Source organism: Citrobacter sp. C13 (genome assembly GCF_014596815.2).
Lineage (GTDB): Bacteria > Pseudomonadota > Gammaproteobacteria > Enterobacterales > Enterobacteriaceae > Citrobacter > Citrobacter portucalensis.
In genome coordinates, this window is sequence record NZ_CP115024.1 from 4490090 (window position 1) to 4720775 (window position 230686).

Genomic DNA, 230686 nt, shown 5'->3' on the forward strand with positions numbered 1-230686 from the left:
CCCGGCAACCTACACCGGGGTGTTTACGCCAGTGCGCGAACTGTTTGCTGGTGTACCGGAGTCACGAGCACGCGGTTACACGCCGGGGCGTTTCAGCTTTAACGTCCGTGGCGGACGCTGTGAAGCCTGTCAGGGCGACGGCGTGATCAAAGTCGAAATGCACTTCCTGCCGGATATCTACGTGCCGTGCGATCAGTGCAAAGGCAAGCGCTATAACCGCGAAACGTTAGAAATTAAGTACAAAGGCAAGACTATCCACGAAGTGCTGGATATGACGATTGAAGAAGCACGTGAGTTCTTCGATGCCGTTCCGGCGCTGGCGCGTAAGCTGCAAACGCTGATGGACGTTGGCCTGACGTACATTCGACTGGGTCAGTCCGCTACCACGCTCTCGGGCGGTGAAGCACAGCGCGTGAAGCTGGCGCGCGAACTGTCCAAACGCGGTACCGGGCAAACGCTGTATATTCTCGATGAGCCGACCACCGGTCTGCATTTTGCGGATATTCAGCAACTGCTGGACGTGCTGCATCAGCTCCGGGATCAGGGCAACACCATCGTGGTGATTGAGCACAATCTGGACGTGATTAAGACCGCAGACTGGATTGTCGATCTCGGTCCGGAAGGCGGCAGCGGCGGCGGCGAAATCCTTGTCTCCGGCACACCAGAAACGGTCGCTGAGTGTGAAGCCTCACACACAGCCCGCTTCCTCAAACCGCTGTTGTAATTACGCAACACTTGTCTGGCCTACAGAATATGCATGAAGCTTGTAGGCCGGATAAGGCGCTTGCGCCGCATCCGGCAACGGTTGTGCCTGATGGCACTGCGCTTATCAGCGCCTACGAAACTACAGACCAGGCATAAATCTTGTACGCCGGATAAGGTGCTTGCGCCGCATCCGGCAACCGTTGTGCCTGATGGCACTGCGCTTATCAGCGCCTACGAAACTACAGACCAGGCATAAATCTTGTAGGCCGGATAAGGTGCTTGCGCCGCATCCGGCAACCGTTGTGCCTGATGGCACTGCGCTTATCAGGCCTACGAAACTACAGACCAGGCATGAAGCTTGTAGGCCGGATAAAGCGCTTACACCGCATCCGGCTACGGTTGTGCCTGATGGCACTGCGCTTATCAGCGCCTACGAAACTACAGACCAGGCATAAATCTTGTAGGCCGGATAAGGCGCTTGCGCCGCATCCGGCTACGGTTGTGCCTGATGGCACTGCGCTTATCAGCGCCTACGAAACTACAGACCAGGCATAAAGCCTGTAGGCCGGATAAGGCGCTTGCGCCGCATCCGGCGAACCGGATCAGGGCTGCGTCAGTATCCGGCGTTTCTCTTCCGGCAACGTGTTCACTGCCTGCTGATAAGAGGCGTCGACCAGATAATAAATCTGTGAATCCGGCAGCGAGCCGTCCAGATACACCGTACTCCAGTGCGCTTTATTGAGATGCCTGCTTGGCCGAACATCGCTATGCTGCTGGCGCAACAGTTCTGCCAGTTCAGGGCTGGTTTTCAGAGACACCGCCGGGCGTTCTTCCACCTCTTTTACCATGGCAAAAAGCACATCTTCGACTTTGATTTGCGTGGCCTTCCAGTCACTGTGAACGCTCTGCTCCGCGCCCGTTTTTGCCATGCAGTATTGCAGCAACTCCGAATTCGTCATCTTTATTCCCCTTACCAGCATATTGCCTCATGAGAACATCTTTTATTCAGTGTGCAGCAAGTCCGCAAAAGGTAAAAGCCAGCAATGTAAATTTGTTTAAAAAAACAGCAATCCGCAGCCAGCGTCCTCAATATTCCGAGTTGACGATCACCTCTTCACCAAACGCACCGGCCTGTGGCAGCGGCTTATAAGTGGAGTTAGAGGCACGCAAAATGCGAATACCGCGAATACCCACGTCGCGAGCGGCGGTGATGTCATTATCGGAGTCACCGTAGAACATGCGGATATTTTTATCCTGCAACCACTGCGTTTTGGTGTTCTGACCCGGCTTGTCGCCGGCAAAAATGACCGGATTCATATTGCCAGCCGGGATGTGAAAGTTATCAGACAACGTTTTCGACACCGTTTCAGTCTTCGTCTGGCTACGCCCGGTCACGAAAAAGATGCTGTCACCGCGACGCACGTGCATATCAATTAGCTGGCGCGCGACTTCTTTTGGAATACTGAACTCGTCCCAGCCATTGTTCATTTTTTCCCAGAAGGCCGGATTCTTCAGGTAATCCTCACTGTCCGGAGAATACGTTTTTTTACCGCGCCAGAAGCCTGGGCTGGAAAAGAGGACAGTGTCATCGATATCAAACCCGACGGCCATCGGCGGACGTCCGGTCAGGCTGTTTTCAATTTGTGCCACGGAGACCCAGTGAATGGGAGCCTGCTCAGCGAGCTTTGCAACGTTAGTGCCTGGATTGAGCTGAGAGGGAGAAGAAACGAGTGCCTGGGCTGGCTGATTTAGCGTGAACAATAAACAAACGGCACTCAGTGCCAACGTAAACTTGCGCATATTTTTCCCTAAGTAGTCAGTTAGTTATCATTTTTTTATTAACAACTGGTCAAAAAACTATCTGACCTTACCCCTTAGGGGGAGGGAAAGGAAGGATTTTCTCTGGTTTTGTCCTGGAAAAGGAGCACGATCACATTGGAAAACAGGCCTGATGGCGCGACGCTTATCAGGCCTGCAAAGTCGGTTACATGACGGCAGCAAATGCCTTCGCCACGCGCTGGACGTTACCGTGATTCAGCCCGGCCACGCACATGCGACCGCTGGCGATCAGGTATACACCGAACTCATCGCGCAGGCGATCGACCTGGGCTACGCTAAGCCCGGTATAGCTGAACATACCGCGCTGTTGCAGCAGGTAGTCAAAATTACGGCCTGGGATCTCCGCATTTAATACGTTAACCAGCTCCTGACGCATCGCCAGAATGCGAGTACGCATCTCTTCAACTTCCGCCAGCCAGCTGGCTTTCAGCACGTCATCACCCAGCACCGCGGCAACTACCTGCGCACCAAAGTTTGGCGGGCTGGAGTAGTTACGACGCACCGTCGCTTTTAGCTGCCCCAGAACACGGCTGGCGGCATCAGCGTCTTCACATACCACAGACAGTCCGCCGACACGCTCACCGTATAAGGAAAAAATCTTCGAGAATGAGTTGCTGACCAGAGCGGGCAATCCGGCGCTGGCGATGGCGCGAATCGCATAGGCGTCTTCTTCCATTCCACCGCCGAAGCCCTGGTAAGCAATGTCCAGGAACGGAATCAGATCGCGTGCTTTCAGGATCTCAATAACGCTATCCCACTGCGCAGGCGTTAAATCCGCCCCTGTCGGGTTATGGCAGCACGGATGTAGCAGCACGATGCTGCGCGCCGGTAGGGTATTCAGCGTTGCCAGCAGGTCGTTGAAACGCACGCCGTTGGTCGTGTCGTCATACCATGGGTAAGTGCTTACTTCGAATCCGGCACCTTCAAAAATCGCGATATGGTTTTCCCAGGTCGGATCGCTGACCCACACACCAGAATCAGGGAAATAACGTTTCAGGAAATCTGCGCCAACCTTTAACGCACCGGAGCCGCCCAGCGTCTGAATGGTTGCGACGCGCTGCTGCTGGAGAACCGGATGTTCTGCGCCAAACAGAAGCGGCGCAATGGTATGGCGATACGTGTTCAGACCTTCCATCGGCAGATACAGCGAAGCACCATGCGGTTTGGCATTAAGTCGAGCTTCCGCTTCCGCCACCGCTCTAAGCTGAGGAATAATACCGTCTTCGTTGTAATACAGGCCGATGCTGAGATTCACTTTGTCGCTACGTGAATCTTCTTTGAAGCGCTCCATGAGCGATAAAATCGGGTCGCCAGCGTAGGCGTCAACTTTTTGAAACACGTGTGGTTCTCCGGGTTTACAGGCAGGGGTTAAGAACACAATAAACCGGAAGTGGGAGAAGATCGAGAGGATGTTGAGAGGAATATTGCCGGAAGGCGGCGTAACCACCTGTCCGGCACATCATGCTGTTAATCGATATACTTCATCGCCACCCTTGAGGTCAGGCGCGTAATAAGTTCGTAAGCACTTACTTTCGTCATTTCAGCAATACGTTCAACGGGCAGGCCCTCGCCCCACAGAATCACCGAATCGCCGGCTTTATCCTGCGCTTCGGGCCCTAAATCGACGCAGATCATATCCATTGCAACGCGACCGACGATCGGCACTTCACGGCCGTTGACCAGTACCGGCGTCCCCGAAGGCGCTGCGCGCGGATAACCATCGCCATAGCCCATCGCTACCACGCCAAGACGCGTGTCGCGCTCGCTCAGCCAGGTTCCACCATAACCAACCGGCTCGCCCGCTTTGTGCTCACGCACCGCAATCAGACTTGAGGTCAGCGACATTACCGGTTGGCAGCCAAAATCAGCGCCGATGGAGTGATTTTCCAGTGGTGATACGCCATACAGAATCAGCCCCGGACGCGCCCAGTCGAAATGAGACTGCGGCCACAGCAAAATACCACCCGACGCGGCAATCGAACGCTGCCCCGGTTTGCCTTCACAAAAACTGTTGAAGATATCGAGTTGTTTTTCGGTCGCGCCACACTCAGGTTCGTCCGCGCGAGCAAAGTGGCTGACGATATTGACCGGCTGGCGCACGTTTTCACATTGCGTTAAGCGCTGATAAAACGCCTCAGCCTGCTCAGGGCGTACGCCCAGGCGATGCATACCGGTGTCGAGCTTCATCCAGACGGTAACGGGTTCAGCCAGTTTTGCTGCTTCCAGGGCTTCGAGCTGCTCCTGGTTATGGACGGCTGTATGCAGACGCTGCGCGGAAATAGTCGGCAGATCGGAGGCATCAAAAAACCCCTCCAGCAGCAGGATGGGCTGCGTGATCCCTCCCGCTCGCAAGCGCAGGGCTTCTTCAAGACGAGCGACACCAAAAGCGTCCGCATCGGGGAGCGTTCGCGCGGTCTCTAACAGACCATGGCCGTAGGCGTTCGCTTTCACGACCGCAACCAGTTTGCTGGCTGGAGCCAGTTCACGCAGACGTTGCAGGTTGTGTCGCAGAGCGCGGCGGTTAATGACTACAGTTGCCGCTTGCATTTGTATTCCTTTATAAAAGAATCTTCTAAATCATTCGTGTTGCTGGATGGCGACAAGCCTGAGAATCCCCGGAAGCTTAGTAAACTAAGTGATCGGGGTGAACGGGCGTAGTCAACACATCTGCAGCATGAAGGATGACGGAGATTTATTCGTCGTCGTATTGTGGGCCCGCATAGTTATCGAAGCGCGACCACTGACCGTTAAACGTCAGGCGCACCGTACCGATCGGGCCGTTACGTTGCTTACCAATAATGATTTCTGCGATCCCTTTCAGGTCGCTGTTTTCGTGATAAACCTCATCACGATAGATAAACATGATTAAGTCGGCATCCTGCTCGATGGAGCCGGACTCACGCAGATCCGAGTTGACCGGACGCTTGTCGGCACGTTGTTCCAGAGAGCGGTTAAGCTGCGACAGCGCCACCACCGGCACATGCAGTTCTTTCGCTAACGCTTTCAGCGAGCGGGAGATTTCTGCAATTTCCAGCGTACGGTTGTCGGAGAGCGACGGCACGCGCATCAGCTGCAGGTAGTCGATCATGATAAGTCCGATACCGCCATGTTCACGGGCGATACGACGGGCACGCGAGCGCACTTCCGTAGGCGTCAGGCCGGAGGAGTCATCAATATAGATGTTTCGTTTCTCCAGCAAAATACCCATTGTTCCGGAAATTCGCGCCCAGTCCTCATCATCCAGTTGACCGGTACGGATTTTGGTTTGGTCTACGCGTGAGAGCGAGGCCAGGGAACGCATCATGATCTGTTCTGAGGGCATTTCAAGACTAAAGATAAGAACCGGCTTATCCTGCAACATCGCCGCATTTTCGACGAGGTTCATTGCAAATGTCGTTTTACCCATCGACGGACGCGCGGCGACAATAATTAAGTCTGACGGCTGCAAACCAGCCGTCTTTTTATTGAGGTCGTCATAACCGGTGTTCACTCCGGTGACGCCGTCGTGCGGTTGCTGGAACAGCTGCTCGATACGCGCGACGGTGGCGTCGAGCACGTCAGTAATATTTTTCGGGCCTTCGTCTTTATTAGCGCGGCTTTCCGCGATTTTAAAGACACGGGATTCTGCAAGGTCCAACAGATCTTCACTGGAGCGTCCTTGCGGATCAAAACCGGCTTCAGCGATTTCGTTCGCAACTGAAATCATGTCACGAACAACGGCGCGTTCGCGGACGATATCCGCATAAGCGCTAATGTTCGCCGCACTTGGCGTATTTTTAGATAACTCAGCCAGGTAAGCAAAACCGCCGACGCTGTCCAGTTGTCCCTGAACTTCCAGCGACTCTGCCAGCGTGATCAGATCGATGGGTTTTCCCATCTCCTGCAGGCGATGCATTTCCGTGAAGATATGCCGGTGCGGTCGGGTATAAAAATCTTCCGCCACCACACGCTCGGCGACATCGTCCCAACGTTCGTTATCCAGCATTAAACCGCCCAACACCGACTGTTCCGCTTCAATCGAGTGCGGCGGTACCTTCAGCCCGGCGACCTGGGGATCGCGCTCACGAGCATCAGTCTGTTGTTTGTTGAAGGGTTTATTTCCTGCCATAGTGAATGGAGTTACCGAGATAATGATTGGGTCGAAAGATTACCACATTTCTTTTGGAGGAAGCATGGCAACACGTATTGAATTTCACAAGCATGGTGGCCCTGATGTACTCAAGGCGGTGGAGTTTACGCCCGTAGACCCGGCGGAAAACGAAATCCAGGTCGAGAACAAAGCGATTGGGATCAACTATATCGACACCTACATCCGCAGTGGTCTTTATCCACCGCCTTCCCTGCCCAGCGGTCTGGGTACCGAAGCCGCAGGCGTGGTCAGCAAAGTCGGCAGCAAAGTGACACACATTAAAGCTGGCGATCGCGTGGTGTACGCCCAGTCTGCCCTTGGCGCCTACAGCTCAGTGCATAACGTTCCGGCCGATAAAGCCGCCATCCTGCCTAACGCTATCTCGTTTGAACAAGCTGCCGCCTCGTTTCTTAAAGGGCTAACCGTTTTTTATCTGTTACGTAAAACGTATGAAATTCAGCCTGATGAGCCGTTTTTGTTCCATGCGGCTGCGGGCGGCGTCGGCATGATTGCCTGCCAGTGGGCAAAAGCATTGGGTGCGAAGCTGATTGGTACCGTCGGCAGTGCGCAAAAGGCGCAAATTGCGTTGCAGGCTGGCGCATGGCAGGTCATTAACTATCGTGAAGAGAGCATTGTTGAGCGAGTGAAAGAGATAACTGGCGGTAAAAAAGTGCGGGTGGTGTATGACTCGGTAGGGAAAGATACCTGGGAAGCCTCGCTGGATTGTTTACAGCGCCGGGGACTAATGGTCAGCTTTGGTAATGCTTCCGGGCCGGTGACTGGCGTGAACTTAGGCATTCTGAACCAGAAAGGTTCGCTGTACGTGACCCGTCCTTCACTCCAGGGGTATGTCACCAATCACCGCGAATTAACCGAAGCCAGCAATGAGCTATTCTCGCTCATTGCCAGTGGAGTGATCAAAGTGGATGTCGCGCCTGGTCAGACGTTCGCACTGCACGATGCACAGCGTGCTCATGAAGTACTGGAAAGCCGGGCCACGCAGGGATCGAGTTTGCTGATTCCGTAACGCCATCATTTTCCCCTAAATAATTCAAGCTCCAGGAAGGCGGCAATGGAATGAATCCCCAGGAGCTTACTGGAGTAAGTGACTGGGGTGAATGAAAGCAGCCAACACACCTGGAGTTTGAATTATGACGGGGAAAGAAAGAATTAGGGCTTCCCGCAGGAAGCCCTTTCTTTTTTTAGTTCGGCTGTATGTAGGGTACAGCTCGATGAATTCGTTAACCTGGCAATAGTGACAGATTTGATAATCAATTCCTATTTGGTTCTAAAGGCAATGTTGCAGGTTGTGACGTACCGCTCAATACCTTAGTAAAACCGGCGGTTATTGCGCTGATACTGTGGGACTTTTGGCGCTTTTATCGCCTTGATAACCCACACCACGGCAACAGCCAGTAGCAGCCAGGGCAACAGTTTAATCATCAAGGCAAATAGTCCGCCCAGAAACATCACTGCGGTGGCTACGACCAATGCGGCCAGAACGCCCAGCAAAGAAACGCCGGTGACCATCAGCATGATAAAAAATCCAATCACAAAAAGTAGTTCCAGCATGGCTCTCTCCCGAAATGAAATTCTCTCCATTGCTTTACAAGAAACATGCCAAAAATAATGCGTTGATTTATAAAGAAAACGCCCCGCGACAAAGCGCAGGGCGTGGTGAAATTAACTAACTTTTGGTGAAAACTTAACGCTTGTCTGCCACCAGCTTCAGCGCGTGCTCCAGAACGTTAATATCTGCCCCGGCTTTATGTGCATTCTCGCTCAGATAGCGACGCCACTGACGGGCACCAGGGATCCCCTGAAACAGCCCCAACATATGGCGTGTCACATGTCCCAAATAGGTTCCCTTACTCAGTTCACGCTCAATATACGGGTACATGGCGCGCACCACGGCGACCGGATCGGTATCTTCGGTAGCGGCAGAGAAAATCTCACGGTCAACGGACGCCAGAATGCCTGGGTTTTGATAAGCTTCACGCCCCACCATCACGCCATCCATATGTTGCAGATGAATTTTCGCTTCTTCCAACGATTTAATGCCGCCGTTGATCGACATCGTCAGATGCGGGAAATCACGCTTTAGCTGATAAACACGGTCATAATCCAGCGGCGGAATTTCGCGGTTTTCTTTCGGGCTTAACCCGGACAGCCAGGCCTTGCGGGCGTGAATGATAAACATCTCACATTCGCCTTTGCCAGATACCGTGTTGATGAAATCGCAGAGAAATTCGTAGCTGTCCTGGTCATCAATGCCGATACGAGTTTTCACTGTTACCGGAATCGACACCACGTCGCGCATCGCTTTGACGCAATCGGCGACCAGTTGCGCATTCCCCATCAGGCAGGCGCCAAACATGCCATTCTGTACGCGGTCGGAAGGACAACCCACGTTGAGATTAATTTCGTCATAGCCCCGCTGTTCAGCGAGCTTTGCGCACTGCGCCAGCGCCGCAGGATCGCTCCCGCCCAGTTGTAATGCGACCGGATGCTCTTCTTCGCTATACGCCAGATAATCGCCTTTACCATGAATGATTGCCCCAGTGGTTACCATCTCCGTATAGAGCAGCGTCTGGCTGGACAGTAAGCGCAAAAAGTAGCGGCAGTGTCTGTCCGTCCAGTCGAGCATCGGCGCGATAGAAAAACGATGAGCGGGAAAAGCGGTAGACTGAGATTCAGGCAGCATGGCGAATATTCAAGCATCCGGTTAAAAAAGGGGCGCTACTATAGCATAGACCGTTACGATAGTGAGCCACATCCTCGCGGCTCACTCCCCCTGACCCTAAATAAACGCTATTTACGCCCCGGTTTTCCGTCGTGAGATCCAAAAAACTGCGGCGGATGGTCGACCCAGCGATCCTCACGTGTAGCGGCATAGACCGGGTTAAGCGGATAATAAATGCGATTGTATTTTTTGTTCGCCTCACCCACGACTAACAGGCGCACCTCTTCACTGGTGTTATTAATAAAGGTATGGCACACGCCTGTACCTGCCGGGAAACCGACGCTGTCGCCCGGTTCCAGCTTCCATAAATACCCGTTAATCCAGGCCTCAGGATAACCTTCCAGCACGTAGATAAATTCTTCCTCATCGCTTTCAGCGTGCGGGTACGACGTGCGCCGACCCGGCGGCAGGCGTTCATGATGAATGCCGAGTCGTCCTAACCCCAACTTGCGGGCAAGTGGCGCGCCAATAGCAAATAGCTCATCGCTGTCAGGATAAGTGGAGTCATCAGCCCCCTCAACCTCACGCCAGTGGCGAATACAATCGGGTCTTTTCATGGTTATTTTCCAGTATTGCGATGCGTCAGGTATAGCACACCACGGTGGATCTCGGTGTTTTAAGCAGAACATGTTAAAGTAAGGGATTAACCTTCCACGCAAATCGAGGCGCCAAATGGACAAAACCACTACGCAAGAGTTATTGGCTCAAGCTGAAAAACTCTGCGCGCAACGCAACGTGCGGCTTACGCCACAACGCCTCGAAGTACTGCGCCTGATGAGCCTGCAGGAAGGTGCGATCAGCGCATATGACCTGCTCGACCTGTTGCGGGAAACTGAGCCACAGGCTAAACCACCTACCGTATATCGTGCGCTCGATTTTCTGCTGGAACAAGGTTTCGTGCACAAGGTAGAATCCACCAACAGCTATGTGCTTTGTCATCTGTTCGATCAGCCAACCCACAGTTCTGCAATGTTCATTTGCGACCGCTGCGGCGTGGTAAAAGAAGAGTGTGCGGAAGGCGTGGAAGACATTATGCATACGCTAGCGGCAAAAATGGGCTTTGCACTGCGGCATAACGTTATTGAAGCCCACGGGCTGTGTCCGGCCTGTGTGGAAGTTGAATCTTGCCGCCATCCTGGCGAGTGCCAGCATGACCATACGATTCAGGTGAAGAAGAAGGTTGGGCGTTAGGTAAGCGGGAGAGCGTACATCCTTGTACTCTCAGGAGGGAAGGGTTAATTACCAGCGGTAATCATTACGTTTTTCCCAATCGTTAACTTCTTTCTCCGCCTGATCTTTCGCGTAACCGTAACGCTCCTGGACTTTACCGACCAGTTGGTCACGTTTACCTTCAATGACCGTCATATCATCATCGGTCAGTTTGCCCCATTGCTCTTTCACTTTACCTTTAAACTGCTTCCAGTTGCCGCCGACTTCGTCTTTATTCATCATCAAGTCCTCATCGTTAGGTTGTGAATAGCGAGAGTGCCATGTCCAGACACATGCTGTTTTTGCTGGACGTGAGAATAAGTGTAGTCAGTGATTCTGGGTTTTATTTACTATTCGGAATTTTTAACCATTCCGCTCAGGCAAACCAGGTTCCATTACGCCAGTGACGTCGCCAGATAAAGGCCAGTGAAAGCCCGCGCAACGCCAGGAAAACCGTTAACGCCAACCACAAGCCATGGTTTCCCAGCCACGGCAAAGTCAGCAGCGTTAATGCAAATCCTGTGGCAGCAACGGCCATACTGTTGCGCATTTCTGCCGCGCGCGTCGCGCCAATAAACATTCCGTCGAGCAGATAACACCAGACACCCACCAGCGGTAACACCACCTGCCAGAAAAGATAGCGATCGGCCAGCAGTTGGATTTGCGGCAGCGAGGTCAGCAGCGCAACAATCTGCTCGCCAAACAGGGCATAAACCAGCGAAAACAGAACAGCCACGATACCGGACTGCCGACAGGCCGCCCGCCAGACGTCCAGCAACTGGCTACCATCTCGCGCCCCATAGGCCTGGCCCGAATGCGCTTCCACGGCATAGGCAAATCCATCCAGCGCGTAGGCGGTAAAGGTTAGCAGGGTCATCAGAACGGCATTAACCGCAATGATATCGCCTCCCAGACGCGCACCCAGCACCGTGATAGCGCCAAAACAGAGCTGCAGCAGTAGCGAGCGCAACATGATGTCACGGTTAAGTGCCAACAAACGGCGGAAGTTGCCACGCCACGCCTGCTTCAGCATTGCCAGCGAAATTCCGCGCATATGCAGGACTTTGCGCACCATCATCAGGCCGATCAGCAAGGTGGCATATTCAGCAATCACCGTTGCCAGTGCCGCACCCTGCACGTTCATATGCAGGCCCATCACCAGCCATATATCAAGCACAATGTTGAGAATATTGCCGACAATCAACAAGATAACCGGCGCACGCGCATACTGAACGCCAAGCAGCCAGCCGAGCAGCACCAGATTCGCCAGCGAGGCGGGTGCGCTTAACCAGCGAATTTCAAGGAAACGTCGGGCCTGCTCCAGTACCGCTTCACTTCCGCCAACAATGTGCAGAGCCAGATCGATAATTGGCGTACGAAACAGTGCGATAAGCAACCCCGCTCCCAGCGCCAGCATGAGCGGCTGCACCAGTGCGCGCGCCAGCGCTTGTGGATTTTTCGCACCAAATGCCTGTGCGGTCAGACCAGTGGTACTCATGCGCAAAAAAAGCAGCAGCATAAAAAGAAAACTGGTTGCCGTAGCACCAACCGCAACACCGCCAAGATAGACCGGACTATCCAGATGACCAATCACCGCAGTATCCACCAGTCCCAGCAGGGGAACGGTGATATTGGAGAAGATCATCGGTAAGGCGAGGTGCCAGAGTGCTTTATCAGAAGAGGTAAAGAAAGGCATACAGGAGGGCCTGAGAAGAAGTTAGACGTACTGGACAATGTGATGCAGGCCCGGCAAGCGCAGCGCTACCGGGCACGTTGCCGGATGGCGACGTCATCGTCTTATCCGGCCTACAGGGATTCAACAGAAAATTACAGCCATTCACCGTTACGAATGACGCCTACTGCCAGCCCTTCAATAGTGAAGTTTTGTTCGCGCAGGTCGACAACGATAGGTTTGAATTCGCTGTTTTCTGGCAAGAGTTCAACCTTGTTGCCCTGCTTTTTCAGACGCTTAACCGTAACTTCGTCATCAATACGGGCAACAACAACCTGGCCGTTACGCACGTCCTGGGTCTTATGCACAGCGAGTAAATCACCGTCCATAATCCCGATATCTTTCATCGACATACCGCTAACGCGCAGCAGAAAATCGGCGTTCGGTTTGAACAGTGAAGGATCGACCTGATAGTGGCCTTCAATGTGCTGCTGCGCCAAAAGTGGCTCACCGGCTGCCACGCGCCCCACAAGCGGTAACCCTTCTTCTTCTTCCTGCAACAGTCGAATACCGCGCGATGCGCCGGATACAATTTCCAGCACACCTTTACGCGCCAGCGCTTTCAGGTGTTCTTCAGCTGCGTTTGGGGAACGGAACCCCAAACGCTGCGCGATCTCCGCACGCGTCGGTGGCATACCTGTCTGGCTGATGTGATCTCTAATGAGATCAAACACCTCTTGTTGCCTGGCCGTTAACGCTTTCATTCCGCCCCCTGGGTGTATATACAGTTATGCTGTGAGTATATACAGCTAAAGGCGATTTTGGAACCGCAAACTGCACAAAAAACAGGAGATTTATGCAGTTGTGGAAGCCTTATCGCAAATGCGACCACAACAGAATGCCCCAGGTGATCAGCGCGACAAAAATAGACAGCAATACCGCTGCCGACCCCATATCTTTCGCCCGACCGGAAAGTTCGTGGTACTCAGAACCAATACGATCAACTACCGCTTCAATCGCACTGTTGAGGATTTCAACGATCATCACCAGCATCACAGAACCGATCAACAACACGCGGGTAATTGCATCAACATCCAGCCAGCAGGCGATGGCGACGCCCAGCAGGACGGCAACACTTTCCTGACGGAATGCCGCCTCATTAATCCATGCAGCGCGAAAACCTTTCCAGGAATAACCTGCTGCTTTGATAATTCGGGTGAATCCAGTGGTATTATTGGCCATCAAAAAGAACCTTTTTACATTATTAGCGTCAATGTCATTGTAACGTTACCCCGTTTGTTCAGGGTGTGGCAAAGCAGCGCGAAGTATGACCGGATACCACAGAAATTCACTAAACTTTCTGATATCCTTGCAGCGCATTTGCATTATTAACCAGAGGCTTTACATCGTTTATGTCCGGCTGGCCACGAATTTACTACAAATTACTGAATTTACCATTAAGCGTCCTGGTAAAAAGCAAGTCTATTCCAGCAGAACCTGCTCCGGAATTGGGACTCGATACTTCGCGTCCCATTATGTACGTCCTACCGTACAATTCGAAAGCAGACTTGCTGACGCTGCGTGCCCAATGTCTGGTGCACGACCTCCCCGATCCCCTGGAACCACTAGAGATAGACGGAACGCTGTTACCGCGCTACGTGTTTATTCACGGCGGTCCGCGTGTATTCACCTATTACACGCCGAAAGAAGAGTCTATCAAGCTGTTCCACAACTATCTCGACTTGCATCGCAGCAATCCAGATCTGGATGTGCAGATGGTGCCGGTTTCGGTGATGTTTGGCCGTGCGCCGGGGCGTGAAAAAGGCGAGGTCAATCCGCCGTTACGTATGCTAAACGGCGTACAGAAATTCTTTGCGGTGTCCTGGCTGGGTCGCGACAGTTTTGTCCGTTTCTCCCCGTCGGTCTCTCTGCGCCGTATGGCGGATGAACACGGTACGGATAAGATCATCGCCCAGAAGCTGGCACGCGTGGCGCGTATGCACTTTGCTCGCCAGCGCCTGGCCGCTGTCGGCCCGCGCCTCCCTGCCCGCCAGGATCTGTTTAATAAACTGTTAGCTTCAAAAGCGATCGCTCGTGCGGTAGAAGATGAAGCGCGCAGTAAAAAAATCTCCCACGAAAAAGCGCAGCAAAATGCCATTGCGCTGATGGAAGAGATTGCCGCCAACTTCTCCTACGAAATGATTCGTCTGACGGACCGTATTTTGGGCTTTACCTGGAACCGTCTGTATCAGGGGATTAACGTTCATAATGCTGAACGTGTACGCCAGTTGGCGCACGATGGGCATGAAATCGTGTACGTTCCGTGCCACCGCAGCCATATGGACTATATGCTGCTGTCGTACGTTCTGTACCATCAGGGTTTGGTGCCGCCGCACATCGCAGCCGGTATCAACCTGAACTTCTGGCCAGCGGGTCCGATTTTCCGCCGTCTGGGCGCGTTCTTTATTCGTCGTACCTTCAAGGGCAACAAGCTCTATTCCACCGTATTCCGCGAATACCTGGGCGAGCTGTTCAGCCGCGGCTACTCGGTTGAGTACTTTGTCGAAGGGGGCCGTTCACGTACCGGTCGTCTGCTCGACCCGAAAACCGGCACGCTGTCGATGACTATTCAGGCGATGCTGCGCGGCGGTACGCGCCCTATTACCCTCGTACCTATTTACATCGGCTATGAGCACGTAATGGAAGTGGGCACCTACGCGAAAGAGTTGCGTGGCGCGACGAAAGAGAAAGAAAGTCTGCCGCAAATGCTGCGTGGCTTAAGCAAGCTGCGTAACCTGGGTCAGGGCTACGTCAACTTTGGTGAACCAATGCCATTGATGACTTACCTCAACCAGCATGTGCCGGAGTGGCGTGAATCTATTGACCCTATCGAGTCTATCCGCCCGGCCTGGTTGACGCCGACGGTGAATAACATTGCCGCCGATTTGATGGTGCGCATTAACAACGCAGGCGCGGCCAACGCCATGAACCTGTGCTGTACTGCTTTACTGGCCTCCCGCCAGCGCTCTCTGACCCGTGAACAGCTGACCGAGCAGCTTGACTGCTACCTGAGCCTGCTGCGCAACGTGCCGTACGCGGCGGATGCTACTGTTCCTGCGCAGAGTGCCAGTGAACTGATCGACCACGCCTTGCAGATGAACAAGTTTGAGGTCGAGAAAGACACCATCGGTGACATCATTATTCTGCCGCGCGAGCAGGCGGTATTGATGACCTACTACCGCAATAATATTGCGCATATGCTGGTTCTGCCTTCGTTGATGGCAGCCATTGTGACTCAGCATCGTCGTATTTCACGCGCCGCATTGCAGCAGCATATTGATGCGCTGTACCCGATGCTGAAAGCGGAGCTGTTCTTACGCTGGGAGCGTGATGAGCTTGCCGGGGTAATTGATGAACTGGCCAGCGAAATGCAGCGCCAGGGACTCATCACCCTGACCGATGACGAACTGCATATCAATCCAGCCCGCTCCCGCACGCTACAGTTGCTGGCGGCAGGTGCTCGCGAGACGTTGCAGCGCTACGCCATTACCTTCTGGCTGCTGAGCGCGAACCCGTCCATCAACCGTGGCACGCTGGAAAAAGAGAGCCGCACCGTGGCGCAACGCCTCTCAGTGCTGCACGGCATTAACGCGCCGGAATTCTTCGATAAAGCCGTGTTCAGCTCTCTGGTGCTGACGCTGCGTGACGAGGGATTCATCAGCGATACCGGAGATGCCGAACCGGAAGAGACGATGAAGATCTATCAGATGCTGGCCGAACTGGTCACGTCAGATGTGCGTCTGACTATCGAGAGCGCCACTCAGGGCGAGTAAGCATAAAAAACCGGTCATTTTGAACTGCACCTTACTTCGTTGGGTGTCCAACTTTTTGGGTGCAGTTCAAAATGACCGGTTTTTTATTTTGCAGGCTAAGCCAAAATCAAAAATGCCAGTAGCTCATTGCCAGGCCTAAGAACAGCACCAGACCGACGTAGTTATTGTTCATAAACGCTTTAAAGCAGGCATCACGTTCACGGTTGACGATCAGTTTCTGCTGATAGACAAACAGCGCGCCCGCCACCAGCAGAGACCAGTAATAGCCCAGTCCTAACCCGTTTAACCAGCCCACCAGCGCCATCAGCACCAGCACGCCTACCTGCAAAATACCAATAATCAGCTTGTCGTTCTGACCGAACAGGATCGCGGTCGATTTAATGCCGATCTTCAGGTCATCATCCCGGTCAACCATGGCGTACTGCGTATCATAAGCCACCGCCCAGAGAATATTCGCAAGGAACATCAGCCAGCAGCTCAGCGGTACGGACTCACTCACGGCGGCGAACGCCATCGGGATCGACCAGCCAAACGCCGCCCCCAGCACCACCTGCGGCAGATGCGTATAGCGCTTCATAAACGGGTAAACCCACGCTAAGGCTAATGCCGCAACGGACAACAAAATAGTCATCGTGTTGAGGGTCAAAACCAGCAGGAAGGCCAGCAGCACCAGTACCACAAACAGCGTTCGGGCTTCTTTCTCGGTGACAGCCCCGCTCGGCAGCGGTCTATTCGCGGTGCGTTTGACGTGCCCGTCAAATTTCCTGTCGGCATAATCATTCACCACGCATCCGGCGGCGCGCATTAACCAAACGCCAGCGACAAAAACCGCCAGGATCCACAGTTGCGGCATGCCTGGGGTCGCCACCCACAGTGCCCACAGCGTAGGCCAGAGCAGCAGTAAGGCGCCGATTGGCTTATCCGTACGCATCAAGCGGTGAAACGCCAGCAGCTTATTCTGCGTCAGACTCCACTCCATCTTTATCTTCCTCTCAGTACAACGGCGACGCAGGCAGAAAAAGCTCGGTAAGCATCAGTGGCTTACCGCTCAGCCGCAGGCGGGAACGACGCCCCCACAGCGCTGCATCGCGGCCAATCTCAATAAAATCTCGGGTCAATGTCGATGACGTAAACAGGTAGCGTCCGAGCGGGGTTTTCCCAAGGTTCTGTAAGGCCAGTTCAGGGCCGCACAAGGTTGATTCAGGCACCACAGTCCGTCCGGCAAGCCAGGGTTCACCATCCGCGCATAACAGGATTTCACGTAACCAATAACGAGACTCTTTAGGCAGCAGCGTCAGTTCTTCAGCCACCTCATTTTGCCCAACGAATTCTTCGCGAATCAACGTTACGGTGACCTTTTTCCCCTGCTGCTCAAAACGTTTGGTCATGGAATCTTCCAGTAACAACCAGTCGAGCAGTTGGGCGTCCAGCGCTGGGATCGCATCAAAATAACGCAGCGCACGCAGTTGCGTTAACGCAGGGTGTGGCATGCCTTACTCTCCGATTTATAACCTGAAGGCATTGTATCGCAGAAAAGGCATTACGGGGTGAGCAAACACGATTAAGTGATCGGTAGGGCAACATAAGTGTAACAATTAGCACCGAAGGGTAAAAAAAGGTGCGCCAGGAGACGCACCAGTTGTTGCAAAATCAACAATGTGGGGAGATGTTTACCCCTTGCCTTTTACACTGCTGATAAAGGTGGATCGGGCAGATTTGGATCCCAGACGTTCCGCTTCATCAAGCAGCTTCAGCGCTTTATCAACATCGCCTTTTGCAACTGCATCCTTAATCGCCTGATTAAAATAGCTTTCCGTGTCGTTCAGCATTGGCTCGCTTTTCTTCACGGGTTGTGGTGCCGGAGCAGCAACGGCTGCCGCCGGAGCCGCGTAGGCCACTGCAGGCGCTGCGGTATTACCAACCGTAACAGGGCCAGGACCGGAAGAACCAAACAGCGGCCCGACCAGCACGCTGGAGGAGGAGCTGGTTTTAACTTTCAGATGCAGCAGACCGTCGGTGGTGTGGCGGGCAATCGGGTCCGGAATATCCGGAACAGCGTTACCTACCCCCTTGGCATAGGCTTTTGCCGGGTCAAGCAGGGTTGTGGTCTGCTGGAGATCTTTATCAGTAGTAAAGACCAGAACATACAGTTTTTGCTGTCCCAGCGCTGGCGTCAGGCGCATCACCCCTTCCAGACGATCGGCACTCATCACACCCGGTGCCTGGTAGGTAAAGTAACTGCTAGGGAAGAACGCAGATGGCGTCATGTTCTGATCAAGAATTAAGACGTTTGGCGCGAATACGCTGGTTTGTTTGTTAACTTCACTGCTCAGTGTCAGGGTCAGTTCACCAATGTTGGCCGGTACGCTGTAGGCGGCAACCGGGCCGCTAATACCGGCAATGTCCAGACGCTGTCCCGCTGTCGCCAACGAGGTTGATTGGGTTTTCGATTGATCAACTGGCGTCCAGGTTAACTGTTGCAACGCTGCAGTGGAAATAGCAGGCGCCGCGGTGGTGTTCTGCGGAACAATATTTACATCGGCCAGGCTGATGCCAGGCGCGCTGGCAAATAACCCTGCAGATAAACAAAGGGCAACGAGACTTTTCTTCATTTTCATTGTTATCACCTCAGATAGCATGGGTTCAGCGGTGGCCAGGCAATAGCGCGCTAAACCGTAATCAAGAGGGGCTTGCGCCCCTCTTTCGGTCTTTACGTCAGGTTAGAGCTGAATTACCACCAGATTTCCATCTGAGCACCGAAGGACCACTCATCGCTGTCGCCACGGCTGGTTGTGCTGATACCAGAGTTCGTTGCAGCTGCGTATTTAGATACGTTGTTACCATTTTTAACGTAGCCCCACTCTTCATCCCATTTGGCATAGGTTGCAAAGACGCGGATTGCCGGACGAGACCAGATGCTGTCGCCTGCCTGCCACTGTTGTGCCAGGGTGATTTTGTATTGGCTGTTGCGATCGCCAGTCTGTTGAGATTTGACGTTGTCGTAGCCGACTTCCATCAGGGTGCTCATGATTGGTGTCCATTTGTACATCGGACGAATACCCACGGTGTACCATTCAGTACCCAGGTCATTATCCATGTCGATATTCTGATACATACCGACGTACATCAGGTCCCACTTGTCGCCCAGAGAGATAGCACCGTGGTCAAGTACGCGCACCAGGCTACCGTTGTTATTGATGTTGTTGTTTACATGATGGATAACGGGATCATTTGGTGTTGCCTGGGTATCGAAGGTTGAACCGTAAGTACCCTGCGAGCCACCTTTACCCTGCGTGGTCATCGCATCAGTTGCATACTGAACCACGAACTTGTTATAGCCCTTCAGCATGCTCTGAGTATGTTCTGCAGTGAACATCCAGCCATCTTTAGAAGCGCTATCCGCGTAGCTATAACCGTCAGTTTTATTCGCACGACCGTAGTCAACACCCAGTTCCAGCATGCCGTCCGGGTTAATGGCCATCTGCGCTAAACGCATGTCGAATACGTCGTTCGCGGTATCTTTGGATGTGTCGTAGATATTCTGGCTACTGAAGGTGTAAGAACCACCCGCTTCCTGAGAACGGGTTGCGGCCAGAGACAGTTTACCGAAGCCCAGATCGATGTTTTCAATACCAGCACCAGGACCTGAAATATCCCAGTAGTAGAAGTCGATCATGTGGACGTCATGACGCTGATAGAAACGTTTACCGGCCCAGATGGTGGAACCCGGCAGCCATTCAATCAGGTTTTTACCCTGCACGTTGGCTTCGCGGAAAGCAGGATCGGTCGCTTCCCAGTCATTCTGCTGTGCAACGGAGTAGGCAACGTTGGTGTCGAAGTAGAAGCTCTTATCGCCCTCTTTCCACACTTCCTGACCTAATTTGATTTCCGCATAGGTTTCACATTCGTTACCAAGACGGTATTTACTTTGGGCACCAGTTGCCTGGAAACACTGTTGTTCACCGCCGCTACCTGTCCAGCCAATGCCGGAACGAGCATAACCATGGAAATCCACAGCCATTGCCTGAACAGACATAATGCCTGCTGCTACAGCAACCGCCAGAGGGAGTTTGCGCAGAGTAATCATCGTTCTATCTCCTGAGATCATTGCTTTTCTTTAAACGCTGCCACCTTCTAAAACTGCGAATGGTTTTGCGTTTCGTTTTTTTATGGGGACCTTAAACGCCCGGCTCTTTGTGCAACCGACGACATGCAGTGCCATCCTCACGGAACAGATGGCAACGCTCTGGCGGCAGGCCGATAGCGAATGTGGCACCCTCTTCTACCAACACCACGTCGTTCTGGCGGTAAACCAGGTTCTGACGGATGGCGGGGATCTGGATATGAATTTGTGTTTCGTGACCAAGCTGCTCGACCACCTGCACTTCACCTTCGAGGGTGACATCGGCGATATCGCTGGGCAGCAGATGTTCCGGGCGGATACCTAAAGACATGTTGGCGCCAACCTGTACCGCATGGCTGTCTACCGGGAGCCATATTTGCTGGCGGTTGGGCAGTTCAACCTGCACCTGATCGATAGCCGTTGCCGTGACTTTCACCGGCAGGAAGTTCATCTTCGGTGAACCAATGAAGCCCGCCACAAAGCGGTCAGCCGGGTAGTGATACAGTTCCAGAGGCTTACCAACCTGCGCTACGCGACCGGCATCCAGCACCACAATTTTGTCGGCCAGCGTCATCGCTTCGACCTGATCGTGGGTAACGTAAATCATCGTGCGGCCAAGACGTTTATGCAGGCGGGAGATTTCAATACGCATCTGCACGCGCAGAGCGGCATCGAGGTTCGACAGTGGTTCGTCCAGCAGGAATACGCGCGGTTCGGCGACCAGCGTACGGCCAATCGCCACACGCTGACGTTGTCCGCCGGAAAGCGCTTTTGGTTTACGCTCCAGCAGGTGTGCCAGTTGCAGAACTTCCGCAACCTGGTTCACGCGCTGGTTCATCACCTCTTTTTTCGCCCCGGCCAGTTTGAGGCCGAACGACATGTTCTCCGCGACAGACAAATGGGGATACAACGCGTAGGACTGAAAGACCATGCCTACACCACGTTCGGCGGGCGGAATGTCGTTCATCCGGGTCTCCCCGATAAACAGGTCACCACTGGTGATGGTTTCAAGTCCGGCGATCATACGCAGCAAGGTCGACTTACCGCAGCCTGACGGTCCGACAAACACCACGAATTCCCCTTCGTGAATGTCGAGATTGATATCTTTCGATACCACCACGTCACCCCAGGCTTTCGTTACATTTCGTAGCTGTACGCTCGCCATGCCCTTCTCCCTTCGTTACAACCTGTCATCGACAGCAACATTCATGATGGGCTGACTATGCGCGATCCCTTGACTGCGTGAATCCTCCACCCCCCGGCTTTTTTATGGGGGAGGAGGCGGGAGGATGAGAGAGCAGCGTCTGAGACCCGGGCCACCAGCCTCAGAGGAATTTCGTGATGCAGCCTGCAAAAATCGGTGGGTTTTTATGTGCGCCAGTACGCAATACTCACATTTATGTAACACAGATCACATAAAGAGCGGGTGGGGCGTAGGGGTAAGGAGGATGGAAAGAGGTTGTCGTATAAAGAAACTAGTAACCGTTAAGCCACCTCTGCAAAATCACCAAACAGGATGGGAACTATGAAAATCAAAACTGGCGCACGCATCCTCGCATTGTCTGCATTAACGACGATGATGTTTTCCGCCTCGGCTCTCGCCAAGATTGAAGAAGGTAAGCTGGTTATCTGGATTAACGGCGACAAAGGCTATAACGGCCTCGCTGAAGTGGGCAAAAAATTCGAGAAAGACACCGGGATCAAAGTCACTATTGAGCACCCTGACAAACTGGAAGAGAAATTCCCGCAGGTTGCCGCGACCGGCGACGGCCCGGACATCATCTTCTGGGCACATGACCGTTTTGGCGGCTACGCTCAGTCTGGCCTGCTGGCTGAAATCACGCCTGACAAAGCGTTCCAGGACAAGCTCTATCCGTTCACCTGGGATGCCGTACGCTATAACGGCAAACTGATTGCCTACCCGATCGCGGTTGAAGCGCTGTCGCTGATTTACAACAAAGACCTCGTTCCAAATCCACCGAAAACCTGGGAAGAAATTCCTGCACTGGATAAAGAGCTGAAGGCGAAAGGTAAATCCGCGCTGATGTTTAACCTGCAAGAACCGTACTTCACCTGGCCGCTGATTGCCGCCGACGGTGGTTACGCGTTCAAGTTTGAGAACGGTAAGTACGATGTGAAAGACGTGGGCGTGGATAACGCTGGCGCGAAAGCGGGTCTGACCTTCCTGGTTGATCTGATCAAGAACAAACACATGAACGCGGATACTGATTACTCCATCGCCGAAGCGGCCTTTAACAAAGGCGATACCGCGATGACCATCAACGGTCCGTGGGCGTGGTCCAACATCGATAAGAGTAAAATCAACTACGGCGTCACGCTGCTGCCAACCTTCAAAGGAAAAGCGTCTAAACCGTTTGTTGGCGTTCTGAGCGCCGGTATCAACGCCGCCAGCCCGAACAAAGAACTGGCGAAAGAGTTCCTCGAAAACTACCTGCTGACCGATCAGGGTCTGGATGAAGTGAACAAGGACAAACCGCTGGGCGCCGTTGCGCTGAAATCCTTCCAGGATCAGTTAGCGAAAGACCCACGTATCGCCGCCACTATGGATAACGCCCAGAAAGGCGAAATCATGCCGAACATCCCACAGATGTCCGCATTCTGGTATGCCGTTCGTACCGCAGTGATCAACGCAGCCAGCGGCCGTCAGACCGTCGATGCCGCACTGAAAGACGCGCAGGGTCGTATCACCAAGTAGTGCTGTAGCACACGTGCCGGATGGCGGCATAAATGCCTTATCCGGCCTACAACTCACCGTAGGCCTGATAAGCGCAGCGCCATCAGGCACTTTTGCCGACAGATGTTCAATGTTGTAGAGGAAGATCCCCATGGATGTCATTAAAAAGAAACACTGGTGGCAAAGCGACACGCTGAAATGGTCAGTGATGGGTCTGCTTGGGCTGCTGGTCGGTTACCTTGTTGTTTTGATGTACGCTCAGGGGGAGTACCTGTTTGCCATCATGACGCTGATTTTAAGCTCTGCTGGCCTGTATATTTTCGCTAACCGTAAAGCCTATGCCTGGCGCTATGTTTACCCGGGCGTTGCCGGTATGGGGCTGTTTGTCCTGTTTCCGTTGATTTGTACGATCGCCATTGCCTTTACCAACTACAGCAGTACCAACCAGCTGACCTTTGAACGCGCTCAGGAAGTCCTGATGGATCGTTCGTATCAGGCTGGGAAAACCTACAACTTTGGCCTGTATCCGGCGGGTGATGAGTGGCAACTGGCCCTCACCGACGGTGAAACCGGCAAGAATTACCTTTCTGACGCTTTTAAATTTGGCGGCGAGCAGAAACTGCAACTGAAAGAAGCCGAGGCGCTGCCGGCAGGCGAGCGTGCAACGCTGCGTATCATCACGCAGAATCGCCAGGCGCTTACCCAATTGACCGCCATCCTGCCGGATGAAAGCAAAGTTACCATGAGTTCGTTGCGCCAGTTTTCCGGCACGCAGCCACTTTATACGCTCGCTGAAGACGGCACACTCACCAACAGCCAGAGCGGCGTAAAATACCGCGCCAACAACGATATTGGTTATTATCAGGCGATTAACGCTGACGGTAGCTGGGGTAGCGAAAAACTCAGCCCGGGCTACACCGTTGCCATCGGCTGGGATAACTTCACCCGCGTGTTTACCGACGAAGGCATCCAGAAACCGTTCTTCGCCATCTTCGTCTGGACGGTGGTCTTCTCGGTACTGACCGTTATTTTGACCGTTGCCGTGGGCATGGTGCTGGCCTGTCTCGTACAGTGGGAGTCTCTCAAAGGCAAAGCGATTTACCGCGTCCTGCTGATTCTTCCGTATGCCGTACCGTCGTTTATCTCGATTCTGATTTTCAAGGGCTTATTCAACCAGAGCTTTGGTGAAATCAACATGATGCTGAGCGCGCTGTTTGGCATCAAACCGGCCTGGTTCAGCGATCCAACCACCGCGCGTTCGATGATTATTATCGTCAACACCTGGCTCGGTTATCCATACATGATGATCCTGTGCATGGGTCTGCTGAAAGCGATTCCTGACGACCTGTATGAAGCCTCAGCGATGGATGGCGCAGGTCCGTTCCAGAACTTCTTTAAGATAACGCTACCGCTGTTGATTAAGCCGCTGACGCCGCTGATGATCGCCAGCTTCGCCTTTAACTTTAACAACTTCGTGCTGATTCAGCTGTTGACCAACGGTGGTCCGGACCGTCTTGGTACCACCACACCAGCCGGTTATACCGACCTGCTCGTGAGCTACACCTACCGTATCGCCTTTGAAGGCGGCGGTGGTCAGGACTTCGGTCTGGCGGCGGCGATTGCTACGCTGATCTTCCTGCTGGTTGGTGCGCTGGCGATTGTGAACCTGAAAGCCACACGTATGAAGTTTGATTAATTGGAATAACCAGGCGTCATTGGCGCGGGCAGTTTGAGCTCGGCCAGCGCGGAAGAACCGGAGCGTACACGTAGTACGTGAGGATGATTCGCAGCGCTCACCCTTCGGGCCGCCCTAAGGGGCGTTCAAAACTCTGTGAGTTTTGTCTGAGCACTGCCCGAGTTCAAAATGGCAAGCAAAATAGCCTGGAGCGGTATCAAGGGGAGTAAAAATATTATGGCTATGGTTCAACCCAAATCTCAGAAGTTACGTTTATTCGCAACGCACTTAGGGCTGCTGATTTTTATCGCGGCGATCATGTTCCCGCTGCTGATGGTTATCGCTATCTCGCTGCGCGAAGGTAACTTTGCCACCGGCAGCCTGATCCCGGAAAACATCTCCTGGGAACACTGGAAACTGGCGCTGGGCTTTAGCGTTGAACACGCGGATGGCCGTGTGACGCCACCGCCGTTCCCGGTACTGTTATGGCTGTGGAACTCGGTGAAAGTGGCCAGCATTACCGCGATCGGTATCGTGACGCTTTCCACTACCTGTGCTTACGCCTTTGCTCGTATGCGTTTCCCGGGCAAAGCAACCCTGCTGAAAGGGATGCTGATTTTCCAGATGTTCCCGGCGGTGCTGTCTCTGGTCGCGTTGTATGCTTTGTTTGATCGCCTGGGCCAGTACATTCCGTTTATCGGCCTGAACACGCACGGCGGCGTGATCTTCGCCTACCTCGGCGGTATTGCGCTGCATGTATGGACGATAAAGGGCTATTTCGAAACTATCGACGGTTCACTGGAAGAAGCGGCCGCGCTGGATGGCGCTACGCCGTGGCAGGCATTCCGCCTGGTGCTGCTGCCGCTTTCCGTTCCGATTCTGGCGGTCGTGTTTATTCTGTCTTTCATTGCCGCTATTACCGAAGTACCGGTCGCGTCACTGCTGCTGCGTGATGTGAACAGCTATACCCTTGCGGTAGGTATGCAGCAGTACCTCAACCCACAGAACTATTTGTGGGGCGACTTTGCCGCCGCGGCTGTACTTTCAGCCATTCCGATCACTCTGGTGTTCTTGCTGGCGCAGCGCTGGCTAGTCAACGGTCTGACCGCGGGTGGTGTGAAAGGTTAAGTTTTACCGAAGTACCTGCCCGGCAACGGGCAATGCCACTGCAACCCTCAACTTATGTTATCCCAACCTGTGACTGTTATTCGGCGCTCTACGGAGCGCCCTTTTTTTATGTTATTTTGCATCACTGTTACGATTATTTCCTTTCGTGCTCTCCATCACTGCAATTCTATTTTCTGTCTGAATATAGATAAATCAAACAGAATTAAGATCACAGAAAAGACAAAACGTAATTGCAATGTAAAAAATGATAATTGTCTTCCCTGCCTGTTAAATTCAACATCACGGCACTGATCAAAAGAGCTGTATCCTCTAAGGCAGGTCTGAATGAACACCCAATATAATTCCAGTTATATTTTTTCGATTACATTAGTGGCAACGTTAGGAGGGCTATTATTCGGCTACGACACTGCGGTCATATCCGGAACGGTAGAATCCCTGAATACCGTGTTTGTCGCCCCACAACATTTAAGTGAATCCGCCGCCAACTCGCTGTTGGGCTTTTGCGTCGCCAGTGCGTTGATAGGCTGCATCATCGGCGGTGCCCTGGGCGGCTATTGTAGTAACCGGTTTGGCCGCCGGGACTCGCTGAAAATCGCGGCTCTGCTGTTCTTTATTTCCGGTATTGGTTCCGCTTGGCCAGAATTAGGTTTTACGACTATTAACCCAGATAACGCCGTACCCGTTTATTTAGCAGGATACGTTCCCGAATTTGTTATTTATCGTATCATTGGGGGTATTGGCGTAGGTTTAGCTTCAATGCTCTCACCAATGTATATTGCAGAACTGGCACCCGCACACATTCGTGGGAAACTGGTGTCATTTAACCAGTTCGCCATTATTTTCGGTCAACTGTTGGTGTATTGCGTTAACTATTTTATCGCCCGTTCTGGCGATGCTAACTGGCTGAATACCGATGGCTGGCGCTATATGTTTGCGTCCGAAAGTATTCCCGCCCTGCTGTTTTTACTGCTGTTGTACACCGTACCGGAAAGTCCACGCTGGCTGATGGCGCGTGGCAGACACGAACAAGCGGAAGGTATTCTGCGCAAAATTATGGGCAGCACCCTCGCCACCCAGGCCATGCAGGAGATCAATCAGTCACTGGAACATGGTCGTAAAACCGGTGGTCGCCTGCTGATGTTTGGCGCAGGCGTTATCGTCATCGGCGTAATGCTGTCTATCTTCCAGCAATTCGTCGGTATTAACGTCGTGCTCTACTACGCCCCGGAGGTGTTTAAAACGCTGGGAGCCAGCACCGATGTGGCGCTGTTACAGACCATCATTGTTGGCGTGATCAACCTGAGCTTCACCGTGCTGGCGATCATGACGGTGGATAAATTTGGTCGCAAACCGCTGCAGATTATTGGCGCTCTGGGCATGGCCATCGGTATGTTCAGCCTCGGTACCGCGTTTTATACCCAGGCTTCCGGGCTGGTTGCACTGCTGTCGATGCTGTTTTACGTCGCCGCATTCGCCATGTCCTGGGGACCGGTTTGCTGGGTGTTGCTGGCAGAAATCTTCCCCAATGCGATTCGTGGCAAAGCGCTCGCCATTGCCGTTGCCGCTCAATGGCTGGCGAACTACTTCGTCTCCTGGACCTTCCCGATGATGGACAAAAATTCGTGGCTGGTTTCCCATTTCCACAACGGTTTCTCCTACTGGATTTACGGTTGTATGGGTATTCTGGCGGCGCTGTTTATGTGGAAGTTTGTACCGGAAACCAAAGGCAAAACGCTGGAAGAACTTGAAGAACTGTGGGAACCCGCCGCAGAGAAAACCCAGCCTGCCTCTGCGCAGTAATCCTGACCTGCAACACGCCGCGGTCCGATTGCGGCGTGTTGTCTTTTACTCTCGCTTCAGCCGTTTGGAATTACACAGCCACAGGGTGATCACCAGCAGCAGGATCGCCGCGGAATAGATCAGTACATCCATCGGTGCTTTATGATCGACGATGATCAACCGCACAATCGCGGTGATCCCAATATAGACAAAATAGCGCAACGGAAAGTGAAACCCTGACTGAAAGTACTTCACAATCAGCGCGATAAATTCAAAGTAGAGGAAGTAAACCACCAGCCCTTCCACCAGCTCATACTTGCTTGTTTGTTCCGGCGCGAACAGCACATCCGCCAGATGCAGCGTTTCTTTCCCGAGGAATACAACCAGGATCAGGCCCAGAGTCAGCAGCCCCAGATTCAACACGGTCTGTAAGATGGTGGAGATAAACTCCACGCGCGGACGAGATAGCGACGTCATAACAGCACCTCTTACTCAGTGGCGAGGTTCCTGTATAACGCAAAAATGTGACAGAGATCTACATTTTTTGTTTATTTTTTGTTCTCCAGAAGGTCCTTGCCGGATGGCGGCTTTGCCTTATCCGGCCTACGGCCCGGTAAGCTCTGCGCACCAGGCGATCGCGTATTACCGGAAGTTCTCACTTCTGTCGCTGGTCATGTCGTACAGACCAAACTTACGTCCAAGCTGCTGGCCGCCATCACGCGTTAACGGCGTCCAGCCAATCGCCGCACGGCTGCGGGTCGGGCCAGACGAGAACAGATCCAGCGGCACGGATACGTACACCCCTTTGGTAAAATCACCCTCTCCGTACTCATCCGGCGAGGCGTCGGTGATGGTCGCATAGCCGCCGACCACAACGCCGCTGTCAAAGCGCTTCGCCATTTCCAGCGTTCCGCCCTTATCTCCCGCCAGATACTGGCCCACGCTGGCTTTTACCAGTACATCCTGAGCGAATGACGGATTCCAGTACGCCGTCAAATGCCCGGTCTTCACGCTGTAGTCGGTGAATTTCATCATATCCTGCGCGCTACGCCAGTCACGCTGTTTCACGTAGTTGGCATCAACACCCAACGCCCAGTTGCTGTCCAGCGGACGATACAGCACTTCCGCCCCCGCTCCGCCGTACATGGTTTCCAGATAGCCACCGTAAACCTGTCCGTAGAACCCGTTTCCGAGTGACTGGAAGTAGTTGGCCTGCAGGTTATTCACGTAGACATCGTTTTGCACATACTCGCGCACATGGGTACGCACTCGTGGCAAATGCGAATCCTGCGGCGGGTTGGTGTAGTTAAATTTGTCATAGTTATTGGCGAGGTTGGCGAACAAACTCCCGGTGGTCAGCAGGTGATCGGTAACCCACCAATCCGCCGTTCCCATCACGCCCAACTGATACATATAGAAGTTTTCCGGGCCGCCCACTGACTGGTTAAGCACCGGATCGATGTGGAAATCGAAGCGTGACTTATCGATATACCAGCCCTGCTCGGTCGTTTTCGGCACCACAGGCTCAACGCGTTTTTGCGCCAGCTGGGTTTCATGGCCCAACGGTTCGCCTTCCAGATGACGCTTGAGGCTGGAAACCTCCGTTTCGGTCGTCACCTGCGGTAAGTTAAGACGATTTTCCGTAATACGGATCGTGCGGATCCCGTCGGGAAGATCGTTCATCACGATCCGGTTGGCACGTTCGATCCCTTCGCGCGAATCACGATATTTCACCTGTTCACCGGTCACATACAGCGTATCGCCCTGCACCTGAATTTTAGGATCGGCCAGTCCGGCGTTATATTTCAGCAGCGTTAGTTGATTCGCCACCACCGAGTGTTGCAGGATGGCATCCTGCGGCTGTGGCTGATATCTCGGGCGGGCGTTGTCGTTATAGTTTGGCCGCAGATCGTTGAAGTTAGTCCGCAGCGTGACCCCAAACATAAAGGTGTTCCCGCGCTCATAGCTGAGGTTAACGTCGGCCCAATCGGTGACACGATAAATAGCGCCGACGTTAAACTTGCTCTTCTGATCCAGCTTGCCCGCAAAATCCTGCTGGTAATTGTTTCCCTCATACTCCAGTTTCAGACGCAACGGCTGCCAGGGTGTCTGATACTCGACGCCGCCAAACAGCGATGCCGGGCCGTGGAACATCTGGCTGCCGTCAATAGAACCGGCCTGCTTATAACTGTTATCGCGATAGCAGAATTTATCGCTGTATGAGCAAAACGGATTGCTGACGTTGCCGCTGGTCCCGAGATATCCCCAGCCCAGACCAAGCGAGAAATCAAACGGCCCCCAGGCTTTATTCGCCACAATATACTCCGCATCGAACAGGCCGGTTCCGCCAATATCCCGCGCGCCAACCGCCACCTGCGGCATCCAGTAGCTCTCTTCCCACAGCCGCAGTTTGAGATCAAAAGCTTTATCCTTGTAAGTCTGATCGCCAGAAAATGACTCCACGCTACTGTATTTTTTGGTACGCACATCGGTATAGCGCAGCGTGGTTTCCAGCCACGGGAAGAGCTGCACCGACGCAGAGTAGTAGCGGTACTGATCGTTATCGCGGTAATTGAGGCTCATTTCGCCCTCGCGCGCCATGCGTGCGGTTGGGGTTTGCAGCAGCCCCACGCCGCCAAAATCGGACTGCGAAGGTCCAATGGGCGCGGGCCAGGTTTCACCATGGCAGGCAACGCTTACGCCCAGCGCCAATACGCTGAGCAGGTAAGTTTTTCTCATTATTCGGGTATCCGCTGGGTCAGGGTGCGAAGAATGTCGGCATTAATTTCATCCGGGGTGCTGCTCCAGACAGCATCAGAGAGTCCGACATAAATGATGCTGCCGGGCATCGGCTCAACGTGACGTTTGTTCCAGTAAGCGACCGGTACTTTTTGCGTGCGCCCGTCGGGATAAATAACCCAGGCGAAGCTACGATCCGCACCGCTGAGCCGACTTTGCCCATCGAGATAACTGGCAACATCACGCCCGGGCATAAACGGTTGTTTACCCGGATGGCTTAGCAGGCCAAACAGCGTGATATGCGTTGGCTGCGCTCCGACCCACAGCGTGTAATTGCCCTGCAACGGCGGGTTTCCTCGCTCGCTGACGCGCACAACATCCGGGTCAAGATTAATCATCTGCCTGCCGGTCACCTTCAACGCCTGAATTTGCTGGCGTAATGCGTTGATAGCGGCAGCATCGTCACCGCTTTCTTCAGCGCCCAGTGTCGCCAGGCGAGCCAGTAACGCCTGCTGCTGACGTCCCGCCTCCGTCGTTGCCCGCTCTTCGCTGATAACCGCACCTGGCCACCAGCTATTGCTCAACAGCGGCTGTCCGACCAGGTCGAGCAGATGTTCGGCCCCGGTCAGCGTTTTTGGCTCTTCGCTGGCGGGGGTAAAGACTTTAACGCTGCCCGCAGCAAAAACAGACGCTGCGCTCAGGCTCAACAGCAGCGCCATAACGGCTCGTTTGATCATGATTTTGGCGCCTTAATCAGCGTGGTTTTCACCGGGAAGTAATGCGCGCCAAGATACTGTTCCGACTGGCGAATCTGCCCTTCACTGTCGATCCAGTAGCGGTTATGCCAGCGCGTTTGATCGGTAGTTATCTCTTCAGCGAGGATCCGTACCGGCGTGTCATCGCTGCCGACCTTGATGGTGTCTGCGCCATCCCATTTGAAAACCGAGCGCGCGGTGGCATAGCGTACCTGCTGATGTTCAGTCCAGCCCATTGTGCGGGTCCACGTTGCGCCATCAACTATCTGATTGGGTTTGAGGAGCGGGTCTGCCGCCAGATTATTCACCTCGATTAGGTTGTCCCCACCGAGATGCGTTTTCACAATGCGCCCATGCTGCGTGACGAGAATAGCCCGATCCTGAGTCACCCATTTCTGCTGTCCGTTTTCCGCAAACGCGAGTACCACAAACAACTGGGGACCGCCGTTTAGCTGCATATACTGGCTGGCGTAGGGCATATTTTGGATTTCATCGTCCGTCATCTGTACGCCGGGAGTACCAAACACGCTATCCCACAGCGAATGCCCCAACCCTTCGGTGGTGGCTGAGCACGCCTGCAGTAACAGGCAAACCATTATGAGCGCTGGTCGCTTCACGACGTTTCTCCGCATTATTGCCGGGTGGCGCAACGCTTACCCGGCCTACAAATCCCACAGACTTTTGGCAATTCAAAATAACCACACCGAAGTGTGGTTAGAATTAAACGTACCTTTATTACTGGGTACTGGTGGTTGTAGTGGTTGTAGTTCCGGTATTAGAACCATCGCCACCACCGGTCGCCGCCAGGGCGACCCCCACTGCAGAACTTACGGTGCTCACGCTGGTTGCGGAGGAACTTCCTGCCGAAACCGACGCGGCAGCCGACCCTGCCGCCTCACCCACCTGAACGGGGGCAGCATAGACAGAAGTCGCCGCAAGCGCAGATATAGCCCACAGGCCATACAGAACTTTTTTCATTAAAAATTCCCTTCATTGTATGAATGGAGATTTACCCAAAAGAATTTCGGGCGAGATCGAGTATACACAAACCAAAGTGTGCAAATTACGCCATGCGGGAATTTAGGATAATTAGATAACGAAAGGAAAAATAATTAAAAAATACAATAAAGACAACTAAATCAACAAATTAAAATATAAAAATTAAAATGCAACATCCGGTAAATCCGAAAAAATAAGAAATTGAATAACATTAATAAAATTATTTTAGGATTAAGCTCAATTAAGGTATGAAGTTAAAACGTAGATATCCTGGAGCATTCTTACAAAAAAGCCGATATTAATATCGGCTTTTTATTTCATTAATGCCGGATGCGGCTAAACGCCTTATCCGGCCTACAAGTGTGTGCTATCAGGCACGCCAGGACTTATAACGGTTAATCAAACCGTTGGTAGAACTGTCGTGGCTGCTCACTTCTGAACCATCTTTCAGCTCTGGCAGAATGCGGTTCGCCAGCTGTTTGCCCAGCTCAACTCCCCACTGGTCAAAGGTGAAGATATTCAGGATAGCGCCCTGAGTGAAGATTTTATGTTCGTACAGTGCAATCAGCGCACCCAGGCTGAACGGCGTGATTTCGCGCAGCAGGATGGAGTTCGTTGGGCGGTTACCTTCGAACACTTTGAACGGCACAACGTGGTCCAACGTTGCCGGATCTTTACCCTGGTCGCGGTATTCCTGCTCAACCACTTCACGAGATTTACCGAATGCCAGCGCTTCGGTTTGCGCGAAGAAGTTAGACAGCAGTTTCGGATGGTGATCCGACAGCGGGTTGTGGGTGATGGCCGGCGCGATGAAATCGCATGGAACCATTTTGGTGCCCTGGTGGATCAGCTGGTAGAACGCATGCTGGCCGTTAGTACCCGGCTCACCCCAGATGATTGGGCCAGTCTGGTAATCCACCGCATTGCCGTTACGGTCAACGTATTTACCGTTGGATTCCATGTTGCCCTGCTGGAAGTAAGCCGCGAAACGGTGCATATACTGGTCATACGGCAGAATCGCTTCGGTTTCGGCACCGAAGAAGTTGTTGTACCAGATACCGATCAGCGCCAGCAGCACCGGCAGGTTTTTCTCAGCCGGAGTGGTGGAGAAGTGTTTGTCCATCGCATGCGCGCCGGAGAGCAGCTCAACAAAGTTGTCGAAGCCTACGGACAGGATGATGGACAGACCGATTGCAGACCACAGGGAGTAACGACCGCCTACCCAGTCCCAGAACTCGAACATATTGGCAGTATCAATACCGAACTCGCCAACCGCTTTACCGTTAGTGGAAAGCGCAGCGAAGTGTTTGGCAACGTGCTTGTTGTCGCCTGCGGTCGCCAGGAACCAGTCGCGCGCGCTGTGGGCGTTGGTCATGGTTTCCTGGGTGGTGAAGGTTTTGGAAGCGACCAGGAACAGCGTGGTTTCTGGGTTCACTTTCTTCAGCACTTCGGCAATGTGCGTACCATCGACGTTAGACACAAAGTGCATGTTCAGGTGATTTTTGTACGGACGCAGCGCTTCGGTCACCATGAACGGGCCGAGGTCAGAACCGCCGATACCGATGTTTACTACATCAGTGATGGCTTTACCGGTATAGCCTTTCCAGCTTCCGGAGATGATCGCTTCAGAGAAGGATTTCATCTTCTCCAGCACAGCATTCACTTCCGGCATGACATCTTTGCCGTCAACGATGATAGGCGTATTGCTACGGTTGCGCAGCGCCACGTGCAGCACGGCACGGTCTTCAGTGCGGTTGATTTTCTCACCGGAGAACATGGACTTGATGGCGCCCGCCAAATCGGTTTCTTTCGCCAGATCCTGCAGTTTAGCCAGCGTCTCTTCAGTGATGCGGTTTTTGGAGAAATCCACCAGCATCAAATCGTCAAACGTCGCGGAAAACTTAGTGAAACGATCGCTATCTTTCGCGAAAAGATCCGCGATAGTAACGTCTTTCATTTCTTCAAAGTGTTTTTGTAGTGCCTGCCAGGCTGAGGTCTGCGTTGGATTGATGTTTTTCATTAGCAATACTCTTCTGATTTTGAGAATTGTGACTGAGATCGATTGTAACGCCAGTCACAGAAAAGTGTGATTGTTTTAATGCCATTGCCAGGGCATCCGCCAAACGTGGCTAAAAAGTATAGCGGTTATCAGCGTTGTTATTAGTACCGTTACTCAACGCAGTTGCAGCATGAAAAATCCGCATAATCCCAGCGTTGACAGTGCAAGCTACACATTTTATTTATAAATACGGTATTTGCATTTGCGCCTGCACCGGTTTCTGTTCTGCCTTATGTGCCATGGTCGCTCTATTCATTCCCTGACACGAGGTAGTTATGACTGATGTAGTTGTCTCCAAGTTTGGCGGTACCAGCGTGGCGGATTTTGATGCCATGAATCGCAGCGCTGATGTAGTGCTTTCTGATGCTAACGTCCGTGTAGTGGTACTTTCCGCTTCTGCGGGGATCACCAACCTGCTGGTCGCACTGGCTGAAGGGCTGGAGCCAACCGCGCGCTTCGAAAAACTCGATGCCATTCGTCAAATTCAGTTCAATATTCTGGAGCGCCTGCGTTATCCAAACGTGATCCGTGAAGAGATCGAACGTCTGCTGGAAAACATCACCACGCTGGCAGAAGCGGCGTCACTGGCGACCTCAACCGCGCTGACCGACGAACTGGTCAGCCACGGTGAACTGATGTCTACCCTGCTGTTCGTCGAGATCCTGCGTGAGCGCAACGTGCAGGCGCAGTGGTTTGACGTACGTAAAGTGATGCGCACCAACGATCGTTTTGGCCGCGCAGAGCCTGACGTCGCGGCGCTAGCCGAACTGGCAACGCTCCAGTTGGCCCCACGTCTGAGCGAAGGTCTGGTGATTACTCAGGGCTTTATCGGCAGTGAAGGCAAAGGCCGCACCACCACGTTGGGGCGCGGCGGGAGCGATTATACGGCTGCCCTGCTGGCCGAAGCGCTGCACGCCACGCGCGTCGATATCTGGACCGATGTTCCAGGCATTTACACGACCGATCCGCGCGTTGTTCCGGCGGCGCAGCGTATTGATGAAATCGCCTTTGAAGAGGCCGCAGAAATGGCGACCTTTGGCGCGAAAGTGCTGCACCCGGCAACGTTGTTGCCAGCCGTGCGTAGCGATATCCCGGTGTTTGTTGGCTCCAGTAAGGATCCAAAAGCAGGCGGTACGCTGGTATGCAATAAAACCGCGAATCCACCGCTGTTCCGGGCGCTGGCACTGCGCCGTAAGCAAACGCTGCTAACGCTGCATAGCCTGAATATGCTGCACTCTCGCGGCTTTTTAGCGGAAGTGTTCGGCATCTTGGCACGCCACAATATCTCGGTAGATTTGATTACCACATCCGAAGTCAGCGTGGCGCTGACACTGGATACTACAGGCTCCACCTCCACCGGCGATACACTGTTAACACAGTCTCTGCTGATGGAACTGTCTGCACTGTGTCGGGTTGAAGTGGAAGAAGGCCTGGCGCTGGTGGCACTGATTGGCAACGACCTGTCCAAAGCCTGTGGCGTGGGTAAAGAGGTGTTCGGCGTACTGGAACCGTTCAACATCCGCATGATTTGCTACGGCGCATCCAGCCATAACCTGTGCTTCCTGGTGCCCGGTACTGAAGCCGAACAAGTGGTACAGAAGCTGCACCATAATTTGTTTGAATAAAATTTCATCACGCAATAAACAATAACGATAGCCGGGCTCGAACCCGGCTTTTTTATAACAACACATTTCAATCGCAAGGAATATAACATGCTCGCTACTCTCACGCGGCTGTTCCCGTTATGGGCACTGCTGCTCTCTGTTGTTGCGTATTACACGCCCACCACCTTTACGCCTGTCGGGCCATTCGTGCCGTCGTTACTGATGCTGATCATGTTCGGTATGGGCGTTCACCTGAAGGTAGACGACTTTAAACGCGTACTCTCACGTCCTGCACCAGTCACGGCGGGTATTTTCCTGCACTATCTGGTGATGCCGCTCGCCGCATGGATTTTAGCGCTGGCATTTAATATGCCGCCGGAATTGTCCGCAGGGATGGTGCTGGTCGGTAGCGTCGCCAGCGGAACAGCATCAAACGTAATGATCTATCTGGCAAAAGGCGATGTGGCGCTCTCTGTGACTATTTCATCGGTTTCAACGTTGGTCGGCGTTGTCGCCACACCGCTGCTGACACGGCTGTATGTCGACGCGCATATCCAGGTGGATGTGATGGGTATGCTGCTGAGTATCCTGCAGATCGTGGTCATTCCAATTGCGTTGGGGTTGGTCATTCACCACCTGTTCCCACGCGTCGTAAAAGTCGTGGAACCGTATCTGCCCGCATTTTCAATGGTGTGCATTCTGGCAATCATCAGCGCCGTCGTGGCGGGTTCTGCCTCGCACATTGCATCCGTCGGCTTTGTGGTGATTATCGCCGTAATCCTACATAACACCATTGGCCTGCTCAGCGGCTACTGGGGCGGAAAATTGTTTGGTTTCGACGAGTCAACCTGCCGTACGTTGGCAATTGAAGTGGGCATGCAGAATTCAGGACTTGCCGCTGCGCTGGGCAAGATCTACTTTGGCCCGCTTGCCGCCCTGCCTGGCGCGTTATTCTCCGTCTGGCACAACCTTTCCGGTTCGCTGTTGGCAGGCTACTGGTCCGGTAAGTCGATTGAAGAGAAACCACACGCAGTAAAACAACACTAATCTTCATAAATGGAGGAGGCATCCTCCATTTCTCCCTACCCGCATTTGAACCCCATCACAAAACAACAAACATCAACATAAAACAAAATAATTATTTAATTGTTATTTTTCAATAAAATACACAAACAAACCTGTTTTTAATTCAAATTTAATCATTGTTCTAATGTTGATTTAGTTTGTTTTAATTGGAAATATGATTTCACTACAACACAGATAAACCCTTACCCTATCTTCGAGGCCGCTATGAAAAAAATTGCGATTATTGGAAGCAGTGGAGGCAACCTCTACAACCTGGGTGGTGCTGAACCAGAAAAGCTACTCCAGGAAATTTACCAGCAGTGCGAAGCCGCAGGAGTGGAAGTTGCCGCTGTGCAGTTCATTGCGGCAGAAGCCTCAATGGACGTTGCCAAAGCTCACACGCCAGCGTCGGTATTTGCACTAACCACAGAAAACCAACAAAAACCACAAAGGATATTTCAGGGCAAACTTTCAGATGTGAACGACTCGGTAGTTGAGAGCGATTGCAGGATTGCTGAAATGATCCGTAACGGTGAGATCGACGGGATCATCGTGATGAGCGCCGATCCGGTGAAGGCCAACCAGGCGGTCTTTGCCGCAGCTGTTGAAATGAAAACACCGATTGTTGGCACCGGCGGAACCTCAATGGCGCTAGTGGCGGCAAAAGGGGCAAATGTCGTCGCAACCTCGGGCACGACGGGTACCACCAGCCGAACCCGCGCAGTCTCCTTCATCGCATCACTGTGTAAGTACTGGGGCGTTAAATACAAACCACAGTTGGGCAGTGCCTCTCCTTCACAGGGCGGTTCTGGAAAAAGTCTGCTTAAGCGCTTCAATATTCGCAGCATAATGATCCCTGCGCTGCCGGGCTTTATTGCCATGGCAATCGTGCTCGCACTCAGTCACATTCCGGGCCTGGAAAAACTCAACGATATCTTTGAAATTCTACTGAAGGGCCTACCGGTTTTAGTTGCGGTTCTCGCAGCAAAACAGATTTCGGAACTGGATGAAGTCTCAATTGTTGCCGGGGTGGTCGCCGGAGTACTTTCCGTCGAAGGCGGTCTGATTGGAGGGATCATCGGTGGTTTGATGGCCGGGATTTTCGTTCGTTGGCTGTTCGAATTATGCCTGAATTGGCGCTTTCCGATGACCACCGTCAACATTGTAGCGGGTGGGATCTCAGGCCTGGCCGCTGGGTTAATCATGCACTATCTGCTGAGTCCGCTGGCGCTGTCAGCAGGTAATTACATCAAACTGGCTATCGAAAGCACGCTGGCCTTCAGCCCTATTCTTGCCGGCCTGCTGGCTGGGTTGGTTATCTGGCCAGCTATTCTGGGGGGAGTCTATCACGCAGTCATTCTGCCGCTGGTGCTCCTGGAAATGGAAAAATCCGGAGTCAGCTTCCTCGGCGCTGTCGATATGGTAGGCCTGGTGATGGTTGCTGCAGGAATCAACCTGGCTAACGTCATCGCACCACGAGAAAAAAGCGAAGCAGCCGTCGCAACGCCCGGCCTGCTTATCAACCTCGGCTTTGGGACCTTCGTTGAATCGGCCTATCCGTTCATGTTTGCCAACAAAATTGTCTTTGGTTCAGCGATCGTTTGGGCCGGTCTGGGCGGCATGATGCTGGGTTTCTTTAACGTCAAAGGCGTGGCTTATGTCCCCGCATTTGCCTCTCCGTTCTTATCCAGCAATGCGCTGCAAATGGCGATTGTGATGGTTACCGTCATGGGCCTGACCTGTATTTCCACCATTATTGCCAACCGTTTTAAGGCTGTCGCACAGAAAGAATCTACCGCGTCAGCCCATTAATTAATGCACCAACACCAGAGGTACACCATGTTTAAAGGCGATATGAATAAAAAACGCGCTAAAGCGTTACAGAAAGTGAAAGATGCCATCACGCTGCACGGCGGGCAGACCATCCTCAGTACAGGGATAACCGGCGACGATGCGCGTCTGGCAAAAGCAGTATGTGAGGCGGGCGTTAAGCTGCTCGAACCGAACCATCCCGCACTGGCGCTGGCGCGTGGGCATAAGGGGGTGAGCAACATGCACGCGGCAGAACAAATCCGCCACGAAATCACCAACAGCCAGATGGCCGAAGCAGTACATGGCGTACGTAATGTGGTTCCTGACGATATCTTCATTACCGTCGGTATCGCAGGTGGCTTTACCGAAACGTTACCGGTCCCGCTCACGGAAACAGAGATACTGGAGATTGCTCGTGCTGGTGCCGATGGCTTACACACTCATAAATCCGACTGGGACGATCTACAGGACATCGTTAATCTCGCCCATCAGTATGGCCTGACCGTTGATGCTTATATTGGTCACCCGGATGACCTGCATACCTTCGGTATTCCTGCGCGCACTCCAGAAGAGGTCGCCAGCGTAGCAAAACGGATGCAGGAGATTGGCGTCGACATGATTGGTTTAATGACCGGTATGAGCTACGAAGGCGTAGCCGCAGGTGATATTCCGCAAGCCATTAAAGATCGCCTGTGGGCGCTGGTCGGCGCGGTAAGCGTGCCGACGCTGGCGGAAGGCGGAATTAACCTCGCCAATGCCAAAGCGTTTAAGGATACCGGGGTCAATATTCTGGTCGTCGGTACGGCAATCGACAATATGGTCTGCAACGCCGCCAAAGAGGCTGTCACACCGTTTATTGCGCATTGATATTAAGGGAAAAAAAGCATGTTACTGGTCACCGATCTGGATGGAACACTACTGACTTCGCAAAAGACAATCAGTCCACGCACTCGTCAAGCACTCGTAGAATTCCACCAGCGCGGTGGCCTGTTGGCCGCCTGTTCCGCCAGACCGGTCTCCTCTATGATGCGCCTGCTACAGCAGCAGCAGGTTAATGCGCTGTTTGGCTGGTGCGCAGGCTTTAACGGAGGTCAGATCCTCGAGATGGCGCAGCAGCGCAATATTCATACTGCAGCGCTCTCCTGTATGAATCTTCGGGATATTGACCGACATATTGCACTTTCCCTCTGCCCTCATCACTTTTTTAGCGCCGATGCTATTTATCATCGTTGCGACCTACAGGTAGCGCCATGGACAACTTATGAAGCCCGTTTATTTGAATTACCACTTATTCCTGCAGCACCCGGTAATATTTTAAACCGACAAGATATTTATAAAATCACACTCGTTACTGAGCAGTTAAAAATAAATGCGCTGTGTACAGACGTGAATAATAAATTGCCTTATGGTTATACAGCGACTATCACTGGGGAGAATTACATTGATATCCAACGTAGCGAAATAAATAAAGGTTATGCTATTAGCATGTTAATGCACCAGCTAAATATAACAGCCGATAAAGTTGCGGCGATTGGCGACCAGCAAAACGATATCAGTATGTTTTCCGCCGCCGGCATTGGTATTGCAATGGGGAATGCGCCTGAGGTAGTAAAACGACAAGCCAGCTATGTGACGGCCTCTAATGATGATGAGGGTATTGTCTGTGTGCTGGAGTGGTTGCGTTGCTCTGCACATCCAGTTACCATGCGCCAAAGCACGACGTTGGCGGAAAATAATGAACCCGATTAAAAGAAGAAAACATATCCTCGATGAATTAAATAAATTCGGTGAAGTGACGGTTATCAAATTATCGGAAACGCTAAAAGTCACATCAGAGACCATTCGCCGCGATCTCTCCATCCTGGAGTCTGAAGGGCAAATTACCAAGATTCACGGCGGAGCCGTCAAAAAGCAGGTTGTTCAGGAAGATGAATTTGGCGCGCGGATTGATATACACCGCGAAGAAAAAATGGCAATTGGTAAACTTGCCGCCGGGATGGTCAGCGAGCACGACACTCTATTCATTGACTCCTGTACAACAAATCTTATTCTGGCCGAACAATTACCTCCTCTGGCCTACTCCGTTATTACTAACTCAGCCTTAATTGCCGATAAAATAAAAGAACATAATCTTAAAGCGCGCGTTTATGTATTAGGTGGTGAATATGACTACCATTTCCGTGCCAATCTCGGCGTCTCCGTTTGTCAGCAAATAAACACTATTCACGCAGATATCTGCTTCATCGGCGCGGGTGGTATTTCACCTCAACATGGTGTCCTGGTGAAAAGCTTCGATGAAGCCTATGTTGCCAAATCAATGATTGCTATGAGTAAAAAGTCGGTAATTCTTGCCGACCATACAAAATTTGGCCAGGACGGAGTGATGTGTATCGCCACATTAAAAGAGATCGATAACATCATCACAGACAAACGATTCAGAACAACGGGCTATACACAGCAGGACTTCGCCGGAAAATTACGTATTGCTGAATAATACAATACATGACGCTATCAGCAGGTTCTGGATTACCGTACACTGAGGATATCGGCTAACAGAGGGCACCCTTATGGCACTCCCCCGCATTACCCAAAAAGAGATGACCGAGCGCGAACAGCGTGAACTGAAAACGCTGCTCGACCGCGCGCGCATTGCGCATGGTCGTCTGCTGACCAACGCAGAGACCAACAGCATCAAGAAAGAGTACATCGATAAACTGATGGCCTTGCGCGAAGCAGAAGCTAAAAAAGCCCGCCAGTTGAAGAAAAAGCAGGCCTATAAACCGGATGCGGAAGCATCGTTTTCCTGGTCAGCAAATACGCCGACGCGCGGCAGACGTTAGCGTCCCTTCTTCTTACGCCCCGGAGAGGTAAAACGCTTACCGTTTGCCGCCGGGCGCGATTTTTCTTTCTCCGCTGATTTTTCGATTTTCACCACCGGACGCTTAATGCCTGCGGTTTTTGGCTTCGCTTTCGCCTTCGGTTTGGCTTCTGAGGACGAGTTCTCAATCAGCTTGAACAGATCGATCAGTTCGTCATCTGTCAGGTCGCGCCATTCACCAAGCGGCAGACCAGACAAACCAACGTTCATGATTCGCGTACGCTCAAGCTTGGTAACTTCATAGCCAAAGTGTTCGCACATACGACGGATCTGACGGTTAAGTCCCTGAATCAGCGTAATGCGAAACACAAACGGCGCTTCTTTCTTCACCTTACATTTTTTGGTGACGGTACCGAGAATGGGCACACCGGCCCCCATCCCACGGATAAAGTCATCAGTGACCGGCTTATCGACCGTCACCAGATACTCTTTTTCGTGATCGTTACCGGCACGCAGGATTTTATTCACCAGGTCGCCGTGGTTGGTCAGAAAGATAAGTCCCTGGGAATCTTTGTCCAGACGGCCAATTGGAAACACGCGCTTGCTGTGATTCACGAAATCAACAATGTTGTCGCGTTCGCTGTCTTCCGTGGTGCTGACAATCCCTACCGGCTTGTTCAGCGCGATAAAAACCAGATCTTCCGCTTCACGCGGCTCAATCAACCGACCATTTACTTTTACGACGTCGCCAGGCATCACCTGATCGCCGATGGTGGCGCGTTTACCATTCAGGAAGACATTCCCTTGTTCGATAAAGCGATCCGCCTCGCGACGCGAGCAGATTCCGCTTTCACTGATGTATTTATTTAATCGGATAGATGAGTCGGGCAGCATAATTTCTCCTGTATACACTTCATCCTGAAAGCTGTCTCTGCGTTGGCTACCCTCACTCACCCAGGTCACATAGCAATCTACGCTCCCGGGGGTTCGCTCCCTTGCCGCCTTGATACAACTTGAATGACTTTGTGTATTAAAAGCGAAATATACCCTACCTTGCGGACGATAAAAAATAATCGTGTTCGACTGCCCACGCGCTATTTGTGATCCGTCACACCTTTTGACACAAAAGTGTCAGCGATCCGTCCCTGCAATTTTGTTAGGTGAAAACAAGCAGAATCAATACATTAGAGAGGCAAGCACATCTGTGCCGACAACGCGCCATCACCACATCAAATGTGCAACACAATCGGCCATTTCAGGGCACTGAAATAAGTGAAAATAGCTTTGAGATGGAGAACAGATGGGGTTATATCAGATCAAGAAGGCAATTTCGTGATTTGCACAAATGTGCAGGAGTCCAAAAATGGCGACGGAAAACAGCGATGATATCCGCCTGATCGTAAAAATAGCGCAGCTGTATTACGAACAGGATATGACACAAGCGCAAATAGCTCGCGAGCTGGGTATTTATCGCACCACGATCAGCCGGTTACTAAAACGTGGACGCGAGCAGGGTATCGTCACCATCGCCATTAATTACGACTACAACGAAAATCTGTGGCTGGAACAGCAGCTAAAACAGAAATTTGGCCTGAAAGAGGCGGTCGTAGTCTCCTGCGATAGCGAGCAGGAAGATGAACAACTTAATATGATGGGCGCACATGGCGCACAGTTGCTGGAACGCTTACTGGAACCTGGGGACATTATCGGATTCTCATGGGGCCGCGCGGTACGGGGACTGGTGGAAGGATTATCTCCTGCCAGCCAGTCGCGCCAGCTGATCTGTGTGCCGATTATCGGCGGACCATCCGGCAAGCTTGAAAGCCGCTACCACGTCAATACGCTGACCTACGGCGCTGCGGCAAAGCTCAAAGGGGAATCACACCTGGCAGATTTCCCGGCACTGCTGGAAAACCCGCTGATCCGTAACGGGATCATGCAGTCACGACATTTTAAATCGATTTCTGCGTACTGGGATAATCTGGACATCGCGCTGGTCGGGATTGGATCTCCGGCGATACGTGATGGCGCTAACTGGCACGCTTTTTACGGCAGTGAAGAGAGTGATGACCTGCATGCCCGCCAGGTCGCCGGAGACATTTGCTCGCGCTTTTACGATATCAACGGTGTAACCGTAGAGACCAATATGAGTGAAAAGACGCTCTCCATCGAAACCAATAAATTAAAACAGGCGCGTTACTCCATTGGCATTGCAATGGGTGAAGAAAAATACAGTGGGATATTAGGCGCATTACGTGGGAATTATATTAACTGTTTAGTCACCAACAGCCATACCGCTGAGTTATTGTTGAAGTAAATAAATTCTAATTGGTCCTGACATAATTAAATTTATGTGGGATCCCCTTATCTGAAATCGGGAGTTAATTATGCAAACGTGGTTAAACTTGCAGGGCAAAGTCATTATTGTTACCGGTGGTGCATCCGGAATTGGTCTGGCAATTGTCGAGGAGTTATTAGCGCAAGGCGCTAATGTGCAAATGGCAGATATTCATAGCGGAGAAGGTAAATACGATAACCATGACGGGTATCATTTCTGGCCAACGGATATTTCCAGTGCCAAAGAGGTTAATCATTCTGTCGCTGAAATTATCCAACGCTACGGACGTATTGATGGGCTGGTAAATAATGCTGGCGTTAACTTCCCGCGTCTGCTGGTCGATGAAAAAGCACCCGCCGGGCAATATGAACTCAACGAAGCCGCTTTTGAAAAAATGGTGAATATCAACCAGAAAGGTGTGTTCTTAATGTCGCAGGCAGCGGCACGCCAAATGGTAAAACAGCGTAACGGCGTGATTGTGAATGTCTCTTCCGAAAGCGGACTGGAAGGCTCAGAAGGTCAAAGCTGTTACGCCGCTACCAAAGCCGCATTGAATAGCTTTACCCGTTCCTGGTCGAAAGAGTTGGGCAAACACGGCATTCGTGTGGTGGGCATTGCCCCTGGCATTCTGGAAAAAACCGGACTGCGGACCCCCGAGTATGAAGAGGCGCTGGCGTGGACTCGCAACATCACCGTCGAACAGCTGCGTGAGGGCTACACCAGGAACGCGATCCCGATTGGTCGCTCAGGGAGATTAAGCGAAGTTGCTGATTTTGTTTGTTATCTTTTGTCTGAGCGCGCCAGTTACATCACCGGAGTAACCACTAACATTGCGGGCGGGAAAACGCGCGGCTAAGGAGGTTTTATGGTTAATGCAATCTTCTGTGCTCACGGCAAACTGGCCTGCGCCATGCTGGAATCAGTACAGATGGTTTACGGTGATGCCAACGTTGAAGCCGTGGCATTTGTCCCCGGAGAGAACGCCAGCGACATTGTGGAAAAGCTAAAAAAGTTAGTAAGCATTCACACTGGCGATGAATGGCTGATTGCCGTCGATTTACAGTGTGGCAGTCCCTGGAATGCTGCCGCGACGCTGGCGATGCACAATCCGGCGATACGGGTCATCAGCGGGTTATCACTGCCGTTGGCGCTGGAACTGGTAGACAACCAAAGCAGTATGAATGTGGATGAACTGTGCGAACACCTGACGACCATTGCTCAACAAACCTGTGTCGTCTGGCAACATCTGGAAACGACCGAAGAGGATTTCTGATGAACATTACCCTTGCTCGTATTGATGACCGCCTGATCCACGGTCAGGTCACCACCGTCTGGTCGAAGGTGGCGAATGCCCAACGGATTATTATCTGTAATGACGACGTTTATAACGATGAAGTACGTCGCACATTATTACGTCAGGCCGCCCCACCGGGAATAAAAGTGAACGTCGTTAATATCGAAAAGGCGGTCGCGGTTTACCATAATCCGCAATACCAGAACGAAACCGTTTTTTATCTATTTACCCGCCCACAGGATGCATTAGCAATGGTCAAGCAAGGCGTGAAAATCGCCACGTTAAATATTGGCGGTATGGCCTGGCGACCGGGTAAAAAACAATTAACTAAAGCCGTTTCTTTAGACAGTGACGACATTAATGCGTTTCGAGAATTAGCTAAACTGGGTGTCACGCTGGATTTACGCGTCGTCGCATCCGATCCATCTATTAATATTCTCGAAAAAATAGAAGAACAATCGTTCGCTGAATAAATAAAAATGCCTGTGTTCTTATGCTTTAACAGGCAGGGATGATCACATTCACAAGGTGACATATTATGGAAATAAGTACCCTACAAATTATCGCCATATTCCTATTTTCCTGTATTGCCGGAATGGGCAGCGTGCTGGATGAGTTCCAGACCCACCGTCCGCTAATTGCTTGTACCGTTATCGGCCTGATCCTCGGTGATTTAAAAACCGGGATTATGCTCGGCGGCACACTGGAGCTAATCGCGCTTGGCTGGATGAACGTCGGCGCAGCGCAGTCTCCCGATTCGGCGCTCGCCAGTATTATCTCCGCCATTCTGGTTATCGTCGGTCAGCAAAGCATTGCTACCGGTATCGCTATCGCCCTGCCGGTCGCAGCAGCAGGCCAGGTACTGACGGTATTCGCCCGTACCATCACCGTGGTGTTCCAGCACGCGGCGGATAAAGCAGCCGAAGACGCCCGCTTTCGCACCATCGACATGCTGCACGTTTCCGCTCTCGGCGTACAGGCGCTGCGCGTTGCCATTCCTGCATTAATCGTCTCGCTGTTTGTCAGCGCCGATATGGTCAGCAATATGCTCAACGCCATTCCGGAATTCGTCACCCGCGGATTGCAGATTGCCGGTGGCTTTATCGTGGTGGTCGGCTACGCCATGGTGCTGCGCATGATGGGCGTGAAGTACCTGATGCCCTTCTTCTTCCTCGGGTTTATCGCTGGGGGGTATCTCGATTTGAGCCTGCTGGCTTTCGGTGGGGTTGGCGTGATTATCGCGCTGGTCTACATCCAGTTGAACCCACAGTGGCGTAAAGCCGAACCGCAGGCGCAACCCGCCTCTTCTCAAGCTCTCGATCAGCTTGATGACTAATGGAGCCAGCCATGGAACAGAAAAAACTGACCAAATCCGACCTGTTTAGCATGTTTGTTCGCTCCAACCTGCAACAGGCGTCATTTAACTTTGAACGCATTCATGGGCTGGGCTTTTGCTACGACATGATCCCTGCCATCAAGCGCCTGTATCCGCTGAAAGAGGACCAGGTTGCAGCACTCAAACGCCACCTGGTGTTTTTCAACACCACGCCTGCCGTGTGCGGCCCGGTGATTGGCGTGACCGCCGCGATGGAAGAAGCTCGCGCCAATGGTGCGGAAATTGACGACGGCGCCATCAACGGCATCAAAGTTGGGCTGATGGGCCCGCTGGCCGGTGTTGGCGACCCGTTGGTCTGGGGAACATTGCGCCCGATTACCGCGGCGCTCGGCGCATCGCTGGCGCTGTCCGGAAACATTCTCGGCCCACTATTGTTCTTCTTTATTTTCAATGCAGTACGTCTTGCCATGAAGTGGTACGGCTTACAGCTTGGCTTTCGTAAAGGGGTCAATATCGTCAGCGACATGGGCGGCAACCTGCTGCAGAAACTGACCGAAGGCGCATCGATTCTCGGCCTGTTTGTCATGGGGGTGTTGGTCACTAAATGGACCAGCATCAACGTGCCGCTGGTGGTATCGCAAACGCCTGGCGCAGACGGCACCACCGTCACCATGACCGTGCAGAACATTCTCGACCAACTCTGCCCCGGCCTGCTGGCGCTGGGTCTGACGCTGCTGATGGTGCGTCTGCTCAACAAGAAAATTAATCCGGTATGGCTGATCTTCGCCCTGTTTGCGCTGGGGATTATCGGTAACGCGCTGGGTTTCCTGTCCTGATTTTTTCGCTCCGGCAATGCCGGGGCAACTTCAACAAATAGTCCTCGAAAGAGGAAGAGGTGGTAACAATGCAAACAACAACAGCTTTACGCCTTTATGGTAAACGCGATCTGCGCCTGGAAACCTTCGATCTTCCTGAAATGCAGGACGATGAAATTCTGGCCTCAGTCGTAACCGACAGCCTGTGCCTTTCTTCCTGGAAAGAGGCTAACCAGGGCGAGAACCACAAAAAGGTGCCGGACGATGTGGCCACCAACCCGATCATCATCGGTCACGAGTTTTGCGGCGATATTATTGCCGTGGGGAAAAAATGGCAGCATAAGTTTCAGCCCGGCCAGCGCTATGTCATTCAGGCTAACCTGCAACTGCCGGATCGCCCGGACTGCCCCGGCTACTCCTTCCCGTGGGTAGGCGGTGAAGCCACGCACGTTATCATTCCTGATGAAGTCATGGAGCAGGACTGCCTGTTGGCCTACGAAGGTGAAACCTATTTTGAAGGCTCGCTGGTTGAGCCGCTGTCCTGCGTGATTGGCGCATTCAACGCCAACTATCACCTACAGGAAGGTACTTATAACCACAAGATGGGCATTCGTCCGCAGGGGCGTACACTGATACTCGGCGGCACCGGGCCGATGGGACTACTGGCGATCGACTACGCGCTGCATGGTCCGGTTAACCCAGCGCTGCTGGTGGTGACCGACACCAATAACGACAAGCTGAGCTACGCCCGCAAGCACTATCCATCAGAACCACAAACGTTGATCCATTATCTCCACGCGCAGGATGCGAGTTATGACAGCTTGATGGCGCTGAGCGGCGGGCACGGGTTTGATGACATCTTTGTGTTTGTGCCCAATGAACAACTGGTCACGCTGGCCTCTTCTTTGCTGGCTGCGGATGGTTGCATGAACTTCTTTGCCGGTCCGCAGGATAAGCAGTTTAGCGCGCCGATTAACTTCTACGACGTGCACTATGCCTTCACCCATTATGTTGGGACATCTGGCGGCAATACCGACGACATGCGCGCGGCGGTAAAACTGATCGAAGAGAAGAAAGTTCAGGCGGCAAAAGTGGTGACGCACATTCTGGGATTGAATGCGGCAGGTGAAACAACGCTGGAACTGCCGCAAGTCGGTGGGGGTAAAAAACTGGTTTACACCGGAAAAGCATTGCCGTTAACTGCGCTCACCCAGATTGACGATCCGGCCTTGCGCGATATCCTGGAGCGTCATCAGGGGATCTGGTCGCAGGAAGCCGAACAGTACATATTGTCTCACGCCGAGGAGATTTAACATGATTAACCGCGACACCCAGTTGTGCATGTCGCTTGCCGGTCGCCCCGGCAACTTTGGCACACGCTTTCATAACTATCTGTATGAAAAGTTAGGGTTAAATTTTATCTACAAAGCCTTTACTACGCAGGATATTGAGGCCGCAGTGAAAGGCGTTCGCGCACTCGGGATTCGCGGCTGTGCGGTCTCTATGCCGTTTAAAGAGAGTTGCATGCCGTTTCTGGATGCCATCGATCCTTCCGCAAAAGTCATTGATTCCGTCAACACCATTGTCAATGACAACGGTACGCTGACAGGATTTAACACCGACTACATTGCGGTAAAAAGCCTGATTACCAGCCACCAGCTTGATAACCACGCACGCGTCATGATCCGCGGCAGCGGTGGAATGGGTAAAGCTGTCATTGCTGCATTTCGCGATGCCGGTTTTCGCGATGTGATCGTCGCCGCCCGTAACCGGGAGAGCGGTCCGGCGCTGGCAAAACAGTACGGTTTCCAGTGGCAACCGCAGCCGGAAGGGATTACCTGCGATATTCTGGTCAACGTGACGCCCGTCGGCATGGCTGGCGGTAAAGAGAGCGATGAACTGGCCTACAGCGAAGCGATAGTCGCTGCCGCCAGCGTGGTGTTTGACGTCGTCGCCCTGCCGCCGGAAACACCGGTAATCAAACTGGCACAGCAATTAGGTAAAAAGACCATCAGCGGTGCAGAGGTGATTGCCTTACAGGCCGTGGAGCAGTTCGCCATGTACACCGGCGTACGCCCGGATGACGCGCTAATCGCCGAAGCGGCAGAATTTGCTCGGGCGGGGTAACGAAGCAGGAAGAGAGCGCCAGGGATGGGCGCTCTAATAGCCATTAATCAGAATGACCTTTGAAAATCACTGAACGAACCGTTTTCTTCCACCCATTGATTTAATTGCCCTCGAAACAGGCGATGCAGCGTACATAGCAAAAGCACTGGGCGTGGTGGCTCGCGCTAAGGGAATAGCGAACATTGCGGCAAAAACGGGATTATCCCGTGAGCAGCTTTATCGCTCTTTTAGTGAGAAAGGTAACCCGACGCTGAAAACCACCCTTGCAGTGATGAAGGTACTCGGCATTGAATTGACACTTAAAAAATAGCCTCAGCTTCTGTCCCCCCTTCCAACATCGTGAGCCATATCAGTGAGGCGTTATACTGACGGTGGTAACATGACTGCGGTTGGTAATTTTCTGATTACATGGAGAAATGATGGAACTGCTTTTATTGAGTAACTCGACGCTGCCGGGCAAAGGCTGGATGGAACATGCGCTGCCGCTGATTGCTGAACAACTGAATGGTCGCCGTATGGCGGTGTTTATTCCGTTCGCTGGCGTGACGCAAACCTGGGATGAGTACACGGCGAAAACGGCAGCCATCTTTGCGCCAATGGGCGTCAACGTTACGGGTATTCATACCGTTGCCGACCCGATTGCCGCTATTGAAAACGCAGAGCTGGTGATTGTCGGCGGGGGTAATACCTTCCAGTTACTGAAAGAAAGCCGCGAGCGCGGTCTGTTGGCCCCGATTGTAGATGTCGTCAAACGCGGTGCGCTGTACATCGGCTGGAGCGCGGGTTCCAACCTTGCCTGCCAGACCATCCGCACCACCAACGACATGCCGATTGTTGATCCAAAAGGCTTTGATGCGCTCGGTCTGTTCCCGCTGCAAATTAACCCACACTTCACCAACGCGCTGCCGGAAGGCCACAAAGGCGAAACGCGTGAACAGCGTATCCGCGAGCTGCTGGTTGTGGCACCGGAGCTGACGGTGATTGGCTTGCCGGAAGGTAACTGGATCAAAGTGAGTAACGGTCAGGCGGTGCTTGGCGGCCCGAACACCACGTATATCTTTAAAGCAGGTGAAGAGGCGGTTGCCGTTGAAGCAGGCCATTGCTTTTAGTTGATTTATTGTCTGATGCCGGATGGCGGCTTCGCTTTATCCGGGCTACAACTGTAGGCCTGATAAGCGCAGCGCCATCAGGCAGTTCAGCGCACATTGCCGGATGGCGGCATAAATGCCTTATCCGGCCTACCGCTTCACCTCACTCAAAAATCATCCCGCCCATCGTCTTCATCCGGCTGTTCCAGCACGCTGTAAGCCACGGAGCAAAACAGCGAGTTCAGACGCTGCATATCGCCCAACAGCGCCAGGTGCAACGAGCTGGTCTCGATGCTCTGCACGTTCTGTTGATGCAGACGGTCAACGTGCGCATGCGAATAACGACGATTGAGAATACGGAAGCGGTGCTTGCTGCGGCGCAGACGACGGGCACTGGTCACATCTCCTGAGAAGAACACCGACATCGCCAGCTGCAGATTGCTGAGCAACTGATCGTAGAGCGCATCCAGTTCTTTCAGCCCTTCGACAGAGAATGCCCGGCGGGCGGCCAGCGACTTATCGGCTATCTCGCTGCCCATACGTTCGACAATATCGGAAGCCTGCTCAAGGTTGAGCGACATTTCGATAATCTCCGCCCAACGGCGCGATTCCTCTTCCGCCAGCTCATCCTTTGGCATCCGCGCCAGATAGAGCTTAATTGCCGTGTACAGCACGTTAATGTCGTCCGCCATCCTGCGCAGCTCTTTTTCTTCACGCGGCTCGCCATGCATCACCTTCTTCAGCCCGTCCATCATCTGCTCCATCGCGTCGCCGATACGCAGGGCTTCGCGGGCGGCATTGGCCAGAGCGAGCGTCGGCGTATCCAGCGCGCTGACGTCCAGATGTTTGGGTTTAAGATGTGCATCCAGCTCCGGCTCATCGCGGATGATGCGCTTACAAAAACGCGCCATCGGTTCGGCGAACGGCACCATCGCCACGCAGCGCACCAGGTTGTAGAAGACGTGGAAGTAGATAACCAGTTCAGATTTCGGCAGCGGCAGTTCATCCATCAGATTGGCCAGCGGATGAACAAACGGCAGGATAATCAGGCTCCCCACCAGCTTAAACAGCAGGCTACCGAGCGCCACACGACGTGCTGCGGCGTTAGCGGCGCTGTTATTCAACATCGCCAGCAGGCCGGACCCGAGGTTGGCACCAATCACCAGACACAACGCCACCGGGAACGAGATAATACCTGCCGCGGTCAGCGTGGCCGTCAGCAGCACCGCCGCCAGGCTGGAGTAACTGATAATCGCAAACATGGCGCCAATCAGCGCATCGAGCATAATATCGCCGGTGAGCGAGGCAAAAATAACCTGTACACCATTAGCCTGGGTGATCGGCGTTACCGCCTGCACAATCAGCTCCAGCGCCAGCAAAATCAACCCCAGTCCAATACCAACCCGCCCCAGTTGCCCCACGCGGGACTGCTTACGACCGAGAAAGAAGATCACGCCGATAAAAATCAGCAGTGGCGACAGCCAGGAGAGATCGAAGGTCAGGATACGCGCCATCAGCGCGGTCCCCACGTCGGCGCCGAGCACTATGACCAGCGCAGGGGTGAGCGCCACGAGATCTTGTGCAACAAACGAGGTCACCAGCATGGTGGTGGCGTTGCTACTTTGCACCAGCGCCGTTACGCCGATACCTGCACAAAAGGCGAGCGGCTTCTTTTCAACGCTACGGCTGAGCACGGTACGCAAGCGGGCGCCAAAGACGCGCATCACGCCGGTACGCACAATATGCGTACCCCAAACCAGCATCGCGACGGCAGAAAGCAGGTGTAACAGAGTTAACACGGAATCAGGTTCTCCTTATTTTTATGGTTTTTTGAGGCTCATTTGCCTGATGGCGCTGCGCTTATCAGGCCTACAAATCATCCCTATGTAGGCCGAATAAGGCGTTTACGCCGCCATCCGGCAACGGCCCCCTTTCAGTATAAGGGTTTAAACGTAATAAAGAGACAGGGCACTCATTGAGCGCCCTGTTTGTTGTAAAGAAAGATGACAGTTTTGTGAATCAGTCGGCGTCATAGCCGAGGTTCGGCGCTAACCAGCGCTCCACTTCTGCCACGCTCATGCCTTTACGGAAGGCATAATCTTCAACCTGATCGCGCTGGATTTGCGCCACGGCGTAGTACTTGCTGTCCGGATGACTGAAATACCAGCCGGAAACCGACGCGCCTGGCCACATGGCGAAAGATTCGGTGAGTTTCATCCCGGTGTGCGCTTCCACATCCAGCAGCTCCCAGATGGTGGCTTTTTCGGTGTGTTCCGGACACGCCGGATAACCCGGTGCCGGGCGAATCCCCTGGTAGTTTTCGCGGATTAGCTCCTCGTTACTGAGATTCTCATTCGCCGCATAGCCCCAGTAGACTTTACGCACGCGCTCATGCAGATATTCTGCGAACGCTTCCGCCAGACGGTCAGCGATCGCTTTCACCATAATCTTGTTGTAGTCGTCATGCTGGGCTTCGAAGGCATCCGCCAGCGCATCTTCCTCCAGACCACCGGTCACCGCGAAAGCACCGATGTAATCCGCTTTGCCGCTCAGTTTCGGCGCAACAAAGTCAGACAGGCAGTAGTTGGCGAAACCGACTTTTTCCGTCTGCTGGCGTAGGTGATGACTCACGTTGATAACGTGCGTACGCGTCTCGTCACGGTAAATCTCGATGTCGTCACCCACGCGGTTGGCCGGGAATAACCCCACCACGCCGCGCGGATTCAGGGTCTTCTCAGCGCTGAGTTTATCCAGCATGTCGTTAGCGTCTTTGAACAGGCGCTTCGCCTCTTCTCCTACCACCTCATCTTCAAGAATGCGCGGATATTTCCCGGCCAGCGACCAGGTCATAAAGAACGGCGTCCAGTCGATGTAATTGCGCAGAGTTTCGATGCTGGCTTCCACTTCCTGCACGCCCAGACGGTGCGCCACCGGCGGGGTGTAGTTTTCCCAGTCGAAGGCCAGATCGTTGTCGCGGGCAGCCTGTAACGTTACTGGCGGGGTACGCGGTTTCTTACGCGCATGCTGGATACGCACGGTTTCGTACTCTTTACGCGTACGGGCGACAAAGTCATCGCGCTGGGTGTCAGAGAGCAGCGCAGCCACCACGCCAACGGTACGCGAGGCGTTCTGCACGTACACCGTCGGGCCGCTGTAGTTCTGCTCAATTTTCACCGCCGTGTGCGCTTTTGAGGTGGTCGCACCGCCAATCAGCAGCGGAATAGTGAATCCCTGACGCTCCATCTCTTTCGCCACGTTGACCATTTCATCCAGCGACGGGGTAATCAGCCCGGAAAGGCCTATCAAGTCGGCATTCACTTCACGCGCCGTTCTGAGGATTTTCTCCGCTGGCACCATCACGCCAAGATCGACGATTTCGTAGTTGTTACATTGCAGCACCACGCCAACAATGTTTTTGCCGATATCGTGCACATCGCCCTTCACGGTCGCGATGACCATTTTACCGTTGCTGGAGCCTTTCTCTTTGCTGGCCTCAATGTACGGTTCGAGGTACGCCACCGCCTGCTTCATCACGCGGGCGGATTTCACCACCTGCGGCAGGAACATTTTGCCTTCGCCGAACAGATCGCCAACGACGTTCATGCCGTCCATCAGCGGTCCTTCAATAACTTCGATCGGACGCGCTGCCTGCTGGCGCGCTTCCTCGGTATCCAGCTCAATAAACTCGGTAATGCCTTTCACCAGCGAGTATTCGAGGCGCTTTTTCACGTCCCAGGTGCGCCATTCCGCCATCTGGGCATTCGCCGTATCGTCAGTTTTGCTGCCGCGATATTTCTCTGCCAGCTCCAGCAGTCGTTCGGTGCCATCGTCACGACGGTTGAGGATCACATCTTCAACCGCATCGCGCAGCTCGGCGGGCAGGTCGTCATAAATTGCCAGCTGTCCGGCGTTGACGATCCCCATGTCCATGCCGTTGCGAATGGCGTAGTAGAGGAATACCGCGTGAATGGCTTCACGTACCGGGTCGTTGCCACGGAACGAGAATGAAACGTTAGAAACGCCGCCGGAGATCAGCGCGTGCGGCAGTTCGCGTTTGATGTCTTCACACGCGCCGATAAAGTCCTGCGCGTAGTTGTTGTGCTCATCAATACCGGTCGCGACGGCAAAGATGTTCGGGTCGAAGATGATGTCTTCCGGAGGGAAGCCCACCTCTTCGGTAAGAATTTTGTACGCCCGACGGCAGATTTCGATTTTACGTGCGCGGGTGTCGGCCTGCCCTTGCTCGTCAAAGGCCATCACCACCACCGCGGCACCGTAGCGACGCAGCAGCTTCGCATGATGGATAAAGGTCTCAACCCCCTCTTTCATCGAGATGGAGTTAACGATGCCTTTACCCTGAATGCACTTCAGGCCTTTCTCGATGACGTCCCATTTCGAGGAGTCGATCATAATCGGCACGCGGGCGATATCCGGCTCACCGGCGATCAGGTTGAGGAAACGCACCATTGCCGCTTCGGCATCGAGCATCCCCTCATCCATGTTGATATCGATGATCTGCGCGCCGCTTTCCACCTGCTGACGGGCGACGTCCAGCGCTTCGCTGTATTTCTCTTCTTTGATCAGGCGCTTAAATTTCGCCGAACCGGTAACGTTGGTACGCTCGCCGACGTTCACAAACAGGCTGTCGTCGCCGATGTTCAGCGGCTCAAGGCCAGAAAGGCGACAGGCAACCGGGATTTCCGGCAAGCGGCGCGGCGGTAAGCCATCCACCGCGCGGCTCATGGCGGCGATATGTTCCGGCGTGGTGCCGCAGCAGCCGCCGACGATATTCAGGAAACCGGCCTCAGCCCACTCGCGAATCTGCGTCGCCATGGTATCGGCGTCGAGATCGTATTCACCAAAGGCGTTCGGCAGACCGGCGTTCGGGTGCGCAGTCACATAGCATTCGGCAATGCGTGACAGTTCCTGCACGTACTGGCGCAGCTCGTCCGGACCTAAGGCACAGTTCAGACCGAAGGTCAGCGCCTCGGCGTGACGCAGGGAGTTGTAGAATGCTTCGGTAGTCTGGCCGGAAAGCGTACGGCCGGAAGCGTCGGTGATGGTGCCGGAGAGCATAATCGGCAGCTCAACGCCCAGCGCTTCGAATTCAGTTTTAACCGCGAAAATAGCGGCTTTGGCGTTCAGAGTATCGAAGACGGTTTCAATCAGGATCAGGTCACTGCCGCCTTCCACCAGCGCTTTGGTGGATTCACGGTAGGCGGCCACCAACTGATCAAAGGTAATGTTGCGGTAAGCCGGGTCGTTAACATCAGGCGAGATAGACGCCGTACGGTTCGTTGGGCCGAGCACGCCCGCGACGTAGCGCGGTTTTTCCGGCGTGCGCGCCGTCCATTCGTCAGCCGCCGCACGCGCCAGTTTGGCTGCCGCAAAGTTGATTTCCGCCGACAGGGATTCCATCTGGTAATCCGCCATGGCGATAGTCGTCGAGTTAAAGGTGTTGGTTTCGATGATATCCGCGCCCGCCTCAAAGTAGGCGTTATGGATGGCGGCAATCACCTCCGGTTTGCTGAGCACCAACAGGTCGTTGTTACCTTTCAGATCGCACGGCCAGTCGGCAAAGCGTTCGCCGCGGAAATCCTCTTCGCTCAGACGATATCCCTGGATCATGGTGCCCATACCGCCGTCCAGCACCAGAATACGTTCATTTAACTGCTGACGTAATTGTTCTACTTTGCTGCTCACACTCGCTCCCGACAACGCTCAACCAGACCGAAAAAAACTCAACAGGCCATACTGGCACAAACCTGAGAGGCGGAAAAGAGAACAACGGCCAACATGAGACATGTTCAGCTTCACTCATCCGATCAGTACAGGAATTCTTGCATTACAATTGAATAAAACGAAAATGATTTCCACGATACAGAAAAGGAGTCTGCCATGGTAGCCACTGTCCCCGCGAAACGCGGTAGAAAACCCGCCGCCGCTACTGCACCTGCAACCGGGCAGGTTCAGTCTCTGACCCGCGGCCTGAAGCTGCTGGAGTGGATTGCGGAATCCAACGGCAGCGTGGCGCTGACCGAGCTGGCGCAGCAGGCTGGCCTGCCAAACTCCACGACTCACCGTTTGCTGACCACCATGCAGCAGCAGGGTTTTGTCCGTCAGGTGGGTGAATTAGGCCACTGGGCCGTAGGTGCGCATGCGTTCATCGTCGGCAGCAGCTTTTTGCAAAGCCGTAATCTGCTGGCGATTGTGCATCCGATCCTGCGCAAGCTGATGGAAGATTCCGGTGAGACGGTAAACCTGGCCGTGCTGGATCAAAGCGATCATCAGGCCATTATTATCGACCAGGTGCAGTGCACCCAACTGATGCGCATGTCCGCGCCTATCGGCGGCAAGCTGCCGATGCACGCCTCCGGTGCGGGTAAGGCGTTTTTATCCCAACTGAGCGAAGAACAAGTGACTGGCCTGCTGCACCGCAAAGGCCTGCATGCTTATACACACGCCACGCTGGTGTCGCCAGTGCATCTGAAAGAGGATTTGGCCCAGACGCGCAAGCGCGGCTATTCCTTTGATGATGAGGAACATGCGCTGGGTCTGCGCTGCGTGGCGTCGTGCATTTATGACGAGCACCGCGAGCCGTTTGCTGCGATTTCCATCTCCGGACCCATTTCGCGTATTACCGACGATCGCGTGACCGAGTTTGGCGCCATGGCGATCAAAGCGGCGAAAGAAGTGACGCTGGCGTACGGTGGATTTCGCTAAGATGGGGTTGCCGGGTAGCGGCTACGCCTAACCCGGCCTACTGTCCAGGGTTAGTGCAGATTTGTAGGCCTGATAAGCGTAGCGCATCAGGCACGGCGCACATTGCCGGATGGCGGCGCAAGCGCCTTATCCGGCCTACGGTCGGTTTCATAACGTACGCTGAACCGTTGCCGACGCCGGTAGGCGTAAACATCTTCCACATGCCCGTTTTTAATCCGCGTTTGCAGACCACGCCAGTAGTCGGCGCTGAACAGGTCAGCGTGCATCTCTTCAAATAGCGGCCCGATACGCGGGTCGGCACATAGCCAGTGACGAAACTCTTCCGGGAAGACATCTCCCGGCGATACGCTGTACCACGGCTCAGCGCTCATCTCATCTTCCGGGTAGCGTGGCGGCGGGATATGGCGGAAATTCACCTCCGTCATGTAGCAGATTTCATCGTAGTCGTAGAACACCACGCGCCCGTGACGGGTCACGCCGAAGTTCTTAAACAGCATATCGCCGGGGAAAATATTGGCGGCGGCCAACTGACGAATGGCGTTGCCGTACTCTTCAATGGCATCGCGCAGTTGCTGACCTTCGACCTGCTCCAGCCAGATATTCAGCGGCACCATCCGTCGTTCAATATACAGATGGCGAATGACGATCTGATCGCCGAGATCGGTAATTTTTTCCGGGGCTTCCTGCAATAACAGCGCCATCAGCGCCGGATCGATCTGCCGTTTCTCCAGCACAAAATTCTCGAATTCCTGGGTGTCAGCCATCCGCCCAACACGATCGTGTTCTTTGACCAGTTGATAGCAGGCGCGGACGTGGGCGGCAGACATCTCTTTTTGCGGGGCAAATTTGTCTTTGATGATTTTAAACACCCGGTCAAAACCCGGCAGCGTAAACACCAACATCACCATGCCGCGGATCCCAGGCGCTTCAATAAACTGCTCATCGCAATGGGCAAGATAGAGCAGATATTCGCGGTAACTTTCGGTCTTCGCGTGTTTCTGACAGCCAATCGCCATGTACAGTTCGGCGGTGGTTTTACCGGGCAGGATCTCGCGCAGCCACTCCACCAGCGCCGCGGGCAAAGGGGCGTAAACCATAAAATAGGAGCGGGCGAAGCCAAACACAATACTCGCCTCCGCCGTCGTGGTCAGACAGGTATCGACAAACAATTCGCCTTCATCAGTCCGGTGGATTGGCAGTAAAAACGGTAGCGTCCCCGAAGGAGTAATCAACTTACCGACCAGCCAGGCAGCCTTGTTGCGATAAAACAGTTCGTTCGCCACCTGTAAATGGCAACCCGACAACACATCCGCTCCCAGGGTTTCGGTCAGGTGTTCGATGATGTAGTGGATATCACGATGTTTGTTCTGCCACGGCAGACGCAGGGGCAGATCGCTAAGGACGCGTGTCAGCAGCCACTCCCAGCCGGTATCCGGAAAAAAGTCTTTCGCTAGCGGACGTGGGATCGTGCGAAAACGGCGCTCTGGCTGAGAACTGAAAATAAACAGCCGCTCGGGAGTCAGCGAGCGGTGGTCAAATAACCGACAGTAAACGGAGTTAAAGAAACTCTCCGCAATCTCGAAGCGCGGGTAATCCGGCAGTAGCCGGGTGTAATGCTCTTTCACGCGAAGTAAAAAATCCGCGTCGGTACTTTTGCCGTCAGTAATGCAGCGCAACTGCTCCACCACCAGACCCACGTGATGATCGTAAAGGTGAATACGGCTTTTCATCGCCTGTTGAACCGCATGCCAGTCAGCATGTTCAAAACGCTGCTGCGCGCCGGAGGTGACTTCCAGAAAACGCCCGTACTGGGCGTCGAAACCTTGCAAGATAGTCTGAGCAATCAGTAATTCCAGGCCACGCGTCATCAATGTCTCCCATCCGGCACAACGTCATGCCGGATGGCGCGTTCGCTTATCCGGCCTACATCCCTTCGTAGGCCCGGTAAGCGCAGCGCCACCGGGCATTAATCAAAACTGCGATTCTTCGGTCGAGCCGGTCAGCGCGGTCACCGAGGAAGCTCCGCCCTGAATGATGGTGGTGACTTTATCGAAGTAACCTGTGCCCACTTCCTGCTGATGGGAGACGAAGGTGTAACCGTCTTTAGCTGCCGCAAATTCTGGCTGCTGAACCTTCTCAACATAGTGGCGCATGCCTTCACCCTGCGCATAGGAGTGCGCGAGGTCGAACATGTTGAACCACATGCTGTGGATACCCGCCAGGGTAATGAACTGGTATTTGTAACCCATATCCGACAGCTGCTGCTGGAAGCTGGCAATGGTTTTGTCGTCCAGGTTTTTCTGCCAGTTAAACGACGGCGAGCAGTTGTAGGCCAGCAGTTTGCCAGGGTATTTAGCATGGATCGCATCGGCAAAACGCTTCGCCAGTTCGAGGTCCGGCGTGGAGGTTTCACACCACACCAGATCCGCATACGGTGCGTAGGCCAGGCCACGACTGATCGCCTGCTCAATACCCGCATGCGTACGGTAGAACCCTTCGCTGGTACGTTCGCCAGTGATGAACTCGCTGTCGTATGGGTCGCAATCAGACGTAATCAGATCGGCTGCATCAGCATCGGTACGTGCAATCACCAGCGTCGGCACACCCATGACGTCGGCTGCCAGACGGGCGGCCACCAGTTTCTGGATAGCTTCCTGAGTCGGAACCAGCACTTTGCCGCCCATGTGACCACATTTTTTCACCGATGCGAGCTGATCTTCGAAGTGAACGGCCGCTGCACCAGCCTCAATCATCGATTTCATCAGTTCAAACGCGTTCAGTACGCCACCAAACCCTGCTTCCGCATCGGCAACGATCGGCAGGAAGTAATCTACATAACGCGGATCGTTCGGCTCAATACCGGTTGACCATTGGATCTGATCGGCGCGACGGAATGTGTTGTTGATCCGATCCACCACCGCCGGGACAGAGTTCGCCGGATACAGCGATTGGTCCGGGTACATGCTGGATGCCAGGTTGGCATCTGCCGCCACCTGCCAGCCTGAAAGGTAGACCGCTTCAATACCGGCTTTCGCCTGCTGCAGCGCCTGACCGCCAGTCAGTGCGCCGAGGCTGTTGATATAACCTTTCTTCGATTCGCCGTGCAGCAGACGCCACATTTTCGCCGCGCCAAGCTGCGCCAGCGTACATTCCGGGTTGACCGAGCCACGTAATTTCACCACTTCCTCCGCGCTATATGGACGGGTGATGCCTTCCCAGCGCGGTTGAGTCCATTCTTTCTGTAATTCTTCGATTTGTTGAGTACGGGTTTTCATGTGCAGATGCTCCATATTGTTATGTGGTGGATTACGCCAGCAGGCGGTAGCCTGGCAGGGTCAAGAAATCGATCAGTTCATCAGAGGTAGTGATTTGCTCCATCAGGCGCGCGGCATCGTCAAAACGCCCGCTGCTGTAGCGGTGTTCGCCCAGCTCGTCCTGAATCACCAGCATCTCTTCGGCCAGCATCTGACGGAACAGCGGTTTGGTAACCGGCTTGCCGTTGCTGAGCGTCTTCTGGTGGTGGATCCACTGCCAAATGGAGGTACGGGAGATTTCGGCGGTGGCCGCATCTTCCATCAGACCGTAAATCGGTACGCAGCCGTTACCGGAGATCCACGCTTCGATGTACTGCACCGCAACACGGATGTTAGCGCGCATGCCTTCTTCAGTACGCTCACCTTCACAAGGTGCCAGCAGTTGCTCTGCGGTAATCGGGGCATCTTCTTCACGGGTCACGAACAGCTGATTTTTGTTTTCGCCGAGTACGTCGTTGAACACCGCCATAGCGGTATCTGCCAGCCCCGGATGGGCAATCCATGTGCCGTCATGACCGTTATTTGCTTCCAGCGCTTTGTCCGCTTTTACCTTGGTCAGAACCTGGTTGTTACGTTCCGCATCTTTGCTGGGAATGAACGCCGCCATGCCGCCCATCGCGAACGCGCCACGTTTATGACAGGTTTTAATCAGCAGACGCGAATAGGCGCTGAGGAATGGCTTATCCATCGTCACCACCTGACGGTCCGGCAGCACGCGATCCGGATGGTTCTTCAGCGTTTTGATATAGCTAAAAATGTAGTCCCAACGACCGCAGTTCAGACCCACAATGTGGTCACGCAGGGCGTGCAGAATTTCGTCCATCTGGAAGACGGCAGGCAGCGTTTCAATCAGCAGGGTCGCTTTAATGGTGCCGCGCGGCAGGTTAAAGCGGTCCTCTGCATAGCTGAACACTTCGCTCCACCATGCCGCTTCTTGCCAGGCCTGCGTTTTTGGCAGATAGAAATAAGGGCCGCTGCCTTTCGCCAGCAACGTTTTGTAGTTGTGGAAGAAATAGAGGGCAAAGTCGAACAGGCTGCCCGGGATAGATTCGCCACGCCAGGTGACGTGTTTTTCCGGCAGATGCAGACCACGAACGCGACATACCAACAGAGCCGGATTAGGCTTGAGCTGATAAATTTTACCCGCTTCGTTGGTGTAGCTAATGGTGCCATTGACCGCATCGCGCAGGTTGATCTGCCCGTCGATAACTTTGCTCCACTCAGGAGCCAGTGAATCTTCGAAGTCAGCCATAAAGACTTTGACGTTCGCGTTCAGCGCGTTGATGACCATCTTGCGCTCAACGGGTCCGGTGATCTCTACGCGGCGATCCAGTAAATCATCAGGAATTCCGCGAATTTTCCAGTTACCTTCACGAATGGAAGCTGTTTCCGAAATAAAATCAGGCAACTTACCGTCATCAATATCCTGCTGCTGCTGGATACGTGCAGCCAGAAGTTTATTCCGTTTTGGCGTAAATCTTGTCACCAGTTCAGTCAGAAACTCCACAGCTTCAGCGGTCAGAATTTGCTGTTCCTGTTCGCCACGCGGCCTGGTAAAGACCAGTTCATCGGTTGTCGTTGCCTGTTGATTCATTGCGTAGTTCCTCGTCATTGATCCAAACACATCCCCAATGCGAACGAAGGATCGTTGTGCACTTTTCGTTCAGCACAACTAAGACTACTCATTTAAATTTCAAAATCAAAAACAATTTCCATTTTTAATTTAATTATCAATTAACCTATTGATAACAATATAAATAAAATTTAATTACACGATGAGGTGCGTTTCGGAAATAAAAAAGGCACCCGAAGGTGCCTGATTCAATATGCTGAAACGCTTAAGGATCGTCTGCTACAGAAGATTAATCCAGCGTTGGATTCATGTGACGCAGATCATATGGCGTGATCTGGTAGACGTAATAGTTGAGCCAGTTGGTAAACAACAAATTACCGTGGCTACGCCAGGTTGCCCGCGGTTTGTTTTGCGGGTCATCTTTCGGGAAATAGTTATAGGGTACTTCCGGCGATAAGCCCGCTTCGACGTCACGAAAATATTCGCTGCCGAGTGTATGGTCGTCATACTCAGGATGACCCGTCACGAAGGCGATACGTTTGTCTTTGCTGGCAAACAGGTAGGCATCTCCCTCTTCGGTTTCAGCAAAGATCTCGAGATCGGTGTAGTCGCGAATAAGCGCTGCAGGGAAATCAGCATAGCGGGAATGCGGGGCCAGGAACGCATCATCGAATCCACGCGTCAGAAGCGCATGAGGGTGCAGAATATGGTGCTCATAGACGCCTGAGAGTTTGTCCGTGCGGGTTTGCTTGGGAATTCCGTACAGAATATTCAACGCGGCCTGCACCGCCCAACAGACAAATAGCGTCGAGGTAACGTGATCTTTGGCCCATTCAAGCACTTGCTTAATCTGCGGCCAGTAAGCCACATCATTAAATTCAACCAGGCCCAACGGCGCGCCGGTCACGATCAATCCGTCAAAGTTCTGATCGCAGATATCCTCGAAATTACAGTAGAAGTTATTCAGATGCTCCGTTGGGGTGTTGCGTGACTCGCGGGCATCGATGCGCAATAGCTGAACATCAACCTGCAGCGGTGAGTTAGACAGTAAGCGCAGGAACTGGTTTTCCGTTTCAATCTTCTTGGGCATCAGGTTGAGGATGAGCACCTTCAGTGGACGAATTTCCTGACCGGAAGCGCGGGATGTCGTCATCACGAAGACGTTTTCCTCACGCAAAAAATTGACGGCGGGTAGCTCGTCCTGCACGCGAATTGGCATAACCTGATAACCTCACAACATACGTTTAAACGTTTAGACATCCAGATAGCTGAAGATACCCAGGAATCACGCGAATGTCGAGCCTGCATCCTCAAGTTGAGAAAGTTTCACGGCTCCTTGCTGTAGAATAGTGCAGTAAAGAAAAAAGGAGAATGCTATGAACCTTACCATTCGTCGTTCGCGTCAGGACGAAGGAGATAAGTTAGTTTCTATTTGGTGTCGCTCAGTAGATGCCACGCACCATTTCCTCTCTGCGGATTATCGGATTGAGCTGGAGGAGCTGGTACGTTCATTTTTACCAGAAGCCCCTCTGTGGGTTGCAGTGACAGAACAGGATGAGCCCGTCGCCTTTATGCTCCTGACCGACCAGCATATAGATGCTTTGTTTGTCGATCCGGATGTGCGTGGTAGTGGCGTTGGTAAACTGCTGATTGAACATGCTTTATCAATGAGTTCAACGCTAACAACCAATGTTAACGAGCAGAATGAGCAGGCGGTTGGATTCTATAAGAAGATGGGATTTAGCGTGACGGGACGTACAGAGGTGGACGATCTCGGACGACCGTACCCGTTACTCAACCTCGTACGAGGGTAGCAGGACTAGCTTTTGTAGGCCGGATAAGGCGATACGCCGCATCCGGCAGTGTGCAGACGTGTTGCCTGATGCGCTGCGCTTTGAATCGCCACAGATAATCTAGACACTTCCGAGCCGTTGATAATACTGGTTTTCATATTCTGTCGGTGACATCTGATCGCTAGAACCATGCCGACGCTTACTGTTATAAAACATTTCGATGTAATCAAAAATATCACTGCGGGCTTCTTCCCGCGTTCCGTAGATCTTTTTCTTTATCCGTTCGCGTTTCAACAACTGGAAAAAGCTTTCTGCAACCGCATTATCATGGCAGTTACCGCGACGGCTCATGCTGCCCTCCAGGCCGTGTGATTTCAGGAAAGACTGCCACTCATGGCTTGTGTACTGACTGCCCTGATCCGAATGAACCAGCACCTGTTTTTGGGGATTACGCCGCCATACAGCCATCAGCAGTGCGTTCAGGACAATGTCCTTTGTCATCCGGGATTGCATGGACCAGCCGATAATTTTGCGTGAGAACAGATCAACAACCACAGCAAGATACAGCCAGCCTTCGTGGGTCCTGATGTAGGTTATGTCTGTTACCCAACGCTCATCAGGAGCATCCGGATTGAACTGTCGCTGGAGCCTGTTGGGCGACACGATACTGGCCTCGCCTTTACGTGCCCGCGGGCTCCGGTATCCGACCTGAGCCTTTATCCCGACACGTTTCATCAGTCGCCAGACTCTGTTCACTCCGCACTGTTGCCCGCTGTCCCGCAGATCCAGATGGATTTTGCGATAACCATAGACGCATCCCGATTCCAGCCAGAACTGTTTAATCTGTCCTGTCAGTCTCAGGTCTGCCTGATGGCGTTGAGAATGCGGCTGCTGAAGCCAGGCGTAAAAACCACTGGGATGAACATCCAGCACCCGACAGAGCAGGCGAACAGGCCAGCAACAGGTGTTGTCACGGATAAAGGCGTACCTCAGTCGGACAGCTTTGCGAAGTACGCCGCGGCTTTTTTTAATATGTCCCGTTCGTCGGTAACCCGCTTCAGCTCTTTCTGGAGACGACGGATCTCGGCCTGAGCATCTGACTGTTCTTTATTAGTGGAAGAATCCGGACCGTACTTCTTTATCCAGGCGTAAAGGCTGTGGGTGGTGATATCGAGACGTGTTGCCACGCTGGCAACAGAATAACCGCGATCAACAACCTGTTTGACTGCTTCAGTTTTAAACTCTTCGGGATAACGCTTACCGCTCATGGGCACCTCTCTTTAAGCCATCTTAAATGACTCTGAGGTGTCTGTTAAACCCGTGGCGATTCACTTATCAGGCCTACAAAATACGTTCAGCCCAGCCCCTGCAGGCCGGATAAGGCGGCACGCCGCATCCGGCGGTTTTCATCCCGCACAGACGCAAAGAAGCCCATCCGGCAGGATGGGCTTCTTCACTTTAATTGATGCCTGGCAGTTCCCTACTCTCGCATGGGGAGACCCCACACTACCATCGGCGCTACGGCGTTTCACTTCTGAGTTCGGCATGGGGTCAGGTGGGACCACCGCGCTACAGCCGCCAGGCAAATTCTGTTTATCAACACGCTTTTAGCATGTCGATGTCATCTGTAATCAGGCTGAAATCGATGTCTTTCTTTCGCCAAAACATCTTCGGCGTTGTAAGGTTAAGCCTCACGGTTCATTAGTATCGGTTAGCTCAATGTATCGCTACACTTACACACCCGACCTATCAACGTCGTCGTCTTCAACGTTCCTTCAGGACTCTCAAGGAGTCAGGGAGAACTCATCTCGGGGCAAGTTTCGTGCTTAGATGCTTTCAGCACTTATCTCTTCCGCATTTAGCTACCGGGCAATGCCATTGGCATGACAACCCGAACACCAGTGATGCGTCCACTCCGGTCCTCTCGTACTAGGAGCAGCCCCCCTCAATTCTCCAGCGCCCACGGCAGATAGGGACCGAACTGTCTCACGACGTTCTAAACCCAGCTCGCGTACCACTTTAAATGGCGAACAGCCATACCCTTGGGACCTACTTCAGCCCCAGGATGTGATGAGCCGACATCGAGGTGCCAAACACCGCCGTCGATATGAACTCTTGGGCGGTATCAGCCTGTTATCCCCGGAGTACCTTTTATCCGTTGAGCGATGGCCCTTCCATTCAGAACCACCGGATCACTAAGACCTGCTTTCGCACCTGCTCGAGCCGTCACTCTCGCAGTCAAGCTAGCTTATGCCTTTGCACTAACCTCCTGATGTCCGACCAGGATTAGCTAACCTTCGTGCTCCTCCGTTACTCTTTAGGAGGAGACCGCCCCAGTCAAACTACCCACCAGACACTGTCCGCAACCCGGATCACGGGTCTACGTTAGAACACCAGCCATTAAAGGGTGGTATTTCAAGGATGGCTCCATGCAGACTGGCGTCCACACTTCAAAGCCTCCCACCTATCCTACACATCAAGGACCAGTGTTCAGTGTCAAGCTATAGTAAAGGTTCACGGGGTCTTTCCGTCTTGCCGCGGGTACACTGCATCTTCACAGCGAGTTCAATTTCACTGAGTCTCGGGTGGAGACAGCCTGGCCATCATTACGCCATTCGTGCAGGTCGGAACTTACCCGACAAGGAATTTCGCTACCTTAGGACCGTTATAGTTACGGCCGCCGTTTACCGGGGCTTCGATCAAGAGCTTCTCCTTACGGATAACCCCATCAATTAACCTTCCGGCACCGGGCAGGCGTCACACCGTATACGTCCACTTTCGTGTTTGCACAGTGCTGTGTTTTTAATAAACAGTTGCAGCCAGCTGGTATCTTCGACTGATTTCAGCTCCATGGGTAAACCACTTCACCTACATATCAGCGTGCCTTCTCCCGAAGTTACGGCACCATTTTGCCTAGTTCCTTCACCCGAGTTCTCTCAAGCGCCTTGGTATTCTCTACCTGACCACCTGTGTCGGTTTGGGGTACGATTTCGTGTTACCTGATGCTTAGAGGCTTTTCCTGGAAGCAGGGCATTTGTTACTTCAGCACCGTAGTGCCTCGTCATCACACCTCAGCGTTAAAAGAAGTCCGGATTTACCTAAACTTCCCGCCTACATGCTTAAACCGGGACAACCGTCGCCCGGCTAACATAGCCTTCTCCGTCCCCCCTTCGCAGTAACACCAAGTACAGGAATATTAACCTGTTTCCCATCGACTACGCCTTTCGGCCTCGCCTTAGGGGTCGACTCACCCTGCCCCGATTAACGTTGGACAGGAACCCTTGGTCTTCCGGCGTGCGGGTTTTTCACCCGCATTATCGTTACTTATGTCAGCATTCGCACTTCTGATACCTCCAGCATACCTCACAGTACACCTTCAACGGCTTACAGAACGCTCCCCTACCCAACAACACATAGTGTCGCTGCCGCAGCTTCGGTGCATGGTTTAGCCCCGTTACATCTTCCGCGCAGGCCGACTCGACCAGTGAGCTATTACGCTTTCTTTAAATGATGGCTGCTTCTAAGCCAACATCCTGGCTGTCTGTGCCTTCCCACATCGTTTCCCACTTAACCATGACTTTGGGACCTTAGCTGGCGGTCTGGGTTGTTTCCCTCTTCACGACGGACGTTAGCACCCGCCGTGTGTCTCCCGTGATAACATTCTTCGGTATTCGCAGTTTGCATCGGGTTGGTAAGTCGGGATGACCCCCTAGCCGAAACAGTGCTCTACCCCCGAAGATGAATTCACGAGGCGCTACCTAAATAGCTTTCGGGGAGAACCAGCTATCTCCCGGTTTGATTGGCCTTTCACCCCCAGCCACAAGTCATCCGCTAATTTTTCAACATTAGTCGGTTCGGTCCTCCAGTTAGTGTTACCCAACCTTCAACCTGCCCATGGCTAGATCACCGGGTTTCGGGTCTATACCCTGCAACTTAACGCCCAGTTAAGACTCGGTTTCCCTTCGGCTCCCCTATTCGGTTAACCTTGCTACAGAATATAAGTCGCTGACCCATTATACAAAAGGTACGCAGTCACACCCCAAAGGGTGCTCCCACTGCTTGTACGTACACGGTTTCAGGTTCTTTTTCACTCCCCTCGCCGGGGTTCTTTTCGCCTTTCCCTCACGGTACTGGTTCACTATCGGTCAGTCAGGAGTATTTAGCCTTGGAGGATGGTCCCCCCATATTCAGACAGGATACCACGTGTCCCGCCCTACTCTTCGAGTTCACAACACATGCACTTTTGTGTACGGGACTTTCACCCTGTATCGTGCGACTTTCCAGACGCTTCCACTAACACACATGCTGATTCAGACTCTGGGCTGCTCCCCGTTCGCTCGCCGCTACTGGGGGAATCTCGGTTGATTTCTTTTCCTCGGGGTACTTAGATGTTTCAGTTCCCCCGGTTCGCTTCATTACGCTATGTATTCACGTAATGATAGTGTGACGAATCACACTGGGTTTCCCCATTCGGAAATCGCCGGTTATAACGGTTCATATCACCTTACCGACGCTTATCGCAGATTAGCACGTCCTTCATCGCCTCTGACTGCCAGGGCATCCACCGTGTACGCTTAGTCGCTTAACCTCACAACCCGAAGATGTTTCTTTCGATTCATCATCGGTTTGCAAAAATTTGAGAGACTCGAACACACCGCTTTTCATTTCTTATTACGGAGAAATGAAACAGTGTGTCGTTTCAATTTTCAGCTTGATCCAGATTTTTAAAGAGCAAATATCTCAAACGTGACTCGGAAGTCAGTTTTGAGATACTTCGGTCGGCGACTTTCACTCACACATACCAGCAAGTGGCGTCCCCTAGGGGATTCGAACCCCTGTTACCGCCGTGAAAGGGCGGTGTCCTGGGCCTCTAGACGAAGGGGACACTGAAGTCTCAATCGCAAGACGCCTTGCTATTTACTTTTCATCAGACAATCTGTGTGAGCACTGCAAAGGTCGGTTCTTTAAGGTAAGGAGGTGATCCAACCGCAGGTTCCCCTACGGTTACCTTGTTACGACTTCACCCCAGTCATGAATCACAAAGTGGTAAGCGCCCTCCCGAAGGTTAAGCTACCTACTTCTTTTGCAACCCACTCCCATGGTGTGACGGGCGGTGTGTACAAGGCCCGGGAACGTATTCACCGTGGCATTCTGATCCACGATTACTAGCGATTCCGACTTCATGGAGTCGAGTTGCAGACTCCAATCCGGACTACGACATACTTTATGAGGTCCGCTTGCTCTCGCGAGGTCGCTTCTCTTTGTATATGCCATTGTAGCACGTGTGTAGCCCTACTCGTAAGGGCCATGATGACTTGACGTCATCCCCACCTTCCTCCAGTTTATCACTGGCAGTCTCCTTTGAGTTCCCGGCCGAACCGCTGGCAACAAAGGATAAGGGTTGCGCTCGTTGCGGGACTTAACCCAACATTTCACAACACGAGCTGACGACAGCCATGCAGCACCTGTCTCAGAGTTCCCGAAGGCACCAAAGCATCTCTGCTAAGTTCTCTGGATGTCAAGAGTAGGTAAGGTTCTTCGCGTTGCATCGAATTAAACCACATGCTCCACCGCTTGTGCGGGCCCCCGTCAATTCATTTGAGTTTTAACCTTGCGGCCGTACTCCCCAGGCGGTCGACTTAACGCGTTAGCTCCGGAAGCCACGCCTCAAGGGCACAACCTCCAAGTCGACATCGTTTACGGCGTGGACTACCAGGGTATCTAATCCTGTTTGCTCCCCACGCTTTCGCACCTGAGCGTCAGTCTTTGTCCAGGGGGCCGCCTTCGCCACCGGTATTCCTCCAGATCTCTACGCATTTCACCGCTACACCTGGAATTCTACCCCCCTCTACAAGACTCTAGCCTGCCAGTTTCGGATGCAGTTCCCAGGTTGAGCCCGGGGATTTCACATCCGACTTGACAGACCGCCTGCGTGCGCTTTACGCCCAGTAATTCCGATTAACGCTTGCACCCTCCGTATTACCGCGGCTGCTGGCACGGAGTTAGCCGGTGCTTCTTCTGCGAGTAACGTCAATTGCTGCGGTTATTAACCACAACACCTTCCTCCTCGCTGAAAGTACTTTACAACCCGAAGGCCTTCTTCATACACGCGGCATGGCTGCATCAGGCTTGCGCCCATTGTGCAATATTCCCCACTGCTGCCTCCCGTAGGAGTCTGGACCGTGTCTCAGTTCCAGTGTGGCTGGTCATCCTCTCAGACCAGCTAGGGATCGTCGCCTAGGTGAGCCGTTACCCCACCTACTAGCTAATCCCATCTGGGCACATCCGATGGCAAGAGGCCCGAAGGTCCCCCTCTTTGGTCTTGCGACGTTATGCGGTATTAGCTACCGTTTCCAGTAGTTATCCCCCTCCATCGGGCAGTTTCCCAGACATTACTCACCCGTCCGCCACTCGTCACCCAAGGAGCAAGCTCCTCTGTGCTACCGTTCGACTTGCATGTGTTAGGCCTGCCGCCAGCGTTCAATCTGAGCCATGATCAAACTCTTCAATTTAAAAGTTTGATGCTCAATGAATTAAACTTCGTAATGAATTACGTGTTCACTCGTTGAGACTTGGTATTCATTTTTCGTCTTGCGACGTTAAGAATCCGTATCTTCGAGTGCCCACACAGATTGTCTGATAAATTGTTAAAGAGCAGTTGCGACGCGCTTTAGCGCTCTGTCGCGAGGTGGCGTATATTACGCTTTCCTCTTTCAGAGTCAACCCTCATTTTCAGGTTTTTCTCTTCAACCGAACCGGCTGTTTGTGTGAAGTGATTCACATCCGCCGTGTCGATGGAGGCGCATTATAGGGAGTTTCCTGCGGCCCGCAACCCTTAAATGACAGAAAAATGACTGACTGCTGCATTCCACAGCGAAACCCCGCCTTATACCCATTTACACACAGAGTTATCCACAAACCACACGATCGTTTCTACGATCCTCTCGTTATATCAGCCTCCTTCAACAGAAAAAGAAGAGGTCAAAATCGAAAATTAAAAATTCGCGAGCGTTGCGCAAACGTTTTCGTTACAATGCCCCCGCAAAACAAGGATGCCCCGTAAGGGGCGTTAGCTGAGTTTTTAGCCAAGAATTCACCTAACGCTCTCTGTAATAGTCAAATCCAGGGGATTTACCATGCAACAACGTCGTCCAGTCCGCCGCGCTCTGCTCAGTGTTTCTGACAAGGCCGGTATCATCGAATTCGCTCAGGCACTTTCCACACGTGGTGTGGAGCTGCTGTCTACAGGTGGCACTGCGCGCCTGTTAGCGGAGAAAGGTCTGCCAGTGACCGAAGTTTCCGATTACACCGGCTTCCCGGAAATGATGGATGGACGCGTGAAGACCCTGCATCCGAAAGTCCACGGCGGCATTCTTGGTCGTCGCGGTCAGGATGACGGAATTATGGAACAGCACGGTATCGCCCCTATCGATATGGTGGTTGTAAACCTGTATCCATTCGCCGAGACCGTCGCCCGTGAAGGCTGCTCGCTGGAAGATGCGGTAGAGAACATTGATATCGGCGGCCCGACCATGGTGCGTTCCGCTGCCAAGAACCATAAAGACGTAGCGATCGTTGTGAAGAGCAGCGACTACGACGCCATTATTAAAGAGATGGATGCCAACGAAGGCTCCCTGACTCTGGAAACCCGCTTTGACCTCGCGATTAAAGCCTTCGAACACACCGCCGCCTACGACAGCATGATTGCCAACTACTTCGGCAGCATGGTTCCGGCTTATCACGGTGAAAGTAAAGAAGCCGCTGGCCGTTTTCCGCGTACGCTGAACCTGAACTTCATTAAGAAGCAGGATATGCGCTACGGCGAGAACAGCCACCAGCAAGCTGCCTTCTATATAGAAGAGAATGTTAAAGAAGCGTCCGTTGCCACCGCGCAGCAGGTACAGGGCAAAGCGCTTTCCTACAACAATATCGCCGATACCGACGCGGCGCTGGAGTGCGTGAAAGAGTTCAGCGAGCCAGCCTGTGTGATCGTTAAGCACGCTAACCCGTGTGGCGTAGCGGTAAGCACCTCTATTCTCGATGCTTACGACCGCGCCTATAAAACCGACCCGACCTCCGCATTCGGCGGCATCATCGCTTTCAACCGCGAACTGGATGCCGAAACCGCGCAGGCCATCATCTCCCGTCAGTTCGTGGAAGTGATTATCGCCCCGTCCGCAACCGAAGACGCGCTGAAAATCACCGCCGCCAAACAGAACGTTCGCGTTCTGACCTGCGGTCAGTGGGCACAACGTGTACCGGGCCTCGACTTCAAACGCGTTAACGGCGGTTTGCTGGTTCAGGACAGGGATCTGGGGATGGTGAGCGAAGGCGAACTGCGCGTGGTGTCCAAACGTCAGCCGACCGAGCAAGAGCTGCGCGATGCACTGTTCTGCTGGAAAGTCGCCAAGTTCGTGAAATCCAACGCCATTGTTTATGCCAAAGAGAACATGACTATCGGCATAGGCGCAGGCCAGATGAGCCGCGTGTACTCCGCAAAAATCGCCGGGATTAAAGCGGCTGACGAAGGTCTGGAAGTGAAAGGCTCTGCAATGGCCTCTGACGCCTTCTTCCCGTTCCGCGATGGTATTGATGCTGCCGCCGCCGTTGGCGTGAGCTGCGTTATCCAGCCCGGTGGTTCTATCCGTGATGACGAAGTCATTGCCGCTGCCGATGAACACGGTATCGCGATGATCTTTACCGACATGCGCCACTTCCGCCATTAATCCACGGAGCAGACGATGAAAGTATTAGTGATTGGCAACGGCGGGCGCGAGCACGCCCTGGCCTGGAAAGCCGCACAGTCCCCGCTGGTTGATACCGTTTTTGTCGCACCGGGTAACGCCGGTACCGCACTGGAGCCCGCGTTGCAGAACGTGGCTATCAGCGTCACCGATATTCCAGCTCTGCTGAGCTTTGCCCAGAACGAGAAAATTGACCTGACCATCGTCGGCCCGGAAGCGCCGCTGGTGATTGGCGTAGTCGATGCGTTCCGCGCCGCTGGCCTGAAGATCTTCGGGCCAACCGAAGGTGCTGCACAGCTGGAAGGCTCCAAAGCCTTCACCAAAGATTTCCTCGCCCGTCACCAGATCCCGACGGCGGAATATCAGAACTTCACTGAGATTGAGCCAGCGTTGGCCTATCTGCGTGAGAAAGGCGCGCCGATCGTCATCAAAGCTGACGGTCTGGCTGCCGGTAAAGGCGTTATCGTGGCAATGACGCTGGAGGAAGCCGAAGCTGCCGTTCATGACATGCTGGCAGGAAACGCTTTTGGCGATGCGGGCCACCGCATTGTTATCGAAGAGTTCCTCGACGGTGAAGAAGCGAGCTTTATCGTGATGGTCGACGGCGAGCACGTGCTGCCGATGGCCACCAGCCAGGACCACAAACGCGTAGGTAACGGCGATACCGGCCCGAACACCGGTGGTATGGGTGCTTACTCACCCGCGCCGGTGGTAACTGATGAAGTGCATCAGCACACCATGGAACGCATTATTTGGCCAACCGTAAAAGGTATGGCAGCGGAAGGGAATACCTACACCGGTTTCCTGTACGCGGGTCTGATGATCGACAAGCAGGGCAATCCGAAGGTTATCGAGTTCAACTGCCGCTTCGGCGATCCGGAAACCCAGCCGATCATGCTGCGCATGAAATCGGACCTGGTGGAGCTTTGCCTGGCCGCCTGCGACGGCAAGCTGGATGAGAAAACCTCCGAGTGGGACGAACGCGCCTCGCTGGGTGTGGTCATTGCCGCCGGAGGTTACCCGGGCAACTACAACACCGGTGATGAGATCCACGGTCTGCCGCTGGAAGAAGTAGAAGACGGGAAAGTGTTCCATGCGGGCACGAAACTCGCCGATGACGATCGCGTGCTGACCAGCGGCGGTCGCGTGCTGTGCGCCACCGCCCTGGGTCATACTGTGGCTGAAGCGCAGAAACGCGCTTACACCCTGATGACCGACATCCGCTGGGATGGCAGCTTCAGCCGTAACGACATCGGCTGGCGCGCCATTGAACGCGAGCAACGCTAACGCGAAATTTTCGCCAGCAGCGTTTTACGCGTAATGCCTAACTGACGGGCGGCTTCCGTTTTATTGCCGCCCGTTTTTTCCAGCGCCGCCAGAATCACCTCTTTTTCGACATCCACCAGCGGTTGGATCTCGCCACTGAATTCCGTTTTTATCGGCATCGCGGCAATCGCCATCGGCAGCTCGCGTTCGGAAATATATTCCCCCGTCAGCAGTACCACCGAGCGCTCAATCGCATTTTCCAGCTCACGAATATTGCCCGGCCAGTCGTAGTGAATCAGCAGATCCATCGCCTGCGGAGTAAAGCCTTTCACCGCTTTGCGGTTACGCGCGGCAAAACGCTGGAGAAAATGTTCGGCTAGCAGCGGAATATCTTCCCGACGCTGGCACAGTGCTGGCATTTCAATGGTGACGACGTTCAGGCGATAGTAGAGATCCTGACGAAAGCGCCCGGCGCTGACTTCCTCTGCTAGATCGCGATGCGTGGCGGCGATCAGCCGGACATCAACGGCAATAGTCTGATTGCTGCCAACGCGCTGCACTTCTCGCTCCTGGATAGCCCGCAGCAGACGCACCTGCATCAGCGGTGAAATATCACCGATTTCATCAAGAAATAACGTGCCGCCATCAGCTTCCACAAAGCGACCTTCCCGCCGTTTATCCGCCCCGGTAAACGCCCCTTTCTCGTGACCAAAAAGTTCGGACTCCAGCAGCGATTCATTAAGCGCCGCGCAGTTGAGCGTCACCAGCTGTTTATCGCGACGGGCGCTGCTGGCATGCAGCGCCCGGGCTACCAACTCTTTACCCGTGCCGGAGTCTCCGTGAATGAGCACCGTGGCATCCGAGGGCGCAACCATCGCGATTTCATTGAGCAACTTCTGCATCGCCGGGCTGCTGCCAATCATGCCAAACTGCGCAGCCGACGCTGATGGCAGTTCAGTGCCCGTTTCCCGCGTATGCGCCAGCGCCTTTTCCAGCGTCTCCTGCAGACGGTCAAAATCCAGCGGCTTGATTAAGTAGTCCAGCGCCCCGGTTTTAAGCGCCTCAACGGCGGTCTCCACGCTGGAGAACGCCGTCATGATCAAGACCGGAATCGCCGGATTCAGCGCTTTAATCTCTTTCAGCGTTGCGATGCCGTCCATCTCCGCCATGCGTACATCACACAGCACTAAATCAAATACGCGTTCGTGCACCTGTTCCAGCGCCGCTCGCCCGCTATAGGCCAGCGCGACCTCATAACCCCAGCCGCGCAGCAGCGCCTGTAAAATGGTGCAGTGGCTGATATCGTCATCTACCACCAGAATATTGATTTTTCCGCGCGTCATCCTTGTTAATCCTGTTGTTTCGCTTTGGTCGGCAGCCAAAGGGTAAAGGTCGCGCCTTTGCCCTCAACGCTTGCCACCTGAATGGTGCCACCGTGCTGTTCGATAATGTTCTGCACTACCGCCAGCCCGAGGCCGGTTCCGTCAGCTTTGGTCGTATAGTAAGGCGTAAAAATGGCCTCCAGCTGTTCCGCCGCAATCCCCTTCCCAGTATCGGTAACCACAATTTTAACGCGATCGCCGCTGCTTTCATTCGCTTCAACCGTGATCGTGCCCTGACGACCAATCGCATGAATGGCGTTCAGATACAGATTCAACAAAACCTGAGTCAGTCGGTCGGGATCGGCCTGGATAGCGGGCAGCGTACAATTGGCCGAAAAGCGGAGCTGGATTTCCCGGCTTGCCGCATCCTGACTCACCAGGTGTAATGAGTGGGTGATAACCTCATTGAGATCCACCTGTTGCAGCGTCAGATGTGCAGGTTTCACCAGCTCCAGCAACTCGCTCACCACCCGATTTAAACGATCCGCCTCTTTCGCCATCACCTGTGCCAGCTCATGCGACTCGCCTCCTGCCGGGGTTCGCTCGGCAAAATACTTCGCTAACCCTTTGATCGATGAAAGCGGGTTACGAATTTCATGTGCCACCCCAGCCGCAAGATGACCGAGCGCTAACAGTTTTTCTTTACGCTTCATCGCATCCTGGAGTTCTTTGTACGAGCGCTGATAGCGCTGATACCAGAAGAACGTCAGCACGGTGGCCAGCAACACAGCCGCCAGCGCAGACAAGACTATCAGTGTGTTACGCCACTCCCTTGCCTGAGTCGCTGTCAGATCGCTGGCATCAAAGGCGATAAATATGGTTTGTGCTGGGGAGATAAGCTGCCCGTCATTGCTGGCACAGCGCGCCATGCCGTGGCGTCCTGGACCATACATCGGCTGAAACTGGCGATAAATTTCCAGTGCTGGCGTTTTTTCACCATCCCTCGCTGGAATTTCAATATTCCGCCAGCTTTCTTGCTCCCCAGGACTAAGCTGTCGCAGGACATCCGATGAATAGAGCGTTTTACCGACCATCGCGGAATTGCTGTGGGTAATAATGACACCATGCTCATCGACGACAGCAAACCATAGCACGCCAGGCTGTACAGCCATTTCCTCCAGTAGCGTCTGCTGTTGTGCATGATGCATGCGCATCCCCATGCCTACACGCGTACCAGACTCCAGAGCGCGAATGAGCACGCTGCCTTTTTCCAGTAGCGTTTGCCGCGCGGCGCCACTTTCCCGCCCATAGTCCCGAATGGTCATAATCGAAAACCAGCCGACCAAAACCAAGATTGCCGCCAGCAAGAGTCGGCTCAACCACTTTGCCACCGTATCCTTATAAAGACGCATACGCTCTCCCTTCACCCCGCCTGTTCCTTTCATCGTTGCAGGTATACAGCAGAAATCATGCCATTTTTTCCCCCTGATAACCCTGCCCTCAGACACAAACAGCTGAAAGTAACGGGTAAAAATGACTCGCTGGCGCGTTCTGGCGAGTCATTTTTACTCGTTTCCCTGCAAAGACGGCGGGTACAACGCCCGCAGGACTGGGATTGCCGCTTTGGCACGGAAGATGCAAAAGGAAATGTAAGCTAACCAACAGGAGAACGAACGATGAAACGGAACAACAAACTGGCACTGATTGCACTTTCTCTTATCGCACTTGGCTCCACCCCAGTACTGGCACAGAATCACTGGGGATATGGTGATGGAATGCAGCAACGGGGTGGTACGCCAATGACCGCTGAGCAGCAGGCTGCTGCACAGAAAATCTATGATGATTATTATTCCCAGACCAGCGCGTTGCGCCAACAGCTGACATCCAAACGTTATGAGTACAATGCACTATTAACGGCCAGCTCGCCGGACACGGCAAAAATTAACGCCGTTGCAAAAGAGATGGAAGCGTTGAATCAGTCTCTGGACGAGCAGCGCGTTAAACGCGATGTCGCAATGGCGCAGGCTGGCGTGCCACGTGGCGCGGGTATGGGCTATGGCGGATGCGGCGGTGGCGGTAACCATCGCGGCGGCGGCCATATGGGAATGGGGCACTGGTAAAAGACTTAATGCCTGATGACGCTATAGGGATCAGGCCTGCTGATTACCTGTCTTCAGGTTTTCAGAAAGTTTTGGCTGTAGGCTGCCAGTGACAAAAATCTTCATTGGCGACCAGCAGTAGCTGCGACCCTTCGGGCGCTTCCAGCCATGCCACACTCACCTCTACGGATGAATGTCTCTGGCGGCGCTCGATATGGTTTATCGCCCACGACTCCAGGTCTGGCTTCAGCGTTTCACCTTCACAGGTTGTGACCGTGTTATCCGCATGCCAACGTCCCTGACGCAATATCACCCGGCCCTGACGCAGCGCATCGCTGGTCTGGCGAATTTGATCGGCGCGATAGCGGTAAAGCGCGATTTGATCGCTGGAAAGCTGCTGCTTTTGCCCGTCGACTTCACGCTGCATGAAGCTGAGTTCGCCCCGGTCATCGAAGCGTATACGGACATGTTCAGCCGGTTTACTGTAAACGTTGAGTTCTATCAGAGAGAGCGAATCACCCTGCCAGCGGTATTCACTGGTAGTGGTTTCGCCTTTACGCCACGGACTAAATACCGAGAGCAAGTGAACATCGTCACCGGAGTCTTTACGCCAAATGCGTACCGCCCCCTGATCGCCAACATAGCCGCTGGCCGTGAAAGGAGGAAGCTCAGAATGGCTACCGCAGGCAGACAGTAACAGAACACCTGAAAGCCAAAGCGTATGACGCCAGATGGACAAAAGGGGCGAAACCGCCCCTTCGTTAAAACTGTTCACTGCCACGCGAATTACTTAACCGCGTCTTTCAGTGCTTTACCAGAAACAAATGCCGGTACGTTAGCTGCGGCGATTTTGATTTCTTTACCGGTCTGCGGGTTGCGGCCAGTGCGCTCAGCACGGTGGTTCACTTTGAAGGTACCGAAACCAACCAGTTGTACAGCATCGCCTTCTTTCAGAGACTCAGTAATAGCAGCCAGAGTGGATTCCAGAGCAGCTTTAGCCTGTGTTTTAGACAGTTCTGCTTTGTCTGCAATTACATCAATCAGTTGAGTCTTGTTCATAAGTTATCCTTACAATGTGTTTATCGCTTGCTAAGCATCGAGTGCGACGGAAATGCCAGAAAAGCACTCTCCTGCATACACGCACCGATAGCCACTTTTTTTCGCCCCCCAAATGTAGACCAGACCGGGGGCGGATGGGAAGCCTTCAGGCACGACAAATCAGGCGTTAAATCACGTTTTGTGGTGTCATTGCTGAAAATTTATACCAATATTGCTCTCGCCAGCCTCGCGCAGGTCTGCACGCAGCCCTTTTATCAGCTCAATATCGCGTTCTTCACAGTCGGCTAAAAGTCGGAAAATTTCCCACTGAATATCCCATTCTTGCTCAACGGCAGGGTTCTCTTTGAGCTCTTCATCGGTCATTTCGCGACCAGCCTGAGTCATTTCCAGCATCGCAACCGTCGTAATCGAAGCCTTACTCACTTCGATTGCATGCTCCAGCGTTTCACCGCTAAGACGCGAATGCATCAGTTCGCTTAATGCCACACAAGCATCAATCGCCGGATAAACACCGTACAGATCGTAATCGTCTGCAGAAGGAATGGCCTCTTCAAACTTTTCCAGCTGGCTGTCGAAATTGATTTTCGCGTCTTTAACCGTCAGCGCTTCCCAAATCAGATCCAGAATTCGGCGGTAAATCTGTCCATCGCCAAATTCAGTTTGCTTGCAGAACATGGCGTAGTTTGGGTACATGCGTTCGCACAGACAGGCCATAAACGTGACGTGCTGCCAGCTTTCCAGCTTCTCCAGACGCAGGTGAATCGGATTTTGTAACATGATGAGTTCTCAAATACGGAAATTAGCCGCAGTTTACCCGATATAGGGCGTTTTTGCTGCAAGCCGAGTAAAAGCCGGGCGTTCGGATGCTACCGCATCTGCCCAGCGTGTTGGTTCCGGCAAACGATAGCCGTTCATACAGCGTTGAACCCACGCCAGTGCGCTGTCCATACTCACGCGGTGGCCCGTGGAAATAAACAACGGGTTACAGCGCGCTTTGCTGCGCCAGACCCATGCCAGTTGTTCGCCTTTATCCAGCAACGGCGCTAGCGCACCAGGTTCAGCAGCGAGCGGTTCAAACTTGCCGCACAACCGTTTTTTCGCCACGCCGATCGTCGGGACATCCACCAGCAGACCAAAATGGCTGGCCACGCCCAGACGACGCGGGTGAGAAATGCCATGCCCGTCAACGAACAGCAGATCTGGCTTGTGCGAGAGCAGTTGCCAGGCGGCCATCAGCGCGGGAGTTTCACGAAAGGAGAGAAAACCGGGAATGTAGGGCATGGTGGTGGCGATACGCGCCACCTTGTATTCGACCAGTTCAAGCGTGGGATACTTCAGTAAGACCATCGCGGCTCGCGTCACTTCGCCACCCTGCTCAAACCCAACGTCCGCCCCGCCGATCAGATCCGGCGGATCGTTCTTCAGACGATCCTCGCGGATCACTGAAGAAGCCAGTTCAAGCTGCTGCGCGCGTAATGACGCGAGATCCATGATAACTCCTTAGCGGTGGTACTGTTCGGACAACCGATGTACCGCCTCCACAAAGACACCCGCATGTTCTGGCGGGACGTCCTGATGAATGCCGTGGCCCAGGTTAAAGACATGCCCTTCACCCTGACCGAATCCGGCCAGAATTGTCGCCACCTCTTCTTCGATGCGGGCTGGCGGCGCATACAGCATGGACGGATCCATATTGCCCTGGAGCGCCACTTTATGACCTACACGACGACGCGCATCGGCAATGTCAGTGGTCCAGTCGAGACCTAACGCATCACAGCCGGTTTCCGCCATCGCTTCCAGCCACTGACCACCGCCTTTGGTAAACAGCGTCACCGGTACGCGACGACCTTCGTTCTCGCGCAGCAGGCCATCAACGATTTTGTGCATGTAGTACAAAGAGAACTGCTGATAGTCGCGACCGGTCAGCACGCCACCCCAGGTGTCGAAAATCATCACCGACTGCGCACCCGCTTTGATCTGCGCGTTCAGGTACAGCGTGACGCTCTTCGCCAGCTTATCAAGCAGCAGATGCAGCGCTTTAGGGTCGGCGTACATCATCTTTTTAATCACGGTGAAGGCTTTGCTGCTGCCGCCTTCAACCATGTAGGTCGCCAGCGTCCACGGACTACCGGAGAAGCCGATCAGCGGCACTTCGCCTTTCAGTTCACGGCGGATAGTACGCACCGCGTTCATCACGTACCCCAACCCATCTTCCGGATCCGGGATCGGCAGTTTGTCGACGTCAGCCTTGCTGGTAATCGGAGAGGTAAAGCGTGGACCTTCTCCTGCTTCAAAATACAGCCCGAGTCCCATCGCATCCGGGATCGTCAGGATATCCGAGAAGAGGATCGCGGCATCAAGTTTATAGCGACGCAGCGGCTGCAACGTGACTTCGCAGGCCAGCTCGGCATTTTTGCACAGCGCCATAAAATCGCCCGCTTCGGCACGGGTAGCTTTGTATTCCGGTAGATAGCGGCCTGCCTGGCGCATCATCCATACCGGAGTGACATCAACGGGCTGGCGCAGCAGCGCACGCAGATAACGATCGTTCTTCAGTTCGGTCATTTTTGCAGTTCCTTATTGCGTCAGTCCATCAGTGTATCACCACTCGCTCTTTACTCGTACTCAGCCCGACACATTGCCACAGTGTCTTCAATCAATCGACGCGCGACAGTACCCGGCGGGGGTAAGAGCGGTAAGTCGTCATAGCGATACCAGTTCGCTTCCAGCAGCTCTTTCGGGTCGATGACGATTTCGCCGCTATCATACTCCGCCATAAATGCGGTCATCAAAGACTGCGGGAATGGCCAGGGCTGAGAAGTGACATAGCGCAGATTTTTCACCTTAATCCCGCTTTCTTCCATAACTTCACGCGCCACCGCCTGTTCTAAGGTCTCGCCCACTTCGACAAAACCTGCCAGTACGGTATGCACGCCGTTACGATGGCGAACATGTTGGGCAAGCAGGATGGAATCATCTCGGCGAATAGCGACGATTATGCACGGGGCAATTTGCGGGTAATAACGTTCACGGCAGTGGCTACAGAGCATCGCCCACTCCGTTTTACTCGGGTGCATGGGATGGCCGCAGTAGCCGCAGAATTTATGCGAGCGATAGAACTCCGCCAGCTGTACGCCGCGTCCGGCCAGTTGAAACAGGCCAACGTCCTGGTCAATGACCTGGCGCACCGACCCCATATCGTGTCGACGCTGCTGCTGCACCAGCCAGACAGTCTCCCCTTCCCACTCGCCTATTGGCAGCGCGCGCTGACCAATCAGATCAAAACGGGCTGCGTCGCCATAAGGTAGCTCGCCATGAGGTAACCATAACTTTTGCTCATGACTGACGATCCACCAGCCGCTATCTAATTTTTCAATTATACGATCCATATCTCTTGCGCAACCTTTGCTTCACAGGCATGTTGTTTACATTATTTTTACATTTACGGGTGAGCAGTTCCTAAACACCATCTTGCGGAGTCAATCATGCTAAACCAGCTGGAAAGCCTGACGGAGCACGTCGGAGGAAGTAATAAACTGGTTGATCGCTGGCTACATGTACGTAAGCACCTGCTCGTGGCTTACTACAATCTGGTTGGCATTAAGCCTGGCAAAGAATCGTACATGCGACTCAATGAAAAGGCGCTGGATGATTTTTGTCAGAGCCTAGTCGATTACCTCTCCACCGGACACTTCAGTATTTATGAACGTATTCTCCATAAATTGGAAGGGAACGGGCAGCTTTTAAAAGCCACAAAAATTTGGCCGCTGCTGGAAGCCAATACGCAGCTGATCATGGACTACTATGACTCCAGCCTGGAAACTGCGATTGATCATGATAACTTCCTTGAATTTCAACAGGTTTTATCGGATCTCGGCGAGGCACTGGAAGCCCGATTCGTGCTGGAAGATAAGCTGATCATGCTGGTATTTGACGCAATGCACGAGAGTAACACTCTCAAACGTCATGCTTGAGATTTGCGGCATTAACGCGTAGTTTACATTCATTACCTCTTTACTGAGGTTACTTCTTGTCGGAGTGCTTATTTTCCACAGCAGCATGAGTGGAAAAGGCTGAGACCGTTAATTCGGGATCCGCGGAACCTGATCAGGTTAAAACCTGCGAAGGGAACAAGAGTCAATCTGCAATAGCATCGCCCCCGGGCGAGCTTCTCTCTTGCTTCATCCGTCGTCTGACAAGCCATATCCTTACTTTTATTTGGAATGAGCTATGTCTGCCACTACTAAACCATCACGCCGCGAACAGCGCGCTCAAGCCCAACACTTTATCGATACCCTGGAAGGGACCGCCTTCCCTAACTCAAAACGCATTTATATTACCGGTTCGCAGCCGGATATCCGCATTCCGATGCGCGAAATTCAGCTCAGCCCAACACTGACTGGCGGTAGCAAAGACAACCCGCAGTTCGAAGAGAACGAAGCCGTTCCGGTATACGACACCTCCGGACCGTATGGCGATCCTGACGTGGCGATTAACGTCCAGCAGGGTCTGGCAAAGCTGCGCCAGCCGTGGATTGCGGCGCGTAACGATAGCGAAGAATTAGACGACCGGAGTTCCGCTTATACCAAAGAACGTCTGGCCGACGATGGCCTGGACGATCTGCGTTTCACCGGCCTGCTGACGCCAAAGCGCGCCAAAGCGGGTAAACGAGTCACCCAACTGTACTACGCCCGCCAGGGAATAGTGACCCCGGAGATGGAGTTCATCGCCATCCGTGAAAACATGGGCCGCGAGCGCATTCGCAGTGAAGTGCTTCGCCACCAGCATCCGGGGATGAACTTTGGTGCACGCCTGCCGGAAAACATTACGCCGGAATTCGTGCGTGATGAAGTGGCCGCGGGCCGCGCGATTATTCCTGCCAACATCAACCACCCGGAATCCGAGCCGATGATTATCGGTCGCAACTTCCTGGTGAAGGTTAACGCCAACATCGGCAACTCTGCCGTCACCTCCTCTATCGAAGAAGAGGTAGAAAAACTGGTGTGGTCGACGCGCTGGGGCGCTGACACGGTGATGGATCTATCCACCGGTCGCTATATCCACGAAACCCGCGAGTGGATCCTGCGTAACAGTCCGGTACCGATCGGTACTGTGCCGATCTACCAGGCGCTGGAGAAGGTCAACGGGATCGCCGAAGATCTCACCTGGGAAGCCTTCCGCGACACGCTGCTGGAGCAGGCCGAACAGGGCGTCGACTACTTCACCATTCACGCGGGCGTGCTGCTGCGCTACGTGCCGATGACCGCCAAGCGCCTGACCGGTATTGTCTCACGCGGCGGTTCAATTATGGCGAAATGGTGCCTTTCTCATCACAAAGAGAACTTCCTGTACGAACACTTCCGCGAGATTTGCGAAATCTGCGCCGCCTACGACGTCTCTTTGTCGCTGGGTGACGGCCTGCGCCCAGGTTCAATTCAGGATGCGAACGACGAAGCGCAGTTCTCCGAGCTGCATACGCTGGGCGAGCTGACCAAAATCGCCTGGGAATACGACGTGCAGGTGATGATAGAAGGCCCAGGTCATGTGCCCATGCATATGATCCAGCGCAACATGACCGAAGAGCTGGAGCACTGCCATGAAGCACCGTTCTACACTTTAGGACCGTTGACCACCGATATCGCACCGGGCTACGACCACTTCACTTCCGGGATCGGTGCGGCGATGATCGGCTGGTTTGGCTGCGCGATGCTGTGCTACGTCACGCCAAAAGAGCACCTCGGCCTGCCGAACAAAGAAGATGTTAAGCAAGGGTTGATTACCTACAAGATTGCCGCCCACGCAGCTGACTTAGCAAAAGGTCATCCAGGCGCGCAGATCCGCGATAACGCCATGTCGAAAGCGCGTTTCGAATTCCGCTGGGAAGACCAGTTTAACCTCGCGCTCGACCCGTTCACCGCCCGCGCCTACCACGATGAAACACTGCCACAGGAGTCCGGCAAGGTCGCCCACTTCTGCTCCATGTGCGGGCCGAAGTTCTGCTCGATGAAAATCAGCCAGGAGGTTCGCGACTACGCTGCTGCACAAACGATTGAAGTCGGCATGGCGGATATGTCGGAGAACTTCCGAGCCAAAGGCGGCGAAATCTACCTCAAAAAAGAGGAGGCGTAATGTACCAGCCTGATTTCCCGACCGTGCCGTTTCGCCTCGGGCTTTACCCGGTGGTAGACAGCGTGGAATGGATTGAACGCTTGCTGCAGGCGGGCGTACGCACAATCCAACTGCGCATTAAAGATAAGCGTGATGAAGAGGTCGAAGCCGACGTTATGGCCGCCATTGAACTGGGTCGTCGCTACAACACCCGCCTGTTTATCAACGACTACTGGCGTCTGGCAATTAAGCACCGCGCTTACGGCGTACATCTGGGCCAGGAAGACCTTGAAACCACCGACCTGAAGGCGATCCAGGCGGCGGAGCTACGCCTGGGGGTCTCCACTCACGATGATATGGAGATTGACGTCGCGCTCGCCGCTAAGCCTTCTTATATCGCGCTGGGTCATGTCTTCCCCACGCAAACCAAACAGATGCCTTCCGCCCCGCAGGGACTTACGCAACTGGCAAACCATATTGAACGATTAGCGGATTACCCGACCGTCGCCATTGGCGGTATCAGCCTTGAGCGCGCCCCGGCAGTACTGGCGACCGGCGTCGGCAGCATTGCCGTGGTCAGCGCCATTACCCAGGCGGCTGACTGGCAGGTCGCTACGGCCCAACTACTGGATATCGCGGGAGTGGGCGATGAATGACCGCGACTTTATGCGTTACAGCCGGCAGATCCTGCTCGGCGATATCGCCATTGAAGGCCAGCAAAAGCTACTCGATAGCCATGTGCTGATTGTCGGTTTAGGCGGGTTAGGTTCGCCTGCCGCGCTGTATCTGGCAGGAGCAGGCATCGGAAAACTGACGCTGGTAGACGATGACGACATTCATCTGAGCAATCTGCAGCGCCAGATCCTGTTTACCACTGATGATATCGCACGTTCAAAATCGCAGGTTGCCCAGCAGCGCCTGACGCGGCTCAACCCGGATATCGAGCTGGTGTCACTCCAGCAGCGACTGAAAGGCGATGCGCTTCGGCATGCGGTAGCGCGTGCCGATGTGGTGCTCGACTGTACCGATAACATGGCCACGCGCCAGGAAATTAACGCCGCCTGCGTAACGCTCAACACCCCGCTCGTCACCGCCAGCGCCGTCGGCTTTGGCGGCCAACTGATGGTGCTGACGCCCCCGTGGGAACAAGGATGTTACCGCTGCCTGTGGCCGGACGATGTAGAGCCCGAACGCAATTGCCGTACCGCCGGTATCGTCGGGCCGGTTGTGGGCGTAATGGGCACCTTGCAGGCGCTGGAAGCGATTAAATTGCTCAGCGGTATTGAGACGCCCAGCGGAGAGCTACGCCTGTTTGACGGTAAAACCAGTCAGTGGCGCAGCTTCGCACTACGACGTGCCAGCGGCTGCCCGGTATGCGGAGGGCAACATGCAGATTCAGTTCAATGATGAGCCGATGCAGTGCGCCGAAGGACAAACCGTCAGTGGGTTGCTCACTGCGCTTAATCAGCTTAAACCGGGCGCGGCGCTGGCGCTCAATCAGCAGATCCTGCCGCGCGAGCAGTGGGAGCAGCAAATCGTGCAGGAAGGCGACCAGATCCTGCTTTTTCAGGTTATTGCAGGGGGTTGATATGTTACGTATTGCCGACAAAACGTTTGATTCGCATCTGTTCACCGGCACCGGAAAATTTGCTTCATCGCAGCTGATGGTCGAGGCGATTCGCGCCTCCGGCAGCCAACTGGTGACGCTGGCAATGAAGCGCGTGGATTTACGTCAGCACAACGACGCCATTCTGGCGCCGCTGATAGAAGCTGGTGTGACGCTGTTGCCCAACACTTCAGGAGCAAAAACCGCCGAAGAAGCCATCTTCGCCGCCCAACTGGCGCGTGAAGCGTTGGGCACAAACTGGCTGAAATTAGAAATCCATCCGGACGCCCGCTGGCTGTTACCCGATCCGATTGAAACGCTAAAGGCCGCCGAGGCGCTGGTGAAGCAGGGCTTCGTGGTACTGCCTTACTGCGGCGCGGACCCGGTATTGTGCAAACGGCTGGAAGAAGTAGGCTGTTCGGCAGTCATGCCGCTCGGCGCGCCCATCGGATCTAATCAGGGGCTGGAAACCAAAGCAATGCTGGAGATTATTATCCAGCAGGCGACCGTGCCGGTGGTGGTTGATGCAGGCATCGGCGTCCCCAGCCACGCCACGCAGGCGCTGGAAATAGGCGCCGACGCGGTACTGGTCAATACGGCGATCGCCGTGGCGGATGATCCAGTGATGATGGCGACAGCCTTCCGTCTGGCCGTTGAAGCTGGCTTGCTGGCACGCCAGGCGGTACCAGGAAGCAAAAGTTCGCAGGCAAGTCCCACCAGCCCGTTAACCGGATTCCTGGAGGCCTTCGCATGAAAACGTTCAGCGACCGCTGGCGACAGCTGGACTGGGACGACATCCGCCTGCGTATCAACGGTAAAACCGCCGCTGACGTGGAGCGTGCCCTCAACGCTTCGCATCTTAGTCGCGACGATCTGATGGCATTGCTCTCTCCTGCCGCCGCCGATTATCTGGAGCCGCTGGCGCAGCGGGCGCAGAAGCTCACCCGTCAGCGTTTTGGTAACACGGTGAGCTTTTACGTGCCGTTGTATCTCTCCAACCTTTGCGCCAACGACTGCACCTACTGCGGTTTTTCGATGAGCAACCGTATCAAACGCAAAACGCTGGACGAAGATGAGATAACACGGGAGTGTGCGGCTATCCGTGAGCTGGGTTTTGAGCATCTGCTGTTGGTCACCGGTGAACATCAGGCCAAAGTGGGGATGGATTATTTTCGTCGCCATTTGCCTGCCATTCGCCGCCAGTTCGCCTCTTTACAGATGGAGGTACAGCCGTTGTCAGAGGCTGAATATGCAGAGCTAAAGACGCTGGGGCTGGATGGCGTGATGGTGTATCAGGAGAGCTACCATGAGGCAACTTACGCTCGTCACCATTTAAAAGGGAAAAAGCAGGATTTCTTCTGGCGCCTGGAAACGCCGGACAGGCTGGGCCGCGCAGGGATCGACAAAATCGGTCTTGGCGCGTTGATTGGTTTGTCCGACAGCTGGCGGGTTGATTGCTATATGGTGGCTGAACATCTGCTATGGATGCAGCAGCATTACTGGCAGAGCCGTTACTCTATCTCCTTCCCTCGCCTGCGTCCATGCACCGGAGGCGTTGAGCCTGCATCGATCATGGATGAGCGACAGTTGGTCCAGACCATTTGCGCGTTTCGTTTACTGGCACCAGAAATTGAGCTGTCGCTCTCCACCCGCGAATCGCCATGGTTTCGTGACCATGTTATCCCATTGGCGATCAACAACGTCAGCGCCTTCTCAAAAACCCAGCCCGGTGGTTATGCCGATAACCACCCCGAACTGGAACAGTTCTCCCCGCACGACGATCGTCGCCCAGAAGCCGTTGCTGAAGCACTCATGGCCCAGGGTTTACAGCCCGTGTGGAAAGACTGGGACAGCTATCTGGGGCGCGCTTCACAGGTACCGTAGGTCAGGAGCAATCGCATAAACAAAAAAACCCGCTTTCGCGGGTTTTTTCTTCACTGGCACTTAACTGCTCGGGCTCTGGCCTTCATCGCTATCGTAAGCGCTCGTGAAATTATCGGCGATTACAGCGCGACAACGTTAACAGCAGACGGGCCTTTAGCGCCATTCTCCACGGAGAACTCCACCTTTTGACCTTCGTCTAACGTTTTAAAATCGTTACTCTGGATAGCGGAGAAATGCACAAACACATCCTTGCTACCGTCCTGAGGAGTGATAAAGCCGAAGCCTTTATCAGAGTTAAACCATTTTACTAAACCAGTCATTTTGTTAGACATAGATACTTCCTTTCATGTTTTTGAGCTGCTTATGCAGCGAAGATGGCCTGTTTTGCAGAAATTAACTTATGGGGCACTTAGGGAGGAGGCTCATGAAGAAGAGTATCTGAGGATAACGCTTGAACTGAGAACTGCTTTACTAAAACTGCTTGCATAAGGTCTGTGTTCCAAACCGATGCCGCTATAGTAGACCTACTTCTAATCATTAAGCAAGCATTAATTTTTTTAATACCCACTGAGTGATGCAATGTTGAACCATCGCGGCTAAGCATTCTGGATAACAGCTTGATCTACAATGAACAAAAGCCCCGACTATTGCAGTCAGGGCTTTACGTTACTACACACTTCAAATTTAACATTAATAAACTTAACGATTTAATACTGCTGATGGTACTACTTTAAAATGTACACGTTTACTATAGATAATATTGGATATTGATACTAACTAAAGCTTTCCTCTATTTACCGTTAAACACATTCCACCCGCTTGATAATAGAACTCAAGGCTGGTGACCTAAACAAGTACACTTCCCCTCGCGACATATACTCTTTGATGCGTTGCCTTATTTCCCTTGTGATAACCAGAAAAGCAGAAATCACAAATATTTACTATAAAATCATGGCGTTACATCGTCGCGTTTTACTGACTTTTTGCGATTAGATATATCAACTACGTGGCCTGAAAGCATTGTCGAAGTGAAAAGATAGCGTTTTCAGCATCGACTATCTCATACAAAAAATACTTCGTGGCCTTTATCGCAAACCCCAATCAAGCTCTACTAACACTTACTACGTTAACAGCAAACTACAATTTCTCCGCTGTTAAGTATTAACATACGGGTTTAAAAAACGCTGTCAATACTGTTTTTTATAACATGTATTTATTGACAGTAATTATATATTCCAGCATGTGATAAGCGATTCAAAAAGCCGCTGGCCCTGGTCCAGATCGCAGGGTTCTGCCTCTTTTTGTAACCGGTTTCAGAAAAAGCGGCTTTCTTTGTGATGCCTTGCACACATTCGTTGCAAAGCAGTTGTTGCTATAGCTGGCTCGCGATAATTATCAATTCACACATGTTGATCGAGACTGCTTATGAAAAACATCGTTTTATGCTGTGCCGCCGGAATGTCCACCAGCATGCTGGTGCAAAGGATGAAAGATGCCGCCCAGAAAAAAGGCGTCGACGTCACCATCAAAGCCGTCCCGGTGGCCGAGTTTGAAGAGAATATCGCTACAGCGGATATCGTTTTGCTCGGTCCACAGGTTAAGTATGAACAGGCCAAGCTACAGGCGATCGCCGACCCACTAGGCAAAAAGGTCGCCGTTATCGACATGATGGATTACGGCATGATGAAAGGCGATGCGGTACTGGATAAGGCGCTGAAACTACTGGAGTGATGGTATGGAAGAGTTAGAAACGATCATCATGGAGTTATTGGTAAACGCTGGCGCTGCACGCAGCCAGGCCCTGACGGCACTGCAACTGGCTCGTAAGGGTGATTTCTCCGCTGCAGAACAAGCAATGACGGAATCACGCGAGTACGTCAAACAAGCGCATAAAATCCAGACCCAGCTGATCGGCATTGATGAAGGTACCGGCAAACTACCGGTTAATCTCATCACCGTCCATTCGCAGGACCACCTGATGAATGCCATGGTGATTCAGGATCTGGCCGGCGATATGATTGAGCTTTATCGGCGGTTACCACCGGTAAATTAATGACACTGCCGGATGGTTTCGTAGACCTGATAATCGCCATCAGAAATAACATAGACATAAAAAAACCCGCCGAAGCGGGTTTTTTATTATGGTCGGCAACGATTAATCGTTGTCAGAACCGCCCAGGCCTGCGTTCAACAGTTCTGCCAGGCTGGCAGACGCATCTTCAGCAGTTACCTGCGGTGCAGCTGGCAGTTCGCCCGCTGCGCGACGGCGCATACGATCCTGGTGGTACGCATAACCAGTACCTGCCGGGATCAGACGACCCACGATGACGTTCTCTTTCAGACCGCGCAGTTCATCACGTTTACCTGCAACAGCTGCTTCGGTCAGGACACGCGTGGTTTCCTGGAACGATGCTGCAGAGATGAAGGACTCGGTTGCCAGAGACGCTTTGGTGATACCCAGCAGATCGCGGGAGAACGTTGCACCCACTTTGCCGTTCGCTTCCAGCTCGCGGTTTGCGATCTTGACGCGGGAGTATTCAACCTGCTCGCCTTCCAGGAAGTCGGAGCTACCAGCGCTTTCGATGGTGGCTTTACGCAACATCTGACGAACGATAACTTCGATGTGTTTATCGTTAATCTTAACACCCTGCAGACGGTATACGTCCTGAACTTCGTTAACGATGTAACGAGTTACAGCATGCACACCACGCAGACGCAGGATATCGTGCGGCGCTTCCGGACCGTCGGAAACCACGTCACCACGTTCTACACGTTCACCTTCGAACACGTTGAGCTGACGCCATTTCGGAATCATCTCTTCGTACGGTTCGCTACCGTCTACCGGGGTGATAACCAGACGACGTTTACCTTTGGTTTCTTTACCGAAGGAAATGATGCCGCTGATTTCAGCCAGGATTGCCGGCTCTTTCGGACGACGTGCTTCGAACAGGTCCGCAACGCGCGGCAGACCACCGGTGATATCCTTGGTACCGCCGGATTCCTGCGGAACACGCGCCAGGGTGTCACCAGAGCTGATCTGTACGCCATCTTCCAGCTGAACAATCGCTTTACCCGGCAGGAAGTACTGAGCAGGCATATCGGTGCCTGGGATCAGAACGTCGTTGCCCTGAGCATCAACAATTTTCAGTGCCGGACGCAGGTCTTTACCACCCGCAGTACGCTCTGCAGAATCCAGAACCACCAGAGAAGACAGACCGGTCAGTTCGTCGGTCTGACGAGTAATGGTCTGGCCGTCGATCATGTCAGTAAAGCGGACGAAACCACTCACTTCGGTGATAACCGGCATGGTGTGCGGATCCCAGTTTGCTACGGTTTCGCCGCCAGCAACCTGTTCGCCATCACCTTTCGCCATAACGGAGCCGTAAGGCACTTTATAGCTTTCTTTGGTACGGCCGAATTCGTCGATCAGTTTCAGTTCGGTGTTACGTGAGGTGATAACCAGTTTACCGCTGGAGTTCACAACCGACTTCGCGTTGCTCAGACGGATGCTACCTTTGTTTTTCACCTGGATGCTGGATTCAGCAGCCGCACGAGATGCCGCACCACCGATGTGGAACGTACGCATCGTCAGCTGTGTACCCGGTTCACCGATGGACTGTGCCGCGATAACGCCGATTGCTTCACCTTTGTTGATGATGTGGCCACGCGCCAGGTCACGACCATAGCAGTGCGCACATACACCAAAGTCAGTGTCACAAGATACAACGGAACGGACTTTAACGGAGTCTACGGAGTTCTCTTCCAGCAGATCACACCACTGTTCGTGCAGCAGCGTGTTGCGTGGAACCAGAATATCCGCCGTACCCGGCTTCAGAACGTCTTCAGCAGTTACACGACCCAGAACGCGATCGCGCAGCGGCTCTTTAACGTCACCACCCTCGATAACCGGGGTCATGGTGATGCCTTCCAGAGTGCCGCAATCGTCTTCAGTAACAACCAGGTCCTGCGCGACGTCAACCAGACGACGAGTCAGATAACCGGAGTTCGCTGTTTTCAGTGCGGTATCCGCCAGACCTTTACGAGCACCGTGAGTAGAGATGAAGTACTGGAGTACGTTCAGACCTTCACGGAAGTTCGCGGTGATTGGCGTTTCGATGATGGAGCCATCTGGCTTCGCCATCAGACCACGCATACCTGCCAGCTGACGAATCTGTGCTGCAGAACCACGCGCACCGGAGTCGGCCATCATGTAGATGCTGTTGAAGGAAACCTGCTGCTCTTCTACGCCGTCACGGTTAATAACGGTTTCGGTTTGCAGGTTATCCATCATCGCTTTGGATACACGATCGTTCGCCGCAGCCCAGATATCGATAACTTTGTTATAGCGTTCGCCTGCGGTTACCAGACCAGACTGGAACTGCTCCTGGATCTCAGCAACTTCAGCTTCCGCTTCAGAGATGATCTCGTGTTTCTTCTCTGGGATGACCATGTCATCAATACCAACAGATGCACCTGAACGCGCTGCATATGCAAAGCCGGTGTACATTGTCTGGTCAGCGAAGATAACGGTCGGCTTCAGGCCCAGAATGCGGTAACAGGTGTTCAGCATTTTGGAGATAGCTTTCTTGCCCAGCGCCTGGTTGACGATGGAGAAAGGCAGACCTTTCGGTACGATCATCCACAGAATGGCACGGCCAACGGTCGTGTCTTTCAGGCTGGTTTTCGCAACGAATTCGCCGTTTTCATCTTTTTCGTATTCGGTGATACGCACTTTAACGCGCGCATGCAGAGAGGCCAGACCTGCGCGATAGATACGCTCAGCTTCTTTCGGGCCAGTCAGCACCATGCCTTCGCCTTTGGCGTTAACACAGTCACGGGTCATGTAGTACAGACCCAATACAACGTCCTGAGACGGAACGATGATAGGTTCGCCGTTCGCCGGAGACAGGATGTTGTTGGTAGACATCATCAGCGCACGCGCTTCGAGCTGGGCTTCCAGCGTCAGCGGTACGTGAACAGCCATCTGGTCACCATCGAAGTCGGCGTTATATGCCGCACAAACCAGCGGGTGCAGCTGGATAGCTTTACCTTCGATCAGTACCGGTTCAAATGCCTGGATACCCAGACGGTGCAGTGTTGGTGCACGGTTCAGCAGTACCGGGTGTTCGCGGATAACTTCGTCCAGGATATCCCAAACGACAGCTTCTTCACGCTCAACCATTTTCTTAGCGGCTTTGATGGTGGTGGCCAGGCCACGCAGCTCCAGCTTGCCGTAGATGAACGGTTTGAACAGTTCCAGTGCCATTTTCTTCGGCAGACCGCACTGATGCAGACGCAGGTATGGACCTACGGTGATTACAGAACGACCGGAGTAGTCAACACGCTTACCGAGCAGGTTCTGACGGAAACGACCCTGCTTACCTTTGATCATGTCGGCCAAAGATTTCAGAGGACGTTTGTTAGAACCGGTGATCGCACGACCGCGACGACCGTTATCCAGCAGGGCGTCAACCGCTTCCTGCAGCATACGTTTTTCGTTGCGTACGATGATGTCCGGCGCAGCCAGATCCAGCAGACGCTTCAGACGGTTGTTACGGTTGATAACGCGACGATACAGATCGTTCAGATCCGACGTTGCGAAACGACCACCATCCAGCGGAACCAGCGGACGCAAATCTGGCGGCAGAACCGGCAGAACGGTCAGGATCATCCACTCTGGCTTGTTGCCAGACTGTACGAAGGCTTCCAGCAGTTTGATACGCTTGGTCAGCTTCTTACGCTTGGTTTCAGAGTTGGTTTCGTTCAGCTCTTCGCGCAGAGTTTCACACTCTTGCTCCAGATCCATGCTTTTCAGCAGAGCCTGGATAGCTTCCGCACCCATCTTCGCGTCGAATTCGTCACCGAATTCTTCCAGCGCGTCCAGATACTGCTCTTCAGTCAGGATCTGTTGACGTTCCAGGTTAGTCATACCGCCTTCGATAACTACATAAGATTCGAAGTACAGTACGCGCTCGATATCGCGCAGCGGCATATCAAGCAGCAGACCGATACGGGACGGCAGAGATTTCAGGAACCAGATATGAGCAGTCGGAGACGCCAGCTCGATGTGGCCCATACGCTCACGGCGTACTTTAGTCTGGGTCACTTCAACGCCGCACTTCTCACAGATCACACCACGGTGTTTCAGGCGCTTGTACTTACCGCACAGGCACTCGTAGTCTTTTACCGGCCCAAAGATACGGGCGCAGAAAAGGCCGTCACGTTCAGGTTTGAACGTACGGTAGTTGATGGTTTCCGGCTTCTTAACTTCACCGAAAGACCATGAACGGATCATGTCTGGCGAGGCCAGAGCAATTTTGATCGCATCAAACTCTTCGGTTTTAGTCTGCGCTTTCAGAAACTTTAATAAATCTTTCACGGATTTGCTCCCGTCGGAGTTAGCACAATCTGGCGCTGGCTGTTACGCCAGCACCAGTGACCTGTTTGATCGAGAGTTACTCGTCTTCCAGCTCGATGTTGATACCCAGCGAACGAATCTCTTTCAACAGTACGTTGAAGGATTCCGGCATGCCTGGTTCCATCTGATGGTTGCCGTCCACGATGTTTTTATACATCTTAGTACGACCGTTCACGTCATCAGACTTAACGGTGAGCATTTCCTGCAGGGTGTATGCTGCGCCATATGCTTCCAGCGCCCACACTTCCATCTCCCCGAAGCGCTGACCACCGAACTGCGCCTTACCACCCAGCGGCTGCTGAGTAACCAGGCTGTAAGAACCGGTAGAACGCGCATGCATCTTGTCATCAACCAGGTGGTTCAGTTTCAGCATGTACATGTAGCCAACGGTAACCTGGCGCTCGAACTGCTCACCGGTACGACCGTCGAACAGTGTGATCTGACCGGAAGTCGGCAGGCCACCCAGCTGTAACAGTTCCTTGATTTCAGACTCTTTCGCACCGTCGAATACCGGCGTTGCGATCGGCATACCTTTTTTCAGGTTTTCAGCCAGACGCAGAACTTCTTCATCGCTGAAGGTATTCAGGTCAACTTTCTGACGAACATCTGAACCCAGATCGTAAGCACGCTGGATGAACTCGCGCAGTTTCGCGACTTCCTGCTGCTGTTTCAGCATGGCGTTGATCTTATCGCCGATACCTTTTGCAGCCATACCCAGGTGGGTTTCAAGGATCTGACCGATGTTCATACGCGATGGTACGCCCAGCGGGTTCAGTACGATATCTACCGGCGTACCGTTAGCATCGTGTGGCATATCTTCGATCGGGTTGATCTTAGAGATTACACCCTTGTTACCGTGACGACCTGCCATCTTATCACCAGGCTGGATCCGACGTTTAACCGCCAGATAAACCTTAACAATCTTCAGCACGCCCGGTGCCAGATCGTCGCCCTGAGTGATTTTACGGCGTTTTGCTTCGAGTTTTTTCTCGAATTCGTGTTTCAGTTCGTCGTACTGCTCAGCCAGTTGCTCCAGCTGATTCTGTTTCTCTTCGTCGGTCAGGCCGAGTTCTAACCAGCGGTCACGCGGCAGTTTGTCGAGCTTCTCAGCTTCAACACCACCGGAAACCAGCACAGCGTAGATACGGCTGAACAGGCCAGCTTCGAGGATCTGCAGTTCTTCAGACAGGTCTTTTTTCGCCTGCTTCAGCTGCATCTCTTCGATTTCCAGCGCACGTTTGTCTTTTTCTACGCCATCGCGAGTAAAGACCTGAACGTCGATAATCGTACCGGAAACACCGTTTGGCACGCGCAGAGAAGAGTCTTTAACGTCAGACGCTTTCTCACCGAAGATTGCACGCAGCAGCTTCTCTTCTGGCGTCAGCTGGGTTTCACCTTTCGGCGTTACCTTACCAACCAGAATGTCGCCACCGGTCACTTCCGCACCGATATAAACGATACCGGATTCATCCAGTTTGGAGAGCGCAGCTTCACCCACGTTCGGGATGTCAGCGGTGATCTCTTCTGGCCCCAGCTTGGTGTCACGGGACACACATGCCAGTTCCTGAATGTGGATGGTAGTGAAACGGTCTTCCTGGACAACACGCTCGGATACGAGGATGGAGTCTTCGAAGTTGTAACCATTCCATGGCATGAATGCCACGCGCATGTTCTGACCCAGCGCCAGTTCACCGAGGTCGGTGGACGGACCGTCTGCCAGCACATCACCACGTTCAACCGGCTCGCCCAGAGATACACAAGGCATCTGGTTGATACAGGTGTTCTGGTTAGAACGGGTGTATTTGGTCAGGTTATAAATGTCGATACCTGCTTCGCCCGGGTACATCTCGTCTTCGTTAACTTTGATAACGATACGGGAAGCATCCACGTACTGAACAGTACCGCCACGTTTAGCCACTGCAGTAACACCGGAGTCAACGGCAACAGCACGTTCCATACCGGTACCAACCAGCGGCTTATCAGCGCGCAGAGTCGGAACCGCCTGACGTTGCATGTTCGCACCCATCAATGCACGGTTGGCGTCATCGTGTTCCAGGAACGGGATCAGGGACGCACCGACGGATACCACCTGCTGGGTGGATACGTCCATGTAGTCAACCTGGTCGCGGCTGAACAAGCTGGATTCGCCTTTGCTACGGCAGGTAACCAGATCTTCTACAAAGTGGCCTTCGTCATCCAGGTTGGAGTTCGCCTGAGCGATAACGTAGTTGCCTTCTTCGATAGCAGACAGGTAATGAATTTCGTCAGTTACAACACCGTCGGTCACTTTACGGTACGGAGTCTCGAGGAAGCCGTATTCGTTAGTCTGTGCATACACGGACAGGGAGTTGATCAGACCGATGTTCGGACCTTCAGGCGTTTCGATTGGACATACGCGACCGTAATGAGTCGGGTGTACGTCTCGAACTTCGAAGCCTGCGCGTTCACGGGTCAGACCGCCTGGGCCGAGTGCGGAGATACGACGTTTGTGCGTAATCTCAGACAGCGGGTTGTTCTGGTCCATAAACTGAGACAGCTGGCTGGAACCAAAGAACTCTTTCACTGCTGCAGAAATCGGCTTGGCGTTGATCATATCCTGAGGCATCAGGGTATCCAGATCGCCCAGAGACAGACGCTCTTTCACCGCACGCTCAACACGTACCAGGCCAACGCGGAACTGGTTTTCCGCCATTTCGCCTACGGAACGGATACGACGGTTGCCGAGGTGGTCGATATCATCGACTTCGCCTTTACCGTTACGGATATCGATGAGCTTCTTCATCACTTCGATGATGTCGTCTTTGCTCAGGATACCGGAACCTTCGATTTCGTCGCGCAGCAGAGAACGGTTGAACTTCATACGACCAACCGCAGACAGGTCATAGCGGTCTTCGGAGAAGAACAGGTTCTCGAACAGGCTTTCAGCAGCTTCACGAGTCGGCGGCTCACCAGGACGCATCATGCGGTAGATTTCTACCAGTGCGCTCAGACGATCGTTGGTTGGGTCAACACGTACAGTTTCAGAAATGTACGGACCGTGGTCCAGATCGTTAGTGAACAGCGTTTCGATACGCTTGTGACCAGACTGGCTCAGCTTAGCCAGCAGATCCAGGCTCAGCTCCATGTTAGCTGCGCAAATCAGCTCGCCAGTAGATTCGTCAACGTAGTCTTTAGCCGCAACTTTACCAGCAATGTATTCAACCGGAACTTCGATATGTTTGATATCGTCTTTTTCCAGTTGGCGAATGTGGCGCGCAGTGATGCGACGGCCTTTTTCGACGTAGACTTTGCCGTTAGCTTCAATGTCAAAGGAGGCGGTTTCACCACGCAGGCGTTCCGGCACCAGTTCCATCTGCAGCTTGTTGTCGCGAATTTCGAAAACAACTTTTTCAAAGAACAGGTCAAGGATCTGCTCAGTGGTGTAGTTCAGTGCACGCAGAATAATGGTCGCAGGCAGTTTACGGCGACGGTCAATACGTACGAACAGGTTGTCCTTCGGATCGAATTCGAAGTCCAGCCAGGAACCACGGTAAGGGATGATGCGCGCGTTATACAGCACTTTACCCGAAGAGTGGGTTTTACCTTTGTCGGAGTCAAAGAAGACGCCAGGACTACGGTGCAGCTGAGAAACGATAACACGCTCAGTACCATTGATTACAAAGGTACCGTTGTCAGTCATGAGCGGAATTTCGCCCATGTAGACTTCTTGTTCTTTAATATCTTTTACGGTGCCTTCCGGCGCTTCGCGCTCGTAGATCACCAGACGCAGTTTTACGCGCAGCGGTGCGGAATAGGTCACGCCACGGATCTGACATTCCTGAACGTCAAACACCGGTTCGCCAAGGCGGTAGCTGACGTATTGCAGCTCGGAATTACCGCTGTAGCTCTGAATCGGGAAAACGGAACGGAAAGCTGCTTCCAGACCATACTGCCCTTCAGGATCTTGCTCGATGAACTTCTGAAACGAGTCAAGCTGGATAGAAAGGAGATAAGGTATGTCCAACACTTGTGGACGTTTACCAAAATCCTTACGAATACGTTTTTTCTCGGTATAGGAGTAAACCATTAGGGTTCCTCAGCTCGCTGACAAGTCGACCCATCTGTCCGACGAAGGGACAGTTTGTGCAACACTATTTTGTTGACCGGAAAATCGAATACTTTCCGCAATGCCTGTTGCTATCACGCTTAAACCATTTCATTGCGATTTACACAGAACTGATGCTCTGTCGCAGTATATTAAGACGTCGATAGAAACAAGCATTGAAAGGCACAGCAGTAGTCAAACAGTGTGAAATGCTACTGGCGCCTTACAGCGCAAAAAGGCTGGTGACTAAAAAGTCACCAGCCATCAGCCTAATTTCTTAGGCTGCAACCAGAAAAGTTGGCTTATTTAACTTCAACTTCAGCGCCAGCTTCTTCCAGAGATTTTTTCAGTGCTTCTGCGTCGTCTTTGCTGATGCCTTCTTTCAGGGCAGCCGGAGCAGATTCTACCAGGTCTTTAGCTTCTTTCAGACCCAGGCCAGTTGCGCCACGTACTGCTTTGATTACAGCAACTTTGTTAGCGCCAGCAGCTTTCAGAATTACGTCGAATTCAGTTTTTTCTTCAGCAGCTTCAGCCGGGCCAGCAGCTACAGCTACAGCAGCAGCAGCGGAAACACCGAATTTTTCTTCCATTGCAGAGATCAGTTCTACAACGTCCATTACGGACATAGCGGATACTGCTTCAATGATTTGATCTTTAGTGATAGACATTTAAATTGTTCCTGAAAATCAGAATAAGTTTATACGTAAGCAGATGCTTGAGAAAGATAACTGCGATTAAGCAGCTTCTTTCGCATCGCGTACAGCAGCCAGAGTACGAACCAGTTTGCCAGCCGAAGCTTCTTTCATGGTTGCCATCAGGCGTGCAATTGCTTCTTCGTAGGTCGGCAGAGTTGCCAGGCGATCGATTTGCGATGCCGGGATCAATTCACCTTCAAAGGCTGCGGCTTTGACCTCAAATTTTGCATTCGCTTTCGCGAACTCTTTGAACAGACGAGCAGCAGCGCCCGGGTGTTCCATAGAGTATGCAATCAGGGTCGGACCAACAAACGTGTCTTTCAGGCACTCGAACTGAGTACCTTCAACGACGCGGCGCAGCAGGGTGTTACGAACAACACGCATGTATACGCCAGCTTCACGACCTGCTTTACGCAGTTCAGTCATTTTATCTACAGTTACGCCACGGGAATCCGCAACTACTGCAGACAGCGCGCCTTTGGCTACTTCGCTGACTTCAGCAACAATCGCTTGTTTGTCTTGAAGATTTAAAGCCATTAGCTTTGCTCCTGGATGTTTGCCGGAACTCATGTTCCGGAACTCACTTCACTCTCCCCAACTGAGAGAGCGTCTAAATACGGTGAGCAGAAACAAGCCAGAGTATCAGAAATAATCTTAGCGTTCTGTCACCGTCTACGCAGGGCATTAAGTTTCTTACGAAACACCTGCGGTCTTCGACGGAGGCCTGGATAGGCCAGGCTCCAACGAACAAATCTTGTCTATCTGTCGCTATTCAATCTGTGACGGCGTTGACTGCCTTAGTTCACACCAGTCACATAGTTAACTATGCTCCTGGCGATTCACTCAGTTGTCGCCTTGCCACAGCCTGAATATCTCGGATATACGTCTGCAATTAGCAGAAACGTGGGGGTAAGATTGTAGACAAAATCACCGCCCACGTAAAGGCGAATATTAGTTCGCCACAGTCGCAGTCAGACCGGACTGATCAACGGCAACACCAGCACCCATGGTGGTGGAGATGCTAACTTTCTTGATGTACACGCCTTTAGCCTGAGTCGGTTTCGCTTTTTTCAGCGCAACCAGCAGAGATTCCAGGTTTTCTTTCAGTTTGTCAGCGTCAAAATCCACTTTACCGATGGTGGTGTGGATGATGCCGTTTTTGTCGTTACGGTAACGAACCTGACCTGCTTTAGCGTTCTTAACTGCTTCAGCAACGTTAGGGGTTACAGTACCAACTTTCGGGTTTGGCATCAGGCCGCGCGGGCCCAGAACCTGACCCAGCTGGCCAACAACGCGCATTGCATCCGGGGAAGCAATAACAACGTCAAAGTTCATTTCGCCTTTCTTGATCTGGTCAGCCAGATCTTCCATACCTACCAGCTCAGCGCCTGCAGCTTTAGCAGCTTCAGCGTTTGCGCCCTGGGCAAATACGGCTACGCGAACGGAACGGCCAGTACCGTGCGGCAGTACAGTTGCACCACGTACGTTCTGGTCAGATTTACGAGCGTCGATACCGAGGTTAACGGCAACGTCTACGCTTTCTACGAATTTAGCAGTGGCCAGCTCTTTCAGCAGAGCAATAGCTTCGTTGATGTCGTACTGTTTAGTTGCATCAACTTTGTCACGGATCACGCGCATACGCTTGGTCAGTTTAGCCATTTCTTAATCCTCCACTACCAGGCCCATGGAACGTGCAGTACCTTCAATGGAGCGAGTCATCGCTTCAATGTCGGAACCAGTCATGTCGGCAGCTTTGGTCTGCGCGATTTCCTGCAGCTGAGCGCGGGAAATTTTACCCACTTTGTCTTTGTTCGGCTTGCCGGAACCAGACTTGATACCAGCCGCTTTCTTCAGCAGAACTGCTGCCGGAGGCGTTTTGGTAACGAAAGTGAAAGAACGGTCAGCGTAAACGGTGATAACAACCGGGATCGGCAGACCTTTTTCCATGGAATCAGTTTTTGCGTTGAACGCTTTGCAGAATTCCATGATGTTCACGCCTTGTTGACCCAGTGCTGGACCTACCGGCGGACTCGGGTTAGCCATACCAGCTGCAACCTGCAGCTTGACGTAGGCCTGGACTTTCTTAGCCATTCTAAATTCCTCTAGTTGGGTTATAGCGCCTCAAGGAGGCTCCCCGTGATTAAATTCGTTTTACGGACAGGGCCCATAAAAACAAAAGGCGCGAAATTGTATTCCAATCTCGCGCCTTGTGCAACGATTAAATCGCCGCTTTTTTGATCGCTGTTTAGGCTTTTTCTACCTGGGCAAAGTCCAGTTCTACTGGGGTCGCGCGACCGAAGATAGAAACAGAGACTTTCAGGCGGGACTTCTCGTAGTCCACTTCTTCAACCACACCGTTAAAGTCAGCAAACGGACCGTCACTAACGCGAACCATTTCACCTGGCTCAAACATCGTTTTCGGACGTGGTTTATCGCCAACCTGCTGCAGACGGTTCATGATCGCATCAACTTCTTTGTCGCTGATCGGCGCCGGACGGTCAGATGTACCGCCGATAAAGCCCATCACACGCGGCACGCTGCGCACCAGGTGCCAGCTTGCGTCATTCATCACCATCTGGACCAGTACATAGCCCGGGAAGAATTTACGTTCGCTCTTGCGACGCTGACCACCACGGATTTCGACCACTTCTTCGGTCGGCACCATGACTTCGCCAAACAGCTCTTCCATATTTTGTAACTTGATATATTCGCGCAGCGACGTGGCTACGCGGCCTTCAAAACCGGAAAACGCCTGAACGACGTACCAGCGCTTTTTAGGGGCTTCAGACATCTTAGAACCTCAGGCCAGTGATAAAGGATACCAGGCGAACCAGAATACCATCCAGTCCCCACAGGATCAGTGACATTACTGCGGTAACCGCAGCCACAATTAATGTGGTGTGCAATGTTTCCTGGCGAGTTGGCCAAATGACCTTACGGACTTCGGTTCTCGCTTCACGGGCAAAAGCAACGGTCGCTTTACCTTTTGTTGTCAACAGCGCGACACCACCCGCTGCGGCAATCAGAATCACTACGGCCAGCGCACGCAGCGGCAGCATCATGTCACGATAGAGGTAGTTGCCAACGATAGCTACAAGCAGCAATACAGCGACAACAACCCACTTCATCGCTTCCAGGCCGCGCCCGCTTCCTTGAGCTTCGGTATTCGCACTCATAAACCAACCTGTCAGAAGTATTCTACAAACATTTTCACCCCGCGTAAGCGAGGCGATCCAAACCGAAATGCTCTGGTGCGTTTCGGACTAAACGCCCTCTTCAGAGCCTGTCTCAGCAATGATTATGACAAAAAAAATCACTGATGAGCCAGGTTCTGGTGTGAAAGCGTGCAAAAAGGGCATCAAATGATGCCCTTTTATTGCGCATTGCGTCAAATGTTATTCGGCAATTAGCTCATTACTTTGGCAACAACGCCCGCACCAACAGTACGGCCGCCTTCACGGATTGCGAAACGCAGACCGTCGTCCATCGCGATTGGGTGGATCAGGGTAACAACCATTTTGATGTTGTCGCCCGGCATTACCATCTCTACGCCTTCCGGCAGTTCGATGGTACCAGTCACGTCAGTAGTACGGAAGTAGAACTGCGGACGGTAGCCTTTGAAGAACGGAGTATGACGGCCGCCTTCGTCTTTGGACAGAATGTACACTTCAGATTCGAACTTGGTGTGCGGCTTGATAGAGCCCGGCTTAGCCAGTACCTGACCACGTTCGATTTCTTCACGTTTGATACCACGCAGCAGAACACCAACGTTCTCACCAGCACGGCCTTCGTCCAGCAGTTTGCGGAACATTTCAACGCCAGTACAGGTAGACTTAGCAGTCTCTTTGATACCAACGATTTCAACTTCTTCACCAACTTTGATGATACCGCGCTCTACACGACCGGTAACAACGGTACCACGACCGGAGATGGAGAATACGTCTTCGATAGGCAGCAGGAACGGCTTGTCAATCGCACGCTCTGGTTCTGGGATGTAAGAATCCAGGAAGCCAGCCAGTTCGATGATTTTCGCTTCCCACTCTGCTTCGCCTTCCAGCGCTTTCAGAGCAGAACCACGAACGATCGGAGTGTCGTCGCCCGGGAAATCGTACTGAGACAGAAGTTCACGAACTTCCATTTCTACCAGTTCCAGCAGCTCTTCGTCATCAACCATGTCGCATTTATTCAGGAACACGATGATGTACGGAACACCTACCTGACGACCCAGCAGGATGTGCTCACGAGTCTGCGGCATCGGGCCGTCAGTCGCAGCAACAACCAGGATCGCGCCGTCCATCTGCGCAGCACCGGTGATCATGTTTTTAACATAGTCGGCGTGGCCCGGGCAGTCTACGTGTGCGTAGTGGCGAGTCGGGGTGTCATATTCAACGTGAGAAGTGTTGATGGTGATACCACGAGCTTTTTCTTCCGGCGCGTTATCGATCTGGTCGAATGCGCGAGCAGCACCGCCGTAGGTTTTAGCCAGAACGGTAGTGATTGCAGCGGTCAGCGTTGTTTTACCATGGTCAACGTGGCCGATAGTACCGACGTTAACGTGCGGTTTAGTACGTTCAAATTTTTCTTTAGACATCGATTGTCCCTCTAAGACACGGATAAATCGGTGATATCACCACATCAACCAGGCAATATACCTGAGCTGTTGAATGCTTTTAAAAGTAAACAGAGAGAAACGGGAAGGAGAAGTGAAGTGGTGCTGATACCCAGAGTCGAACTGGGGACCTCACCCTTACCAAGGGTGCGCTCTACCAACTGAGCCATATCAGCACGTCTGGAGCGGGCAGCGGGAATCGAACCCGCATCATCAGCTTGGAAGGCTGAGGTAATAGCCATTATACGATGCCCGCATCCTGAAACTCGGCTACCCAGTTCTTTCTGCAACAAAAAAGAGATCTCTCTCTTTTCTGTTCGAGCTGATTAATTTTTTAATCAACTCAGGCGGCGATAACGCTGCCAGAAAGTGGTGGTGGGGGAAGGATTCGAACCTTCGAAGTCTGTGACGGCAGATTTACAGTCTGCTCCCTTTGGCCGCTCGGGAACCCCACCGGACTTGATGGTGCCGACTACCGGAATCGAACTGGTGACCTACTGATTACAAGTCAGTTGCTCTACCTACTGAGCTAAGTCGGCATCAAGTAGCGCGCATTTTATGGAGACATGCGCACTCATGCAACTAAAAAATTGCATAAAATGTTCTATCGCTCACATTTTGCACTATACGACCGATAAATAATCTATTTCCTCTTTGGGTTGAACAAATTTCCAACGCCAGGTGCCTCCTCAGAGAGGAATTTTGCTCCGGCAGGTACGCTTTGATAGAGAGAAAGCACATCTTTATACATCTGGAATACTCGTCACATTGCATTTCAGAGGATGATTTTTTCTTATTATTCCCCCCCATCTGGTGTTACCCTCCTGCCCATTGTCCAAATTAACTGAAATGTGCGTGCCATTGCGTACCGGGGATGATTTCGTTTTTTACCGCAGACCTGATATAGCAATGACAGCCAGACCATGCGTATGAGTATAAAAGAGCAAGCGTTAACGTCGCCTTACCTACAGTTTGATCGCAACCAGTGGGCTGCGCTTCGTGATTCCGTGCCGATGACCCTGACCGAGGAAGAGATTGCTCGTCTTAAAGGCATTAACGAAGACTTATCGCTGGAAGAAGTTGCCGAGATTTATTTGCCTCTCTCGCGTTTGCTAAACTTTTACATCAGTTCGAACCTGCGACGTCAGGCCGTGCTGGAGCAATTTTTAGGCACGAATGGCGAGCGTATTCCTTATATTATTAGCATTGCTGGCAGCGTCGCCGTCGGTAAAAGTACGACTGCGCGTGTTTTGCAGGCTTTGCTCAGTCGCTGGCCCGAGCATCGCAAGGTCGAGTTGATTACTACCGATGGCTTTCTCCACCCTAACCAGGTATTGAAAGATCGTGGACTGATGAAGAAGAAAGGCTTCCCCCAGTCCTATGATATGCATCGCTTGGTTAAATTCGTTTCCGATCTGAAATCAGGCGTACCTAACGTCACGGCGCCGGTCTATTCCCATCTCATCTATGATGTGATCCCTGATGGCGACAAAACCGTTGCCCAGCCCGACATATTAATACTCGAAGGGCTAAATGTATTACAAAGCGGGATGGACTATCCTCACGATCCGCATCATGTATTTGTTTCTGACTTTGTCGACTTTTCTATTTATGTTGATGCGCCAGAAGAATTACTCCAGACGTGGTATATCAACCGTTTCCTGAAATTCCGTGAAGGGGCGTTTACCAACCCGGACTCTTATTTCCATAACTATGCAAAATTATCAGAAGATGAGGCTATCAACACCGCCACATCGTTATGGAAAGAGATTAACTGGCTGAATTTAAAACAAAATATATTACCAACGCGTGAACGAGCAAGCTTAATCATGACGAAAAGTGCCAATCATGCCGTTGAGCAAGTCAGGTTGAGAAAATAAATAAAGAAGGGGAGTAACAGCTCCCCTTCTTATTACTCAGCGCTTCTTAGCGATATTTCTCCACCCATCCAGGGTTTGATCTCGCCATTTTGTTCAAGCAATAATGCACCTTGCGCGTCTATTCCACGTGAGATGCCAAATATTTCTTTATCACCAATAATAAGTTTGACCGGACGGTCGATAAAGTTATCCAGTCTCTTCCAGCGAGACAGATACGGCGCTAAACCTTCGTGCTCAAAGAGCACTAACGCAGCACGCAACTCACGTATCAGTCGGGCAGCAAGGGTATTGCGATCAATGTTAATGCCCGCTTCCTGCAGGTTAATCCAGCCTTGATTAACCACATTTTCTTCAACCCGGCGCATGGACATATTAATACCCGCACCGATAACAATCTGCGCGGCATCCCCTGTCTTACCGGTCAGTTCAACCAGGATCCCTGCCAGCTTACGGTCGAGCAAATAGAGGTCGTTGGGCCATTTTACACGTACCTTCTCTGCGCCCAGATCGCGTAAAACCTCAGCCATGACGATACCAATAACCAGACTCAGGCCAATCGCGGCAGCCGGTCCTTGTTCCAACCGCCAGAACATTGAAAGGTACAGGTTGGCACCAAACGGTGAAAACCATTTGCGACCACGGCGGCCGCGCCCGGCTTGCTGATATTCAGCGACACAGGCATCCCCTGACTCCAGTTGACCTATTCGGTCCATCAGGTACTGATTGGTTGAGTCGATAACCGGCAGGACTGTGATATTTCCACCATCCAGTTGAGAATGAATAAGTGAAGCATCTAATAGTTGGATAGGCTCCGGTAAGCTGTATCCTTTACCTGGAACAGTAAAGACATCAACCCCCCAGTCGCGTAACGTCTGGACATGCTTATTGATTGCGGCACGGCTCATTCCCAACTTTTCACCGAGCTGCTCACCGGAATGAAATTCGCCGTCAGCGAGTAATGAAATAAGCGTCAGAGGGACGGTATTATCCTTCATGCAATGATCTCCACAGCATTCATTTCACCCTGCGGGCCAATAAACCGGACCTCTGGTTCGAGCCAGACATTAAATTTCTCACCGACTTTTTGACGTACATGATGTGCAAGTTGCACCACATCCTGACTCGTCGCATTGTCTGCATTGATTAGCACCAGTGCCTGCTGCTGATGTACCGCTGCGCCACCAATGCGCATGCCTTTTAGCTGACACTGATCGATAAGCCAGCCTGCTGCCAGTTTCACAGAGCCATCAGCCTGCGGGTAATGAGGTGCTGTTGGGAATTTTGCCAGGAGCTCCTGCGCAATCTCTGCGGTGACAACCGGGTTTTTAAAGAAGCTTCCTGCATTACCGTTTACTTTCGGATCGGGCAGTTTTGTCGTGCGCATATGGCAGACAGAATCAAAAACTTGCTGAGGCGTCACCGTTGTAGGATCCAGGCGCGTCAGATCGCCATAAGTCAGTACCGGATGCCACTGTTTAGACAAGCGTAAACCAACAGCAATAATTGCGAAGCGATCCTGGTATTCATGTTTGAAGATGCTGTCACGATAACCAAAACGACATTCTGCTGCACCAACACGCAGATGTTTGCCAGTCGACAGCTCAACGCAGTCTACGTATTCGCAGACGCGCTGTAGCTCTACGCCATAGGCACCTATATTCTGGATTGGCGATGAACCCACGCAGCCTGGGATAAGCGCCAGATTTTCCAGCCCAGGCATACCAAGCTGCAACGTATGCTGGACCAGATGATGCCAGTTTTCACCCGCACCTACGTGCAAATGCCACGCATCAGGTTGTTCTGTAATCTCAATACCCTTAATACGATTGACGATCACCGTACCCTGGAAGGTATCAAGAAACAGGACGTTACTCCCTTCGCCCAGGATCAGTACTGGATGATGCGATGCATTGGCTGATTGCCAGGCATTCAGCAATTGTTGTTCATTTTCGGCGCAGACAAGTTCATTCGTTTGCTGATCGATACCGAAGGTGTTCCAGGCTTTAAGGGAGTGATTCATAGACGCTTTCCTGATGCAAAATCGCGCCTAGTTTACCGCATATGCCGCAGGATGGCTTGTGTTATGGAGGTTTTGGATATTGCTTTGCACCCGATGGTGCTGCGATGTGATGTGCCTGATGCGCTGCGCTTATCAGGCCTACAAAATACGTTCAGCCCAGCCCCTGCAGGCCGGATAAGGCGGCACGCCGCATCCGGCGGTTTTCATCCCGCACAGACGCAAAGAAGCCCATCCGGCAGGATGGGCTTCTTCACTTTAATTGATGCCTGGCAGTTCCCTACTCTCGCATGGGGAGACCCCACACTACCATCGGCGCTACGGCGTTTCACTTCTGAGTTCGGCATGGGGTCAGGTGGGACCACCGCGCTACAGCCGCCAGGCAAATTCTGTTTATCAACACGCTTTTAGCATGTCGATGTCATCTGTAATCAGGCTGAAATCGATGTCTTTCTTTCGCCAAAACATCTTCGGCGTTGTAAGGTTAAGCCTCACGGTTCATTAGTATCGGTTAGCTCAATGTATCGCTACACTTACACACCCGACCTATCAACGTCGTCGTCTTCAACGTTCCTTCAGGACTCTCAAGGAGTCAGGGAGAACTCATCTCGGGGCAAGTTTCGTGCTTAGATGCTTTCAGCACTTATCTCTTCCGCATTTAGCTACCGGGCAATGCCATTGGCATGACAACCCGAACACCAGTGATGCGTCCACTCCGGTCCTCTCGTACTAGGAGCAGCCCCCCTCAATTCTCCAGCGCCCACGGCAGATAGGGACCGAACTGTCTCACGACGTTCTAAACCCAGCTCGCGTACCACTTTAAATGGCGAACAGCCATACCCTTGGGACCTACTTCAGCCCCAGGATGTGATGAGCCGACATCGAGGTGCCAAACACCGCCGTCGATATGAACTCTTGGGCGGTATCAGCCTGTTATCCCCGGAGTACCTTTTATCCGTTGAGCGATGGCCCTTCCATTCAGAACCACCGGATCACTAAGACCTGCTTTCGCACCTGCTCGAGCCGTCACTCTCGCAGTCAAGCTAGCTTATGCCTTTGCACTAACCTCCTGATGTCCGACCAGGATTAGCTAACCTTCGTGCTCCTCCGTTACTCTTTAGGAGGAGACCGCCCCAGTCAAACTACCCACCAGACACTGTCCGCAACCCGGATCACGGGTCTACGTTAGAACACCAGCCATTAAAGGGTGGTATTTCAAGGATGGCTCCATGCAGACTGGCGTCCACACTTCAAAGCCTCCCACCTATCCTACACATCAAGGACCAGTGTTCAGTGTCAAGCTATAGTAAAGGTTCACGGGGTCTTTCCGTCTTGCCGCGGGTACACTGCATCTTCACAGCGAGTTCAATTTCACTGAGTCTCGGGTGGAGACAGCCTGGCCATCATTACGCCATTCGTGCAGGTCGGAACTTACCCGACAAGGAATTTCGCTACCTTAGGACCGTTATAGTTACGGCCGCCGTTTACCGGGGCTTCGATCAAGAGCTTCTCCTTACGGATAACCCCATCAATTAACCTTCCGGCACCGGGCAGGCGTCACACCGTATACGTCCACTTTCGTGTTTGCACAGTGCTGTGTTTTTAATAAACAGTTGCAGCCAGCTGGTATCTTCGACTGATTTCAGCTCCATGGGTAAACCACTTCACCTACATATCAGCGTGCCTTCTCCCGAAGTTACGGCACCATTTTGCCTAGTTCCTTCACCCGAGTTCTCTCAAGCGCCTTGGTATTCTCTACCTGACCACCTGTGTCGGTTTGGGGTACGATTTCGTGTTACCTGATGCTTAGAGGCTTTTCCTGGAAGCAGGGCATTTGTTACTTCAGCACCGTAGTGCCTCGTCATCACACCTCAGCGTTAAAAGAAGTCCGGATTTACCTAAACTTCCCGCCTACATGCTTAAACCGGGACAACCGTCGCCCGGCTAACATAGCCTTCTCCGTCCCCCCTTCGCAGTAACACCAAGTACAGGAATATTAACCTGTTTCCCATCGACTACGCCTTTCGGCCTCGCCTTAGGGGTCGACTCACCCTGCCCCGATTAACGTTGGACAGGAACCCTTGGTCTTCCGGCGTGCGGGTTTTTCACCCGCATTATCGTTACTTATGTCAGCATTCGCACTTCTGATACCTCCAGCATACCTCACAGTACACCTTCAACGGCTTACAGAACGCTCCCCTACCCAACAACACATAGTGTCGCTGCCGCAGCTTCGGTGCATGGTTTAGCCCCGTTACATCTTCCGCGCAGGCCGACTCGACCAGTGAGCTATTACGCTTTCTTTAAATGATGGCTGCTTCTAAGCCAACATCCTGGCTGTCTGTGCCTTCCCACATCGTTTCCCACTTAACCATGACTTTGGGACCTTAGCTGGCGGTCTGGGTTGTTTCCCTCTTCACGACGGACGTTAGCACCCGCCGTGTGTCTCCCGTGATAACATTCTTCGGTATTCGCAGTTTGCATCGGGTTGGTAAGTCGGGATGACCCCCTAGCCGAAACAGTGCTCTACCCCCGAAGATGAATTCACGAGGCGCTACCTAAATAGCTTTCGGGGAGAACCAGCTATCTCCCGGTTTGATTGGCCTTTCACCCCCAGCCACAAGTCATCCGCTAATTTTTCAACATTAGTCGGTTCGGTCCTCCAGTTAGTGTTACCCAACCTTCAACCTGCCCATGGCTAGATCACCGGGTTTCGGGTCTATACCCTGCAACTTAACGCCCAGTTAAGACTCGGTTTCCCTTCGGCTCCCCTATTCGGTTAACCTTGCTACAGAATATAAGTCGCTGACCCATTATACAAAAGGTACGCAGTCACACCCCAAAGGGTGCTCCCACTGCTTGTACGTACACGGTTTCAGGTTCTTTTTCACTCCCCTCGCCGGGGTTCTTTTCGCCTTTCCCTCACGGTACTGGTTCACTATCGGTCAGTCAGGAGTATTTAGCCTTGGAGGATGGTCCCCCCATATTCAGACAGGATACCACGTGTCCCGCCCTACTCTTCGAGTTCACAACACATGCACTTTTGTGTACGGGACTTTCACCCTGTATCGTGCGACTTTCCAGACGCTTCCACTAACACACATGCTGATTCAGACTCTGGGCTGCTCCCCGTTCGCTCGCCGCTACTGGGGGAATCTCGGTTGATTTCTTTTCCTCGGGGTACTTAGATGTTTCAGTTCCCCCGGTTCGCTTCATTACGCTATGTATTCACGTAATGATAGTGTGACGAATCACACTGGGTTTCCCCATTCGGAAATCGCCGGTTATAACGGTTCATATCACCTTACCGACGCTTATCGCAGATTAGCACGTCCTTCATCGCCTCTGACTGCCAGGGCATCCACCGTGTACGCTTAGTCGCTTAACCTCACAACCCGAAGATGTTTCTTTCGATTCATCATCGGTTTGCAAAAATTTGAGAGACTCGAACACACCGCTTTTCATTTCTTATTACGGAGAAATGAAACAGTGTGTCGTTTCAATTTTCAGCTTGATCCAGATTTTTAAAGAGCAAAACTTCGCAGTGAACCTTTTCAGGTACACTCTGAAGTTTTCTTGTGTTTTTGCAGTAAGGGATGGTGGAGCTATGCGGGATCGAACCGCAGACCTCCTGCGTGCAAGGCAGGCGCTCTCCCAGCTGAGCTATAGCCCCATCGTAGTTATCTCATTCACCTTAATTCTTGCTGAGACAAGGCGTGGAACGGTGAAGCATACTGAAGTATGCGAGTCGTTTCACAACGCGGTATCAGAAAGAATTTGGTAGGCCTGAGTGGACTTGAACCACCGACCTCACCCTTATCAGGGGTGCGCTCTAACCACCTGAGCTACAAGCCTGCAGAGATTTTCTTACTGCTAATTTTCATCAGACAATCTGTGTGAGCACTGCAAAGGTCGGTTCTTTAAGGTAAGGAGGTGATCCAACCGCAGGTTCCCCTACGGTTACCTTGTTACGACTTCACCCCAGTCATGAATCACAAAGTGGTAAGCGCCCTCCCGAAGGTTAAGCTACCTACTTCTTTTGCAACCCACTCCCATGGTGTGACGGGCGGTGTGTACAAGGCCCGGGAACGTATTCACCGTGGCATTCTGATCCACGATTACTAGCGATTCCGACTTCATGGAGTCGAGTTGCAGACTCCAATCCGGACTACGACATACTTTATGAGGTCCGCTTGCTCTCGCGAGGTCGCTTCTCTTTGTATATGCCATTGTAGCACGTGTGTAGCCCTACTCGTAAGGGCCATGATGACTTGACGTCATCCCCACCTTCCTCCAGTTTATCACTGGCAGTCTCCTTTGAGTTCCCGGCCGAACCGCTGGCAACAAAGGATAAGGGTTGCGCTCGTTGCGGGACTTAACCCAACATTTCACAACACGAGCTGACGACAGCCATGCAGCACCTGTCTCAGAGTTCCCGAAGGCACCAAAGCATCTCTGCTAAGTTCTCTGGATGTCAAGAGTAGGTAAGGTTCTTCGCGTTGCATCGAATTAAACCACATGCTCCACCGCTTGTGCGGGCCCCCGTCAATTCATTTGAGTTTTAACCTTGCGGCCGTACTCCCCAGGCGGTCGACTTAACGCGTTAGCTCCGGAAGCCACGCCTCAAGGGCACAACCTCCAAGTCGACATCGTTTACGGCGTGGACTACCAGGGTATCTAATCCTGTTTGCTCCCCACGCTTTCGCACCTGAGCGTCAGTCTTTGTCCAGGGGGCCGCCTTCGCCACCGGTATTCCTCCAGATCTCTACGCATTTCACCGCTACACCTGGAATTCTACCCCCCTCTACAAGACTCTAGCCTGCCAGTTTCGGATGCAGTTCCCAGGTTGAGCCCGGGGATTTCACATCCGACTTGACAGACCGCCTGCGTGCGCTTTACGCCCAGTAATTCCGATTAACGCTTGCACCCTCCGTATTACCGCGGCTGCTGGCACGGAGTTAGCCGGTGCTTCTTCTGCGAGTAACGTCAATTGCTGCGGTTATTAACCACAACACCTTCCTCCTCGCTGAAAGTACTTTACAACCCGAAGGCCTTCTTCATACACGCGGCATGGCTGCATCAGGCTTGCGCCCATTGTGCAATATTCCCCACTGCTGCCTCCCGTAGGAGTCTGGACCGTGTCTCAGTTCCAGTGTGGCTGGTCATCCTCTCAGACCAGCTAGGGATCGTCGCCTAGGTGAGCCGTTACCCCACCTACTAGCTAATCCCATCTGGGCACATCCGATGGCAAGAGGCCCGAAGGTCCCCCTCTTTGGTCTTGCGACGTTATGCGGTATTAGCTACCGTTTCCAGTAGTTATCCCCCTCCATCGGGCAGTTTCCCAGACATTACTCACCCGTCCGCCACTCGTCACCCAAGGAGCAAGCTCCTCTGTGCTACCGTTCGACTTGCATGTGTTAGGCCTGCCGCCAGCGTTCAATCTGAGCCATGATCAAACTCTTCAATTTAAAAGTTTGATGCTCAATGAATTAAACTTCGTAATGAATTACGTGTTCACTCGTTGAGACTTGGTATTCATTTTTCGTCTTGCGACGTTAAGAATCCGTATCTTCGAGTGCCCACACAGATTGTCTGATAAATTGTTAAAGAGCAGTTGCGACGCGCTTTAGCGCTCTGTCGCGAGGTCCCGTATATTACGTTTTCCTCATTCAGAGTCAAGCATTTATTTTTGCTTTTCTCTACGAGATTCTCAGTGGAACCCCGCTGACCCGGCGGCTTTTAATCCGTTGTTCCGTGTCAGTGGAGGCGCATTATAGGGAGTTATTTCAGGCTGACAAGGGGAAATTTAAAATAATCTTCCGAGTGCGTATTTTTTCATCAAAACCACTTAAACTGACAGTTTTTCGAGCGTTTTAAAGCCATAGCGCTGTAGCACAGGCAATAATTGTTCAGCTTCTGTCGTCATTGCCATACAAAATGCGACGTTCTCATCGGTTGATTTCGCATCTGGTGCTTCATGCTCTAACAACCAGGCCGTGCGGCGCGCTATCGCGGCACCAGAATCCACCAGTCTCGTCCCCTCGGGCAGGACCTGTAAAAGCTCTTCCTGTAATAGAGGGAAATGAGTGCAGCCGAGCACTACAGTGTCAGGTGGTTCAGACATCCGCAGCCACGGACGCAGAATACGCCGCAGCTCTTCCAGAGAAACTGTTTCACCGTGTAGCTTCGCTTCCGCAAGTTCCACCAGCTCAGCAGAACCCAACATTGCAATTTGGCATTCGTTAGCGAATCGCGCAATCAGCTCATGGGTATACGAGCGCTTCACCGTTGCACGTGTAGCCAGTAGCCCCACAACACCGTTCGCCGTGAGTCGCGCTGCCGGTTTAATCGCAGGCACCACGCCCACAACCGGGAAAGCAAATTTCTCACGTAACGCAGGGAGCGACACCGTGCTTGCTGTATTACACGCGATGACCGCAAGAGAGAGGGGATAGCGCTGCTGGACCGCAGTCACAATCTCAACAACACGCTCGACGATAAACGCCTCGCTCTTCTCTCCATAAGGAAAGGCGACGTTGTCGAAAGCGTAGATATAGTGGAGATCCGGCAGAAGACGCCGGATCTCGTCATAGACCGACAACCCACCGACGCCGGAATCAAATACCAGCACGGTGGGACGGGGATCAGAAGGTGTAGCTGCCAGACAAGGTGTATTCCCGTCCTGCAGTTGCGTAGCCATAAACTGTCTCGTAATCTTTATCGAACAGGTTGGCGATTTTACCACGAACTGTCAGCTGTGAGGTGATTGGATATGACACTCCGATATCCCACAAGCTGACACCGCCCAATTTAACATCACGATTATTGTCGTAATCATTATCGTAACGTTCACCTATATATTGATAAGCAACGTTCCACCCCAAGTCCTGAACCTGCCCAGTTAACTCATACTTAACCTGCTGTTTTGCTCGGCGATAGAGTACCTTATTCGTATCATCATCCCGCGGGTCAACATACTGTAGCGTCAGGTGATGATCTACCGGGCCTGTCGTAACATTCCCAGTCCATTCCAGCCCTTTAATCGTGGCTGACTTAACGTTGACGTACTGGTTATTCTTGTAATCGATCAGGTTTTGAATTTCATAATGATATGCAGAAAGACGCCAATCAAGCGGCCCTGTCAATCCATCAATCCCTGCTTCCCACTGTTTAGATTCTTCCGGTTTCAAATTCGGGTTGGCTGCAATACCCGGCCCATAGGAAGAAGCAAAACGCGTAGCCCCGTATTGCTGACCAAGTGAAGGAGCCAGGAAACCTGTGCCATAAGAGAGCGTTGCACGGTAGCCATCAACAAACTCCCAGCCTGCAGCAGTCTGCCAGGTGCCATGCCAGCCGAATTGTTCATCATGATCTTCACGGCCTGAGGCTTCCAGCGTGACGCTTTCAATTTGTTGTTGCCCAGTTAGATAAAGTCCGGTCGTATCACGTTTATAAGCGTCCGATTTCGTGGTACTACTGGAAGTCAGCTTTTCTTGTTTCCAGTCGACACCACCGCTAATCGCTCCATGCCCAACCTCAACGTTATTTCCCCACTGAATATAGCGCTGTTCCATATTATCCAGCGTAGCATCCCCCGCATAACGACCGAGTTGATTGCTATAGTTGTAATCTTTGAGATGCTGGTAGTTAGCAATCAGTTGGGCGGAATAGATACCTGAGCTGTAACGAAGGCCGGAATCCCAGGACTGAGTGTAATTCTGAGCTTCGTCATTACCGCCAGCATAGCCATAAGAGCCCTGATCGTAATCGCTATTCGCCGTGTAGCCGTAACCACGGAAGAAACCGGAGAAGTTATCGTTAAACTTGTGCTGCAAGCCGCCCCAGAACAGTTTGTTGCGATAACCATCGCGATCGCTGTCGCCGCTGTAAGGGGAATCAGGTTGAATGTTAAAACCTTTGGTCGTCTGGTAAGCGCCAGCCGCCGTCACCATCGTGTTACCAAATCGTTTTTTTATCGTGCCGTCGTAGGTCTGATAACCATCAGTCCCCATACCTGCGTTGATCTGTGATTTCTCTTCATCACTCATCGTAATGATGTTAACCACACCACCGATCGCGCCAGACCCGTACACTGCTGAACGCGGCCCGCGAATGTATTCAACACGTTGCACCAACGATACCGGAATCTGACCAATATCAATCGCATTACTGATACCCGCCCGCGCCATCGGCACGCCATCAATCAATACCAGGACATGCCGGGACTCAGTACCGCGAACATACAGCGAGGAGCTTTTCCCCATACCGCCGCTCTGCGAAATATCTACGCCCGGCAATCGGCGCATGACATCATTGAGATCTTTTGACTGCCAGCGCTGAATATCTTCACGCGTCACCACATCAGTGGGGGCAAGGACGGTGTTAACAGGCTGCTGAAAACGGTTGGCAGTAACGACGAGAGTATCTGGGCTAGTATCCTGTGCCCAACCAGAAAATGCCGTGACGGAAAGTGCCGTGCACAGCAACGATTTTTTAATCATTGTAAAGCATCCACAATATAAGAAGGATGCCGCAGGTCCCACCGATAGTACGCGATGATGAAAGCCAGATGCGACGTTAGCCGGCAGGTCTTCGGGCTTGGAGGCAACTTAAAGAGACGATAACTTCCCACGGCATGCCGCAGTGTCTGCACCAGGTGCGCTCATCCCCTACCTTCCTTACCGCTGCGCGTCAGCTCCAGATTCACACTGGATTCCCTTTTAACTCACAGGACCGGAAAACGGATGCTACAGTTTGTTACAACCCACTGTCCAGACTGCGTATCACAATATCGGAAATCATCAATGACTGGACATCTGATGAGCAATCCCTACAATCCCCGCGTACTTTTATTTTTCAGGACGCATCATGACCCCCGAACACCTTCCGACAGAACAGTACGACGCACAGTTAGCTGAAAAAGTGGTGCGTCTGCAGAGCTTAATGACGCCATTTTATGCACAGGCTCCGGAAGTGTTTCGCTCACCGGTCAGCCACTACCGTATGCGCGCGGAATTCCGTTTGTGGCATGACGGTGATGATCTTTACCACATCATGTTCGACAGCCAGACCAAAAACCGTATCCGTGTCGACAGCTTCCCGGCAGCCAGTGAGCTTATCAACACGCTGATGACGGCAATGATCGAAGGCGTTCGCAACAACCACGTCCTGCGTCACAAACTGTTTCAGATTGATTACCTCACAACCCTGAGCGATCAGGCGGTGGTATCGATGCTGTACCATAAAAAACTGGATGATGAATGGCGTCAGGAAGCTGAAGCGCTGCGGGATGCGCTGCGGGCGAAAAACCTGAATGTGCATCTGATTGGCCGGGCAACCAAAACCAAAATAGAGCTGGATCAGGACTACATTGACGAACGCTTGCCGGTTGCGGGTAAAGAGATTATCTATCGCCAGGTTGAGAACAGCTTCACCCAGCCAAACGCCGCCATGAATATTCAGATGCTGGAGTGGGCGATTGATGTCACCAGGGGCTCAAAAGGCGACCTGCTGGAGCTGTATTGCGGCAATGGCAATTTCTCGTTAGCCCTGGCGCAAAACTTCAACCGCGTACTGGCGACGGAAATCGCCAAGCCGTCCGTGGCTGCTGCACAGTACAACATTGCGGCGAACCAGATTGATAACGTACAAATAATCCGCATGGCGGCCGAAGAATTTACTCAGGCGATGAACGGCGTTCGCGAGTTCAACCGTTTGCAGGGAATCGATCTGAAGAGTTACCAGTGTGAAACTATCTTCGTTGACCCACCGCGCAGCGGTCTGGACAGTGAAACGGAGAAAATGGTGCAGGCGTATCCGCGCATTCTGTACATCTCCTGCAATCCGGAGACGCTGTGTAAGAATCTGGAAACGTTAAGCCAGACGCACAATGTTTCACGTCTGGCGCTATTCGATCAGTTCCCGTATACGCACCATATGGAGTGCGGCGTACTGTTAACCAAGAAGTAAGACAGAACGTAGGCTGGATAAGCGCTACCTGTTCAGATTGCCGGATAGTGGCTTTGCCTTATCCGGCCTACAGCGACAACTGTTACTCTGCAATTTCCTGTTTACGGTTACGCACTTTAAAGCCGATCCAGAACACCAATATCACAGACAGTACCGCCGGGAAGAAGTTAGAGCCAATATCCGGATATTCAGCGCGTACCACGGTGCTGTACAGCAGAACACCGAGAATAAAACAGGCAGCGGCCAGGCCCGGCAATCCCACAGGCATGGTGCGGTTCTGATAGCGTTGATGCAGACAATACACCGTCAGCACCAGCGAAATAATCGGGAATACGGAGAATGGCACAATGGAGCTAAACAGCGCCGCAAATGTACCATTGATCGATAAGCCAGCAACCAGCGCCAGCAGCAGCGTACCTTTATCTTGACCTGACTGTTTCATTGCTTGTCCTTCTCGTTACTCGGAGTGGTGCGTCATCTTCTCTTGTTCACGGCGGTACCAATAAAATGCGCCTTTCGCGATCATGCGTAGTTGCAATACCAGCCGCTCTTCCAGTTGTCGGCGCTGTTCAGCGCCAACATCCAGTGCTTCTGCCCCGGCGCTGAACACAATGGTTACCATGGCTTCGGCTTGCGCTTCAGTAAACGCACGAGGCATATGGTTTTCGAGTTCCAGATAGTCCGCAAGTTCCGCAATGAAGTGCTGAATTTCACGAGCGACCGCTGCACGAAACGCTGCGGATGTCCCCGAACGCTCGCGCAATAATAAACGGAAGGCGTTGGGATTGTTGCCGATGAACTCCATAAATGTTGAGACCGAGGTGCGGATCACACTCCCGCCCTTCGCGATACGCTGGCGCGCCTGGCGCATCAACTGACGCAGCATCAGACCGCTTTCATCCACCATCGTCAGGCCGAGTTCATCCACATCGCGGAAATGGCGATAAAACGAGGTTGGCGCAATGCCCGCTTCACGAGCAACTTCGCGTAAACTGAGACTGGCAAAACTGCGCTCAGCGCTCAGTTGACTAAATGCGGCTTCTACCAGCGAACGCCGGGTTTTTTCTTTTTGTTGCGCTCTAACGCCCATCACGATGTCTGAATCCTTCCACATACCTTGCTGGCACTATACCAGAGATTAGGCGGTTGGCATGGCTTTGTGAATGATTGTTTACGCGCAGTTTGTGCTTCGAGTTCGCAAAAAAGCACAACGATAATTGGGTTATCTCAACAACGATGTTACTATTCTGTTGCTTTTATGTATAAGAACAGGTAAGCCTGACCATGTCACATTCTTACGATTACGATGCAATAGTAATAGGTTCCGGTCCCGGCGGCGAAGGCGCGGCAATGGGTCTGGTTAAGCAAGGAGCGCGCGTCGCGGTAATTGAGCGCTATCATAACGTCGGCGGAGGTTGTACCCACTGGGGCACCATCCCGTCGAAAGCTCTCCGCCACGCCGTCAGCCGCATTATTGAATTCAATCAGAACCCACTGTACAGCGACCACTCCCGACTCCTTCGTTCTTCTTTCGCCGATATTCTCAACCACGCTGATAACGTTATTAATCAGCAAACACGTATGCGGCAAGGATTTTACGAACGCAACCACTGCGAAATTTTGCAGGGAAATGCCCGTTTTGTTGATGAACACACGATTGCCCTGGAATGTCACGACGGTACGGTGGAAACGCTGACTGCGGATAAGTTTGTTATTGCCTGCGGTTCGCGTCCTTATCGCCCTGTTGATGTCGACTTTTCGCATCCCCGGGTTTACGACAGTGACTCTATCCTGAGCCTGCACCACGAACCCCGTCATGTGCTGATTTATGGCGCGGGGGTCATTGGCTGTGAATATGCGTCGATCTTCCGTGGAATGGACGTCAAAGTTGATTTAATCAACACCCGTGATCGTCTGCTGGCATTCCTCGATCAGGAGATGTCCGACTCGCTCTCTTACCACTTCTGGAACAGCGGTGTGGTCATTCGCCACAACGAAGAGTATGAGAAGATTGAAGGTTGCGATGACGGCGTCATCATGCACCTGAAGTCCGGTAAGAAACTGAAGGCCGACTGCCTGCTGTACGCCAATGGCCGTACCGGTAATACCGATTCGCTGGCGCTGGAAAATATTGGTCTGAAAACCGACAGCCGTGGGCAATTGAAGGTCAACAGCATGTACCAGACGGCGCTGCCGCATGTGTATGCCGTAGGGGATGTGATCGGTTATCCGAGCCTGGCATCAGCGGCCTACGACCAGGGACGCATTGCCGCCCAGGCACTGGTAAAAGGCGAAGCCACCGCGCATCTGATCGAAGATATCCCAACCGGAATTTACACCATTCCGGAAATCAGCTCCGTTGGTAAAACAGAACAGCAGCTCACGGCAATGAAAGTTCCATACGAGGTTGGCCGCGCCCAGTTTAAGCATCTGGCACGTGCACAAATCGTGGGTATGAGTGTCGGAACACTGAAGATCCTGTTCCATCGCGAAACCAAAGAGATTTTGGGGATCCACTGCTTTGGGGAGCGCGCGGCCGAAATTATTCACATCGGACAAGCGATAATGGAGCAAAAAGGTGGTGGTAACACTATCGAGTACTTCGTTAACACCACCTTTAACTACCCAACCATGGCAGAAGCCTATCGGGTAGCGGCGCTAAATGGCTTAAACCGCCTGTTTTAACGCACTGTCGAAATGGCCATCCATTGATCCACGGATGGCCTCTGCCAGCTGTTCATAACGGCTGCGCAGCGGCGAACCAGGACGGTACACCAGACCAATCGTGCGACGCGGTTCGGGTTTAATGCATGGCAGATAAACGACACCATCACGCTTACGCTCCGGCGGAACGGCCAGCGCAGGCAGCAAGGTAATACCGCTTCCTGCCGCTACCATGTTACGCAGCGTTTCCAGACTGGTTGCCCGGAAATGGGTATCTTCATCAGCACCCGCTTCAAAGCAGAAGCCCATCGCCTGATCGCGCAGGCAGTGGCCATCTTCCAGCATCAGCAGTTTTTCACCCGCCAGATCGGACATCGGAACACAGTCACGGTTTGCCCATGGATGATCTTCATAGATCGCCAGCATCATAGGCTCATCAAATAACGGTACTTCGATGAACGCCTCACTCTCTTTGACCAGCGCCAGAATGACGCAGTCGAGCTTGCCGCTATCCAGTTGCGCCAACAGCTGATGCGTCTGCGCCTCATGAAGATACATTTCCAGTTTTGGAAAGGTCTGGTGCAACATAGGGATAATATGCGGCAGCAGGTATGGCCCCACCGTTGGGATCAAACCAATATGCAGCGGGCCAGACATTGTCTCGCCTTGTTGGCTTGCCATCTCCTTGAGCACTTTGACCTCGCGCAGCACGGTGCGCGCCTGATCCACCAGCAGCAAACCAGCCTGGGTGAACAGCACCTTACGACTCGTACGCTCCAGCAACATGACGCCAAGCTCATCTTCCAGCTTGCGGATCTGCCCGCTCAGCGTGGGTTGGCTAACGTGACAGGAGTCTGCCGCTCGTCGGAAGTGACGATGTTCGGCTAGCGCTACCAGGTATTCAAGATCACGAATATTCATTATTCATCCTCCATCGCCACGATAGTTCGTAGCGATAGGTAGCATAGCAACGAACGATTATCCCTATCAAGCTTTCTGTTTAATAATGCACCACAGAAACGGAACGGTACCCCTTTAACCCTTGAAGCTACTGTCCGTTTTGAGAATTTCTCTCATACTCGAAATAACTAAAGCCAACGTGAACTTTTGCGGACCTTGCGTCCGCATTTTTTTTGCATAAAAAAGCCCGGCGTCGCAAAGCTCGGCCGGGTTATGGTTTGGTAGGCCTGATAAGCGTAGCGCTATCAGGCAGAACGGCGCACATTGCCGGATGGCGGCTTCGCCTTATCCGACCTACAGGCGTGCCTTCGCGAAGTCGATCGCCTGCGCAACCTGCTGCGGCGACACGCCACCTTTCGCTGCACGTTTATCCAGACACGATTGCAACGAGAGGATCGGGTAAACGTCATCGCCAATCACCTGGCTGAACTTTTGTAAGTCGGCAAGCGACAGCGCTTCCAGCGGTTTGCCCTGACGAATCGCCTCGACCACCGTTTCCCCCACGATATGGTGCGCTTCGCGGAACGGGACGCCTTTCGCCACCAGATAATCCGCCAGCTCAGTGGCGTTAGCATAACCCTGCTGCGCCGCTTCCTGACAACGCGGACGTTTCACCTGGATGCCATCCAGCACCAGCGCGGCCATATGCAGACAGTCCAGCCAGGTGTCGAGCGCGTCGAATAGCCCTTCTTTGTCTTCCTGCATATCTTTGTTGTATGCCAGTGGGAGGCCTTTTAACGTCATCATCATGCCGGTCAGCGCACCCTGCACGCGACCGCATTTGCCACGGATCAGCTCCAGCGCATCCGGATTTTTCTTCTGCGGCATCAAAGATGAACCCGAAGTCACACGATCGGACAGTTCAACAAAGCCCGCTTCGCCGGTGTTAAAGAAAATCAGATCTTCAGCAAAACGCGACAGGTGTACCATGCCGATAGAGGCGTCGGAGAGTAACTCCAGCACGTGGTCACGGTCAGATACGCTGTCCAGACTGTTGCGCGTTGCCGAGGCAAAGCCCAACCAACCCGCCAGCTGCTCGCGATCGATTTCATACGCCGTACCCGCCAGCGCGCCGCAGCCTAACGGACTGACGTCCAGGCGTTTGAGCGCATCCTGCAAACGGCTCTCGTCACGCGCCAACATTTCAACATAGGCCAGACACCAGTGAGCAAACGTCACCGGCTGCGCACGTTGCAGGTGGGTGTAGCCCGGCATGACGGCGTCCTGGTTATTCTCCGCCGTCACCACCAGCGCAGTTTGCAACTGACGATTGGCCGACAGTAATTCGATAACCGTGTCTTTGCACCACAGCTTGAGATCGGTCGCGACCTGGTCATTACGGCTACGCCCGGTATGCAGTTTTTTACCAAGCTGGCCGACTTTATCAATCAGCTTACCTTCCACCCAACTGTGAATATCTTCGGCATCGCTTTGCAAAATCTGCTGAGGATTCGCACGAACCTCTTCCAGCAGGTTATTCAGCGCCTCTTCCAACTGCAGCTGTTCATCGGCAGTCAGTACACCGACTGTTACCAACGCTTTGGACCAGGCCACAGAGCCAACAATATCCTGTTCTGCCAGGCGGTAGTCAAAACGCAACGAGTCGTTGAACTGTTTGAACCGCTGATCTGCTGCCTGTGTAAAACGCCCACCCCAAAGTGCCATAACAAATTTCCTTAATATGATATTTTTGCCCGGTGGCGCTGCGCTTACCGAGCCTACAAAACCCACGTAGGCCGGATAAGGCGAAGCCGCCATCCGGCACATTAATAGTTAAGCCAGAATACGCGTACCAATTGGCGTGCCGTTAAACAGCGCCGGGAGTTGCTCTGCATGACGCCAGGAGGCGATATCCACCGGACGGCCCAGCGTACGCGCGGCATCCAGCGCCGCATTCACCTTCACGATCATGCCATCGGTAATAATGCCCTGTTCAATCAGCTGTTCCGCTTTCGCCGCGGTCATTTCGGCAATGCGCTGGCCTTTGCCATCCAGAATACCGCTCACATCAGAGAGCAGGATCAGATCCGCACCCAGCGTTGCCGCCAGCGCCGTTGCCGCCTGATCGGCATTCACGTTCATCAGCAGCCCATCATCAGTGACGCCAATAGAGCTTACTACCGGCAGAAAACCGCTTTCCAGCAGCGTGTTAATCAGCTTAGGCGAACCCGGCTGTGCCAGTCCAACATGACCCAGTTCTTTATCGAGCGGCGTCACTTTTACGCTGTCGCCATCGCCAAGATACAGACCAACAGACGCGATGTGATGCTTTTTCGCCCAGGCCAGCAAGGTTTTATTCGCCGTTCCCGCCAGGGCACCGGTAATAATGTCAATTTGATCGGCAGGCGTGACGCGCAGACCATTTTTCTTTTTCACAGGCAGATTCAGCTGCTTCATCAGCTCGTCGACCACGCAGCCGCCACCGTGCACAATGACCAGCGGACGCTGGTGCGACTCACGATAATTCACCAGTGCGGTAAACAAGCGCTCCAGCGCCTCTTCGCTATCCAGTAAAACGCCGCCCAGCTTGATAATTAATGGATTCATTGTTGCACCCTTAAATAAGAGACTGCGTTTGGGCAAAGCCAAAACGAATATTTGCGCACTGCATCGCCTGTGCCGCCGCGCCTTTCAATAAGTTGTCTTCCGTCGCCACAACGATCAAATGCTCACCCTGCACAGCAAACCCTATATCACAGAATGGTAATCCAACCACATTCTTCAGCGCTGGAACCCCTTTGTCATACAGACGCACCAGCGGTTTATCGCCATACGCCTGTTGCAGCGTCAGAGCTACCTGAGCATGAGTTACACCCGCGTTAAGGCGGCAAGTGATAGTTTCCAGAATTCCGCGCGGGAAGTTGCCCAGATGTGGGGTGAAAATCACTTCAGCCCCCAGATGAGTGGCGATTTCCGGCTGATGACGATGGGTAAACACGCCATACGGTTGCAGGCTTACTTCGCAAAAACTATTAGAGATAGCCGCTTTACGGCCCGCGCCGCTCACGCCACTGGTCGCATTAATTACCGGCCACTGGCTGAGATCCAACAGTCCGGCGTCAATCAGTGGTTTCAGCGAAAGCTGCGCCGCCGTCGGGTAACAACCCGGCACAGCAATCAGATTCGCTTCTTTCAGCTTGTCCGCGTTCCACTCCGCCAGCCCGTAAACTGCCTGCTCCAGCAGGTCGGGATGCTGATGGGTAAAACCATAATATTTTTCATAGAACGCGCCGTCGTTGACACGAAACGCGCCAGAGAGGTCAAACACCACGCAACCGGCCTGCAAAAACTGCGGCGCCAGGTCATGACTCACCTCATGAGCCGTTGCGAGGAACACAACATCCAACCCTGCGCTAAACTCGCTGATATCTGACATTGGCTGCAACGGTAAATCGACAATGCCTTTCAACTGCGGATGCAAATCGGAGATTAATTTTCCTGCATCATTGCTTTGCGCTGAGACGGTCAAAGCGGTTATGGTCATATCAGGATGGCGATTTACATAGGTCACAAGCTCTGCGCCGGCATAGCCACTGGCGCCCACAATCAGCGTATTCAACATCGGGGCTGCTCACCTTCTTAGATTCTGTTGCCAGGTATAAGCCTTTATCACCTCACCTTACACTTGGTGGGTTTTATTACGCTCAACGTTAATGTATTTTTATTCACAAATACTGCATGAATATTGATACTATCATGACCCGAGGTGTGTCAACAATGAAAAACAATTTACCGCCATTTATCGAGATTTACCGCGCTCTGATTGCCACGCCATCGATTAGCGCTACCGAAGAAGCGCTCGATCAAAGCAATGCAGGTTTAATCACTCTGTTGGCGGGCTGGTTTAAAGATTTAGGCTTCAATGTGGAGGTCCAGCCGGTTCCCGATACGCGAAATAAATTCAATATGCTGGCGAGCATTGGACAGGGCGCTGGTGGTCTGTTGTTGGCGGGCCATACCGATACCGTACCCTTTGACGACGGACGCTGGACGCGCGACCCGTTCACTCTGACCGAGCATGACAATAAGCTGTATGGTTTGGGTACGGCGGACATGAAAGGCTTCTTCGCCTTTATCCTCGACGCGTTGCGTGATGTCGACGTCACGAAGCTGAAAAAGCCCCTCTACATTCTGGCCACTGCCGACGAAGAGACCAGCATGGCGGGAGCACGCTATTTCTCTGAAACCACCGCTCTGCGCCCGGACTGCGCGATTATTGGCGAACCCACTTCACTCCAACCGGTTCGCGCGCACAAAGGTCATATCTCTAATGCGATACGCATTCTGGGGCAGTCGGGTCATTCAAGCGATCCGGCGCGTGGCGTTAATGCGATTGAACTGATGCATGATGCCATCGGCCATATCATGCATCTGCGCGATGACCTGAAAGCGCGCTATCACCATGATGCCTTTACCGTTCCGTATCCAACGTTAAATTTGGGCCACATCCACGGCGGCGACGCCGCCAACAGAATCTGCGCCTGCTGCGAACTGCATATGGATATTCGACCGCTACCGGGTATGACGCTAAACGATCTCAATGGGTTACTTAACGAAGCGCTGGCCCCTGTCAGCGAACGCTGGCCGGGTCGCCTGACCGTATCGGAACTGCATCCGCCGATTCCAGGCTATGAGTGTCCGCCTGACCATCAACTGGTAGAGGTGGTTGAGAAACTGCTGGGCGCACAGACTGAAGTGGTGAACTACTGCACCGAAGCGCCATTTATCCAGACGCTTTGCCCGACGCTGGTATTGGGTCCAGGTTCTATTAATCAGGCGCATCAGCCGGATGAATATCTGGAAACACGCTTTATTAAGCCAACTCGCGAATTAATCACCCAGGTTGTGCATCATTTTTGCTGGCATTAACTACTTGTCACCCCGCTAATCCTTAAGTGGTAAGCGGGGTGATTTTTTAACATTTCCATAAGCAACGCTTATTTGATTGGATGTGAATTAAATAACGTAAATTCACGGCATTTATTCGTTTGCTGAACCGATTTCGCAGCAATTGACGTCACGTGTTTTACGTGGCTTTATAAAAGACGGCTAAAAAGTTAAGTCCGCAAGATTTCGCGTGATAGTCAGGCGCGAAAGATACAGGACATATTCAAAATAGATGGGGTGTCTGGGTTAATATGAACGAACAATATTCCGCGTTGCGTAGTAATGTCAGTATGCTCGGCAAAGTGCTGGGAGAGACCATCAAGGATGCGCTGGGAGAGAACATTCTTGATCGCGTAGAAACAATTCGTAAGCTGTCCAAATCATCTCGCGCTGGCAATGAAGTTAATCGCCAGGAATTGCTCACCACACTGCAAAATCTGTCTAACGACGAGCTACTGCCGGTTGCCCGCGCATTTAGCCAGTTCCTGAACCTGGCCAACACCGCCGAGCAATACCACAGCATTTCGCCAAAAGGCGAAGCAGCCAGCAACCCGGAAGTGATTGCTCGCACTCTGCGTAAACTGAAAGAGCAGCCCAACCTCAATGACGCCACCATCAAGAAAGCCGTAGAATCACTCTCTCTGGAGCTGGTACTCACCGCCCACCCGACCGAGATCACTCGTCGTACGCTGATCCATAAAATGGGTGAAGTGAACGCCTGCCTCAAGCAGCTTGATAACAAAGACCTCGTCGATTATGAACGCAACCAACTGATGCGCCGTCTGCGTCAACTCATTGCTCAGTCCTGGCATACGGATGAGATCCGCAAGCTGCGCCCAAGCCCGGTTGATGAAGCCAAATGGGGTTTCGCGGTAGTTGAAAACAGCCTGTGGGAAGGTGTGCCGAACTACCTGCGCGAGCTGAATGAACAACTGGAAGAGCATCTTGGATATAAGCTGCCGGTTGATTTTGTCCCGGTTCGATTTACTTCCTGGATGGGCGGTGACCGTGATGGTAACCCGAACGTAACGGCAGATATCACCCGTCACGTGCTGCTGCTCAGCCGCTGGAAAGCGACAGACCTGTTCCTGAAAGACATCCAGTTTCTGATTTCTGAGCTGTCGATGGTGGATGCCACGCCGGAGCTGATGGCGCTGGTAGGCGAAGAAGGTGCAGCTGAACCTTATCGCTATCTGATGAAAACCCTGCGTTCTCGTCTGATGGCAACCCAGGCCTGGCTGGAAGCCCGTCTGAAAGGCGAGAAATTGCCGAAACCTGCGGGACTTCTCACCCAAAACGAGCAGCTCTGGGACCCGCTGTATGCGTGCTACCAGTCACTGCAGGCCTGTGGCATGGGTATTATCGCCAATGGCGAATTGCTCGACACCCTTAGGCGCGTGAAGTGTTTCGGCGTGCCGCTGGTGCGTATTGATATTCGTCAGGAAAGCACCCGTCACACTGAAGCCCTGGGCGAACTGACCCGTTATCTGGGCATTGGCGACTACGAAAACTGGTCGGAAGCGGATAAACAAGCTTTCCTGATCCGCGAACTGAATTCCAAGCGTCCGTTGCTGCCACGTAACTGGGAGCCGAGCAATGACACCCGCGAAGTGCTCGACACCTGTCGGGTCATTGCCGAAGCCCCATATGGCTCCATTGCCGCCTATGTTATCTCGATGGCGAAAACTCCGTCGGATGTGCTGGCCGTGCATCTGCTGCTGAAAGAAGCCGGAATTGGTTTTGCTATGCCGGTCGCTCCGCTATTTGAAACGCTGGACGACCTCAACAATGCCGATGACGTCATGTCGCAACTGTTGAATATCGACTGGTACCGCGGATTTATTCAGGGCAAACAGATGGTCATGATTGGCTACTCTGATTCCGCAAAAGACGCGGGCGTGATGGCGGCCTCCTGGGCGCAATACCAGGCTCAGGACGCGCTAATCAAAACCTGCGAAAAAGCCGGTATCGAACTGACGCTGTTCCACGGTCGCGGTGGTTCCATTGGTCGCGGCGGCGCGCCTGCCCATGCAGCGCTACTCTCTCAACCGCCGGGCAGCCTGAAAGGTGGTCTGCGCGTGACAGAACAAGGGGAGATGATCCGCTTTAAGTACGGCCTGCCGGAAGTGACCATCAGCAGCCTGTCGCTGTATACCGGAGCAATTCTGGAGGCCAACCTGTTGCCACCGCCAGAACCGAAAGATAGCTGGCGTCATATCATGGATGAACTTTCCGATATTTCCTGCGAGCTCTATCGTGGATATGTGCGTGAAAACAAAGACTTCGTCCCTTATTTCCGCTCAGCTACACCGGAGCAGGAACTGGGTAAACTCCCGCTCGGTTCACGTCCAGCAAAACGCCGTCCGACCGGCGGGGTAGAGTCTCTGCGCGCCATTCCGTGGATCTTCGCCTGGACGCAGAACCGCCTGATGCTCCCGGCCTGGCTGGGTGCAGGTACCGCGCTGCAAAAAGTGGTTGAAGACGGCAAGCAAAGCGAACTTGAAGCCATGTGCCGCGACTGGCCATTCTTCTCCACACGCCTTGGCATGCTGGAAATGGTTTTCGCGAAAGCAGACCTGTGGCTGGCAGAGTATTACGATCAGCGCCTGGTCAAAAAAGATCTGTGGCCGTTGGGTGCAGAGCTACGCCAACGCCTGGCAGCAGATATCGATGTCGTACTGGCGATTGCCAACGACTCACATTTGATGGCCGACCTGCCGTGGATTGCCGAGTCCATTCAGTTAAGAAATATTTATACTGACCCGCTAAACGTATTACAGGCAGAGCTGTTACACCGCTCACGCCTGGCGGAAGAGCAAGGCAATGCACCGGACCCTCGCGTGGAACAAGCATTGATGGTCACAATCGCTGGTGTCGCCGCTGGTATGCGTAATACAGGCTAACATCCCTCCCCCGTCGCCTTCGTGCTATTATTCGGAGGCGACGGCAAAAACCGCTGTTACAACCACTTCATTTTCAATATATTCCCCCTCGAATATATTCACTAAATGAATATATAGATGGCAAAACACGATCCTAAGATCGTGATGCTTCAGTTCCTCTTAATGTTTAAGTGCTACTCTTGGCGCTACAATTAAAGACAGGCTTACATTATGCAATCCTTACACCCCCAGTCTAAACCTAAATTTAGCTGGAAAGCCCTGGGTTGGGCGCTCCTCTATTTTTGTTTTTTTTCCAGTTTACTCCAGGTCGTTATTCTCTTATCCGGCTATAGCGGAACTAATGGTTTACGCGACTCCTTACTGTTCAGTTCGCTGTGGTTGATTCCGGTATTCTTATTTCCAAACCGTATCCGCGTTATTGCTGCCGTCATTGGCGTAATGCTATGGGCGGCCTCGCTGGCTGCTCTAAGCTATTACGTCATTTACGGACAAGAGTTCTCGCAAAGCGTTCTGTACGTAATGTTTGAAACCAATGCGAACGAAGCCAGCGAATATCTGAGCCAATATTTCAGTCTGAAGATTGTCTTAATTGCGCTGGCCTATACAGCTGTGGCAATTCTGCTATGGACACGTCTGCGTCCTGTGCATATTCCATCACCCTGGCGCTATCTGGTGTCGTTTGCACTGTTATACGGTTTGATTCTGCATCCGATGACGGTGAACACGTTTATCAAACATAAACCATTTGAAAAAACGTTGAATGGTCTCGCCTCACGCATGGAACCAGCTGCGCCATGGCAATTCATCTCCGGTTATTATCAGTATCGTCAGCAGTTGACCGCGCTGAACAGCCTGCTGAATGAGAACAATGCCCTACCGCCGTTGGCCAACTTTAAAGACAGCTCAGGTGATGCACCGCGTACGCTGGTACTGGTGATTGGCGAATCAACGCAACGTGGCCGCATGAGCCTGTACGGTTACCCACGCGAAACAACGCCGGAACTGGATGCGCTGCATAAATCCGATCCTAACTTCACCGTGTTCAATAATGTCGTGACCTCCCGTCCGTACACCATTGAAATCCTGCAGCAGGCGCTGACCTTCGCTAACGAGAAGAACCCGGATCTGTATCTGACTCAGCCGTCCCTGATGAACATGATGAAACAGGCAGGTTATAAAACCTTCTGGATCACCAATCAGCAGACGATGACTGCCCGCAACACCATGCTGACAGTGTTCTCTAAGCAGACGGATAAACAGTTCTATATGAACCAGCAGCGTACACAAAGTGCACGCGAATATGACAGCAACGTGCTGGCACCGTTTAAAGAAGTACTGGCTGACCCTGCACCGAAAAAGTTCATCATCGTGCACCTGCTGGGAACGCATATTAAGTACAAATTCCGCTATCCGGATGGTCAGGGTAAGTTCGACAATAATATCGACAATGTGCCCGCTGGCCTGAGTGACGATGAGCTGGAAGCCTACAACGATTACGACAGCGCGAATGTCTACAATGACCATATCATTGCCAGTCTGATTAAAGACTATAAAGCGACCGATCCGAACGGCTTCCTGCTGTACTTCTCCGATCATGGAGAAGAGGTATACGATACGCCGCCGCATAAAACGCAGGGTCGTAATGAAGACAACCCAACGCGTCATATGTATACGGTGCCGTTCCTGCTGTGGACCTCGGAAAAATGGCAGGCTGCACACCCGCGTGACTTCTCACAGGATGTGAATCGTAAATACAGCAGCTCAGAGCTTATCCACACCTGGTCTGATTTAGCGGGCTTCACCTATGATGGTTTCGATCCAACTCGTGCCATTACCAGCCCGCAGTTCAAAGAGACGACCCGCTGGATTGGCAACCCGTACAAAAAGAATGCCCTGATTGATTACGATACCCTGCCTTACGGCGATCAAATCGGTAATCAGTAACAGTCTGCCGGATGCGCTACGCTTATCCGGCCTACAGCTCGCAAAGACTTGTAGGCCGGATAAGGCATTAGCCGCCATCCGGCAATAATCACTTGAGGGCGATTGTTTTCAACGTTACTGTTTCCCTGTCTGCTGCCTGCAAGGGATTAACATGTATCACGACATCAGCCACCTGCTCTCTCGCCTGATCAACGGCCCCACACCGCTGCGGCAGATTTACTTTGCCAGCACCAGTAGCTCAACGCCGGAACTGGCGTATCAGGTCGATTTTCCCCGACTGGAGATTGTGCTGGAAGGTGAATTCACCGATAACGGTGTTGCTGGCGCATCCGCGACGTTACAGCCTTGCGATGCCTTGTTCGTTCCGGCTGGTGGCTGGAACTTTCCACAGTGGCTCACACCGGTGACCACGCTCAGTATCTTATTTGGCAAACAGCAACTGGGTTTTAGCATCGTGCAGTGGGACGGTAAGCAATATCAAAACCTTACCCGTCAGCACGTCGCGCGCCGTGGACCGCGTATTGGCTCATTCCTGCTGCAAACGCTCAATGAAATGCAGATGCAGCCGCAGGAGCAGCAAACCGCCAGGCTAATCGTTGCGAGCTTGCTGAGCCACTGCCGCGATTTGCTCGGCAGCCAGATCCAAACCGCATCACGCAGTCAGGCGCTTTTCGAAGCCATTCGCAACTATATTGACGAACGCTACGCTTCACCGCTCACCCGAGAATCCGTCGCGCAGGCGTTCTACATCTCACCCAATTATCTTTCCCACCTTTTTCAAAAAACGGGCGCTATCGGTTTTAACGAATACCTGAACCACACGCGACTGGAGCACGCAAAAACGCTGTTGAAGGGTTACGAATTGAAGATTAAAGAGGTGGCGCACATTTGTGGGTTTGTTGACAGCAACTACTTCTGCCGCCTGTTTCGCAAAAATACCGAACGTTCGCCATCAGAATACCGTCGGCAGTACCACAGCCAATTGACGGAGAAAGAAGCTAATCCAGAGTAAGATGCGTATGCTGTGGCGCTGAAAGCAGCTTTCGCACGGCGCTCATCACCCGCTGCGGCTCACGCAGAAATGCGCTAATGCCCGACTGAACGTATCGGCTCTGCGTAAAACGCTCTGCTCCTGCCGGTTCAATATCAGTAATCAGCAACACCACATCAGCGCGGTTAATATCCTCTTCCGTCAGGCGATTTTCGGTACCCAATGCACCCTGAGTTTCGATCTTGATACTCCATTTTTCTTGCTGGCAGAGTTTCTCCAGCCGCTCAGCAGCCATATAGGTATGGGCTACGCCGCTTACGCACGCGGTGACAGCAACCAGATATCGTACAGGTGCGATGGTCATACTATCCTCCTACTGTTACCTGAAATCCGGCGCATTCTGCCATCTTACGTATACTATCCACCTCTTGCGCAGTCGGTACGGGCACTTCTTTCATCAACCAGGGCAAATCGAGCAGGCTGTATTTGGGCTCGCCATATTGATGAAACGGTAGCAGGTGTACCTGCTTTATGCCTAGTGATGACAACATCGTCAACACATGCTGCGTGTTATCTGAATTCATCGTAAAGCCCGGAATCAGCGGCAGGCGAGGTATGACATTAACCCCTTCCTCCACCAATAACCGTAAATTCGCCAGCACACGCGGCAGATTCATGTTGATGATCTCACGTGCCAAATCTCCATCCATTATTTTGAGATCGAACAGCACCTCATCACACTCTTTTGCCAGCGATAACAAGCGACCGGCCGGCGCGTCGCCAGCCGTTTCAATTGCACAGCGCACATCCCAGCGCCGCAGACGTTGCAGGAACCGTGTGGCAAAGGGCGCTTGCATCAGCACTTCACCGCCGGAAAGCGTTACCCCTCCACCAGAAGAGCGAAAGAAAATATCATCTTTCATCACTTCACGTTCCAGATCGTCCAGCGTGATATCACGACCAATACGTTCAAACGCCCCAGAGGGACACTCGTCGGCATCACGCAGACAGGGTGTACAGTGCAGACATTTACTCTCCCGCCGTACCGTTTCAATACGTGGTGAGAGTGATTCCGGGTTAGCACACCAAGGGCAGGTATGCGGACAGCCTTTAAAAAAGACGACCGTACGAATACCCTGCCCATCATTCAGTGAGTAACGCTGAATGTTGAATATACGCGCGACGTCCTCGCCTCGTGGGTCAATTACTTCACAGTTGATGCGCGGTGCGGCGAATGATGTCATCCTGGATCTCCTTCGACAACTCGACAAAGAAGGCGCTGTAACCCGCCACACGCACCACCAGCCCGGTGAAATCCTGCGGGCGCTGCTGCGCTTCGCGCAATGTGTCGGCATTCACCACGTTAAACTGGATATGCTGGAGTTTGAGCTGGGTAAATGCCCGCAGAAAATCCGCCAGCTTGCGTAAACCGGCCTCACCTTCCAGTGTGGCTGGCGTAAACTTCACGTTCAGCAACGTCCCATTGGAAAGCAGTGTGTTATCCAGCTTGCTGACCGACTTCAATACCGCCGTCGGTCCTTGCATATCCTGTCCCAGCATCGGCGACAGGCCCCCATCTGCCAGTTGCTCTCCGGCGAAGCGGCCATCCGGTGTTGCCCCAACGACCGAACCCAGCGGCACGTGTGCAGAGACGGTATACGAACCCGGCGTAAATTGCCCGCCGCGCGGATTCTGGTATTTTTCTACCTCTTTGCAGTAATGACGTAGCAGTTCGGCGCTGATGTTATCTACATCATCGATATCGTTGCCGTATTTTTCGAAGCGATTGATCAGCCTGGCGCGAACTTTCTCGCCTTCCGGGGTAGCAAAGTTATCTTTTAGCACCGACAAAAGTTCATCAAAAGATAAGCGCTGTTGTTCGAATACCAGCCCATTGAGCGCATGCAGCGAATCGCTCAGGTTTGCAATACCGATCCCCTGTACGCCGGAGAAGTTATAACGCGCGCCGCCGTCGGTAATATCGCACCCTTTATCCAGACAGTCGCTAATAAACGAGGAGAGCAGCGGCACCGGTGCCCAGTCGCGGTGACCGATATCGCAGATATTACTGCCCTCCACCATCAACGTGATGTAGTGGCTGATTTTGGCACGAATATGCGCCAGGAGATCGTCGTACGTCAGAGTGCGGTTGCCTTCGTTCTCATGCAGACAAATTTCCATCACTTTCAGCAGATTAAACATAGCGATATCGTGCAAACCGTATGTTCTGCCTGGAATAGACAGCTCGACACAGCCTACTACCGCGTAATCCCGCGCATCTTCCAGAGAAACACCGCGATTCAGAAACGCGGGCACCACCACTTCATCGTTAAAGATTTGCGGGATGCCGGTACCAAGACGAATGGTCTGTGCTGTTTTCATCAGGAACGGTGTATCGATCAACGCATTCGTGCGCACACCGAGGTTTGGTTGTGGTAGCTGTACGTTCTGATACGCATCAAGACAGAGGAAAGACAATACATTTACCGCACTACGACCATTCTCCGTCAATCCCCCCAGTAGCGCGGTGTAGCCTGTTGGGAAGCCAGCGAAATAGCGAGCACTACTGGTGGATCGCAGCAGTACGATGTCATTACATTTCACCCACAGGGATTCGAGGATCTCTTGTAAGAATGCCGGGTCTTCCCCCTGCGTCAGCGAAGCCTGATAAAACGGCAGCATATACTGGTCGAAGCGTCCGAGTGAAAGCGAACTGGCGTTGGATTCATATTGCAAAATAATGTTCATGTACCAGAACAGCTGACATGCCTGCCAGAAGGTTTGCGGCTTGCTCTGGGCGTTATGCCGGGAGTTTTCAGCAATCGTCAGTAATTCCTGGCGTCGCTGCGCATCCGGGCAGCTTTCCGCCATCTTCTCTGCCAACATAGCGTAACGCAGAATATGGTTTTGCGAAGCCTCAAGCAGCAACAGCGCAGCCTGATAAAAGTGATTATCCGGCTGCTGCAGACAATGCGCCCGCATCTGCGCTACCAGCTCGCCAAGCCCGTGATTCAACAGGCGTGGATAATCAATAATGATATGTCCCTGACCTTTGTCAGTCTGGTTAATGCTAAAAATCTGGGTACTGACGGCGGCTTTTACCTCATCGGTCATCTGACCGTTGATGAAATCTTTCATCGACCGCTTTTCCCAGTACGGATACAGCACATCACGATAGCGATGTTTATCCTCTTCGCTGATGTCAAAACGGTCCTGCGGACGGGTTGGAAACTGCTCCAGCTCTTTAAGCAGCCAGTAAGGATCCATTTCCGGCGACATAATGCCCGCACGCGGTTTAACGGTACGGTTTCCGGCAATCAGTTCCTCATCACGAATCGAAATCTCAACGTGCTCAAGAATATATGCGGTGGCTTTCGCCCGACGCAGAATAACCGGCTCTCCCTCCGTCTGCTGGTGGCTGGCGGTATATAACAGCGCACGTTCAAGCGAAATTTCACGGTTGTTCTGAAACAGAGCGGTTTTTAAACGTTGGATGCGGTTAGTCATGAGCAACTCCTGCGGGAATAGTTGCCTGATGGCGCTACGCTTATCAGGCCTACGCATCTGTAGGCCGGATAAGGCGAAGCCGCCATCCGGCAAACAAACGGTTAAGCGGTTTGCGCCAGATGCGCGCCAATCTTGTTCATGATGGCGTCGGCACGTTTCACTGCATCGCTGATGTTGACGCGAACGATAGTTTTGCCCGCAAAACGTTCTTCAAATTTAATACCAATGTCCTTGGTCAGAATAACCATGTCGGCTTCCGCCACATCCGCCGCGGTCAGTTCGTTTTCCAGACCGATCGACCCCTGAGTCTCAACCTTTACTTGCCAACCTTTGGCTTTAGCGGCGCTTTCCAGCGCTTCGGCTGCCATATAGGTGTGGGCAACGCCAGAAGGACATGCGGTTACTGCGATAATCTTGGTCATGACTCATTCCTCACTTAATTCATTTCAAAATCTAAATCCAGGTCATCTTCTTTCTGATCGACCTGAGACACTTTTTTCCGCGCCAGACTTTTCAGTACGTTAACGCACACGGCGGTCACTACAGCACCAACGGCAACCGCCGCGATATAACCCAGTTTTCCTTCCACTACAGGCAGAACAATCAGTCCGCCCCAGCCGGCATAACACTGCGCACCAAACAGGGCGGCGGTTACCGTGCCGCAGGCGGAACCCACCATAATCGATGGGATGACGCGCAGCGGATCGGCTGCAGCAAACGGAATCGCGCCTTCTGTTACGCCAACACAACCCATTACCAGCGCAGCTTTACCGGCTTCGCGTTCTTCAGAAGAGAAGTTCTTACGACCAATCAGCGTCGCCAAACCTAAACCCAGCGGCGGCACGCAGATCCCCACCGCAGCGATTGCCACCACGGTATAAACCCCCTGCGCCACGCAAATCAGCATGAAAGCGTAGGCAACTTTGTTAATTGGCCCTCCCATATCGAAGGCCAACATCAGTCCCATAATTACCGCCAGCAATACGATGCTGCCCTGCTGCATACCCTGCAGCCACTCGGTCAGGCTCGTGGTTAACGCGCCAACGGGTTCTCCCAAGCCCCACATCATGATGCCTGCGGTGATAAAAGTGCCGACGATAGGAATAACAAAGATAGGCATTACCGAGCGCAACACCTTATGAACCGGGATCTTCTTCAGATAATGGACGACGATACCGCCAATAATCCCGGCAATTAATGCGCCAAAGAAACCTGCACCGAAGCTGTTTCCCACCCATGCGCCAATCGCACAAGGGGCCAGAGCAGAACGTTCAGCAATGGAATAGCCGATATAAGCGGCAAGAAATGGCACCATCAGCGTCAACCCAGCGACCCCAATATCAAAAAGCTTTTTGAGATTAGGATCGGTCGCAGCATCCGGTACCGCGCCCTTGCCATACAGCATGACGGAGACAGCCAGCAAAATACCGCCCGCTACGACGAAGGGAATCATATGCGAAACACCGGTCATCAGGTGCTGACGAGTATTTTTCAGGATTTGTACCAACTCTTTCATACGTCGCTCCCGGGCTGCCTAAAGCCCATATCCATAAACTTGTTGCGGAAAACAATAGGCAATCCGACGCGACGCAAACAGTGGATAAAAAGGCCATTTGCTGGACTTTTGTAATATCAGTACAAAAATGCGATCCGCCTCATAACTTGCAGTTTCTCGGAATTTATAGGGGATACGCTGACTTGTGAGGGATGTCTCACTTTGATGGTTACATTACATTTATCCAGTTTTTGGCAGTTTTGTCACATGGCAGGCTCAGGCGTTGCCCTTTTATCCTGTAGCGAGAAATCGTTATGGGAGATGAGGCTATGGCCCTGATTGTGGAATTTACCTGTGAGCTACCCAATGGCGTACATGCACGCCCGGCAAGCCACATAGAAACGCAGTGCAACACCTTTACTTCGCACATTGAGTGGCACAACCTGCGTACCGAACGTAAGGGCAACGCTAAGAGCGCGTTATCGCTGATTGGCACCGATACTCTGGCGGGTGATAGCTGTCAGTTGCTGATTTCCGGTACAGATGAACAAGCAGCTCACCAGCATCTGAGCCAATGGTTACGTAATGAATTTCCACACTGCGATGCACCGCTAGCGGAAGCCAAAAACAACGAGCTGGAGCCTCTTCCGGCATCGCTCACCCATTTAAATCCACAGCTTTTCCGCGCTCGCACCGTCTGCAGCGGCAGCGCAGGAGGCGTTCTGAGTCTGCTTTCTTCGCTGGATCTTAACGCGCTCAGTAACCTTCCATCCGCTCAAGATATTGAAACCGAGCAAGCGGCACTGGATAACGGTTTAACGCTGTTGATGAAAAATATTGAGTTTCGATTACTCGACAGCGACGGCGCTACCAGTGCGATTCTGGAAGCACACCGCTCGCTGGCAAGCGACCTCTCACTGCGCCAGCACCTGCTCGCCGGCGTATCACGCGGGTTAAGCTGCGCCCAGGCGGTTGTTGAAAGTGCCGGACATTTTTGTGATGAATTCTCCCGTTCAAGCAGCAGTTATTTACAGGAGCGTGCGCTGGATGTACGCGATGTTTGCTTCCAGCTTCTGCAGCAAATTTATGGGGAACAGCGCTTCCCAGCGCCGGGAAAACTGACCCAGCCTACGGTTTGCATGGCGGATGAGCTAACACCGAGCCAGTTCCTCGAACTGGATAAAACATTGCTGAAAGGCTTGCTGTTAAAAAGCGGTGGTACTACGTCACACACGGTGATTCTCGCCCGGTCATTCAACATCCCTACGCTGGTTGGCGTAGATATTGAATCTTTGAGGCCATGGCTGCAGCAAACAGTTTATATCGATGGTAACGCAGGAGCAGTCGTCGTTGCCCCTGATGAATCTGTCGTACGTTACTATCAGCAGGAAGCCCGTATCCAGGATGCCATTCGGGAACAACAACGTATCTGGCTGACCCAGGAGGCACGCACGGCTGATGATATCCGCATGGAAGTCGCCGCCAACATCGCCCACTCCGTGGAAGCGCAGGCAGCCTTTAGTAACGGTGCGGAAGCGGTTGGCCTGTTCCGTACGGAAATGCTGTATATGGACCGTACCTGCGCCCCGGATGAGAACGAGCTATACAACATTTTCTGCCAGGCGCTGGAACCCGCACAGGGACGCAGCATTATTGTGCGCACTATGGATATCGGCGGTGATAAACCCGTTGATTACCTGAATATTCCTGCTGAGGCCAACCCGTTCCTCGGTTATCGTGCGGTGCGTATCTATGAAGAATATGCCGCATTGTTTACCACGCAACTGCGATCGATCCTGCGCGCCTCAGCGCACGGTAGCCTGAAAATCATGATCCCAATGATCTCCTCCATGGAAGAGATCCTGTGGGTCAAAGAGAAACTGGCTGAAGCCAAGCAGCAACTGCGAAGTGAACACATTCCGTTTGATGAGAAGATCCAGCTCGGTATTATGCTGGAGGTTCCGTCTGTGATGTTCATCATTGACCAATGCTGCGAAGAGATTGATTTCTTTAGTATTGGCAGCAATGACCTAACGCAATACTTACTGGCGGTCGACCGCGACAACGCCAAAGTTACCCGCCACTACAACAGCCTGAATCCGGCCTTCCTGCGCGCACTGGATTACGCCGTGCAGGCAGTACATCGACAGGGGAAATGGATTGGCCTGTGCGGTGAACTGGGTGCCAAAGGTTCTGTGCTGCCACTGCTGGTGGGGCTGGGTCTGGACGAACTTAGCATGAGCGCTCCCTCCATTCCCGCCGCCAAAGCGCGGATGGCGCAACTCGACAGCCGTGCCTGCCGTCAATTGCTGAATCAAGCGATGGCTTGTCGAACCTCGCTGGAGGTCGAACATCTGCTGGCTCAGTTCCGCATGACCCAACAGGATACGCCTCTGGTTACCGCCGAATGCATCACACTGGACAGCGACTGGCGCAGTAAAGAAGAGGTCATCAAAGGGATGACCGACAACCTCCTGCTGGCAGGCCGTTGCCGCTATCCACGTAAACTGGAAGCAGATCTGTGGGCACGCGAAGCCGTCTTCTCTACCGGATTAGGTTTTAGCTTCGCCATTCCACACAGCAAATCCGAACATATTGAGCAGTCCACCATCAGCGTAGCGCGCCTGCAAGCGCCGGTACGTTGGGGTGATGATGATGCGCAGTTCATTATTATGCTGACGCTCAACAAACATGCCGCTGGCGATCAGCATATGCGTATTTTCTCGCGTCTGGCGCGCCGCATTATGCATGAAGAATTCCGTAACGCGCTGGTTAGCGCCGCCTCAGCCGACGCTATCGCCAGCCTGTTGCAACATGAACTTGAACTTTAAAGAGGATGTTTTTGTATGGAACTTTATCTTGATACCGCCAACGTCGCGGAAGTCGAACGTCTGGCACGCATTTTTCCTATCGCGGGAGTCACCACCAACCCAAGCATTGTAGCGGCAAGCAAAGAATCCATCTGGGATGTACTGCCACGCCTGCAAAACACCATCGGCGAAGAGGGTATTTTGTTTGCCCAAACCATGAGCCGAGACGCACAGGGCATGGTGGAAGAGGCCAAACGCCTGAGCAACGCGGTGCCCGGTCTGGTAGTGAAAATCCCGGTGACATCCGAAGGTCTGGCCGCGATTAAGATGCTGAAAAAAGAGGGCATCACCACGCTAGGAACCGCGGTTTACAGTGCTTCTCAGGGGCTACTGGCTGCGCTGGCGGGAGCTAAATATATCGCACCTTACGTTAACCGTATCGACGCGCAGGGCGGCGACGGAATTCGCACTGTACAGGAACTGCAAACGTTACTGGAACTGCATGCGCCAAACAGCATGGTACTGGCAGCCAGCTTTAAAACCCCACGTCAGGCGCTGGATTGCTTACTGGCAGGATGTGAAGCTATCACCCTGCCATTAGACGTAGCGCAACAAATGCTCAATACCCCTGCGGTAGAGTCAGCAATAGAGAAGTTTGAGCAGGACTGGAACAACGCATTTGGTCACATCAACCTGTGAGGGAAATAAAGTATGGATCGCATTATTCAATCACCTGGTAAGTACATCCAGGGTGCCGATGTTATTACCCGTCTTGGCAGCTACCTCAAACCACTGGCAGAACGCTGGCTGGTCGTTGGGGACAAGTTTGTCTTAGGTTTTGCCCAGGGCGCACTGGAAAAAAGCTTCCAGGATGCCGGACTGGCGCTGGAAATTGCACCGTTTGGCGGCGAATGTTCACAAAACGAAATCGACCGTCTGCGCGGCGTGGCAGAAAAAGCGCAGTGTGGCGCAGTACTTGGTATTGGCGGCGGTAAAACGCTGGATACCGCCAAAGCGCTGGCGCACTTTATGGGCGTGCCTGTCGCCATTGCCCCAACCATCGCCTCTACCGATGCGCCGTGCAGCGCGCTGTCCGTCATTTACACCGATGCCGGTGAATTCGATCGCTATCTGCTGCTGCCCAACAACCCGGACAGGGTAATTGTGGATACCAAAATTGTCGCGGGCGCACCGGCACGTCTGTTAGCTGCGGGTATTGGCGATGCGCTGGCGACCTGGTTCGAAGCCCGTGCCTGTTCACGTAGCGGCGCAACCACCATGGCGGGCGGTCAGTGTACTCAGGCGGCGCTGGCGCTGGCAGAGCTGTGCTTTAATACGCTAATCGAAGAAGGTGAAAAAGCGATGCTGGCAGCCGAGCAGCACGTGGTTACACCAGCACTGGAACGTGTTATTGAAGCCAACACCTATCTGAGTGGCGTCGGTTTTGAAAGCGGTGGTCTGGCAGCGGCTCACGCCATTCATAACGGTCTGACCGCAATCCCGGATGCGCATCACTACTATCACGGCGAGAAAGTGGCTTTCGGTACGCTGACGCAGCTGGTGCTGGAAAACGCGCCGGTCGATGAAATTGAAACCGTTGCAGCACTGTGCCATTCCGTTGGCCTACCGATTACCCTGGCGCAACTGGATATCAAACAGGATATCCCAGCGAAAATGCGCATTGTGGCTGAGGCAGCCTGTGCCGAAGGCGAAACCATCCACAACATGCCTGGCGGCGCGACGCCGGACCAGGTGTATGCCGCCCTGCTGGTGGCTGATCAGTACGGTCAACGTTACCTGCAAGAGTGGGAATAACCTGCAAATAGAAAATCCCCGCAAAAGCGGGGATTTTTTTATTCATACCATGCCGGATCCGCGCAAGCGACATCCGGCATTAGCTGTTACAGCAGATCGAAACGATCCAGGTTCATTACTTTCACCCATGCGGAAACGAAATCTCTCACAAACTTCTCGTGAGCATCGCTGCAGGCATAAACTTCAGCCACTGCGCGCAGTACGGAGTTAGAACCGAACACCAGATCGGCGCGGGTTGCCGTGTATTTCACTTCGCCGCTCAGACGGTCACGACCTTCGAACAGCTCTTTTGACTCATCAACCGCCTTCCACTCATGACGCATATCCAGCAGATTGACGAAGAAGTCAGTGCTGAGTACGCCTGGACGATCGGTAAAGACGCCATGCTGGCTGCCGTCGAAGTTGGCACCCAGTACGCGCATACCGCCCACCAGCACAGTCATTTCCGGTGCGGTCAGCGTCAGCTGCTGTGCTTTATCGATCAGCAGCGACTCGGTGGTCGACACGTCAGGACGAGAGCGGTAGTTACGGAAACCATCGGCAATCGGCTCGAGCAGTTCAAACATCTCAATATCCGTTTGATCCTGGCGCGCATCCACGCGGCCCGGTGCAAAAGGTACTTTGATGCTGACACCCGCAGCGCTAGCCGCCTGCTCTATACCAACAACCCCGGCCAGCACGATAATATCGGCTAACGAAGCGGTATGGGCTGACTTATAAATGCCTTCCAGCACAGGCAGTACGCGTGCCGCGGTAGCATTCACATCCCAGCCACGCTGTGGGTCCAGCGCCAGACGCGCACCGTTAGCGCCGCCACGTTTATCCCCACCGCGGAAAGTTGATGCCGAAGCCCACGCTACCGATACCAGTTCGCCCACGGACAACCCGGAAGCGGCGATGGTCGCCTTCAGCTTCAGAATATCTTCTTCGCTTGGGTTGAAGAACGCATGCGGCAGCGGGTCTTGCCAAATCAGATCTTCTTTTGGTACTTCCGGTCCGATGTAGCGCGATTTTGGCCCCATATCACGGTGCGTCAGCTTAAACCATGCACGGGCAAACGCTTCGTTAAACGCCTGCGGATCGTTCAGGAAACGGCGGGAGATCTTTTCGAACTCAGGATCAAAACGCAGCGTCAGGTCGGTAACCAGCATCGTCGGCTTACGTTTTTTCGATGGATCAAACGGATCGGGAATAATTTCTGGTGCGTCAACGGCTTCAAACTGAATCGCGCCTGCCGGACTGCGAGTTTGTACCCACTCGTATTTGAACAGGTTCTCGAAGAAATAGTTGCTCCATTGGGTCGGCGTCTGCGTCCACACAACTTCCAGACCGGAAGTAATTGCGTCTGCACCCGCGCCGCTGCCGTAGCTGCTGGCCCAGCCCAGGCCCTGCGCTTCAATCGGCGCGGATTCTGGATCGGCCCCAACATGCGAAGCCGGTGCTGCGCCGTGGGTTTTGCCCAACGTATGACCGCCGCCAATCAGCGCCACGGTTTCTTCGTCGTTCATGCCCATGTTGCCGAAGGTCGCACGAATCGCCGCTGCCGCTGAGAGCGGTTCGCCGCTATGGTCCGGCCCTTCTGGGTTTACATAGATAAGACCCATTTCGGTCGCGCCCAAAGGCGCTTTTGCCAGTTCTTCCGGATGACGGTGGGTCAGCCAGGCTTTTTCATCACCCCAGTTTACGTCGAGATCCGGTTCCCAGACATCTTCACGACCGGCACCAAAGCCGAAGGTACGGAAGCCGGAGTTTTCCAGCGCCACGTTGCCCGCGAGGATAAACAGGTCAGCCCAGGAAATTTTCTGACCATATTTCTGCTTGATTGGCCACAGCAGACGACGCGCTTTATCCAGGCTGACGTTGTCCGGCCAGGAGTTCAGTGGTGCAAAACGCTGCTGTCCGCGACCCGCGCCACCGCGTCCATCGATGGAGCGATAGGTCCCTGCACCGTGCCATGCCATGCGGATAAACAAACCGGCATAGGTTCCCCAGTCAGCGGGCCACCACGGTTGAGATTCGGACAGAAGGGCTCTGAGATCCCCTTTCAGGGCAGAATAGTCGAGTTTGCTAAATTCTTTGCGGTAGTCGAAGTCCTCACCCAGCGGGTTCGAACGATTGGAATGTTGGTTTAAAAGATCAACGCGGAGTTGATTAGGCCACCAGTCGCGGTTATTCGTTCCTGCTCCCGCGCTCTGATCGTGACCGCCCTGATGAAAAGGACACTTACCGGCAGTTGATGCGTTCTGGCTATCGTCGGACATGCTCATCTATATGCTCCCTTTACAGTGTTCTGACTACGATATACACCACCAGAGATAAGATATAGTCGAAATAACCCACAGATTCGATAGCTAATTCCTTTTATATTTTAAGTTACAGAGATGTAGATCAAAATGATCAAAAAAAAGCCCTCCGTAGAGGGCTGGGGCATCTGTTTAATTCGGTCTTACACCCAGTGTGTGACAAATTGCGTAGCTCATCTCGGCGCGGTTGAGCGTATAGAAGTGAAAATCTTTCACCCCTTCGCGACTGAGGATCTTCACCATGTCCATGGCGATATTCGCTCCCACCAGCTTGCGGGTTTCGGCGTCATCATCCAGACCATCAAACATGGTCGACATCCAGGAAGGGATACGAACATTGGTCATATCGGCAAATTTTTTCGCCTGCTTAAAGTTAGATACCGGCAAGATGCCCGGAATAATTTCCACATCGATACCCGCAGACACGCAGCGATCGCGAAAACGCAGATAGCTTTCTACATCGAAGAAAAACTGGGTAATCGCGCGGTTTGCACCGGCATCTACCTTGCGTTTCAGGTTCAGCAAATCGGCCTGAGCGCTCTTCGCTTCCGGGTGTACTTCCGGATAAGCCGCAACGGAGATATCAAAGTCAGCAACGTCTTTCAGCAGAGTCACCAGGTCAGAGGCATACATATCCGGTTTACCGCTTCCCGGCGGCAGGTCACCGCGCAGAGCAACAATATGACGAATACCGTTATTCCAGTAGTCCTGAGCAATGGTGCGCAGCTCATCGCGGGTCGCATCAATACAGGTCAGGTGCGGAGCCGCTTCAAGACCCGTGCGATCCTTAATGCCTTTAATAATGCTGTGCGTGCGGTCGCGCTCACCAGAGTTTGCACCGTAAGTGACTGAAACAAATTTCGGCTTCAGGCTGCTCAGGCGATCGATAGAGTTCCACAGGGTTTGCTCCATTTCACTGGTGCGCGGCGGGAAAAATTCGAAAGAAACGTTAATCTGCCCCTGCACTTCGGCCAGACTCTGATTCAGCGCTTCCCGCTGGTTGGCGTGAAAAAAGCTCATACCTTACCTCATCAATCTTTTGTCGTTATATGTTGTGTTGTGAACTGCTATACGTTTAGACGTCTAGATGTAAAAATGACGGAAAAGCACGCTGGCGTCAACACAAAAATCATCGTTAAAGGTGAGGAATACTCAGCCAACGTGAAAAAAATTCACATCAGCCTGAAATGATGGGGGATTGCGGCACGACCGTCTGCAAGCCGTTAACGAGAGCGGTGACAGCCTCGCCTCTGGCCAGAGCGCGGGTAAGACGCAATACGGGTAGGTTTAACCCAGGATGAGAGTTGAAGTGATTATGCAGAAGGCTGTTGACGTATTTTATCCGGCCAGGGTCACAAACGAACCGTCGGCCGGATCATCCGGCAACAAAAACTACAGCAGCTGCGCCAGACGGTTGATGTCTGACTGAATAGCGCCGGCGGTGACGTCACGACCTGCGCCCGGTCCACGGATCACCAGCGGGTTATCGCGATACCAGCGGCTTTCAATGGCAAATACGTTATCGCACGGCAACAGCGCCGCCAGCGGGTGTTCAGGACGAACCGCTTCAACACCAACGCGCGCTTTACCGTTAGCATCAAAACGCGCCACATAGCGTAGCACCAGCCCCATTTCACGCGCCGCTTCCAGACGCTGCACCATCTGCTCGTTCAGTTCATCGCCATTCTCAAAGAAATGGTCAATAGAGCCTTCTTCACAGTGCGCAGGCACCAGCGATTCCACGCGAACCTGGTCCGGTTCGATGTCGTAACCTGCTTCACGCGCCAGAATCACTAGCTTGCGCATCACATCTTTGCCGGAAAGATCTACGCGCGGATCGGGTTCAGTCAGACCCTGTTGCCACGCCTGATCCACCAGATCGGTGAACGGGACCGTGCCATCAAATTGCAGGAACAACCACGACAACGTGCCTGAGAAGATCCCGCTGATCGACAGAATGGTATCTCCGCTATCAATCAGATCGCGCACGGTATGGTTGATCGGCAAGCCTGCACCCACGGTGGCGTTATACAACCAGTGGCGACCGGTTTTTTCAAAAGCGTCATGAATTTGGCGATAATTATGACTGCTGCTCGCCCCCGCCAGTTTGTTGGCGCTGATAACGTGGAAACCATGGCTGGCAAAATCCAGATACTGATCCGCCAGTTGCTCGCTGGCAGTAACGTCCAGCACCACTAAATCATCATACGGGTGAGCACGCATCCACAGGAATAGAGACTCTTCATCCTGCTCTACTGCCTCGTCATCAAAGAAAGCTAACGCGCGGCTGGCATCCAGCCCTTCGTAATTCAGCAGACTACGACGGCTATCAACCACACCCGCCAGCACAAACTCTAATCCGGTGCGCGCCGAGAGCGTGCTCTGCTCGCGAGCGAACAGCTCCAGCCAGCGCGAACCAATGTTGCCTTTGCCGAACAACACCAGACCAATGCGTTTTTCCGCACGGAAAATTGACTGATGCAGACCCTGAATCAGGCTCTCTGTTGGCCCAGTACGCAGTACCGCGACCAGGCTGATACCCTCTTCCGATTGCCAGGTGAATTCAACCGGCTGACCTTTCAACTGTTGCCAGAAACGGTGGCAATGCAGCGGATTACGGGTGACGCCCGCCCCGACCATCGCCACCAGCGCCAGCCCCTGGCGCAGACGCAGCTCGCCTGGCAGACCAGCTTCATCAAGAATTTTCAGTGCGCCGTCAGCGACTTCGGAGGTATAGCAAAATTGCAGCAGTTGGCGGTCAGGATGCACACCCACTGCCAGCGGACGCACCTGGGTACGTTTTAAAACCTGATCAATCTCTTTATAAGCCAGCTTAAAGTCTTGGCCAGTCGGAACCAAAAACTCAATCAGGCAGACGTCATCATGACTGGTCACAATACGCGCCCCGGTACCGGAGGCTAGTACGCGTTCAATGCGCGTTGAACCCTGCTCCGGCGTATAGCTACAACGCAGTTGGAGATCGATATCGCTACCGGAAACCGGCTGTAAGGTACGGGCATGGAGAACCGGTGCCGCCAGACGCGCCAGTTCGCTGGCTTCATCCAGACGCAGCAGCGGCAGCAAACAGGCGTCTTTTACTTTACGCGGATCCGCGCTGTAAACCCCGGCGACATCGCTCCAGATAGTTACGCGAGAAACGCCCGCCAGCGCGCCAACCTGCGTCGCCGAGTAGTCGGAGCCGTTACGCCCCAGCAGGACCGTTTCACCGGAATTGCTGCGGCTAATAAAGCCGGTAACCACCAGCCGTTTACCCGGATGCTGCGCCAGCAGTTGCTGTAGCAGCGGGTAAGAAAGACCTTCATCTACCTGCGGCTGGGCACCGCGTTCAGCACGTAAAAAATCGCGCGCATCCAGCCAGGCTGACTCCAGCCCCTGTTGGTTAAGGACCGCAGACATCAAACGCGCGGACCATACCTCACCATGCCCAACAACCTCAGCATAGACGGCATCGTTCACACCGCGGTCGAGTAATCCGGCCAGACGCTCCAGATCGTGAATAAACGCGCCAATCAGTCCATCCGCTACCTCAGGAGGTAACAAACCGCTGATAAGCTCACTTTGATAGCGACGTAACGCCTGTTGAACCTGATGCGCAGAAAGGCGATCGGTCTGGCTTAATTTCAGCCAGCTAATCAACTGGTTAGTGGTACTGCCTGCGGCTGAAACAACCATCATGTCATCAGGCTGCGAGTAATCCGCCATAATGCCTGCGACACGCAGATAACATTTCACGTCTGCCAGACTACTACCACCAAATTTGTGCAGTTGACGACCCTTCGCCCCTGCCTGCGCAATAACACTCATGTTTACCCCTTGTTTGCAGCCCGGAAGCCATTTTCCAGGTCGGCAATTAAATCTTCGCCATCTTCAATACCGGTGGAGATACGCAGCAGCGTTTCGGAAATCCCGGCAGCAGCACGCGCTTCTGGTGCCATGCCCGCGTGTGTCATGGTTGCGGCGTGGGAGATCAGACTTTCAACGCCCCCTAACGATTCCGCCAGCGTAAACAATGACAACCCGCCGAGGAAACGGCGCAGCGTTTGCTCATCGCCATCCAGTTCAAAACTTAACATCGCGCCAAAGCCTTTTTGCTGACGCGCAGCAATCTCATGGCCCTGATTATCCGGCAATGACGGGTGATACAATTTTTTCACCAGCGGCTGAGTTTGCAGATAATCGACTATCGCCTGAGCATTACGTTGCGCCACCTCCATTCGAGGAGACAGAGTACGCAGGCCGCGCAACAGCAGATAACTATCAAACGCGCCGCCGGTCACACCAATATTATTCGCCCACCATGCCAGTTCAGTGACCGTTTCCGGATCTTTCGCTATCACAACACCAGCCACCACGTCTGAGTGACCGTTTAAATATTTCGTGCATGAATGCAACACCAGATCGGCGCCCAATGCCAGTGGATTTTGCAGTGCCGGGCTTAAAAAAGTGTTGTCGACCACGCTGACCGCGCCAGCTTCACGCGCCAGCTGACAGATTTTCGCAATATCCACCACGCGCAGCAGCGGGTTGCTTGGGCTTTCTACCAGCACCAGCTTCGGTTTTTCCGCCAATGCGGCCTGCAATGCCTGCTCATCTCCTTGATCGACAAACAGGACGCGGTAACAGCCACGTTTTGCCAGACTGTCAAACAGTCGATAGCTCCCGCCGTAGCAGTCATGCGGTGCGACCAGCAGATCGCCTGGCTTGAGGAAGACCGTGGTCACCAGATGAATCGCCGACATGCCAGTATTGGTCAGCACAGCACCAGCACCGCCTTCCAGTTCCGCCAGCGCACGCTGAACAACATCGCGCGTTGGGTTGCCGCGACGCGAATAGTCATGGGCGCGAGGTTCATTAAATCCGGTAAAGTTATAGGTGCTGGAGAGGTGAATCGGCGGGACAACGCAACCGTACTGTTCGTCGTCATTTAACCCGCTACGCACTGCGATGGTGGCCTGTTTACGCGTCATATTGAGGAGATCCTGGCTGAGTCGGTGAAAAGTCAGACACCAGAGTAATCATAGTTACGATAGCCGTCAATACATCTGGACATCTAAACTTCTTTGCGTATAGATTGAGCAAACTGGAAATAGCCGTTAAAATTATATGCATTAGCGTACATCTGCGTCGGCTTACTTCGTGTCAGGGCCACGCCACTACGATAAACTACGCGCAATTATGGTCCGGGCTCAGGTTCTGGCCTCAATATTAATGACGAAGAGGATTAGGTATCTCATGGCTGAATGGAGCGGCGAATATATCAGCCCATACGCTGAGCACGGTAAGAAGAGTGAGCAAGTCAAAAAAATTACGGTTTCCATTCCTCTGAAGGTGTTAAAAATCCTTACCGATGAACGCACGCGTCGTCAGGTGAACAACCTGCGCCACGCCACCAACAGTGAACTGCTGTGTGAAGCGTTTCTGCATGCTTTTACTGGGCAACCCTTACCCAACGATGACGACCTGCGTAAAGAACGCAGTGATGAAATCCCGGAAGAAGCAAAGGTAATCATGCGTGAACTGGGTATCAACCCGGAAACGTGGGAATACTGATAGTTAGAACAGCAATGGGCGTGTAGAGGCGGGAATGCTCCCGCCTTTTCTCACTGTGTTACTTACTAATACCATTGAGTTTATTCAATGTTTCTTCCATTTTGAGCGTTTCCGTACGGTTCAATGGATAGAAATAAATCAGAATGACCGCCGCCAAAAACAGGCATAGCGCCGGCAAGAGATTCGCCATCGTATAAATATTTTCCTGCACAATGCTGGTTTGCACTGCACCACCTGTTGACGATGATTGATAGCCAATGATAGCCAACATAAAGCCACCAATCGCCCCTGCGCATGCCTGACCAACCTTGCGCGCAAAGAAGTTCACACCATAAACCGTGCCATCCTCGCGATCGCCAGTGACATACTGATGGTAGTCACAAACATCAGTCATAAACGCCCAAATCATCAGGTTGAATAACCCTGCACCCAGCGTCGCCAGGAACAAGAAAACCAGATAGACCTTTGCATCCGTAATGTGGACAAAGTACATAATCACATACATGACCACGGCAAAAAGCAACGCGCCTACGCTGGCTTCTTTTTTACCAAACCGCTTCGTGAGCCAGGATGCCGATGGCGCCAGCAAAACCAGGGAACCAAAGGTAAACAGCAACGCGACTGACATCGCCTCTTTATTGTGGAAATAGTCATTAAACAGGTAAGTCATGTTGGTACCGGACAACCCCTGATTAATTACAATCAGCAAATCCACAACCACTAAAACAATCAGCGCCTTATTGCGTGCCAGTCCCTTCAGCAACACCGAAACGGGCATGCTCTCTTTTCTCTCCACGCGCACGCGCTCCGTCGTTAAATGACAGGTCAAGGATAAAAAGATCAAGCCCAGCACTGCGCAACCAATGGAAATCCAGAAGAAGTGTTGCCCGGAAATCACCTGGCTTCCGTCCACCAGGGTGGTGTACATCAGGATCGGAATGAAAAAGCCAGTTGCCCCACCGCCAATTGCTGACCCAACGCTACGCCAGGTTGAAAGCGATACACGATCATCCGGATTCGAGCTAATCGCCGCAGACATAGCACCGTACGGAATACTCACGGTCGATAACAGCGAACCGTAAATGAAATAGGAGCAACAGATGTAGATGATTTTCGCCGTATAAGAAAAATCATTCACAAACGGCAGGAACAGGACAACCGCAATGATGCAAAATGGATACTTCATGCGACGCACCCACGGGTTGAAACGTCCATGTACCGTCAGTTTAGAGGTATCGCATAAGCGCCCTACACCAACATCAACGAACGCATCAAAGAGTTTGGTCACAAAATAGAGTGAGCCAACAATAACGCCGGAAATACCGAGGACGTTAGTGTAATAAATCATTAAAAAACTATTAACTAAGCCAAGAATAAAACAGGTTCCGAGGTCACCACATAAATAACCGATTTTATCTCTAATTCCGAAAGGCCTGACGGCAGTGGTTTCATTATTTCCGATAATAGTTCCATCATTAGACATGATGTCAACTCCTTAGACATATTATTCACACAAACTATGCTTATCGACGTAATCAGCCAATACGAAAACTATTACCGATTAGAAGTTATAACCAAGACCGACACGATAACGGGTCTGACGATCGTCTGTAGTGGTAGTGTTATAACCCGAGGAAGCGTTGCCAACTTCAACAAATGGAACCCATGAGCCTAGTTTATACGCCACGCGGAAGTTATATTCATAATCATCTTTCCGGTTGTTATATAAATCTTCGCTATCGGCAATTTTATAAATACCATTTAGCTCAAACATCCAGTCATTGACGTTATAACCAAGCCAGGCTTCCGGACGATAGACCATGCGGTCATCTTTGCCGTCAGTGTTTCTGCGCATGTACTCCTGACGATAGCGGAACGCGGTCCACCAGTTGTCGTTGATGTTGTACTGCACGCGGATATAAGGCTTATAAATCGCGATATTATCGCCCGTTTCGATCGCAATGCCGGGCTGCCAGACAAGACCCTGCCATGTGAACTGGTAGCTTGCGGTATACTCGTTACCGTTACTTTCCATATTATTCCACGCATCATTTGACTGCGTGTTTTCGGAACGAGAAATGGCTTCGACTGCGACACCAAAACCCGTGGCAAAACGGTGAGACATATACACACGATCGTAATTACGTCCATCGTCATAATATTCATGTCGGTAATCAACATAACCCGCCTGTGCGGCCGCAGAGAATAATGGAATCAGTAATAACGCAGATTTAAATTTCATGACAATCCCTCTTCACACTCAACAACGGAAATAATCCATCTCGTTTGTCCATAAAATGGGAAAACAAAAAGGCTTTTAGATTAATTTTATATTTCCACGAAAGTGTATTTTAGAAAGAAAGCAGAAACCTTTGGTATTTTGCCAGGAGCTGGTAAAAGTGGCAAAAGACAGAAGATAAAAAGGACGCAGATCACCAGTTGCAATATTTTATCGAAAAAATAAAACGCCGTTTTATTTATTGAATAAAATAGATTATTCAATACATCAATATATATTTCAGTTCTGAAGCGCAGAAACAAAAAAAGCGCCATAAGGCGCTTTTTTCTGACAGCTGAAACTTACTTGCTGCCTGGGATGCTGAAACGCTTGTTGAAGCGATCAACACGGCCACCGGTAGCAACATCACGCTGCTTGCCAGTATAGAACGGGTGGCACTGACCGCACACGTCCAGGTTCAGATCGTGACCGACGGTAGAGCGGATTTTCATGACGTTACCGCAAGAGCAGTTTGCAGTAATTTCTTCGTATTTCGGGTGAATATCTTTTTTCATGGGAAAACCTCGGTTTAAGGCCGCGTCGCTCTTCCAGCCCTAACGCCAGACACCACGCGATGTTAATTATTCCCCGTCACCTTTCACACTGCTGATGCGTTGCCTGCGTTCACTCACTCTGGTCACATAGTTCACTATGCTCCCAGAGATTCGCTCGCTTGCCGCCTTCCAGCAGCGCGAAACTCTCGGGTAATGGTCAGTATTTGACGCAATCAATTTGCATCAAAGGCGGCGAATCATACAGAAATTAACCTGCTCATGCAAACTGATCCGCATTCTACCCTCCACTAATGTGTATACTAACCCGCCAGATTTCAAGTCAGGATGATTCAATGCCCGTTGCGCACGTTGCCTTACCTGTTCCGCTACCTCGCACCTTTGACTACCTCCTGCCGGAAGGCTTGAGTGCCAAAGCCGGGTGTCGTGTACGCGTGCCCTTTGGCAAGCAGCAGGAGCGCGTGGGTATCGTCCTTTCCGTCAGCGAGCACAGTGAACTGCCGCGGAGCGAATTGAAAGCCGTTCTAGAAGTGCTGGACAGCGAACCGGTCTACTCGACCTCTGTCTGGCGTCTGCTGTTGTGGGCGGCTGATTATTATCATCATCCCATCGGTGACGTACTGTTTCACGCTCTGCCAATTTTACTGCGCCAGGGACGCCCGGCGACAAACGCGCCCATGTGGTACTGGTTTGCCACTGAAGAAGGCCAGGTTATTGACCTCAACAGCCTAAAGCGTTCTCCCAAGCAGCAACAGGCGCTAGCTGCGCTACGCCAGGGGAAAATCTGGCGCGACCAGGTGGCTGAACTGGAATTTAATGATGCCGCATTACAGGCACTGCGGAAAAAAGGGCTGTGCGATCTGGCGAGCGAAACACCAGGCTTTAGCGACTGGCGTACGCACTACGCGGTTTCCGGTGAGCGTCTGCGGCTGAACACCGAGCAGGCCACCGCCGTCGGGGCGATTCACAGCGCCTCAGACAGTTTTAGCGCCTGGCTATTAGCGGGCGTAACGGGATCAGGCAAAACAGAAGTCTATCTCAGCGTTCTGGAAAACGTCCTTGCCCAGGGCAAGCAGGCGCTGGTGATGGTGCCGGAGATTGGCCTGACGCCGCAAACTATTGCCCGTTTTCGCGAACGTTTTAATGCGCCGGTCGAAGTCCTGCACTCCGGTTTAAACGACAGTGAACGTCTTTCAGCCTGGCTGAAAGCAAAAAATGGCGAGGCGGCGATTGTTATCGGCACGCGTTCTTCGCTGTTTACGCCGTTTAAAAATCTCGGCGTGATTGTCATCGACGAAGAGCACGACAGCTCTTATAAACAGCAGGAAGGCTGGCGCTATCATGCGCGCGACCTCGCGGTTTACCGCGCCCATAGCGAGCAAATCCCGATTATTCTCGGCTCAGCCACTCCGGCACTGGAAACGCTGTGTAACGTGCGGCAGAACAAATACCGCATGCTGCGCCTGACGCGCCGCGCCGGAAATGCGCGCCCAGCCACTCAGCACGTGCTGGATCTCAAAGGTCAGCAGGTGCAGGCCGGTCTAGCCCCTGCGCTGATCGCCCGTATGCGTCAGCACCTGCAGGCGGATAACCAGGTGATCCTGTTTTTGAACCGTCGTGGTTTTGCGCCTGCGCTGCTGTGCCACGACTGTGGTTGGATTGCCGAATGTCCGCGTTGCGATCATTACTACACGCTACATCAGGCGCAGCACCACCTGCGTTGCCACCACTGCGACAGCCAGCGCCCAATACCGCGTCAGTGCCCTTCCTGCGGTTCGACGCATATGGTTCCGGTAGGACTCGGCACCGAACAGCTTGAGCAGGCTCTGGCACCTTTTTTCCCCGGTGTGCCAATTTCACGTATAGATCGCGACACCACCAGCCGTAAAGGGTCGCTGGAGCAGCATCTGGCGGAAGTGCATCGCGGCGGCGCACGAATACTTATAGGCACGCAAATGCTGGCCAAAGGCCACCACTTCCCGGACGTCACTCTGGTGGCGCTGCTGGACGTTGACGGCGCGCTATTCTCCGCAGATTTCCGGTCAGCAGAACGCTTCGCCCAGCTCTATACGCAGGTCTCTGGCCGTGCCGGACGCGCCGGGAAGCAAGGCGAAGTGGTGCTGCAAACGCACCATCCTGAACATCCGCTGCTGCAAACCTTGCTGTATAAAGGCTATGACGCGTTTGCCGAACAGGCGCTGGCCGAGCGACAAACGCTCCAGCTTCCACCGTGGACCAGCCATGTGATCGTGCGGGCAGAAGATCATAACAACCAGCATGCACCAATGTTCTTGCAGCAACTACGGAATCTCATTCAAGCCAGCCCGTTGGCCGATGACAAACTCTGGGTGCTCGGCCCGGTTCCCGCACTGGCGCCCAAACGCGGTGGTCGTTATCGTTGGCAAATATTGTTGCAACATCCATCACGAATTCGCCTGCAACATATCGTCAGCGGCACGCTGGCACTGATCAATACGCTACCCGATGCACGCAAGGTTAAATGGGTGCTGGATGTCGATCCCATCGAGGGATAACCCCTCACGATGCGAGGCGGATCGTAAAATTAAAGATCCATCACACTTTTTATGAAAATTCTGTAACCGCTTCCATTCACTATCTGATAAAAATGTTTCAGATGAAGGTTATCCAGGGACGAGTCTGTGCCAGCAGCTCTCTGGCGAGGAGAAAGAGTGAAACCGAATAAGCAGGTTGCCGCCGCTACGATGAAAGATGTTGCTCTGAAGGCGAAAGTCTCAACGGCAACCGTATCCCGCGCATTAATGAACCCAGACAAAGTCTCGCAGTCAACCCGTAACAAGGTTGAGCAGGCAGCGCTGGAAGTGGGATATCTACCCCAATCAATGGGACGTAACGTTAAGCGTAATGAGTCGCGTACCATTCTGGTGATTGTGCCGGATATCTGCGATCCGTTTTTTAGCGAAGTGATTCGTGGCATTGAAGTGACTGCCGCAGAACAGGGATACCTGGTGCTTATTGGCGACTGCGCGCACCAGAACCAACAGGAAAAGACGTTTCTTAACCTCATTATCACCAAGCAGATCGATGGCATGGTACTGCTCAGCTCGCGCCTGCCGTTTGATGCCAGCGTGGAAGAGCAGCGCAATTTACCGCCGATGGTCATGTCGAACGAGTTCGCGCCAGAGCTGGAACTCCCTACCGTACACATTGATAACCTCACCGCCGCCTTTAACGCGATGAATTATCTGCTGGAACTGGGGCATAAACGCATTGGCTGTATCGCCGGCCCCGAAGATATGCCGCTGTGCCATTACCGTCTGCAAGGCTACGTTCAGGCATTACGCCGCAGCGGAATTACGGTCGATCCGCATTTTATCGCGCGCGGTGACTTTACCTATGAAGCGGGAGCCAATGCGCTGAAGCAGCTCCTTGAACTACCGCAGCCGCCTACCGCGGTCTTTTGTCACAGCGACGTCATGGCGCTGGGCGCACTCTCTTACGCCAAACGCCAGGGTCTGAAAGTCCCTGATGATTTATCCATTATTGGCTTTGATAACATTTCGCTCACGGAATTTTGTGATCCACCCCTGACAACCGTCGCACAGCCGCGTTTCGATATCGGACGTGAAGCTATGCTGTTACTGCTCGATCAATTACAAGGGCAGAGCGTCAGCAGTGGCTCACGTTTACTGGACTGCGAGCTTATTATTCGGGGTACTACCCGGGCACTGACGTAAAGTAAAGTGCTTTCGGACTCCCCTGTCTGGTCAAAGGCCCGCCGCTTAAGTAACATGGCGGGCTGACGAACGAATAAATACAGCGAAACGATAGTGGCACAACGAGATTATGTACGTCGCGGCCAACCGGCACCTTCGCGGCGCAAGAAGAGCACATCACGGAAAAAACAACGCAATACGCCTGCGGTATCGCCCGCAATGGTTGCTATTGCTGCAGCCGTACTCGTGACCTTTATCGGTGGTCTGTACTTCATTACGCATCACAAGAAAGAAGAGTCCGAAACGCTGCAAAACCAGAAAGTCACCGGTAATGGCATTCCGCCAAAACCGGAAGAGCGCTGGCGATACATCAAAGAGCTGGAGAGCCGTCAGCCTGGCGTACGTGCGCCTACCGAACCGTCTGCGGGCGGCGAGGTGCTGAATGCCGATCAGCTAACCAATGAGCAGCGTCAGCTATTGGCGCAAATGCAGGCTGATATGCGTCAACAGCCGACACAGCTCAACGAAGTACCGTGGAACGAGCAAACGGCTGAACAGCGCCAGCAAACGCTGCAGCGTCAGCGTCAGGTGCAACAGCAGCAGTGGAACAATGCCCAGCAGCAGGCTCAGCAGCCGCGTCCACGGGCAACAGAACAGCCGTATCAGCAGCAGCAAACGCGTACAGCACAAGCCGCGCCGGTACAACAGCCGAAAGCGCAGCCAAAACCGGCGGCGCAACAGCCGTATCAGGATCTGCTGCAAACGCCAGCGCATACCACCGCTGCTCAGCCAAAACCGCAGCCGGCCGCGCCAATAACCAATGAAACGCAGCCGCCAAAACAGACGGCTGAGAAAAAAGATGAACGCCGCTGGATGGTTCAGTGCGGATCATTTAAAGGCGCTGAGCAGGCAGAAACTGTGCGTGCACAGCTGGCCTTTGAAGGCTTTAACTCCCGTATAACCACCAATAACGGCTGGAATCGTGTGGTCATTGGTCCGGTCAAAGGCAAAGAGAATGCCGACAACACCATCAGCCGCCTGAAGGTTGCTGGTCACACAAACTGCATTCGACTCTCCACTGGGGGTTGAAACCCCCAAAATCTCCCCCATCTATACTTGCATTACGCCCCGTACACTGTGCGGGGCCTGTACATTGCATTTGTAACCAAGGGGTCTGCTCGTGACAACAATAGTAAGCGTACGCCGTAACGGCCATGTGGTAATCGCCGGTGATGGTCAGGCCACACTGGGTAACACCGTAATGAAAGGCAACGTGAAGAAAGTCCGCCGTCTGTACAACGACAAAGTCATCGCGGGCTTTGCGGGCGGTACTGCGGATGCATTCACGCTGTTTGAACTGTTTGAACGCAAGCTGGAAATGCACCAGGGTCACCTGGTGAAAGCTGCCGTTGAACTGGCAAAAGACTGGCGTACCGACCGTATGCTGCGCAAACTCGAAGCGCTGCTGGCCGTCGCAGATGAAACTGCATCGCTCATCATCACCGGTAACGGCGATGTCATCCAGCCAGAAAACGATCTGATTGCTATCGGCTCCGGCGGTCCCTACGCCCAGGCTGCTGCACGCGCTCTGCTTGAAAACACCGAGCTTGGCGCACGCGAGATTGCTGAAAAAGCGTTGGATATTGCAGGGGATATCTGCATTTATACCAACCACTTCCATACCATCGAAGAATTGAACTCCAAAGCGTAAGGATCCCCCATGTCTGAAATGACCCCACGCGAAATTGTCAGCGAACTGAACAAACACATCATCGGCCAGGATAACGCGAAGCGTTCCGTGGCGATCGCCCTGCGTAACCGCTGGCGTCGTATGCAGCTCAACGAAGAGTTGCGCCATGAAGTCACGCCGAAAAACATTCTGATGATTGGCCCGACCGGCGTCGGTAAAACCGAAATTGCCCGTCGTCTGGCAAAACTGGCCAACGCGCCGTTCATCAAAGTCGAAGCAACAAAATTCACCGAAGTCGGCTATGTTGGTAAAGAAGTTGACTCCATCATCCGCGACCTGACCGATGCTGCCATTAAAATGGTCCGCGTGCAGGCAATCGAGAAAAACCGCTTCCGTGCCGAAGAGATGGCGGAAGAGCGCATTCTCGACGTGCTGATCCCACCGGCTAAAAATAACTGGGGACAGTCAGAGCAGCCGCAGGAACCTTCTGCAGCACGTCAGGCATTCCGTAAAAAACTGCGTGAAGGCCAGCTGGATGATAAAGAGATTGAAATCGATCTCGCAGCCGCACCGATGGGCGTTGAAATTATGGCGCCTCCGGGAATGGAAGAAATGACCAGCCAGCTGCAGTCCATGTTCCAGAACCTGGGCGGTCAGAAACAAAAACCGCGTAAGCTGAAAATCAAAGACGCGATGAAGCTGCTGATTGAAGAAGAAGCGGCCAAACTGGTGAACCCGGAAGAGCTGAAACAAGAAGCTATCGACGCCGTTGAGCAGCACGGGATCGTGTTTATCGACGAAATCGACAAGATCTGTAAGCGCGGCGAATCTTCCGGCCCGGACGTGTCCCGTGAAGGCGTACAGCGCGACCTGCTGCCGCTGGTTGAAGGCTGCACTGTCTCCACCAAGCACGGCATGGTGAAAACAGATCACATTCTGTTTATCGCTTCTGGTGCATTCCAGGTAGCCAAACCGTCCGACCTGATCCCAGAACTGCAGGGTCGTCTGCCGATTCGTGTCGAGCTGCAGGCGCTGACCACCAGCGATTTTGAGCGTATCCTTACCGAACCGAATGCCTCCATCACCGTCCAGTACAAAGCGCTGATGGCGACTGAAGGTGTGGACATCAACTTCACTGAATCCGGTATTAAACGCATTGCCGAAGCGGCCTGGCAGGTTAACGAAACCACCGAAAACATCGGTGCACGTCGTCTGCATACCGTTCTGGAACGTCTGATGGAAGATATTTCCTATGATGCGAGCGATTTGAACGGCCAAAGCATCACAATTGATGCCGAATATGTGAGCAAACATCTGGATGCGCTGGTCGCAGATGAAGATCTGAGCCGTTTTATCCTATAATCGCGTTCAATGCATTTTCATCACTGTTGATGGGGCTGATAAAGCCCCATTTTTATTGGCGCTAAATATGACTGAACAACAACAAATTAGCCGCTCACAAGCCTGGCTGGAAAGTTTACGACCTAAGACCTTACCGCTCGCCTTCGCGGCGATCATCGTCGGTACGGCATTAGCATGGTGGCAAGGATACTTCGATCCGCTGGTTGCTCTGCTGGCATTGATTACGGCAGGACTGCTGCAAATTCTGTCCAATCTTGCTAACGACTATGGCGATGCCGTCAAAGGCAGCGACAAGCCCGACCGTATTGGACCGCTGCGCGGTATGCAAAAAGGGGTCATCACCCAACAGCAGATGAAGCGCGCGCTGATCGTCACCGTGGTGCTGATCTGTCTGTCCGGGCTGGCCCTGGTTGCTGTAGCCTGTCACACGCTGGCGGATTTTGTCGGTTTCCTGGTGCTCGGCGGCCTGTCGATTATCGCCGCGATCACCTACACCGTGGGTAATCGCCCTTACGGATATATCGGCCTGGGCGATATTTCTGTGCTGGTATTCTTCGGCTGGCTCAGCGTAATGGGAAGTTGGTATCTGCAGGCTCATACGTTGATTCCAGCGCTGATTCTGCCTGCCACCGCCTGCGGCCTGCTGGCAACCGCCGTGCTCAACGTCAACAACCTGCGCGATATCAACAGCGACAGAGAGAACGGCAAGAACACGCTGGTCGTGCGTTTAGGCGCCGTCAATGCCCGCCGCTACCATGCCTGCCTGCTGATGGGGACGCTAGTCTGTCTGGCACTGTTCAACCTGTTCTCACTGCAAAGCCTGTGGGGATGGCTGTTTATCCTTGCCGCTCCGTTGCTAATCAAACAGGCGCGTTACGTGATGCATGAGATGGACCCAGCTGCAATGCGTCCGATGCTGGAACGCACCGTAAAAGCAGCATTGTTAACTAACCTGCTGTTTGTCGTTGGAATTTTCTTAAGTCAGTGGTCTCTTTAACTGACAAATATCAATTAACAATTGATGATTTTGCCAACAGTACACATAGCGCGATATACTAAAAATTCTCGCAGCAACTGAACGTTAAGCCTATGAAATACGATACATCCGAGCTTTGTGACATCTATCAGGAAGATGTCAACGTCGTGGAACCGCTGTTCTCTAACTTTGGAGGACGGGCGTCGTTTGGCGGACAAATCATCACGGTAAAATGTTTCGAGGACAACGGGTTGCTGTACGATCTGCTCGAACAAAATGGCCGTGGTCGTGTTCTGCTGGTCGATGGCGGCGGTTCTGTTCGTCGTGCGCTGGTCGATGCCGAACTGGCACGACTGGCCGTACAGAATGAATGGGAAGGTCTGGTCATCTACGGCTCCGTCCGCCAGGTAGACGATCTGGGAGAGCTGGACATCGGCATTCAGGCGATTGCCGCTATTCCGGTAGGTGCTTCAGGAGAAGGTATCGGGGAAAGCGATGTACGCGTCAACTTCGGTGGCGTGACGTTCTTTTCCGGCGACCACCTGTACGCCGACAACACCGGGATAATCCTCTCCGAAGACCCGCTAGATATCGAGTAAGCGAAAAAGGCACCGCAAGGTGCCTTTTTTATGCGTTGTCGCTGATTGCCGGATGGCGGCTTACGCCTTATCCGGCCTACAAACTCGCACTCTAAATCCTCTAAAGATTTCGCGTCAGGGCAAGGCGGCAAGTAAGTGAATCCCCAGGAGCATAGGTCACTATGTGACTGGGGTGAATGCACGCAGCCAACGCCGCCATAACGTGAAATATGACGAGAATTAGACTTCTTCCATACGACCCAGCAGGGCATGCAGACGATCCTGCCAGCCGCTCTGCTGTTCTTTCAGGCTATTGTTCTCACGCTCCAGTTCTTCACGCTGCTGCTGTGCAGTCTGAACTTCCTGCGACAGTGAGTTGTTCTTTTCTTTCAGCTCTTCGATTTCCATCTGCAACAGCGTGATGGTATCAATCGCCTGCTGTACTTTTGCTTCCAGTTTCTCAAACACTTCTAATGACATCGTCATACCTCTCCTGAATTGCAAGGCGTTGATGGATAAAAATCCTCGTCCCGATAACCGGCGACGCCTTAATAAAAACGAGCGCACTCTACTTAACACCGATTGTATGAAGCCGCGTCATCCCTGTCCAGCGGCATCCCGCGCAGATTGCGGTTTGCAACACTTTTAGTCTTTCTCCTGGTGACATTACTGTCATAACTCTTAAGTGTTAACAGATTGATCAGTGAAATGATTCAGCTCACACTATTTTTGTATAACAAATACCTCACAATGGCGCGAAAACGCTCATTTTGTTGATGCAGTACACACATTTTAATTTCGATATTTCTCGTTTTTGAGCGTTAACGATAAATTAACAGTGTGCCTACCGGCTCCGGGGATGTCAGTGACCTTCTCGCACACAATAAACATTAAACTCTCTTCAGGATCCGATTATGAGTCAAACATCAACCTTAAAAGGCCAGTGCATTGCTGAATTCCTCGGTACCGGGTTGTTGATTTTCTTCGGTGTGGGCTGTGTCGCTGCACTTAAAGTGGCTGGGGCTACTTTTGGTCAGTGGGAAATCAGTATCATCTGGGGTCTGGGGGTAGCGATGGCTATCTATCTGACCGCAGGCGTTTCTGGTGCACACCTGAATCCCGCGGTAACCATCGCACTCTGGCTGTTCGCCTGTTTTGATAAACGCAAAGTTGTTCCTTTTATTATTTCGCAAATTGCCGGCGCCTTTTGCGCAGCGGCACTGGTTTACGGGCTTTATTACAATCTTTTCCTCGATTTCGAACAAACTAACCATATCGTACGCGGCAGTACCGAGAGCCTGGGTCTGGCAGGTACTTTCTCCACCTATCCGAACCCGCATATCAATTTTGTGCAGGCCTTCGCGGTTGAAATGGTCATTACCGCTATTCTAATGGGGCTGATTCTGGCTCTGACCGACGATGGTAACGGTGTACCTCGTGGTCCGCTGGCACCACTGCTGATCGGCTTGTTGATTGCCGTTATTGGTGCTTCCATGGGTCCGCTGACAGGTTTTGCGATGAACCCGGCACGTGACTTCGGACCGAAACTCTTCGCCTGGATGGCCGGATGGGGTGAGATTGCCTTCACGGGTGGTCGCGATATCCCTTACTTCCTGGTTCCGGTGTTTGGCCCGATTACCGGCGCGATTTTGGGCGCATGGGCATATCGCAAACTGATTGGTCGTCATTTACCGTGCGATGTCTGCGCGATTGAAGAAAAAGACGTTGCGGCCAACACTCAACAAAAAGCTTCGCAGTAATGTGACTACGGGACAAAAAATTATGACTGAAAAAAAATATATCGTTGCGCTCGACCAGGGCACCACCAGCTCCCGCGCGGTCGTAATGGACCACGATGCGAATATCGTTGCCGTTTCACAGCGCGAATTCGAACAAATCTACCCGAAAGCCGGTTGGGTAGAACATGACCCAATGGAAATTTGGGCGACCCAAAGCTCCACGCTGGTAGAAGTTCTGGCGAAAGCCGATATCAGTTCCGATGAAATTGCAGCGATCGGTATTACCAACCAGCGTGAAACCACCATCGTCTGGGAACGCGAAACCGGTAAACCAATCTATAACGCCATTGTGTGGCAGTGCCGTCGTACCGCGGATATCTGCGAAAAGCTCAAACGTGACGGCATGGAAGAGTACATCCGTAACAACACCGGTCTGGTTATTGACCCGTACTTCTCCGGTACCAAGGTGAAGTGGATCCTCGACCACGTAGAAGGCTCGCGTGAGCGCGCTCGTCGCGGCGAACTGCTGTTTGGTACCGTAGACACCTGGCTTATCTGGAAAATGACGCAGGGGCGCGTACACGTCACAGATTACACCAACGCCTCGCGTACCATGCTGTTCAACATCCACTCCCTGGACTGGGATGACACGATGCTGGATGCGCTGGATATTCCGCGTGCAATGCTGCCTGAAGTGCGTCGCTCTTCTGAAGTGTACGGCCAGACCAACATCGGTGGTAAAGGCGGTATTCGTATTCCTATCTCCGGTATCGCCGGTGATCAGCAGGCGGCGCTGTTTGGCCAGCTGTGCGTGAAGGAAGGGATGGCGAAAAATACTTACGGTACCGGCTGCTTCATGCTGATGAACACCGGCGAGAAAGCCGTTAAGTCCGAAAACGGACTGCTGACCACCATCGCCTGCGGACCGACCGGGGAAGTGAACTACGCGCTGGAAGGTGCGGTATTTATGGCTGGCGCCTCCATCCAGTGGCTGCGCGATGAAATGAAACTCATCAGCGATGCATTCGACTCCGAATATTTCGCCACCAAAGTGAAAGATACCAACGGTGTGTACGTCGTTCCGGCATTTACTGGCCTGGGCGCACCGTACTGGGACCCGTATGCTCGCGGCGCCATCTTTGGTCTGACCCGTGGGGTAAACTCCAACCACATCATCCGCGCCACGCTTGAGTCTATCGCTTACCAGACTCGTGATGTTCTGGAAGCGATGCAGGCTGACTCCGGTATTCGCCTGCACGCCCTGCGTGTTGATGGCGGTGCGGTCGCCAACAACTTCCTGATGCAGTTCCAGTCCGACATTCTCGGCACGCGCGTTGAGCGCCCGGAAGTCCGCGAAGTCACCGCATTGGGTGCGGCATACCTGGCTGGTCTGGCAGTAGGCTTCTGGCAGAATCTGGATGAGCTGCAGGAAAAAGCAGTCATCGAGCGTGAATTCCGCCCAGGCATCGAAACCACCGAACGTAACTTCCGTTACAGCGGCTGGAAAAAAGCGGTCAAACGCGCCATGGCGTGGGAAGATCACGACGAGTAATACGTCATAGCCGGATGGCAACTGTGCCTTATCCGGCAATATCTTCGTGCGGGGGCAACCCCGCACACACATCAATAATCTCGCCCCCTCCCCTGTGCTACACTTCGCGCCATTCCTTTCAGCTACGAGTTTGCAATGAGACGAGAACTTGCCATTGAATTTTCACGCGTGACCGAAGCGGCCGCGCTGGCTGGCTATAAATGGCTGGGCCGCGGCGATAAAAATACCGCTGACGGCGCGGCGGTAAACGCCATGCGTATTATGCTCAACCAGGTCAACATTGACGGCACCATCGTGATTGGCGAGGGCGAGATCGATGAAGCGCCGATGCTGTTTATCGGTGAGAAAGTCGGGACCGGTCTTGGTGATGCGGTCGACATCGCCGTCGATCCTATCGAAGGCACACGCATGACGGCAATGGGTCAGGCAAACGCGCTGGCCGTACTGGCTGTTGGCGATAAAGGTTGCTTCCTGAACGCGCCAGACATGTACATGGAGAAGCTGATTGTCGGCCCAGGCGCAAAAGGGTCTATCGACCTGAACCTGTCGCTGGAAGCCAACCTGCATAACGTTGCCGCTGCACTCAATAAGCCGCTGAGTGAACTGACCGTCACCATTCTGGCCAAGCCACGCCATGATGAAACGATCGCCGAAATGCAAAAACTGGGCGTGCGCGTCTTTGCTATTCCAGACGGTGACGTTGCAGCCTCCATTCTGACCTGCATGCCAGACAGTGAAGTTGACGTGCTGTACGGCATTGGCGGCGCACCGGAAGGCGTGGTTTCTGCCGCCGTCATCCGCGCGCTGGACGGCGACATGCAAGGCCGTTTGCTGGCACGTCATGACGTCAAAGGCGACAGCGAAGAGAACCGTCGTATTGGCGAACAAGAACTGGCTCGTTGCGCCGCCATGGGCATTGAAGCGGGCAAAGCGCTGCGCCTCGATGAAATGGCGCGTAGCGACAACGTCATTTTCTCCGCCACCGGCATCACCAAAGGCGATTTGCTGGAAGGGATTAGCCGTAAAGGTAATATCGCAACCACCGAAACGCTGCTGATCCGCGGCAAATCACGTACGATCCGCCGCATTCAGTCGATTCACTACCTCGATCGTAAAGATCCCGATGTGCAGGCGCACATCCTGTAATTGATTTGTTCAATAGAGCCTTCCAGCCCATATGGGCTGGAAATCTTTCGTCCAACGAACGAAGATAAGGCAATCAAAGCAGACAGGAGAAAACCATGGCAGATTGGGTAACAGGCAAAGTCACGAAGGTACAGAACTGGACCGATGCCCTGTTTAGTTTGACCGTGCGAGCTCCGGTTCTTCCTTTCACTGCAGGTCAATTCACCAAGCTTGGCCTTGAGATCGACGGCGAACGCGTCCAGCGTGCCTATTCTTACGTCAATGCCCCTGATAACCCCGATTTAGAGTTTTATCTGGTGACGGTTCCCGACGGCAAACTCAGCCCTCGTCTGGCAGCACTGAAGCCTGGCGATGAAGTCCAGGTGGTGAGTGAAGCGGCTGGTTTCTTCGTGCTGGATGAAGTCCCCGATTGCGACACGCTGTGGATGCTGGCAACCGGCACGGCTATCGGCCCATATTTGTCGATTCTGCAGTTAGGCAAGGACCTGGATCGCTTCAAAAACCTGGTGCTGGTCCACGCCGCGCGTTATGCCGCCGATTTGAGCTATCTACCGTTGATGCAGGCGCTGGAAAAGCGCTACGAAGGTAAATTACGTATCCAGACGGTTGTCAGCCGTGAAACCGTGGCAGATTCGCTGACCGGGCGTGTACCAGCGCTGATTGAAAGCGGTGAGCTGGAAAAAGCAGTCGGGCTGCCATTGGATAAAGAAACCTGCCATGTGATGCTGTGTGGAAACCCGCAGATGGTACGCGACACGCAGCAGTTGCTGAAAGAGACCCGGCAGATGACCAAACACCTGCGCCGCCGACCGGGCCATATGACTGCAGAGCACTACTGGTAAGAACGTTTTACTGCCCGGTAAACACCCGGGCATTTTGCCGGATGGCGCTTGCGCTTATCCGGCCTACGAGCCAGCTCTGTACTTTACGTCCTGCGTATCCTTACCATATTTATTTGCGTCCTGGGTGCCAATGAACGCACCCAGATCGATAAGCATACCGACCAGAATCAACGTTGGAACAAAGCGGCCTACCGCCCATTGCCAGACGCCGGGTAACATCGCCCAATTTCCGGCCAGCAGCATCCACGCCAGAATCATCAACAGCGCCCACGCTCCGGAACGCCCCCGGTCATGCAGACGTTTTACCGTCACTGCCGCCGTTGGCCATAGCAGACACACCAGACAAAAAGCCGCGGTCTGAATATCGAGTAATTGTTTGCTCGCCAGCGAAAACAGAACCAGCATGCCGACGATCCATAGGCCAATCCAAATCCAGAAATCACGGCGCCCGATGCGCCCTTTAAATGAGAATAACCACTGCTGTATGGTCATGTAAGTTCCTTTATTATTACCTTCCAGAACAGTTTACCCTTTTGACAAGCTCGACGGTTACCGTTTTAATCGTGAGCAGTGAGAATGAAAGGTACGATTGATGAAGCACGGATTTACACTGTTTTTATTATTGTTTTCAGCCTTAACCGCGAGCACTGCGGCACTGGCGAAAGAGCCATCGACGGCAACCACAGCCCCCTATTTACTGGCGGGCGCGCCGACCTTTGACCTGTCGATTAGCCAGTTTCGCGAAAACTTTAATACACAGAATCCGAAGCTGATCCTGAATGAGTTCCGCGCTATCGACAGCAGTCGCGATCGGGCAAATCTCACCCGCGCGGCCAGTAAAATCAATGAAAACTTGTATGCGTCTTCCGCCCTTGAGCGCGGCACCCTGAAAATCAAAAGCATGCAGATAACCTGGTTACCAATTCAAGGACCAGAGCAAAAGGCAGCTAAAGCGAAAGCGCTGGAATACATGACCGCCGTCATCCGCACTGTCGCACCACTACTGACGAAGGAACAGAGCCAGAAAAAGCTGCAAAAACTGCTCGCCTCAGGCAAAGGTAAACACTATTACGCCGAAACAGAAGGCGCAATTCGCTATGTCGTGGCAGATAACGGTGAAAAGGGGCTGACCTTCGCTGTTGAACCGATTAAGCTGGCACTATCTGAAAACCTCGAAGGGTCGAATTCCCCCTAAATTATTCACGTTTCAGGAAGGCGGCGACGCAACGAATCCCCAGGAGCTTACATCAGTAAGTGACTGGGGTGAGAGAGTACAGCCAACGCACCTGCAACGTGGAGAATGACGGGGAAATGACAAAAAGCAAAGCCTTTCGGGGGATGAATCTCTATACTGTTTCACAGACCATGCTGCCCTGAGGGGCGGCCATATTCCTTAATTCGCTGACAAGCGTGGAGAAATGAAATGCGACATCCTTTAGTGATGGGTAACTGGAAACTGAACGGCAGCCGCCACATGGTAAACGAACTGGTTGCTAATCTGCGTAAAGAACTGGCTGGCGTTGCTGGCTGTGCAGTAGCAATTGCTCCGCCGGAAATGTATATCGACCTGGCGAAACACGCCGCTGCCGGTAGCCACATCATTCTGGGCGCGCAGAACGTTGATCTGAACCTGTCTGGCGCATTCACCGGTGAAACAAGTGCTGAAATGCTGAAAGATATCGGCGCGCAGTACATCATTATCGGTCACTCTGAGCGTCGTACTTACCACAAAGAATCTGACGAGCTAATCGCTAAAAAATTCGCTGTGCTGAAAGAGCAAGGTCTGACTCCGGTTCTGTGCATCGGTGAAACCGAAGCAGAAAACGAAGCAGGCAAAACTGAAGAAGTTTGCGCACGTCAGATCGACGCGGTTCTGAAAACTCAGGGCGCAGCAGCATTCGAAGGCGTCGTTATCGCTTACGAACCAGTATGGGCTATCGGTACCGGTAAGTCTGCAACTCCTGCTCAGGCTCAGGCTGTTCACAAATTTATTCGTGACCACATTGCTAAAGCTGACGCGAAAATCGCTGAACAAGTTATCATCCAGTACGGCGGTTCTGTAAACGCAGCTAACGCGGCAGAACTGTTTGCTCAGCCGGACATCGACGGTGCGCTGGTTGGTGGTGCTTCTCTGAAAGCAGACGCCTTCGCAGTCATCGTTAAAGCAGCAGAAGCCGCTAAACAGGCTTAAGTTGTTAAGGCGGGAGGAACACCCCTCCCGCTGTATTAACTACCAGTATCCCAACCAGTGCCACCAGAAGGCGCCGGTCACCCCCCAAATGGTCAGGTTGACCACACTCATCACCAGGCCCGTTTTCCACCACTCCGCCAGCGTGACATAGCCCGAACCAAAGATGATCGGCGCAGTACCCGTGCCATAGTGCGTGAGCGACATCATCAAAGAGGAGGAGAAACCGAGCATTAAACCAAGCAATGCTGGTGGCGCGCCGAGGCCTAATCCTGCGGCGAAGAACGCAGCGAACATAGCCGTAATATGCGCAGTTGTGCTGGCGAAAAAGTAGTGCGAGTAGACGTAAAGCAGAATCAACAGCAGCGTTGCAACACTCCAGTGCACGCCAAGATGGTCGATTGCACTACCAACGCTGGTTGCCAGCCATCCCACCAACCCCAGTTTGCTGAGAAAATCTGCCATCATCACCAGCGCGGCAAACCAGACTATCGTATCCCATGCCCCGCGGCATTTAAGAATGTCATCCCAGCTCAATACGCCCGCCATCAATAGAATCGACAATCCAATTAACGCGGCGCTGGTAGGGTTTACGCTCCAGGCACTGCCCATCAGCATCGCTGGAACACCCGCCCACAGGCAGAGCAGCAAAATGAATACTGCCAGGGTGATTTTTTCTGCCAGTGATAGTGGACCCAGCGCATCCAGTTTTTGCCGCGCGAACTGCGGCGCATTTGGCGTGCGCGTGATAGCTGGCGGATAGAGCCACCAGATTACAATCGGCATGACAACCAGTGATACCAGAGCAGGAAGAAGCGCCGCAATAGCCCACATTCCCCAGGTCATGTTCAGCACGCCATCCGTCCCCTTCGTCAAAAAGCTGACGATTAACGGGTTAGGTGCGGTCGCAGTGATGAACATTGCCGAGCTGATCGGGTTAATGTTGTAGTTCACCAGCGCGAGATAACGGCCCGTTGAGCCATTCTCGGCATGGCCTGGCTGCGAGCCGAGGCTCTCCGCAATCGCCCGCATTACCGGGTGGATAATGCCGCCGCCACGCGCGGTATTGCTTGGCGTTACGGGTGCAATTAGCGTTTCCGCAAGGGTTAATGCCCACGCAATGCCCAGCGTTCTTTTACCAAATAGCGCAATAAACCCGTAGCCAATACGCGCTCCCAGGCCAGTCTTTAACAGACTTTGCGACAGCATAATGGATAAACCGATCAGCCAGATTAGCTGGTTAGAAAAACCACTCAACGCATCGTTCAACGCCGCGGAGGGTTTGCCGGGGTTAGTAACGCCAGTCATCGCCACCAGCATAATCGCCACAATCGCAATTGCGCCAATCGGCATGGCTTTACCGATAATCGCAGCGATCGTACCAATAAACAGTGCCAGCAGGTGCCACGCTTGCGGGGTTACGTCAGGTGGACACGGGATAACAAACCAGATGGTCAGCGTAATCACGAGCGAAATGATGGCAGGCCAACAGCGGATGGGGGTTAAACTGTCCATGAATCAATCCTTGAATTTCCAGTGCGCAAATCTGCGCTCAGGCATTAACCAATATTGCCGCGCATAATACAATTCACTCACTCACAAAACAAAAAATTAACATTTTGATACAGCTACAGTTTTCCCAACACCGTAAACCAGGCGTAATCCAGCGGCAGAAGAATCAGATATGTTGCCGCCGCCAGTGCGATACACAGCAGCATCCCCGCCCTTGCAGGTACTTTCCCGAGCGCCATCGCCACCACGATCGGTGAAGCCTGATACGGCAACAGTGGTGTGGAATAACCCAGCACCTGGATCATAATCACCGACAGCAGTGGGAATCCCGTCGCATCGGCAAAGCTTTGCGCCAACGTGGTATACAGCGCCGGAACGCCGTTCGCCGTCATAATAAAATTAAGCGCAGTGGTAATACCGGTCAGTGCGAGGAAACTGGTAAACGGCTTTTCCGCATCCAGCGGCATCACCTGTAACAGCGCTTCGCCAACGGCGCTACCAATACCGGTCTGCGTGACGGTGATCGCCAGCCCCAGAATACCCGCCACATAAATACAGGTACGAATGTTGACCCCAGCGGAAAACTCGTCGCCATTGATAAAGCCAACCCGTGGTAGCAATGTGATAACTGCCGCCGCCAGCCCGGTCCACGCGGGGCCAATACCGTGCCAGCTTTCGCTTACCCACAAGAACAGCACCACCGCTAACATCCAGGCCAGACATTTTTCATCCCGGCTCATCGGCTCCGGCGGCGTGAGATCGCGCGGCGCATGCGGCTTGCCAGGGAACAACCAGCAGATAAGCATAATGAGCACCGCGCCTTTAAGCCAACCCAGAACCGGCGTATGCAGCAGCAAATAGGGAAGATAATTGAGGTGGATGCCGTAAGAGCCTTCCGCCGCGCCGCTCATCACCAGATTCGGTACGTTAGCGGGTAAAATCGTCGCAGAAAGCTGGAACGTCCCAAACCCGACGGCCAGTGCCAGACCATACCAGGCGCGCGTGCCTTCGTTAATTCCGGCTCGTTTCGCCATCGCCGCGACAATCGGCATCAGCAGCGCAATGCGGCCCATGTTGGATGGCATTACAAATGCCAGCGCGTAACTCAGCAGCACTACGCTCGCCACCATTAACGGCCAGGAATCAGTCAACCTCGATGACAGCGCCCTCGCCGCCCTGTCCGCTAGCCCCGTTTTACGAATCGCAATACCCAGTACAAAGCCGCTAAACACCAGCCAGAATGCGGAGGACGCAAAGCCGCCAAAAATCACATCCGGTGGCGCGATTTTGGCGACCATCGCCACGGCAAAGAACAGCAGCGCCGTTATAAACTCCGGCAGCAGCGACGTAGCCCAGAGCAGAATGGTGATACCAACCACCAGAGAGGGGATAAACAGAGGGTGTGTAAGCCAGAGCGACATGCCTGTCTCCTGTTGTTTTTTTCAACAAGAATACGGGGACAGGCATGCGGAGTAAACGCCAGATTAGGTGGGGTTAACGCAGAATATCACATTGATGATCCTGAATTTCCTCAGCGGAGGCGAGATTCAGTGCCAGCAGATTGCGCTGAGTAGCCAGCAGGACAAAGGATTCGTCGCTCTGGCGCACCATCGCCAACGCATAGCTGCCCATATGCTCACGCGCATCCGGCACCTCTTCCGCCAGCATCATAAACGGGCTGCGTTGTGCCAGTTCATTTTCCGTGACGCGACGTGCCAGATATTCATGACCGCGCAGCCCACCCGGTAATGGTAGCCAGCGGGTGCTGATTTTCGCCAGGTTGTCATCCAGCTGCTTTCTGACATCGGTTCGCAGGCAGGAGATATGAATATGCAGGTGATTTTGCGTACGCCCGCTACGTGAGTTAATGGTCAGAGAGACTGCTTTGTCAGGGATTTCCTGGCCGTATTTTTGGCTCATAAAGCTACGCGCCTGCCAGGCCAGCCAGAAAAAGTTCGGTGTGCCTGATTTCAACAACAGCGGACTTTCCGTTCCGTTGATGCGCCAGGTAGGCATCAACAGATATTGCAGTGGGCCGTTACGGTCTTTGAACACCACATATCCAGCATCCGGCTTTACTTCAGCGCATGGTGCGGGGTCCTGCTGCTGCAACTGGTGCGGCAGGCATTGCTGAAGAACGATCTGGCGTAATGCGTCCGGGTTGCCGGTGAATTTCCAGTACCCGATACCTGCAGCGGCGGCGACCACAATCACCGCCAGTAAAAGATAGCCTGCTTTTTTCATTACGCGTTTCCTGTATCCCATTGAAGGGCAAGAGTAACGCAAAACCATGACAAATAAAAAACCCGGTCGCGTTAGGCCACCGGGTCGGTAAATCAGAGACTTATTTATCGTTTACTGATTTGGTCGAACGTACCGCCGTTAGAGAAGTGCTCTTTCTGCGCTTTCGTCCAGCCGCCAAACTCTTCGTCGATAGTGAACAGCTTCAGCTTCGGAAATGCGTTTTCGTATTTCTTCGCAACGTCTGCATCACGTGGACGATAGTAGTTTTTCGCCGCAATTTCCTGACCTTCCGGAGAGTAGAGATACTTCAGGTAAGCTTCCGCCACCGCTTTGGTGTCTTTCTTTTCCACCACTTTATCAACCACGGACACGGTCGGCTCCGCGAGGATAGATTCACTCGGGGTCACTATCTCGAATTTATCTTTGCCCAGCTCGTTCGTTGCCAACAGCGCTTCGTTTTCCCAGGCAATCAGCACATCACCGATACCACGTTCAACGAAGGTATTGGTTGAACCACGTGCACCAGAATCGAGTACCTCAACGTTTTTATACAGGGCCTTCACAAAGTCTTGTGCCTTGGCCTGATCGTTGTTGTTGTGGTGCAGGGCATAGCCCCATGCCGCCAGATAGTTCCAGCGAGCTCCGCCGGAGCTTTTCGGGTTTGGCGTAATGACCGACACGCCCGGTTTGATTAAATCGTTCCAGTCATGAATTTGTTTGGGATTGCCTTTGCGGACCAGGAATACGATGGTGGAGGTGTAAGGCGCAGAGTTATCCGGCAGGCGTTTAATCCAGTTTTTATCGATACGGCCACGTTCAGCAATGGCATCCACGTCGTAAGCCAGTGCCAGCGTCACGACATCGGCTTCAATGCCGTTGATGACGGAGGTCGCCTGTTTACCCGAACCACCATGCGACTGGCGGATCACGACATTGTCGCCCGTTTCCTGCTTCCAGTGCGCGCTGAAGGCCTTATTGTACTGCTCGTACAGTTCACGCGTTGGATCGTACGATACGTTAAGTAACTGAATATCCTTTGCCAGAACGCTGGTCGATGCCAGCAATAATGTTAACCCTACGCCCCATTTGTTCATCGCCCAGCTCTCTTAGGTAGTGTTGTGATGAGCAAAGCGTGCCAGAAAGGTATCCAAACATTAAAGAATAAAAAAAGATTTGCTATAACCTGGGGGAATATATGGAGTCGAGTTTTTGCCTGATGGCGCTACGCTTATCAGGCCTACGATTTGCATCATGTAGGCCGGATAAGGCGCAAGCCGCCATCCGGCAATTGCAATTAATACAGTTTCTTCGCGCAGTCCAGCCAGTCACCTTTGAACGGACGCTTCATGTTTTCGATAGCGTCGATGATGTCATGGTGAACCAGCTGCTCGTTCTGAATACCTACGCAGCGACCGCCGTGACCTTCCAGCAGAAGTTCAATGGCATAGGCGCCCATACGGGATGCCAGAATACGGTCGTAAGGAACCGGGGAACCACCACGCTGAATGTGACCCAGCACGGTTGAACGCGTTTCGCGGCCCGTTTCCTTCTCGATGTAATGCGCCAGTTCGTCAACGTCACACATGTGTTCAGTAATCGCTACGATTGCGTGTTTTTTACCTTTCGCGATGCCCGCTTTGATTTCAGCAACCAGATCGTCACGGCTGAATTCCACTTCCGGAACTACCACGAACTCACAGCCACCGGCAATCGCTGCTGCCAGGGTCAGGTCACCACAGTAGCGGCCCATCACTTCAACGATGGAAATACGCTGGTGAGAAGAAGAGGTATCACGCAGGCGGTCAATCGCTTCAACGACAGTACCCAGCGCGGTGAAGTAACCGATGGTGTAGTCGGTACCCTTGATATCGTTATCGATAGTGCCCGGCAGACCGATGCATGGGAAGCCCATTTCAGTCAGGCGTTTTGCACCCAAATAGGAACCGTCACCCCCGATAACAACCAGGGCGTCGATGCCACGCTTCTTCAGGTTTTCGATAGCTACCGCACGCACGTTTTCATCACGGAATTCCGGGAAGCGAGCAGAACCGAGGAAAGTACCGCCACGGTTGATCATGTCGGACACGCTGTAGCGGTCAAGCTGGACCATACGGTCTTCATACAAACCCAGGTAGCCATCATGGATCCCCATGACTTCCAGCCCTTCCGTCAACGCTGCACGTACAACACCACGGATTGCTGCGTTCATGCCCGGCGCATCACCGCCGCTTGTCAACACACCGATTTTCTTAATCATGACTACCTCTGAACTTTGGAATGCAAAATGAAATCTGCTGCCGGAAGTCGATTCCGCATATCGAAACGATCCAACGAATATGCAGATAGTATAACAATCACTTCCTGCTGAATTGATTCAGGTCAGGCCAAATGGTGGTAATTTATACACAAAATGCTGGCCCGGTTCACTTTTTTTACAACGAATTATGAAAGCTCAAACATCTTGCCTTCCTTGGGTACGACTGAACAGGGATCCTGATGAATGATGACATCCGATCCCGGGAAACGCCGTAAAATTGCCTGCTCAACCTGTTCAGCCACTAAATGCGCCTGAACGAGCGGCAGATTATCTTCCATTTCCAAATGAATCTGAATAAAGCGGGTCGGCCCTGACTGCCGCGTGCGAAGATCGTGAGCGCCGCTGACTCCAGGCCATGACGTCACGATATCAATAATTTCCTGACGTTCCTCATCGGGTAAAGCGCGATCCAGCAAAGATTGCACTGCCTCATACCCCATGCGTAATGCGCTATATAAAATATAGATGCCAATCCCGAGCGCAAACAAGGCATCCGCACGATGCCAGCCGTACCATGCCAGCCCGAGCGCAATGAGAATCGCACCGTTCATCATAACATCAGACTGATAATGAAGCATATCTGCCCGAACGGCCTGACTTTGCGTACGCTTCACTACCCAGCGCTGAAACGAGACCAGAATGATTGTACACACTAACGCAATAATGGTGACAACCACCCCAACGCCGGGATCTTTCATCGGCGTGGGTTGAATGAGATGCTGAATCCCGGTCAGGAATAAAAACAGCGCCGAACCGGAAATAAACATGCTTTGCGCCAGCGCCGCCAGCGATTCCGCTTTTCCGTGGCCGAACGTATGTTCATCATCGGCGGGCTGCAGCGAATAGCGCACCACCAACAGGTTGGTTAATGACGCCGCGATGTCCACCAGCGAATCCACCAGTGCTGCCAGAATACTGACCGATCCGGTGTACCACCACGCGAAAATTTTGATCAAAAGTAACAGCGATGCCATCACGGTCGCCGCGATTGCCGCCCGGCTCACCAGCCGCCCATAGGTTTGATTCATAAACACTCCTGCCAGGATATGCCGCTAGTATAACGGATGAAGTAAAACAGTCAGGCAATAACCGAGGGACAAATTTTGGGCAAAAAAAACCCCCACATCATGTGGGGGAAGACAGGGATGGTGTCTATGGCAAGGAAAACAGGGTTACTACTGGGAACGTGAGTTGCTACTACTCAATAAATTCAACGATGAGCTTTTTTTCCAGTGCGCTACATCGCGCAGTTGCTCCATTCGTTGTTCATGTTTCTCATTTAAAACCGCTTGCTGCTCGGGCGTTAACAGGCGATACATCTGGTTGCGGATCCTGGCTATTTCAACCTGGCGGGCAACCTGTTCTTGCGCCATTCTTTCTGCCTGAGCGCGCACTGCGCTTTCATCAAATTTCTCTGCGGTGACAAGGCGATGCATTGTCTCCATTTCGCTAACATTAACAGGAGGCTGTTCGTGTCTTGCCTGCTGCATTAAATCTCGCATCTGTTGACGCTGATGTTCGGTTAAACTGATACCGTCAAACATGTGGCTCTGAACGCTGCGTTGCGATGAGCCTTCACCCAGGTGCCAGTGATCGCCTGTGACGACTTCAGCTGCATGGCTAAATGTACTGAGTGCCAGCGTTGAGGCCATGACGGCAGCGGTAACTTTGCCCATCACTTGCTCCCAAAATCTTTTCTGTCGCGATTCAACGAGAGACAGTTTACGATTCGGGCTGCAAACATGCGTCAGGGGGTGTAAAACAACGTAAAGTCATAGATTAGCGACGCCTGATGACGTAATTTCTGCCTCGGAGGTACGTAAACAATGAATAAAATCCTGTTAGTTGATGATGACCGAGAGCTGACTTCCCTGTTAAAGGAGTTGCTCGAAATGGAAGGTTTCGATGTTCTGGTTGCCTATGATGGGGAACAGGCGCTTGAGCTTCTGGATGACAGCATCGATTTACTTTTGCTCGACGTCATGATGCCGAAGAAAAACGGCATTGATACGCTGAAAGCACTTCGTCAGACACACCAGACACCTGTAATCATGCTGACCGCTCGCGGCAGCGAATTGGATCGCGTACTTGGCCTTGAGCTGGGCGCGGACGACTATTTACCTAAACCGTTTAACGACCGCGAACTGGTCGCGCGCATCCGCGCTATTCTGCGTCGCTCACACTGGAGCGAACAGCAGCAGAACAGCGATAACGGCTCGCCGACGCTGGAAGTAGATGCGTTAAGCCTTAATCCGGGTCGCCAGGAAGCCAGCTTTGACGGGCAAATTTTGGAGTTAACCGGCACCGAATTCACCCTGCTCTATTTGCTGGCTCAGCATCTCGGTCAGGTGGTTTCGCGTGAGCACCTGAGCCAGGAAGTGCTGGGCAAACGCCTGACGCCTTTCGATCGCGCGATCGATATGCATATCTCGAACCTGCGTCGTAAGCTGCCAGAGCGTAAAGACGGACACCCGTGGTTTAAAACCCTGCGTGGTCGCGGCTACCTGATGGTCTCCGCTTCATGATAGGGAGCTTAACCGCACGCATCTTTGCCATCTTCTGGTTGACGCTGGCACTGGTGTTGATGTTGGTACTGATGTTACCCAAGCTCGACTCACGCCAGATGACCGAGCTACTGGACAGCGAGCAGCGCCAGGGGTTAATGATTGAGCAACACGTTGAAGCTGAACTGGCGAACGATCCACCCAACGATTTGATGTGGTGGCGTCGCTTGTTTCGGGCGATAGACAAGTGGGCGCCGCCAGGACAGCGGTTATTACTTGTTACGACGGAAGGACGCGTGATCGGCGCAGAACGCAACGAAATGCAGATCATTCGTAACTTTATTGGTCAGGCCGATAACGCCGACCATCCGCAAAAGAAAAAATACGGTCGCGTTGAGATGGTCGGGCCTTTCTCCGTCAGAGACGGTGAAGATAACTACCAGCTGTATCTCATACGACCTGCCAGCAGCTCACAATCTGACTTTATCAACCTGCTGTTCGACCGACCGCTGCTGTTGCTGATCGTCACCATGTTAGTCAGCTCACCGCTATTGCTTTGGCTTGCCTGGAGTCTGGCGAAACCGGCGCGTAAGTTGAAAAACGCGGCGGATGAAGTGGCCCAGGGCAACCTGCGTCAGCATCCGGAACTGGAAGCCGGTCCGCAGGAGTTTCTGGCGGCAGGCGCCAGCTTTAACCAGATGGTGACAGCGCTGGAACGGATGATGACCACACAGCAACGCCTGCTGTCGGACATCTCTCACGAGCTGAGAACACCGCTAACGCGTCTGCAACTGGGCACCGCTCTGCTGCGCCGTCGTAGCGGTGAGAGCAAAGAGCTGGAGCGCATTGAAACAGAAGCACACCGACTGGACAGCATGATCAACGACCTGCTGGTGATGTCACGTAATCAGCAGAAAAACGCGCTGGTCAGTGAAACAGTGAAAGCTAATCAGCTGTGGGGCGAAGTGCTGGATAACGCCGCCTTTGAAGCTGAGCAGATGGGTAAATCACTCACGGTGAATTTCCCGCCGGGTCCGTGGCCGCTGTACGGTAACCCAAATGCGTTGGAAAGTGCGCTGGAAAACATTGTGCGCAATGCCCTGCGCTATTCACATACGAAGATTGAAGTTGGCTTCGCGGTGGATATCGACGGGATTACCATTACCGTAGACGACGATGGTCCGGGCGTAAGCCCTGAAGACAGAGAACAGATTTTCCGTCCGTTCTATCGTACCGATGAAGCGCGCGATCGCGAGTCTGGCGGAACAGGTCTGGGTCTGGCGATTGTTGAAACCGCAATCCAGCAGCATCGTGGCTGGGTGAAGGCCGAAGACAGCCCGCTGGGTGGTTTACGGCTGGTGATTTGGTTGCCGCTGTACAAACGCGCTTAACAGGCTTCCCCGGTAGCCTCGTGCCGGGGAAGCTCTCACTTTATGCTGTCACTTCTGCCGCCGCTAGCTTTTGCTTTTTAATCCGCTTCACCAGAATGGTCGAACAGATAAAGCCCATTAAGCTGAATGCAATCATCACGCTAAAGACATAGTTGTAGCCAGTGATGCCGCTATTGGTATCCAGCAAATAGCCGTACAACGTGTACGCAAACATCGCTGGCATATAACCGATGATGCAACCAAATGCCATTGCCGAGCCCGCATACTCACGTGGGGTACCGATCTCATCCATTGGCGCGAAGAAAATGGCGCGCTGTGAGAAGATAATCGCTCCGAACCCTAATGTCGCCGCCATACCGATATACACGTTCATTGTTTGATGCGGTAACTGCATGAACACAAGCATCGCTACAGCAGAGATCAGGAACGTCCACTTCAGATACACTGTCGGTGATTTAGCAACTTTATCTGCCAACATTCCACCAATCGGCCCACCTACCATTTTTAACGCATACTGGTTGATGATGCCGTACGCACCGACGAGCGCTACCGGCAGCATATAGATATCTTTTAAGAATGGAATAAAGTAAGTCAGTCCACAGTACGCGGCATAAACGAAGAAAATACCTAAAGAAGCCAGCCAAACATTAGGGCAGGACAAAACATGTTTGATACCCTTTAACACTTCCATGTTGGCACTGGTTTTCTCGCCGCCTTTCACTTTGTCATCATCGACAATAAAGTACGTCACAATACCTGCCACAAGCGTAATTACCGTATAGAACAACAGGCCCGCCTGCATCCCCGCTTTACCTTCACCAAACTGGACGAAGACAAACAGAGCGCCAGATGCAACGATAACATCCACCACGCCACGTCCGGCTTCTAAAAAGCCGAACATGCGTCCTTGTTCTTCTTTCGTTCCCAGCAAACGAACGGCTTTCAGCAATACCGGCCAATAAACCACGTCGGCAAAGAAAGCCATCGCGGCAAAGCAAATGAGATAACCGGTAAATGACGGTAGCGTTGCCAGATATAAGCCACATAACCCAACGCCAATCAGACCGAACGGTAATAATATTTTCTTGGAGTAACGGTCTGCGATATAGAGAGAAAGAAAAAGTCCGGTTGTCTGAACAATCGTATAAACCGTAAAGCTCAACCCAATTTGCGTATTAGTTAAACCCCAGTCATTCTGCATTGGCACATAGAAAACATCTTTCATACTCGAAAGCTTGAATATCGTGCCGCCGCCTAAAATCAAAAAACAGAGCCTTGCCCATTTATTCATGAACATGATTAAACCCTCATTGCTTGTTGAGAGAAATATCTAAATTAAATTGTATAATTAATAACGCCAGGGGATTATTTTCATAATCCTTTCCGCATTTAATAATATTTTAAGAAAACTAATTAATTGCCTATAAACTTGTCACATATATCACGGATATATTTTATTTGGGCAAGAGCATGTTCTTTTTCCTGCGCCAGTCGCGCATCAATCATGTTGCAGTCAGGCAGCGGCGTATAACTTGCATCGCGCCATGGGATCCATGGATTATCACCCTCATCGTCGAAGCGAAATGCAGGGGCATAATATTCAACTTCTTCTTCCAGGCCAAAAGCATGTACTTGCGGTTTATCTTCACCTAAAAGTAATAATGCCTTAAGCATCTCTTCCATGGGTAAATCGCCGTGTCCTGAACGACAAGCCTCATGCCCCCAGCCTTTACCTTCTTTAATAATTTTTGCGTCTTTGATATGCACCTGAGTGATCAGAGGAGACATAACCTCTAACGCAGAAAGCGGCTGCTCATTGGCATTAATCATGTTGCCAAAATCAAACAGAATAGAGAGATTTTTCATCCCGCTATTATTAACCAGCGTCACCAGCTCATGGCCTTGCAGATCTTCATGCTGTTCGATAGTAAAGCTTAGTCCGCAATCGTCATACTGAGACAGCCACGCAATATCATTGGCAATCTTCGCCATAACATCGTTTAGATACCCTTCATAACGCGGGTAGAAACGCACTGAAGTTGCACCAGTAGCAACAGCAATACGGATTGCATCCGTCAATGTTGCCTTATCCGATGCGCTCGTTTCGATATGCACATCCAGATTATATTTTTTGGCCTTTTCTTTAAAATCGTGTAGCTGCTGATCGTTCAGTTTCTGCAGTGATTGGGACTCACCATCCTCAACATGTATTTTTACACCCTTCAATTTTTGCTGATGCGCAATATCCAGAAGATCCCCCGGCAGGACTCTCTCGTAGCGCATATTCAGATGAAAAGCATAAGCATGTAGGTACAGCGGTATATTTCTCGCGCGTTCCGCAAGAAGTTCTTGGTTACATTTTCCCATTATTTTTCTCATTCATCGCGAATAACAAGTTCCACTGATTCAAGTCGCCAGTATTCGAAATCAACCTGAACCACTTTTTTATCTCGGGTAGCCCGATGTTTTTCTACTAAAATTCCATACGTATTAGGCGCAACACCCAGCTCTTTGCAGGCCACTTCTGGCATATTGACCGGTTTAAAAATCATTTCTTTGATATTTAAAACATGGCCAAACGCATCTTCCCAGACGCTGGCAAAAGACTGATTGCCCAATTTATTAATGAATCCTGGCGCAACATCGGCATCAATATAGGATTCATGGTAAAACACTTTATGTGAATCAAGGCCGCACCAGCCGGTAACTAAATAGCGATCGCCGGAGGAGAGAAAAACATCATCAACATGATGCGGAACTGTATCAATGGTTTCTTTGGTTAAATAATCCCAAAAAGGCTTACGTCCCTGAGCACAAGCTTCAGCATTGAAGCTGGAAAGTGATTTAGGGTTATAAATAAATCGCTTCGATGAAATAAACCAACCACTGCGGTTCTTGCGGAAAATACGCGCATCGATCTCAAGCTCAATCAGAACCTGACGTAAGGTCATACGCTTTGCATCCAGCAGCTCACATAACTCTCTCTCCGAGGGCAATTTGGAGCCCGCTGGTAAATTATTCTCGTTTAACCAGCTTTCAAAGCGCTCTCTGAGCACATCAACATTGTTTTTCTTTTTCATTTCGCTCATCTGGTTTAAACCAATTTAAAGCTAAGATATTTGAGTGCAGGAAATACTCAAGTTTTTTTTCAACGCAGAGTTTCTTTTTGTGGACCAGGTATCAAGAATGGCTTTGAAGCAAACCGTGACCGTCAGGTTTTTGCCCGGTTTGGTACGCAGGAGATGAACCACGGGGGAGAGGTAAATCAGGTGTCGCCACCTGATTTAATTGCCAGATGAAGGTAGGTTTATTTTCCCCACAAACGGCGGGAATTGTCTTCGATCTTGCCGCTTAGACGGCGCTTTTGCATCGTTCTGGTCCAGCTTTTTGATAACCCGGCAGCCGACAGTAGACGGTGATATTGCGAATCATCAAACGGCATATGCCAGGCGATAGCAATTGCCTCCCGCACGCTGACGTCGCTTACGCGTGACGCCAGGATCAACGGCACGTCTGCTGACACCTGACCAGGCGCGATGACGCTGCACAGCCAGCCCGTCTTACCTGCATCCTGCATCTGGCTGGCCATATCGCTGATGCCAAAATGGAAATTCAGCTTAAAGCACGGCGAACGCGGCTGCGTGACCTGAATCAGCGCCTCTCCCCACTGGAAAATGTCGCCAATATACACATTCTCTTCAGTCAGCCCCTCAGTAGAGAGGTTCTCACCAAACGCGGGCGCGACAAATAGCTCCGCCTGCTCCGGGAACGCTTGTCTCCAGTGCTGATAGTGTTCACGCGGATAGTGACACAGCGCGCGATCCGGCCCGCCATGAATTTTCGTTTCCGCTTGTTCATCCCCCGTCAGCCCCAGTTCGGTCAGCATCAACTCACCGTCAATCTGGACTTTAGCAATCGCGCTGGGACGGCTTCCCGTGTAGTCCCGAACTTTGCCCGTAAAAACATCGACCGGATATCGCATCTGTTCCCTCTCCCGATAAATTTCCCCCATTACACCACATTTATTTTACCCCAGTCGCTCAAAATGAGAGCACGGTTCACATGAAAGTTAGGGACACATGCTATCAATGTAATCTGGTTTTGAAACATCATTTCAAATAAGGAGTCGACAACGTGACTGGTCAATCGCAATTTGCTGGCGTCTGGTGTCCTTCCATTACGCCAATGGACAATGATGGCAAGATCGATCTCAACGGTCTAAGCCAACATCTCAAACGCCTTACCGAGGCCAAAATCGACGTGATTTTGCTGATGGGCAGCATCGGGGAATTTGCCTCCTTTACGCTCGAAGAAAGGCTGCTGCTGATCCGCGAAGCCCGTGCCATGAGCTCGCTAAAGATGGTCGCCAACGTCTCATCCACCTGCCAGAATGATGTTTTATTGATGGCGCAGGAAGCGTATCGCTCAGGTTACGATGCCGTGATGATCCTGCCACCCTACTACTACGGACAAACAGCGAAACAGCTGCTGAGCTACTTCCGTCAGTTGGGGCAGAAACTCAGCGGCAAATGGTTTGCTTATAACTTCCCGGCACGCACCGGCTGCGATTTAACCCCCGAACTGGTAGCTACCCTCGCCGCCGAGTTCCCGAATTTTGCTGGCATTAAAGACACCGTCGACTGCCAGTCCCATACCCGCAGTATGATTCAGACCACCCGCGCCGTGCGGGAGGATTTTGCCGTGCTGTCCGGCTATGACGAATACTACATTCCCAACCTGTTGGCAGGTGGCGCGGGGATTATTTCAGGGTTGAACAACGTCATGCCGGAACTGTTTGTCAGCGCGCGGGAAGCGTTTAAACAGGGCGACCTGGCAGCGCTTCGCGATATTCAGGACCAGATTGGCACCTACATGTCCATCTATGCCATCGGCGAAGATTTTGTCACCACCATCAAAACCGTGGTATCGCGTAAATTTGGCTATTGTACCGGCGTGTCACGTAATGCCGGTGGAGAGTTGAACGAGAGTGAGTGCCGAACAATCGATGAGGTGTTTGTCGTCAAAGGGTAAAAAATTAAGCCGGATGGAGCAGACCATCCGGCTTAAGAGACTTACTTCACGGTACCACGAATATCAATTTCTGCCGCCCTTGCTTTGACCTTTTTCGACCAGATAGACGTGATAATCGGCACCAGAATGGAGGTCACAATCACCGACGTGGCGACCAGGGAAGTTGCTGCCGGTGCCATCGGTTTAAATGCCGGAACCATTTCAGCAATCAGCACAGGCGTAGCAACCGCCGCCCCCGCGGAACTGGAAGCGGCAATCCCCGCCGTACCATCGCCACCACCAATCAGTTTATCGGCGATAATCAATGGAATACCAGTGATGATAATCACCGCCACGCCCAGCAGAATACCCAGCACGCCGGTCTGCGCAATCACGCTCAAATCAATGGTGTTACCTAATGCGAAGGCAAAGAACGGGATCAGCGTCTGCACCGCTTTGCTGAAGAACTCCCGCAGTTCAGGGTCCAGATTCCCCAGCGCAAAGCCAATCAGGAACGGCAATACTGCGCCAACAAATACGTGCGGTTCAAACGACGCGATCCCGGCGGTTCCCAGAATCACCATGGTCATCAGCGGACCTGACTCCAGCGACATCAGGACAAACGCCCCGGCCTCTTCTTTGGTGCCGTACTGCTGCATAATCGAGGCATACAGCCCGCCGTTGGTCATATCCATCGCGGCCACCAGCGCCAGCGTAGATAACCCAGCGAAGAATCCGACCTCTACGCCATGTTCCGGCAGAATGCGTGAAGCAATTGCTGCAACCACCCACGCCACCAGAATCTTGGTTATGACTAACGTACCTGATTTACGCAGCACGGTGCCGGTGGCGCTTAGCTTGATCGACGCCCCCATGCAAAAGAACCAGACTGCCAGGATAGGTACCGTACCGGTGATCATACCGTTGGTAAAGGAGCCGAAATATTTCCCAGCGCCGGGGGAAAAGGTGTGACACAACGCGCCCAGGAAAAGCGGCACCAGCATCATACCGCCTGGGATTTTCTCTATCGTACGTTTGATCTGCATTTCCATCACCTGTAGACATAAAAATGGGGCAATTTTTATGGGCGATTGCATCTTGCTTTGAGATGCGCCCGTCTTGATGAAAAGAAGATAGACATTCATAGAGACTATAAAAGTGATCCCACTCGCATAATAAAACCTTGTTTCAATTTAAGTGGATCATTGTTTTTATATTGAGTTTGATCACAAAAAAACCCCACAAGCATCGCTTGCAGGGCTTTTTGTTAAAGCGTAGAACTTATTTTTTTGCTGCGAAACGCGCGGCAGCTTCGTCCCAGTTCACAACGTTCCAGAACTCTTTGATGTAGTCCGGGCGACGGTTCTGGAATTTCAGGTAGTAAGCGTGTTCCCACACGTCCAGGCCCACGATTGGGAAACCGGAAGCGCCAGAGATAGCTTCACCCATCAGCGGGGAATCCTGGTTGGCGGTGGAAACAACAGCCAGTTTGTCACCTTTCAGAACCAGCCACGCCCAGCCGGAGCCAAAGCGGGTTGCCGCTGCTTTTTCAAATTCAGCTTTGAAGTTGTCAACGGAGCCGAAGTCACGTTCGATAGCCGCTTTCAGGTCGCCCTGCAGCGTAGTACCGGTTTTCAGGCCTTTCCAGAACAGGCTATGGTTAGCGTGACCGCCCGCGTTGTTACGCAGTACGGTTTTCTTGTCTGCTGGCAGTTGATCCAGTTTGGTGATCAGCTCTTCAACGGACAGGCTGGCGAATTCAGGCAGGCTTTCCAGCGCAGCGTTGGCGTTATTTACGTAAGCCTGGTGGTGTTTGGTGTGGTGGATTTCCATCGTCTGCTTATCGAAGTGCGGTTCAAGGGCATCATAAGCGTACGGCAGGGATGGCAGTGTATAACTCATAATCATCTCCAGTATTGTCGGGCGGCCAGTGTTAACGCCGCGTAAGCAGTTGGGTCATTATAGTTAATTAAATGATATTGAAAATGATTATCAATGCCGTACTTTTTACAGGGTCTTAATGAATCAAACCCATTGTTAAAGATGTGAGCCGAATCACCCACTTAACGTGATAATTGCCAACATGCGCAAAAGGGCGGCAATCGTCAAAAGGTTAACCACCTGCGTAATTTTTAAACTCGTTAGGTCGGAGGGGTCATTACCGACGATAAAAAATAACGAGGATTAAGTCATGAGTAACGCGATTACGATGGGTATCTTTTGGCATTTGATAGGGGCAGCCAGTGCCGCCTGTTTCTATGCCCCGTTCAAGCAAGTCAAACATTGGTCATGGGAAACGATGTGGTCGGTTGGCGGGATCGTCTCCTGGATAATCCTGCCGTGGACCATCAGCGCCATGTTACTTCCCGATTTCTGGGCCTACTTCAGCTCCTTCAGCCTCTCCACACTGGCTCCGGTATTTCTGTTTGGTGCAATGTGGGGGATTGGCAATATCAACTATGGCCTGACCATGCGCTATCTCGGTATGTCGATGGGTATCGGGATTGCGATAGGTATTACGCTGATTGTCGGCACGCTGATGACCCCGATTATCAACGGCAATTTTGATGTACTGATCAATACCTCTGGTGGCCGCATGACGCTACTTGGCGTACTGGTCGCGCTGATTGGCGTAGGCATTGTTACCCGTGCCGGTCAGTTAAAAGAACGCAAAATGGGCATCAAAGCGGAAGATTTCAACCTGAAAAAAGGTCTGGTTCTGGCCGTCATGTGCGGTATTTTCTCTGCCGGGATGTCCTTTGCGATGAACGCGGCGAAACCGATGCACGATGCCGCCGCCGCGTTGGGCGTCGATCCGCTGTATGTCGCCCTGCCTAGCTATGTGGTCATTATGGGCGGTGGCGCGCTTGTTAACCTGGGCTTCTGCTTCATTCGTCTGGCAAAAGTGAAGAACTTGTCGATAAAAGCCGACTTCTCGTTAGCCAAGCCGCTGATTATCACCAACGTGCTGCTCTCTGCGCTTGGTGGCTTGATGTGGTATCTGCAATTCTTCTTCTACGCCTGGGGCCACGCACGTATTCCGGCGCAGTATGACTATGTAAGCTGGATGCTGCACATGAGCTTCTATGTTCTGTGCGGCGGGATTGTCGGTCTGGTATTGAAAGAGTGGAAAAACGCGGGTCGTCGTCCGGTCAGCGTGCTAAGCCTCGGCTGCGTGGTGATCATTGTCGCGGCAAACATTGTCGGTCTGGGAATGGCCAGCTAAGCATGCTGAGTACTGAGATGACGCCACTGGCTCGGCGTCATCCCGGTTTCCCGCGTGAACACCACCGAAAAGTAGTTACTGTCCTCAAAGCCGCAGCGCATGGAAATCTCACTAATCATCAACCGACTATGCTTGAGCAGATACTGCGCATGGCAAACCCGCACCTGGCGGAGATACTGGTTGATGGTCATCCCGGTCTGGCTGCGAAACTGCTGGCGCAAAACGCGCTCGCTGCATTGTTCGCGCTCGCAAAACGTATCCAGTTCAAACGCATGCTCATGGCTACCGGCTAACGCGGTGATCAGTTTATCCAGCAGCGTTTCACTGGAGGTCGCCGGGAGCGTATCCGTGGCATAACGATGCCGCTTAAGGTGTGTCACCAACTGCCCGAACAGCAGCTCAGCCATGGTAAAAGCCTGTGCATCACGTTGATTGCTTTCATGCTCAAGCTGGCTTATCACCTGTCGGACCTGGCTCATGCCAACGCTGCCGAGTCGCCAGTGCGGCTGCCTCGGCGTACCGTCAAATCCGGGGATCGCCCCTTGCCAGTCAACATTCAGCGTCAACCGCTCCGGGCAGTAGATGATATTTTGCAGCACAAGGTCGTTAACGGAAGTGTAGGAGTGTTTATCTTCAGCGCGAATGTAAAACAGATCGCCACGGGTTATCCGGTACGGGCGATCGTTAAGGACATGCAGACCATTACCGCGCCAGACCATGACCAGCTCGCAAAACTCGTGGGTATGCTCAGCAAAGACATCCTGCGGATAACGGTCAGCCACGGCCACAGCCTGCTGCTCATGCGCAAAGAAGTCTGATTTCAGAAGGATTAGCTGATTCGCCATCACATGACCTCAACCTGAATGCTTGCCGGATGCGCTGCGCTTATCCGGCCTACAGGGCATCCACGTAGGCCGGATAAGGCGTAAAGGGACATGATTATCTGAGATTCGGCGGTAAAAAACGTTGATAGCTTTCGCGTTACTGGAGGCTGCTTGCCACAACGAGATCGCGCCCCTGGCGAATATCGCGTGGCGACCACTTGAACTCACGGCGAAAAAGCGTCGAAAAGTGGTTACTGTCGCCGAATCCGCAGAGATAAGCGATGTCCGTCACGCTGTCATCACTGTGGCGAAGCAGATGCCGGGCCTTGATCAGCCGCAAGCGATTAAGGTAGCGCTGCGGCGTCAATCCGGTTTGCTGTTTGAGCTGGCGATGCAGAGTGCGCAAAGAGAGGGAAAACTTCTCGGCCAGCGCCTCCCAACACACCTCGTCGGCAAAGTTATCTTCCAGCCACGCCATCAGGAGGTTAAGCCGCGCGTCGTTATCGGTCGCGGCTTCCATCAGGCTGCTTTTACGCAGCAGCACCAGCAGCTGCATAAACAGGATCTCGCGATTTGCCGCCGTTGGTGTATCCATCCCCTCACCGAGCGCTTCCATCTGCCCCACCAGTTGTCGAACCTGCTGCAACACACCCTGATTCACCCGCCAGTGGGAAGGATACTGCCCATTCTGTTCCTGAGGTAAAAGCTGATTCAGCCCAGCCAGAAATTGAAACGCATCCGGGGAACGATACAACACATTGGTCAGGCACAGATTGTCAGTATGTTCATATAAATGCCGGTCATGATCGCGAACGAAACACACCGTACCGCCGCTGATAGTGTAAGGCTGTCCGTTGAACACATGGATCCCCGTGCCATGTTCGACCACCACAATTTCATGAAAATCATGATGATGTTCTGGAAACGCAGGTTGAGGAAGCCGCGGTTCAATAGCCACTGGCGCTTTACCTGTCGGAAAAAAATCCACGCAATGCAATACCGTCATGATGCCATCCTTCCCGATCAAATGAACATGGCTGAATAGTAATTAAGGGTTATCACCCTCACCTTAAATTTTTGACGCCAAAGTGCGTAAACACGGTCAATTCTTCAAGAAATGGCGGGAAAGATCGGGAATTGCGGAAGACATCACATCCGCTAAAACCGGTCCTATTAATAGAAATTGTGAACAGCGTCACGTTCACCTTTGCCACGTTGCCAGCCGCTAATTGCGGCTGTCACTGTCAAGAAGGTACGCGTTATCTGGGGTTCTTAGACTGAGTGCAATAAAACTCAGAAGGACCTCGCTATGACTTTTCGCCATTGTGTCGCAGTCGATCTCGGCGCATCCAGTGGGCGCGTAATGCTGGCGCGTTACGACAGTGAACACCGCACCCTGACGCTGCGTGAAATCCACCGCTTCGTGAACTGCCTGCAAAAAACAAACGGTTTTGACACCTGGGACATCGACAGCCTGGAAAACGATATTCGTCTTGGCCTGAAAAAAGTCTGCGATGAAGGCATACGGATAGACAGCATCGGCATTGATACCTGGGGCGTGGATTACGTTCTGATCGATAACGTCGGACAACGTGTCGGTCTACCGGTCTCATACCGTGACAGCCGCACGACCGGCATTATGGCGCAGGCGATGGCGCAGCCGGGTAAAGGTGAAATTTACCGCCGTAGCGGCATTCAGTTTCTGCCCTTTAACACCCTGTATCAGCTACGTGCGCTGGTTGAACAGCAGCCAGAACTGCTCCCGCAGGTGGCCCATGCCCTGCTGATCCCCGACTACTTCAGCTTTCGCCTGACCGGCAAAATGAACTGGGAATACACCAATGCCACCACCACCCAGCTAGTCAATATCAATACCGACGACTGGGATGACACACTGCTGGCGTGGACCGGGGCAGATAAAGCCTGGTTTGGCCGCCCGACGCATCCAGGTAACGTGATCGGCCACTGGATTTGCCCACAGAAAAACCAAATTCCGGTTGTCGCCGTCGCCAGTCACGACACGGCCAGCGCGGTCATTGCTTCTCCGCTGGCCGACAAAAACAGCGCCTATCTCTCTTCCGGGACCTGGTCGCTGATGGGCTTTGAGAGCAGAACGCCGTATACCAACGATGCGGCGCTGGCGGCGAATATCACCAATGAAGGCGGCGCGGAAGGGCGCTACCGCGTGCTGAAAAATATTATGGGGCTGTGGCTGCTCCAGCGCGTATTAAAAGAGCGCCAGATTACCGACCTGCCAACGCTTATCAGCCAAACGCAAGCGCTGCCTGCCTGCCGGTTCCTGATAAACCCGAACGACGATCGCTTTATCAACCCCGACGATATGAGTGCAGAAATTCAGGCGGCATGCCGTGAATCAGGCCAACCCGTTCCCCTACAAAACGCTGAACTGGCGCGCTGTATCTTCGACAGCCTGGCGTTGCTGTACGCCGACATCCTGCAAGAACTGGCACAACTGCGTGGTGCAGCATTTAGCCAACTGCACATTGTCGGTGGCGGCTGCCAGAACGCCTTACTGAACCAACTGTGCGCGGATGCCTGCGGTATTCGCGTGATGTCCGGGCCGATTGAGGCCTCCACGCTCGGCAATATTGGCATCCAGTTGATGACGCTGGACGAGCTGAACAACGTCGATGATTTCCGTCAGGTGGTGCGCGCCAACTACGAACTGACCACCTTCATTCCCAATCCTGAAAGTGAAATTGCCCGCTACCAGGCGCAGTTTCAACCACTACGACAGACAAAGGAGCTTTGCGCATGACCACTCAACTTGAACAAGCCTGGGAACTGGCAAAACTGCGTTTCGCCGCGGTAGGCATTGATGTCGAGGCGGCCTTACGCCAGCTCGATCGCCTGCCGGTCTCCATGCACTGCTGGCAGGGCGATGATGTCGCCGGTTTCGAAAACCCGGAAGGCTCGCTCACTGGCGGTATTCAGGCTACCGGTAACTATCCGGGTAAAGCGCGTAACGCCACCGAACTGCGGGCCGATCTGGAGCAGGCGCTGAGCCTGATCCCTGGTCCAAAACGTCTGAATTTGCACGCGATCTATCTGGAATCTGATACGCCGGTTGCCCGCGACAAAATCAAACCTGAGCACTTTAAAAACTGGGTGGAGTGGGCGAAAGCGAACCAGTTAGGGCTGGATTTCAACCCATCCTGCTTCTCACACCCGCTGAGCGCCGACGGTTTCACGCTGGCGCACGCCGACGACACCATTCGTCAGTTCTGGATCGATCACTGCAAAGCCAGCCGTCGCGTCTCGGCGTATTTTGGCGAGCAGTTGGGTACGCCATCGGTGATGAACATCTGGATCCCGGATGGCATGAAAGACATCACCGTTGACCGTTTAGCGCCGCGCCAGCGTCTGCTGGACGCACTGGACGAAGTGATCAGCGAGAAACTTGACCCGGCGCACCATATCGATGCCGTCGAAAGCAAGCTGTTTGGCATCGGTGCGGAAAGCTACACCGTGGGCTCTAACGAGTTCTACATGGGTTACGCCACCAGCCGCCAGACCGCACTGTGTCTGGATGCGGGCCACTTCCATCCGACTGAAGTGATCTCCGACAAAATTTCCGCCGCCATGCTGTATGTACCGCGCCTGCTGCTGCACGTCAGCCGTCCGGTGCGCTGGGACAGCGACCACGTGGTGCTGCTGGATGATGAAACTCAGGCGATTGCCAGCGAGATCGTCCGCCACAACCTGTTTGACCGCGTACACATTGGCCTCGACTTCTTCGACGCCTCCATTAACCGCATTGCCGCGTGGGTGATCGGCACCCGCAATATGAAAAAAGCCCTGCTGCGCGCGCTGTTAGAACCCACCGAACAACTGCGTCAGCTCGAAGCCAACGGCGACTACACCGCACGCCTGGCCCTGCTGGAAGAGCAAAAATCGCTGCCGTGGCAGGCCGTCTGGGAGATGTATTGCCAGCGCCACGACACGCCTGCGGGCAGCCAGTGGCTGGACAGCGTGCGCGCTTATGAAAAAGAGATTTTGAGCAAACGTAGCTAACCGTGACGCCAGGCTTGTAGGCCGGATAAGACGCCCCGCGTCGCCATCTGGCAATGAATGAAACACGATTGCCGGATACCGCTTCGCTTATCCGGCCTTCGTAAGACCCGATAACGTTCGGGCAATAAACAGGAACACCGAACATGCAAAATATTACGACTTCCTGGTTCGTCCAGGGGATGATCAAAGCCACTTCTGATGCGTGGCTGAAAGGCTGGGACGAGCGTAACGGCGGCAACCTGACGCTGCGTCTTGATGAAGCAGATATCGCGCCGTTTAGCGCCGATTTCTACGAAAAACCACGCTATATTGCGCTAAGTCAGCCGATGCCGCTGCTGGCAAACACGCCGTTTATCGTCACTGGTTCCGGTAAATTTTTCCGTAACGTTCAGCTCGATCCCGCGGCAAATTTGGGCGTGGTACAAGTAGACAGCGACGGTGCGGGCTACCACATCCTCTGGGGCCTGACCCACGAGGCCGTGCCGACCTCTGAACTGCCGGCTCACTTCCTCTCTCACTGCGAACGCATTAAAGCGACGAACGGTAAAGACCGCGTGATCATGCACTGCCATGCCACCAACCTGATCGCTCTGACCTACGTACTGGAAAACAACACCGCGCTGATTACCCGCAAGCTGTGGGAAGGCAGCACCGAGTGCCTGGTGGTGTTCCCGGATGGCGTTGGCATTCTGCCGTGGATGGTGCCGGGTACAGATGAAATTGGTCAGGCTACCGCCGAGGAAATGCAGAAACACTCGCTGGTACTTTGGCCGTTCCACGGCGTGTTCGGAAGCGGACCTACCCTAGACGAAGCGTTCGGTTTGATAGATACCGCAGAGAAATCCGCCGAAGTTCTGGTCAAAATCTTTTCGATGGGCGGTATGAAGCAGACCATCTCACGTGAAGAGCTGGTCGCACTTGGCAAACGCTTTGGTGTTACGCCGCTGGCAAGCGCCATAGAGCTGTACTGATACCTCCCAACTCAACGCCGGATGCGGCTTCACCTTATCCGGCCTACAGGATTTTATTATTAAGGAGAATAGTGATGAGCTTTATGTTGGCACTGCCAAAAATTAGCCTGCATGGCGCCGGCGCGATTGCCGATATGGTGAATCTCGTGGCGAATAAACAATGGGGCAAAGCGCTGATCGTCACCGATGGTCAACTGGTAAAACTGGGCCTGCTGGATAGCCTGTTTGCCGCGCTGGATAAACATCAAATGTCTTACCACCTGTTTGATGAAGTATTCCCGAACCCGACAGAAGAGCTGGTACAGAAAGGTTTTGCGGCCTATCAGAACGCAGAATGTGACTACATCATCGCCTTCGGTGGCGGCAGCCCGATCGATACCGCCAAAGCGGTAAAAATCCTGACAGCCAACCCTGGCCCTTCTACCGCTTACTCCGGCGTGGGCAAAGTGAAAAATGCGGGCGTCCCGCTGGTCGCCATCAACACTACCGCCGGTACGGCAGCAGAGATGACCAGCAACGCAGTCATTATCGACTCTGCCCGTAAGGTTAAAGAGGTGATCATCGACCCGAATATCATCCCGGATATCGCCGTGGATGATGCCAGCGTGATGCTGGAAATCCCGGCCTCCGTCACCGCCGCAACCGGTATGGACGCCCTGACCCACGCGGTGGAAGCCTATGTTTCCGTTGGCGCGCATCCGCTCACCGACGCTAACGCGCTGGAAGCGATTCGCCTGATCAACCTGTGGCTACCAAAAGCGGTCGATGACGGTCATAACCTCGAAGCCCGTGAGCAAATGGCGTTTGGTCAGTATCTGGCGGGGATGGCATTCAACAGCGCTGGTCTCGGTCTGGTGCATGCGCTGGCGCACCAGCCGGGCGCAACCCATAATCTGCCACACGGCGTCTGCAACGCCATCCTGCTGCCGGTAATCGAAAACTTTAACCGTCCGAACGCCGTGGCGCGCTTTGCCCGCGTGGCGCAGGCAATGGGCGTCGATATCCGTGACATGAGCGATGAAGCGGCAAGTATGGAGGCCATCAACGCGATTCGTGCACTCAGCAAGCGTGTCGGTATTCCTGCGGGCTTTAGCTCCCTTGGCGTGACGAAAGAGGATATTGAAGGCTGGCTGGATAAAGCGTTGGCCGATCCGTGTGCGCCGTGCAACCCGCGCACCGCCAGCCGCGACGAGGTCCGCGAGCTGTATCTGGAGGCGTTATGATCCGCAAGGCCTTTGTGATGCAGGTGAATGCCGACGCGCACGTTGAGTACCAGCGTCGTCATAACCCCATCTGGCCAGAGCTGGAAGCGGTGCTGAAAGAGCACGGCGCCCATCACTACGCGATTTATCTCGATCAGGCGCGCAATCTGCTGTTCGCCACCGTTGAGATTGAGTCCGAAGAACGCTGGAATGCCGTTGCCAGCACCGACGTTTGCCAACGTTGGTGGAAACATATGCGTGACGTAATGCCAGCAAACCCGGACAACAGCCCGGTTAGCGCAGAGCTAAAAGAAGTGTTTTATTTGCAGTAAGTTATATGCCCGGTGGCACAAGCTTACCGGGCCTACGGTTTTATTTTTTGTAGGTCGGATAAGCGATAGCGCCATCCGACAATTCAATTTTGCTCAGAGACCAGAATCGCCTGGGTGTCAGGCTCCAGCGCTTTAAAAATATGCGCCCGATCGGCGGGGTAACAAATATAGTCCCCCTCGCCTAACTCCTCCGGCGCTTCAGTCAATCCTACCATCGCCTTACCCTGCGTCACGATGATGTGTTCAACCGATCCCGGTGGATGCGGCTGTGAAATACGATCCGCGCCCGGTTGCGTCAGCAGCAGATAGATATCTCGCCGCGCCCCCGGCGGGCAGGCGGCCAGTAAAATGGCCTGATAGTGCGCCTGCTCGGCTACCACCTTTGTCCCTTCTCCGCGACGAATCACCTGCGTTTTTTGTTCCTGCGGCTCCAGCAGGCGAGCAAAGGGAATATCCAACGCCACACACAGCGACCAGAGCGTTTCCAGGCTAGGATTGCCATTGCCCGCTTCCAATTGCGAGAGTGTCGATTTTGCAATCCCTGCGCGACGGGCAATCTCTGCCAATGACAAACCGGTGCGCTGGCGTTCACGCACAAGGCTTTTCGCGATCATACTGATGGGCTGGGTCATTCACGACTCCATGTTCTTTATATCGAACGAATCGTTCGATTTGTAATATTAACTGGTCGCGTTCATTATAATGGAAATTCGTTCGATATGGCTAAAACGATATGAAACATTATTTTTCCAGTCTCAAAGGCGACACGATAAAAGCAATATTTTTAGTCTGTCTGGCCGTCGGCGTAGTCGGCATGTCATACGGCTCGCTGGCGATGGCCTACGGCTTCCCGCTGTGGGTACCGTTTGTGCTTTCGATTACGGTACTGGCGGGTGCGTCCGAATTTATGTTTATCGGCATCGTCGCCAGCGGCGGTAACCCACTGGCGGCGGCGGCGGCCGGTTTACTGGTCAACGCCCGACACGTGCCGTTTGGCGTCACGGTGCGCGACCTGGTGGGCTCCCGGGCTGCGAGTTTCCTCGGCTGTCATATCATGAACGACGAAAGCGTAGTCTTTGGCCTGTCGCAAAAAACGCCCGAACAACGTAAAGCCGCCTTCTGGCTGTGCGGTCTGGGCGTCGCGATTTTCTGGCCTGTTGGCACACTGATCGGCGCGGGCGTCGGCAAACTGCTCCCCGCCCCGGAAACCATCGGTCTGGATGCCGTCTTCCCTGCAATTTTATTAGCCTTAGTGGTCCCGGCCTTTAAAAACCGCACCACGCTGATTCGCGCCTGTAGCGGTGCCGGGTTGTCGCTTGCCGCCATCCCCTTTGCGCCGGTCGGTTTACCGGTTCTGCTTTCACTGTTTGGCTTACTGACGAGGAAAAAATAATGGGCAACATGACGCTGTTTATCGTCGGTATCGCCATGTTATCTCTGGGAACGTATTTAATGCGTTTAGGAGGAGCGAAGCTTGGGAGCCGTTTAGCGTTCTCGGAACGCTCGCAGGCGCTGCTTTCCGACGCCGCAACGGTATTACTGTTCTCCGTTGCGCTGGCGACCACCTTTTACGAAGGTGAACACTTCGCTGGCATGGCCCGCGTGCTGGGCGTGGCTTTTGCGGTATTTCTCGCCTGGCGCAAGATGCCGCTAATCGTGGTGATCGTCGCTGCGGCAGTGGTGACGGCGCTGCTGCGAATGGCGGGCATAAACTAAAAAAGCGCCTCAAGGGCGCTCTTTCGACAGTACTAAGGTATCTTATTTCAGCAGTTCGGCGGTCATGTGCACGCGGTTACCGGTATAGGCCTGAGTGATTTTGTAATCGCTGGCACCTGCGCGTTCAGCCTGAGCGGCGATTTTTGCTTCAGCGCTTTCCAGCGTAGAACCGGTTGCGGTCACTGTCTGAGCAGCGAAAGAACCGAAAGAAGTAGCCAGAGCGATAACTGCGACAAAAGTTTTGATGCTTTTCATGATATAAACCCTTTAACTTAGTTGTTTGAGTAAGGCACCGTGCCTTGATGTGATAAATAATAGCCATCTCATCACACAACTGAAAGCGGAAGGATTTGCCAGTCTTATTCAAATTATTTGAGAGATAAGATGTCACGTAATCAGGAATCACAATGGCTTGCTGGCAGCCGTAGAAAAACGCAACCGGCGGGGAGTTGGTTACTTCGTCAGGGTGAACCACAAAGTAAGATTCATCTTTTACATCATGGTGTGGCTCGTGCGGTTTATCACGCGGACAACGGCGTTGAAAGGGTTAAAGAGTTCTACTTTGCCGGAGAATACTGCTTTCTGTACCTGAACTGGCTAACTAACACACCTGCCGATTACAGTCTGCAAATAATCGCCGCTGGAGAAACCACTGAAATCCCCCTGGCTTTGCTGGATGCGCCAGAAAATCAGGATATAAAGACCCAGCTACTAGTCCAGCAATTGATCTACAAAGAAAAAAAAGAGCAAATGCTGCTGCTCAATACCCCAGAGCAACGCTACCAGTACGTACAAACGCACTTCCCGGACTGGGAGTCACAGCTCACCCAGCGCGATCTCGCCAACTATATCGGCATTACCCCCGTTAGCCTGTCCCGTATTCGCCAGCGTCTTAACAAAGGTTAACGCCTTACGTTGATGCGTCGATTATTGTCCCGTCACTCTTTCATAGATGGCGACCACAATGAACGCATTTCTTCTCTCTCAGATGCTGGCTGGCATCAGCTTCTTACTGGATATTTCCGCTTTTCATTTTCAACGCCGGGCTATCACTTTAACGCTGCTCACCAGCTCCACTTCTCTGTTAGCTATCCATTTCTGTCTTTTGGATCAACACGCTGCGGCTGGGTTAATGATCATTGCCGCATGCCGCTATGCGACGGCCATCGTCACGTTTCACCGCTGGGTGATGTGGGGATTTATGCTAGGGTCGCTGCTGTGTAGCATTTATCTTTGGCAAAATCTGTCGAGTATTTTGCCGCTGATGGGAAGCCTGCTGATGACCTTTGCGTCGTTTCAAAAACGCAGCGGAAAATTACGCGGATACACCTTGTGTGGCAGCCTGTGTTGGCTGCTGAACAATGTGATTGTTGGCTCGCCAGTTGCCGTAATCATGGAACTGGCATTTTCAGGCAGTATTCTGGCCGCCTGGTGGCGTCACAGCGCGACCAGACGCTGTGGATGCGTATAGATAGTCGCCCTGCCCGGTTTGCAAAAACCCACCAGCGTCAGGTTACAACGTTCGGCGACTTCCACGGCAAGCGTTGTCGCCGCAGAAACAGCAAACAAGATCTCCACACCGCACATCGCCGACTTCTGCACCATCTCATAACTGGCGCGGCTGGAGACTAATACCGCGCCCTGTTGCCAGGTTTCTCCTTCGATTGCACGTCGTCCCAGCAATTTATCCAACGCAACATGACGTCCAACATCTTCATGCCCGCCCGCCAGATGACCTGACGGCTGTACCCAGGCAGCCGCGTGCGTGCAACCTGTCAGTTGCCCCACGGGTTGAAAATCGTTGAGATGTCGTAAAGCATGATCGAGATTCGCCAGATCGAATGTCTGGGTAAACGGCAGCGGCTGGACCGGCTTGCCAATGTCATTGAGCTGCTCCACGCCACAAACGCCGCAACCGGTGCGTCCGGCCAGCGCGCGACGGCGCTCCTTCAGCCCCATAAAGCGACGGCTGGACAGCTCAACCTGCACTTCCAATCCGTTGCAGGAAGGCACTACGTCCATTCCATAGATATCCTGCGGGGACTCAATAATGCCTTCAGAAAGTGAAAAACCCATCGCGAAGTGCGCAAGATCTTTCGGTGATGCCATCATCACCACGTGCGAAATCCCGTTGTATACCAGCGCAACAGGCACTTCTTCAGCTACCTCATCAGGCTGAGGATGTTGCAAATCCTCGCGCTTCCAGAGGGTCAACTGGCGAGATCCTGTCGGAGATGTCACATTCTTGATGTTTTCTTGAATAATCTTATTCACTTTCTTTTAACCATATTGGAACACGCATACCAACATTGTGGTATTCTTTACAAATCCCTCCTGGACGGAGGGAAATTCACCCAATTCTGGACCTTTGCGGTCCCGTCCGCAAAGAAAAATAACAACCACTTCCCTCGCGTTCGCGTTACAGAAAAGCGAAGGGAACGTGACAATGTCGAAACAAGGAGCGAACCATGCAGGTCAGCAGAAGGCAGTTCTTTAAGATCTGCGCTGGCGGTATGGCAGGCACCACGGCAGCGGCACTGGGCTTTGCACCCGGCGTAGCGCTCGCGGAAACACGGCAATATAAACTGCTGCGCACCCGCGAAACCCGTAACACCTGCACTTACTGTTCCGTTGGCTGTGGACTGTTAATGTACAGCCTCGGTGACGGCGCAAAAAACGCCAAAGCATCCATCTTCCATATCGAAGGGGACCCGGATCACCCGGTGAACCGTGGCGCGCTGTGCCCGAAAGGGGCAGGACTTGTGGACTTCATCCACTCCGAAAGCCGCCTGAAATTCCCGGAATATCGCGCACCAGGCTCAGATAAGTGGCAACAGATTAGCTGGGATGAGGCATTTGACCGCATCGCTAAGCTGATGAAAGAAGACCGCGACGCTAACTACGTGGCACAAAACGCTGAAGGCGTAACCGTTAACCGCTGGCTTTCCACCGGAATGCTGTGTGCTTCCGCTTCCAGTAACGAAACCGGTTATTTAACGCAAAAATTCTCCCGCGCGCTCGGTATGCTCGCGGTCGACAACCAGGCACGCGTCTGACACGGACCAACGGTAGCAAGTCTTGCTCCAACATTTGGTCGCGGTGCGATGACCAACCACTGGGTCGACATTAAAAACGCCAACCTCGTCGTGGTGATGGGCGGTAACGCCGCTGAAGCTCACCCGGTCGGATTCCGCTGGGCGATGGAAGCCAAAATTCACAACGGTGCGAAGCTGATTGTTATCGATCCACGCTTTACGCGAACCGCTGCGGTGGCTGATTTCTATGCGCCAATTCGTTCCGGCACTGACATTGCTTTCCTGTCAGGCGTTTTGCTGTACCTGCTGAACAACGAAAAATTCAACCGCGAATATACTGAGGCCTATACCAACGCCAGCCTGATCGTGCGTGAGGATTACGGTTTCGAAGATGGCCTGTTCACCGGCTACGACGCGGACAAACGCAAGTATGACAAAACCAGCTGGAACTACGAGCTGGATGAAAAAGGCTTCGCCAAACGCGATGTCACTTTGCAACATCCGCGCTGCGTGTGGAACCTGCTGAAACAGCACGTCTCCCGCTACACGCCGGACGTTGTAGAAAACATCTGCGGTACGCCAAAGGCCGATTTCCTGAAGGTCTGTGAGTACATCGCAGAAACCAGCGCCAAAGATAAAACCGCGTCGTTCCTGTACGCCCTGGGCTGGACACAGCACTCCGTGGGTGCGCAGAACATCCGTACCATGGCGATGATCCAGTTGCTGCTTGGCAACATGGGGATGGCTGGCGGCGGCGTAAACGCCCTGCGCGGTCACTCCAACATTCAGGGCCTGACCGACTTAGGCCTGCTGTCACAAAGCCTGCCAGGCTATATGACGCTGCCAAGCGAGAAACAGACTGACCTGCAAACCTACCTTGCCGCCAACACGCCAAAACCGTTGCTGGAAGGTCAGGTGAACTACTGGGGCAACTACCCGAAATTCTTCGTTTCGATGATGAAAGCCTTCTTTGGCGATAAAGCGACAGCGGAAAACAGCTGGGGCTTCGACTGGCTGCCGAAGTGGGATAAAGGGTACGACGTCCTGCAGTACTTCGAGATGATGAATCAGGGCAAAGTGAATGGCTATATCTGCCAGGGCTTTAACCCGGTCGCGTCATTCCCGAACAAAAACAAAGTTGTGGCTTCGCTGTCCAAACTGAAGTTCCTGGTGACTATCGACCCGCTCAACACCGAGACCTCCACCTTCTGGCAGAACCACGGTGAGTCAAACGATGTTGATCCGTCGAAAATCCAGACCGAAGTATTCCGTCTGCCGTCCACCTGCTTCGCTGAAGAGAACGGTTCTATCGTTAACTCCGGTCGCTGGCTGCAGTGGCACTGGAAAGGCGCGGACGCTCCAGGGATTGCCGCCACCGACGGTGAAATCCTCGCCGGTATCTTCCTGCGCATGCGCAAGATGTACGCCGAACAGGGGGGAGCAAACCCGGAACAGGTGCTGAGCATGACCTGGAACTACTCCACGCCGCATGAACCTGCTTCAGAAGAAGTGGCGATGGAGAGTAACGGTAAAGCGCTGGCCGACATTACCGACCCGGCAACCGGTGCGGTTATCGTCAAAAAAGGCCAACAGCTTAGCTCGTTCGCCCAACTGCGTGACGACGGCACGACCTCCAGCGGCTGCTGGATTTTTGCCGGTAGCTGGACGCCGGAAGGCAACCAGATGGCACGTCGCGATAACGCCGACCCGTCAGGCCTTGGCAATACGCTGGGCTGGGCATGGGCATGGCCGCTTAACCGACGCATTCTGTATAACCGCGCCTCCGCTGACCCGCAGGGGAATCCGTGGGATCCAAAACGTCAGATCCTGAAATGGGATGGGGCGAAGTGGAGCGGGATGGATATTCCGGACTACAGTGCCGCCGCACCTGGTAGCAATGTAGGGCCGTTCATCATGCAGCCGGAAGGGATGGGACGCCTGTTTGCTATCGATAAGATGGCGGAAGGTCCGTTCCCGGAACACTACGAGCCGTTTGAAACGCCGCTGGGGACTAACCCGCTGCACCCGAACGTTATCTCTAACCCTGCCGCACGTATCTTTAAAGGTGACGCGGAAGCACTGGGTAAAGCAGATAAGTTCCCGTACGTCGGTACAACCTACCGTCTGACCGAGCACTTCCACTACTGGACCAAGCATGCGCTGCTGAATGCCATCGCTCAGCCGGAACAGTTTGTGGAAATTGGCGAGAAGCTGGCGAATAAGCTCGGTATCTCCCACGGCGATACCGTCAAAGTCTCCTCTAATCGCGGCTACATTAAGGCCAAGGCGGTGGTGACCAAACGTATTCGCACGCTGAAGGCTAACGGTAAGGATATCGACACTATCGGTATTCCGATTCACTGGGGCTACGAAGGTGTGGCGAAAAAAGGCTTTATCGCTAACACGTTAACGCCATTCGTCGGTGATGCGAACACGCAGACGCCGGAATTTAAGTCCTTCCTCGTGAACGTGGAAAAGGTGTAACGGAGACGACCTATGGCTTATCAATCGCAAGACATCATTCGTCGTTCCGCCACTAACGGTTTCACCCCCGCGCCTCAGGCGCGGGACCATCAGGAAGAAGTGGCGAAGCTTATCGACGTCACCACCTGTATCGGCTGTAAAGCGTGTCAGGTGGCGTGTTCTGAATGGAACGACATCCGTGATGAAGTGGGCAACAACGTTGGGGTGTACGACAACCCGGCTGATTTGACCGCCAAATCCTGGACGGTGATGCGCTTCTCGGAAGTGGAACAAAACGACAAACTGGAATGGCTTATCCGCAAGGATGGCTGTATGCACTGCGCCGATCCGGGCTGCCTGAAGGCGTGTCCGGCTGAAGGCGCAATCATTCAGTATGCCAACGGTATCGTCGACTTCCAGTCTGAGCAGTGCATCGGCTGTGGCTACTGCATCGCGGGCTGCCCGTTCGACGTGCCGCGCCTCAATCCGGAAGACAACCGCGTCTACAAATGTACGTTGTGCGTTGACCGTGTTGTGGTCGGGCAAGAACCGGCCTGCGTGAAAACCTGCCCAACCGGTGCCATTCATTTCGGCACCAAAGAGTCGATGAAAACCCTGGCAGGCGAACGCGTGGCGGAGCTGAAAACGCGTGGTTACGAAAACGCGGGTCTGTACGATCCGGCGGGTGTTGGCGGTACGCACGTAATGTACGTATTGCACCATGCGGACAAACCGAATCTGTATCACGGCCTGCCAGAGAACCCGGAGATCAGCGCTACCGTTAAGTTCTGGAAAGGCATCTGGAAACCCCTCGCAGCCGTCGGCTTTGCAGCGACATTTGCGGCCAGCATCTTCCACTACGTCGGCGTAGGCCCGAACCGTGCGGAAGAGGAAGAAGACAATCTGCATGAAAAAGACGACGAGGTGCGCAAATGAAACGACGTGACACCATCGTGCGCTACACGGCGCCGGAACGCATCAACCACTGGATCACCGCCTTCTGCTTCATTCTGGCGGCGGTGAGCGGGATGGGCTTTCTCTTCCCGTCTTTTAACTGGCTGATGCACATCATGGGCACTCCACAACTGGCGCGAATTGTGCACCCGTTTGTCGGCGTGATCATGTTTGCCTCGTTTATCATCATGTTTTTCCGTTACTGGCACCACAATCTAATCAATCGGGATGATATCTTTTGGGCGAAGAATATTCGTAAGATTGTCGTCAACGAGGAAGTAGGTGACACGGGACGTTATAACTTCGGCCAGAAATGCGTATTCTGGGCGGCGATTATCTTCCTGGTCCTGTTGCTGGTGAGCGGAGTGGTCATCTGGCGTCCGTATTTTGCGCCTGCTTTCTCAATCCCGGTGATCCGATTCGCGTTAATGCTGCATTCATTTGCCGCAGTAGCGTTAATTGTGGTTATCATGGTGCACATTTACGCCGCCCTTTGGGTGAAAGGCACCATTACCGCGATGGTGGAAGGATGGGTTACCAGCTCATGGGCGAAGAAACATCACCCGCGCTGGTACCGTGAAGTCCGCCAGAAACAGGAAAAGTCATCTGAATGAGTATTCGCATAATCCCGCAAGATGAGCTGGAGAAGAGCGAGAAACGCACGGCGGATATGATTCCGCCGTTATTATTCCCCAGACTCAAAAATTTGTATAACCGCCGCGCTGAGCGCCTGCGCGAGCTGGCCGAGAACAACCCACTGGGCGACTACCTGCGCTTTGCCGCGCTGATCGCCCACGCGCAGGAAGTGGTACTGTACGACCATCCGCTGCAGATGGATCTGACCGCTCGCATCAAAGAAGCGAACGATCAGGGCAAACCGCCGCTGGATATCCACGTCCTACCACGCGACAAGCACTGGCAAAAACTGCTGCAATCGTTAATTGCTGAGCTGAAACCAGAAATGAGCGGCCCTGCGCTTGCCGTGATCGAAAATCTGGAAAAAGCCTCAGAGCAGGAACTGGAGCTGATGGCCAGCGCGCTGTTTGCCTCTGATTTCGCCTCCGTCAGCAGCGATAAAGCACCGTTTATTTGGGCTGCCCTGTCGCTCTACTGGGCGCAGATGGCAAGCCTGATCCCCGGCAAAGCCCGTGCGGAATACGGCGAACAGCGTCAGTACTGCCCGGTGTGTGGTTCAATGCCGGTCTCCAGCATGGTGCAAATCGGTACTACTCAGGGGCTGCGCTATCTGCACTGCAACCTCTGCGAAACCGAGTGGCACGTGGTACGCGTGAAGTGCAGCAACTGCGAGCAAAGCCGTGATTTGAACTACTGGTCGCTGGATAACGAACAGGCGGCAATTAAAGCTGAAAGCTGCGGCGACTGCGGGACTTACCTGAAGATTCTCTATCAGGAAAAAGACCCTAAAGTTGAAGCCGTGGCTGACGATCTCGCTTCACTGATGCTGGACGCGCACATGGAGCAAGAGGGCTTTGCCCGCAGCTCCATCAACCCGTTCCTGTTCCCGGGTGAAGGGGAGTAAGTTTTAAGATCTTCCCCCGGCAATTGAACCAAACTGCCGGGGATTATCTTAGTGCCTGAATGACATGTTTTGGATCATTGGCAATAGCACGTAACAACGCTTTTGCTGGACCGGTCGGTGAACGACGCCCTTGCTCCCAATTTCGCAACGTATCCACGCTTACCGATATCAAATCTGCGAAACGAGTCTGTGATAATCCTGAAGACTGGCGAATTTCCTTTATTTTCATGGCATCAATATGAAAGGTACGGGAAGGTTGTCGCGTTCCTTCAGCGATCTCATTCATCTGAACCATACTTTGAGTTAATCGCTCAAATAGTGCCTTATCCATTTACCACCTCTCATTCAACATACGCAGCAGCACTTTTTCTTGTGGAGTAAGATCATCCTTGATCCCTTTCTGATAAATCAGCAACAATCGAATTTGTGATTTTCTGATTTGATGAAAGTAAATAATCCTCTTAACTATACGTCAATGGCGTATAGTACATTTTCCTCACAATACCGAATTCAAACAGCAGAAACCAATGACGGTTTTTAATCTGCGAGCCGCTTTCCAGAATCATACCTGCCCCCATTTTTCCCATTTTCATTCTTAGTTATCCAGGTTATAAACCTGTATATCTATACAGATAAGGGGATGTAAAAATGGCACTGGAAAGCGGGATTGCACAGCTGGTTGAGGCATTTATCGTGGCGGGGCGCCCTTCTTCGCGCGAGCAGAATATTGATGACCGGAGAGCAGGCTATATCGCCAGCACGGTCCTGGCCGGAGACACTGAAACCCGCGTACAAGTTGAAGATATTGAACTCGATGCCATGATGTTTCGCGTAGTTTCGCCGCGGGGCAGCACGGGAAATCTCCCCTGCGTTATCTATTACCACGGTGGCTGCTTTGTCAGCGGCGAATTTGCCACACATGATAACCAGTTAAGGCAACTTGCCTGGTACAGCGGCTGTCGGGTCATTGCGGTGCAGTATCGCCTCGCACCTGAGCACATCTTCCCGGCAGCACATAACGATGCTGAAACCGGGGCCAATATTATCTGGAAGTATGCCCAGAAACTGGGTGTCGACCGTAGCAACATTACGCTGGCTGGCGACAGCGCTGGCGGGCATCTGGCGCTGGTCACCGCACTACGCCTGAAAGCTACCAGGCAGTGGCAACCTGCGCAGCTTATGTTGATCTACCCGATGCTGGACGCAACCGTCAGGTTTGCGAGCTATGACCATAATGGACAGGATTACATTATCACCCGCGACACGCTGCTGTCGGGCTACGAGATGTATATGCCGCAAACCGATCCATTGCATCCCGAAGTCAGCCCACTCTGGCGCGAAGACTTCAACGGTTTACCGCCCACGCACATCATTACAGCTGAATTCGACCCACTGCGAGATGAAGGCGAGGCCCTGTATCAACGGTTCCAGGAGCAGGGCGTGGAGTGCACTTGCCAACGCTATCTCGGCGTTATCCACGGATTTTTCCAGTTGGCTGGGGTGAGCCAGGCAGCACGAAGCGTTATGCGGGATGTGGCCTGGCGCGTCATAAAACCTGAAGCAGGAAGACATGCTTAATTAATATTTTGTTTTCAGGTTGAAAACCTTGTAATGGAACTACACCGTGCATGTTATCAGCCGAAAACCATTCATATCGGGGTAATAAAGAATGAGAACTCATCGTCAGATGGATGCAACCAGCGCAAAAAAGATCGTTGATACCTTCAGCGATGCAGTAAAAGCCATCCCACTGTTGGGGGAAGACCGAAATGATACTGAGTATCGCAGGGCACTAGCGCTAGTGGAGTTTCTGGTCGACCAGGATGATCTTGAAAACCCACTATTTGAATTGCTCTGTACCCGAATCAGTGAATATGAAAAACATGCGCCGGAATTCAAAGCACTCAACCAACACCTGGAGAAAACTCCCTCTGGCGTTTCAGTATTGCGAACGCTCATGGATCAATACGGTCTCAAAGCAGCAGATCTTGCCAACGAACTCGGTTCAAAATCGAACGTCAGCAACATCTTAAATGGTCGCAGAGCTCTGACTGTAAGTCACATTAAAGCGCTTGCTGAACGCTTTAACCTTCCGGCGGACGCTTTCATTGAGTAGATGATTACATCCTCTGACCTACTCTTCCTCGTTCCCGCCTTCTTCATATGCGCCAAACGGTTTTGCGGGTAGCACAATGTAGGTGCCTTCAAACACCACGCCCGGCGTGTCATCGCCAAACACCCCAACCTGCATCTGAACGCGCGCCTTGCGACCTCTTGCCAGACGGTCCAGGTCACCGCTCAGCGAGCCCAGATCGGCGATAGCGGTAGGTTTCCCGGTGATCGGCCTGCTGTATCGGATATGTGCGTCGGCAAGGATTATCGTCCCGCCCAGATGACGCTCACGCAGCATCAGCCAGATAAGTCCCCAGCCCGTTAGCGTCGCCAGGGAAAACAGACTCCCGGCAAACAGCGTATGGTGCGGATTCTGATTGCCCGTCTCGGGCATCGTGGTGATAAATTTCTGCCCGGTATATTGCTGAATGCGCACACCCATTTTCTCACTCAATGGAATATGTTCGTACCAGGCTTGCTGTAGCTGTCCGCACCAGTCCCCGCGATGGAGAATGTCGTCCAGCGTCGCAATAGGCTTAATCATCAAAAAGTGACGCACCGGCGTGGTTTGCGGTGTGGTGATTTCTCCCTGGCTCACAAATCCCAGTTTGGCGAAAAATTCGACCGCATCTTCACGGGCGCTACAGGTTACGCGTTTGACTCCTTCCTGACGCGCCACAGACTCCAGGGTCATCGCCATCAGCGTGCCCAACCCTTTCTCCTGCACGGAAGGGTCAACGGCCATAAAGCGTATGGAGGCTTCGTTATCCGCATTGATATACAGTCGGCCAACTGCGACCAGATTTCCCTCTTCGTCCACCACCATCTGGTGATGCGCCATCGCATCCCAGGCATCCCGTTCGGAGCCTTTAGGCTGGTGCAAAGGTTTACGCAGCATCTCCCAGCGAAACTGGTAGTAACGCTCCAATTCTTCTTCTGTTTGCGGTACTCGAAGGTGATACATAGTCGTATTCTCTCTTGTTGTCCGCGGCCACACCGGTAGCTGGTTCATACTTGTAACCAGAACGTCACGGGGCCATCATTAACCAGTGAAACCTGCATATCCGCAGCGAATCGACCGGTTTGCGTATTCATTTCCTGTTGGCGGCAACGCTCAACAAAGTACTCATACAACGCCTCTGCACGATCGGGCGCAGCCCCTTTTGAAAACCCCGGGCGCATGCCGCGTTCGGTATCTGCCGCCAGCGTGAACTGTGAAACCACCAGCACGCTGCCCCCTGACTGCTGCACGTTAAGGTTCATTTTGCCTTCGGCATCGCTAAAGATTCGATAGCCGAGTACGCGCTCGCACAGGCGGTTCGCTTTCTGTTCGTCATCATCCCTTTCGACACCTAACAGGACCAAAAGTCCTGGGCCAATTTCACCCGTCACCTCGCCCTCCACGGTGACGCTGGCACGGGTTACGCGCTGAATTAATGCAATCATGGTTGCTCTGCTTCTTCTTGTTCTGCGGCTTGTTTAAGTTTGCGGTATTCCCCGAGAGTGACAGTTATTTCCGCGCCTAGCAAGACGATACACCAGGTCCAGTATACCCAGACGAATAAAATGGGGATCACCGCCAGGACACCATAAATGAGCTGATAAGACGGGAACATCGTGATATAGAGCGCAAATCCTTTCTTTCCGGTTTCGAACAACACAGCGGCCACAAAGGCGCCAATAACTGCATCACGGTTGGGTACACGCGTAGTCGGTACGATGCTGTATAGCAGCCAGAACGAGAGCCAGGAAAGCACCAGCGGGAAAATACGCAGGACGTTATCAATCACCGTGTTGAGATCGCTGGCCCAGCGCAATGACAACAGATAAGAGCTGATTGCCAGACTGGCCCCCGCCAACAGCGGCCCCAGCGTTAAAATCATCCAGTAAACGGCGAAAGAGTAAACTTTAGGCCGAGTACGCTTGCTGCGCCAGATAGTATTCAGGGCGTTATCAATGGAATACATCAGTAATAACGCTGTCACAATCAGCCCGCACGCCCCAACGGCCGTCATTTTGTTCGAGTTGGCGACGAACTGTTCAATATAACGCTGAATGACATCTCCCGTCGCCGGGATAAAGTTTGCGAAAATGAAATGACGTAGCTGGACACTGACGTCAGAAAACATCGGAAATGCGGCGAAAAGAGCAAAAACTACGGCAATAAGCGGCACTAATGAGAGCAATGAGACATAGGCAAGATTCCCTGCCAGCGTCGTCATATTGTCCTCATCAATCCGCTGCCATAGTAGCTTCAGCCAGGCCCGAACAGGACGCGTATGGTGCCTGGCTTGTTGCTGAACATTTTTTAGCATAGCAACTTCGCGAAATAGTCCGGAATGGTCGTTTTATCGACAACCTGGATGCTGGTAATCCCTAACCGATTAGCCCCTTCAATATTATCGGCGTTGTCGTCGAAAAATACCGCCTCATGCGCAGAAAAACCTTCAGACTGCAGGACATGCTGGTAAATCCGTGCTTCCGGTTTACGCATGCCCAGATCCTGGGAAAGATAAATATGGTCAGCAGCCTGGCGGATTTCGGGGTATTCGTCCGGCCAGAACGTCGTGTGCAGACGGTTAGTATTCGACAAGACGACCACCCGATGCCCCTGCTCACGCAGCTTTTGCATGACGTCGATGACTTCAGGACGCAAGGCAACAAAAACGGCCTGCCAGCCATGGGAGAACTGCTCATAGCTTAACGGTAGCGCCATGTCATGACATATCGCCTCGGCAAAGGCTTCATCCGTTATTTCACCTCGCTCGTGCTGGTGAAAAGCCTCTCCCATGGTGAAACTTTGCTTTAACGAAGCCAGCGGTACACGGCTCAGATCGCTCCAAGTTCCTAACACGCGATTGAAGTCGATATCGACAATCACATTACCCAAATCAAAGATATAGAGCATGCCCTTCTCCTTATTCGCCGTGGATGAATAACTGTAGCGGGAAAGGAGAAGTTTGACTATGCGAGAGTGATGGCTACGAACTTATCGAGCCATCATTGGGGAGAATTACACTGCCAGAGCATCATCCTGTGAAGGACTCACCTGCACAATTTCTACCTGCTGTGACTGGAGTAAATTATGCAGGGCCGGGCCTGGGTACTCATCGGTAAACAGCGCGGTCACCTGAGACACATTGCCAATTTCTACCGCGGCAGAAGCCGTATATTTCGTATGATCCGCAGCCAACAGAATATGCCTTGAATGGGCCATCATCGTCTTCACTACGCTGGCCTCGTTGACATCAAACTCCAGCAGCGCACCATCATTTTCGATCGCGCCAACGCTGGTAACCAGGTAGTCGGCCCGAAAATCAGCGACAAATGCCGAGGCAGAAGGGCCAATGATGCCGCTGTTATGCGGGCGTAACGTTCCCCCCGGCACCATGACTTCAAAACGTGGGTTGTTATACAGAATGTGCGCCACGCGTAGGCTATTGGTAATAATGCGCAAATGATTATGGTTTAACAGCGCGCGCGCTACCTGCTCAACGGTGGTGCCAATGGTAATAAACACCGTTGACCCATCGGGAATATAATCAGCCACCGCTTCCGCGATGGCTTTTTTCTCTTCCGTCCAGGAGACTTCACGCTGCTCAAACGCCGTATTCACCACGCTGGAAGCTCTGCCCGCGCCACCATGATGACGCGTAATTAATCCCTGCTCACTGAGTTTACGAATATCACGACGCACGGTTTGCGTGGACACGTCCAGCAGGCTGGCCAGCTCGTCGATATTCATATAACCGCGCTCGCTAATCAGCATAAGCAGTTGATCGTGTCGCGGGTTACCGGTCAGTTCGGTAAGACTCATGAAATTTCCTCGAAAAACCATTGCCCTGGCATTTTATACAAAAAGTGACAGAAAAGATCGGGTTTGATCACAGTCAGGGATTCCGGCCCTTCCTCCCGGACGCGTGCATTTTAACGCAGCAACCCCGCTGGCAAACCTGACGGCCTCTTCTGGAGCATCGCCGCCGGCCAGGCTGAATGCGAGTGCACCGTGGAAAACATCTCCAGCTCCCGTAGTATCCACAACGTCGACTTTAAATCCAGATTGATGCTGCAACGTATTATTTTTTATCCAGTCACAGCCTTCACTTCCCCGCGTTACGTAAACATGTCCATTTGTGAGCGTTTTTGCTTGTTTCAGTCCAACTTCAGAATCATTTATCCCGGTTAAACGCACCAGACCAGGTTCAGAGAACGCAGCATGATCGCTTAACGCCACCAGCTCGCTGATATCTTGTGGCGTTACGTCACCATCCAGTACTGTCATCACTCCCGCCTGACGCGCCAGCGTGAACGCCTTTCTGGCCCCTTCATGCCAGCGAACATCCGCCAACACCACATCCCACTGGGAAAAATCGATCTCATTCAGCCAATCAGCATCCGGCAATAAATCCGGGCTGGGATAGTTAACGATAATCCGCTCCCCTTGCGTATCAACCATAATTGCCGATTGCGAAGACTTCGCCCCTGCGTAGCGCCGGGTGTAACGGGTATTTACCCCCAGGGATTCCAGCTCCGCCAGCAGGCTATTTCCGGTGTCGTCATCGCCCACACGGCCAATAAAGTCCACCTGTGCGCCCAGCTTCGCTGCAGCCACTGCGGCCGTTGCAGCAGGCCCACCGCCCACTTCCGTATAACGCTTCGCCACATACTTACCCCCTTCAGTCGGTAAACCTTCCACGTAATAGATGCGATCCATCACGGCAATACCTACACAAGCAATACGAATCATGGTCATTCCTTAGGCGTTTCAAGATGAGACCATTTTAATTTCACAAAATGTTTAAAAAGTGACGGCTGTCAATTTTTTGACCATAAATTACAAATACGATCAAAAACAGACAAAAACAAACGACCTTAAATGACAAAAAATGACATCCACGTCTCAGGAGAACGTTATGGCAGTTATAGCATTTATCGGATTAGGTCAGATGGGTTCACCCATGGCGAGCAACTTGCTGAAGCAGGGTCACCAACTCAGCGTCTTTGACGTTAACCCGGATGCCGTTCAGCGCCTGGTGGAAAAAGGAGCACAGCCTGCCAGCAACCCGGCCCAGGCAGCAAAAGGGGCAGAATTTGTCATCACCATGCTGCCAAACGGCGATCTGGTGCGTAGCGTACTTTTCGGCGAGCAGGGTATCTGCGAAAGCCTCTCCCCGCAGGCGTTAGTGATTGATATGTCGACTATTCACCCACTGCAAACTGACAAGCTGATCGCCGATATGCGTGCCAAAGGCTTCGACATGATGGATTGCCCGGTTGGACGTACTTCCGATCACGCTATCGCGGGAACGCTGTTGCTGCTGGCAGGTGGAACGGCACAGCAGGTAGAACGCGCCACTCCGGTTCTGATGGCGATGGGTAATGAACTGATCAATGCAGGGGGTCCCGGCATGGGGATCCGCGTGAAACTCATCAACAACTACATGAGTATCGCACTGAACGCTCTTTCTGCCGAAGCAGCCGTGTTGTGCGAGGCACTTGGCCTCTCCTTTGATGTGGCCTTGCAAGTTATGAGCGGTACCCCCGCCGGGAAAGGCCACTTCACTACCTCCTGGCCGAACAAAGTGCTGAAAGGCGATCTTTCCCCGGCATTCATGATCGATTTAGCTCACAAGGATCTTGGCATCGCGCTGGACGTTGCCAACCAACTGCATGTGCCGATGCCGCTCGGCGCTGCCTCCCGCGAAGTCTATAACCAGGCGCGTGCCGCTGGCCGTGGCCGGGAAGACTGGACGGCCATTCTTGAACAGGTTCGCGCATCCGCCGGGCTAAATAAACACACAGATAAGTAAGGACTGAGCAATGACGAAGTACACCCTGAAAGATATCACCCGAGCTTCTGGCGGATTTGCCATGCTGGCGGTCGATCAGCGCGAAGCCATGCGCTTAATGTTTGCCGCAGCAGGTGCAAAATCCCCGGTCAATGACAGCGTACTGACCGATTTCAAAGTCAATGCGGCGAAGATCCTGTCCCCCTATGCCTCCGCCATTCTGGTCGATCAGCAGTTCTGCTACCGCCAGGTTGTAGAGCAAAACGCGGTCGCCAAAAGCTGCGCCATGATTGTGGCCGCTGATGAGTTTATTCCGGGTAACGGAATCCCGGTCGATAGCGTGGTGATTGATAAAAAAATCAACCCGCAGGCCGTGAAGCAAGATGGTGCTAAGGCTCTCAAACTGCTGGTGCTGTGGCGTAGCGATGAAGATGCCCAACAGCGTCTTGATATGGTGAAAGAATTCAATGAGCTATGCCACTCCAATGGCCTGCTGAGCATCATCGAGCCGGTTGTTCGCCCACCGCGTCGTGGCGATAAGTTCGATCGCGAACAGGCCATTATCGATGCCGCAAAAGAACTGGGTGATAGCGGTGCCGATCTCTACAAGGTCGAAATGCCGCTGTACGGCAAAGGTACCCAACAAGAATTGCTTAGCGCCTCTCTGCGCCTGAATGAAAACATCAACATGCCGTGGGTCATTCTCTCCTCTGGTGTAGATGAAAAACTGTTCCCGCGCGCAGTCAGCGTAGCAATGACCGCAGGCGCATCTGGCTTCCTGGCCGGACGTGCGGTCTGGTCATCGGTTGTTGGCCTGCCGGATACCGAACTGATGCTGCGTGATGTTTCCGCACCTAAATTGCAACGCTTAGGTGACATTGTCGATGAAATGATGGCCCGTCGCCGCTAATACGAGGATCAAAGAATGAAATGGTTTAACACATTGAGCCACAACCGCTGGCTGGAGCAGGAAACTGACCGCATCTTTAACTTTGGTAAAAATGCTGCTGTCCCTACCGGATTTGGCTGGCTGGGTAACAAGGGGCAAATTAAAGAAGAGATGGGGACTCATCTATGGATTACTGCCCGAATGTTACACGTTTACTCTGTGGCAGCGGCTATGGGCAGGCCAGGGGCATATGATCTGGTTGATCACGGCATCAAGGCTATGAATGGCGCGTTACTAGATAAAAAATATGGTGGTTGGTATGCCTGCGTGAATGACGAAGGCGTGATGGATGCCTCCAAACAAGGGTATCAACACTTTTTTGCACTGCTGGGCGCAGCCAGCGCAGTAACAACCGGGCATCCTGAAGCCAGGAAATTACTGGATTACACCATAGAAGTTATTGAGAAATACTTCTGGAGTGAAGAAGAGCAGATGTGCCTGGAATCCTGGGACGAAGCTTTCAGCCAGACGGAAGATTACCGCGGCGGTAACGCCAACATGCATGCGGTCGAGGCTTTCCTGATCGTTTATGACGTTACCCATGACAAAAAATGGCTGGATCGCGCTATCAGAATCGCATCCGTCATCATTCATGATGTAGCCAGAAACAACCATTACCGTGTGAATGAGCACTTTGATGCTCAATGGAATCCTATCCGCGACTATAACAAAGAAAATCCAGCACACCGTTTCCGTGCATTTGGCGGGACACCAGGCCATTGGATCGAATGGGGTCGTTTAATGCTGCATATCCACGCAGCGCTGGAAGCCAGATGCGAACAACCCCCAGCATGGCTGCTGGAAGATGCTAAAGGTTTGTTCCACGCTACAGTACGCGATGCCTGGGCTCCAGATGGGGCAGACGGCATTGTGTATACCGTTGATTGGGAAGGGAAACCCGTTGTACGTGGACGTGTACGCTGGCCTATTGTAGAAGCGATGGGGACAGCCTATGCCCTCTATACCGTAACAGGGGATCGTCAATACGAAACCTGGTATCAGACATGGTGGGATTACTGCATTAAATACCTGATGGACTATGAAAATGGTTCATGGTGGCAAGAATTGGATGCAGACAACAAGGTGACCACTAAAGTCTGGGACGGTAAGCAGGATATATACCATCTTCTGCACTGTCTGGTAATCCCACGCATCCCGCTCGCTCCAGGGCTGGCACCAGCCGTAGCAGCGGGTTTGTTAGATATCAATGCGAAATAAATAAGCCTGGTAAAGACGGCATATCAGCAAACAAATGTTGCATATGCCGTTGTTTAGTAAGGGTATCTAATATTAAGGTGATATATATGCATAGTGGTGGGAATACGATATTACTCGCTGCAGGTGATTACCGGGCGCAAATAGTTTCAGTTGGTGCCGGTCTTGCCGAATTAACCTGGCAGGGCAAACATCTGGTTATACCTCATCAACCAGAAGAGATGCCTCTTGCTCATCTGGGTAAGGTATTAATCCCTTGGCCAAATCGTATTGCCAATGGCATTTATCAGCATGATGGGCATGAGTATCAGCTACCGATTAATGAACATGGTTCTAACACCGCTATTCACGGTTTACTTGCATGGCGGGACTGGCAAACTGATGAATTAACGGCCACAAAAGCCTCATTCTCCATATTTCTGCCACCAAGTTATGGCTACCCATTCGCATTGATTTCACGAGTGATTTACTCACTGGACGCAACAGCCGGGCTGTCCGTTGAGATAATTAGCCAAAATGTCGGCGATAAACCAGCACCTTACGGAGTCGGTATTCACCCTTATTTAACCTGTGATTTAACGCCTGTTGATGACTATACGCTGCAGCTTCCTGCAAATGAGGTTTTGGCTTTCGATACACAGTCTAACTCAACAACGTTACTTCACGTCGATGAGCTGAATTTGGACTATTCCATCCAACAAAAAATCGGTGATAAACGGATTGATCATACTTTCAAAACTTGCGGCGAGCGGTGGGAAGCGAAAATTATTAATCAACAAAAAGAGCTGGCTGTTAGTTTGTGTTCCGATCAACCGTGGCTTCAGGTCTATAGTGGCGAAAAGTTGAATCGTCAGGGATTAGCTATCGAGCCGATGAGTTGTCCACCTAATGCCTTTAACTCTGGGATCAACTTACTATTACTTAAACCAAAACAGCAGCATACATTATTTTTTAATATTCATGGTGAATGCATCTAGTTCAAGTATTTATTTGTGCAGGATACCCATTACCCTGACTTAAAAAGGCCAAGGTAATATTTTAGAATTTGATAATGAAGGAATTATAATGGATTTCTTTAATTTATTTACACCTGATGGCGTGATGTTGGAATCTAATGTTATATACACCGTTATCGCCTTAATGTTTCTTTATACATTCGTAGGAATATGTGCTGGCTTTGGTGGTGGATTGACAACCATGCCGCTCATCACCCTGATGCTGCCTGTAAAAATGGCAACACCACTTTCTGTTATTGTCGGAACAGCAACCGCCATTTATGCCACATGGTTATCTCGTAAAGAAACGGACTGGCGATCGGCTGCCGTTCTTATCGGCTTCTCCTTTCTTGGCATTCCGGTAGGTTTATATGCACTTTCCTATCTACCTGACCACATTATGAAAATAGGATTGGGCGGTTTTCTTATTCTCTACTCATTCTACAGTATGTTTATTCCTCGCTTACCCATCTATGACAGACGCTGGATTGCTGCACCGTTAGGGGCAGTAGCTGGTGCGCTAGGGGCGGCCTTTTCCACAAATGGACCACCAGTTGTGATGTATGGAATGCTACGTAATCTGGGTCCAGCTGCTTTTCGCGGTACGCTGAATGCGTTCTTTACGGCTAACAACATTGCCGTTGTCGGCGGTCTGGCAACGAGTGGAATATTAACAATCTCAACATTTAAACTGGTTATTTTCTGTATTCCTACAATGATACTCGGTTCCTTAGTCGGGCAATATGTGCATAAGCGCATTTCGGTAAAAGTATTCCGTGTTTTAGTATTTTTATTATTAATCGCTTCAGGTGCAATGTTAATAAAAGGTGCATTAGGTATTTCAGCTATCACGGCGCTCTTACCACCATTTGTGCTGTTGGCGGCATTACAAATACTTTTAGGTAAAAAAATTGCTGAGATTCGTAGAGTGGATGCTAGCAAATAATAAGAGTTTGTCTTGTTCAAGCGCTACTTAAGGGTAGCGCATAACTATTTAAGGCTAATGAATAATAGCAAACCATAACCAATCAGTATGCTCGCGTTCCTCAATTTCATGGAGAATATTTTATGAGCACGCAAAGTAGGCATTTATCCTCTGTCCTGATAGAAAAGAATATTGATGGCTTTACGCTAACGTACCACCAGCGCCTGATTTTACGTCACAGCACAGAAACCCCTTGTCTATGGATCGGCGCTGGCGTTGCCGACATTGACATGTTTCGCGGCAACTTCAGCATCAAAGACAAGCTCAATGAGAAGATTGCTCTGACCGACGCCACGGTTAGCGAGTCACCTGATGGCTGGCTGGTACATTTCAGCCGCGGTAATACCATCAACGCCACGCTGCACATCTCTACCGATGAACAGGGCCGCCTGAAGCTGGACCTGCACAACGATGACCTCAGCCATAACCGCATCTGGCTGCGTCTGGCAGCCAACCCGGACGATCATATTTACGGCTGTGGTGAACAATTCTCTTACTTCGATTTGCGCGGAAAACCCTTCCCACTGTGGACCAGCGAACAGGGCGTGGGCCGTAACAAAAACAGCTATGTCACCTGGCAGGCTGACTGCAAAGAAAATGCCGGCGGAGACTACTACTGGACCTTCTTCCCGCAGCCGACCTTCGTCAGCACACAGAAGTACTACTGCCACGTTGATAACAGTTGCTATATGAATTTCGACTTCAGCGCACCGGAGTATCACGAGCTGGCGCTGTGGGAAGACAAAACCACCCTGCGCTTTGAGTGCGCCGACACGTATATTTCCCTGCTGGAAAAACTGACCGCGCTGTTAGGTCGCCAGCCGGAGCTGCCGGACTGGATTTACGACGGTGTCACGCTTGGTATTCAGGGCGGTACTGAGATTTGCCAGAACAAACTGGACACCATGCGTAATGCAGGCGTGAAAGTAAACGGCATCTGGGCGCAGGATTGGTCCGGGATCCGCATGACCTCCTTTGGCAAGCGCGTGATGTGGAACTGGAAGTGGAACAGCGACAACTATCCGCAGTTGGATAACCGTATTAAGCAGTGGAAAGAAGAAGGCGTGCAGTTCCTCTCCTACATCAACCCATACGTCGCCAGCGATAAAGATCTCTGTGCCGAAGCGGCTGCATACGGTTATCTGGCAAAAGATGCCTCAGGCGCTGACTATCTGGTTGAGTTCGGCGAGTTTTACGGCGGCGTGGTCGATCTGACCAACCCCGAAGCCTACGACTGGTTCAAAGAAGTCATCAAAAAGAACATGATTGAGCTGGGATGCGGTGGTTGGATGGCTGACTTTGGCGAATATCTGCCAACCGATACGTATCTGCACAACGGCGTCAGCGCTGAAATTATGCATAACGCCTGGCCCGCGCTATGGGCGAAATGCAACTACGAAGCGTTACAGGAGACCGGCAAGCTCGGCGAGATCCTGTTCTTTATGCGTGCGGGCTACACCGGCAGCCAGAAGTACTCCACCATGATGTGGGCAGGCGATCAGAACGTTGACTGGAGCCTCGACGACGGTCTGGCTTCCGTCGTTCCTGCGGCGCTGTCGCTGGCGATGACTGGCCACGGTCTGCACCACAGCGATATCGGCGGTTACACCACCCTGTTTGACATGAAACGCAGCAAAGAGCTGCTGCTGCGCTGGTGTGATTTTAGCGCCTTCACTCCAATGATGCGCACCCACGAAGGTAACCGCCCAGGCGATAACTGGCAGTTTGATGGTGATGCTGAAACCATCGCCCACTTTGCCCGTATGACCACCGTCTTTACTACCCTGAAACCGTATCTAAAACAGGCGGTCGCGCAAAATAGCGCTACCGGTCTGCCGGTGATGCGCCCGCTGTTCCTGCATTACGAAGACGATGCACGGACCTATACCCTGAAATATCAGTACCTGTTAGGACAGGATTTACTGGTCGCGCCAGTTCACGAACAGGGCCAGCAAAACTGGACGCTGTATCTGCCGGAGGATAGCTGGGTAAACGTCTGGACTGGGGAAACTTACCAGGGCGGTGAAATTACCGTAGATGCACCTATTGGCAAGCCTCCGGTGTTTTATCGCGTGAAGAGTGAATGGGCGTCACTATTTGCCACTTTACGCAACATCTAATACGGCTCGCCCGCGGGGAAACTTGCGGGCACATGGAGAATAATAATGAGTCAGACCTCTGCTGATCCGGCAACGCTACGCCTGCCACTTAAAGAAAAAATAGCTTATGGCATAGGCGATTTGGGTTCCAATATCCTGCTGGATATTGGCACACTCTATTTGTTGAAATTTTACACTGATGTCCTCGGTCTTCCGGGAACCTATGGTGGGATTATCTTCTTAATCGCTAAATTCTTTACCGCATTTACCGATATGGGTACTGGTATTGTGCTCGACTCGCGGCGAAAAATAGGACCGAAAGGTAAATTTCGCCCGTTCGTTCTGTATGGCTCATTCCCAGTAGCACTGCTGGCAACAGCTAACTTTATAGGGACACCGTTAGAAATTACGGGCAAAACGGTCGTCGCAACGCTACTGTTTATGCTGTATGGATTGTGCTACAGCCTGATGAACTGCTCTTATGGCGCGATGGTGCCAGCCATAACCAAAAATCCAAATGAACGTGCCTCGCTGGCGGCCTGGCGCCAGGGCGGATCCACCTTAGGCCTTCTCATTGGCACCGTTGCTTTTGTACCGGTAATGAATTTGATTGAAGGCAATCAACAACTGCAATATGGCGTAACCGCTGCACTTTTCTCGTTATGCGGGCTGCTATTTATGTGGCTTTGCTATGCGGGTGTCAAAGAGCGTTATGTTGAGGTCAAACAGGCTGATTCCGCACAAAAAGCAGGAATTTTGCAATCCTTCCGCGCAATCGCGGGTAATCGCCCACTGTTTATTTTGTGCGTTGCCAACCTCTGCACCCTTGCGGCATTTAATGTCAAACTGGCGATTCAGGTCTACTACACCCAGTACGTGCTGAACGATCCGATTATTTTGTCCTATATGGGCTTCTTCAGCATGGGTTGTATATTCATCGGCGTCTTTTTGATGCCTGCTGCTGTACGCCGCTTTGGTAAGAAAAAGGTCTATATCGGTGGGCTGATAATTTGGGCTGTGGGCGATCTGCTTAACTACGGCTTCGGTGACACTTCAGTGAGTTTCGTAGCCTTCTCCTGCCTGGCATTCTTTGGCTCAGCATTCGTCAACAGTCTGAACTGGGCGCTGGTCTCGGACACAGTGGAATATGGCGAATGGCGTACTGGTGTTCGTTCCGAAGGGACAGTTTATACCGGGCTCACCTTCTTTCGAAAAATGTCCCAAGCGCTGGCTGGCTTTTTCCCTGGATGGATGCTTACTCAAATTGGCTACATTCCAAACGTAGTGCAGTCGGCCAGCACTGTTGAAGGATTACGTCAGTTGATCTTCATATATCCTTGTGTGCTCGCGGTGCTCGCCATGATTACAATGGGCTGTTTTTACAACCTCAACGAGAAAATGTACTTCCGTATCGTTGAAGAAATAGAAGCGCGTAAACGTACTGCTTAACAATAATAATTAATGACGCCCTTCGGGGCGTTGTAAGGAGTGGTTATGCCTGACCATGATCCGCTAACGCTAAAATTAAGCCTGAAAGAAAAAATCGCTTACGGCGCGGGTGATATTGGCTCCAATCTAATGCTAAGCATTGGCACATTGTATTTGCTCAAATTTTACACAGATGAGCTAGGAATGCCTGCATATTATGGTGGGGTTATTTTCCTTATAGCAAAATTCTTTACAGCATTTACAGACATGCTAACCGGATTTCTTCTCGACTCTCAAAAAAACATAGGTTCCAGGGGGAAATTCAGACCTTTTATTCTGTATGCAGCTGTACCATCCGCGATTATTGCGACAGTTCAGTTTATTGCTACAACATTTAGCCTGCCGCTCAAGACTGCTATTGCCACTGGTCTATTTATGCTATTCGGTCTGTTTTACAGTCTAATGAACTGTTCATATGGCGCTATGATTCCAGCAATAACAAAAAATCCAAATGAACGAGCACAACTGGCAGCTTTTCGACAAGGTGGAGCAACAATAGGTTTATTAATCTGTACGGTTGCTTTTATTCCTCTTCAATCTTTATTCTCTACAACTACCATTGGTTATGGTTGTGCAGCCTTAATTTTCTCTATCTTTGGTTTTGTTTTTATCATGTTATGTTATAAAGGAACCAAAGAACATTACATTGAGCCCCTCTCACCGGGGCATAAAACAAGCATAATCAAATCATTTTGCGCAATTTTTCACAACCCACCACTATTAGTTCTATGCATTGCAAATTTGTGTACACTAGCAGCATTTAATATCAAGCTCGCCATTCAGGTTTATTATACCCAATATGTACTAAATGACATTAACCTATTATCCTGGATGGGTTTTTTTAGTATGGGTTGCGTAATTATTGGTGTTTTATTAGTCCCCTGGACCGTGAAATGCTTTGGCAAGAAACGCGTATATCTAGCGGGTATGGTTGTATGGGCCGCTGGCGATATTTTAAATTATTTTTGGGGTTATAACTCCTTTTATTTTGTGATTTTCTCTTGCTTAGCCTTCTTCGGAACCGCTTTTGTTAACAGCCTGAATTGGGCGCTGGTTCCGGATACGGTCGATTATGGCGAATGGAAAACAGGGATACGTGCGGAAGGTTCGGTGTATACGGGTTATACCTTTTCGCGCAAAATTTCCGCTGCGCTCGCTGGTTTCCTGCCGGGCATCATGCTGACGCAAATCGGTTATGTCCCCAACATAACCCAAAGCGATGCAACTTTGCTCGGCCTGCGTCAGCTTATTTTCCTTTGGCCTTGTGGGCTGGCCATTATCGCTGCATTCACGATGGGTTTATTTTATAAACTCAACGAAACTCGCTTTGCTTTTATTATTGAGGAAATCAGCCAACGGAAGAAAAACAACATCCAACCGGACCCTATTACCAATAAAAAGAACACCTCTGCTGTAAACGTATAAAAATAATAGCCGCCTATTCCATCTTAATGGATGGCGGCCTCCCTACGCTTAAAAAATGGATTTATTATGAAAAAGTTAACAACAATAATTCTCTTATCCTCTGTTGCTTCTACTTCTGTTTTTGCGGGTGCCTATATCGAGAACCGTGAGGCATATAATCTGGCATCCGATCAGATAGAAGTGATGATGCGCGTTGGCTATAACTCAGATATGGGCGCGGGTATCATGCTCACCAACACCTACACAATGCAACGCAAGGATGAGTTAAAACACGGCTATAATGAAATAGAGGGCTGGTATCCGTTATTTAAACCAACAGATAAATTAACTATCCAGCCAGGTGGGTTGATAAACGATAAGAGTACGGGTTCCGGTGGTGCTGCTTATCTGGATGTTAACTATAAATTTACCCCATGGTTTAATCTTACCGTGCGTAACCGATATAACCATAATAACTACAGCTCAACCGATCTAAACGGTGACCAGGACAATAATGATACCTATGAAATAGGTAACTACTGGAATTTTACTATCACCGATAAGTTTTCCTATACCTTTGAGCCGCACTATTTTATTCGAGTGAATGACTTCAATAGCAGTAACGGAAAAGATCACCACTGGGAGATTACGAATACCTTCAAGTATCGTATCAATGAACACTGGTTACCCTACCTGGAACTACGCTGGTTAGATCGCAATGTGGAACCTTATCACCGCGAACAAAATCAAATTCGTGTCGGGGCTAAGTATTTCTTCTAATCCTTCCGAAATAAAAAAGCCGCTGAATTATCAGCGGCTATGATTGCATGTGCAAGCTTTTATATTTCTAACATAAATAGAAATAGTGGCAATTTTTCATGTGCTTAATCTAAATTATTTCCGAATCTTTTCTCTGTTGCACTTATCTCACAATCCCTTCATCTGAAGCAGGTGTAATCTGCAAATCCTGATGTTTTACAAAAGGATTTGGCGATGAGCGGCGGTAAACCGGCAGCCCGGTTGGGCGACATGACGAAGTTCGGCGGCCCGATAGCCCAGGGCTCCATGGGCGTGATGATTGGCGCCCCCACCGGCGTCGCCTGCTCGGTGTGTCCCGGCGGTGTCACCTACGGCTCCCCGGTTAACCCGCTGCTCGGCGCCAAGGTCCTGCCCGGTGAGACCGATTTCACCCTGCCCGGCCCGCTGCCCTTTGTCCTCACCCGCGCCTACAGCAGTTACCGGACCCGTACCCCGGCACCGGCCGGCATCTTCGGCCCCGGCTGGAAAGCACCATTCGATATTCGCTTACAGATACGTGATGAGGAACTTATCCTCAATGATAACGGCGGGCGCAGTATTCACTTTGAACACCTGCTCCCGGGGGAAGTGGCCTTCAGCCGCAGCGAACGCTTCTGGCTCGCCCGTGGCGGCGTGGCGAAGCGGCACGAGAGTCATCCCCTGCACCGTCTCTGGCAGGCGCTGCCGGAAGACACCCGCCTGAGCCCGCATCAGTACCTGGCGGCAAACAGCCCACAGGGACCATGGTGGATACTGGGGTGGCCTGAACGGGTACCGGAGCCGGATGAGGTACTTCCTGCCCCGCTGCCGCCGTACCGGGTGCTGACCGGGCTGGTGGACAGTTTCGGGCGCAGACTCTCATATCACCGTGATGCCGCCGGGCCGTTCAGCGGCCATATCACCGGGGTGACCGATGGCGCAGGCCGCCGTTTCCGGCTGGTGCTGAAGCAGATGAACACACTGCCCGCCACCCGCTACGGCCAGGATGACGGGGTCCGCCTCGGTGCCGTCTGGCTGACGCACGACCCGGAATACCCGGACAACCTGCCGGCATCCCCGCTGGCGCGCTATGACTATTCCCCGCGCGGGGAGCTGGCAGCGGTGTATGACCGGGGCGGGGTGCAGGTTCGCCGCTTTGACTATGCCGCGGATACCCCGGGCAGGATGGTGGCACACCAGTACGCCGGACGCCCGCAGACCACCTACCGCCACGATGCAGCGGGCCGTGTGGTGGAGCAGCATAATCCGGCAGGCTTGAGCTACCGCTATGAATACGGGAAAAACGCCGTCACCATTACCGACAGCCTGCACCGCCGGGAAGTGCTGCACACCGAAGGCGAAGGTGGCCTGAAGCGGGTGGTGAAAAAGGAATACGCCGACGGCAGCGTGACCCGCAGTGAATACAGCCCCCCGGGCTGGCTCACCGCGCAGACGGATGCGGCAGGCCGGAAAACCGAATACCGGTACAGTATCGCTTCCGGTAACATCACCGAAATTATCTCCCCTGACGGCCGGAAGACGGCGTTTTATTACAATGACGGGCGTCAGCTGACCGGTATCACCCACCCGGACGGTTTACGGGAGAAGCACGAATACGATGAATATGGCCGCCTGACTGCGCAGACTTCCCGTCAGGGGAGCATCACCCGCTATGTGTATGATGACCCGCACAGTGAATACCCCTGCACCAGCGAAGACGCCACCGGCAGCAAAAAGCAGATGGTGTGGAGCCGCCACGGGCAACTGCTGAGCTTCACCGACTGTTCGGGGTATGAAACCCGCTATGACTATGACCGTTTCGGGCAGGTCACAGCCGTTCATCAGGAAGAAGGTCTCAGCCAGTATCGCGCTTACGATACCCGGGGCCGGCCTGTCAGCCAGAGAGATGCGGCAGGCCGCGAGACCCGCTATGAATACAGTGAGGCCGGCGACCTGACGGCAGTGATTACCCCGGACGGCAACCGCACTGAAACGCAGTACGATGCGGGCGGCAGACCGGTCAGTATCACCGCAGGCGGCCTGACCCGCCGGATGCAGTACGATGCCGCCGGACGGGTGACGCAGCTGACCAATGAGAACGGCAGCCACACTGAATTCACTTACGATGCACTGGACAGGCTGACGCAGCAGACCGGCTTTGACGGGAGAACGCAGCAGTATGACTATGACCTGACAGGGAAAAGGGTGTGCAGTAAGGACGAAGACCTCGTCACGGTGTGGTATTACGATGACGCTGACCGCCTGACGCACCGCACGGTGAACGGCGAACCGGCGGAACAGTGGCAGTACAACGAACGCGGCTGGCTGGCGGAAATCAGCCACCTCAGTGAAGGCCACCGGGTCGCCGTGCACTACGGCTATGATGAGAAAGGCCGGATGGTCAGCGAGAAGCAGACCGTCCACGCCCCGCAGACGGAAACCCTGCTGTGGCAGCATGAGACACAGCACGACTACAGCGACGCAGGCCTGGCGCATCGCATGACGTCAGACAAACTGCCTGCCGAGGAGTGGCTGACTTACGGCTCCGGTTATCTGGCAGGAATGAAACTCGGCGACACCCCACTCATCGACTTCACCCGCGACCGCCTGCACCGGGAGACACAACGCCGTTTCGGCGAATACACGCTCACCACCGGCTACAGCGCGGCCGGACAGCTGCTGAGCCGGCACCTGAACAGCCCGCTTCTGAACCGCGACTACGGGTATGACGGGGCCGGGCATCTGACCCGCATCAGCACCCCGCGCCAGACCCGGGAATACGACTACAGCCAGACCGGCAGGCTCACCGGCGTGCGCATGACTGCGCACGGTCTGGATATCCGCCTCCCTTACGCCACCGACCCGGCGGGCAACCGTCTGCCGGACCCGGAACTGTACCCGGACAGCCTCCTCACAGTATGGCCGGATAACCGTATCGTGCAGGATGCACAGTACCTGTACCGCTATGACCGTTACGGCAGGCTGACGGAGAAGACGGACCGTATCCCGGACGGGGCCATCCGCATGTACGATGAACGCACACACCGCTACAGCTACGACAACCAGCACCGGCTGGTGCACTACCTCCGCACACAGTACGGCAAAAAGCAGGCGGAAGGACGGTATCTCCACGACCCGCTGGGCAGGCGTATCGGAAAGCAGGTGTGGAAACGGGAGCGTGAACATCCGGACCATGACCAGATGGCGCTGTCGCACAGGCCGTACACCACCTGGTACGGCTGGGACGGCGACCGGCTGACCACCACGCAGACGGCGCAACACCGTGTCCAGACGATTTACGAACCCGGCAGCTTCACGCCGCTCATCCGGGTGGCGACCGCCACGGAGGAGCTGGATACCCTGCGCCGTCACCGGACGCTGGCGGAGAAACTCCGGCAGGAAGGCAGCGAGGATGGCGCTGGCGTGGTGTTCCCGCCGGCGCTGGTACAGATGCTGGACCGCCTGGAAGGTGAGCTGCGCGCCGGGGTTATCAGCGATGAGAACCGGCAGTGGCTGGCCGGGTGCGGCCTGACGCCGGAACAGATGGCGGCGCAGATGGAGCCGCTGCCGGTCCCGGAAAGGACGCTTCATCTGTACCACTGCGACCACCGGGGCCTGCCGCTGGCGCTGATAAGCCAGGATGGCGCCATCAGCTGGCGTGCGGAGTATGACGAATGGGGCAACGTGCTGCGGGAAGATAATCCGTACAATCTGCAACAGCTGATACGCCTGCCGGGCCAGCAGTATGACGACGAATCCGGACTGCACTACAACCGCCACCGGTACTACAGTCCGGGGCTGGGACGGTATATCACCCAGGATCCGATAGGGCTGAGAGGTGGGTGGAACCCGTATCAATATCCACTAGATCCGGTAACAGGTATAGATCCGCTGGGATTATCATCATTTATTGGCAATATGGGCTATGGAGCCAGTGAGCGGTCTTCACTCGGCTTGCATATGTGTGAAAATGGAGAGTCTCCAGAAGATATTGCTAACGCTATGTCACCACCACCTGCAAGACCTATTGCTACGGGAGAGTGCCGAGCTTCAATACTGCTTGCTGTTGGTTCTGGTTTATCAGGAACTATTACTGCTAATGAAAAAGTAGGCCCTGGAGCACAGGCTGGAATTCCAGTAGCCGCTGTAGGTGCACGAGCATCTGCTACCTGTGGATTGAAATTCAGAGACCCCGATGCTAAAGATTTAACAGTTGGTGCTGGCTTTTCCTTTGGACTGGGAATCTTTAGTATTGAGGTGGTTCAAACAACAACGTGGCCTGAAATATACATTGGCGCTGGTGCTGGTATCGGCCCTGAAATTAAAATACCGTACACTCCAAATGTTTCCACTACGTTATATTAGGTATAAATATGTGTGAATTAATTATAATTGCAAGAATTGTTGTTTTTGTCATTATGTTTTCAATGGGGATAGTCGGGGTGTTTTATGGTGCTTGGTTTTGTAAGAAAAACGATATAAACATGAATACTTTTTCAGGTATGTTTGAAATGTACAGGCGGGTATTTAGTTTTAAAAACAAACGTTTTTCTATTGTGATGCTGGGATGTATGTACGGTGGTGGATTACTTGTTCTTATAATTTTTGGTATCACCTTTTGGGGAGAAGGGCAAGGTTGTGTGTTTCCAACACGATATAGTTAGTGATCACAGGACTGGACGGGCCTGGAGTAGGAGCTATGATACGGAGAAATCAGCGATGCTGATCAATAGTGGCTGAAGCAGTGCGGGCTGACGCCAGAGCAGATGGAAAGACAGTTGGAGTCGGTTTACACGCTACTGTGCAAAATCTACCTGTACCACAGTGATCACTGCCGCTGTCGCTGATAATCCATGACGGGGGGCCTGGTAAGCGGAGTACAGCGAGCGGCGCAACGTGCTGCGGGAGGATAACCCTGACAGTACGATGTGAAAACGTGGCTCTACAATAACCGAAACGGTATTACGATCCGGCGCACCTAGAACAACTGATACGCCTGCCGGGCCAGCAGTATGACGACGAATCCGGACTGCACTACAACCGCCACCGGTACTACAATCCGGGGACGGGAAGGTATATCACCCAGGATCCGATAGGGCTGAAAGGGGGATTAAATCCATATGTATATGCACTTAATCCTGTAAGTTGGACTGATCCATTAGGTTTATGGGTGGGATTTGATGACATAGTATTCTCGGTTGGCGGTGCAATTGTTGGTTTAGCTGGGCAAGGGGTAAGTGATTTAATTTCAGGAGAATTAAGTGGATGGGAGGATTATACTGGTTCTGCTATTGGTGGGGCGGCAGGAGGAGAGGCTTTATTGTATACGGGGCCAATTGGTGCGGGTGCCGCCGCCGGAGCTGCAACGAATTTAAGTAAACAGGGATTAAAATACTTATCCGGAAAACAGTGTGGGTTCGAATGGTCAAGTCTCGTAGGTGATACTGCTATTGGTGCTGCCACAGGATTCATTCCCGGAATAAAAGTCCAAGGTATTACTGCTGGTAGTGGAAGTTATAATTCCATTTTTAAACAAATGACAACCAAAGCATCGAATGGAACTATTTCATCAATGAAACCCCAGACTGCCGCAAAAATGTTTGTGGGAAGGGCTGTTGACACATCACTGGTTCCTGGGGCAGCAGTGGGTGCAGTAGGAGGCGTGGCTGAATCAGCGGCATTGGAAAAATTAGACAGTTTAACCTGTGATCCATGTAAGTGCCAATAATATGAACATATCTGCCGGACGCTCAACTTACATTATATGGTTCAGTATATTAAGTATTCCTATTTTAATCGTTTTTGTAGCCATGCTGGTTAGAGGGTTTGTTTTCAGTGTTGTTCCCGTGTTCTGCTGCTGGGGAATGATGCTATTTGTTGTCTTTTTTTGGATATCAAGATTTAACCTAAAGGTAGACAGCAAGTATATTTGTTACAGGAGCTTATTTTCTGGTACAAATTGCATTCATTTTGCAGATATAGTTAGTGTAAAATATAGAGTTGGAATATACAAATATACTGACCGCTTCCTTCCTCCTGTACGACTCGAAATTAAAGGGAAAAGAGGGCTGGTTATAGTGATTAATTTAAAAGTATTTAACAGAAAAGACGTTGAGTCTATAATTAAATGGCTAGTAGATAGAGGGTTTAGTAATATATGAGCAGGCAGAGGCTGGCGATATAATCAGCATGGACAGCATGCTGGCATAGGGTGCTGCGTATGATGAATGGGGAAATCTGCCGAGCGAGGATGCTCGAAACATCTGATATGGCTGCCGGGGCAGCAGTACAGTATGGCTGGGAGCGGGATACGCTGACAACGGTGCAGACAGCGCAGTGGCAGGTCCAGACGGTGTATCATCCGGGGAGCTTTACGCCACTCCTGCGGATTGACAGCGCGACGGCGGGCCTGGCGCTGTTGCACAACCACCGGACGCTGGCGGAGAAACTTCAGCAGGAAGGGAGTGAGGGCGGTCAGGCGCTCAGGCGCTCAGGCTGTCGTGCTTCCGGCGGAGCTGGTGCAGATGCTGAACAGACTGGAAAGTGAGCTGAGAGCCGGAAAAGTCAGTGAGGAAAACTGCCGGTGGCTTGCACTGTGCGGGCTGACGGTGGAGTGGATGGCGTCGCAGATGGAGCCGCAGCATGAGCCGGAGAGGAAACTGCATCTTTATCACTGCGACCACCAGGGCCTGCCGCTGGCGCTGATACGCCTGCCGGGCCAGCAGTATGACGACGAATCCGGACTGCACTACAACCGCCACCGCTACTACAATCCGGGACAGGGTCGGTATATTACTCAGGACCCGATTGGGCTGGAGGGGGGATTAAATCCATATCAGTATCCATTGAATCCGGTTAGCTGGACTGATTCGATGGGTCTCGCACCTAATAAATATGGGCACATGAAGAACGGTGGCTACGGAGCGAGACCGACCCCACCACCTAAGCCCAACCCGGGTAAAATGCCAGGCATAGCGGAAAAATTGATGCCAAATTATCCTATTGACCAAGCCAGCAGTGAACCCAATGTTTTCAAAACATTTTTTAATGGATTCAGCCCGTACGATTACACATTGTATTGTAAAAAGTGGGTGAAACCGAGCCTGATTTGCACACCATGGGATGATCCAAAATATCCAGGTATGGATACAAAGACAGCAATTGATTATCTACCCAAGAAGAATTGGGCAGCAAATCAATTGCCAGAGGGATATTCTTGTGCAGAACCCTATTTATTCCCGGATCTCAATGAACTCAGTGGACCAGCAACGGCTGGGATAGATGATCTGGGTGAGTTATGGGGGAAAATATCACAGAGAACAAGGAGAGGAGGGAGAAAATGAAACGACTTTTTTTCTTTATACCGATAATATTCATTAGTTTTGATGCCATGGCTACGTGTGAAATACAGCCAAAAAACCATGCTTGCCTGACCATTTTTACCAAGGGCACCATCTATTCCGCTTTCCCCATTTTAAACAATAAGCCTGAATGGAAATGGTATCAGAGTGAGGATATAGGTGAATATTACTGGCAAACAGAACTGGGTACATGTAAAAATAATAAATTTGTCCCTAATGGTGCCAGGCTTTTAATTAACCTTGGAACACTGCGCCCCAAGGAAAATCCTCCAACTGAAGGATCTTTTCAGGATTTACTAAATGCTGCTGAGAAAACAGCATTTTTCGATGACGCAATCGTTGATAATAATATTAGAAGTCATATCCGAGGGGGCTTCTATCAAAAAAACAGCAGAGATTCAGCATTGTTTGCAATTCTTGATAACTCAATCATGGTAACGTATTTTAAAGCTGAGAAGTCAACTTATGCTCGCATGACAGCGCATCTTCCTGAAAAAAATGAGTCTTACGAATGCGTAACGAAAATAGAATATGGGGTGCTTCGTAGTGAGAAAAAATAAAACTCCTGTCTGAGAAAATGCACATTTTTGTGCGAGTACGGGCTGACTCCGGCGCAGATACAGGGCCAGATGGAGCCGGAATACACATCAGAGAGGACAATCCACTTGTACCACCGGGGCCTGCCGCTGGTGCTGGTCAAACCGGACGGCAGCATTGCCTGGCGCGCCGAGTATGACAAATGCGGCAACGTGCTGCGGGAAGATAATCCGTACAATCTGCAACAGCTGATACGCCTGCCGGGCCAGCAGTATGACGACGAATCCGGACTGCACTACAACCGCCACCGGTACTACAGTCCGGGGCTGGGACGGTATATCACCCAGGATCCGATAGGGCTGGAGGGGGGATGGAACCCGTATATGTATCCGCTTAATCCGATTCAATTTACAGACTCATTAGGCTTGTGTGTGGAGGATCTCTGTATAATTGAGGGCGGAATACTTCTTTCTTTCCTTTTAGGGGCTGGCTCAACGATTCAGGCTCTACAATCGCGACAGGCTGATAATCGTCCGAGTACTCAAGAAGAAGCGAGGAATGAAGCTGAATCACAAAAGGATCAAGAATATAAGAAGGCGAAGAATTTTTGTGATAATAATCAACCAGATCTATTCAGGAAACGTTATGAGAATCGCTGTGCATTTTTATCTGACACAATTAATCATGCTCAGAAATGTGTTGATTTATATAATGACTGGGACCATAAGTGGCTTCCTGGCCGCCATGATGATAAGATCGCTTCTTGGGATAATCGGATAAATAACTTCAAAGAAGAATATAATAAAACCTGTACAGATAAATCGGATAAATTTAATTAAAAAGGTGATGCGGTGAGTAACAAAGAATTCAGGGAATTAATGAATTTAAAGAAAATAGCATCTGAAATTAACGCAAAAGAAACCTTTGAGAAGTATCAAAAAAATAGTGAATTTTGGGATGTACAGATAACAGAGGTGAACCAACGTGGGTTATCTGGTGATACAATGTTACATATTGCCGCATGGCAAGGAAATCTAGAAGATATAAATAATTTGATATTATTGGGGGCGAATGTAAATTCAATTGGTGATTTGGGTAACACTCCATTACATCAAGCAGTATTATCCGAACAAACAGAATCGATAAAAATTTTATTAGAGCACAATGTAAATACAGGCATAACAAATGAATCAGGAGAAAAAGCTCTTGACATAGCAAAAAGAAATGGCCGAAAAGAAATTATCGATTTAATTACAAAACAATCTAATAAACCTACGTTTAAAAAACGCAATAAGTAAAACCATTCGTACTCGGTTTTTGGTCGTAGTGAGGGAAGCCGGACATGGCTGGCGGGATGCGGTCTGACGGTGGAGCAGATGCCGGGACAGCAGTATGACGAGGAGTTGGGACTGCACTACAACCGCCACCGCTACTACAATCCGGGACAGGGACGATATATCACCCAGGACCCGATAGGATTGATGGGTGGATGGAACCTTTATAATTACCCATTAAATCCGGTCACAAATATCGATCCCTTTGGATTGGACACTCTCATTTTATCTGGAGGACCAACAGACGGTAATCCATTAGGATATTCTGCGATGGCGTTTACTAAAAAAGGAGTATATAGCTATGGGACAGATACTCCACGTGGGGGGAGTGTAGTATCTTATTTAACTGACCAAGCAAAACGCAGAAGTACGATAATACGTACAATTAAAACCACACCAGAGCAAGAACAAGATA

At 52.6% G+C, this 230686-nt stretch carries 195 protein-coding genes, 7 tRNA genes, 6 rRNA genes, 7 pseudogenes and 2 riboswitches (2 of these 217 cut by a window edge); of the genes and pseudogenes, 103 read left to right on the top strand and 112 right to left on the bottom strand.

Going from position 1 to position 230686, the window contains the following annotated elements:
• Positions 1 to 724, top strand: partial view of an excinuclease ABC subunit UvrA gene (uvrA, locus tag IB222_RS21480; RefSeq protein WP_003826619.1) — the final stretch only. It extends 2099 nt beyond the left edge of the window; the window shows 724 of its 2823 coding nt (coding positions 2100–2823); its start codon lies beyond the left edge, outside the window; the stop codon is at positions 722 to 724.
• Positions 725 to 1307: 583 nt separating this feature from the next.
• Here uvrA and IB222_RS21485 read toward each other — a convergent pair.
• The 5 genes from IB222_RS21485 to dnaB all read right to left on the bottom strand — a co-directional run bounded on the left by IB222_RS21485 (position 1308) and on the right by dnaB (position 6652).
• The gene (locus IB222_RS21485) at positions 1308 to 1664 is read right to left on the bottom strand and encodes an MmcQ/YjbR family DNA-binding protein (RefSeq protein WP_148362570.1); all 357 of its coding nucleotides are present in this window, start codon (positions 1662 to 1664) and stop codon (positions 1308 to 1310) included.
• Positions 1665 to 1791: 127 nt separating this feature from the next.
• Positions 1792 to 2505 (bottom strand): acid phosphatase AphA, encoded by a 714-nt coding sequence (gene aphA, locus IB222_RS21490; RefSeq protein ID WP_003826615.1) that lies wholly within the window; start codon positions 2503 to 2505, stop codon positions 1792 to 1794.
• A gap of 184 nt (positions 2506 to 2689) precedes the next feature.
• Positions 2690 to 3883 carry an aromatic amino acid transaminase gene (gene tyrB / locus IB222_RS21495; protein ID WP_003826614.1) on the bottom strand — a complete coding sequence of 398 codons (1194 nt, stop codon included), beginning with the start codon at positions 3881 to 3883 and terminating at the stop codon, positions 2690 to 2692.
• Between the two features lie 128 nt (positions 3884 to 4011).
• Complete coding sequence (gene alr, locus IB222_RS21500) at positions 4012 to 5091, bottom strand: alanine racemase (RefSeq protein ID WP_003826612.1); 1080 nt, start codon at positions 5089 to 5091, stop codon at positions 4012 to 4014.
• Positions 5092 to 5236: 145 nt separating this feature from the next.
• Positions 5237 to 6652, bottom strand: a complete 1416-nt coding sequence (dnaB, locus tag IB222_RS21505; RefSeq protein WP_003826610.1) for a replicative DNA helicase — start codon at positions 6650 to 6652, stop codon at positions 5237 to 5239.
• Positions 6653 to 6716: 64 nt separating this feature from the next.
• On the opposite strand from dnaB, the gene IB222_RS21510 reads away from it, so the two are divergent.
• Positions 6717 to 7700 (top strand): quinone oxidoreductase, encoded by a 984-nt coding sequence (locus IB222_RS21510; RefSeq protein WP_003826608.1) that lies wholly within the window; start codon positions 6717 to 6719, stop codon positions 7698 to 7700.
• A 302-nt stretch (positions 7701 to 8002) separates the two neighbouring features.
• Here the strand turns inward: IB222_RS21510 and pspG are convergent, their stop codons facing one another.
• The 3 genes from pspG to IB222_RS21525 all read right to left on the bottom strand — a co-directional run bounded on the left by pspG (position 8003) and on the right by IB222_RS21525 (position 9973).
• Positions 8003 to 8245 (bottom strand): envelope stress response protein PspG, encoded by a 243-nt coding sequence (gene pspG / locus IB222_RS21515; protein WP_003031713.1) that lies wholly within the window; start codon positions 8243 to 8245, stop codon positions 8003 to 8005.
• Between the two features lie 133 nt (positions 8246 to 8378).
• Positions 8379 to 9377, bottom strand: coding sequence for a tRNA dihydrouridine(20/20a) synthase DusA (gene dusA / locus IB222_RS21520; RefSeq protein ID WP_003826604.1), 999 nt, complete (start codon positions 9375 to 9377; stop codon positions 8379 to 8381).
• A 107-nt stretch (positions 9378 to 9484) separates the two neighbouring features.
• Positions 9485 to 9973 (bottom strand): cupin domain-containing protein, encoded by a 489-nt coding sequence (locus tag IB222_RS21525; protein WP_003031710.1) that lies wholly within the window; start codon positions 9971 to 9973, stop codon positions 9485 to 9487.
• A 115-nt stretch (positions 9974 to 10088) separates the two neighbouring features.
• On the opposite strand from IB222_RS21525, the gene zur reads away from it, so the two are divergent.
• Entirely contained in the window at positions 10089 to 10607 is a 519-nt protein-coding gene (gene zur / locus IB222_RS21530) for a zinc uptake transcriptional repressor Zur (protein ID WP_003031709.1), read from the top strand.
• A gap of 48 nt (positions 10608 to 10655) precedes the next feature.
• On the opposite strand, the gene IB222_RS21535 is transcribed toward zur, so the two are convergent.
• The 4 genes from IB222_RS21535 to IB222_RS21550 form a co-directional block, all read right to left on the bottom strand.
• Positions 10656 to 10865: a CsbD family protein gene (locus tag IB222_RS21535; protein ID WP_003031706.1), complete on the bottom strand. Its 210-nt coding sequence runs from the start codon at positions 10863 to 10865 to the stop codon at positions 10656 to 10658.
• A 136-nt stretch (positions 10866 to 11001) separates the two neighbouring features.
• Positions 11002 to 12321, bottom strand: coding sequence for an MATE family efflux transporter DinF (gene dinF, locus IB222_RS21540; RefSeq protein WP_149385018.1), 1320 nt, complete (start codon positions 12319 to 12321; stop codon positions 11002 to 11004).
• A 131-nt stretch (positions 12322 to 12452) separates the two neighbouring features.
• The gene (lexA, locus tag IB222_RS21545) at positions 12453 to 13061 is read right to left on the bottom strand and encodes a transcriptional repressor LexA (RefSeq protein ID WP_003826596.1); all 609 of its coding nucleotides are present in this window, start codon (positions 13059 to 13061) and stop codon (positions 12453 to 12455) included.
• Between the two features lie 109 nt (positions 13062 to 13170).
• Entirely contained in the window at positions 13171 to 13539 is a 369-nt protein-coding gene (locus IB222_RS21550) for a diacylglycerol kinase (protein ID WP_003826594.1), read from the bottom strand.
• Positions 13540 to 13709: 170 nt separating this feature from the next.
• On the opposite strand from IB222_RS21550, the gene plsB reads away from it, so the two are divergent.
• Positions 13710 to 16130, top strand: coding sequence for a glycerol-3-phosphate 1-O-acyltransferase PlsB (plsB, locus tag IB222_RS21555; protein ID WP_003826592.1), 2421 nt, complete (start codon positions 13710 to 13712; stop codon positions 16128 to 16130).
• 106 nt (positions 16131 to 16236) lie between these two features.
• On the opposite strand, the gene ubiA is transcribed toward plsB, so the two are convergent.
• The 5 genes from ubiA to malK form a co-directional block, all read right to left on the bottom strand.
• Positions 16237 to 17109: a 4-hydroxybenzoate octaprenyltransferase gene (gene ubiA, locus IB222_RS21560; RefSeq protein WP_003826589.1), complete on the bottom strand. Its 873-nt coding sequence runs from the start codon at positions 17107 to 17109 to the stop codon at positions 16237 to 16239.
• A 13-nt stretch (positions 17110 to 17122) separates the two neighbouring features.
• On the bottom strand, positions 17123 to 17620 hold the full coding sequence (gene ubiC, locus IB222_RS21565) for a chorismate lyase (protein ID WP_003826587.1): 498 nt from the start codon (positions 17618 to 17620) through the stop codon (positions 17123 to 17125).
• Between the two features lie 180 nt (positions 17621 to 17800).
• Positions 17801 to 18748: a maltose operon protein MalM gene (gene malM, locus IB222_RS21570; protein WP_149385019.1), complete on the bottom strand. Its 948-nt coding sequence runs from the start codon at positions 18746 to 18748 to the stop codon at positions 17801 to 17803.
• Positions 18749 to 18861: 113 nt separating this feature from the next.
• Positions 18862 to 20217, bottom strand: coding sequence for a maltoporin (locus IB222_RS21575; protein ID WP_003826583.1), 1356 nt, complete (start codon positions 20215 to 20217; stop codon positions 18862 to 18864).
• 91 nt (positions 20218 to 20308) lie between these two features.
• Positions 20309 to 21418 carry a maltose/maltodextrin ABC transporter ATP-binding protein MalK gene (malK, locus tag IB222_RS21580; RefSeq protein ID WP_003826581.1) on the bottom strand — a complete coding sequence of 370 codons (1110 nt, stop codon included), beginning with the start codon at positions 21416 to 21418 and terminating at the stop codon, positions 20309 to 20311.
• Positions 21419 to 21778: 360 nt separating this feature from the next.
• On the opposite strand from malK, the gene malE reads away from it, so the two are divergent.
• From malE to xylE, 4 genes are all read left to right on the top strand, one after another.
• Positions 21779 to 22969 (top strand): maltose/maltodextrin ABC transporter substrate-binding protein MalE, encoded by a 1191-nt coding sequence (gene malE / locus IB222_RS21585; protein WP_003031680.1) that lies wholly within the window; start codon positions 21779 to 21781, stop codon positions 22967 to 22969.
• Positions 22970 to 23099: 130 nt separating this feature from the next.
• Complete coding sequence (gene malF / locus IB222_RS21590; protein WP_003826577.1) at positions 23100 to 24644, top strand: maltose ABC transporter permease MalF; 1545 nt, start codon at positions 23100 to 23102, stop codon at positions 24642 to 24644.
• A 216-nt stretch (positions 24645 to 24860) separates the two neighbouring features.
• Positions 24861 to 25751, top strand: a complete 891-nt coding sequence (gene malG / locus IB222_RS21595; protein ID WP_003826575.1) for a maltose ABC transporter permease MalG — start codon at positions 24861 to 24863, stop codon at positions 25749 to 25751.
• 324 nt (positions 25752 to 26075) lie between these two features.
• The gene (xylE, locus tag IB222_RS21600) at positions 26076 to 27551 is read left to right on the top strand and encodes a D-xylose transporter XylE (RefSeq protein WP_003031675.1); all 1476 of its coding nucleotides are present in this window, start codon (positions 26076 to 26078) and stop codon (positions 27549 to 27551) included.
• Positions 27552 to 27596: 45 nt separating this feature from the next.
• Here xylE and psiE read toward each other — a convergent pair whose 3' ends face one another.
• The 6 genes from psiE to pgi form a co-directional block, all read right to left on the bottom strand.
• Positions 27597 to 28007 carry a phosphate-starvation-inducible protein PsiE gene (gene psiE, locus IB222_RS21605; RefSeq protein ID WP_063941223.1) on the bottom strand — a complete coding sequence of 137 codons (411 nt, stop codon included), beginning with the start codon at positions 28005 to 28007 and terminating at the stop codon, positions 27597 to 27599.
• 165 nt (positions 28008 to 28172) lie between these two features.
• Positions 28173 to 30269, bottom strand: coding sequence for a YjbH domain-containing protein (locus IB222_RS21610; RefSeq protein WP_149385020.1), 2097 nt, complete (start codon positions 30267 to 30269; stop codon positions 28173 to 28175).
• Positions 30269 to 31006 (bottom strand): capsule biosynthesis GfcC family protein, encoded by a 738-nt coding sequence (locus IB222_RS21615; RefSeq protein WP_149385021.1) that lies wholly within the window; start codon positions 31004 to 31006, stop codon positions 30269 to 30271. The genes IB222_RS21610 and IB222_RS21615 overlap by 1 nt, the downstream gene beginning before the upstream one ends.
• Positions 31003 to 31641, bottom strand: a complete 639-nt coding sequence (locus IB222_RS21620) for a YjbF family lipoprotein (RefSeq protein ID WP_126319535.1) — start codon at positions 31639 to 31641, stop codon at positions 31003 to 31005. The genes IB222_RS21615 and IB222_RS21620 overlap by 4 nt, the downstream gene beginning before the upstream one ends.
• 118 nt (positions 31642 to 31759) lie before the next feature.
• Positions 31760 to 32002 (bottom strand): exopolysaccharide production protein YjbE, encoded by a 243-nt coding sequence (gene yjbE / locus IB222_RS21625; RefSeq protein WP_003826562.1) that lies wholly within the window; start codon positions 32000 to 32002, stop codon positions 31760 to 31762.
• Positions 32003 to 32393: 391 nt separating this feature from the next.
• The gene (gene pgi, locus IB222_RS21630) at positions 32394 to 34043 is read right to left on the bottom strand and encodes a glucose-6-phosphate isomerase (RefSeq protein WP_003826559.1); all 1650 of its coding nucleotides are present in this window, start codon (positions 34041 to 34043) and stop codon (positions 32394 to 32396) included.
• Between the two features lie 314 nt (positions 34044 to 34357).
• Between pgi and lysC the strand changes: the two genes are divergently transcribed.
• The 7 genes from lysC (at position 34358) to IB222_RS21665 (ending at position 41403) form a co-directional block, all read left to right on the top strand.
• Positions 34358 to 35707 carry a lysine-sensitive aspartokinase 3 gene (lysC, locus tag IB222_RS21635; RefSeq protein WP_003826556.1) on the top strand — a complete coding sequence of 450 codons (1350 nt, stop codon included), beginning with the start codon at positions 34358 to 34360 and terminating at the stop codon, positions 35705 to 35707.
• Positions 35708 to 35794: 87 nt separating this feature from the next.
• Positions 35795 to 36733: a ketopantoate/pantoate/pantothenate transporter PanS gene (gene panS / locus IB222_RS21640; protein ID WP_149385022.1), complete on the top strand. Its 939-nt coding sequence runs from the start codon at positions 35795 to 35797 to the stop codon at positions 36731 to 36733.
• A gap of 243 nt (positions 36734 to 36976) precedes the next feature.
• Positions 36977 to 38563 (top strand): PTS sugar transporter, encoded by a 1587-nt coding sequence (locus IB222_RS21645; RefSeq protein WP_048215139.1) that lies wholly within the window; start codon positions 36977 to 36979, stop codon positions 38561 to 38563.
• Between the two features lie 27 nt (positions 38564 to 38590).
• Positions 38591 to 39430 (top strand): histidine biosynthesis protein, encoded by an 840-nt coding sequence (locus IB222_RS21650; RefSeq protein ID WP_032942081.1) that lies wholly within the window; start codon positions 38591 to 38593, stop codon positions 39428 to 39430.
• 18 nt (positions 39431 to 39448) lie between these two features.
• Positions 39449 to 40312, top strand: coding sequence for a Cof-type HAD-IIB family hydrolase (locus tag IB222_RS21655; RefSeq protein WP_149385023.1), 864 nt, complete (start codon positions 39449 to 39451; stop codon positions 40310 to 40312).
• Positions 40299 to 41057: a DeoR/GlpR family DNA-binding transcription regulator gene (locus tag IB222_RS21660; RefSeq protein WP_032942078.1), complete on the top strand. Its 759-nt coding sequence runs from the start codon at positions 40299 to 40301 to the stop codon at positions 41055 to 41057. Before IB222_RS21655 ends, IB222_RS21660 begins: the two co-directional genes overlap by 14 nt.
• A 73-nt stretch (positions 41058 to 41130) precedes the next feature.
• The gene (locus tag IB222_RS21665; RefSeq protein ID WP_003826541.1) at positions 41131 to 41403 is read left to right on the top strand and encodes a DUF3811 domain-containing protein; all 273 of its coding nucleotides are present in this window, start codon (positions 41131 to 41133) and stop codon (positions 41401 to 41403) included.
• Here IB222_RS21665 and rluF read toward each other — a convergent pair.
• Positions 41400 to 42275: a 23S rRNA pseudouridine(2604) synthase RluF gene (rluF, locus tag IB222_RS21670; RefSeq protein WP_008786901.1), complete on the bottom strand. Its 876-nt coding sequence runs from the start codon at positions 42273 to 42275 to the stop codon at positions 41400 to 41402. The two genes, IB222_RS21665 and rluF, sit on opposite strands and share 4 nt — an antisense overlap.
• Before the next feature lie 469 nt (positions 42276 to 42744).
• Between rluF and IB222_RS21675 the strand changes: the two genes are divergently transcribed.
• From IB222_RS21675 to pepE, 10 genes are all read left to right on the top strand, one after another.
• Positions 42745 to 43698, top strand: coding sequence for a sugar-binding transcriptional regulator (locus IB222_RS21675; protein WP_149385024.1), 954 nt, complete (start codon positions 42745 to 42747; stop codon positions 43696 to 43698).
• Between the two features lie 70 nt (positions 43699 to 43768).
• The gene (locus IB222_RS21680) at positions 43769 to 44575 is read left to right on the top strand and encodes an SDR family oxidoreductase (RefSeq protein ID WP_149385025.1); all 807 of its coding nucleotides are present in this window, start codon (positions 43769 to 43771) and stop codon (positions 44573 to 44575) included.
• Positions 44576 to 44584: 9 nt separating this feature from the next.
• A complete protein-coding gene (locus tag IB222_RS21685) occupies positions 44585 to 44992 on the top strand; it encodes a mannose/fructose/sorbose PTS transporter subunit IIA (RefSeq protein ID WP_079938944.1) in 408 nt (135 codons plus the stop codon).
• Positions 44992 to 45486 (top strand): mannose/fructose/sorbose PTS transporter subunit IIB, encoded by a 495-nt coding sequence (locus IB222_RS21690; RefSeq protein WP_003826529.1) that lies wholly within the window; start codon positions 44992 to 44994, stop codon positions 45484 to 45486. The genes IB222_RS21685 and IB222_RS21690 overlap by 1 nt, the downstream gene beginning before the upstream one ends.
• A gap of 65 nt (positions 45487 to 45551) precedes the next feature.
• Positions 45552 to 46349 (top strand): PTS mannose/fructose/sorbose transporter subunit IIC, encoded by a 798-nt coding sequence (locus IB222_RS21695; protein ID WP_003826527.1) that lies wholly within the window; start codon positions 45552 to 45554, stop codon positions 46347 to 46349.
• 11 nt (positions 46350 to 46360) lie between these two features.
• Positions 46361 to 47185 (top strand): PTS system mannose/fructose/sorbose family transporter subunit IID, encoded by an 825-nt coding sequence (locus IB222_RS21700; RefSeq protein WP_003031641.1) that lies wholly within the window; start codon positions 46361 to 46363, stop codon positions 47183 to 47185.
• A 68-nt stretch (positions 47186 to 47253) separates the two neighbouring features.
• Positions 47254 to 48477 carry an L-sorbose 1-phosphate reductase gene (gene sorE / locus IB222_RS21705; RefSeq protein WP_003826522.1) on the top strand — a complete coding sequence of 408 codons (1224 nt, stop codon included), beginning with the start codon at positions 47254 to 47256 and terminating at the stop codon, positions 48475 to 48477.
• Between the two features lies 1 nt (position 48478).
• Positions 48479 to 49291, top strand: coding sequence for a shikimate 5-dehydrogenase (locus IB222_RS21710; protein WP_063941212.1), 813 nt, complete (start codon positions 48479 to 48481; stop codon positions 49289 to 49291).
• A 94-nt stretch (positions 49292 to 49385) separates the two neighbouring features.
• Positions 49386 to 49601, top strand: a complete 216-nt coding sequence (locus IB222_RS21715) for an addiction module antidote protein (protein ID WP_232018068.1) — start codon at positions 49386 to 49388, stop codon at positions 49599 to 49601.
• A 109-nt stretch (positions 49602 to 49710) separates the two neighbouring features.
• Positions 49711 to 50400, top strand: coding sequence for a dipeptidase PepE (pepE, locus tag IB222_RS21720; RefSeq protein ID WP_149385027.1), 690 nt, complete (start codon positions 49711 to 49713; stop codon positions 50398 to 50400).
• Between the two features lie 146 nt (positions 50401 to 50546).
• On the opposite strand, the gene IB222_RS21725 is transcribed toward pepE, so the two are convergent.
• Together IB222_RS21725 and metH are read right to left on the bottom strand one after the other, a co-directional pair.
• On the bottom strand, positions 50547 to 52178 hold the full coding sequence (locus IB222_RS21725; RefSeq protein WP_003826514.1) for a Na/Pi cotransporter family protein: 1632 nt from the start codon (positions 52176 to 52178) through the stop codon (positions 50547 to 50549).
• Between the two features lie 220 nt (positions 52179 to 52398).
• Positions 52399 to 56082 (bottom strand): methionine synthase, encoded by a 3684-nt coding sequence (gene metH / locus IB222_RS21730; protein ID WP_149385026.1) that lies wholly within the window; start codon positions 56080 to 56082, stop codon positions 52399 to 52401.
• Positions 56083 to 56277: 195 nt separating this feature from the next.
• Between metH and iclR the strand changes: the two genes are divergently transcribed.
• Positions 56278 to 57102, top strand: coding sequence for a glyoxylate bypass operon transcriptional repressor IclR (iclR, locus tag IB222_RS21735; protein WP_003826510.1), 825 nt, complete (start codon positions 56278 to 56280; stop codon positions 57100 to 57102).
• Positions 57103 to 57188: 86 nt separating this feature from the next.
• Here the strand turns inward: iclR and aceK are convergent, their stop codons facing one another.
• The 4 genes from aceK to metA form a co-directional block, all read right to left on the bottom strand.
• On the bottom strand, positions 57189 to 58970 hold the full coding sequence (gene aceK / locus IB222_RS21740) for a bifunctional isocitrate dehydrogenase kinase/phosphatase (protein WP_003826508.1): 1782 nt from the start codon (positions 58968 to 58970) through the stop codon (positions 57189 to 57191).
• Positions 58971 to 59072: 102 nt separating this feature from the next.
• Positions 59073 to 60377: an isocitrate lyase gene (gene aceA, locus IB222_RS21745; protein ID WP_003826506.1), complete on the bottom strand. Its 1305-nt coding sequence runs from the start codon at positions 60375 to 60377 to the stop codon at positions 59073 to 59075.
• A gap of 31 nt (positions 60378 to 60408) precedes the next feature.
• Positions 60409 to 62010, bottom strand: coding sequence for a malate synthase A (gene aceB / locus IB222_RS21750; protein ID WP_003031607.1), 1602 nt, complete (start codon positions 62008 to 62010; stop codon positions 60409 to 60411).
• Between the two features lie 268 nt (positions 62011 to 62278).
• Entirely contained in the window at positions 62279 to 63208 is a 930-nt protein-coding gene (metA, locus tag IB222_RS21755; RefSeq protein ID WP_003826503.1) for a homoserine O-succinyltransferase, read from the bottom strand.
• A gap of 157 nt (positions 63209 to 63365) precedes the next feature.
• Here metA and IB222_RS21760 point away from each other — a divergent pair, with 157 nt between their 5' ends.
• Positions 63366 to 63803, top strand: coding sequence for an acetyltransferase (locus tag IB222_RS21760; protein ID WP_003826501.1), 438 nt, complete (start codon positions 63366 to 63368; stop codon positions 63801 to 63803).
• A 99-nt stretch (positions 63804 to 63902) separates the two neighbouring features.
• On the opposite strand, the gene IB222_RS21765 is transcribed toward IB222_RS21760, so the two are convergent.
• From IB222_RS21765 to IB222_RS21785, 5 genes are all read right to left on the bottom strand, one after another.
• Positions 63903 to 65050 (bottom strand): IS3 family transposase gene (locus tag IB222_RS21765; RefSeq protein WP_113772681.1). Its coding sequence is split into 2 segments (ribosomal slippage): positions 63903 to 64813 and positions 64813 to 65050, totalling 1149 coding nucleotides; the frame shifts between segments, so codons are not numbered across the junction.
• A gap of 199 nt (positions 65051 to 65249) precedes the next feature.
• A 5S ribosomal RNA gene (gene rrf / locus IB222_RS21770) occupies positions 65250 to 65365 on the bottom strand.
• Positions 65366 to 65462: 97 nt separating this feature from the next.
• A 23S ribosomal RNA gene (locus tag IB222_RS21775) occupies positions 65463 to 68370 on the bottom strand.
• A gap of 221 nt (positions 68371 to 68591) precedes the next feature.
• Positions 68592 to 68667 (bottom strand) — tRNA-Glu (locus IB222_RS21780).
• Between the two features lie 85 nt (positions 68668 to 68752).
• Positions 68753 to 70294 (bottom strand): 16S ribosomal RNA (locus IB222_RS21785).
• Together the 16S, 23S and 5S rRNA genes with 1 tRNA gene alongside form the textbook arrangement of a ribosomal RNA operon.
• Positions 70295 to 70918: 624 nt before the next feature.
• Here IB222_RS21785 and purH point away from each other — a divergent pair.
• Both purH and purD read left to right on the top strand, forming a co-directional pair.
• The gene (gene purH / locus IB222_RS21790; protein ID WP_003826795.1) at positions 70919 to 72508 is read left to right on the top strand and encodes a bifunctional phosphoribosylaminoimidazolecarboxamide formyltransferase/IMP cyclohydrolase; all 1590 of its coding nucleotides are present in this window, start codon (positions 70919 to 70921) and stop codon (positions 72506 to 72508) included.
• Positions 72509 to 72523: 15 nt separating this feature from the next.
• Entirely contained in the window at positions 72524 to 73813 is a 1290-nt protein-coding gene (gene purD / locus IB222_RS21795; protein ID WP_149385240.1) for a phosphoribosylamine--glycine ligase, read from the top strand.
• On the opposite strand, the gene zraR is transcribed toward purD, so the two are convergent.
• Together zraR and zraS are read right to left on the bottom strand one after the other, a co-directional pair.
• Positions 73810 to 75135: a sigma-54-dependent response regulator transcription factor ZraR gene (zraR, locus tag IB222_RS21800; RefSeq protein WP_149385241.1), complete on the bottom strand. Its 1326-nt coding sequence runs from the start codon at positions 75133 to 75135 to the stop codon at positions 73810 to 73812. The two genes, purD and zraR, sit on opposite strands and share 4 nt — an antisense overlap.
• Before the next feature lie 5 nt (positions 75136 to 75140).
• The gene (zraS, locus tag IB222_RS21805) at positions 75141 to 76526 is read right to left on the bottom strand and encodes a two-component system sensor histidine kinase ZraS (RefSeq protein WP_126957831.1); all 1386 of its coding nucleotides are present in this window, start codon (positions 76524 to 76526) and stop codon (positions 75141 to 75143) included.
• Between the two features lie 57 nt (positions 76527 to 76583).
• Here zraS and IB222_RS21810 point away from each other — a divergent pair, with 57 nt between their 5' ends.
• On the top strand, positions 76584 to 76772 hold the full coding sequence (locus IB222_RS21810) for a hypothetical protein (RefSeq protein WP_032934137.1): 189 nt from the start codon (positions 76584 to 76586) through the stop codon (positions 76770 to 76772).
• Between the two features lie 18 nt (positions 76773 to 76790).
• Complete coding sequence (gene zraP, locus IB222_RS21815; RefSeq protein ID WP_032945657.1) at positions 76791 to 77234, top strand: zinc resistance sensor/chaperone ZraP; 444 nt, start codon at positions 76791 to 76793, stop codon at positions 77232 to 77234.
• A gap of 61 nt (positions 77235 to 77295) precedes the next feature.
• Here the strand turns inward: zraP and IB222_RS21820 are convergent, their stop codons facing one another.
• The 6 genes from IB222_RS21820 to nudC all read right to left on the bottom strand — a co-directional run bounded on the left by IB222_RS21820 (position 77296) and on the right by nudC (position 81661).
• Positions 77296 to 77988 (bottom strand): DUF1481 domain-containing protein, encoded by a 693-nt coding sequence (locus tag IB222_RS21820; protein ID WP_032945667.1) that lies wholly within the window; start codon positions 77986 to 77988, stop codon positions 77296 to 77298.
• An 11-nt stretch (positions 77989 to 77999) separates the two neighbouring features.
• Positions 78000 to 78272, bottom strand: coding sequence for a nucleoid-associated protein HU-alpha (gene hupA, locus IB222_RS21825; protein WP_001044509.1), 273 nt, complete (start codon positions 78270 to 78272; stop codon positions 78000 to 78002).
• Between the two features lie 186 nt (positions 78273 to 78458).
• On the bottom strand, positions 78459 to 79049 hold the full coding sequence (locus tag IB222_RS21830) for a YjaG family protein (protein WP_003842015.1): 591 nt from the start codon (positions 79047 to 79049) through the stop codon (positions 78459 to 78461).
• Between the two features lie 33 nt (positions 79050 to 79082).
• Complete coding sequence (gene nfi / locus IB222_RS21835; RefSeq protein ID WP_008787113.1) at positions 79083 to 79763, bottom strand: deoxyribonuclease V; 681 nt, start codon at positions 79761 to 79763, stop codon at positions 79083 to 79085.
• Between the two features lie 9 nt (positions 79764 to 79772).
• The gene (gene hemE / locus IB222_RS21840) at positions 79773 to 80837 is read right to left on the bottom strand and encodes a uroporphyrinogen decarboxylase (RefSeq protein WP_003826889.1); all 1065 of its coding nucleotides are present in this window, start codon (positions 80835 to 80837) and stop codon (positions 79773 to 79775) included.
• A 50-nt stretch (positions 80838 to 80887) separates the two neighbouring features.
• Positions 80888 to 81661, bottom strand: coding sequence for an NAD(+) diphosphatase (nudC, locus tag IB222_RS21845; RefSeq protein ID WP_003033074.1), 774 nt, complete (start codon positions 81659 to 81661; stop codon positions 80888 to 80890).
• Positions 81662 to 81757: 96 nt separating this feature from the next.
• Between nudC and IB222_RS21850 the strand changes: the two genes are divergently transcribed.
• The 7 genes from IB222_RS21850 (at position 81758) to thiH (ending at position 87870) form a co-directional block, all read left to right on the top strand.
• On the top strand, positions 81758 to 82246 hold the full coding sequence (locus tag IB222_RS21850; protein ID WP_032945654.1) for an Rsd/AlgQ family anti-sigma factor: 489 nt from the start codon (positions 81758 to 81760) through the stop codon (positions 82244 to 82246).
• A gap of 50 nt (positions 82247 to 82296) precedes the next feature.
• Positions 82297 to 82419: riboswitch (TPP riboswitch) on the top strand.
• A gap of 83 nt (positions 82420 to 82502) precedes the next feature.
• Positions 82503 to 84401, top strand: a complete 1899-nt coding sequence (thiC, locus tag IB222_RS21855; RefSeq protein WP_126957827.1) for a phosphomethylpyrimidine synthase ThiC — start codon at positions 82503 to 82505, stop codon at positions 84399 to 84401.
• Positions 84401 to 85036 (top strand): thiamine phosphate synthase, encoded by a 636-nt coding sequence (gene thiE / locus IB222_RS21860; RefSeq protein ID WP_148362588.1) that lies wholly within the window; start codon positions 84401 to 84403, stop codon positions 85034 to 85036. Before thiC ends, thiE begins: the two co-directional genes overlap by 1 nt.
• Complete coding sequence (locus IB222_RS21865; protein WP_003826902.1) at positions 85029 to 85787, top strand: HesA/MoeB/ThiF family protein; 759 nt, start codon at positions 85029 to 85031, stop codon at positions 85785 to 85787. The genes thiE and IB222_RS21865 overlap by 8 nt, the downstream gene beginning before the upstream one ends.
• Complete coding sequence (gene thiS / locus IB222_RS21870; RefSeq protein ID WP_016155307.1) at positions 85768 to 85968, top strand: sulfur carrier protein ThiS; 201 nt, start codon at positions 85768 to 85770, stop codon at positions 85966 to 85968. The genes IB222_RS21865 and thiS overlap by 20 nt, the downstream gene beginning before the upstream one ends.
• A gap of 1 nt (position 85969) precedes the next feature.
• Positions 85970 to 86740 carry a thiazole synthase gene (gene thiG, locus IB222_RS21875; protein ID WP_148362589.1) on the top strand — a complete coding sequence of 257 codons (771 nt, stop codon included), beginning with the start codon at positions 85970 to 85972 and terminating at the stop codon, positions 86738 to 86740.
• The gene (gene thiH / locus IB222_RS21880) at positions 86737 to 87870 is read left to right on the top strand and encodes a 2-iminoacetate synthase ThiH (protein ID WP_148362590.1); all 1134 of its coding nucleotides are present in this window, start codon (positions 86737 to 86739) and stop codon (positions 87868 to 87870) included. The genes thiG and thiH overlap by 4 nt, the downstream gene beginning before the upstream one ends.
• A gap of 119 nt (positions 87871 to 87989) precedes the next feature.
• On the opposite strand, the gene cspG is transcribed toward thiH, so the two are convergent.
• Positions 87990 to 88202: a cold shock protein CspG gene (gene cspG, locus IB222_RS21885; protein WP_003033098.1), complete on the bottom strand. Its 213-nt coding sequence runs from the start codon at positions 88200 to 88202 to the stop codon at positions 87990 to 87992.
• A gap of 1093 nt (positions 88203 to 89295) precedes the next feature.
• Between cspG and IB222_RS21890 the strand changes: the two genes are divergently transcribed.
• Both IB222_RS21890 and IB222_RS21895 read left to right on the top strand, forming a co-directional pair.
• Positions 89296 to 89601: a PTS sugar transporter subunit IIB gene (locus IB222_RS21890; RefSeq protein WP_003033102.1), complete on the top strand. Its 306-nt coding sequence runs from the start codon at positions 89296 to 89298 to the stop codon at positions 89599 to 89601.
• A 4-nt stretch (positions 89602 to 89605) separates the two neighbouring features.
• Positions 89606 to 89923 (top strand): PTS lactose/cellobiose transporter subunit IIA, encoded by a 318-nt coding sequence (locus IB222_RS21895; RefSeq protein ID WP_003826916.1) that lies wholly within the window; start codon positions 89606 to 89608, stop codon positions 89921 to 89923.
• A gap of 102 nt (positions 89924 to 90025) precedes the next feature.
• Here the strand turns inward: IB222_RS21895 and rpoC are convergent, their stop codons facing one another.
• From rpoC to IB222_RS21960, 13 genes are all read right to left on the bottom strand, one after another.
• On the bottom strand, positions 90026 to 94249 hold the full coding sequence (rpoC, locus tag IB222_RS21900; RefSeq protein WP_003826919.1) for a DNA-directed RNA polymerase subunit beta': 4224 nt from the start codon (positions 94247 to 94249) through the stop codon (positions 90026 to 90028).
• Positions 94250 to 94325: 76 nt separating this feature from the next.
• The gene (gene rpoB, locus IB222_RS21905; RefSeq protein ID WP_003033111.1) at positions 94326 to 98354 is read right to left on the bottom strand and encodes a DNA-directed RNA polymerase subunit beta; all 4029 of its coding nucleotides are present in this window, start codon (positions 98352 to 98354) and stop codon (positions 94326 to 94328) included.
• A gap of 320 nt (positions 98355 to 98674) precedes the next feature.
• Positions 98675 to 99040: a 50S ribosomal protein L7/L12 gene (rplL, locus tag IB222_RS21910; protein WP_003033114.1), complete on the bottom strand. Its 366-nt coding sequence runs from the start codon at positions 99038 to 99040 to the stop codon at positions 98675 to 98677.
• A gap of 66 nt (positions 99041 to 99106) precedes the next feature.
• Positions 99107 to 99604, bottom strand: coding sequence for a 50S ribosomal protein L10 (gene rplJ, locus IB222_RS21915; RefSeq protein ID WP_001207203.1), 498 nt, complete (start codon positions 99602 to 99604; stop codon positions 99107 to 99109).
• A gap of 414 nt (positions 99605 to 100018) precedes the next feature.
• Positions 100019 to 100726 (bottom strand): 50S ribosomal protein L1, encoded by a 708-nt coding sequence (gene rplA / locus IB222_RS21920; RefSeq protein WP_003033119.1) that lies wholly within the window; start codon positions 100724 to 100726, stop codon positions 100019 to 100021.
• A gap of 3 nt (positions 100727 to 100729) precedes the next feature.
• Positions 100730 to 101158 (bottom strand): 50S ribosomal protein L11, encoded by a 429-nt coding sequence (gene rplK / locus IB222_RS21925; RefSeq protein ID WP_003033122.1) that lies wholly within the window; start codon positions 101156 to 101158, stop codon positions 100730 to 100732.
• 154 nt (positions 101159 to 101312) lie between these two features.
• Entirely contained in the window at positions 101313 to 101858 is a 546-nt protein-coding gene (gene nusG, locus IB222_RS21930; protein ID WP_003033125.1) for a transcription termination/antitermination protein NusG, read from the bottom strand.
• A gap of 1 nt (position 101859) precedes the next feature.
• Entirely contained in the window at positions 101860 to 102243 is a 384-nt protein-coding gene (secE, locus tag IB222_RS21935) for a preprotein translocase subunit SecE (RefSeq protein ID WP_003033128.1), read from the bottom strand.
• Between the two features lie 230 nt (positions 102244 to 102473).
• On the bottom strand, positions 102474 to 103658 hold the full coding sequence (tuf, locus tag IB222_RS21940; RefSeq protein ID WP_003031109.1) for an elongation factor Tu: 1185 nt from the start codon (positions 103656 to 103658) through the stop codon (positions 102474 to 102476).
• Between the two features lie 118 nt (positions 103659 to 103776).
• Positions 103777 to 103852: transfer RNA gene (locus IB222_RS21945), tRNA-Thr, on the bottom strand.
• A gap of 5 nt (positions 103853 to 103857) precedes the next feature.
• Positions 103858 to 103932, bottom strand: a tRNA-Gly gene (locus IB222_RS21950).
• A 114-nt stretch (positions 103933 to 104046) separates the two neighbouring features.
• Positions 104047 to 104131 (bottom strand) — tRNA-Tyr (locus IB222_RS21955).
• An 8-nt stretch (positions 104132 to 104139) separates the two neighbouring features.
• Positions 104140 to 104215 (bottom strand) — tRNA-Thr (locus IB222_RS21960).
• A 19-nt stretch (positions 104216 to 104234) separates the two neighbouring features.
• On the opposite strand from IB222_RS21960, the pseudogene IB222_RS21965 reads away from it, so the two are divergent.
• Together IB222_RS21965 and coaA are read left to right on the top strand one after the other, a co-directional pair.
• Positions 104235 to 104303: pseudogene (locus tag IB222_RS21965) on the top strand (hypothetical protein); the annotation flags it as partial.
• A gap of 302 nt (positions 104304 to 104605) precedes the next feature.
• A complete protein-coding gene (coaA, locus tag IB222_RS21970; protein ID WP_003031107.1) occupies positions 104606 to 105556 on the top strand; it encodes a type I pantothenate kinase in 951 nt (316 codons plus the stop codon).
• Positions 105557 to 105588: 32 nt separating this feature from the next.
• Here the strand turns inward: coaA and birA are convergent, their stop codons facing one another.
• The 9 genes from birA to btuB all read right to left on the bottom strand — a co-directional run bounded on the left by birA (position 105589) and on the right by btuB (position 116074).
• Positions 105589 to 106551, bottom strand: a complete 963-nt coding sequence (gene birA / locus IB222_RS21975; RefSeq protein ID WP_003826969.1) for a bifunctional biotin--[acetyl-CoA-carboxylase] ligase/biotin operon repressor BirA — start codon at positions 106549 to 106551, stop codon at positions 105589 to 105591.
• The gene (gene murB / locus IB222_RS21980; protein ID WP_048237125.1) at positions 106548 to 107576 is read right to left on the bottom strand and encodes a UDP-N-acetylmuramate dehydrogenase; all 1029 of its coding nucleotides are present in this window, start codon (positions 107574 to 107576) and stop codon (positions 106548 to 106550) included. The genes birA and murB overlap by 4 nt, the downstream gene beginning before the upstream one ends.
• 264 nt (positions 107577 to 107840) lie before the next feature.
• Positions 107841 to 107956 (bottom strand): 5S ribosomal RNA (rrf, locus tag IB222_RS21985).
• 97 nt (positions 107957 to 108053) lie between these two features.
• A 23S ribosomal RNA gene (locus IB222_RS21990) occupies positions 108054 to 110961 on the bottom strand.
• A 209-nt stretch (positions 110962 to 111170) separates the two neighbouring features.
• Positions 111171 to 111246: transfer RNA gene (locus tag IB222_RS21995), tRNA-Ala, on the bottom strand.
• A gap of 105 nt (positions 111247 to 111351) precedes the next feature.
• Positions 111352 to 111428 (bottom strand) — tRNA-Ile (locus IB222_RS22000).
• 71 nt (positions 111429 to 111499) lie between these two features.
• Positions 111500 to 113041: ribosomal RNA gene (locus tag IB222_RS22005) — 16S ribosomal RNA — on the bottom strand.
• 380 nt (positions 113042 to 113421) lie between these two features.
• Complete coding sequence (gene murI / locus IB222_RS22010; RefSeq protein WP_149384914.1) at positions 113422 to 114273, bottom strand: glutamate racemase; 852 nt, start codon at positions 114271 to 114273, stop codon at positions 113422 to 113424.
• Complete coding sequence (gene btuB, locus IB222_RS22015; RefSeq protein WP_126319592.1) at positions 114218 to 116074, bottom strand: TonB-dependent vitamin B12 receptor BtuB; 1857 nt, start codon at positions 116072 to 116074, stop codon at positions 114218 to 114220. The genes murI and btuB overlap by 56 nt, the downstream gene beginning before the upstream one ends.
• Positions 116075 to 116138: 64 nt before the next feature.
• Positions 116139 to 116326: riboswitch (cobalamin riboswitch) on the bottom strand.
• A gap of 115 nt (positions 116327 to 116441) precedes the next feature.
• Between btuB and trmA the strand changes: the two genes are divergently transcribed.
• Positions 116442 to 117542, top strand: a complete 1101-nt coding sequence (trmA, locus tag IB222_RS22020) for a tRNA (uridine(54)-C5)-methyltransferase TrmA (RefSeq protein ID WP_149384913.1) — start codon at positions 116442 to 116444, stop codon at positions 117540 to 117542.
• A gap of 82 nt (positions 117543 to 117624) precedes the next feature.
• Here the strand turns inward: trmA and IB222_RS22025 are convergent, their stop codons facing one another.
• The gene (locus IB222_RS22025; RefSeq protein WP_003825114.1) at positions 117625 to 117984 is read right to left on the bottom strand and encodes a YijD family membrane protein; all 360 of its coding nucleotides are present in this window, start codon (positions 117982 to 117984) and stop codon (positions 117625 to 117627) included.
• 15 nt (positions 117985 to 117999) lie between these two features.
• Positions 118000 to 118635: an HTH-type transcriptional repressor FabR gene (gene fabR / locus IB222_RS22030; RefSeq protein WP_003028862.1), complete on the bottom strand. Its 636-nt coding sequence runs from the start codon at positions 118633 to 118635 to the stop codon at positions 118000 to 118002.
• Positions 118636 to 118826: 191 nt separating this feature from the next.
• Between fabR and sthA the strand changes: the two genes are divergently transcribed.
• Positions 118827 to 120227, top strand: coding sequence for a Si-specific NAD(P)(+) transhydrogenase (sthA, locus tag IB222_RS22035; RefSeq protein ID WP_003028860.1), 1401 nt, complete (start codon positions 118827 to 118829; stop codon positions 120225 to 120227).
• Here the strand turns inward: sthA and oxyR are convergent.
• The 4 genes from oxyR to argC form a co-directional block, all read right to left on the bottom strand.
• On the bottom strand, positions 120210 to 121127 hold the full coding sequence (gene oxyR / locus IB222_RS22040) for a DNA-binding transcriptional regulator OxyR (RefSeq protein WP_008787060.1): 918 nt from the start codon (positions 121125 to 121127) through the stop codon (positions 120210 to 120212). The two genes, sthA and oxyR, sit on opposite strands and share 18 nt — an antisense overlap.
• Before the next feature lie 333 nt (positions 121128 to 121460).
• Positions 121461 to 122831 (bottom strand): argininosuccinate lyase, encoded by a 1371-nt coding sequence (gene argH / locus IB222_RS22045; RefSeq protein WP_003825132.1) that lies wholly within the window; start codon positions 122829 to 122831, stop codon positions 121461 to 121463.
• A 108-nt stretch (positions 122832 to 122939) separates the two neighbouring features.
• Entirely contained in the window at positions 122940 to 123713 is a 774-nt protein-coding gene (gene argB / locus IB222_RS22050; RefSeq protein ID WP_003028854.1) for an acetylglutamate kinase, read from the bottom strand.
• 10 nt (positions 123714 to 123723) lie between these two features.
• Entirely contained in the window at positions 123724 to 124728 is a 1005-nt protein-coding gene (gene argC / locus IB222_RS22055) for an N-acetyl-gamma-glutamyl-phosphate reductase (protein WP_149384912.1), read from the bottom strand.
• Positions 124729 to 124883: 155 nt separating this feature from the next.
• Between argC and argE the strand changes: the two genes are divergently transcribed.
• From argE to IB222_RS22075, 4 genes are all read left to right on the top strand, one after another.
• Positions 124884 to 126035, top strand: coding sequence for an acetylornithine deacetylase (argE, locus tag IB222_RS22060; RefSeq protein WP_003028848.1), 1152 nt, complete (start codon positions 124884 to 124886; stop codon positions 126033 to 126035).
• Positions 126036 to 126304: 269 nt separating this feature from the next.
• The gene (gene ppc, locus IB222_RS22065) at positions 126305 to 128956 is read left to right on the top strand and encodes a phosphoenolpyruvate carboxylase (RefSeq protein WP_003825139.1); all 2652 of its coding nucleotides are present in this window, start codon (positions 126305 to 126307) and stop codon (positions 128954 to 128956) included.
• A 210-nt stretch (positions 128957 to 129166) separates the two neighbouring features.
• On the top strand, positions 129167 to 130900 hold the full coding sequence (locus tag IB222_RS22070; protein WP_126957417.1) for a phosphoethanolamine transferase CptA: 1734 nt from the start codon (positions 129167 to 129169) through the stop codon (positions 130898 to 130900).
• Positions 130901 to 131051: 151 nt separating this feature from the next.
• Positions 131052 to 131912, top strand: coding sequence for an AraC family transcriptional regulator (locus IB222_RS22075; RefSeq protein WP_008787053.1), 861 nt, complete (start codon positions 131052 to 131054; stop codon positions 131910 to 131912).
• Here the strand turns inward: IB222_RS22075 and IB222_RS22080 are convergent.
• The 5 genes from IB222_RS22080 to IB222_RS22100 all read right to left on the bottom strand — a co-directional run bounded on the left by IB222_RS22080 (position 131899) and on the right by IB222_RS22100 (position 136914).
• On the bottom strand, positions 131899 to 132255 hold the full coding sequence (locus tag IB222_RS22080) for a PTS fructose-like transporter subunit IIB (RefSeq protein ID WP_126319602.1): 357 nt from the start codon (positions 132253 to 132255) through the stop codon (positions 131899 to 131901). The two genes, IB222_RS22075 and IB222_RS22080, sit on opposite strands and share 14 nt — an antisense overlap.
• A 1-nt stretch (position 132256) precedes the next feature.
• Entirely contained in the window at positions 132257 to 133135 is an 879-nt protein-coding gene (locus tag IB222_RS22085; RefSeq protein WP_149384911.1) for a [formate-C-acetyltransferase]-activating enzyme, read from the bottom strand.
• Positions 133101 to 135398 (bottom strand): formate C-acetyltransferase, encoded by a 2298-nt coding sequence (locus IB222_RS22090; protein WP_149384910.1) that lies wholly within the window; start codon positions 135396 to 135398, stop codon positions 133101 to 133103. The genes IB222_RS22085 and IB222_RS22090 overlap by 35 nt, the downstream gene beginning before the upstream one ends.
• Positions 135399 to 135499: 101 nt before the next feature.
• Positions 135500 to 135820, bottom strand: coding sequence for a PTS fructose-like transporter subunit IIB (locus IB222_RS22095; protein ID WP_003825151.1), 321 nt, complete (start codon positions 135818 to 135820; stop codon positions 135500 to 135502).
• Positions 135821 to 135834: 14 nt separating this feature from the next.
• Positions 135835 to 136914 carry a PTS fructose transporter subunit EIIC gene (locus IB222_RS22100; RefSeq protein ID WP_003825153.1) on the bottom strand — a complete coding sequence of 360 codons (1080 nt, stop codon included), beginning with the start codon at positions 136912 to 136914 and terminating at the stop codon, positions 135835 to 135837.
• Between the two features lie 308 nt (positions 136915 to 137222).
• Between IB222_RS22100 and ptsP the strand changes: the two genes are divergently transcribed.
• The 3 genes from ptsP to IB222_RS22115 are packed head-to-tail and all read left to right on the top strand — an operon-like array spanning position 137223 to position 141518.
• Positions 137223 to 139724 carry a phosphoenolpyruvate--protein phosphotransferase gene (gene ptsP, locus IB222_RS22105; protein ID WP_149384915.1) on the top strand — a complete coding sequence of 834 codons (2502 nt, stop codon included), beginning with the start codon at positions 137223 to 137225 and terminating at the stop codon, positions 139722 to 139724.
• 15 nt (positions 139725 to 139739) lie between these two features.
• Positions 139740 to 140402, top strand: a complete 663-nt coding sequence (gene fsa / locus IB222_RS22110) for a fructose-6-phosphate aldolase (RefSeq protein WP_126319610.1) — start codon at positions 139740 to 139742, stop codon at positions 140400 to 140402.
• A gap of 12 nt (positions 140403 to 140414) precedes the next feature.
• Positions 140415 to 141518 carry a glycerol dehydrogenase gene (locus IB222_RS22115; protein WP_003825158.1) on the top strand — a complete coding sequence of 368 codons (1104 nt, stop codon included), beginning with the start codon at positions 140415 to 140417 and terminating at the stop codon, positions 141516 to 141518.
• Between the two features lie 86 nt (positions 141519 to 141604).
• Here IB222_RS22115 and katG read toward each other — a convergent pair whose 3' ends face one another.
• The 4 genes from katG to metB form a co-directional block, all read right to left on the bottom strand.
• Positions 141605 to 143785 carry a catalase/peroxidase HPI gene (gene katG, locus IB222_RS22120; protein ID WP_003825159.1) on the bottom strand — a complete coding sequence of 727 codons (2181 nt, stop codon included), beginning with the start codon at positions 143783 to 143785 and terminating at the stop codon, positions 141605 to 141607.
• A gap of 168 nt (positions 143786 to 143953) precedes the next feature.
• Positions 143954 to 144841: a methylenetetrahydrofolate reductase gene (metF, locus tag IB222_RS22125; RefSeq protein ID WP_003825161.1), complete on the bottom strand. Its 888-nt coding sequence runs from the start codon at positions 144839 to 144841 to the stop codon at positions 143954 to 143956.
• A gap of 372 nt (positions 144842 to 145213) precedes the next feature.
• Positions 145214 to 147646, bottom strand: coding sequence for a bifunctional aspartate kinase/homoserine dehydrogenase II (locus tag IB222_RS22130; RefSeq protein WP_149384909.1), 2433 nt, complete (start codon positions 147644 to 147646; stop codon positions 145214 to 145216).
• Between the two features lie 2 nt (positions 147647 to 147648).
• Positions 147649 to 148809 carry a cystathionine gamma-synthase gene (gene metB / locus IB222_RS22135; protein ID WP_003028818.1) on the bottom strand — a complete coding sequence of 387 codons (1161 nt, stop codon included), beginning with the start codon at positions 148807 to 148809 and terminating at the stop codon, positions 147649 to 147651.
• Between the two features lie 265 nt (positions 148810 to 149074).
• On the opposite strand from metB, the gene metJ reads away from it, so the two are divergent.
• On the top strand, positions 149075 to 149392 hold the full coding sequence (gene metJ, locus IB222_RS22140; RefSeq protein WP_003825168.1) for a met regulon transcriptional regulator MetJ: 318 nt from the start codon (positions 149075 to 149077) through the stop codon (positions 149390 to 149392).
• Between the two features lie 58 nt (positions 149393 to 149450).
• Here the strand turns inward: metJ and IB222_RS22145 are convergent, their stop codons facing one another.
• The 3 genes from IB222_RS22145 to rpmE all read right to left on the bottom strand — a co-directional run bounded on the left by IB222_RS22145 (position 149451) and on the right by rpmE (position 152185).
• Positions 149451 to 150875 (bottom strand): MFS transporter, encoded by a 1425-nt coding sequence (locus tag IB222_RS22145; protein ID WP_003825170.1) that lies wholly within the window; start codon positions 150873 to 150875, stop codon positions 149451 to 149453.
• 78 nt (positions 150876 to 150953) lie between these two features.
• Positions 150954 to 151634, bottom strand: a complete 681-nt coding sequence (locus IB222_RS22150) for an oligogalacturonate-specific porin KdgM family protein (RefSeq protein WP_149384908.1) — start codon at positions 151632 to 151634, stop codon at positions 150954 to 150956.
• Positions 151635 to 151972: 338 nt separating this feature from the next.
• Entirely contained in the window at positions 151973 to 152185 is a 213-nt protein-coding gene (gene rpmE, locus IB222_RS22155) for a 50S ribosomal protein L31 (RefSeq protein WP_008787040.1), read from the bottom strand.
• Positions 152186 to 152517: 332 nt separating this feature from the next.
• On the opposite strand from rpmE, the gene priA reads away from it, so the two are divergent.
• The 7 genes from priA to rraA all read left to right on the top strand — a co-directional run bounded on the left by priA (position 152518) and on the right by rraA (position 160504).
• Positions 152518 to 154716: a primosomal protein N' gene (gene priA / locus IB222_RS22160; protein WP_048215183.1), complete on the top strand. Its 2199-nt coding sequence runs from the start codon at positions 152518 to 152520 to the stop codon at positions 154714 to 154716.
• Positions 154717 to 154872: 156 nt separating this feature from the next.
• On the top strand, positions 154873 to 155898 hold the full coding sequence (cytR, locus tag IB222_RS22165) for a DNA-binding transcriptional regulator CytR (protein ID WP_003825179.1): 1026 nt from the start codon (positions 154873 to 154875) through the stop codon (positions 155896 to 155898).
• A 93-nt stretch (positions 155899 to 155991) separates the two neighbouring features.
• Positions 155992 to 156966, top strand: coding sequence for a cell division protein FtsN (gene ftsN / locus IB222_RS22170; protein WP_072025521.1), 975 nt, complete (start codon positions 155992 to 155994; stop codon positions 156964 to 156966).
• 91 nt (positions 156967 to 157057) lie between these two features.
• Entirely contained in the window at positions 157058 to 157588 is a 531-nt protein-coding gene (gene hslV / locus IB222_RS22175) for an ATP-dependent protease subunit HslV (RefSeq protein WP_003028805.1), read from the top strand.
• A 9-nt stretch (positions 157589 to 157597) separates the two neighbouring features.
• Positions 157598 to 158929 carry an HslU--HslV peptidase ATPase subunit gene (hslU, locus tag IB222_RS22180; protein ID WP_003028803.1) on the top strand — a complete coding sequence of 444 codons (1332 nt, stop codon included), beginning with the start codon at positions 157598 to 157600 and terminating at the stop codon, positions 158927 to 158929.
• Positions 158930 to 158996: 67 nt separating this feature from the next.
• Positions 158997 to 159926, top strand: coding sequence for a 1,4-dihydroxy-2-naphthoate polyprenyltransferase (gene menA, locus IB222_RS22185; protein ID WP_149384907.1), 930 nt, complete (start codon positions 158997 to 158999; stop codon positions 159924 to 159926).
• Positions 159927 to 160018: 92 nt separating this feature from the next.
• Entirely contained in the window at positions 160019 to 160504 is a 486-nt protein-coding gene (rraA, locus tag IB222_RS22190) for a ribonuclease E activity regulator RraA (RefSeq protein ID WP_079939327.1), read from the top strand.
• A 219-nt stretch (positions 160505 to 160723) separates the two neighbouring features.
• On the opposite strand, the gene zapB is transcribed toward rraA, so the two are convergent.
• Complete coding sequence (gene zapB / locus IB222_RS22195) at positions 160724 to 160969, bottom strand: septal ring assembly protein ZapB (RefSeq protein WP_095533156.1); 246 nt, start codon at positions 160967 to 160969, stop codon at positions 160724 to 160726.
• 428 nt (positions 160970 to 161397) lie between these two features.
• On the opposite strand from zapB, the gene IB222_RS22200 reads away from it, so the two are divergent.
• The 4 genes from IB222_RS22200 (at position 161398) to fpr (ending at position 165762) form a co-directional block, all read left to right on the top strand.
• Positions 161398 to 162243: an MIP/aquaporin family protein gene (locus IB222_RS22200; protein WP_003825195.1), complete on the top strand. Its 846-nt coding sequence runs from the start codon at positions 161398 to 161400 to the stop codon at positions 162241 to 162243.
• Positions 162244 to 162265: 22 nt separating this feature from the next.
• The gene (glpK, locus tag IB222_RS22205) at positions 162266 to 163774 is read left to right on the top strand and encodes a glycerol kinase GlpK (RefSeq protein WP_003028792.1); all 1509 of its coding nucleotides are present in this window, start codon (positions 162266 to 162268) and stop codon (positions 163772 to 163774) included.
• A gap of 135 nt (positions 163775 to 163909) precedes the next feature.
• The gene (gene glpX / locus IB222_RS22210; protein ID WP_003840506.1) at positions 163910 to 164920 is read left to right on the top strand and encodes a class II fructose-bisphosphatase; all 1011 of its coding nucleotides are present in this window, start codon (positions 163910 to 163912) and stop codon (positions 164918 to 164920) included.
• Between the two features lie 95 nt (positions 164921 to 165015).
• Positions 165016 to 165762 (top strand): ferredoxin--NADP(+) reductase, encoded by a 747-nt coding sequence (fpr, locus tag IB222_RS22215; protein ID WP_126319619.1) that lies wholly within the window; start codon positions 165016 to 165018, stop codon positions 165760 to 165762.
• Between the two features lie 63 nt (positions 165763 to 165825).
• Here the strand turns inward: fpr and IB222_RS22220 are convergent, their stop codons facing one another.
• Entirely contained in the window at positions 165826 to 166254 is a 429-nt protein-coding gene (locus IB222_RS22220) for a DUF805 domain-containing protein (RefSeq protein WP_003825201.1), read from the bottom strand.
• A gap of 100 nt (positions 166255 to 166354) precedes the next feature.
• Between IB222_RS22220 and IB222_RS22225 the strand changes: the two genes are divergently transcribed.
• Positions 166355 to 166957 carry a YiiQ family protein gene (locus tag IB222_RS22225; RefSeq protein WP_149384906.1) on the top strand — a complete coding sequence of 201 codons (603 nt, stop codon included), beginning with the start codon at positions 166355 to 166357 and terminating at the stop codon, positions 166955 to 166957.
• Between the two features lie 228 nt (positions 166958 to 167185).
• On the top strand, positions 167186 to 167953 hold the full coding sequence (gene tpiA / locus IB222_RS22230) for a triose-phosphate isomerase (RefSeq protein ID WP_003028783.1): 768 nt from the start codon (positions 167186 to 167188) through the stop codon (positions 167951 to 167953).
• Positions 167954 to 167992: 39 nt separating this feature from the next.
• On the opposite strand, the gene IB222_RS22235 is transcribed toward tpiA, so the two are convergent.
• The 7 genes from IB222_RS22235 to cpxP form a co-directional block, all read right to left on the bottom strand.
• A complete protein-coding gene (locus tag IB222_RS22235; protein WP_003825206.1) occupies positions 167993 to 169465 on the bottom strand; it encodes a DASS family sodium-coupled anion symporter in 1473 nt (490 codons plus the stop codon).
• A gap of 113 nt (positions 169466 to 169578) precedes the next feature.
• Complete coding sequence (locus IB222_RS22240; protein WP_149384905.1) at positions 169579 to 170883, bottom strand: SLC13 family permease; 1305 nt, start codon at positions 170881 to 170883, stop codon at positions 169579 to 169581.
• Between the two features lie 73 nt (positions 170884 to 170956).
• Positions 170957 to 171706: a CDP-diacylglycerol diphosphatase gene (locus IB222_RS22245; RefSeq protein ID WP_020996109.1), complete on the bottom strand. Its 750-nt coding sequence runs from the start codon at positions 171704 to 171706 to the stop codon at positions 170957 to 170959.
• 104 nt (positions 171707 to 171810) lie between these two features.
• A complete protein-coding gene (gene sbp, locus IB222_RS22250; RefSeq protein ID WP_063941738.1) occupies positions 171811 to 172800 on the bottom strand; it encodes a sulfate/thiosulfate ABC transporter substrate-binding protein Sbp in 990 nt (329 codons plus the stop codon).
• A gap of 200 nt (positions 172801 to 173000) precedes the next feature.
• Positions 173001 to 173963, bottom strand: a complete 963-nt coding sequence (pfkA, locus tag IB222_RS22255) for a 6-phosphofructokinase (RefSeq protein WP_079939320.1) — start codon at positions 173961 to 173963, stop codon at positions 173001 to 173003.
• A gap of 185 nt (positions 173964 to 174148) precedes the next feature.
• Positions 174149 to 175051 carry a CDF family cation-efflux transporter FieF gene (fieF, locus tag IB222_RS22260; protein ID WP_003825216.1) on the bottom strand — a complete coding sequence of 301 codons (903 nt, stop codon included), beginning with the start codon at positions 175049 to 175051 and terminating at the stop codon, positions 174149 to 174151.
• Between the two features lie 147 nt (positions 175052 to 175198).
• Positions 175199 to 175699, bottom strand: a complete 501-nt coding sequence (cpxP, locus tag IB222_RS22265) for a cell-envelope stress modulator CpxP (RefSeq protein ID WP_008787022.1) — start codon at positions 175697 to 175699, stop codon at positions 175199 to 175201.
• Positions 175700 to 175849: 150 nt separating this feature from the next.
• On the opposite strand from cpxP, the gene cpxR reads away from it, so the two are divergent.
• Together cpxR and cpxA are read left to right on the top strand one after the other, a co-directional pair.
• Positions 175850 to 176548, top strand: a complete 699-nt coding sequence (cpxR, locus tag IB222_RS22270; protein WP_003028763.1) for an envelope stress response regulator transcription factor CpxR — start codon at positions 175850 to 175852, stop codon at positions 176546 to 176548.
• On the top strand, positions 176545 to 177918 hold the full coding sequence (cpxA, locus tag IB222_RS22275; RefSeq protein ID WP_003028758.1) for an envelope stress sensor histidine kinase CpxA: 1374 nt from the start codon (positions 176545 to 176547) through the stop codon (positions 177916 to 177918). The genes cpxR and cpxA overlap by 4 nt, the downstream gene beginning before the upstream one ends.
• A 40-nt stretch (positions 177919 to 177958) precedes the next feature.
• Here cpxA and IB222_RS22280 read toward each other — a convergent pair whose 3' ends face one another.
• From IB222_RS22280 to yiiM, 4 genes are all read right to left on the bottom strand, one after another.
• Positions 177959 to 179209 carry an MFS transporter gene (locus tag IB222_RS22280; RefSeq protein WP_122973888.1) on the bottom strand — a complete coding sequence of 417 codons (1251 nt, stop codon included), beginning with the start codon at positions 179207 to 179209 and terminating at the stop codon, positions 177959 to 177961.
• A gap of 122 nt (positions 179210 to 179331) precedes the next feature.
• Positions 179332 to 180285 (bottom strand): TIM barrel protein, encoded by a 954-nt coding sequence (locus IB222_RS22285; protein ID WP_126319621.1) that lies wholly within the window; start codon positions 180283 to 180285, stop codon positions 179332 to 179334.
• A gap of 8 nt (positions 180286 to 180293) precedes the next feature.
• The gene (locus tag IB222_RS22290) at positions 180294 to 180998 is read right to left on the bottom strand and encodes a GntR family transcriptional regulator (RefSeq protein ID WP_003825231.1); all 705 of its coding nucleotides are present in this window, start codon (positions 180996 to 180998) and stop codon (positions 180294 to 180296) included.
• Positions 180999 to 181225: 227 nt separating this feature from the next.
• Entirely contained in the window at positions 181226 to 181900 is a 675-nt protein-coding gene (yiiM, locus tag IB222_RS22295; protein ID WP_149384904.1) for a 6-hydroxyaminopurine reductase, read from the bottom strand.
• 152 nt (positions 181901 to 182052) lie between these two features.
• Between yiiM and IB222_RS22300 the strand changes: the two genes are divergently transcribed.
• On the top strand, positions 182053 to 182949 hold the full coding sequence (locus IB222_RS22300; protein ID WP_003825235.1) for a dihydrodipicolinate synthase family protein: 897 nt from the start codon (positions 182053 to 182055) through the stop codon (positions 182947 to 182949).
• A gap of 41 nt (positions 182950 to 182990) precedes the next feature.
• Here the strand turns inward: IB222_RS22300 and kdgT are convergent, their stop codons facing one another.
• Together kdgT and sodA are read right to left on the bottom strand one after the other, a co-directional pair.
• Complete coding sequence (gene kdgT / locus IB222_RS22305) at positions 182991 to 183974, bottom strand: 2-keto-3-deoxygluconate transporter (protein WP_003825237.1); 984 nt, start codon at positions 183972 to 183974, stop codon at positions 182991 to 182993.
• A gap of 235 nt (positions 183975 to 184209) precedes the next feature.
• Positions 184210 to 184830, bottom strand: coding sequence for a superoxide dismutase [Mn] (sodA, locus tag IB222_RS22310; protein WP_003825239.1), 621 nt, complete (start codon positions 184828 to 184830; stop codon positions 184210 to 184212).
• A 289-nt stretch (positions 184831 to 185119) separates the two neighbouring features.
• On the opposite strand from sodA, the gene rhaT reads away from it, so the two are divergent.
• A complete protein-coding gene (gene rhaT, locus IB222_RS22315; RefSeq protein ID WP_003825242.1) occupies positions 185120 to 186154 on the top strand; it encodes an L-rhamnose/proton symporter RhaT in 1035 nt (344 codons plus the stop codon).
• On the opposite strand, the gene rhaR is transcribed toward rhaT, so the two are convergent.
• Both rhaR and rhaS read right to left on the bottom strand, forming a co-directional pair.
• Positions 186151 to 186999 (bottom strand): HTH-type transcriptional activator RhaR, encoded by an 849-nt coding sequence (gene rhaR, locus IB222_RS22320; protein ID WP_126957439.1) that lies wholly within the window; start codon positions 186997 to 186999, stop codon positions 186151 to 186153. The genes rhaT and rhaR overlap by 4 nt on opposite strands.
• A 136-nt stretch (positions 187000 to 187135) precedes the next feature.
• On the bottom strand, positions 187136 to 187984 hold the full coding sequence (gene rhaS / locus IB222_RS22325) for an HTH-type transcriptional activator RhaS (RefSeq protein WP_003825246.1): 849 nt from the start codon (positions 187982 to 187984) through the stop codon (positions 187136 to 187138).
• Between the two features lie 303 nt (positions 187985 to 188287).
• Between rhaS and rhaB the strand changes: the two genes are divergently transcribed.
• The 5 genes from rhaB (at position 188288) to rhaM (ending at position 193518) form a co-directional block, all read left to right on the top strand.
• A complete protein-coding gene (gene rhaB, locus IB222_RS22330; RefSeq protein ID WP_148362603.1) occupies positions 188288 to 189757 on the top strand; it encodes a rhamnulokinase in 1470 nt (489 codons plus the stop codon).
• A complete protein-coding gene (rhaA, locus tag IB222_RS22335) occupies positions 189754 to 191013 on the top strand; it encodes an L-rhamnose isomerase (RefSeq protein WP_003825248.1) in 1260 nt (419 codons plus the stop codon). The genes rhaB and rhaA overlap by 4 nt, the downstream gene beginning before the upstream one ends.
• A gap of 143 nt (positions 191014 to 191156) precedes the next feature.
• Positions 191157 to 191984: a rhamnulose-1-phosphate aldolase gene (rhaD, locus tag IB222_RS22340; protein WP_003825250.1), complete on the top strand. Its 828-nt coding sequence runs from the start codon at positions 191157 to 191159 to the stop codon at positions 191982 to 191984.
• 74 nt (positions 191985 to 192058) lie between these two features.
• Positions 192059 to 193207 carry a lactaldehyde reductase gene (gene fucO / locus IB222_RS22345; protein WP_148362605.1) on the top strand — a complete coding sequence of 383 codons (1149 nt, stop codon included), beginning with the start codon at positions 192059 to 192061 and terminating at the stop codon, positions 193205 to 193207.
• Complete coding sequence (gene rhaM, locus IB222_RS22350) at positions 193204 to 193518, top strand: L-rhamnose mutarotase (RefSeq protein WP_003825253.1); 315 nt, start codon at positions 193204 to 193206, stop codon at positions 193516 to 193518. The genes fucO and rhaM overlap by 4 nt, the downstream gene beginning before the upstream one ends.
• An 83-nt stretch (positions 193519 to 193601) precedes the next feature.
• Here the strand turns inward: rhaM and IB222_RS22355 are convergent, their stop codons facing one another.
• Entirely contained in the window at positions 193602 to 194150 is a 549-nt protein-coding gene (locus IB222_RS22355; RefSeq protein ID WP_003825255.1) for an XRE family transcriptional regulator, read from the bottom strand.
• 101 nt (positions 194151 to 194251) lie between these two features.
• Here IB222_RS22355 and IB222_RS22360 point away from each other — a divergent pair, with 101 nt between their 5' ends.
• Entirely contained in the window at positions 194252 to 194911 is a 660-nt protein-coding gene (locus tag IB222_RS22360; protein ID WP_003825259.1) for an AzlC family ABC transporter permease, read from the top strand.
• Positions 194911 to 195234: an AzlD domain-containing protein gene (locus IB222_RS22365; protein WP_003825260.1), complete on the top strand. Its 324-nt coding sequence runs from the start codon at positions 194911 to 194913 to the stop codon at positions 195232 to 195234. Before IB222_RS22360 ends, IB222_RS22365 begins: the two co-directional genes overlap by 1 nt.
• Positions 195235 to 195276: 42 nt before the next feature.
• On the opposite strand, the gene IB222_RS22370 is transcribed toward IB222_RS22365, so the two are convergent.
• Entirely contained in the window at positions 195277 to 195489 is a 213-nt protein-coding gene (locus tag IB222_RS22370; RefSeq protein WP_003825262.1) for a DUF1471 domain-containing protein, read from the bottom strand.
• A 129-nt stretch (positions 195490 to 195618) separates the two neighbouring features.
• Between IB222_RS22370 and IB222_RS22375 the strand changes: the two genes are divergently transcribed.
• Together IB222_RS22375 and IB222_RS22380 are read left to right on the top strand one after the other, a co-directional pair.
• Complete coding sequence (locus tag IB222_RS22375) at positions 195619 to 196140, top strand: Crp/Fnr family transcriptional regulator (RefSeq protein WP_148362606.1); 522 nt, start codon at positions 195619 to 195621, stop codon at positions 196138 to 196140.
• A gap of 58 nt (positions 196141 to 196198) precedes the next feature.
• Positions 196199 to 196705 carry a YgjV family protein gene (locus tag IB222_RS22380; protein WP_148362607.1) on the top strand — a complete coding sequence of 169 codons (507 nt, stop codon included), beginning with the start codon at positions 196199 to 196201 and terminating at the stop codon, positions 196703 to 196705.
• On the opposite strand, the gene fdhD is transcribed toward IB222_RS22380, so the two are convergent.
• On the bottom strand, positions 196672 to 197508 hold the full coding sequence (fdhD, locus tag IB222_RS22385; protein WP_148362608.1) for a formate dehydrogenase accessory sulfurtransferase FdhD: 837 nt from the start codon (positions 197506 to 197508) through the stop codon (positions 196672 to 196674). The two genes, IB222_RS22380 and fdhD, sit on opposite strands and share 34 nt — an antisense overlap.
• A gap of 194 nt (positions 197509 to 197702) precedes the next feature.
• Between fdhD and fdnG the strand changes: the two genes are divergently transcribed.
• From fdnG to fdhE, 4 genes are read left to right on the top strand one after another with little or no spacing between them, the layout of a single operon-like run.
• Entirely contained in the window at positions 197703 to 200753 is a 3051-nt protein-coding gene (fdnG, locus tag IB222_RS22390) for a formate dehydrogenase-N subunit alpha (protein ID WP_149384903.1), read from the top strand.
• Between the two features lie 12 nt (positions 200754 to 200765).
• Complete coding sequence (gene fdoH / locus IB222_RS22395) at positions 200766 to 201668, top strand: formate dehydrogenase O subunit beta (RefSeq protein ID WP_003825273.1); 903 nt, start codon at positions 200766 to 200768, stop codon at positions 201666 to 201668.
• Positions 201665 to 202300, top strand: a complete 636-nt coding sequence (gene fdoI / locus IB222_RS22400) for a formate dehydrogenase cytochrome b556 subunit (RefSeq protein WP_003028686.1) — start codon at positions 201665 to 201667, stop codon at positions 202298 to 202300. Before fdoH ends, fdoI begins: the two co-directional genes overlap by 4 nt.
• Entirely contained in the window at positions 202297 to 203226 is a 930-nt protein-coding gene (gene fdhE, locus IB222_RS22405) for a formate dehydrogenase accessory protein FdhE (RefSeq protein ID WP_003028685.1), read from the top strand. Before fdoI ends, fdhE begins: the two co-directional genes overlap by 4 nt.
• A 43-nt stretch (positions 203227 to 203269) precedes the next feature.
• Here the strand turns inward: fdhE and nadS are convergent, their stop codons facing one another.
• Positions 203270 to 203557, bottom strand: coding sequence for a NadS family protein (nadS, locus tag IB222_RS22410; RefSeq protein ID WP_038635893.1), 288 nt, complete (start codon positions 203555 to 203557; stop codon positions 203270 to 203272).
• Positions 203558 to 203686: pseudogene (locus tag IB222_RS22415) on the bottom strand (type II toxin-antitoxin system RelE/ParE family toxin); the annotation flags it as partial.
• 188 nt (positions 203687 to 203874) lie between these two features.
• Here IB222_RS22415 and IB222_RS22420 point away from each other — a divergent pair.
• Both IB222_RS22420 and IB222_RS22425 read left to right on the top strand, forming a co-directional pair.
• A complete protein-coding gene (locus tag IB222_RS22420; protein ID WP_148362610.1) occupies positions 203875 to 204804 on the top strand; it encodes an alpha/beta hydrolase in 930 nt (309 codons plus the stop codon).
• Between the two features lie 91 nt (positions 204805 to 204895).
• Positions 204896 to 205342, top strand: a complete 447-nt coding sequence (locus IB222_RS22425; RefSeq protein ID WP_126319638.1) for a helix-turn-helix domain-containing protein — start codon at positions 204896 to 204898, stop codon at positions 205340 to 205342.
• Positions 205343 to 205360: 18 nt separating this feature from the next.
• Here IB222_RS22425 and fabY read toward each other — a convergent pair whose 3' ends face one another.
• From fabY to IB222_RS22455, 6 genes are all read right to left on the bottom strand, one after another.
• A complete protein-coding gene (gene fabY / locus IB222_RS22430; RefSeq protein WP_003825286.1) occupies positions 205361 to 206302 on the bottom strand; it encodes a fatty acid biosynthesis protein FabY in 942 nt (313 codons plus the stop codon).
• Between the two features lie 44 nt (positions 206303 to 206346).
• Positions 206347 to 206784, bottom strand: coding sequence for a D-aminoacyl-tRNA deacylase (gene dtd, locus IB222_RS22435; protein WP_003825289.1), 438 nt, complete (start codon positions 206782 to 206784; stop codon positions 206347 to 206349).
• Positions 206781 to 207653 carry a virulence factor BrkB family protein gene (locus IB222_RS22440; RefSeq protein ID WP_008786998.1) on the bottom strand — a complete coding sequence of 291 codons (873 nt, stop codon included), beginning with the start codon at positions 207651 to 207653 and terminating at the stop codon, positions 206781 to 206783. Before IB222_RS22440 ends, dtd begins: the two co-directional genes overlap by 4 nt.
• On the bottom strand, positions 207647 to 208246 hold the full coding sequence (yihX, locus tag IB222_RS22445) for a glucose-1-phosphatase (protein WP_003825293.1): 600 nt from the start codon (positions 208244 to 208246) through the stop codon (positions 207647 to 207649). Before yihX ends, IB222_RS22440 begins: the two co-directional genes overlap by 7 nt.
• 105 nt (positions 208247 to 208351) lie before the next feature.
• Positions 208352 to 209155 carry a DeoR/GlpR family DNA-binding transcription regulator gene (locus IB222_RS22450; RefSeq protein WP_003825295.1) on the bottom strand — a complete coding sequence of 268 codons (804 nt, stop codon included), beginning with the start codon at positions 209153 to 209155 and terminating at the stop codon, positions 208352 to 208354.
• Positions 209156 to 209188: 33 nt separating this feature from the next.
• Positions 209189 to 210085: a sugar kinase gene (locus tag IB222_RS22455; protein ID WP_003825297.1), complete on the bottom strand. Its 897-nt coding sequence runs from the start codon at positions 210083 to 210085 to the stop codon at positions 209189 to 209191.
• Between the two features lie 166 nt (positions 210086 to 210251).
• Here IB222_RS22455 and yihU point away from each other — a divergent pair, with 166 nt between their 5' ends.
• From yihU to IB222_RS22550, 19 genes and pseudogenes are all read left to right on the top strand, one after another.
• Positions 210252 to 211148: a sulfolactaldehyde 3-reductase gene (gene yihU / locus IB222_RS22460; RefSeq protein WP_149281827.1), complete on the top strand. Its 897-nt coding sequence runs from the start codon at positions 210252 to 210254 to the stop codon at positions 211146 to 211148.
• Between the two features lie 10 nt (positions 211149 to 211158).
• Positions 211159 to 212037, top strand: a complete 879-nt coding sequence (gene yihT / locus IB222_RS22465) for a sulfofructosephosphate aldolase (protein ID WP_063941729.1) — start codon at positions 211159 to 211161, stop codon at positions 212035 to 212037.
• Positions 212038 to 212052: 15 nt separating this feature from the next.
• Complete coding sequence (gene yihS, locus IB222_RS22470; protein WP_149384902.1) at positions 212053 to 213294, top strand: sulfoquinovose isomerase; 1242 nt, start codon at positions 212053 to 212055, stop codon at positions 213292 to 213294.
• A 71-nt stretch (positions 213295 to 213365) separates the two neighbouring features.
• Complete coding sequence (locus IB222_RS22475; protein WP_249415426.1) at positions 213366 to 214268, top strand: aldose-1-epimerase; 903 nt, start codon at positions 213366 to 213368, stop codon at positions 214266 to 214268.
• Positions 214269 to 214356: 88 nt separating this feature from the next.
• Positions 214357 to 215232, top strand: a complete 876-nt coding sequence (locus tag IB222_RS22480; protein ID WP_063941727.1) for a sulfite exporter TauE/SafE family protein — start codon at positions 214357 to 214359, stop codon at positions 215230 to 215232.
• A 122-nt stretch (positions 215233 to 215354) separates the two neighbouring features.
• Positions 215355 to 217391: an alpha-glucosidase gene (locus tag IB222_RS22485; protein ID WP_148362613.1), complete on the top strand. Its 2037-nt coding sequence runs from the start codon at positions 215355 to 215357 to the stop codon at positions 217389 to 217391.
• Between the two features lie 45 nt (positions 217392 to 217436).
• Positions 217437 to 218819, top strand: coding sequence for an MFS transporter (locus tag IB222_RS22490; protein WP_047407512.1), 1383 nt, complete (start codon positions 217437 to 217439; stop codon positions 218817 to 218819).
• Between the two features lie 45 nt (positions 218820 to 218864).
• Positions 218865 to 220283, top strand: a complete 1419-nt coding sequence (locus IB222_RS22495) for an MFS transporter (RefSeq protein ID WP_148362614.1) — start codon at positions 218865 to 218867, stop codon at positions 220281 to 220283.
• A gap of 66 nt (positions 220284 to 220349) precedes the next feature.
• Positions 220350 to 221042, top strand: a complete 693-nt coding sequence (gene ompL / locus IB222_RS22500) for a porin OmpL (protein ID WP_149384901.1) — start codon at positions 220350 to 220352, stop codon at positions 221040 to 221042.
• 294 nt (positions 221043 to 221336) lie between these two features.
• Positions 221337 to 221567 (top strand): annotated as a pseudogene (locus IB222_RS22505) (DUF6531 domain-containing protein); the annotation flags it as partial.
• Between the two features lie 447 nt (positions 221568 to 222014).
• A pseudogene (locus IB222_RS22510) lies at positions 222015 to 224948 on the top strand (RHS repeat protein); the annotation flags it as partial.
• Positions 224949 to 225412: 464 nt separating this feature from the next.
• A complete protein-coding gene (locus IB222_RS22515) occupies positions 225413 to 225703 on the top strand; it encodes a hypothetical protein (protein WP_149385135.1) in 291 nt (96 codons plus the stop codon).
• Positions 225704 to 225751: 48 nt separating this feature from the next.
• Positions 225752 to 226209: pseudogene (locus IB222_RS22520) on the top strand (RHS repeat-associated core domain-containing protein); the annotation flags it as partial.
• Positions 226210 to 226767 carry a hypothetical protein gene (locus tag IB222_RS22525; protein ID WP_149385134.1) on the top strand — a complete coding sequence of 186 codons (558 nt, stop codon included), beginning with the start codon at positions 226210 to 226212 and terminating at the stop codon, positions 226765 to 226767. It abuts the pseudogene before it with no gap.
• 564 nt (positions 226768 to 227331) lie between these two features.
• Positions 227332 to 228382 (top strand): annotated as a pseudogene (locus IB222_RS22530) (RHS repeat-associated core domain-containing protein); the annotation flags it as partial.
• Positions 228379 to 228960, top strand: a complete 582-nt coding sequence (locus IB222_RS22535; protein ID WP_032945620.1) for a hypothetical protein — start codon at positions 228379 to 228381, stop codon at positions 228958 to 228960. The pseudogene IB222_RS22530 and the gene IB222_RS22535, both read left to right, overlap by 4 nt.
• Positions 228961 to 228999: 39 nt before the next feature.
• Positions 229000 to 229341: pseudogene (locus tag IB222_RS22540) on the top strand (RHS repeat-associated core domain-containing protein); the annotation flags it as partial.
• A 447-nt stretch (positions 229342 to 229788) separates the two neighbouring features.
• Positions 229789 to 230235: an ankyrin repeat domain-containing protein gene (locus IB222_RS22545; RefSeq protein WP_149385132.1), complete on the top strand. Its 447-nt coding sequence runs from the start codon at positions 229789 to 229791 to the stop codon at positions 230233 to 230235.
• A 69-nt stretch (positions 230236 to 230304) separates the two neighbouring features.
• On the top strand, positions 230305 to 230686 hold the 5' portion of the coding sequence (locus IB222_RS22550) for an RHS repeat-associated core domain-containing protein (protein ID WP_348925551.1). The gene runs 287 nt beyond the window's last position; the window shows 382 of its 669 coding nt (coding positions 1–382); it begins with the start codon at positions 230305 to 230307; its stop codon lies off the right edge, out of view.

Excerpts from the sequence above, each read along its gene's own strand:
- psiE (WP_063941223.1), bottom strand. The coding sequence starts at position 28,007 with ATGACGTCGCTATCTCGTCCGCGCGTGGAGTTTATCTCCACCATCTTA.
- katG (WP_003825159.1), bottom strand. The coding sequence starts at position 143,785 with ATGAGCATGTCCGACGATAGCCAGAACGCATCAACTGCCGGTAAGTGT.
- metF (WP_003825161.1), bottom strand. The coding sequence starts at position 144,841 with ATGAGCTTTTTTCACGCCAACCAGCGGGAAGCGCTGAATCAGAGTCTG.
- murB (WP_048237125.1), bottom strand. The coding sequence starts at position 107,576 with ATGAATCACTCCCTTAAAGCCTGGAACACCTTCGGTATCGATCAGCAA.
- IB222_RS22480 (WP_063941727.1), top strand. The coding sequence starts at position 214,357 with ATGGATTTCTTTAATTTATTTACACCTGATGGCGTGATGTTGGAATCT.
- priA (WP_048215183.1), top strand. The coding sequence starts at position 152,518 with ATGCCCGTTGCGCACGTTGCCTTACCTGTTCCGCTACCTCGCACCTTT.
- IB222_RS22145 (WP_003825170.1), bottom strand. The coding sequence starts at position 150,875 with ATGTCTAATGATGGAACTATTATCGGAAATAATGAAACCACTGCCGTC.
- rhaR (WP_126957439.1), bottom strand. The coding sequence starts at position 186,999 with ATGGCGAATCAGCTAATCCTTCTGAAATCAGACTTCTTTGCGCATGAG.
- IB222_RS21695 (WP_003826527.1), top strand. The coding sequence starts at position 45,552 with ATGGAAATAAGTACCCTACAAATTATCGCCATATTCCTATTTTCCTGT.
- rluF (WP_008786901.1), bottom strand. The coding sequence starts at position 42,275 with ATGCTGCCCGACTCATCTATCCGATTAAATAAATACATCAGTGAAAGC.
- yiiM (WP_149384904.1), bottom strand. The coding sequence starts at position 181,900 with ATGCGATATCCGGTCGATGTTTTTACGGGCAAAGTTCGGGACTACACG.
- IB222_RS22535 (WP_032945620.1), top strand. The coding sequence starts at position 228,379 with ATGAAACGACTTTTTTTCTTTATACCGATAATATTCATTAGTTTTGAT.
- rpoB (WP_003033111.1), bottom strand. The coding sequence starts at position 98,354 with ATGGTTTACTCCTATACCGAGAAAAAACGTATTCGTAAGGATTTTGGT.
- sorE (WP_003826522.1), top strand. The coding sequence starts at position 47,254 with ATGCAAACAACAACAGCTTTACGCCTTTATGGTAAACGCGATCTGCGC.
- IB222_RS22090 (WP_149384910.1), bottom strand. The coding sequence starts at position 135,398 with ATGACTAACCGCATCCAACGTTTAAAAACCGCTCTGTTTCAGAACAAC.
- dusA (WP_003826604.1), bottom strand. The coding sequence starts at position 9,377 with ATGCTGCCTGAATCTCAGTCTACCGCTTTTCCCGCTCATCGTTTTTCT.
- IB222_RS22450 (WP_003825295.1), bottom strand. The coding sequence starts at position 209,155 with ATGAGTCTTACCGAACTGACCGGTAACCCGCGACACGATCAACTGCTT.
- IB222_RS21700 (WP_003031641.1), top strand. The coding sequence starts at position 46,361 with ATGGAACAGAAAAAACTGACCAAATCCGACCTGTTTAGCATGTTTGTT.
- IB222_RS21525 (WP_003031710.1), bottom strand. The coding sequence starts at position 9,973 with ATGAAAAGACCCGATTGTATTCGCCACTGGCGTGAGGTTGAGGGGGCT.
- zraR (WP_149385241.1), bottom strand. The coding sequence starts at position 75,135 with ATGACGCGCGGAAAAATCAATATTCTGGTGGTAGATGACGATATCAGC.
- nudC (WP_003033074.1), bottom strand. The coding sequence starts at position 81,661 with ATGGATCGTATAATTGAAAAATTAGATAGCGGCTGGTGGATCGTCAGT.
- kdgT (WP_003825237.1), bottom strand. The coding sequence starts at position 183,974 with ATGCAGATCAAACGTACGATAGAGAAAATCCCAGGCGGTATGATGCTG.
- IB222_RS22420 (WP_148362610.1), top strand. The coding sequence starts at position 203,875 with ATGGCACTGGAAAGCGGGATTGCACAGCTGGTTGAGGCATTTATCGTG.
- rplJ (WP_001207203.1), bottom strand. The coding sequence starts at position 99,604 with ATGGCTTTAAATCTTCAAGACAAACAAGCGATTGTTGCTGAAGTCAGC.
- zraP (WP_032945657.1), top strand. The coding sequence starts at position 76,791 with ATGAAACGGAACAACAAACTGGCACTGATTGCACTTTCTCTTATCGCA.
- pspG (WP_003031713.1), bottom strand. The coding sequence starts at position 8,245 with ATGCTGGAACTACTTTTTGTGATTGGATTTTTTATCATGCTGATGGTC.
- glpK (WP_003028792.1), top strand. The coding sequence starts at position 162,266 with ATGACTGAAAAAAAATATATCGTTGCGCTCGACCAGGGCACCACCAGC.
- fpr (WP_126319619.1), top strand. The coding sequence starts at position 165,016 with ATGGCAGATTGGGTAACAGGCAAAGTCACGAAGGTACAGAACTGGACC.
- purD (WP_149385240.1), top strand. The coding sequence starts at position 72,524 with ATGAAAGTATTAGTGATTGGCAACGGCGGGCGCGAGCACGCCCTGGCC.
- hemE (WP_003826889.1), bottom strand. The coding sequence starts at position 80,837 with ATGACCGAACTGAAGAACGATCGTTATCTGCGTGCGCTGCTGCGCCAG.
- IB222_RS21660 (WP_032942078.1), top strand. The coding sequence starts at position 40,299 with ATGAACCCGATTAAAAGAAGAAAACATATCCTCGATGAATTAAATAAA.
- IB222_RS22285 (WP_126319621.1), bottom strand. The coding sequence starts at position 180,285 with ATGGGAAAATGTAACCAAGAACTTCTTGCGGAACGCGCGAGAAATATA.
- pfkA (WP_079939320.1), bottom strand. The coding sequence starts at position 173,963 with ATGATTAAGAAAATCGGTGTGTTGACAAGCGGCGGTGATGCGCCGGGC.
- rraA (WP_079939327.1), top strand. The coding sequence starts at position 160,019 with ATGAAATACGATACATCCGAGCTTTGTGACATCTATCAGGAAGATGTC.
- zapB (WP_095533156.1), bottom strand. The coding sequence starts at position 160,969 with ATGACGATGTCATTAGAAGTGTTTGAGAAACTGGAAGCAAAAGTACAG.
- metB (WP_003028818.1), bottom strand. The coding sequence starts at position 148,809 with ATGACGCGTAAACAGGCCACCATCGCAGTGCGTAGCGGGTTAAATGAC.
- IB222_RS21690 (WP_003826529.1), top strand. The coding sequence starts at position 44,992 with ATGAACATTACCCTTGCTCGTATTGATGACCGCCTGATCCACGGTCAG.
- pgi (WP_003826559.1), bottom strand. The coding sequence starts at position 34,043 with ATGAAAAACATCAATCCAACGCAGACCTCAGCCTGGCAGGCACTACAA.
- IB222_RS22235 (WP_003825206.1), bottom strand. The coding sequence starts at position 169,465 with ATGGACAGTTTAACCCCCATCCGCTGTTGGCCTGCCATCATTTCGCTC.
- IB222_RS21645 (WP_048215139.1), top strand. The coding sequence starts at position 36,977 with ATGAAAAAAATTGCGATTATTGGAAGCAGTGGAGGCAACCTCTACAAC.
- thiS (WP_016155307.1), top strand. The coding sequence starts at position 85,768 with ATGCAGATTCAGTTCAATGATGAGCCGATGCAGTGCGCCGAAGGACAA.
- tpiA (WP_003028783.1), top strand. The coding sequence starts at position 167,186 with ATGCGACATCCTTTAGTGATGGGTAACTGGAAACTGAACGGCAGCCGC.
- argC (WP_149384912.1), bottom strand. The coding sequence starts at position 124,728 with ATGTTGAATACGCTGATTGTGGGCGCCAGTGGCTATGCCGGCGCAGAG.
- nfi (WP_008787113.1), bottom strand. The coding sequence starts at position 79,763 with ATGGATCTCGCGTCATTACGCGCGCAGCAGCTTGAACTGGCTTCTTCA.
- rhaB (WP_148362603.1), top strand. The coding sequence starts at position 188,288 with ATGACTTTTCGCCATTGTGTCGCAGTCGATCTCGGCGCATCCAGTGGG.
- IB222_RS22485 (WP_148362613.1), top strand. The coding sequence starts at position 215,355 with ATGAGCACGCAAAGTAGGCATTTATCCTCTGTCCTGATAGAAAAGAAT.
- IB222_RS22370 (WP_003825262.1), bottom strand. The coding sequence starts at position 195,489 with ATGAAAAGCATCAAAACTTTTGTCGCAGTTATCGCTCTGGCTACTTCT.
- IB222_RS22455 (WP_003825297.1), bottom strand. The coding sequence starts at position 210,085 with ATGATTCGTATTGCTTGTGTAGGTATTGCCGTGATGGATCGCATCTAT.
- IB222_RS22355 (WP_003825255.1), bottom strand. The coding sequence starts at position 194,150 with ATGACCCAGCCCATCAGTATGATCGCGAAAAGCCTTGTGCGTGAACGC.
- alr (WP_003826612.1), bottom strand. The coding sequence starts at position 5,091 with ATGCAAGCGGCAACTGTAGTCATTAACCGCCGCGCTCTGCGACACAAC.
- IB222_RS22070 (WP_126957417.1), top strand. The coding sequence starts at position 129,167 with ATGCAATCCTTACACCCCCAGTCTAAACCTAAATTTAGCTGGAAAGCC.
- IB222_RS21850 (WP_032945654.1), top strand. The coding sequence starts at position 81,758 with ATGCTAAACCAGCTGGAAAGCCTGACGGAGCACGTCGGAGGAAGTAAT.
- IB222_RS22495 (WP_148362614.1), top strand. The coding sequence starts at position 218,865 with ATGCCTGACCATGATCCGCTAACGCTAAAATTAAGCCTGAAAGAAAAA.
- argH (WP_003825132.1), bottom strand. The coding sequence starts at position 122,831 with ATGGCACTTTGGGGTGGGCGTTTTACACAGGCAGCAGATCAGCGGTTC.
- ppc (WP_003825139.1), top strand. The coding sequence starts at position 126,305 with ATGAACGAACAATATTCCGCGTTGCGTAGTAATGTCAGTATGCTCGGC.
- rhaD (WP_003825250.1), top strand. The coding sequence starts at position 191,157 with ATGCAAAATATTACGACTTCCTGGTTCGTCCAGGGGATGATCAAAGCC.
- malG (WP_003826575.1), top strand. The coding sequence starts at position 24,861 with ATGGCTATGGTTCAACCCAAATCTCAGAAGTTACGTTTATTCGCAACG.
- rhaS (WP_003825246.1), bottom strand. The coding sequence starts at position 187,984 with ATGACGGTATTGCATTGCGTGGATTTTTTTCCGACAGGTAAAGCGCCA.
- lysC (WP_003826556.1), top strand. The coding sequence starts at position 34,358 with ATGACTGATGTAGTTGTCTCCAAGTTTGGCGGTACCAGCGTGGCGGAT.
- btuB (WP_126319592.1), bottom strand. The coding sequence starts at position 116,074 with ATGATTAAAAAATCGTTGCTGTGCACGGCACTTTCCGTCACGGCATTT.
- dtd (WP_003825289.1), bottom strand. The coding sequence starts at position 206,784 with ATGATTGCATTAATTCAGCGCGTAACCCGTGCCAGCGTCACCGTGGAG.
- IB222_RS22225 (WP_149384906.1), top strand. The coding sequence starts at position 166,355 with ATGAAGCACGGATTTACACTGTTTTTATTATTGTTTTCAGCCTTAACC.
- zur (WP_003031709.1), top strand. The coding sequence starts at position 10,089 with ATGGACAAAACCACTACGCAAGAGTTATTGGCTCAAGCTGAAAAACTC.
- rhaT (WP_003825242.1), top strand. The coding sequence starts at position 185,120 with ATGAGTAACGCGATTACGATGGGTATCTTTTGGCATTTGATAGGGGCA.
- sbp (WP_063941738.1), bottom strand. The coding sequence starts at position 172,800 with ATGAACAAATGGGGCGTAGGGTTAACATTATTGCTGGCATCGACCAGC.
- aceB (WP_003031607.1), bottom strand. The coding sequence starts at position 62,010 with ATGAATCAACAGGCAACGACAACCGATGAACTGGTCTTTACCAGGCCG.
- dinF (WP_149385018.1), bottom strand. The coding sequence starts at position 12,321 with ATGCCTTTCTTTACCTCTTCTGATAAAGCACTCTGGCACCTCGCCTTA.
- IB222_RS21665 (WP_003826541.1), top strand. The coding sequence starts at position 41,131 with ATGGCACTCCCCCGCATTACCCAAAAAGAGATGACCGAGCGCGAACAG.
- IB222_RS22080 (WP_126319602.1), bottom strand. The coding sequence starts at position 132,255 with ATGACCATCGCACCTGTACGATATCTGGTTGCTGTCACCGCGTGCGTA.
- fucO (WP_148362605.1), top strand. The coding sequence starts at position 192,059 with ATGAGCTTTATGTTGGCACTGCCAAAAATTAGCCTGCATGGCGCCGGC.
- IB222_RS21550 (WP_003826594.1), bottom strand. The coding sequence starts at position 13,539 with ATGGCCAATAATACCACTGGATTCACCCGAATTATCAAAGCAGCAGGT.
- IB222_RS21810 (WP_032934137.1), top strand. The coding sequence starts at position 76,584 with ATGCCATTTTTTCCCCCTGATAACCCTGCCCTCAGACACAAACAGCTG.
- rhaA (WP_003825248.1), top strand. The coding sequence starts at position 189,754 with ATGACCACTCAACTTGAACAAGCCTGGGAACTGGCAAAACTGCGTTTC.
- aceK (WP_003826508.1), bottom strand. The coding sequence starts at position 58,970 with ATGACGCGTGGCCTGGAATTACTGATTGCTCAGACTATCTTGCAAGGT.
- yihU (WP_149281827.1), top strand. The coding sequence starts at position 210,252 with ATGGCAGTTATAGCATTTATCGGATTAGGTCAGATGGGTTCACCCATG.
- malE (WP_003031680.1), top strand. The coding sequence starts at position 21,779 with ATGAAAATCAAAACTGGCGCACGCATCCTCGCATTGTCTGCATTAACG.
- IB222_RS22515 (WP_149385135.1), top strand. The coding sequence starts at position 225,413 with ATGTGTGAATTAATTATAATTGCAAGAATTGTTGTTTTTGTCATTATG.
- IB222_RS21485 (WP_148362570.1), bottom strand. The coding sequence starts at position 1,664 with ATGACGAATTCGGAGTTGCTGCAATACTGCATGGCAAAAACGGGCGCG.
- IB222_RS21680 (WP_149385025.1), top strand. The coding sequence starts at position 43,769 with ATGCAAACGTGGTTAAACTTGCAGGGCAAAGTCATTATTGTTACCGGT.
- IB222_RS22200 (WP_003825195.1), top strand. The coding sequence starts at position 161,398 with ATGAGTCAAACATCAACCTTAAAAGGCCAGTGCATTGCTGAATTCCTC.
- yihT (WP_063941729.1), top strand. The coding sequence starts at position 211,159 with ATGACGAAGTACACCCTGAAAGATATCACCCGAGCTTCTGGCGGATTT.
- IB222_RS21865 (WP_003826902.1), top strand. The coding sequence starts at position 85,029 with ATGAATGACCGCGACTTTATGCGTTACAGCCGGCAGATCCTGCTCGGC.
- nusG (WP_003033125.1), bottom strand. The coding sequence starts at position 101,858 with ATGTCTGAAGCCCCTAAAAAGCGCTGGTACGTCGTTCAGGCGTTTTCC.
- IB222_RS21535 (WP_003031706.1), bottom strand. The coding sequence starts at position 10,865 with ATGAATAAAGACGAAGTCGGCGGCAACTGGAAGCAGTTTAAAGGTAAA.
- sthA (WP_003028860.1), top strand. The coding sequence starts at position 118,827 with ATGTCACATTCTTACGATTACGATGCAATAGTAATAGGTTCCGGTCCC.
- cpxR (WP_003028763.1), top strand. The coding sequence starts at position 175,850 with ATGAATAAAATCCTGTTAGTTGATGATGACCGAGAGCTGACTTCCCTG.
- IB222_RS22240 (WP_149384905.1), bottom strand. The coding sequence starts at position 170,883 with ATGTCGCTCTGGCTTACACACCCTCTGTTTATCCCCTCTCTGGTGGTT.
- IB222_RS21675 (WP_149385024.1), top strand. The coding sequence starts at position 42,745 with ATGGCGACGGAAAACAGCGATGATATCCGCCTGATCGTAAAAATAGCG.
- yihX (WP_003825293.1), bottom strand. The coding sequence starts at position 208,246 with ATGCTCTATATCTTTGATTTGGGTAATGTGATTGTCGATATCGACTTC.
- purH (WP_003826795.1), top strand. The coding sequence starts at position 70,919 with ATGCAACAACGTCGTCCAGTCCGCCGCGCTCTGCTCAGTGTTTCTGAC.
- hslU (WP_003028803.1), top strand. The coding sequence starts at position 157,598 with ATGTCTGAAATGACCCCACGCGAAATTGTCAGCGAACTGAACAAACAC.
- IB222_RS22375 (WP_148362606.1), top strand. The coding sequence starts at position 195,619 with ATGTCACGTAATCAGGAATCACAATGGCTTGCTGGCAGCCGTAGAAAA.
- IB222_RS22490 (WP_047407512.1), top strand. The coding sequence starts at position 217,437 with ATGAGTCAGACCTCTGCTGATCCGGCAACGCTACGCCTGCCACTTAAA.
- nadS (WP_038635893.1), bottom strand. The coding sequence starts at position 203,557 with ATGGATAAGGCACTATTTGAGCGATTAACTCAAAGTATGGTTCAGATG.
- birA (WP_003826969.1), bottom strand. The coding sequence starts at position 106,551 with ATGAAGGATAATACCGTCCCTCTGACGCTTATTTCATTACTCGCTGAC.
- ompL (WP_149384901.1), top strand. The coding sequence starts at position 220,350 with ATGAAAAAGTTAACAACAATAATTCTCTTATCCTCTGTTGCTTCTACT.
- cpxA (WP_003028758.1), top strand. The coding sequence starts at position 176,545 with ATGATAGGGAGCTTAACCGCACGCATCTTTGCCATCTTCTGGTTGACG.
- IB222_RS22095 (WP_003825151.1), bottom strand. The coding sequence starts at position 135,820 with ATGACCAAGATTATCGCAGTAACCGCATGTCCTTCTGGCGTTGCCCAC.
- IB222_RS22025 (WP_003825114.1), bottom strand. The coding sequence starts at position 117,984 with ATGAAACAGTCAGGTCAAGATAAAGGTACGCTGCTGCTGGCGCTGGTT.
- IB222_RS22360 (WP_003825259.1), top strand. The coding sequence starts at position 194,252 with ATGAAACATTATTTTTCCAGTCTCAAAGGCGACACGATAAAAGCAATA.
- cspG (WP_003033098.1), bottom strand. The coding sequence starts at position 88,202 with ATGTCTAACAAAATGACTGGTTTAGTAAAATGGTTTAACTCTGATAAA.
- IB222_RS21615 (WP_149385021.1), bottom strand. The coding sequence starts at position 31,006 with ATGATCAAACGAGCCGTTATGGCGCTGCTGTTGAGCCTGAGCGCAGCG.
- IB222_RS22380 (WP_148362607.1), top strand. The coding sequence starts at position 196,199 with ATGAACGCATTTCTTCTCTCTCAGATGCTGGCTGGCATCAGCTTCTTA.
- zraS (WP_126957831.1), bottom strand. The coding sequence starts at position 76,526 with ATGCGTCTTTATAAGGATACGGTGGCAAAGTGGTTGAGCCGACTCTTG.
- IB222_RS22290 (WP_003825231.1), bottom strand. The coding sequence starts at position 180,998 with ATGAAAAAGAAAAACAATGTTGATGTGCTCAGAGAGCGCTTTGAAAGC.
- fieF (WP_003825216.1), bottom strand. The coding sequence starts at position 175,051 with ATGAATCAAACCTATGGGCGGCTGGTGAGCCGGGCGGCAATCGCGGCG.
- IB222_RS21685 (WP_079938944.1), top strand. The coding sequence starts at position 44,585 with ATGGTTAATGCAATCTTCTGTGCTCACGGCAAACTGGCCTGCGCCATG.
- rhaM (WP_003825253.1), top strand. The coding sequence starts at position 193,204 with ATGATCCGCAAGGCCTTTGTGATGCAGGTGAATGCCGACGCGCACGTT.
- IB222_RS22130 (WP_149384909.1), bottom strand. The coding sequence starts at position 147,646 with ATGAGTGTTATTGCGCAGGCAGGGGCGAAGGGTCGTCAACTGCACAAA.
- IB222_RS21610 (WP_149385020.1), bottom strand. The coding sequence starts at position 30,269 with ATGAGAAAAACTTACCTGCTCAGCGTATTGGCGCTGGGCGTAAGCGTT.
- IB222_RS22245 (WP_020996109.1), bottom strand. The coding sequence starts at position 171,706 with ATGAAAAAAGCAGGCTATCTTTTACTGGCGGTGATTGTGGTCGCCGCC.
- hupA (WP_001044509.1), bottom strand. The coding sequence starts at position 78,272 with ATGAACAAGACTCAACTGATTGATGTAATTGCAGACAAAGCAGAACTG.
- IB222_RS22220 (WP_003825201.1), bottom strand. The coding sequence starts at position 166,254 with ATGACCATACAGCAGTGGTTATTCTCATTTAAAGGGCGCATCGGGCGC.
- metA (WP_003826503.1), bottom strand. The coding sequence starts at position 63,208 with ATGCCAATTCGCGTGCAGGACGAGCTACCCGCCGTCAATTTTTTGCGT.
- IB222_RS21710 (WP_063941212.1), top strand. The coding sequence starts at position 48,479 with ATGATTAACCGCGACACCCAGTTGTGCATGTCGCTTGCCGGTCGCCCC.
- argE (WP_003028848.1), top strand. The coding sequence starts at position 124,884 with ATGAAAAACAATTTACCGCCATTTATCGAGATTTACCGCGCTCTGATT.
- fsa (WP_126319610.1), top strand. The coding sequence starts at position 139,740 with ATGGAACTTTATCTTGATACCGCCAACGTCGCGGAAGTCGAACGTCTG.
- IB222_RS21890 (WP_003033102.1), top strand. The coding sequence starts at position 89,296 with ATGAAAAACATCGTTTTATGCTGTGCCGCCGGAATGTCCACCAGCATG.
- IB222_RS22280 (WP_122973888.1), bottom strand. The coding sequence starts at position 179,209 with ATGAATAAATGGGCAAGGCTCTGTTTTTTGATTTTAGGCGGCGGCACG.
- iclR (WP_003826510.1), top strand. The coding sequence starts at position 56,278 with ATGGTAGCCACTGTCCCCGCGAAACGCGGTAGAAAACCCGCCGCCGCT.
- rpmE (WP_008787040.1), bottom strand. The coding sequence starts at position 152,185 with ATGAAAAAAGATATTCACCCGAAATACGAAGAAATTACTGCAAACTGC.
- thiC (WP_126957827.1), top strand. The coding sequence starts at position 82,503 with ATGTCTGCCACTACTAAACCATCACGCCGCGAACAGCGCGCTCAAGCC.
- rplK (WP_003033122.1), bottom strand. The coding sequence starts at position 101,158 with ATGGCTAAGAAAGTCCAGGCCTACGTCAAGCTGCAGGTTGCAGCTGGT.
- IB222_RS21650 (WP_032942081.1), top strand. The coding sequence starts at position 38,591 with ATGTTTAAAGGCGATATGAATAAAAAACGCGCTAAAGCGTTACAGAAA.
- ubiA (WP_003826589.1), bottom strand. The coding sequence starts at position 17,109 with ATGGAGTGGAGTCTGACGCAGAATAAGCTGCTGGCGTTTCACCGCTTG.
- oxyR (WP_008787060.1), bottom strand. The coding sequence starts at position 121,127 with ATGAATATTCGTGATCTTGAATACCTGGTAGCGCTAGCCGAACATCGT.
- IB222_RS21760 (WP_003826501.1), top strand. The coding sequence starts at position 63,366 with ATGAACCTTACCATTCGTCGTTCGCGTCAGGACGAAGGAGATAAGTTA.
- plsB (WP_003826592.1), top strand. The coding sequence starts at position 13,710 with ATGTCCGGCTGGCCACGAATTTACTACAAATTACTGAATTTACCATTA.
- thiG (WP_148362589.1), top strand. The coding sequence starts at position 85,970 with ATGTTACGTATTGCCGACAAAACGTTTGATTCGCATCTGTTCACCGGC.
- thiH (WP_148362590.1), top strand. The coding sequence starts at position 86,737 with ATGAAAACGTTCAGCGACCGCTGGCGACAGCTGGACTGGGACGACATC.
- IB222_RS21895 (WP_003826916.1), top strand. The coding sequence starts at position 89,606 with ATGGAAGAGTTAGAAACGATCATCATGGAGTTATTGGTAAACGCTGGC.
- malK (WP_003826581.1), bottom strand. The coding sequence starts at position 21,418 with ATGGCGAGCGTACAGCTACGAAATGTAACGAAAGCCTGGGGTGACGTG.
- rplL (WP_003033114.1), bottom strand. The coding sequence starts at position 99,040 with ATGTCTATCACTAAAGATCAAATCATTGAAGCAGTATCCGCTATGTCC.
- IB222_RS22100 (WP_003825153.1), bottom strand. The coding sequence starts at position 136,914 with ATGAAAGAGTTGGTACAAATCCTGAAAAATACTCGTCAGCACCTGATG.
- menA (WP_149384907.1), top strand. The coding sequence starts at position 158,997 with ATGACTGAACAACAACAAATTAGCCGCTCACAAGCCTGGCTGGAAAGT.
- yihS (WP_149384902.1), top strand. The coding sequence starts at position 212,053 with ATGAAATGGTTTAACACATTGAGCCACAACCGCTGGCTGGAGCAGGAA.
- IB222_RS21830 (WP_003842015.1), bottom strand. The coding sequence starts at position 79,049 with ATGTTACAAAATCCGATTCACCTGCGTCTGGAGAAGCTGGAAAGCTGG.
- IB222_RS22075 (WP_008787053.1), top strand. The coding sequence starts at position 131,052 with ATGTATCACGACATCAGCCACCTGCTCTCTCGCCTGATCAACGGCCCC.
- IB222_RS21510 (WP_003826608.1), top strand. The coding sequence starts at position 6,717 with ATGGCAACACGTATTGAATTTCACAAGCATGGTGGCCCTGATGTACTC.
- dnaB (WP_003826610.1), bottom strand. The coding sequence starts at position 6,652 with ATGGCAGGAAATAAACCCTTCAACAAACAACAGACTGATGCTCGTGAG.
- IB222_RS22085 (WP_149384911.1), bottom strand. The coding sequence starts at position 133,135 with ATGACATCATTCGCCGCACCGCGCATCAACTGTGAAGTAATTGACCCA.
- murI (WP_149384914.1), bottom strand. The coding sequence starts at position 114,273 with ATGGCTACGCAACTGCAGGACGGGAATACACCTTGTCTGGCAGCTACA.
- IB222_RS22365 (WP_003825260.1), top strand. The coding sequence starts at position 194,911 with ATGGGCAACATGACGCTGTTTATCGTCGGTATCGCCATGTTATCTCTG.
- malF (WP_003826577.1), top strand. The coding sequence starts at position 23,100 with ATGGATGTCATTAAAAAGAAACACTGGTGGCAAAGCGACACGCTGAAA.
- cpxP (WP_008787022.1), bottom strand. The coding sequence starts at position 175,699 with ATGGGCAAAGTTACCGCTGCCGTCATGGCCTCAACGCTGGCACTCAGT.
- lexA (WP_003826596.1), bottom strand. The coding sequence starts at position 13,061 with ATGAAAGCGTTAACGGCCAGGCAACAAGAGGTGTTTGATCTCATTAGA.
- fabY (WP_003825286.1), bottom strand. The coding sequence starts at position 206,302 with ATGTATCACCTTCGAGTACCGCAAACAGAAGAAGAATTGGAGCGTTAC.
- IB222_RS21575 (WP_003826583.1), bottom strand. The coding sequence starts at position 20,217 with ATGATTACTCTGCGCAAACTCCCTCTGGCGGTTGCTGTAGCAGCAGGC.
- trmA (WP_149384913.1), top strand. The coding sequence starts at position 116,442 with ATGACCCCCGAACACCTTCCGACAGAACAGTACGACGCACAGTTAGCT.
- IB222_RS22150 (WP_149384908.1), bottom strand. The coding sequence starts at position 151,634 with ATGAAATTTAAATCTGCGTTATTACTGATTCCATTATTCTCTGCGGCC.
- argB (WP_003028854.1), bottom strand. The coding sequence starts at position 123,713 with ATGAATCCATTAATTATCAAGCTGGGCGGCGTTTTACTGGATAGCGAA.
- pepE (WP_149385027.1), top strand. The coding sequence starts at position 49,711 with ATGGAACTGCTTTTATTGAGTAACTCGACGCTGCCGGGCAAAGGCTGG.
- glpX (WP_003840506.1), top strand. The coding sequence starts at position 163,910 with ATGAGACGAGAACTTGCCATTGAATTTTCACGCGTGACCGAAGCGGCC.
- fdoH (WP_003825273.1), top strand. The coding sequence starts at position 200,766 with ATGGCTTATCAATCGCAAGACATCATTCGTCGTTCCGCCACTAACGGT.
- tuf (WP_003031109.1), bottom strand. The coding sequence starts at position 103,658 with ATGTCTAAAGAAAAATTTGAACGTACTAAACCGCACGTTAACGTCGGT.
- metJ (WP_003825168.1), top strand. The coding sequence starts at position 149,075 with ATGGCTGAATGGAGCGGCGAATATATCAGCCCATACGCTGAGCACGGT.
- ptsP (WP_149384915.1), top strand. The coding sequence starts at position 137,223 with ATGGCCCTGATTGTGGAATTTACCTGTGAGCTACCCAATGGCGTACAT.
- IB222_RS22425 (WP_126319638.1), top strand. The coding sequence starts at position 204,896 with ATGAGAACTCATCGTCAGATGGATGCAACCAGCGCAAAAAAGATCGTT.
- aphA (WP_003826615.1), bottom strand. The coding sequence starts at position 2,505 with ATGCGCAAGTTTACGTTGGCACTGAGTGCCGTTTGTTTATTGTTCACG.
- aceA (WP_003826506.1), bottom strand. The coding sequence starts at position 60,377 with ATGAAAACCCGTACTCAACAAATCGAAGAATTACAGAAAGAATGGACT.
- IB222_RS21655 (WP_149385023.1), top strand. The coding sequence starts at position 39,449 with ATGTTACTGGTCACCGATCTGGATGGAACACTACTGACTTCGCAAAAG.
- coaA (WP_003031107.1), top strand. The coding sequence starts at position 104,606 with ATGAGTATAAAAGAGCAAGCGTTAACGTCGCCTTACCTACAGTTTGAT.
- rplA (WP_003033119.1), bottom strand. The coding sequence starts at position 100,726 with ATGGCTAAACTGACCAAGCGTATGCGCGTGATCCGTGACAAAGTTGAT.
- ubiC (WP_003826587.1), bottom strand. The coding sequence starts at position 17,620 with ATGCCACACCCTGCGTTAACGCAACTGCGTGCGCTGCGTTATTTTGAT.
- secE (WP_003033128.1), bottom strand. The coding sequence starts at position 102,243 with ATGAGTGCGAATACCGAAGCTCAAGGAAGCGGGCGCGGCCTGGAAGCG.
- xylE (WP_003031675.1), top strand. The coding sequence starts at position 26,076 with ATGAACACCCAATATAATTCCAGTTATATTTTTTCGATTACATTAGTG.
- malM (WP_149385019.1), bottom strand. The coding sequence starts at position 18,748 with ATGAAAATGAAGAAAAGTCTCGTTGCCCTTTGTTTATCTGCAGGGTTA.
- fdhE (WP_003028685.1), top strand. The coding sequence starts at position 202,297 with ATGAGTATTCGCATAATCCCGCAAGATGAGCTGGAGAAGAGCGAGAAA.
- panS (WP_149385022.1), top strand. The coding sequence starts at position 35,795 with ATGCTCGCTACTCTCACGCGGCTGTTCCCGTTATGGGCACTGCTGCTC.
- thiE (WP_148362588.1), top strand. The coding sequence starts at position 84,401 with ATGTACCAGCCTGATTTCCCGACCGTGCCGTTTCGCCTCGGGCTTTAC.
- fdoI (WP_003028686.1), top strand. The coding sequence starts at position 201,665 with ATGAAACGACGTGACACCATCGTGCGCTACACGGCGCCGGAACGCATC.
- yjbE (WP_003826562.1), bottom strand. The coding sequence starts at position 32,002 with ATGAAAAAAGTTCTGTATGGCCTGTGGGCTATATCTGCGCTTGCGGCG.
- IB222_RS22440 (WP_008786998.1), bottom strand. The coding sequence starts at position 207,653 with ATGCTAAAAAATGTTCAGCAACAAGCCAGGCACCATACGCGTCCTGTT.
- sodA (WP_003825239.1), bottom strand. The coding sequence starts at position 184,830 with ATGAGTTATACACTGCCATCCCTGCCGTACGCTTATGATGCCCTTGAA.
- IB222_RS22115 (WP_003825158.1), top strand. The coding sequence starts at position 140,415 with ATGGATCGCATTATTCAATCACCTGGTAAGTACATCCAGGGTGCCGAT.